The sequence below is a fragment of the Acinetobacter corruptisaponis genome (assembly GCF_030053775.1).
GTDB classification, from domain to species: Bacteria; Pseudomonadota; Gammaproteobacteria; order Pseudomonadales; family Moraxellaceae; genus Acinetobacter; species Acinetobacter corruptisaponis.
This window is the reverse complement of the sequence record NZ_CP125669.1, coordinates 1,440,270-1,670,955: the sequence shown is the minus strand read 5'-3', so window position 1 is coordinate 1,670,955 and position 230,686 is coordinate 1,440,270. Positions and strand designations below refer to the sequence as shown.

198 protein-coding genes, 7 tRNA genes, 4 pseudogenes and 1 riboswitch (2 of these 210 only partly in view) are annotated in these 230,686 nt (G+C 42.7%); of the genes and pseudogenes, 117 read left to right on the top strand and 92 right to left on the bottom strand.

Annotated elements, in window-relative coordinates; all coding sequences use genetic code 11:
• The 11 genes from QLH32_RS07940 to glf all read left to right on the top strand — a co-directional run.
• On the top strand, nucleotides 1-1,220 hold the 3' portion of the coding sequence (locus QLH32_RS07940) for a sensor histidine kinase (protein WP_283269032.1). The gene continues 52 nt to the left of window position 1, outside the view; the window shows 1,220 of its 1,272 coding nt (coding positions 53-1,272); its start codon lies beyond the left edge, outside the window; it ends in the stop codon at nucleotides 1,218-1,220.
• 73 nt (nucleotides 1,221-1,293) lie between these two features.
• Nucleotides 1,294-4,041: a bifunctional [glutamate--ammonia ligase]-adenylyl-L-tyrosine phosphorylase/[glutamate--ammonia-ligase] adenylyltransferase gene (gene glnE / locus QLH32_RS07935; protein WP_283269031.1), complete on the top strand. Its 2,748-nt coding sequence runs from the start codon at nucleotides 1,294-1,296 to the stop codon at nucleotides 4,039-4,041.
• Nucleotides 4,042-4,067: 26 nt separating this feature from the next.
• Nucleotides 4,068-4,994, top strand: a complete 927-nt coding sequence (locus QLH32_RS07930; protein WP_004675528.1) for a branched-chain amino acid transaminase — start codon at nucleotides 4,068-4,070, stop codon at nucleotides 4,992-4,994.
• 140 nt (nucleotides 4,995-5,134) lie between these two features.
• A complete protein-coding gene (locus tag QLH32_RS07925) occupies nucleotides 5,135-6,295 on the top strand; it encodes a nucleotide sugar dehydrogenase (RefSeq protein ID WP_283269028.1) in 1,161 nt (386 codons plus the stop codon).
• Nucleotides 6,296-6,468: 173 nt separating this feature from the next.
• Complete coding sequence (locus tag QLH32_RS07920; RefSeq protein ID WP_283269027.1) at nucleotides 6,469-7,224, top strand: glycosyltransferase; 756 nt, start codon at nucleotides 6,469-6,471, stop codon at nucleotides 7,222-7,224.
• Nucleotides 7,225-7,254: 30 nt separating this feature from the next.
• Nucleotides 7,255-7,998, top strand: a complete 744-nt coding sequence (locus QLH32_RS07915) for a hypothetical protein (protein WP_283269026.1) — start codon at nucleotides 7,255-7,257, stop codon at nucleotides 7,996-7,998.
• A gap of 3 nt (nucleotides 7,999-8,001) precedes the next feature.
• The gene (locus QLH32_RS07910) at nucleotides 8,002-8,817 is read left to right on the top strand and encodes a glycosyltransferase family 25 protein (protein WP_283269024.1); all 816 of its coding nucleotides are present in this window, start codon (nucleotides 8,002-8,004) and stop codon (nucleotides 8,815-8,817) included.
• Nucleotides 8,818-9,873: a glycosyltransferase gene (locus tag QLH32_RS07905; protein WP_283269021.1), complete on the top strand. Its 1,056-nt coding sequence runs from the start codon at nucleotides 8,818-8,820 to the stop codon at nucleotides 9,871-9,873.
• An 11-nt stretch (nucleotides 9,874-9,884) separates the two neighbouring features.
• Nucleotides 9,885-10,730, top strand: coding sequence for a glycosyltransferase family 25 protein (locus QLH32_RS07900; protein WP_283269020.1), 846 nt, complete (start codon nucleotides 9,885-9,887; stop codon nucleotides 10,728-10,730).
• Nucleotides 10,731-10,809: 79 nt separating this feature from the next.
• Nucleotides 10,810-11,664, top strand: coding sequence for a DUF707 domain-containing protein (locus tag QLH32_RS07895; protein ID WP_283269018.1), 855 nt, complete (start codon nucleotides 10,810-10,812; stop codon nucleotides 11,662-11,664).
• A 4-nt stretch (nucleotides 11,665-11,668) separates the two neighbouring features.
• A complete protein-coding gene (glf, locus tag QLH32_RS07890; protein WP_283269017.1) occupies nucleotides 11,669-12,817 on the top strand; it encodes a UDP-galactopyranose mutase in 1,149 nt (382 codons plus the stop codon).
• 225 nt (nucleotides 12,818-13,042) lie between these two features.
• Here the strand turns inward: glf and QLH32_RS07885 are convergent, their stop codons facing one another.
• The gene (locus QLH32_RS07885; protein ID WP_283268303.1) at nucleotides 13,043-13,921 is read right to left on the bottom strand and encodes an IS982 family transposase; all 879 of its coding nucleotides are present in this window, start codon (nucleotides 13,919-13,921) and stop codon (nucleotides 13,043-13,045) included.
• Nucleotides 13,922-14,091: 170 nt separating this feature from the next.
• Between QLH32_RS07885 and QLH32_RS07880 the strand changes: the two are divergent.
• Nucleotides 14,092-14,961, top strand: a pseudogene (locus tag QLH32_RS07880) (VirK/YbjX family protein).
• Here the strand turns inward: QLH32_RS07880 and QLH32_RS07875 are convergent.
• From QLH32_RS07875 to QLH32_RS07860, 4 genes are all read right to left on the bottom strand, one after another.
• Entirely contained in the window at nucleotides 14,958-15,839 is an 882-nt protein-coding gene (locus tag QLH32_RS07875; RefSeq protein WP_283269016.1) for a lysophospholipid acyltransferase family protein, read from the bottom strand. The pseudogene QLH32_RS07880 and the gene QLH32_RS07875 overlap by 4 nt on opposite strands.
• Before the next feature lie 5 nt (nucleotides 15,840-15,844).
• On the bottom strand, nucleotides 15,845-16,066 hold the full coding sequence (locus QLH32_RS07870) for a hypothetical protein (protein ID WP_004675553.1): 222 nt from the start codon (nucleotides 16,064-16,066) through the stop codon (nucleotides 15,845-15,847).
• A gap of 140 nt (nucleotides 16,067-16,206) precedes the next feature.
• Nucleotides 16,207-17,988 carry an aspartate--tRNA ligase gene (gene aspS, locus QLH32_RS07865; protein ID WP_283269015.1) on the bottom strand — a complete coding sequence of 594 codons (1,782 nt, stop codon included), beginning with the start codon at nucleotides 17,986-17,988 and terminating at the stop codon, nucleotides 16,207-16,209.
• Between the two features lie 143 nt (nucleotides 17,989-18,131).
• Nucleotides 18,132-18,902: a DUF4184 family protein gene (locus tag QLH32_RS07860; RefSeq protein ID WP_283269014.1), complete on the bottom strand. Its 771-nt coding sequence runs from the start codon at nucleotides 18,900-18,902 to the stop codon at nucleotides 18,132-18,134.
• A gap of 137 nt (nucleotides 18,903-19,039) precedes the next feature.
• Between QLH32_RS07860 and znuD the strand changes: the two genes are divergently transcribed.
• Nucleotides 19,040-21,100, top strand: a complete 2,061-nt coding sequence (gene znuD / locus QLH32_RS07855) for a zinc piracy TonB-dependent receptor ZnuD (protein WP_283269011.1) — start codon at nucleotides 19,040-19,042, stop codon at nucleotides 21,098-21,100.
• 79 nt (nucleotides 21,101-21,179) lie between these two features.
• Nucleotides 21,180-22,643 (top strand): phospholipase D family protein, encoded by a 1,464-nt coding sequence (locus tag QLH32_RS07850; RefSeq protein ID WP_283269009.1) that lies wholly within the window; start codon nucleotides 21,180-21,182, stop codon nucleotides 22,641-22,643.
• A gap of 96 nt (nucleotides 22,644-22,739) precedes the next feature.
• Here the strand turns inward: QLH32_RS07850 and QLH32_RS07845 are convergent, their stop codons facing one another.
• Both QLH32_RS07845 and QLH32_RS07840 read right to left on the bottom strand, forming a co-directional pair.
• Complete coding sequence (locus QLH32_RS07845) at nucleotides 22,740-23,255, bottom strand: transposase (protein WP_283269008.1); 516 nt, start codon at nucleotides 23,253-23,255, stop codon at nucleotides 22,740-22,742.
• A gap of 98 nt (nucleotides 23,256-23,353) precedes the next feature.
• Complete coding sequence (locus QLH32_RS07840; RefSeq protein ID WP_283269007.1) at nucleotides 23,354-23,800, bottom strand: hypothetical protein; 447 nt, start codon at nucleotides 23,798-23,800, stop codon at nucleotides 23,354-23,356.
• Nucleotides 23,801-23,968: 168 nt separating this feature from the next.
• Here QLH32_RS07840 and QLH32_RS07835 point away from each other — a divergent pair, with 168 nt between their 5' ends.
• Nucleotides 23,969-24,460, top strand: a complete 492-nt coding sequence (locus QLH32_RS07835) for an RcnB family protein (protein WP_267981959.1) — start codon at nucleotides 23,969-23,971, stop codon at nucleotides 24,458-24,460.
• 149 nt (nucleotides 24,461-24,609) lie between these two features.
• On the top strand, nucleotides 24,610-24,969 hold the full coding sequence (locus QLH32_RS07830) for an RcnB family protein (protein ID WP_267981958.1): 360 nt from the start codon (nucleotides 24,610-24,612) through the stop codon (nucleotides 24,967-24,969).
• Between the two features lie 40 nt (nucleotides 24,970-25,009).
• Here QLH32_RS07830 and QLH32_RS07825 read toward each other — a convergent pair whose 3' ends face one another.
• The 4 genes from QLH32_RS07825 to QLH32_RS07810 form a co-directional block, all read right to left on the bottom strand.
• A complete protein-coding gene (locus tag QLH32_RS07825; RefSeq protein ID WP_283269005.1) occupies nucleotides 25,010-25,507 on the bottom strand; it encodes a phosphate-starvation-inducible protein PsiE in 498 nt (165 codons plus the stop codon).
• Between the two features lie 122 nt (nucleotides 25,508-25,629).
• Nucleotides 25,630-27,411, bottom strand: a complete 1,782-nt coding sequence (locus QLH32_RS07820) for an acyl-CoA dehydrogenase C-terminal domain-containing protein (RefSeq protein ID WP_283269004.1) — start codon at nucleotides 27,409-27,411, stop codon at nucleotides 25,630-25,632.
• Nucleotides 27,412-27,571: 160 nt separating this feature from the next.
• The gene (locus QLH32_RS07815) at nucleotides 27,572-29,374 is read right to left on the bottom strand and encodes an acyl-CoA dehydrogenase C-terminal domain-containing protein (RefSeq protein WP_283269003.1); all 1,803 of its coding nucleotides are present in this window, start codon (nucleotides 29,372-29,374) and stop codon (nucleotides 27,572-27,574) included.
• 299 nt (nucleotides 29,375-29,673) lie between these two features.
• Nucleotides 29,674-30,063 carry a heavy-metal resistance gene (locus QLH32_RS07810; RefSeq protein ID WP_283269002.1) on the bottom strand — a complete coding sequence of 130 codons (390 nt, stop codon included), beginning with the start codon at nucleotides 30,061-30,063 and terminating at the stop codon, nucleotides 29,674-29,676.
• A gap of 129 nt (nucleotides 30,064-30,192) precedes the next feature.
• On the opposite strand from QLH32_RS07810, the gene baeS reads away from it, so the two are divergent.
• From baeS to QLH32_RS07790, 4 genes are all read left to right on the top strand, one after another.
• Entirely contained in the window at nucleotides 30,193-31,851 is a 1,659-nt protein-coding gene (gene baeS, locus QLH32_RS07805; protein ID WP_283269001.1) for a sensor histidine kinase efflux regulator BaeS, read from the top strand.
• 46 nt (nucleotides 31,852-31,897) lie between these two features.
• Nucleotides 31,898-32,584, top strand: a complete 687-nt coding sequence (locus tag QLH32_RS07800; RefSeq protein ID WP_283269000.1) for a response regulator — start codon at nucleotides 31,898-31,900, stop codon at nucleotides 32,582-32,584.
• A gap of 153 nt (nucleotides 32,585-32,737) precedes the next feature.
• A complete protein-coding gene (locus QLH32_RS07795) occupies nucleotides 32,738-34,147 on the top strand; it encodes a hypothetical protein (protein WP_283268999.1) in 1,410 nt (469 codons plus the stop codon).
• Between the two features lie 38 nt (nucleotides 34,148-34,185).
• A complete protein-coding gene (locus QLH32_RS07790; protein WP_283268998.1) occupies nucleotides 34,186-35,259 on the top strand; it encodes a hypothetical protein in 1,074 nt (357 codons plus the stop codon).
• Between the two features lie 3 nt (nucleotides 35,260-35,262).
• Here QLH32_RS07790 and QLH32_RS07785 read toward each other — a convergent pair whose 3' ends face one another.
• The 3 genes from QLH32_RS07785 to QLH32_RS07775 all read right to left on the bottom strand — a co-directional run bounded on the left by QLH32_RS07785 (nucleotide 35,263) and on the right by QLH32_RS07775 (nucleotide 38,969).
• The gene (locus QLH32_RS07785) at nucleotides 35,263-36,123 is read right to left on the bottom strand and encodes a DUF4279 domain-containing protein (protein ID WP_283268997.1); all 861 of its coding nucleotides are present in this window, start codon (nucleotides 36,121-36,123) and stop codon (nucleotides 35,263-35,265) included.
• Between the two features lie 73 nt (nucleotides 36,124-36,196).
• Nucleotides 36,197-37,639, bottom strand: coding sequence for a protein adenylyltransferase SelO (locus tag QLH32_RS07780; protein ID WP_283268995.1), 1,443 nt, complete (start codon nucleotides 37,637-37,639; stop codon nucleotides 36,197-36,199).
• 160 nt (nucleotides 37,640-37,799) lie between these two features.
• Nucleotides 37,800-38,969, bottom strand: coding sequence for an acyl-CoA desaturase (locus QLH32_RS07775; protein WP_267981949.1), 1,170 nt, complete (start codon nucleotides 38,967-38,969; stop codon nucleotides 37,800-37,802).
• Nucleotides 38,970-39,181: 212 nt separating this feature from the next.
• Here QLH32_RS07775 and QLH32_RS07770 point away from each other — a divergent pair, with 212 nt between their 5' ends.
• Entirely contained in the window at nucleotides 39,182-39,709 is a 528-nt protein-coding gene (locus tag QLH32_RS07770) for an META domain-containing protein (RefSeq protein ID WP_283268994.1), read from the top strand.
• A 56-nt stretch (nucleotides 39,710-39,765) separates the two neighbouring features.
• Here QLH32_RS07770 and QLH32_RS07765 read toward each other — a convergent pair whose 3' ends face one another.
• The 3 genes from QLH32_RS07765 to QLH32_RS07755 form a co-directional block, all read right to left on the bottom strand.
• Nucleotides 39,766-40,485 (bottom strand): glycerophosphodiester phosphodiesterase, encoded by a 720-nt coding sequence (locus tag QLH32_RS07765; RefSeq protein WP_283268993.1) that lies wholly within the window; start codon nucleotides 40,483-40,485, stop codon nucleotides 39,766-39,768.
• Between the two features lie 22 nt (nucleotides 40,486-40,507).
• Nucleotides 40,508-41,095 carry a cob(I)yrinic acid a,c-diamide adenosyltransferase gene (locus QLH32_RS07760; RefSeq protein ID WP_283268992.1) on the bottom strand — a complete coding sequence of 196 codons (588 nt, stop codon included), beginning with the start codon at nucleotides 41,093-41,095 and terminating at the stop codon, nucleotides 40,508-40,510.
• Between the two features lie 102 nt (nucleotides 41,096-41,197).
• The gene (locus QLH32_RS07755) at nucleotides 41,198-43,054 is read right to left on the bottom strand and encodes a TonB-dependent receptor plug domain-containing protein (RefSeq protein WP_283268990.1); all 1,857 of its coding nucleotides are present in this window, start codon (nucleotides 43,052-43,054) and stop codon (nucleotides 41,198-41,200) included.
• A gap of 36 nt (nucleotides 43,055-43,090) precedes the next feature.
• Nucleotides 43,091-43,304, bottom strand: a riboswitch (cobalamin riboswitch).
• 160 nt (nucleotides 43,305-43,464) lie between these two features.
• Here QLH32_RS07755 and QLH32_RS07750 point away from each other — a divergent pair.
• From QLH32_RS07750 to QLH32_RS07735, 4 genes are all read left to right on the top strand, one after another.
• A complete protein-coding gene (locus tag QLH32_RS07750; RefSeq protein ID WP_283268989.1) occupies nucleotides 43,465-44,124 on the top strand; it encodes a phosphoribosylanthranilate isomerase in 660 nt (219 codons plus the stop codon).
• Nucleotides 44,105-45,349, top strand: coding sequence for a tryptophan synthase subunit beta (trpB, locus tag QLH32_RS07745; protein ID WP_283268988.1), 1,245 nt, complete (start codon nucleotides 44,105-44,107; stop codon nucleotides 45,347-45,349). The genes QLH32_RS07750 and trpB overlap by 20 nt, the downstream gene beginning before the upstream one ends.
• A gap of 101 nt (nucleotides 45,350-45,450) precedes the next feature.
• Complete coding sequence (locus QLH32_RS07740) at nucleotides 45,451-46,599, top strand: GGDEF domain-containing protein (RefSeq protein ID WP_283268987.1); 1,149 nt, start codon at nucleotides 45,451-45,453, stop codon at nucleotides 46,597-46,599.
• An 18-nt stretch (nucleotides 46,600-46,617) separates the two neighbouring features.
• Nucleotides 46,618-47,613, top strand: a complete 996-nt coding sequence (locus QLH32_RS07735; RefSeq protein WP_267981940.1) for a DUF2804 domain-containing protein — start codon at nucleotides 46,618-46,620, stop codon at nucleotides 47,611-47,613.
• Nucleotides 47,614-47,658: 45 nt separating this feature from the next.
• Here QLH32_RS07735 and QLH32_RS07730 read toward each other — a convergent pair whose 3' ends face one another.
• Nucleotides 47,659-48,534 carry a metal-dependent hydrolase gene (locus tag QLH32_RS07730; RefSeq protein WP_283268985.1) on the bottom strand — a complete coding sequence of 292 codons (876 nt, stop codon included), beginning with the start codon at nucleotides 48,532-48,534 and terminating at the stop codon, nucleotides 47,659-47,661.
• A gap of 115 nt (nucleotides 48,535-48,649) precedes the next feature.
• On the opposite strand from QLH32_RS07730, the gene QLH32_RS07725 reads away from it, so the two are divergent.
• From QLH32_RS07725 to QLH32_RS07695, 7 genes are all read left to right on the top strand, one after another.
• Complete coding sequence (locus QLH32_RS07725) at nucleotides 48,650-49,669, top strand: AraC family transcriptional regulator (RefSeq protein WP_283268984.1); 1,020 nt, start codon at nucleotides 48,650-48,652, stop codon at nucleotides 49,667-49,669.
• 202 nt (nucleotides 49,670-49,871) lie between these two features.
• Nucleotides 49,872-50,675, top strand: coding sequence for a tryptophan synthase subunit alpha (gene trpA / locus QLH32_RS07720; RefSeq protein ID WP_283268983.1), 804 nt, complete (start codon nucleotides 49,872-49,874; stop codon nucleotides 50,673-50,675).
• Nucleotides 50,672-51,583 carry an acetyl-CoA carboxylase, carboxyltransferase subunit beta gene (accD, locus tag QLH32_RS07715; RefSeq protein ID WP_267981936.1) on the top strand — a complete coding sequence of 304 codons (912 nt, stop codon included), beginning with the start codon at nucleotides 50,672-50,674 and terminating at the stop codon, nucleotides 51,581-51,583. The genes trpA and accD overlap by 4 nt, the downstream gene beginning before the upstream one ends.
• Nucleotides 51,580-52,866: a bifunctional tetrahydrofolate synthase/dihydrofolate synthase gene (folC, locus tag QLH32_RS07710; protein WP_283268982.1), complete on the top strand. Its 1,287-nt coding sequence runs from the start codon at nucleotides 51,580-51,582 to the stop codon at nucleotides 52,864-52,866. The genes accD and folC overlap by 4 nt, the downstream gene beginning before the upstream one ends.
• A complete protein-coding gene (locus QLH32_RS07705; protein WP_283268980.1) occupies nucleotides 52,857-53,978 on the top strand; it encodes an SPOR domain-containing protein in 1,122 nt (373 codons plus the stop codon). The genes folC and QLH32_RS07705 overlap by 10 nt, the downstream gene beginning before the upstream one ends.
• A 95-nt stretch (nucleotides 53,979-54,073) precedes the next feature.
• Nucleotides 54,074-55,588, top strand: coding sequence for a metallophosphoesterase family protein (locus QLH32_RS07700; RefSeq protein WP_283268979.1), 1,515 nt, complete (start codon nucleotides 54,074-54,076; stop codon nucleotides 55,586-55,588).
• A 43-nt stretch (nucleotides 55,589-55,631) separates the two neighbouring features.
• Nucleotides 55,632-56,273, top strand: coding sequence for an IS1595 family transposase (locus tag QLH32_RS07695; RefSeq protein WP_283268978.1), 642 nt, complete (start codon nucleotides 55,632-55,634; stop codon nucleotides 56,271-56,273).
• Here the strand turns inward: QLH32_RS07695 and QLH32_RS07690 are convergent.
• From QLH32_RS07690 to QLH32_RS07670, 5 genes are all read right to left on the bottom strand, one after another.
• The gene (locus QLH32_RS07690) at nucleotides 56,244-56,780 is read right to left on the bottom strand and encodes an IS630 family transposase (protein ID WP_283269262.1); all 537 of its coding nucleotides are present in this window, start codon (nucleotides 56,778-56,780) and stop codon (nucleotides 56,244-56,246) included. The genes QLH32_RS07695 and QLH32_RS07690 overlap by 30 nt on opposite strands.
• Before the next feature lie 26 nt (nucleotides 56,781-56,806).
• Nucleotides 56,807-57,286, bottom strand: a complete 480-nt coding sequence (locus QLH32_RS07685; protein WP_283266218.1) for a helix-turn-helix domain-containing protein — start codon at nucleotides 57,284-57,286, stop codon at nucleotides 56,807-56,809.
• A gap of 173 nt (nucleotides 57,287-57,459) precedes the next feature.
• Nucleotides 57,460-58,041 (bottom strand): dual specificity protein phosphatase family protein, encoded by a 582-nt coding sequence (locus QLH32_RS07680; protein ID WP_283269305.1) that lies wholly within the window; start codon nucleotides 58,039-58,041, stop codon nucleotides 57,460-57,462.
• A gap of 1 nt (nucleotide 58,042) precedes the next feature.
• Nucleotides 58,043-58,852 (bottom strand): MBL fold metallo-hydrolase, encoded by an 810-nt coding sequence (locus tag QLH32_RS07675; protein ID WP_283268977.1) that lies wholly within the window; start codon nucleotides 58,850-58,852, stop codon nucleotides 58,043-58,045.
• A 293-nt stretch (nucleotides 58,853-59,145) separates the two neighbouring features.
• The gene (locus QLH32_RS07670) at nucleotides 59,146-59,787 is read right to left on the bottom strand and encodes a peroxiredoxin (protein ID WP_279960179.1); all 642 of its coding nucleotides are present in this window, start codon (nucleotides 59,785-59,787) and stop codon (nucleotides 59,146-59,148) included.
• A gap of 367 nt (nucleotides 59,788-60,154) precedes the next feature.
• Here QLH32_RS07670 and secA point away from each other — a divergent pair, with 367 nt between their 5' ends.
• Nucleotides 60,155-62,890: a preprotein translocase subunit SecA gene (secA, locus tag QLH32_RS07665; RefSeq protein WP_283268976.1), complete on the top strand. Its 2,736-nt coding sequence runs from the start codon at nucleotides 60,155-60,157 to the stop codon at nucleotides 62,888-62,890.
• A 145-nt stretch (nucleotides 62,891-63,035) separates the two neighbouring features.
• Entirely contained in the window at nucleotides 63,036-63,431 is a 396-nt protein-coding gene (locus QLH32_RS07660) for a hypothetical protein (RefSeq protein ID WP_279960181.1), read from the top strand.
• A 40-nt stretch (nucleotides 63,432-63,471) separates the two neighbouring features.
• On the opposite strand, the gene QLH32_RS07655 is transcribed toward QLH32_RS07660, so the two are convergent.
• The 6 genes from QLH32_RS07655 to trhA all read right to left on the bottom strand — a co-directional run bounded on the left by QLH32_RS07655 (nucleotide 63,472) and on the right by trhA (nucleotide 71,901).
• Nucleotides 63,472-65,367, bottom strand: a complete 1,896-nt coding sequence (locus QLH32_RS07655; RefSeq protein ID WP_283268975.1) for a sensor histidine kinase — start codon at nucleotides 65,365-65,367, stop codon at nucleotides 63,472-63,474.
• Nucleotides 65,316-65,987, bottom strand: a complete 672-nt coding sequence (locus QLH32_RS07650) for a LuxR C-terminal-related transcriptional regulator (protein WP_283268974.1) — start codon at nucleotides 65,985-65,987, stop codon at nucleotides 65,316-65,318. The genes QLH32_RS07655 and QLH32_RS07650 overlap by 52 nt, the downstream gene beginning before the upstream one ends.
• Before the next feature lie 270 nt (nucleotides 65,988-66,257).
• Nucleotides 66,258-68,225 carry a hypothetical protein gene (locus QLH32_RS07645; RefSeq protein WP_283268972.1) on the bottom strand — a complete coding sequence of 656 codons (1,968 nt, stop codon included), beginning with the start codon at nucleotides 68,223-68,225 and terminating at the stop codon, nucleotides 66,258-66,260.
• Between the two features lie 556 nt (nucleotides 68,226-68,781).
• A complete protein-coding gene (lpxO, locus tag QLH32_RS07640) occupies nucleotides 68,782-69,687 on the bottom strand; it encodes a lipid A hydroxylase LpxO (RefSeq protein WP_267981927.1) in 906 nt (301 codons plus the stop codon).
• A 160-nt stretch (nucleotides 69,688-69,847) separates the two neighbouring features.
• Complete coding sequence (locus QLH32_RS07635; protein ID WP_279960186.1) at nucleotides 69,848-71,158, bottom strand: MFS transporter; 1,311 nt, start codon at nucleotides 71,156-71,158, stop codon at nucleotides 69,848-69,850.
• A gap of 101 nt (nucleotides 71,159-71,259) precedes the next feature.
• Nucleotides 71,260-71,901: a PAQR family membrane homeostasis protein TrhA gene (gene trhA / locus QLH32_RS07630; RefSeq protein ID WP_283268970.1), complete on the bottom strand. Its 642-nt coding sequence runs from the start codon at nucleotides 71,899-71,901 to the stop codon at nucleotides 71,260-71,262.
• Nucleotides 71,902-72,001: 100 nt separating this feature from the next.
• Between trhA and QLH32_RS07625 the strand changes: the two genes are divergently transcribed.
• Both QLH32_RS07625 and QLH32_RS07620 read left to right on the top strand, forming a co-directional pair.
• Nucleotides 72,002-73,279 (top strand): class I SAM-dependent methyltransferase, encoded by a 1,278-nt coding sequence (locus QLH32_RS07625; RefSeq protein WP_283268969.1) that lies wholly within the window; start codon nucleotides 72,002-72,004, stop codon nucleotides 73,277-73,279.
• A 16-nt stretch (nucleotides 73,280-73,295) separates the two neighbouring features.
• On the top strand, nucleotides 73,296-73,718 hold the full coding sequence (locus QLH32_RS07620; RefSeq protein WP_283268968.1) for a GNAT family N-acetyltransferase: 423 nt from the start codon (nucleotides 73,296-73,298) through the stop codon (nucleotides 73,716-73,718).
• 76 nt (nucleotides 73,719-73,794) lie between these two features.
• Here QLH32_RS07620 and QLH32_RS07615 read toward each other — a convergent pair whose 3' ends face one another.
• The 3 genes from QLH32_RS07615 to QLH32_RS07605 form a co-directional block, all read right to left on the bottom strand.
• Entirely contained in the window at nucleotides 73,795-73,986 is a 192-nt protein-coding gene (locus tag QLH32_RS07615; protein ID WP_283268967.1) for a hypothetical protein, read from the bottom strand.
• Between the two features lie 138 nt (nucleotides 73,987-74,124).
• Nucleotides 74,125-74,979 (bottom strand): patatin-like phospholipase family protein, encoded by an 855-nt coding sequence (locus QLH32_RS07610; RefSeq protein ID WP_283268966.1) that lies wholly within the window; start codon nucleotides 74,977-74,979, stop codon nucleotides 74,125-74,127.
• A 66-nt stretch (nucleotides 74,980-75,045) separates the two neighbouring features.
• The gene (locus QLH32_RS07605) at nucleotides 75,046-75,270 is read right to left on the bottom strand and encodes a flagellar basal body-associated FliL family protein (RefSeq protein WP_283268964.1); all 225 of its coding nucleotides are present in this window, start codon (nucleotides 75,268-75,270) and stop codon (nucleotides 75,046-75,048) included.
• A gap of 208 nt (nucleotides 75,271-75,478) precedes the next feature.
• Here QLH32_RS07605 and QLH32_RS07600 point away from each other — a divergent pair, with 208 nt between their 5' ends.
• Nucleotides 75,479-75,826: a hypothetical protein gene (locus QLH32_RS07600; RefSeq protein ID WP_283268962.1), complete on the top strand. Its 348-nt coding sequence runs from the start codon at nucleotides 75,479-75,481 to the stop codon at nucleotides 75,824-75,826.
• Between the two features lie 92 nt (nucleotides 75,827-75,918).
• Here QLH32_RS07600 and QLH32_RS07595 read toward each other — a convergent pair whose 3' ends face one another.
• Both QLH32_RS07595 and QLH32_RS07590 read right to left on the bottom strand, forming a co-directional pair.
• Nucleotides 75,919-78,054 (bottom strand): 3-hydroxyacyl-CoA dehydrogenase NAD-binding domain-containing protein, encoded by a 2,136-nt coding sequence (locus QLH32_RS07595; protein WP_283268961.1) that lies wholly within the window; start codon nucleotides 78,052-78,054, stop codon nucleotides 75,919-75,921.
• Between the two features lie 146 nt (nucleotides 78,055-78,200).
• Entirely contained in the window at nucleotides 78,201-79,406 is a 1,206-nt protein-coding gene (locus tag QLH32_RS07590; protein ID WP_283268960.1) for an acetyl-CoA C-acetyltransferase, read from the bottom strand.
• Between the two features lie 177 nt (nucleotides 79,407-79,583).
• Here QLH32_RS07590 and QLH32_RS07585 point away from each other — a divergent pair, with 177 nt between their 5' ends.
• Together QLH32_RS07585 and QLH32_RS07580 are read left to right on the top strand one after the other, a co-directional pair.
• A complete protein-coding gene (locus QLH32_RS07585) occupies nucleotides 79,584-80,126 on the top strand; it encodes an AAA family ATPase (RefSeq protein WP_283268958.1) in 543 nt (180 codons plus the stop codon).
• Entirely contained in the window at nucleotides 80,123-80,563 is a 441-nt protein-coding gene (locus QLH32_RS07580) for an NUDIX hydrolase (RefSeq protein ID WP_283268956.1), read from the top strand. The genes QLH32_RS07585 and QLH32_RS07580 overlap by 4 nt, the downstream gene beginning before the upstream one ends.
• A gap of 36 nt (nucleotides 80,564-80,599) precedes the next feature.
• On the opposite strand, the gene QLH32_RS07575 is transcribed toward QLH32_RS07580, so the two are convergent.
• Nucleotides 80,600-81,613 (bottom strand): AraC family transcriptional regulator, encoded by a 1,014-nt coding sequence (locus QLH32_RS07575; RefSeq protein WP_267981914.1) that lies wholly within the window; start codon nucleotides 81,611-81,613, stop codon nucleotides 80,600-80,602.
• Between the two features lie 213 nt (nucleotides 81,614-81,826).
• Between QLH32_RS07575 and QLH32_RS07570 the strand changes: the two genes are divergently transcribed.
• The 6 genes from QLH32_RS07570 to QLH32_RS07545 all read left to right on the top strand — a co-directional run bounded on the left by QLH32_RS07570 (nucleotide 81,827) and on the right by QLH32_RS07545 (nucleotide 89,860).
• Nucleotides 81,827-82,945: a CaiB/BaiF CoA transferase family protein gene (locus QLH32_RS07570; RefSeq protein WP_283268955.1), complete on the top strand. Its 1,119-nt coding sequence runs from the start codon at nucleotides 81,827-81,829 to the stop codon at nucleotides 82,943-82,945.
• Nucleotides 82,946-83,350: 405 nt separating this feature from the next.
• Nucleotides 83,351-84,589, top strand: coding sequence for a carbohydrate porin (locus tag QLH32_RS07565; RefSeq protein WP_283268954.1), 1,239 nt, complete (start codon nucleotides 83,351-83,353; stop codon nucleotides 84,587-84,589).
• A gap of 141 nt (nucleotides 84,590-84,730) precedes the next feature.
• Complete coding sequence (locus QLH32_RS07560; protein ID WP_283268953.1) at nucleotides 84,731-87,133, top strand: glucose/quinate/shikimate family membrane-bound PQQ-dependent dehydrogenase; 2,403 nt, start codon at nucleotides 84,731-84,733, stop codon at nucleotides 87,131-87,133.
• Between the two features lie 172 nt (nucleotides 87,134-87,305).
• Nucleotides 87,306-88,949, top strand: a complete 1,644-nt coding sequence (locus tag QLH32_RS07555; protein WP_283268952.1) for a nitrite/sulfite reductase — start codon at nucleotides 87,306-87,308, stop codon at nucleotides 88,947-88,949.
• The gene (locus tag QLH32_RS07550; RefSeq protein WP_283268951.1) at nucleotides 88,942-89,427 is read left to right on the top strand and encodes a DUF934 domain-containing protein; all 486 of its coding nucleotides are present in this window, start codon (nucleotides 88,942-88,944) and stop codon (nucleotides 89,425-89,427) included. Before QLH32_RS07555 ends, QLH32_RS07550 begins: the two co-directional genes overlap by 8 nt.
• A 79-nt stretch (nucleotides 89,428-89,506) precedes the next feature.
• The gene (locus QLH32_RS07545; RefSeq protein ID WP_267981908.1) at nucleotides 89,507-89,860 is read left to right on the top strand and encodes a DMT family transporter; all 354 of its coding nucleotides are present in this window, start codon (nucleotides 89,507-89,509) and stop codon (nucleotides 89,858-89,860) included.
• Between the two features lie 44 nt (nucleotides 89,861-89,904).
• Here the strand turns inward: QLH32_RS07545 and QLH32_RS07540 are convergent, their stop codons facing one another.
• From QLH32_RS07540 to QLH32_RS07530, 3 genes are all read right to left on the bottom strand, one after another.
• Nucleotides 89,905-90,348, bottom strand: coding sequence for a VOC family protein (locus QLH32_RS07540; RefSeq protein ID WP_283268949.1), 444 nt, complete (start codon nucleotides 90,346-90,348; stop codon nucleotides 89,905-89,907).
• A 131-nt stretch (nucleotides 90,349-90,479) separates the two neighbouring features.
• A complete protein-coding gene (locus tag QLH32_RS07535; protein ID WP_283268948.1) occupies nucleotides 90,480-91,655 on the bottom strand; it encodes a thiolase family protein in 1,176 nt (391 codons plus the stop codon).
• A gap of 113 nt (nucleotides 91,656-91,768) precedes the next feature.
• The gene (locus QLH32_RS07530) at nucleotides 91,769-92,284 is read right to left on the bottom strand and encodes a GspH/FimT family pseudopilin (protein ID WP_283268947.1); all 516 of its coding nucleotides are present in this window, start codon (nucleotides 92,282-92,284) and stop codon (nucleotides 91,769-91,771) included.
• A 389-nt stretch (nucleotides 92,285-92,673) separates the two neighbouring features.
• On the opposite strand from QLH32_RS07530, the gene omp38 (QLH32_RS07525) reads away from it, so the two are divergent.
• Both omp38 (QLH32_RS07525) and omp38 (QLH32_RS07520) read left to right on the top strand, forming a co-directional pair.
• Nucleotides 92,674-93,726: an outer membrane protein Omp38 gene (omp38, locus tag QLH32_RS07525; protein WP_283268945.1), complete on the top strand. Its 1,053-nt coding sequence runs from the start codon at nucleotides 92,674-92,676 to the stop codon at nucleotides 93,724-93,726.
• Between the two features lie 460 nt (nucleotides 93,727-94,186).
• Nucleotides 94,187-95,290 carry an outer membrane protein Omp38 gene (gene omp38, locus QLH32_RS07520; RefSeq protein ID WP_283268944.1) on the top strand — a complete coding sequence of 368 codons (1,104 nt, stop codon included), beginning with the start codon at nucleotides 94,187-94,189 and terminating at the stop codon, nucleotides 95,288-95,290.
• Between the two features lie 48 nt (nucleotides 95,291-95,338).
• On the opposite strand, the gene QLH32_RS07515 is transcribed toward omp38 (QLH32_RS07520), so the two are convergent.
• The 5 genes from QLH32_RS07515 to QLH32_RS07495 all read right to left on the bottom strand — a co-directional run bounded on the left by QLH32_RS07515 (nucleotide 95,339) and on the right by QLH32_RS07495 (nucleotide 100,878).
• Complete coding sequence (locus QLH32_RS07515) at nucleotides 95,339-95,500, bottom strand: hypothetical protein (protein WP_283268943.1); 162 nt, start codon at nucleotides 95,498-95,500, stop codon at nucleotides 95,339-95,341.
• A gap of 4 nt (nucleotides 95,501-95,504) precedes the next feature.
• Nucleotides 95,505-96,710 (bottom strand): RtcB family protein, encoded by a 1,206-nt coding sequence (locus QLH32_RS07510; RefSeq protein WP_283268942.1) that lies wholly within the window; start codon nucleotides 96,708-96,710, stop codon nucleotides 95,505-95,507.
• Nucleotides 96,711-96,965: 255 nt separating this feature from the next.
• Nucleotides 96,966-98,423: an amino acid permease gene (locus QLH32_RS07505; protein ID WP_283268941.1), complete on the bottom strand. Its 1,458-nt coding sequence runs from the start codon at nucleotides 98,421-98,423 to the stop codon at nucleotides 96,966-96,968.
• A gap of 18 nt (nucleotides 98,424-98,441) precedes the next feature.
• Nucleotides 98,442-99,458 carry a methyltransferase gene (locus QLH32_RS07500; protein WP_283268940.1) on the bottom strand — a complete coding sequence of 339 codons (1,017 nt, stop codon included), beginning with the start codon at nucleotides 99,456-99,458 and terminating at the stop codon, nucleotides 98,442-98,444.
• A gap of 61 nt (nucleotides 99,459-99,519) precedes the next feature.
• The gene (locus QLH32_RS07495; RefSeq protein ID WP_283268939.1) at nucleotides 99,520-100,878 is read right to left on the bottom strand and encodes a uracil-xanthine permease family protein; all 1,359 of its coding nucleotides are present in this window, start codon (nucleotides 100,876-100,878) and stop codon (nucleotides 99,520-99,522) included.
• A 177-nt stretch (nucleotides 100,879-101,055) separates the two neighbouring features.
• Here QLH32_RS07495 and typA point away from each other — a divergent pair, with 177 nt between their 5' ends.
• The gene (gene typA / locus QLH32_RS07490; RefSeq protein ID WP_267982096.1) at nucleotides 101,056-102,891 is read left to right on the top strand and encodes a translational GTPase TypA; all 1,836 of its coding nucleotides are present in this window, start codon (nucleotides 101,056-101,058) and stop codon (nucleotides 102,889-102,891) included.
• 243 nt (nucleotides 102,892-103,134) lie between these two features.
• On the top strand, nucleotides 103,135-103,566 hold the full coding sequence (gene mscL / locus QLH32_RS07485) for a large conductance mechanosensitive channel protein MscL (protein WP_267982095.1): 432 nt from the start codon (nucleotides 103,135-103,137) through the stop codon (nucleotides 103,564-103,566).
• Between the two features lie 60 nt (nucleotides 103,567-103,626).
• Here the strand turns inward: mscL and QLH32_RS07480 are convergent, their stop codons facing one another.
• Complete coding sequence (locus tag QLH32_RS07480; protein WP_283268938.1) at nucleotides 103,627-104,307, bottom strand: hypothetical protein; 681 nt, start codon at nucleotides 104,305-104,307, stop codon at nucleotides 103,627-103,629.
• A 169-nt stretch (nucleotides 104,308-104,476) separates the two neighbouring features.
• On the opposite strand from QLH32_RS07480, the gene QLH32_RS07475 reads away from it, so the two are divergent.
• Nucleotides 104,477-104,809 (top strand): gamma-glutamylcyclotransferase family protein, encoded by a 333-nt coding sequence (locus QLH32_RS07475; RefSeq protein WP_283268936.1) that lies wholly within the window; start codon nucleotides 104,477-104,479, stop codon nucleotides 104,807-104,809.
• A 28-nt stretch (nucleotides 104,810-104,837) separates the two neighbouring features.
• Here QLH32_RS07475 and QLH32_RS07470 read toward each other — a convergent pair whose 3' ends face one another.
• Together QLH32_RS07470 and mutM are read right to left on the bottom strand one after the other, a co-directional pair.
• Complete coding sequence (locus tag QLH32_RS07470; protein ID WP_279959331.1) at nucleotides 104,838-105,128, bottom strand: peptidylprolyl isomerase; 291 nt, start codon at nucleotides 105,126-105,128, stop codon at nucleotides 104,838-104,840.
• A gap of 32 nt (nucleotides 105,129-105,160) precedes the next feature.
• A complete protein-coding gene (mutM, locus tag QLH32_RS07465; RefSeq protein ID WP_283268933.1) occupies nucleotides 105,161-105,979 on the bottom strand; it encodes a bifunctional DNA-formamidopyrimidine glycosylase/DNA-(apurinic or apyrimidinic site) lyase in 819 nt (272 codons plus the stop codon).
• A 208-nt stretch (nucleotides 105,980-106,187) separates the two neighbouring features.
• Here mutM and QLH32_RS07460 point away from each other — a divergent pair, with 208 nt between their 5' ends.
• A complete protein-coding gene (locus QLH32_RS07460; protein WP_283268932.1) occupies nucleotides 106,188-108,326 on the top strand; it encodes a TonB-dependent receptor family protein in 2,139 nt (712 codons plus the stop codon).
• 52 nt (nucleotides 108,327-108,378) lie between these two features.
• Here QLH32_RS07460 and QLH32_RS07455 read toward each other — a convergent pair whose 3' ends face one another.
• From QLH32_RS07455 to ygfZ, 3 genes are all read right to left on the bottom strand, one after another.
• The gene (locus QLH32_RS07455; protein ID WP_283268930.1) at nucleotides 108,379-109,182 is read right to left on the bottom strand and encodes a tetratricopeptide repeat protein; all 804 of its coding nucleotides are present in this window, start codon (nucleotides 109,180-109,182) and stop codon (nucleotides 108,379-108,381) included.
• Between the two features lie 244 nt (nucleotides 109,183-109,426).
• Complete coding sequence (locus tag QLH32_RS07450) at nucleotides 109,427-110,149, bottom strand: DsbC family protein (RefSeq protein WP_283268928.1); 723 nt, start codon at nucleotides 110,147-110,149, stop codon at nucleotides 109,427-109,429.
• An 83-nt stretch (nucleotides 110,150-110,232) separates the two neighbouring features.
• The gene (gene ygfZ, locus QLH32_RS07445) at nucleotides 110,233-110,955 is read right to left on the bottom strand and encodes a CAF17-like 4Fe-4S cluster assembly/insertion protein YgfZ (RefSeq protein ID WP_283268927.1); all 723 of its coding nucleotides are present in this window, start codon (nucleotides 110,953-110,955) and stop codon (nucleotides 110,233-110,235) included.
• A gap of 179 nt (nucleotides 110,956-111,134) precedes the next feature.
• Between ygfZ and QLH32_RS07440 the strand changes: the two genes are divergently transcribed.
• The 5 genes from QLH32_RS07440 (at nucleotide 111,135) to QLH32_RS07420 (ending at nucleotide 113,270) form a co-directional block, all read left to right on the top strand.
• Complete coding sequence (locus QLH32_RS07440) at nucleotides 111,135-111,587, top strand: SRPBCC family protein (RefSeq protein ID WP_267982106.1); 453 nt, start codon at nucleotides 111,135-111,137, stop codon at nucleotides 111,585-111,587.
• A 57-nt stretch (nucleotides 111,588-111,644) separates the two neighbouring features.
• Nucleotides 111,645-111,968 (top strand): DUF2004 domain-containing protein, encoded by a 324-nt coding sequence (locus QLH32_RS07435; protein ID WP_283268925.1) that lies wholly within the window; start codon nucleotides 111,645-111,647, stop codon nucleotides 111,966-111,968.
• 21 nt (nucleotides 111,969-111,989) lie between these two features.
• Nucleotides 111,990-112,346 (top strand): DUF488 domain-containing protein, encoded by a 357-nt coding sequence (locus QLH32_RS07430; RefSeq protein ID WP_283268924.1) that lies wholly within the window; start codon nucleotides 111,990-111,992, stop codon nucleotides 112,344-112,346.
• Between the two features lie 83 nt (nucleotides 112,347-112,429).
• Complete coding sequence (locus QLH32_RS07425) at nucleotides 112,430-112,774, top strand: zinc ribbon domain-containing protein YjdM (RefSeq protein WP_283268922.1); 345 nt, start codon at nucleotides 112,430-112,432, stop codon at nucleotides 112,772-112,774.
• 160 nt (nucleotides 112,775-112,934) lie between these two features.
• A complete protein-coding gene (locus tag QLH32_RS07420; protein ID WP_267982080.1) occupies nucleotides 112,935-113,270 on the top strand; it encodes a YegP family protein in 336 nt (111 codons plus the stop codon).
• 53 nt (nucleotides 113,271-113,323) lie between these two features.
• Here QLH32_RS07420 and QLH32_RS07415 read toward each other — a convergent pair whose 3' ends face one another.
• Nucleotides 113,324-115,039: a proline--tRNA ligase gene (locus tag QLH32_RS07415; RefSeq protein ID WP_283268921.1), complete on the bottom strand. Its 1,716-nt coding sequence runs from the start codon at nucleotides 115,037-115,039 to the stop codon at nucleotides 113,324-113,326.
• 178 nt (nucleotides 115,040-115,217) lie between these two features.
• A complete protein-coding gene (locus tag QLH32_RS07410; RefSeq protein WP_283268920.1) occupies nucleotides 115,218-115,901 on the bottom strand; it encodes a hypothetical protein in 684 nt (227 codons plus the stop codon).
• A gap of 281 nt (nucleotides 115,902-116,182) precedes the next feature.
• On the opposite strand from QLH32_RS07410, the gene pilG reads away from it, so the two are divergent.
• The 7 genes and pseudogenes from pilG to QLH32_RS07380 all read left to right on the top strand — a co-directional run bounded on the left by pilG (nucleotide 116,183) and on the right by QLH32_RS07380 (nucleotide 125,333).
• Nucleotides 116,183-116,566, top strand: coding sequence for a twitching motility response regulator PilG (gene pilG / locus QLH32_RS07405; RefSeq protein WP_004640629.1), 384 nt, complete (start codon nucleotides 116,183-116,185; stop codon nucleotides 116,564-116,566).
• A gap of 18 nt (nucleotides 116,567-116,584) precedes the next feature.
• Complete coding sequence (locus QLH32_RS07400; RefSeq protein WP_004664659.1) at nucleotides 116,585-116,947, top strand: response regulator; 363 nt, start codon at nucleotides 116,585-116,587, stop codon at nucleotides 116,945-116,947.
• 39 nt (nucleotides 116,948-116,986) lie between these two features.
• Nucleotides 116,987-117,523, top strand: coding sequence for a chemotaxis protein CheW (locus QLH32_RS07395; RefSeq protein WP_004681658.1), 537 nt, complete (start codon nucleotides 116,987-116,989; stop codon nucleotides 117,521-117,523).
• 46 nt (nucleotides 117,524-117,569) lie between these two features.
• On the top strand, nucleotides 117,570-119,651 hold the full coding sequence (locus tag QLH32_RS07390) for a methyl-accepting chemotaxis protein (protein WP_283268915.1): 2,082 nt from the start codon (nucleotides 117,570-117,572) through the stop codon (nucleotides 119,649-119,651).
• A 152-nt stretch (nucleotides 119,652-119,803) separates the two neighbouring features.
• A pseudogene (locus QLH32_RS19860) lies at nucleotides 119,804-120,334 on the top strand (Hpt domain-containing protein); the annotation flags it as partial.
• Between the two features lie 15 nt (nucleotides 120,335-120,349).
• A complete protein-coding gene (locus QLH32_RS07385) occupies nucleotides 120,350-124,864 on the top strand; it encodes a hybrid sensor histidine kinase/response regulator (protein ID WP_432442311.1) in 4,515 nt (1,504 codons plus the stop codon).
• 13 nt (nucleotides 124,865-124,877) lie between these two features.
• Nucleotides 124,878-125,333, top strand: a complete 456-nt coding sequence (locus QLH32_RS07380; RefSeq protein ID WP_267982075.1) for a hypothetical protein — start codon at nucleotides 124,878-124,880, stop codon at nucleotides 125,331-125,333.
• A 48-nt stretch (nucleotides 125,334-125,381) separates the two neighbouring features.
• Here QLH32_RS07380 and dapE read toward each other — a convergent pair whose 3' ends face one another.
• The 3 genes from dapE to QLH32_RS07365 all read right to left on the bottom strand — a co-directional run bounded on the left by dapE (nucleotide 125,382) and on the right by QLH32_RS07365 (nucleotide 127,753).
• Entirely contained in the window at nucleotides 125,382-126,515 is a 1,134-nt protein-coding gene (gene dapE / locus QLH32_RS07375) for a succinyl-diaminopimelate desuccinylase (protein WP_283268913.1), read from the bottom strand.
• Nucleotides 126,516-126,640: 125 nt separating this feature from the next.
• The gene (locus QLH32_RS07370) at nucleotides 126,641-126,784 is read right to left on the bottom strand and encodes an entericidin A/B family lipoprotein (RefSeq protein WP_171194741.1); all 144 of its coding nucleotides are present in this window, start codon (nucleotides 126,782-126,784) and stop codon (nucleotides 126,641-126,643) included.
• A 108-nt stretch (nucleotides 126,785-126,892) separates the two neighbouring features.
• A complete protein-coding gene (locus QLH32_RS07365; protein ID WP_283268912.1) occupies nucleotides 126,893-127,753 on the bottom strand; it encodes a DUF1853 family protein in 861 nt (286 codons plus the stop codon).
• Between the two features lie 99 nt (nucleotides 127,754-127,852).
• On the opposite strand from QLH32_RS07365, the gene QLH32_RS07360 reads away from it, so the two are divergent.
• The 9 genes from QLH32_RS07360 to QLH32_RS07320 all read left to right on the top strand — a co-directional run bounded on the left by QLH32_RS07360 (nucleotide 127,853) and on the right by QLH32_RS07320 (nucleotide 130,558).
• Nucleotides 127,853-128,218 carry a YbaN family protein gene (locus tag QLH32_RS07360; RefSeq protein ID WP_283268911.1) on the top strand — a complete coding sequence of 122 codons (366 nt, stop codon included), beginning with the start codon at nucleotides 127,853-127,855 and terminating at the stop codon, nucleotides 128,216-128,218.
• A 262-nt stretch (nucleotides 128,219-128,480) separates the two neighbouring features.
• On the top strand, nucleotides 128,481-129,002 hold the full coding sequence (gene elsL, locus QLH32_RS07355; RefSeq protein WP_283268910.1) for a cell wall-recycling L,D-carboxypeptidase ElsL: 522 nt from the start codon (nucleotides 128,481-128,483) through the stop codon (nucleotides 129,000-129,002).
• 151 nt (nucleotides 129,003-129,153) lie between these two features.
• Nucleotides 129,154-129,229 (top strand) — tRNA-Val (locus tag QLH32_RS07350).
• A gap of 23 nt (nucleotides 129,230-129,252) precedes the next feature.
• Nucleotides 129,253-129,329, top strand: a tRNA-Asp gene (locus QLH32_RS07345).
• 46 nt (nucleotides 129,330-129,375) lie between these two features.
• Nucleotides 129,376-129,452, top strand: a tRNA-Asp gene (locus tag QLH32_RS07340).
• Between the two features lie 132 nt (nucleotides 129,453-129,584).
• Nucleotides 129,585-129,660: transfer RNA gene (locus QLH32_RS07335), tRNA-Val, on the top strand.
• A gap of 39 nt (nucleotides 129,661-129,699) precedes the next feature.
• A tRNA-Asp gene (locus QLH32_RS07330) sits at nucleotides 129,700-129,776 on the top strand.
• 141 nt (nucleotides 129,777-129,917) lie between these two features.
• Nucleotides 129,918-129,993 (top strand) — tRNA-Val (locus QLH32_RS07325).
• A gap of 94 nt (nucleotides 129,994-130,087) precedes the next feature.
• The gene (locus QLH32_RS07320) at nucleotides 130,088-130,558 is read left to right on the top strand and encodes a DUF2750 domain-containing protein (RefSeq protein ID WP_283268908.1); all 471 of its coding nucleotides are present in this window, start codon (nucleotides 130,088-130,090) and stop codon (nucleotides 130,556-130,558) included.
• A gap of 29 nt (nucleotides 130,559-130,587) precedes the next feature.
• On the opposite strand, the gene QLH32_RS07315 is transcribed toward QLH32_RS07320, so the two are convergent.
• A complete protein-coding gene (locus QLH32_RS07315) occupies nucleotides 130,588-131,373 on the bottom strand; it encodes a YdcF family protein (RefSeq protein WP_283268906.1) in 786 nt (261 codons plus the stop codon).
• A 130-nt stretch (nucleotides 131,374-131,503) separates the two neighbouring features.
• Complete coding sequence (locus QLH32_RS07310; RefSeq protein WP_283268905.1) at nucleotides 131,504-134,041, bottom strand: PepSY domain-containing protein; 2,538 nt, start codon at nucleotides 134,039-134,041, stop codon at nucleotides 131,504-131,506.
• A 250-nt stretch (nucleotides 134,042-134,291) separates the two neighbouring features.
• Between QLH32_RS07310 and QLH32_RS07305 the strand changes: the two genes are divergently transcribed.
• The 3 genes from QLH32_RS07305 (at nucleotide 134,292) to QLH32_RS07295 (ending at nucleotide 138,303) form a co-directional block, all read left to right on the top strand.
• Nucleotides 134,292-134,807 (top strand): sigma-70 family RNA polymerase sigma factor, encoded by a 516-nt coding sequence (locus QLH32_RS07305; protein WP_283268904.1) that lies wholly within the window; start codon nucleotides 134,292-134,294, stop codon nucleotides 134,805-134,807.
• Nucleotides 134,808-134,811: 4 nt separating this feature from the next.
• Nucleotides 134,812-135,762, top strand: coding sequence for a FecR family protein (locus tag QLH32_RS07300; protein WP_283268902.1), 951 nt, complete (start codon nucleotides 134,812-134,814; stop codon nucleotides 135,760-135,762).
• A 90-nt stretch (nucleotides 135,763-135,852) separates the two neighbouring features.
• The gene (locus QLH32_RS07295; protein WP_283268901.1) at nucleotides 135,853-138,303 is read left to right on the top strand and encodes a TonB-dependent siderophore receptor; all 2,451 of its coding nucleotides are present in this window, start codon (nucleotides 135,853-135,855) and stop codon (nucleotides 138,301-138,303) included.
• A gap of 64 nt (nucleotides 138,304-138,367) precedes the next feature.
• Here the strand turns inward: QLH32_RS07295 and QLH32_RS07290 are convergent, their stop codons facing one another.
• Both QLH32_RS07290 and yccS read right to left on the bottom strand, forming a co-directional pair.
• Nucleotides 138,368-138,952, bottom strand: a complete 585-nt coding sequence (locus QLH32_RS07290; protein ID WP_283268900.1) for a YcxB family protein — start codon at nucleotides 138,950-138,952, stop codon at nucleotides 138,368-138,370.
• 113 nt (nucleotides 138,953-139,065) lie between these two features.
• Nucleotides 139,066-141,240 carry a YccS family putative transporter gene (gene yccS, locus QLH32_RS07285; RefSeq protein WP_283268899.1) on the bottom strand — a complete coding sequence of 725 codons (2,175 nt, stop codon included), beginning with the start codon at nucleotides 141,238-141,240 and terminating at the stop codon, nucleotides 139,066-139,068.
• A gap of 107 nt (nucleotides 141,241-141,347) precedes the next feature.
• Here yccS and QLH32_RS07280 point away from each other — a divergent pair, with 107 nt between their 5' ends.
• The gene (locus QLH32_RS07280) at nucleotides 141,348-142,559 is read left to right on the top strand and encodes a multidrug effflux MFS transporter (protein WP_283268898.1); all 1,212 of its coding nucleotides are present in this window, start codon (nucleotides 141,348-141,350) and stop codon (nucleotides 142,557-142,559) included.
• A 3-nt stretch (nucleotides 142,560-142,562) separates the two neighbouring features.
• Here the strand turns inward: QLH32_RS07280 and QLH32_RS07275 are convergent, their stop codons facing one another.
• Nucleotides 142,563-143,411: a hypothetical protein gene (locus tag QLH32_RS07275; RefSeq protein WP_283268897.1), complete on the bottom strand. Its 849-nt coding sequence runs from the start codon at nucleotides 143,409-143,411 to the stop codon at nucleotides 142,563-142,565.
• Nucleotides 143,412-143,504: 93 nt separating this feature from the next.
• Entirely contained in the window at nucleotides 143,505-144,209 is a 705-nt protein-coding gene (locus tag QLH32_RS07270; protein ID WP_283268896.1) for a nitroreductase, read from the bottom strand.
• 420 nt (nucleotides 144,210-144,629) lie between these two features.
• Here QLH32_RS07270 and QLH32_RS07265 point away from each other — a divergent pair, with 420 nt between their 5' ends.
• The 5 genes from QLH32_RS07265 to sbmA all read left to right on the top strand — a co-directional run bounded on the left by QLH32_RS07265 (nucleotide 144,630) and on the right by sbmA (nucleotide 150,409).
• Nucleotides 144,630-144,785, top strand: coding sequence for a hypothetical protein (locus QLH32_RS07265; protein ID WP_267982060.1), 156 nt, complete (start codon nucleotides 144,630-144,632; stop codon nucleotides 144,783-144,785).
• A 17-nt stretch (nucleotides 144,786-144,802) separates the two neighbouring features.
• Complete coding sequence (gltS, locus tag QLH32_RS07260; protein ID WP_283268894.1) at nucleotides 144,803-146,038, top strand: sodium/glutamate symporter; 1,236 nt, start codon at nucleotides 144,803-144,805, stop codon at nucleotides 146,036-146,038.
• 93 nt (nucleotides 146,039-146,131) lie between these two features.
• The gene (locus QLH32_RS07255; protein ID WP_283268892.1) at nucleotides 146,132-147,607 is read left to right on the top strand and encodes an alanine/glycine:cation symporter family protein; all 1,476 of its coding nucleotides are present in this window, start codon (nucleotides 146,132-146,134) and stop codon (nucleotides 147,605-147,607) included.
• Nucleotides 147,608-147,742: 135 nt separating this feature from the next.
• Entirely contained in the window at nucleotides 147,743-148,720 is a 978-nt protein-coding gene (locus tag QLH32_RS07250) for a patatin-like phospholipase family protein (RefSeq protein ID WP_283268890.1), read from the top strand.
• A gap of 489 nt (nucleotides 148,721-149,209) precedes the next feature.
• Nucleotides 149,210-150,409, top strand: coding sequence for a peptide antibiotic transporter SbmA (gene sbmA / locus QLH32_RS07245; protein ID WP_267982056.1), 1,200 nt, complete (start codon nucleotides 149,210-149,212; stop codon nucleotides 150,407-150,409).
• 46 nt (nucleotides 150,410-150,455) lie between these two features.
• Here sbmA and QLH32_RS07240 read toward each other — a convergent pair whose 3' ends face one another.
• Complete coding sequence (locus QLH32_RS07240) at nucleotides 150,456-150,971, bottom strand: chromate transporter (RefSeq protein ID WP_283268889.1); 516 nt, start codon at nucleotides 150,969-150,971, stop codon at nucleotides 150,456-150,458.
• Nucleotides 150,968-151,540, bottom strand: a complete 573-nt coding sequence (locus QLH32_RS07235) for a chromate transporter (protein WP_283269304.1) — start codon at nucleotides 151,538-151,540, stop codon at nucleotides 150,968-150,970. Before QLH32_RS07235 ends, QLH32_RS07240 begins: the two co-directional genes overlap by 4 nt.
• 104 nt (nucleotides 151,541-151,644) lie before the next feature.
• Between QLH32_RS07235 and QLH32_RS07230 the strand changes: the two genes are divergently transcribed.
• Nucleotides 151,645-152,550, top strand: a complete 906-nt coding sequence (locus QLH32_RS07230; protein ID WP_283268888.1) for a LysR family transcriptional regulator — start codon at nucleotides 151,645-151,647, stop codon at nucleotides 152,548-152,550.
• A gap of 1 nt (nucleotide 152,551) precedes the next feature.
• Here the strand turns inward: QLH32_RS07230 and QLH32_RS07225 are convergent.
• Nucleotides 152,552-152,638 (bottom strand): annotated as a pseudogene (locus tag QLH32_RS07225) (DUF4850 domain-containing protein); the annotation flags it as partial.
• Between the two features lie 100 nt (nucleotides 152,639-152,738).
• Between QLH32_RS07225 and QLH32_RS07220 the strand changes: the two are divergent.
• The 6 genes from QLH32_RS07220 (at nucleotide 152,739) to QLH32_RS07195 (ending at nucleotide 156,040) form a co-directional block, all read left to right on the top strand.
• Nucleotides 152,739-153,806, top strand: a complete 1,068-nt coding sequence (locus tag QLH32_RS07220) for a DUF1176 domain-containing protein (protein WP_283268886.1) — start codon at nucleotides 152,739-152,741, stop codon at nucleotides 153,804-153,806.
• A gap of 84 nt (nucleotides 153,807-153,890) precedes the next feature.
• The gene (locus QLH32_RS07215; RefSeq protein WP_283268884.1) at nucleotides 153,891-154,895 is read left to right on the top strand and encodes a phage baseplate protein; all 1,005 of its coding nucleotides are present in this window, start codon (nucleotides 153,891-153,893) and stop codon (nucleotides 154,893-154,895) included.
• A gap of 124 nt (nucleotides 154,896-155,019) precedes the next feature.
• Nucleotides 155,020-155,220: a hypothetical protein gene (locus QLH32_RS07210; RefSeq protein ID WP_279959365.1), complete on the top strand. Its 201-nt coding sequence runs from the start codon at nucleotides 155,020-155,022 to the stop codon at nucleotides 155,218-155,220.
• 183 nt (nucleotides 155,221-155,403) lie between these two features.
• Nucleotides 155,404-155,637 carry a DUF6364 family protein gene (locus QLH32_RS07205; protein WP_279959366.1) on the top strand — a complete coding sequence of 78 codons (234 nt, stop codon included), beginning with the start codon at nucleotides 155,404-155,406 and terminating at the stop codon, nucleotides 155,635-155,637.
• Nucleotides 155,634-155,846 (top strand): PIN domain-containing protein, encoded by a 213-nt coding sequence (locus tag QLH32_RS07200; protein WP_283268882.1) that lies wholly within the window; start codon nucleotides 155,634-155,636, stop codon nucleotides 155,844-155,846. Before QLH32_RS07205 ends, QLH32_RS07200 begins: the two co-directional genes overlap by 4 nt.
• 29 nt (nucleotides 155,847-155,875) lie before the next feature.
• Entirely contained in the window at nucleotides 155,876-156,040 is a 165-nt protein-coding gene (locus QLH32_RS07195; RefSeq protein WP_283268880.1) for a toxin-antitoxin system, toxin component, PIN family protein, read from the top strand.
• 34 nt (nucleotides 156,041-156,074) lie between these two features.
• On the opposite strand, the gene QLH32_RS07190 is transcribed toward QLH32_RS07195, so the two are convergent.
• The 4 genes from QLH32_RS07190 to gatC form a co-directional block, all read right to left on the bottom strand.
• Nucleotides 156,075-156,884 (bottom strand): NYN domain-containing protein, encoded by an 810-nt coding sequence (locus QLH32_RS07190; RefSeq protein WP_283268879.1) that lies wholly within the window; start codon nucleotides 156,882-156,884, stop codon nucleotides 156,075-156,077.
• Nucleotides 156,885-156,955: 71 nt separating this feature from the next.
• Nucleotides 156,956-158,425, bottom strand: coding sequence for an Asp-tRNA(Asn)/Glu-tRNA(Gln) amidotransferase subunit GatB (gene gatB / locus QLH32_RS07185; RefSeq protein ID WP_283268878.1), 1,470 nt, complete (start codon nucleotides 158,423-158,425; stop codon nucleotides 156,956-156,958).
• A complete protein-coding gene (gene gatA / locus QLH32_RS07180; RefSeq protein WP_283268877.1) occupies nucleotides 158,425-159,903 on the bottom strand; it encodes an Asp-tRNA(Asn)/Glu-tRNA(Gln) amidotransferase subunit GatA in 1,479 nt (492 codons plus the stop codon). Before gatA ends, gatB begins: the two co-directional genes overlap by 1 nt.
• Before the next feature lie 53 nt (nucleotides 159,904-159,956).
• Nucleotides 159,957-160,274 (bottom strand): Asp-tRNA(Asn)/Glu-tRNA(Gln) amidotransferase subunit GatC, encoded by a 318-nt coding sequence (gene gatC, locus QLH32_RS07175; RefSeq protein ID WP_283268875.1) that lies wholly within the window; start codon nucleotides 160,272-160,274, stop codon nucleotides 159,957-159,959.
• A gap of 133 nt (nucleotides 160,275-160,407) precedes the next feature.
• Between gatC and QLH32_RS07170 the strand changes: the two genes are divergently transcribed.
• From QLH32_RS07170 to QLH32_RS07145, 6 genes are all read left to right on the top strand, one after another.
• Nucleotides 160,408-161,448, top strand: a complete 1,041-nt coding sequence (locus tag QLH32_RS07170) for a rod shape-determining protein (RefSeq protein ID WP_087546531.1) — start codon at nucleotides 160,408-160,410, stop codon at nucleotides 161,446-161,448.
• A gap of 17 nt (nucleotides 161,449-161,465) precedes the next feature.
• Nucleotides 161,466-162,323: a rod shape-determining protein MreC gene (mreC, locus tag QLH32_RS07165; protein WP_267982045.1), complete on the top strand. Its 858-nt coding sequence runs from the start codon at nucleotides 161,466-161,468 to the stop codon at nucleotides 162,321-162,323.
• Nucleotides 162,310-162,801 (top strand): rod shape-determining protein MreD, encoded by a 492-nt coding sequence (mreD, locus tag QLH32_RS07160; RefSeq protein WP_267982044.1) that lies wholly within the window; start codon nucleotides 162,310-162,312, stop codon nucleotides 162,799-162,801. The genes mreC and mreD overlap by 14 nt, the downstream gene beginning before the upstream one ends.
• Nucleotides 162,789-163,355, top strand: a complete 567-nt coding sequence (locus QLH32_RS07155; RefSeq protein ID WP_283268874.1) for a Maf-like protein — start codon at nucleotides 162,789-162,791, stop codon at nucleotides 163,353-163,355. The genes mreD and QLH32_RS07155 overlap by 13 nt, the downstream gene beginning before the upstream one ends.
• A 56-nt stretch (nucleotides 163,356-163,411) precedes the next feature.
• A complete protein-coding gene (gene rng / locus QLH32_RS07150) occupies nucleotides 163,412-164,866 on the top strand; it encodes a ribonuclease G (RefSeq protein ID WP_267982042.1) in 1,455 nt (484 codons plus the stop codon).
• Between the two features lie 135 nt (nucleotides 164,867-165,001).
• Nucleotides 165,002-165,175, top strand: coding sequence for a PA1571 family protein (locus QLH32_RS07145; protein ID WP_004681609.1), 174 nt, complete (start codon nucleotides 165,002-165,004; stop codon nucleotides 165,173-165,175).
• A gap of 36 nt (nucleotides 165,176-165,211) precedes the next feature.
• Here the strand turns inward: QLH32_RS07145 and QLH32_RS07140 are convergent, their stop codons facing one another.
• Together QLH32_RS07140 and QLH32_RS07135 are read right to left on the bottom strand one after the other, a co-directional pair.
• Nucleotides 165,212-166,597 carry a WS/DGAT/MGAT family O-acyltransferase gene (locus QLH32_RS07140; protein WP_283268872.1) on the bottom strand — a complete coding sequence of 462 codons (1,386 nt, stop codon included), beginning with the start codon at nucleotides 166,595-166,597 and terminating at the stop codon, nucleotides 165,212-165,214.
• A gap of 451 nt (nucleotides 166,598-167,048) precedes the next feature.
• Nucleotides 167,049-167,780, bottom strand: a complete 732-nt coding sequence (locus tag QLH32_RS07135) for a phosphoadenylyl-sulfate reductase (RefSeq protein WP_283268871.1) — start codon at nucleotides 167,778-167,780, stop codon at nucleotides 167,049-167,051.
• 171 nt (nucleotides 167,781-167,951) lie between these two features.
• On the opposite strand from QLH32_RS07135, the gene thrH reads away from it, so the two are divergent.
• Nucleotides 167,952-168,569 carry a bifunctional phosphoserine phosphatase/homoserine phosphotransferase ThrH gene (gene thrH, locus QLH32_RS07130; protein ID WP_004678194.1) on the top strand — a complete coding sequence of 206 codons (618 nt, stop codon included), beginning with the start codon at nucleotides 167,952-167,954 and terminating at the stop codon, nucleotides 168,567-168,569.
• 89 nt (nucleotides 168,570-168,658) lie between these two features.
• Here the strand turns inward: thrH and QLH32_RS07125 are convergent, their stop codons facing one another.
• Both QLH32_RS07125 and QLH32_RS07120 read right to left on the bottom strand, forming a co-directional pair.
• Nucleotides 168,659-169,888, bottom strand: coding sequence for an OmpP1/FadL family transporter (locus tag QLH32_RS07125; RefSeq protein WP_283268869.1), 1,230 nt, complete (start codon nucleotides 169,886-169,888; stop codon nucleotides 168,659-168,661).
• A gap of 282 nt (nucleotides 169,889-170,170) precedes the next feature.
• Complete coding sequence (locus QLH32_RS07120; protein ID WP_283268868.1) at nucleotides 170,171-171,739, bottom strand: outer membrane protein transport protein; 1,569 nt, start codon at nucleotides 171,737-171,739, stop codon at nucleotides 170,171-170,173.
• Between the two features lie 470 nt (nucleotides 171,740-172,209).
• Here QLH32_RS07120 and QLH32_RS07115 point away from each other — a divergent pair, with 470 nt between their 5' ends.
• A complete protein-coding gene (locus QLH32_RS07115; protein WP_283268303.1) occupies nucleotides 172,210-173,088 on the top strand; it encodes an IS982 family transposase in 879 nt (292 codons plus the stop codon).
• 116 nt (nucleotides 173,089-173,204) lie between these two features.
• Here the strand turns inward: QLH32_RS07115 and QLH32_RS07110 are convergent, their stop codons facing one another.
• On the bottom strand, nucleotides 173,205-174,665 hold the full coding sequence (locus QLH32_RS07110; protein WP_283268866.1) for a coniferyl aldehyde dehydrogenase: 1,461 nt from the start codon (nucleotides 174,663-174,665) through the stop codon (nucleotides 173,205-173,207).
• Nucleotides 174,666-175,237: 572 nt separating this feature from the next.
• Here QLH32_RS07110 and QLH32_RS07105 point away from each other — a divergent pair.
• The 5 genes from QLH32_RS07105 (at nucleotide 175,238) to QLH32_RS07085 (ending at nucleotide 180,331) form a co-directional block, all read left to right on the top strand.
• Entirely contained in the window at nucleotides 175,238-176,107 is an 870-nt protein-coding gene (locus tag QLH32_RS07105; RefSeq protein WP_283266581.1) for an IS982 family transposase, read from the top strand.
• Between the two features lie 242 nt (nucleotides 176,108-176,349).
• Complete coding sequence (locus QLH32_RS07100) at nucleotides 176,350-177,687, top strand: CitMHS family transporter (RefSeq protein WP_267982035.1); 1,338 nt, start codon at nucleotides 176,350-176,352, stop codon at nucleotides 177,685-177,687.
• 143 nt (nucleotides 177,688-177,830) lie between these two features.
• Complete coding sequence (locus QLH32_RS07095; protein WP_283268865.1) at nucleotides 177,831-178,940, top strand: porin; 1,110 nt, start codon at nucleotides 177,831-177,833, stop codon at nucleotides 178,938-178,940.
• 208 nt (nucleotides 178,941-179,148) lie between these two features.
• Nucleotides 179,149-179,709, top strand: coding sequence for a phosphatase PAP2 family protein (locus tag QLH32_RS07090; protein ID WP_283268863.1), 561 nt, complete (start codon nucleotides 179,149-179,151; stop codon nucleotides 179,707-179,709).
• Nucleotides 179,710-179,821: 112 nt separating this feature from the next.
• Nucleotides 179,822-180,331, top strand: coding sequence for a DUF1543 domain-containing protein (locus tag QLH32_RS07085; protein ID WP_283268861.1), 510 nt, complete (start codon nucleotides 179,822-179,824; stop codon nucleotides 180,329-180,331).
• Between the two features lie 58 nt (nucleotides 180,332-180,389).
• Here the strand turns inward: QLH32_RS07085 and QLH32_RS07080 are convergent, their stop codons facing one another.
• Both QLH32_RS07080 and QLH32_RS07075 read right to left on the bottom strand, forming a co-directional pair.
• Nucleotides 180,390-184,598 carry a bifunctional nitrate reductase/sulfite reductase flavoprotein subunit alpha gene (locus QLH32_RS07080; RefSeq protein WP_283268859.1) on the bottom strand — a complete coding sequence of 1,403 codons (4,209 nt, stop codon included), beginning with the start codon at nucleotides 184,596-184,598 and terminating at the stop codon, nucleotides 180,390-180,392.
• Nucleotides 184,599-184,815: 217 nt separating this feature from the next.
• A complete protein-coding gene (locus QLH32_RS07075; RefSeq protein WP_283268533.1) occupies nucleotides 184,816-185,748 on the bottom strand; it encodes an IS5 family transposase in 933 nt (310 codons plus the stop codon).
• 56 nt (nucleotides 185,749-185,804) lie between these two features.
• Between QLH32_RS07075 and modA the strand changes: the two are divergent.
• A pseudogene (modA, locus tag QLH32_RS07070) lies at nucleotides 185,805-186,470 on the top strand (molybdate ABC transporter substrate-binding protein); the annotation flags it as partial.
• 36 nt (nucleotides 186,471-186,506) lie between these two features.
• On the opposite strand, the gene QLH32_RS07065 reads toward modA, so the two are convergent.
• Together QLH32_RS07065 and QLH32_RS07060 are read right to left on the bottom strand one after the other, a co-directional pair.
• Nucleotides 186,507-186,582 (bottom strand) — tRNA-Arg (locus tag QLH32_RS07065).
• 82 nt (nucleotides 186,583-186,664) lie between these two features.
• Complete coding sequence (locus QLH32_RS07060; RefSeq protein WP_283268857.1) at nucleotides 186,665-188,023, bottom strand: amino acid permease; 1,359 nt, start codon at nucleotides 188,021-188,023, stop codon at nucleotides 186,665-186,667.
• A gap of 369 nt (nucleotides 188,024-188,392) precedes the next feature.
• On the opposite strand from QLH32_RS07060, the gene prpF reads away from it, so the two are divergent.
• The 3 genes from prpF to QLH32_RS07045 all read left to right on the top strand — a co-directional run bounded on the left by prpF (nucleotide 188,393) and on the right by QLH32_RS07045 (nucleotide 191,095).
• Complete coding sequence (prpF, locus tag QLH32_RS07055) at nucleotides 188,393-189,580, top strand: 2-methylaconitate cis-trans isomerase PrpF (RefSeq protein ID WP_283268855.1); 1,188 nt, start codon at nucleotides 188,393-188,395, stop codon at nucleotides 189,578-189,580.
• A gap of 162 nt (nucleotides 189,581-189,742) precedes the next feature.
• Nucleotides 189,743-190,654 (top strand): polyprenyl synthetase family protein, encoded by a 912-nt coding sequence (locus tag QLH32_RS07050; protein WP_283268854.1) that lies wholly within the window; start codon nucleotides 189,743-189,745, stop codon nucleotides 190,652-190,654.
• A gap of 72 nt (nucleotides 190,655-190,726) precedes the next feature.
• Complete coding sequence (locus tag QLH32_RS07045) at nucleotides 190,727-191,095, top strand: MmcQ/YjbR family DNA-binding protein (RefSeq protein ID WP_283268852.1); 369 nt, start codon at nucleotides 190,727-190,729, stop codon at nucleotides 191,093-191,095.
• A 37-nt stretch (nucleotides 191,096-191,132) separates the two neighbouring features.
• On the opposite strand, the gene QLH32_RS07040 is transcribed toward QLH32_RS07045, so the two are convergent.
• The 4 genes from QLH32_RS07040 to QLH32_RS07025 form a co-directional block, all read right to left on the bottom strand.
• Nucleotides 191,133-191,987 (bottom strand): SPFH domain-containing protein, encoded by an 855-nt coding sequence (locus QLH32_RS07040; protein WP_283268850.1) that lies wholly within the window; start codon nucleotides 191,985-191,987, stop codon nucleotides 191,133-191,135.
• Nucleotides 191,988-192,003: 16 nt separating this feature from the next.
• The gene (locus QLH32_RS07035; RefSeq protein WP_004675003.1) at nucleotides 192,004-192,471 is read right to left on the bottom strand and encodes an NfeD family protein; all 468 of its coding nucleotides are present in this window, start codon (nucleotides 192,469-192,471) and stop codon (nucleotides 192,004-192,006) included.
• A 150-nt stretch (nucleotides 192,472-192,621) separates the two neighbouring features.
• Entirely contained in the window at nucleotides 192,622-193,608 is a 987-nt protein-coding gene (locus tag QLH32_RS07030; protein ID WP_283268848.1) for a helix-turn-helix domain-containing protein, read from the bottom strand.
• 39 nt (nucleotides 193,609-193,647) lie between these two features.
• Nucleotides 193,648-194,631, bottom strand: a complete 984-nt coding sequence (locus QLH32_RS07025; protein ID WP_283268847.1) for a helix-turn-helix domain-containing protein — start codon at nucleotides 194,629-194,631, stop codon at nucleotides 193,648-193,650.
• A gap of 307 nt (nucleotides 194,632-194,938) precedes the next feature.
• Between QLH32_RS07025 and QLH32_RS07020 the strand changes: the two genes are divergently transcribed.
• Nucleotides 194,939-206,980, top strand: a complete 12,042-nt coding sequence (locus tag QLH32_RS07020; protein WP_283268845.1) for an ESPR-type extended signal peptide-containing protein — start codon at nucleotides 194,939-194,941, stop codon at nucleotides 206,978-206,980.
• A gap of 113 nt (nucleotides 206,981-207,093) precedes the next feature.
• Here the strand turns inward: QLH32_RS07020 and QLH32_RS07015 are convergent, their stop codons facing one another.
• Together QLH32_RS07015 and QLH32_RS07010 are read right to left on the bottom strand one after the other, a co-directional pair.
• Nucleotides 207,094-208,011 carry a patatin-like phospholipase family protein gene (locus QLH32_RS07015; protein ID WP_283268844.1) on the bottom strand — a complete coding sequence of 306 codons (918 nt, stop codon included), beginning with the start codon at nucleotides 208,009-208,011 and terminating at the stop codon, nucleotides 207,094-207,096.
• 62 nt (nucleotides 208,012-208,073) lie between these two features.
• The gene (locus QLH32_RS07010; protein ID WP_283269302.1) at nucleotides 208,074-208,700 is read right to left on the bottom strand and encodes a 1-acyl-sn-glycerol-3-phosphate acyltransferase; all 627 of its coding nucleotides are present in this window, start codon (nucleotides 208,698-208,700) and stop codon (nucleotides 208,074-208,076) included.
• Nucleotides 208,701-208,847: 147 nt separating this feature from the next.
• Here QLH32_RS07010 and QLH32_RS07005 point away from each other — a divergent pair, with 147 nt between their 5' ends.
• The 5 genes from QLH32_RS07005 (at nucleotide 208,848) to QLH32_RS06985 (ending at nucleotide 215,390) form a co-directional block, all read left to right on the top strand.
• Nucleotides 208,848-210,095, top strand: a complete 1,248-nt coding sequence (locus tag QLH32_RS07005) for an MFS transporter (protein WP_283268843.1) — start codon at nucleotides 208,848-208,850, stop codon at nucleotides 210,093-210,095.
• 348 nt (nucleotides 210,096-210,443) lie between these two features.
• Nucleotides 210,444-211,583, top strand: coding sequence for a porin (locus QLH32_RS07000; protein WP_283268841.1), 1,140 nt, complete (start codon nucleotides 210,444-210,446; stop codon nucleotides 211,581-211,583).
• Nucleotides 211,584-211,706: 123 nt separating this feature from the next.
• A complete protein-coding gene (locus QLH32_RS06995; RefSeq protein WP_283268840.1) occupies nucleotides 211,707-213,347 on the top strand; it encodes a phosphoethanolamine transferase in 1,641 nt (546 codons plus the stop codon).
• Nucleotides 213,348-213,368: 21 nt separating this feature from the next.
• Complete coding sequence (locus QLH32_RS06990) at nucleotides 213,369-214,046, top strand: response regulator transcription factor (protein ID WP_283268839.1); 678 nt, start codon at nucleotides 213,369-213,371, stop codon at nucleotides 214,044-214,046.
• Between the two features lie 6 nt (nucleotides 214,047-214,052).
• Nucleotides 214,053-215,390 carry an ATP-binding protein gene (locus QLH32_RS06985; protein ID WP_283268838.1) on the top strand — a complete coding sequence of 446 codons (1,338 nt, stop codon included), beginning with the start codon at nucleotides 214,053-214,055 and terminating at the stop codon, nucleotides 215,388-215,390.
• Between the two features lie 6 nt (nucleotides 215,391-215,396).
• On the opposite strand, the gene QLH32_RS06980 is transcribed toward QLH32_RS06985, so the two are convergent.
• The 4 genes from QLH32_RS06980 to QLH32_RS06965 all read right to left on the bottom strand — a co-directional run bounded on the left by QLH32_RS06980 (nucleotide 215,397) and on the right by QLH32_RS06965 (nucleotide 219,947).
• On the bottom strand, nucleotides 215,397-216,206 hold the full coding sequence (locus QLH32_RS06980; RefSeq protein WP_283268836.1) for a lipopolysaccharide kinase InaA family protein: 810 nt from the start codon (nucleotides 216,204-216,206) through the stop codon (nucleotides 215,397-215,399).
• 52 nt (nucleotides 216,207-216,258) lie between these two features.
• Complete coding sequence (locus QLH32_RS06975) at nucleotides 216,259-216,975, bottom strand: phosphatase PAP2 family protein (protein WP_283268835.1); 717 nt, start codon at nucleotides 216,973-216,975, stop codon at nucleotides 216,259-216,261.
• A gap of 521 nt (nucleotides 216,976-217,496) precedes the next feature.
• On the bottom strand, nucleotides 217,497-218,048 hold the full coding sequence (locus tag QLH32_RS06970; RefSeq protein ID WP_267982209.1) for a TetR/AcrR family transcriptional regulator: 552 nt from the start codon (nucleotides 218,046-218,048) through the stop codon (nucleotides 217,497-217,499).
• A 711-nt stretch (nucleotides 218,049-218,759) separates the two neighbouring features.
• The gene (locus QLH32_RS06965) at nucleotides 218,760-219,947 is read right to left on the bottom strand and encodes an ammonium transporter (protein ID WP_279959397.1); all 1,188 of its coding nucleotides are present in this window, start codon (nucleotides 219,945-219,947) and stop codon (nucleotides 218,760-218,762) included.
• A 228-nt stretch (nucleotides 219,948-220,175) separates the two neighbouring features.
• Here QLH32_RS06965 and QLH32_RS06960 point away from each other — a divergent pair, with 228 nt between their 5' ends.
• Entirely contained in the window at nucleotides 220,176-220,535 is a 360-nt protein-coding gene (locus QLH32_RS06960; RefSeq protein WP_279959398.1) for a DUF6176 family protein, read from the top strand.
• On the opposite strand, the gene QLH32_RS06955 is transcribed toward QLH32_RS06960, so the two are convergent.
• Nucleotides 220,509-220,943 (bottom strand): type II toxin-antitoxin system VapC family toxin, encoded by a 435-nt coding sequence (locus QLH32_RS06955; protein WP_283268831.1) that lies wholly within the window; start codon nucleotides 220,941-220,943, stop codon nucleotides 220,509-220,511. The genes QLH32_RS06960 and QLH32_RS06955 overlap by 27 nt on opposite strands.
• Complete coding sequence (locus QLH32_RS06950; RefSeq protein WP_267982190.1) at nucleotides 220,937-221,209, bottom strand: type II toxin-antitoxin system Phd/YefM family antitoxin; 273 nt, start codon at nucleotides 221,207-221,209, stop codon at nucleotides 220,937-220,939. Before QLH32_RS06950 ends, QLH32_RS06955 begins: the two co-directional genes overlap by 7 nt.
• Before the next feature lie 313 nt (nucleotides 221,210-221,522).
• Here QLH32_RS06950 and QLH32_RS06945 point away from each other — a divergent pair, with 313 nt between their 5' ends.
• On the top strand, nucleotides 221,523-221,894 hold the full coding sequence (locus tag QLH32_RS06945) for an endonuclease domain-containing protein (RefSeq protein WP_283268830.1): 372 nt from the start codon (nucleotides 221,523-221,525) through the stop codon (nucleotides 221,892-221,894).
• Between the two features lie 117 nt (nucleotides 221,895-222,011).
• Complete coding sequence (locus tag QLH32_RS06940; protein ID WP_283268828.1) at nucleotides 222,012-222,479, top strand: hypothetical protein; 468 nt, start codon at nucleotides 222,012-222,014, stop codon at nucleotides 222,477-222,479.
• A gap of 62 nt (nucleotides 222,480-222,541) precedes the next feature.
• Here QLH32_RS06940 and QLH32_RS06935 read toward each other — a convergent pair whose 3' ends face one another.
• Entirely contained in the window at nucleotides 222,542-225,439 is a 2,898-nt protein-coding gene (locus QLH32_RS06935; RefSeq protein ID WP_283268826.1) for a valine--tRNA ligase, read from the bottom strand.
• Between the two features lie 201 nt (nucleotides 225,440-225,640).
• Between QLH32_RS06935 and QLH32_RS06930 the strand changes: the two genes are divergently transcribed.
• The 3 genes from QLH32_RS06930 (at nucleotide 225,641) to QLH32_RS06920 (ending at nucleotide 227,920) form a co-directional block, all read left to right on the top strand.
• Nucleotides 225,641-226,321 carry a hypothetical protein gene (locus QLH32_RS06930; RefSeq protein ID WP_283268825.1) on the top strand — a complete coding sequence of 227 codons (681 nt, stop codon included), beginning with the start codon at nucleotides 225,641-225,643 and terminating at the stop codon, nucleotides 226,319-226,321.
• Between the two features lie 117 nt (nucleotides 226,322-226,438).
• Nucleotides 226,439-227,101, top strand: coding sequence for a hypothetical protein (locus QLH32_RS06925; protein WP_279959404.1), 663 nt, complete (start codon nucleotides 226,439-226,441; stop codon nucleotides 227,099-227,101).
• A gap of 12 nt (nucleotides 227,102-227,113) precedes the next feature.
• Complete coding sequence (locus QLH32_RS06920) at nucleotides 227,114-227,920, top strand: SDR family NAD(P)-dependent oxidoreductase (RefSeq protein WP_283268824.1); 807 nt, start codon at nucleotides 227,114-227,116, stop codon at nucleotides 227,918-227,920.
• Nucleotides 227,921-227,939: 19 nt separating this feature from the next.
• On the opposite strand, the gene QLH32_RS06915 is transcribed toward QLH32_RS06920, so the two are convergent.
• The 3 genes from QLH32_RS06915 to QLH32_RS06905 all read right to left on the bottom strand — a co-directional run.
• On the bottom strand, nucleotides 227,940-228,377 hold the full coding sequence (locus QLH32_RS06915) for a YbjQ family protein (RefSeq protein ID WP_283268823.1): 438 nt from the start codon (nucleotides 228,375-228,377) through the stop codon (nucleotides 227,940-227,942).
• Nucleotides 228,378-228,385: 8 nt separating this feature from the next.
• A complete protein-coding gene (locus tag QLH32_RS06910) occupies nucleotides 228,386-228,736 on the bottom strand; it encodes a YbjQ family protein (RefSeq protein WP_283268822.1) in 351 nt (116 codons plus the stop codon).
• Between the two features lie 135 nt (nucleotides 228,737-228,871).
• Nucleotides 228,872-230,686: the 3' portion of a hypothetical protein gene (locus tag QLH32_RS06905; protein WP_283268821.1), read on the bottom strand. It continues 333 nt past the right edge of the window; the window shows 1,815 of its 2,148 coding nt (coding positions 334-2,148); its start codon lies off the right edge, out of view; the stop codon is at nucleotides 228,872-228,874.

Below are 230,686 nucleotides of genomic sequence, written 5' to 3'. Positions count from 1 at the left end.
AAATTTCTCTTTCTTTAGGTGTAACTTCAGAACAAAACTTACTTGAGCAATTTTTGCAGTTTAACCGAAACCTGATGCAGGCCAATACCGCATTGCTTGTTTTCCATCAGGAACCTTATCTTTGGCATCGTTGCCCTGAAAAATTAAAAGTGATTGATTCTTCAAAAATTATCAAGAGCTTAAATACCTTATTTGTGAATGATGACCTGATTGACTGTAAACATCCACAATATTCAACACTGCTGGCTTTTCTCGCTTCACTTAAGCGAAAAGCACAAACTGCAATCGCCCTGCAACTCAGACATCCCAATCAGACTGCCTTGGGCTATGTGATTTTATTCGATGAAGTGGCTCAGGAATTTACTGACTTACAAAAACAATTGTTGCAGGCCCATTGTGTCAATTTCATGCAGCAACTGGAATTGAAGTTTAACCATGACGAATTAAAGGAATTATACCAACAGGAAGCGGCGCTTAATTTTAGTAAAACCAAGTTCTTCTCCATTATTTCCCACGACCTCCGTGCGCCATTTCATGGCTTGCTGGGTTTTTCCGAGATTCTGGCAAAAGAGCGTGACACACTGGATGAGGCAAGTGTCCAGAATATTGCAGACTATCTTTATGATACTGCCCAGTCGACCTATAACCTGCTGGAAAGTCTGTTAAATTGGTCAATGGCCGAGGGTGGACGCTTTAGTGCTTACCCTATTGAATTTAAGTTAAGACAGGTGACCACCATTGTCACGGATATTTTAAGGACACTTGCAGTCAAGAAAAATATAAACCTGATCAATGATGTGCCAGAACATATCAAGGCGTATGCTGATATGAATATGGTTACTTCCCTGATTCAGAATTTGGTGTCCAATGCCTTGAAATTTACCGATATAGATGGTTTAGGCGTGGTGTCGATTCGCGCGGAAGAGCAGGGTCGCCATGTTGCCATTTATATTCAGGATACGGGTTTGGGTATGACAGATGAGCAAATGGCAGAGTTGTTCCATCCTCGCCTAACCGTCAGTTTAAAAGGTACAGCGGGTGAAAAGGGTGCAGGCTTAGGCCTGACCTTGTGCAAGCGTTTTGTCGATTTAAATCATGGCGAAATTAGCGTCAGCTCGAAAGAGGGTGAGGGAACCACTTTTAAGGTGCTGTTGCCAGCCGCAAGTGAGCACATGGATGTATGCGTTGAACAACCTAAAACCAAGGCAAAATTAGCCTAAAGAGATTTTAAAGATAAGCTCGTAACTGATATAAATGATCTGAGATGACATGACATTAGTCGAGCTTTTTTATATGAATGTGGAACAGCGACAAAAAACCTTGGTTGCAAGCCAATATGCTGAGCAAGTTTTAAATTTATACCAGACACAATTAGAACAAGACTACTTGGAAGATCAATTTCTTGATTCGCTTTCAACTGAAAGTATCCACCAGAAAGTCCAGCATGCTGTCATAGATTTAACTGATGAGCAGGCCTGGATGAAAGCCTTGCGTGTTCTACGTGCCAGGCTGATGTTTCGCTGGATTTGGCAGGATGCCAATCAACTCACCAATGTCGTTACCCTGACCCGTGAACTTTCTGATTTTGCCGATGCCTGTATCTGTGCAGCCAAGGCATTTGCACTTGTTCCCCTGATTATTAAACATGGCGAACCGATAGGCTATTCAGGTCAGGTTCAGGACTTGATTGTGATTGGCATGGGTAAATTAGGCGCGCAGGAACTGAATCTTTCCAGTGACATTGACCTGATATTTGCCTTTGATGAACAGGGTGAAACCAATGGGCGTAAATGTATTGATGTGCAGCAGTTCTGCATTCTCTGGGGACAAAAGCTGATTTACCTGCTGGATCATATTAGTGCGGATGGTTTTGTATTCCGTGTTGATATGCGACTGCGTCCCTGGGGTGATGGTTCCGCCTTGGCAATTAGCCATACGGGACTGGAAAAATATTTAAGCCAGCATGGACGTGAATGGGAACGTTATGCCTGGATCAAGGCACGGGTGATTACAGGTGGCAAGGCAGGCGCTGAACTGATGGAAATGGCGCGTCCATTTGTTTTCCGCCGTTATGTGGATTATTCCGCATTTGCTGCGATGCGTGAAATGAAAGCCATGATCGAACGTGAGGTGATGCGCCGTAATATTGAGGATGATATTAAACTCGGTGCTGGCGGCATTCGTGAAATTGAGTTTATCGTCCAAGTATTTCAACTGATTTATGGTGGCTCGAAACGTGAGTTGCAGGACCGTCAATGTCTGGTCAATTTACATCATCTCGGTGAAGCTGAATTATTGGATCAGCAAGCGGTGATTGATCTTGAAGATGCCTACCTGTTTTTAAGAAGGGTTGAGCATGCCATTCAGGCACTCAATGACCAGCAAACCCAGTCTCTGCCAAATGAACCCGAGTTAAGGCAGCGCATGATTGAGACTTTGGGCTTTGCAGATTGGCAAGCCTTTCTTGATGTGCTGAACCAGAAGCGTGACAAGGTGAAGATTCAGTTCAAGAAACTGATTCAGGAACAGGAATTTTCTGCACCGATTGATGATTTTTCACAGTTGGAACAACGCCTCAATACTGTACTGGATAATGATGCCACAAACCTGATTCAGAACTTCTGGCATGGGCAGGCTTTACGCAAAATTCCAGCCAGTGCCCTGGAACGTTTAAAGAAATTCTGGCCGCATTTGATCGAGGCAATCTTACAGTCACCGCAACCACAAGTCGCCTTGTTGCGTTTGATGCCATTGGTGGAGTCAGTGCTGCGCCGTACCGTGTATTTGGTGATGTTGATGGAAAGCCGTGGTGCCTTGCAGCGACTGGTCAAAATGGCAACCGTCAGTCCGTGGATTTGTGAGGAACTGGCGCAATATCCAGTGTTGCTGGATGAGTTTTTGTCGATGGATTTTGGCTTGCCGCAACGCAAGGATTTGGAGGATTCATTGCGTCAGCAATTACTGCGTATTGAGATTGATCAGGTTGAAGACCAGATGCGGGTATTGCGGCTATTCAAAAAGAGCAATGTATTGACTGTCGCTGCCAGTGATGTACTGGCTGAAAGTCCACTCATGAAAGTTTCCGATGCCTTAACTGATATTGCGGAAGTCAGCGTTCAGGCAACTTTAAATTTAGCCTATCAGGCGGTTGTGGAACGGCATGGCTATCCTGTCGGAATCAATGGTCAGCGCTGTCGTCTCGATGCCAAAGGCTTTGCGGTGATTGGTTATGGCAAGCTGGGTGGGATTGAGCTGGGCTATGGTTCTGACCTTGATCTGGTGTTTATCCATGCCCTTGAGGAACAAAGTGAAACTGATGGCAAGAAAAGCATTAGTGGTGCCGAGTTCGCCATTCGGGTGGCACAAAAGTTTATGTCCCTGATGACCACGCAAACGCTGGATGGACGGGTTTATGAAATTGATACACGTCTCAGACCATCGGGTGAGGCAGGGATGCTGGTGACCAGCCTGAAAGCCTATGAACACTATCAGCAAAAAAGCGCATGGTTATGGGAACATCAGGCACTGGTTCGGGCACGTTCAATCGCGGGTGATACCGATTTATGCCAGCAGTTTGAACAGATTCGTTGTCAGATTCTGACCCAAGTCCGTGATGAAGATGAAGTTCGTCAGGAAGTGCTGAAAATGCGTCAAAAAATGAAAGATCACTTGGGTTCATCGACAGAGCAAAAAAAACATGGGATTTTTCATTTAAAACAGGACTCAGGTGGTATCGTTGACATCGAATTTATGGCACAGTATGCAGTGCTTGCATGGAGTGGGACGAATCCAGATCTCGCCCATTTTTCCGACAATGTAAGAATTCTAGAAGATGCTGCTAAAGCAGGCTGCTTATCCAGTGAAGATGCCACAGCACTTATACACGCTTATCTCCGTGAACGAGCTGAGAGCCACCGTCTAGCGCTTGCAAATCAATCTATGCAAGTCAATGCTGCGGATTGGCACGATACCCGAGAGATCGTTTGCAAGTTATGGCAAAGGTTAATTGATCCAACTGCGACAGCATTGGAAAGTGAATGATTGTGTAAAAATTTGGAGTATGTGCCATGAATTTGGCTGATCGTGATGGTTTTATTTGGCAAGATGGAAAATTGGTTGATTGGCGTGATGCGAAAATCCACGTCTTAACCCATACACTGCACTACAGTATGGGTGTTTTTGAAGGTGTCCGTGCTTATGAAACCCCAAATGGTACTGCAATCTTCCGTTTACAAGACCATACCAAGCGCTTGTTAAATTCAGCAAAAATTTATCAAATGAATGTTCCATTTGATCAAGCGACATTGGAACAGGCACAAATTGACGTTGTACGTGAAAATAAATTGGCATCTTGCTACTTGCGTCCATTGATCTGGATTGGTTCTGAGAAGCTGGGAATTGCCGCGACTGACAATACCATCCATGCTGCGGTTGCCGCGTGGGGCTGGGGCGCATACCTTGGTGAAGAGGCAATGGCACGTGGTATTCGTGTTAAAACCTCATCATTTACCCATCACCATCCAAATGTGACCATGTGTAAGGCAAAAGCCTGCGGTAACTATACGGTGTCAATCCTGGCACATCAGGAAGTGGCGCGTTCAGGTTATGACGAAGCCATGTTGCTTGATCCGCAAGGCTTTGTATGTCAGGGTGCAGGTGAGAACGTATTCCTGATCAAGGATGGCGTGTTACATACGCCTGACTTGGCTGGTGGGGCGCTTGAGGGCATTACCCGTCAAACCGTGATTACCATTGCCAAAGACCTTGGCTATGAAGTGATCGAACGCCGCATCACCCGTGATGAGTTCTACATTGCTGATGAAGCATTCTTTACAGGTACAGCAGCGGAAGTGACACCAATTCGTGAATATGATGACCGTGAAATCGGTTGTGGTTCACGTGGTCCGATCACCACTGTGATCCAGAAGACGTTCTTTGATGCGGTTCAAGGCCGTAATGAGAAATATGCAGATTGGCTGACTTATGTGAAGTAAGCTCAAATGCTTGAAAAAGCGAAGCCTAGGCTTCGCTTTTTTTATTGCCGAATTGTCAATAGACTGCAATCAAAGCATCATCAATCTTTCATTTAACTGAACTAAGTTGTCTCTAAACCGAATTAAAAAATAGAGCGACAATGAAAATTACGGTGGTTGGAGCAGGCTATGTGGGCCTATCAAATGCATTATTATTTTCAAGACAACACGATGTCACTGTGCTTGATATTGACCAGGCTAGAGTGAAAAATATTAACCAGCGAATTTCACCGATCAGTGATTCCTGTATTCAAAACTATTTATCTGAATCTAACCTTGATGCGACCTGTGATAAGGCGCTGGCTTATCAACATGCCAAGCTGATCATTATCGCAACGCCAACCAACTATAATCCTGAAACCAATTATTTTGACACCTCAAGCATAGAAAGCGTGCTTGCTGATATTCAGGCAATCAATCCCAAGGCTTTGATCATACTCAAATCTACCATTCCAGTTGGCTATACCGCTGAGTTATGTAAGCGCCTAGGTCTAAAGAACTTGATCTTTTCTCCTGAGTTTCTGAGGGAGGGGCAGGCGCTACAGGATAATTTATATCCATCACGAATCGTTGTAGGGGAAAAGTCAAAGCGGGCTGAAAAAATAGCCAAGCTTTATCTTAAGGCAAGCATTAAAAAAGATGCGGTGATTCTATGTGTGGATTCGACAGAAGCCGAGGCGATTAAACTATTTTCCAATACTTACTTAGCCATGCGTGTTGCTTTCTTTAATGAACTGGATACCTATTGCTTAAAAAACAGGTTAAGTGCTTTGGACATTGTTACGGGTGTGGGTTTGGATCAACGCATTGGTGATCACTATAACAACCCATCTTTCGGTTATGGAGGTTATTGCCTGCCAAAAGATACCAAGCAGTTGCTCGCCAATTATCATGAAACACCACAAGAGTTGATTTCAGCCATTATCCGATCCAACCAAACCCGCAAGCAGGCAATTATTGATGATATTTTAAGTCGAGACGTATCCTGTGTTGGTATCTACAGACTCACCATGAAAGCCGATTCTGATAATTTTAGGGAGTCTGCGATACATGATGTGTTGCAAGGACTGGCTGATCAGGGAGTTAAAATTGTTATTTATGAACCGACTCTGGATGTGAGTAAATATCTAGGTCATCCTGTTGAATTTAGCCTACAAAAGTTTAAATCATTGTCTGATCTCATCATTGTCAATCGGATGGTGCCTATGTTCAGTGATGTGATGGAAAAGATCTATACCAGAGACTTGTTTGGGGTGAATTAGCCTAATTTTGTATAAAGATTAGCTTTGTGATTCTCTTTACTTGACGAATTAATAATAAAAAAGTTGATGAGGTCTATGCTAAGATAACTCAACATTCGGTGTATATGATTGAACACAATTGCATGTTAAAACCGCAAAGTGGCACATCGTATCTCAAGCATTAAGGTTATCAAATGGCAGATATTCAACAAGATTCGGCAACTCATGAAGACAATATTATTTTGTGCATGAAATGGGGAACCAAGTACGGTGCAGAATATGTCAACCGTTTGTATAACATGGTGAAACGCCATCTGACCTTGCCATTTAAAATGGTGTGTTTGACTGATCGTACAGAGGGAATTGACCCCAATGTACAATGCTTCCCAATCCCACCTTTAGATTTGCCAGCAGGTGCACCTGAACGTGGCTGGAACAAGCTTTCAACCTTTGAACCAGATTTATATGGCTTAAAAGGGAATGCGCTGTTTCTCGACCTTGATGTTGTGATTATTGATAATATTGACTGCTTCTTTCAGGAAAAAGGAGAATTCCTGATTATTCATGACTGGAAACGTCCTTGGCGCATCACAGGCAATAGCTCAGTCTACCGTTTTAAATTGGGTGCTTTCCCTGAAATCTTGCCTTATTTCCGTGAGCATTTTGATGAAATCCGTCAGAAATTCCGTAATGAACAGGCATATTTATCCTGGTTTGTTCATAAAGAGGGAAAATTAAGCTATTGGAATGATGCTTGGTGTAAGAGCTATAAATATCATTGCCTGCAAAAAATTCCATTGGCGTATTTTAAGCCACCTGTAAAACCTAAAGATGCCAAAATTATTGTTTTTCATGGCGAAATTAATCCACCTGATGCTGTCAATGGTGGCGGTGGGAAATGGTATCGTTATGTTTTGCCTTCGGATTGGATTAAAGACGCTTGGCAGTAATCCCTAGAATGAGTTAATCAGGTTGTTAAAATGCCACCACGGAAAAAATCCAGATTTGAACAATGGTTTTCTTTTAGTCGTCATCAACGTCGTTTTGGTGCAGACCAGGTCTATGCAGCTTTAGGGAATGTGGATATTCAGCAGCTAAAAACCAATATTATTTCAGGCGATCAAGTTGAATACACCTATGGTTCGGATAAAGATTTAAACATTCATATTCAGAATCTACGTCAGGAGTTTGTGGGACAACCTGAATTAAGCCATTATCATGCAAGTTTAATTGTTTTAATCCGCCGTGATATTGATGCACAACGAAATTTTAATAAATTCAAGGCACTCTGGCTAGCTGAACGTGATTTCTTACTTGAGTATCTCAATATCCGCTGGCTAATTTCTGCGTGTGATACCTTTATTGACTATGATGAAGATATGACATTGCAGGCGATTTTAATGAATGCAATTGTGCTGATGAATACCATAAAGGCACAGGAGACAGAAGCAATCTTATGCGATCTCCAGTATCAGGAAAATGAAAGTATTAAACATACCCTACAAAATGAACGTGTAGCATTGTTTGACGGAACGTCGGCTTTAGCTGTAGGTACAGATGATACTTTCAGGAATATGCGTTGGCGTCTGGACAAGGTGTGTGGTCATCATGAACTTGGTCAAATTGTGATTGAGATTTTTGATCGTGTGCAAAATGAAGAAAATAATAATGTATATTCACGTGCAAGAAAACGTCATACCCGTGAACGTACCAGATGGTGGTAAATTATGAAAATATTGATTATTAATTTACCTGCATCAATAGAGCGTTTACATTTTCAACAGAAACAATTTTCCAAATTGGGACTAGTCTTTGAAATCTTACCTGCGGTTTCGATTATCAATATCTCAGAACAGCAATATCAACAACAGGCTTTTGGTTGGCAACGCCCTTTACGAAAAGTGGAATTGGCTTGTTTTCTAAGCCATAAAACCGCTTGGGAAAAAGTGGTTGAGCTTAATCAACCCTGTCTTATTTTAGAAGATGATGCGGTATTGGCAAAAAATAGCCGTGAGGTATTGGAAAATATTGAACAACAGCAATTGCCTGATGTTGATTTGATTAATCTGGAAGTTCGCAGTCGCAAGAAAATTATTAGCAAACAACCTAAAGTTCGTTTATTAAATGGACAGTTTAAGCTGTTTGAGCTTTATCAGGAACGTACAGGTACGGGAGGATATATGATCTACCCTTCTGGAGCAAAAAAATTATTAACACGTTTACAAAATGTGAGCACTGCACCAGCAGATGCTTTCATTTTTAGTGATTATTCATTAAATAGTTTACAAATTGAACCAGCCCTATTGATTCAGGAAGATCAGATGGTTGCATATGGATTAACAGATCAGTTGCAGCTTGATTCAATTATTGGTCGTTCAGAACATCATAAACCTGTATATCGCAATTTATCTGAGAAAATCTTATTTAAGCAGAGACGTTTAATGGGACAATTGGCAATGGCAATTCGCTATATACAAGTGATGCCAAAAGCGGAAAAACGTTTTATTGCCTTGAATAAGACAGATTTTGACTGGGTCAAATAAATGAAAAAGAAAATCGTATTGGCAATATTTACATTACAGGGAAATGGAGCAGAGCGATTTGCATTAACACTGGCAAAAGGTTTGGTTGATGCTGGACATGAAGCACATATTGTTTATTTTAAAAATATTATAGATTTGCCTATACCTGAAAATATCCAGCTTCATTTTTTTGATTATCAGAAATACCGTGCAATTCCAAAGTTTATGCGGACAGGTTTTGCAGCACGGGCATTTGATAAGTTTGTGCTAAAAAATATTGGGATACCTGATCTAGTACTCTCAAATCTATATCCTGTAGATTTTGTCTTGGCACATAGTCAATTACCAAATGTTCATCTGGTCATTCATAATACCACCAGTCAGGAATATGCAAAGCAACTCACACCCCAATTTATTGAACAGTTAAAAAAGACCTATTTAGCTAAGCCTAGTATAGGTGTAAGTGAGGGGGTTACACGGGATTTTAGGCAGTTATTTGGTGAAAAGAGCCAGATCAAAACCATTTATAATCCAATTGATGTGGATACAATATTACAAACAGCCAATGAATTTATCCCTGAATATCAGGATTATATTGTACATGTTGGAAAGTTTAAGCAGCAAAAACGTCATGATATTCTGATTAAGGCTTATGCCAAAGCAAATGTACTACAGAAACTTGTGCTGGTTGGTACAGGTGAATTGATGGAAACTTCAAAACAATTAGTAAAAGAATTGAATATCGAAGATAAAGTTATTTTTGCTGGGTTTCAAAAGAATCCTTATCCATTTATTAAACATGCAAAATTAATGGTATTGTCTTCTGATTTTGAGGGCTTGGGACTGGTTATTTTGGAAGCTGTGGTTTTGGGAACTCCTGTGATTAGTACAGATTGTCCATCAGGGCCAAGTGAAATTCTTCCCTCAATTAATTTAGTTCAAGTTGGCGATAGTGATCTTTTAGGTAAGAAAATTCAGGATGCTCTTTCACAAAGTGAAAATTTTAAAATAAATTTGCAAAAGCAATTTTTTACTGACGTAGCGGTGAAAAGCTATGTATCTCTCATTACACACTAGGTAAAAATGAAATGATGAAAGTATTCTTGGTCAATTTGGATAAACGACCAGACCGATTAGCGTTTGTCAGTAAACAGTTGGATGAGTTAGGGATTCCATTTGAGCGTTTTGCAGCAATTGATGGCTCAAAACTGACGATGGAGACACAAACATTATTTGATGTTCCTAAATTTATTCTTGAGCAGAAGAAAAAACCATCAGTTGGGGAAGTCGGCTGTGCTATGTCCCATCGGGCAATTTGGCAAAAAATTTTAGACGAACAGCTTGATTATGCATTAATACTTGAAGATGATATCCAAATTGATTTTGCGCTAAAAAAATTATTAAACTCAAAAGATTTTTATACTCATTTTGATTTTTTAAACATATCCTCTAGTGATCCTTATAATATGGATAATGAAATTTTAAACCAATTAATTTCAAAAAATATTTTAGTTAGAGATCAAGCAGTAAATGAAAAGGATCTATGGTCAAGACTGGAAACAATTAAAAACTGGAAGATTTATTGTTTACGAAATTTTTCTTCAGATTTAGGTATTGTTGGTTGTGAATGTGATCCAGCGCCAGCACTAACAAGTGGTTATATTATTTCAAGTAAAGCTGCTGAGCATTTTTTAAAGGCTAGTGAAAAGATGTTTTGCCCTATAGATAAAGTATGGCGTTATGCTTCTGGACAATTAAAGCAGGGTTTTTTAGCATCCCCATTAATTTTACAATCTTTAAATGATTCTAATATTGCTGGAAGAGATAATGTTCTTAATTTGAGTACAATACAGAGGATCCAGCGTTTATTCCTTAAAAATAAGAGATTAAAACGTAAAGCTGATGTCAAAATAATGTATAAAAAATCTTGGTAATGTCACTTAAATTTTGTGAAACATTGATTATGAATAGGGCTTTAGATTAAATATCTATATTTGGGGAATATGCTTGTATATGAAAACATTAGTAGTAGTCCGATGTGGAGACAATTCATTACATCCAGAGTGGGTTAATGAATCATCCAACTTTGATGTAGTATTAAGTTATTTTGGTAATGATATACAATATAATTTAGACCATATCAAATTTGTGCATAATTTTAAAGGATCTAAATGGCAAGGTTTGTATGATTTTTTTCTAAATTATCCTGATCTCTGGCAAGAATATGATTATATATGGCTTCCTGATGATGATTTAAGTACAACTGCTGAGAATTTAAATATTTTCTTTGATTTATGTCATCAATATCAATTTATATTGGCTCAGCCAGCTTTAACAAAAAATAGCTATTTTACTTTTGGCCTATTATTACAAGTAAGTAATTTTATTTATAGGGAAACAAACTTTGTTGAAGTTATGGCGCCTTGCTTTTCTAAGGAAGCTTTCAAAAAAGTTTGGCAAACATTTTCTGAGAATAAATCAGGTTGGGGATTGGATGCATTATGGCCTGTTATGCTAGAGAATAATGGAAAAATTGGTATTATTGATGCAGCACCAGTATTCCATACTCGACCTGTCGGTGTTGCTGGACATGGTTTAGGAAGTAATCAAGAGTCACCTTATTTGGAAAAAAATAATTTATTAAAGAAATATAAAATAGTAATAAAAAATGGTTGTTTCTCTGGATTATTAGAGAATAATCAATATATTCAAAATAAAAAACAATTGTTTGATGAAATTGTGAAAGGGGTTGCCCCTTTACGTTTAAAAGATATAGATTCATTTAACAAGGTTTACAATGAAGTTTTTTATCCAGAAAAATCACCTTATATTAGACCTCGATGGAAAAAAATTTTAGGAGTTAAATAAGGCAATGAAAAAAATATTATGTGTTGGGGCTGGTTTTTCTTGTGCTGTTATTGCCCGTGAGCTTGCAGAAAAGGGCCATGTTATAACAGTAATTGACCAACGTTCGCATGTGGCTGGAAATTGTCATACTCAACGTGATGATGAAACTGGAATTATGTTGCATGTATATGGCCCACATATCTTTCATACCGATAATCAAGAAGTATGGGATTATGTTAACAAATATGGTGAATTCGAACCTTTTGTAAATCGTGTCAAAGCTGTAAGTAAAGGTAGTGTATACAGCCTGCCTATTAATTTACATACAATTAATCAATTTTTTAATAAGCAATTTAATCCAAAACAAGCTCAGGAGTGGATTGAAAAACAGGCTGATTTATCGATAGAGGAGCCTGTAACTTTTGAAGAGCAAGCAATGCGCTTCATTGGTAAGGATTTATATCATGCTTTTTTTTATGGCTATACTAAAAAGCAATGGGGACTTGAACCTAAAGAACTTCCAGCCAGTATTTTAAAAAGATTACCTGTTCGATTTAATTATGATGATAATTATTTTTCTCACCGTTTTCAGGGAATGCCGAGTAAGGGCTATACTAAAATTGTAGAAAATATTCTCAATCATAAAAATATTACAGTTGATTTAAATACCTGTTTTGATAAGTCAATGGTCAGTCAATATGATCATGTAATCTGGTCGGCACCCTTAGATTCATGGTTTGATTATCAATATGGCCGTTTAGGATACCGTACTTTAGATTTTGAGAAAGTAACAGATGAGGGTGATTTTCAAGGGAATGCGGTAATTAATTACTGTGACCAAGAAATTCCATTTACTAGAATTTCTGAGCATAAGCATTTTTCACCTTGGGAACATCATGAGAAAACTGTTTATTATAAAGAATTTAGTCGGTTATGTGCGGAGAATGATATTCCATATTACCCAATTCGTTTAATTAATGATAAGGACTTATTGGTGAAATATGTTGAGTTGGCTCAGCAGGAAAATGATGTAACTTTCGTGGGACGTTTAGGAACTTATCGTTACTTGGATATGGATATTACAATTGCTGAAGCGTTAGTAACTGCTAAAAAATTATCAGAATCTTTTGAATTAAATCAAAAAGTTCAAAGCTTTTATTATGATCCTATTTAATTGTGGAACTACAGTAACTCACTTTAAAATCTACAATTATATTGGTACTTCTTACAAAAATATCATTTAATGATTGTTAAATCTAACAATCTTTAAAAATTTAGATTTTGTAATTGTAAAAAATTTTACTTTTAAATTTTATTATGAAGAATTTATTTAATTTAGATTTAATAGAATGAGATAAATTTTGAATAGTGAAATTTATGAAATTTAATGTAACCCCAGTTACGGATAAGCCAAAGAATTAACCACATGAATTTGAGGCTTATTCTTCTGACAAAGCTGATAAGCACATAAAGAGGAAAATACACCTGATAAGAAACCCGCAATTGAACGATGTTTTCCTGTGACCAAATGGTATTTTTCTTTCAGTAAACCTATTAACGTTTCAATTCTTTTTCGTTGACGTAAGTGAAATTCATCAGAAAATGGTAATAGCATAACTTTCATATTCTTTCTAGGATAGGTAATTAAATCAATGCCTTGCTCTTTAAGAGTTTCTTTTAGTGCTTGGCTGATATATCCCCGATCACCATAGACTCTTGCTGATAATCCATCAACTAGTTTTTCTACCTTTCTAATATCAGCAATATGTCCATTCGAGATATCTGAATTTACAATCTCCCCTTGATGATTCATCAACAGGTGTAATTTACAACCATAAAACCACCCCATAGAACTTTTACCACGAGAAGCAATATCATCTAAAGCATGATGTTCTTTAGGAATTCTTTTATTTTTACATACAGGCAAAGGTGTCGAATCAATCCATAGATATGAATCTTCCTTATGCTGATTTAACGCATAATGCAAAGCATGAATCGCAAGCTGATGTTGATTGATAAGAGTAAGTATATTTTTATAACAAGGTAACTCTTTAAACAACCTGCTTTCATATTGACATAGAAGTTGGAAAAAAGCTTTAAAGTTATGCATTTGAGAAGCTTTATAGCAAATGGAGATCGTCACAATTTCAGACAAGGAGAGTGTGGCTTGTCGGATACGTTGACGTTTCTTCTCCTGTTTGAGGAATTGCCAATAGATAGGTTCAAACTTTTTGAAAAAATCATCAACACTACAAAAAATTTCTGTAAAATCGTACATGGTAGTTAGAGCTTTTAGGTTGTGTCGTAACTTTCTAAATTGTTCTAACTACTTTTTTTTCAAGTCAATTTCTTATCCGTAATTCAGGTTAATGTAATGTCGGGGTGTTTGTGAATAGGTTTCTTTATTGGGGTGTAGTAGACTCTTTTATTATTTCTAAAAGATCTTATATGAAATACTTTAAATATATTTTACGATTCTTTATCAATTGGCGGGAAAGTTATATTTGGGTTGCCTATTTAAACTCAACACCACAATTGATAAAATGGAAAGAAAATTATAAAGAAGATTTATATCTTAAATTACAGAGTGCTTATCTTAGTAATAATTTTGATAATCAGCAAAAGATAAAGAATTTAAAGGCACATTATGATTGGTTTTTTAGTCAGATTGATGAAAGCCATTCTATGCAAACAGAGATTAATTTGTGGAAGTATATCTTGGAGAGTGAGAATAAAGATGAACTTTGTTTATCCCTTTTATTTAAATCATATTTTTGTAAAGAAGGTGAAAGCAGCCTTATTTTAAGATTAAATGATAGCATACAATATATTTTAACTTTTTCTTATATATCCCTAAATGGAAAACCTGCTTTCTTTATTGGTGGATTACAAGGAGGAAGGCAAGAGGACACAAATCCTGAACTGATTAAGCAGTTGACGAAAAATCTTTATGGTTTACGCCCTAAACAACTAATGTTACATGGGTGATCTGTGCTTTGTGATTTTTATAATGTAAAGCAGGTGGTTGGAGTGTCTAATGAAAATCATTTTTTTAAAAGTAGCCGTCGGGCGAAGAACCGTGAACGAGTTAAAACCAACTTAAATGAATTCTGGCTAGAATTCGACGCAGAATTGGATGAATGGAATAATTTTATTTTTAGACCTTTAAGTAATCAAATTAATCTGGAAGAAATACCCTCTAAAAAACGTAGTCAATACCGAAAAAGACAGCTTATTCTTGATCAATTAGTTGAGCAGGGTATTATGCAATTAGAGAATCTGAAATATCCAAAAAATTTAGTTTATAAGAAAATTTAAAAGCTTGTTTTTCGATATAAATCTTCTTTATTAGAGGCCCCCCTAAAACGTTTATATCCCCACATATATTCCGCAGGGAAGCGGTTGATCATCTGTTCAACTGCTTTATTGAGTGCGGTTGTTGCCCTTTCAATATCTCTGTCATAAAGTTCAGGATCATTCAGCTCATCACAGTACACATCAAAACCCTCACCATCTTCACGGCGGAAGCAACTTAAACCCACTAAACGACATTGGGTTTTTTGTGCCATTTTGCTGGCGAGGGTGCTGGTCAGGCAAGGAATGCCAAAAAAAGGAACCACTACACCGCCAGAGGGTTGTGGAACATGATCAGGTAGAATTACGCTGAAGCCCCCTTGTTTCAGGTTTTTAAACAGTGCTTTTACCCCATTGGCATCAGTAGGAACCAGTGTTGCATTGAGCCGTTGACGTGCATGTAAGGCAAAGGCATTAAAACCACTATCTTTCATGGGTTTATACATAATGGTTGGGGTGCCATATTGATGTACCCATGCGTTCATCATTTCCCATGTGCCTAGATGTGGCGTAATAATCAGTGCACCTTTCGGTTCTTTTAGCGCATCCGTAAGGACTTCCAGATGATGCACAGTATGAATTTGCTGGATACTCCATTCAGGTGGCATTGCCCAGCATTTTCCAGACTCAATATAACTTAGGCATTGTTTGGTGACGCTTTCCCGCGCCAATTGTTCTTTTTGTTCTGGGCTAAGTTCTGGATAGGCGAGACCAATATTGACTCGAGTTTTCCATAGCATACTTTTATTAGGATTTTGATTGATAAAGTAGGCTGCCACTTTGGCGATACTACGCAAAAATGCTAAAGGTAAAATACGAAGTAGGGTAATGTAAAACGACATGACGATCAGTCTTGCTTATCGGTATTGCCCTTGAGCACCATATAGATCAGTGCCACAAAAATCAGAAGTGCGCCCGCAAGGCTACTGATACAGAAATATAAAATTCGCTGATTGGTGGTCATATTGAACAGTTCATTGGCGAGGATGTAACGCATAAAGAACCACTGAGCCAGTGAAAACACAATAATTACAATTGTGTGTCGACGTACATCAGGACGCATTGCCATAAGACTGACCTCTCAATAAAAAGCAGCTTATTATGCCACTAGCAGGCATGATCGCAAAGTAAAACCATGTAATATAAGAAACCTATAAAATCAAAAAACCCTGCATCAAGCAGGGTTCCACCGAATCATAAACCTAAAGTTTATTTCTCTTCAGCTTTTGCTTTTTCACGTAAACGGATACCTAAGTCACGCAATTGATTTGCCTCAACTGGCGCTGGCGCTTGAGTTAACGGACATTCAGCAGTCTTGGTTTTCGGGAATGCAATCACATCACGAATCGAAGATGCACCTGTCATCAACATGATCAAACGGTCAAGACCAAATGCCAAACCACCGTGCGGAGGCGCACCGTAACGCAACGCATTCAATAAGAAGCTGAATTTCTCTTCTGCTTCTTCTTCACCAATACCTAACGCTTCAAAAATTGCTTTTTGCATTTCCAGAGTATAGATACGCAGTGAACCGCCACCGATTTCAGTACCGTTGAGGACCATATCGTATGCAACTGAAAGTGCTGCACCTGGATTGCTCTTCACTTCTTCAACACTTGATTTTGGCAGTGTGAATGGGTGATGTACAGAAGTCCATTTGCCATCATCAGTTTCCTCAAACATTGGGAAGTCAACCACCCAAAGTGGAGCCCACTCACAAGTTGCAAGATTCAGGTCATGACCGATTTTGACACGAAGTGCGCCCATTGCATCATTTACAACTTTGGCTTTATCTGCACCAAAGAATACGATGTCGCCATTTTCAGCACCAACACGTTTAAGAAGATCAAGTACGATTGGTTCGATGAATTTAACGATTGGAGACTGTAGACCTTCGATGCCTTTTTCAAGTTCGTTGACCTTAATATAAGCCAAACCTTTTGCACCGTAGATACCTACGAATTTGGTGTATTCATCAATCGCACTACGTGGGAGTGAACCCACGCCTGGTACACGTAAAGCAACGATACGGCCTTTCGGGTCTTTAGCAGGACCAGCGAACACTTTGAACTCAACGTCCTGCATCAAGTCTGCAACGTCAACAAGTTTCAATGGAATACGCATATCTGGCTTGTCAGATGCATAATCACGCATAGCATCGTTATACGTCATACGTTCAAATTTATCGAATTTCACATTCAATAATTCATTGAACATTTTAACCGTTAGGCCTTCCATTAAATCCATGATGTCATCGTCACTCATGAACGATGTTTCAACGTCGATTTGGGTAAATTCAGGCTGACGATCCGCACGTAAATCTTCATCACGGAAACATTTGGCAATTTGGTAATAACGGTCAATACCACCGACCATCAACAACTGTTTAAACAATTGTGGTGATTGTGGAAGTGCGTAGAAGCTACCATTAGACACACGGCTTGGCACTAAATAATCGCGTGCACCTTCAGGTGTGGCACGGGTCAAAATTGGTGTTTCAACGTCAAGGAAACCATGATCTTCAAAATAATTACGGATCAGGTTGGTGACTTTAGAACGGAAACGTAAGCGATCTAACATCTCTGGACGGCGAATGTCCAAGAAACGGTATTTCAAGCGAATTTCTTCTGAAATATTGGTGTTTTCGTCATTTAATGGGAATGGAGGCGTTTCAGAAGCAGCAAGAACTTCAATTTCTTTTGCCAAAACTTCAATCTGGCCACTCACCATATTGGCATTTTCAGTGCCTTCGTAGCGACGGCGAACACGGCCTGTAATTTTTAATACAAATTCAGAACGCGCTTTATCCGCAGTTGCGAATGCTTCTGGGGTATCAGGGTCAATAACGACTTGAACCAGACCATCACGGTCACGCATATCCAGGAAAATCACACCGCCATGATCACGGCGACGGTGAACCCAACCGCATAAAGTCACTGTTTGATCGATTTGGGCTTCAGTTAAAGAGCCACAGTAATGAGTGCGCATCATATTGAATTATTATCCAAACTATATTGGCTGTAGAAGATGCATACGTAAACAGCGCAGCATCAATGGAGCGAAGATTATGCCTTGTTGAACGTCCAGTCTCAAGTCTTAATGCTTTGGGGACAATCCTAATTCAATGCTTTGGGTTAAAATTCTGCCATATAGGCTTTTCGATGCAGCAACAAACTCATTAAACAGCAAATACTAAATAGTATCAGTCCATTTTGGGAGAATTGGTTGATGGCTTTGCCAATAAAGAAATAACGTTCAGTATTCCACAGTTCAGCCGAAATGGTGTGGCTGTATTTCCATACTGCCAACATGCCGCCAGTCACTGAAATGGCCATACTCAGCAGGGCAAACAGCTTTATTTTCCGTGATACAGGCGTGTCCTGTTTGTAGGTTTGGTAATAGTTTAGACACATCCACAATAATAAAGGCAAGCTGAGAATGGATGATGCAATTTGCAGAATAAAATGCAGGGGATAATGAACATTCCATAGGGAAACATTTTGGGCGAGCGTGTCTTGAAAGGCAAAGGTGCGGAAGTCTAAATGAGTCAATCCATCCCAGATGAGATGTGTTGCTGTTCCTAAAATGATGGCTAAACAACACATCAGTATAAAAGCCACCGCCTCATCAAAGGATTTGACCTTTAAAGGGTGCCTGGTCCCTAAAAAACGATAAATCACGGGTCGATACAGTAAATACCACAACAGGCAAAAGCATAAGCCAATCGGAAGATTGGGAAATAAAATCCCTGACCATTGATGGGTTAACACAATGGTTTCTGTTGTAAACAGGCGATACAGGTCTGGTGTCATACAACCGATGGCTAAGGCTGCAATGGGTAAATGACCTCGACTAAGTTTGGATAAGGGTGGGGCAAGTACCGCATGGGAAAGGGTAAAGGGCATAAGCTTGAATCATGAAGAATGCTTAAATCATGGAGTGGCAGTTTAACAAATGAAGTTTGCATGTATGTTTTTTATTGCAAAAATAATGAAATGTTATAATATAACAAAAATAAAGATCGACTGATTTGAGACACGGTATGTCATTTCCGAAAAATATTCTAACCTTATCCATTTTGGCTGTTGCGTCTGTATCTGTATTTGCCGCAGAAAATGAGCAGGCGACCACGCTGGACACCATCCGCATCAAGGCGCATCCACTTGAGCAAACCTCAAAGGACTTTGCAGTTGCAGACACTGTGGTAGACCAAAAACGCTTGGCGCAAGGGGCAGTGACCATTGGCGAGGCATTGAGTGGTGAAACGGGAATTTCCTCCAATCAGTTTGGAGCGGGTTCTAGCCGACCTGTGATTCGTGGGCAAGATGGTCCACGCGTGAAGATTCTACAAAACTCATCTGAAAATATTGATGTATCAACACTTTCCCCAGACCATGCGGTAACGGTTGATCCAGCACTGGCAAAACAGGTTGAAGTAATTCGTGGGCCATCCACCTTGTTGTTTGGTGCTGGAACAGTGGGCGGTCTGGTGAATGTCACCGATAGTAAACTTCCAACAGCAATGCCAGAAAAGGGCTATGAGGGCAATGTTGGCCTGCGTTACAACACGGGCAGTGATGAAAAGCTGGCAAGTGCGGGTGTAACGCTGGGCTTGGGTGATCAGGTTGCCTTGCGTGTTGAGGGCTTAAAGCGTGAAGCCAATGACTATATTGCACCAGATTATGTACATGAGGGCGAAAAGGAACGCCGTGTTGACAACACCTTTGCCAAAGGTCAAACGGTAAATGTCGGTTTGTCATGGATTTATGATCGTGGCTTTACGGGGATTTCCTATAGCAACCGTCAGGATCAATATGGCTTGCCAGGACATAGCCATGAATATGAAAGCTGTCATTTACATGGACTCAGCCTGCACTGTGGTGAACACGACCATGATGAAGAGGAGCATGACCACGAAGATCACGACCATGATCATGCACATGAAGCAGGTCCCTGGATTGACCTGAAATCTGAACGTTATGATGTACGTACAGAACTGGATGATCCGTTTGCAGGCTTTAAAAAGTTGCGTGCACAGGCCAGCTATACCGACTACCAGCATGATGAAATTGAAGAAGACACCATTGCAACCCGTTTTAAAAACAAGGGCTATGATGGACGTTTAGAATTGGTACACAATCCACTGGGTGCATGGGAGGGTGTGATTGGTACACAGTACGGACAACAAAAGCTGGAACTTACGGGTGAAGAAGCCTTTTTGGCACCAAACACCACCAAAAAATGGAGTGTGTTCGCTTTGGAACATGCCCAGTTTGATGATGTGCATGTCGAGCTAGCGGCACGGGCAGACCAGCAAAAAATTGATATTGATGATTCAAGCAAAAAAGATTTCGACGGTTCAGCCTTTTCTGTTTCTGGTGCAGCCAACTGGGAGTTTGCGCCAAACTACAAGCTTTCTTTGGTAACGTCTCATCAGGAGCGTTTGCCTTTGGCGCAGGAGCTTTATGCAGAGGGTGGACATTTTGCCACCAATACCTATGAGCTGGGCAATGACCAACTGGGCAAAGAGAAATCAAATAATGTGGAACTGGGCTTCCATTATGATGATCAGACCTTTGATTATCATGTCCACGTGTATCACAACTGGTTTGATGACTATATCTATGCCCAAACCTTAGACCGTTATAAGGACTTCCGTCTGGTGCAGTATGCACAGGACAAAGCCAAGTTCTATGGTGCGGAAGCGGAAGCAGGCTATCAAATTTCTCCAATTTATAAGCTGGGTGTATTTGGTGACTATGTACGTGGCAAGATCGATAATGACAATGCGCCACGTGTACCCGCAGGTCGTTTAGGAACTAAGGTCAATGCTAATTTTGATGATCACTGGAGTGGTTCGGCTGAGTATTACCATGTGTTCCAGCAGGACAAGATTGCGGCTTATGAAACCGACACCCAAAGCTATAACATGCTTAATCTCGGTGTCGCATACTCAGGCAAGTACAGTAATGTCAGTGATTATCGGGTGTTCCTGAATGCCAACAACCTGCTGGATGATCAGGTCTATCAACATGCCTCATTCCTCTCGACCATTCCACAGGTAGGACGTAACTTTACTGTTGGTGTGAACTTTAGTTTCTAATTTGTCACTTAAATCTTATTGAAAAATCAAAGCATAAGCTCTAGCCTTAACCCATTAGGCTAGGGCTTTTTCTGTTTATATGCGTATCTTCCAACGAATCCATCAAAAATTAAACTGGTCAGGTCGGCGTTACATGGCAGTCATATTGAGTATTGTGGTGATTGGGTACATTGCTTCGGCAATTTACCACACTGTAAAACCGCTCCCACAAGGGCTGGATTTTACGGGACAACTGCGCCATGCCAATGTGAAATTTCTGGCAGATCAAACTTATATGGATGCGCAGGGTCAGCAACAGGTAGACCAATATATTTTCAGGGAAGTCTTTCAACTGATTGATCAGGCACAGAGCACAATTGTGCTGGATATGTTCCTGTTTAATCAGGAAGTTGGAAAATCCAAAGTTAAACAGTTTCCTTTAATGCAGCAACTGACCGATGCATTGATCGCAAAGCGTCATCAAGACCCAAATATTCAGGTGGTTGTCATTACTGATCCAATCAATTCTGTTTATGGTGGGATTGCACCAAAGCATTACCGTCAGCTACGTCAGGCAGGCGTGGATGTGATTGAAACAGATTTAAAACCATTGCGTGCATCGAATCCATTGTGGTCAGGTTTCTGGTATATCTGCTGCCAAAGTCTGGGTAATAACCCAGAAAAAGGCTGGTTAAGTAATCCTTTCGGCGATGAAAAGATTACCCTGCGCAGTTATCTGGAACTATTTAACTTTAAGGCGAATCACCGTAAAACATTGGTGGTGGATACAGAGCAGGGTTGGAAAAGTCTGGTGACTTCCGCCAATCCACACGATGGCAGTTCACATCATAGTAATGTGGCGTTGGTGGTGGATGGACCAACAGCAATTGATGTGCTTAAAACTGAACAGGCGGTTGCGCAAATGTCACAGGGTTCCAGTCCTTTTGTGATTATGGGCGGATTCACTGAAGACAAAAGTTTGCCACAAGTTCAGGTGCTGACTGAAAAAGCCATTTATGATGCCGTACTCAACATGATTCATGAGGCCAAGCCTAAAGAACATCTGGATATGGCCATGTTCTATCTGTCTGAGCGCAATGTTATTGAGGTATTGAAGCAGGCACAGCAACGTGGAGTCAATATTCGTTTAATGATTGACCCAAACAAGGATGCCTTTGGTCGTCAAAAAAATGGTATTCCAAATCGTCAGGTGGCTTCGGAGCTACATGCCGCAGGCATCCCGATCCGTTGGTGTGATACGCATGGCGAACAGTGTCATAGCAAAATGCTGGTCAAATACAATGCCCAGCAAGCTGAGCTAATTTTGGGTTCAGCGAACCTCACTGCACGTAACCTGAAAAACTATAACCTTGAAACTGATATGCGAGTGGTTGGCTCAGCACAGGCGCAGGTGTTTAAAGATGCAGGACAATATTTTGATGCGGCATGGAGCAATGCCAATGCTCGTCAAGTGACAGTTGATTATGCAAAATATGCAGATGAATCGAAAACCAAATACTGGTTATATCGTTTTATGGAATGGTCAGGATTATCGACTTTTTAATTGTAGGATGAAATTGTAGGGGCGAACTGTGTTCGCCTTGTTATAGAAATCATCATATTGATGTTTATTGCTCATTCGGGCGAACACAGTTCGCCCCTACTTTTTGTAGAAACAGTCTAATTCCCATTGAGCGGGATTATTTTCAATATATTCACGAATGTGCATATAATCTCTTGTATTACGGATAATATGATCATGAAAGGATTTCTGCCAAGGTGAAAACCCTGCCTTTTTCGTAATGACACCTTTCCATTGTTTAATAATCCGTGACACTGTAGGGAGCACTAGAGTTTTGTAAGGCATTTGTTCATGGTATGCCACATTATCAATCGCAATGATCATATGTACATGATTTGGCATAATGACATAACAATCTAAAGTTATATGTGAATAAATCGTCATTAATTTTTCTGTTTCTTGGATCACCAATCTACCTAGTTCGGAGGGAATTAAAACAGCAGTATCTTCTGGATGGGTTGGATTTGATTTTACAGAAATTTCCCCCAATAAAGTTTGTCGATCTTGAATACAGACTGTAATAAAATAAGCACCATTTTGACTATAGTCATAGCCCATTAAACGATTAGATTTACGTTGTTTAGCAATATTCATATTATTGGTCTGTAGGGGCGAACTGTGTTCGCCTTATTATAAAAATTATGATATTTCTGTTTATTGCTTATTTAGGCGAACACAGTTCGCTCTTAAATTTACAGATTCGGTGGAATCAACTGATCTAAATCTTTATCTGCCAGCTGATCGAGTTCACTAAGATCCGTTTTGATTTTCCACTGGCTTTCATCTTCCACAGGTGTTGGAAGTCGTACTTCCAGCCAGTCACACACTACATCAGGACTAAACTCAGCATGGTTGCACTGGATCACCCAGGCCAGAAAGTCTTTGGCTTCACCATTCATGTAGGGTGGCGGTGAAACAGGAAAGAACTGGGTTGGCAAGCGTTCATTGGTGGATAAATAATTCAGTACATGCCCAAGTTCCTGAACGGTCTGCCATGCCAAAGGATGTTCAACATCAATATTGAATTTAAACCACCATGCATGTTGACCATCTGTACCATGCGCCACGATTCTGGATTCCTGCACACTTGGAACCTTACAGAAGAATTGATAGAGACGATCAAAATTCATTTCAGACACTGACATTGCCCCAAAACTGAAAAATGGATTTTAGCATATTCTTAATCTGAGCAAGAAAATCCCTCCTTATTTCATCCTTGATTTGCCCTGAATGGTATCGAATGGTAACAGTCATTGCTGGTTTTTTGTTCTAAAATAAAAATTACGATTTGATCATGGGAGAGGGCAATGTTGCGATCTAAATACGATGTTTATGCTTTTATTGGTGTGTTGAGCTGTCTCCCCGCAATGGTCTATGCCGATAATGCCTGGAGTGGCTATAGTGGGGTGGAGCGCCGTTCCTCGCATCAGGCTTCGCCATCTTACCAGCAGCCTGCACAGGACCCATTTGCCTTTTCAAACCAGCGCTATACCCCCACTGCGCCACCAAAAGGCTATTATTATCAGCCCTATCAAAATAATAACCACCCTTACCCCAACCATCGACCAGGTGTTCGGATTGAATATTATCCAGATACCCAATATGAGGGCAGTTATCGCCGTGAGTCTTTCGTGGTGGGGAATGAGCTGCCTGGTGAGTTCCGTAGTGAGCGTTATGTGGTTCGTGACTGGGACTATTATTCCTTACGTGAGCCGCCACGCGGTCGACACTGGGTTATGGTGGATGGACGTTATCTCTTGGTAACTGATGATAATTTCACCATTGAAATTATTCGCTGATTTTCGATGAGTTCTAAATTTTCCTTGCATCATGAATCTCCATAATTTCTTGGAATTCATTACAAAGCTTTGCAATGTCATGGGTTTTATTCATGGTTTCTCCTTGAGTTTCTCTTAATCTGGATACAGGTCAAACAGAGGATCAAACAATGAAAAAGACGGCAATATTACTTGTATCAACCTTAATGCTTGGTGTTTCTGCATCTGCGATGGCAGATTCAAATCGCTGGAACAATCATCACGATTATAAAGATCGTTACGACCATCGTTATGACCGCCATGACCATCGTGAAGCCCGCTGGTCAAATGATAGGGGCAACAAATATGGTCAGCGTGTTGTTTTTAAACGTGGTGACCAGTTGCCATCGGCATTCCGTAGTAACCGCTATGTGGTGTCAAACTACCGCCTACATCGCCTGTATGAACCACCACGTGGTTATAACTGGATGCAGGTACAGGGCAAATATGTACTGGTGGATTCAAAATACCGTGTCTATCGGGTTGCATAACATGATCGATCAAAAGCAGGCATCAAGCCTGCTTTTTTATTTATGCCAGTTCATCATCTTGGGGTTGAGGTATTTTATTGGCAGGAATTTGCTTTTCTTGATCTTTGCTACGAATCACGGATGGGTAGTTCCATGAAGCAAAACGCACCACTAAAATGGCTAGGGCGAGGATTAAAATAGAACCCGTAATAATCACCTGATCCATTGAGGCTTTATGATTGTGCTGAATATCAGCAATCAGTAAACGGGTCAGTGCGGTAATTGCCACGTAAATCAAAAAGCGCACGGGCATATGATTGGTCTTGAAATAAATCCCAACCATCGCCCCCAGTTCAAGATAGATAAATAACAGCAGAATATCGTCAATGCTTGCGTATTGCTTAACGGTCAGGATTTCAATCACTGTATGCACGGCTGACCATGCGATCATACAGCCAATAATAAACAGCGCCAGATAATGAAAGGCTTCAACTGCATAGTGACCTAAACGGTCGAATAGACGTTGTAGGTCTTCAAGTTTCTCTTTTGAACTAGACATGGAAATTTAATGTACTCAACATGATCATGAAAATGGATGCAATTTTTATGCTGATTTTACAACGGTCATAAAAAAACTGCCTAAACCAATTGGTCTAGGCAGTTTGCATAATCAGACTAAAATTAAGCCTGATTAGTGAAGTAATCTTCGCTAAAGTTCATGATCAAGTCAGAACCTGCCTTGATTTTCGCAAGACGAGAATCAAGTTCTGGCAAGATACGCTCAACATAGTACTGCGCCAAAGCCAATTTGTTTTGGTAGAAATCACCAGACTTGTCTTTAGCAGCAGCAGCGATCTTCGCGAACATATAGCTAAAGCTCAGTAGGCCAACTGCATGTAGATAATCCACCGCAGCAGCATTCGGGAAATCTACATTTTCAGCAGCTTGTTCAATCATGAATTGGGTGATGGCTTCAATTTCAGTTGCAGCATCTAAGGTTGCATCTTTAATGAAGTTCAAGTCTGTGTCCAGTGCATTGGCAAAGTCACGGATTTCAGCGATATATTCAGCAATGAACGCACCGCCACACTTAATGGTCTTACGACCAATCAAGTCTTGAGACTGAACGCCGTTGGTACCTTCATAGATTTGAGCAATACGAAGATCACGGATACATTGTTCCATACCCCACTCACGGATATAGCCGTGACCACCGAACACCATTTGCGCATCCAGAGTTGCTTGGAATGCAGTATCTGTGAGGTATGCTTTTGCAATCGGTGTTAATAGCGCAACACGGTCATTGGCTTTTTTCACTGCTTCTGCATCAGTTGAGAACTTGGTGATGTCCAGTTGTTGCCCTACATACACTGCAAAGGCACGAGATGCTTCATTGTTGGCACGTACGTTGAGCAACATACGGCGCACATCACCATGCACTAAAATGCTGTCTGCTGGTTTGTTTGGCGATTGTACACCAGCAGCACTACGACCCTGTAAACGGTCAGTCGCATACTGTGCCGCATTTTGATAGGCAAATTCAGAAGCACCTAGACCTTGAATACCCATAGACAAACGTTCGTAGTTCATCATCACGAACATTGCCGCAAGACCTTCGTTTTCTTTACCAACAAGGTAACCTTTGGCACCGTCAAAGTTCATCACGCAAGTCGCAGATGCCTTGATGCCCATTTTGTGTTCAATTGAACCAGGACCAACAGGGTTACGCTCACCTAAAGAACCATCTTCATTTAACAGGAACTTCGGTACGATGAATAAAGAAATACCACGTGAACCCGCAGGTGCATCAGGTGTTTTTGCAAGAACAAGGTGGATGATGTTTTCAGCGAGATCGTTGTCACCACCTGTGATGAAGATTTTCGTACCTGTAATGTTGTAAGTACCATCTTCGTTACGTTCAGCTTTGGTTTTGATAATCCCTAAATCAGTCCCTGCATGTGGCTCGGTTAAGCACATGGTGCCAGACCATTCACCAGAATAGATTTTAGGCAGGTAAGTTTCTTTCTGCTCTTGAGATGCATAGCTGTTTAAAGCCATACCTGCGCCCACAGAAAGAAGCGGGTAAAGCATGAAAGATGGGTTGGTTGCGAACAGCATTTCATCAGAAAGTACAGTCAGCATTTTTGGCATGCCTTGACCGCCCCATTCCTCATCGGCACCTAGACCGATCCAGCCACCCTCAGCATATTGGCGGAAAGCATCCTTGAAACCTGCTGGTGTAAACACGTCGCCATTTTCCCAACGCGCGCCTTCTTCATCGCCAGTACGGTTCAATGGATGGGTCACGTTTTGGGCAAACTTTGCCATTTCCTCTAAAATCGCTTCAGCAGTTGCGGCATCTACATGAGCAAGCTTCTCATTAGACTGCCAAAATTGTTCTGCTTTAAATACATCATTTAAGATGAATTTCATGTCTGCTAATGGGGCATTATAAATTGGCATAATCGTTCCTTTTTACGCACAGGTCATGTGCAAAGTGATCAAATAAAACGAACAAATAAATGAATGGTGTAAATTTAGCACTGATTAAACAAAAAAAGGACGGTCAAAACTGACCAGTCCTTTTTCTGTGATGAACGTTGCATCTCATTCTAAACTATGTTTAGAAAGCGAAGTGTTCTGCATCAAGTTCAAACAATGGTGCAACACCTGTTGAAAGCACGTCTACGTGAGAGCGAACACGTGGCAGGATCTTCTTGAAGTAGAAGCGGGCAGTGCTGATTTTCGCATTGTAGAAGTCAACGTCAGTTGTGCCTTCAGCCAGTTTCTCTTGTGCAACCAATGCCATACGTGCCCATAGGTAAGCAAGTGTGACATAACCAGAGAAGTATAGGTAGTCAACCGCAGCCGCACCCACTTCATCAGGGTTTTGCATTGCACGCATGCCGATTTGCATGGTGATGTCGCCCCATTCCTTGTTGGCAGCAGCCAATGGCGCAACAAATTCCTGCATTGCAGCATTGTCTTTGTTTGCTTCAACAAATTTATGGATGATCTTGGTGAAGTCTTTCAACATTGCGCCCTGAGTTTGCAATACTTTACGACCTAGCAAGTCAAGTGCCTGAATCTCAGTGGTACCTTCGTACAAGCAGGCAATACGTGTATCACGTACAATTTGCTCCATACCGTGCTCAGAGATGAAGCCGTGACCACCAAATACCTGTACACCGTGCTTCGCAGATTCAGAACCCGTTTCAGTCAGGAATGCTTTAGCAATAGGTGTCAACAAAGACAGGATATTGTCAGCAAACTTACGCTCTTCCTCAGTTTCGCCTTTTTCAACGATGTCTGCATATTGAGCCAATAAGTAAACCAGCGCACGACCACCTTCAGCAAATGACTTTTGTGTTAAAAGCATGTTGCGAACAGCAGGGTGAACGATGATTGGGTCTGCTTCTTTTTCAGGTGCTTTAGGGCCAGAAAGAGAACGCATTGCCAAACGGTCTTTGGCATAGGTTAAAGCGCCCTGGAAAGAAGATTCAGATGCAGACAAACCTTGAACCGCTGTACCAATACGTGCAGTGTTCATGAATGTGAACATGCAGTTTAGACCACGGTTTTCAGGCCCAATCAAGTAACCTTTTGCCTGATCAAAGTTAATGACACAAGTTGCATTACCGTGAATACCCATTTTGTGTTCGATTGAACCACAACGAACCGCATTACGCTCGCCCACAGAACCATCTTCATTAACATGGAACTTAGGAACGATAAAGAGTGAAATACCTTTGGTGCCTTTAGGCGCGCCTGGTAAACGAGCTAAAACGATATGGATGATGTTGTCAGCCATGTCGTGCTCACCAGCAGAGATAAAGATTTTCTCGCCAGAGATTGCATAGCTGCCATCTGCATTTGGCTCTGCTTTAGAACGGATGATGCCCAAGTCTGAACCTGCATGAGATTCAGTTAAGCACATGGTGCCTGTCCAGACACCTGAAACAAGGTTCGGTAGGTAAGTGGCTTTCTGTTCGTCAGAACCCCAGTGCTCAAGGGTACGTACCGCACCATGAGACAAGCCAGGATACATACCCCAAGCCCAGTTTGCTGTACCCACCATTTCAGAGATTGCAATCCCCAAAGAGTTTGGCAATGCCTGACCGCCAAATTCTTCATCAGCAGAAAGCGATGGGAAGCCCAGCTCGATATATTTTTGATACGCTTCCTTGAAACCTGTAGGCGTAGTGACAACACCGTCATTCCAAGTACAACCTTCACGGTCACCGACTTGGTTTAAAGGAGAAAGCTCATTCTCACAGAAGTCAGCCGCTGCTTCTAAATATTGATCAACCAATTCACGGCTTACGTTGCCTTGAAATGCAGGCAGTTTTGCGTAATGTGCTTCAGCATTTAATAATTCGTGCAATACGAACTGCATATCACGTAAGGGTGCTTTGTATTGTGGCATAGCGGGTTCCTCAATACTGGTGAAACCAGAGTTATAATCTTAGTCAATGATAAATGTGCCCAATTGGCTCCATTTTGTAGCGCTAATCGTGCAACAAGTCATCGTTCGGTACAAGCTTTTACAGGTCATTTCTGAGTGACTGCTAAGTCAAAGTTTGTGGTTCAACCTGTTTAAGGGTTTAGATTGTAGGTGTTTTTTATACTTTTGACTTAAACTGCATGTTGAAAATCGTAAGCAGCTGTGTAGATAAAAAAAGGGCGCTTAACGCGCCCGTGAGGAAGAGGAAAGAGGTGGGGTGATTAAGCCTGACGTTTAAAGTTGGCCTGGTCTGGGGTAAAGCGAACTTCGCATGTCCCCTCAATGGTGCGGTTGTTCCATTGAATGTTGACACGCTCACCAATACGTTTGCCCTGACAGGCGGTGACAATTTTTGCCCGTTGCGCTTCATGTTCTTCACGTATTTTTGCGCGTTGATCTAAACGTTGTTCACGTTTTGCCTGCCATTCCGCACGCTGTTCAGGGGTGAGCTGTGGGCGCTGTTTAAAGCCACGGTCGCCATCCCGCTGCATTGGGTATTTGCCGTGACGGTGTCCATCTGCATAGGTATTGGGTGCTGTAGACTGACAGGCTGTTAAACCAAACATGGCTGTCATCAATGTGCCGAGCAATAATGTATTTTTAAGATTCATGGTGGTGTTTCCAATCTGCGTTATTTTTGATAGTTAAAGATTAGATAATAAAGATGAAGAAACAATGGAGAGTTTTTTTCAACCATGTTGGGTACAATCCATAAATAGAACAATATTGAGACTAAGCTTTTGAATGTTCGTCGTGTCCCGATCGCGCTACGCCTGTTTTTGACAGTCCTGCTCACCACCTTGCTGATCGCAACGATTAGTCTGGGGATTTTGCACTGGACCATGCAAAAAAACTTTGCGCGCTATGTCGCCGATGTGGAAATGCAGAAACTGGACCGCCTCATTGCCAATCTGGGCAATGTCTATACGGTTTACCATGACTGGGGCAATGCCATTCAGGCGCAGATTCTTCAAATCGAGGGTACGGCAGCACCTGATGACTATGACCGTTTATCGCAGTGGTGGTTGCGTCGCCAGTATGACATCGCATTGCAGCAACGTTATTTTAATGACCACACCTTACTTAGTCTTTCCCCAACACTGGCACAAAACAATACTGAAATCAAAAGCCGTCAAATTTTTAATGAAGAAGAGTTGAATATTCTAAAAAAGAATTTACCCTCAGAATATCAACCATTTGAGGGCCTAAAATTTCCATTGCGTGCCAGCCAGTTTCGGCTAAAATCCGATGAAAAAGGCAGTAAACAACAAAGCACCGTTGAAAGTGGTAAAAAACGTTTTGTGTCAATTCCTGATCGCTTGGGCTTAAGTTCGCGTCTCTCGCTGTATGATGCCAAACACCAGTTTATTGTAGGCGAGCCTGCGTCAGATCAAATTTCCTACCGCCCGATTATGGTGGGGCAGGATGTGGTGGGCTATCTGGGACTGAAACCTGTACTCGATCAGGATGATGCATCCAGTATCAACTTCTTTAGTAATCAAAAACGATATCTGCTTTTGGTCTATGCGCTTACCGTGCTGTCGAGTCTGGTTGCGGCATTATTGATGGCGACCTACTTTAAGAAACCGATTCAACGTTTGCTCAATGCAACACTGGAAATGACGCGTGGCAACTACCAGCATCAGGTAGTGATTAAACGCAATGATGAGTTGGGGGATTTATCCAATCAACTCAATCATCTGGCTGACATCCTCCATCAACATGAGGAGTCCCGCCGTCAATGGGTGGCGGATACCTCACATGAGTTGAAAACGCCATTGGCGGTATTGCAGGCACAGATTGAGGCGATGCAGGATGGAATCCGTAAAGCTACACCTGAACATCTGGATGCCATGATGCGTCAAGTGACCAGTTTAAAGAAACTGACACAGGACTTGGCAGATTTGGCGCAGGCGGATGCACAGCAACTCAAATGCTATTTTGCTGAGGTCAACCCTTGGGATGTGGTGTTGCAGGAAGTTGAAAACTTTAAATCCACTTTTGAACAGAATCAGTTGGAAGTTTCACTGTCAGGCGAGAGCGTGTTGTTATCTTTAGACCGTGACCGCTTTAAACAGATTATCGTCAATTTGTTAGGGAACTGTGTGCGTTACACGGAACAGGGTGGAAAAATACAGATTCACACTCAACAAAATGAGCAACAATGGATACTGTATGTCGATGACAGTCCATTGGGTGTCAATGATGAGCAACTTGCACGTTTAGGCGAACGTTTCTACCGTGTGGATGACTCCCGTACCCGTAGCACTGGAGGCACAGGTCTGGGCTTGGCATTGTCCTGTAAATTGGCACAGGCATTGGGTGGTTCACTGAGCTTTGATCATTCACCTTTGGGTGGATTACGTTGTGTACTGACTTTCCCAAAACAGATCAAATAACTTTTTAGCTCCTCTTTGCTTGAGGATAATGGATAGGATGAAGACCATGAAACACATTATGTTGGTTGAGGATGAGGTTGAACTGGCAGAGCTGGTTCGGGATTATTTGGAGGCGGCTGGCTTTGAGGTCAGCATGTTTCATGATGGTCAAGATGCCTACACCCAGTTTCAACAACGTAAACCTAGCTTAATGATTCTGGACCTGATGGTGCCACGTATGGATGGCCTAACCATTTGCCGTAAGGTGCGTGAACAGTCAGACTTGCCGATTATCATGGTAACAGCGCGTACTGAAGAAATTGACCGCGTGTTGGGCTTAAATATGGGTGCAGATGACTATATCTGTAAACCCTTTAGTCCGAAAGAACTGGTTGCACGCGTTCAAGCGGTGTTGCGCCGTTTGGAGCGTAAGGCTGAACCTGAACAAGATGATTTATTCCGTATTGATAAGGCGCAGCAACGTATCTGGTATCAGCAAAGGGCACTGACTTTAACGCCAACAGAGTTTCGTTTATTAGAATTGTTTTTAGAACATTTAGGTCAGGTATATTCACGGGCGCAACTACTGGATCATATTAACCCTGACAGTTTTGATGTGGCAGATCGGGTGATTGACAGTCATATTAAAAATCTGCGCCGTAAAATCACCGAAGCTGCTGATACTGGCAATCGTCATGAATGGATTCAGGCAGTGTATGGGGTTGGTTATCGTTTTGAATATCCTGATGAGTAAAAAATATAAGCCCTTTATTAATAAAGGGCTATTAAATAATCAATTGTCATTATAAATATAACTAGATATGATTATAAAAAACCTAAGTATGGTTTTATAAAATCCTAAATTTAAAAATTTAGATAACAATTTTCTATAAAAAGGGGTTATAGAATGTTTAAGAAAACATTGTTGGTTTTAGCTTGTTCAGCCATTTTAACTGCTTGTGGTGGAGGCGGTGATTCATCATCAAATAATGGTGGTAATAATCCTGAAAATCCAGCCATTCCAGCATCAGATCTGGATAAGGCAAAGCAATTGGTAGATACAACAAATACTATTATTAGTTATTTTGATAGTTTTGATGGATTGCAATCACAATACCAGCCAACATTTGATGCAATTAGTGATGCTGGCAGTGATATTGGTAATGCCAGTAGCTTGATTTTGACTTTAGCCTCATTGGCACAGCAAGATGCACAAGGTTCAGAAAAAGAATATAATGCGGCTCAGCTAGAGGCTTTATTAAAAGAAGACTCAACCTATGGCCAGTATTATTATCCTGATTATCAATTGAGCAATAATACGTTAAAAGTGAGTGTAAAGCCTGATTCTGTGACTGTAACAGGCAGCGTTACAGCTAAATATTGGACAGATTATGTCTGGGACTCTAAAACCCAGACAGGTCATGACGTTTTTGGTAATGACGCTACAGTGACCGTAAATAGTCTCCAGCTTAAGGCACCATTCTCGGCATCCCAATCAACTTATGATTTTAAACTGGTTGCTGGTGGGAAAATTGCGACCAAGAATGTTGTGAGCAAGAAAGAAGCGATTTTGGCGGTTAATAGTGATAGTACTGCTCAGGTTGTGTATAACAATGCAAAAAAACTGGATGACCGTTCTAGTGACCAAGCACCTAAGACTGCACAGTTTAAGTTTGCGAATATTGTGTTGACTGATGTTGGTACGGGTGCAGAGTTGAGCTTAACGGAGTTTTCAAGCAAGGCTACACAAGTTCAGTTTAAGGATGGTTCAAGTACATCAACTGAGCTTATCCCAACTGAGCTGAATTTAAAAGGTAAGGCTGTTGCTGGAAATGAGAATCTGAACTTAGAGGCAAGCATTAAATTAAATAATGATTTATCCAAAGTAATTGATATTACAGGTGGTGATGAATCTGCTGCTGCATTTATCAACGCGGACCTTAATGTGAAACTCAGTGGTAATGTCAAGGGTGGTGGTACCAGCATTAAACCATTTAGTATTGATTTAACTGCGAAGCGTAATGAGTATCAGAAAGGTACAGCAACGATTAAGGTTGCTGTAGATAAAGATGCGCTTACGGCTGATTTTAAAACAGATAATTTGATTGGTAATGATCCTAATGCGGCGCATGAGCCAACTGTATGGGCAAAACTGTCTCATGCCAATGGTGCTTATGTTGAAATTGCTGATCTTGACAAGTTTACGTCAGCACAGATTAAAGTGGGTAACACCTCATACGCTACAGTAAGCAAAGTCTCAGATAACGTATATTCTGCAAAATTCACAGATAATACCGTTAAAGCGATTGCACCATAATCATAAAAAGGAGAGGGGGAGTAAATCCCCCTTTTTATATGCTCAAAAAAAGTCTAGCTGTATTGGGAATGCTAATGCCTTTCTATTCCAATGCCCAGGAAAAAATCTATTATCAAGTACAGGCAGATGTATATAGTGAACCTTTGTCGATTCACGCATTTACAGATGATTGGGATGACCCAAACTTTAAATCGGGAAAAAATGCGTTTGCCCATGGTCTAATGCAGTTGGGTATTAAACAGGGTCAATGGGATTTTAGCTGGATTTGGCGTTATGATTATGTACTACGTTTTAGTCCAGACACTGCAAAATTATATTATCAGATCAAAAATGAAAAATTGATTGATGCCAATACTCAATATAATTTGCAACTAGAGGCACAGCATATTGATACGGTTGGGTCACGATTTGCATATACCTGGCAACTTTCACCTAACTGGAATGTAACTACAGGGGCAACAGCATTAATTGGCCGACATTATGCTGATGGTCAGGTGAATGCTTTGGCGAAAACCACAGATCAGGAACAACTTATGGATCGTGTGAAGTGGCTTAATGGTCAAATTGACTATAGTTATGACCAGCCAGCATTAAAAGAAGACAAAATGGGCTGGAATGAGCGAGCGAATCATGGATATGGTTTTGCATTTGATACTTCATTACAAGGGACTATGGCGAATCACTGGAAATTAAATATCAATATTCAGGATGCTTTGGCCTATTTATATTGGCAAGATACACCCTACACCCAATATCAGATTGCTTATGATCAGGATAAGCGTCCCCGATTTGATATTCAGGGACAATTTAATAAGTATCACCAATATACGCAGAAACTGCCTTTTAAAATTTATACTGATTTCAATTATCAGTCGGATCAGGCTTGGCAGTTAGGTATAAGCTCAATCAGCAATCAATATAGTAGTCTTTGGCAATTGAACGCTTATTGGGATAGAGGTGTACAATGGGGAATGCATTTTGAACCCCAGACCCATGCTTTTGGTTTATCCGTACAGCATCAAAATTTTGGCTTGAAATATATTGCGGATGATTTGAATACCAATCAGGCCAAGCGGATGGGAGCACAGTTATTTGCCCAGTATCAATGGTAGGGGCTAGGCAAAATAATAATCCACATCTAGACTTAACTCTAGCGTAAACAATTGTCTAATATTGGCTGCACTGACAAGTCGGTGATGTGGATTTTCAATATGTCCTGTTGCACTGATACTGAGTGAATATTGAGGATTAAAAAAGAGCTGCTGCAATGTGTGGTGATAAGGGAGTAACTGTTCCACTACATCAGTGATATGTTCATCCAGTTTTACTGTTTCTCGATCCAAACGCGAACATAATTTAATCAATGAATTCTGATGTTTTAATTGTCGTTTGGTTACAGGTTTAAATCCTTGATCAAAACACACTTCAAAAGTTAACTCGGGAAATAATTGTTGTAACTGATTTGCTGGTAATTTAGACCAAATACAGAAATAGGCATATTCACTACATGGACTTGGTTCTTCTGTTGTTGCGATTGGTTTTGCATAGGGATAATCATGCCCATCATCCTGATCTAAATAACCATGTAAGTGAAATCCAGCATTTAATTCGCTCAGTTCCCGCAAGAGATCAATATTCAGATGAAACCCTGCATTTTGTGTATTTGCACCATGCGTGACTAAATGCAAAGTTCGATGAAATGATGCAGGAAGCTGTAATATATTGGTTTTATTTTCAAGATAAGTAAACCAATGCTGGATTTGCTCTGCATTATTTAAATTTGGGTCAACATCAAAGCGAATACACATTTGCTGAAATTGATGTGTGCCATCATCACTGATTTGACCTTTATTCCATGCTTCATAGCCCCACATTCGATCAAAATGATATTGTTCAGAAATTTTCTGGACAGATTGTTCGCTGTCTTGAGTAATGGTGAAATAAAAATATTCACTGTAGCTTTGTTGTTGTGACACTATTTTTTGACTCTTAAATGAACAACTCACCTGAACCGCGATAGCGGCGTAAGGGAACTCAAACTGTTTAGAATTAAGATGAACAACTCACCATCACTTCAGGCATATCACTCGGCAAAGGTGCAATATCCTGTTCATTTTCCAAGTCTGGTTGCTTTTGATAAGGTTGATTGAGCAGTTCAAATAGACGGTCAACCTCACTGAAATCACCCCGTTCAGCCTGTTCAATGGCTTTTTGAGCCATATGGTTACGCAAAATATAATGTGGATTAACCTGTTGCATGGCTTGATTCAACTCATCAGTATCCTGATGCTGTCGAATGTTGTGATAACGTGTCAGGAAATCATCAAACTGTTGTACATGGATACAATCATCTCTTAATGCCTTGTAATTCTGTTGCTGTAAGCGAATAAAGCTTTGGGTGTAGTCGAGTTGTTCCACTTGCAAAATACCAAGAAAGGCAAAACCGCAATCCAGACTGTCTTTATGAAAATGGGGAAGTCCCATTTTTTGGCATAAACCCTGACCATAATGCTCTAAAAAGGTAGGTTCAAATTTTTCTAAACAAGTCGCCAAATCCAGTTTGAACTGTTCTTTATTTTCAGGCGTGGCTAGTGGAATAAGAGTATTGAGCCAAGTCCATAGATTCCAGTGTCCAATACTTGGCTGATTCTGGTAGGTATAGCGACCCTGATAGTCAGAGTGGTTGTTAATCCAGTTCGGGCGGAAACGTTCCATAAAGCCATACGGACCAAAATCCAGTGTTGAACCTGTAATATTTAAATTGTCTGTATTCATCACTCCATGCGCGAAACCCACCAATTGCCATTTGGCAATCATGATGGCAGTCCGTTCAACCACTGCCTGAGCGAAAGCAAGTACAGGATTCTCTGCTTCCAAACACTCAGGATAATGCCATTCGATACATCTTTGCGTAAAGTCAGGCAAAAGTTCAGGAGCATATTGATTGATCCACTCAAAATGACCGAAACGGATATGACAGTCTGAGGTGCGTAACAACATGGCACCCAGTTCCAATGTCTCACGCTGTACGCCCTGCGTTGAAGTGGTAAAACCGACTGCATGACTTGAAGCCACGCCAAGCGCATTCAGCGCATGTCCAGCCAGATATTCACGAATCACCGAACGCAGTACAGCACGACCATCACCCATACGAGAGTAGGGTGTGGGACCCGCACCTTTAAGATGGAGATCAATGGTTTGTCCTTGCTGGTTGAGAATTTGCCCAATCAACAAGCCACGACCATCGCCCAACTGTCCAGCCCATTGTCCAAATTGATGTCCTGCATAGACCATTGCTAAAGGTGGAAATTCAGCAAAGGTTTTTTGTCCGCTACAAATCTCAACCCAGTTGACTTTATCCTCTTCACTCCATTGCAATTCATCAGCTAATGCTTCATTAAAGTGACCAGCTTTTGCACCACGTAAAGGACTGGGCTGTTGCTGATGGTAAAGTTTAGGATTGAGGGAAGCATAGCGGGGATTGAATTGCATAAACTGGACATCGTGATCGGGGTTAAAAATGAATATAGCAAATTATGTTGCCACAAGGGCAAGTAAAGGCTAAAGCCATACAAGAACATATAGCAAATACTGTTTAGAAGACATAAAAAAATGGTCTCTTATAAAGAGACCATTTTCAATCATCATGGATTTATTCAGAAACAGGCGCTTTTTTGATGTTACGCATTAAGGTTTCCAAACATTCGCGATGGTGAGCAAGACGATGTTCAAGCAACTGGAAATCAACCTTAAGTTTATGGTCGATCTGATGGATTTTTTCAGCCATCGCTGCCTTTTTCGCGTGCAGTTCCTGCTCTTTCAACTTTGCCCAATCATTCAATGTATGGGTAAAAGCTTCGTATTCCTGCGCAATACGTTGCTTCATTTGCACGATGTCGGTATTGACATCATGACCGTAGATCGCCAAATCCTGCTCAGCATATTTAAATTTCATCGCAAGTTCAGCTTTCTGGATATTAAAGCTTGGAATGCGTCGTAAATTTTTAGCCAAGCCAAGTTTGGAGCTGGTCCAGATTAACCATTTGGTTGGGTCGTATTGCCACCATTTTACCCCATTACGGTAATCGTACTGGAAAATATGGTGGTAGTTATGATAACCCTCACCCCAAGTCAGGATTGCCAATACAAAATTATCACGTGCGGTATTTTCATCGGTATAAGGACGTTTGCCCCACATATGGCACAGTGAGTTGATGAAGAATGTCACATGATGACTAATGATCAGGCGTAGTAAACCACCCAGTAGAACGACACCCCAAACATCGCCGACTGCCCAGCCAACACCACCCAGTAAGCCCACATGAACTGCAATGACCATTGGCACATAGTATTTATGCTGAAACATCACCAGTTTGTCATTGAGCAAGTCAGGTGCGTTTTTGTAATCAGGTTCAGAGGGTGAGTGGTCGCGAATCATCCAGCCCAGATGTGCATACCAGAAACCACGTTTGATTGAATATGGATCCTGATCTACATCATCAACATGACGGTGATGGGTACGGTGGCCTGAAGCCCAAAACAGGATACTGTTCTGAACAGCGAAAGTACCGCCAATCATCAACAGGATTTTAAGCGGTAAAGCGGCCTCATAGGCACGGTGTGCCCAAAGACGGTGATAACCTGCGGTAATTCCCAGGCTGCTTAATGCCAAAAGAAAAAATAAACTGACCCAGGCACTTACACTAAAATCATAATAATAAGCGTATAAAGGGATTAGAATAATCGCAAGAATTGGTGTTCCAATTAAGGTAATGCTAGCAGTCCAGTTAATGGGTGCTTTTTTGAGTGGGGCGGAAGTCATATCCGTCAGCGCTCCTAGTAACCTTGTTTGCACAAGATAATAAAACTAAACGAGATAGCAAAACCAATCATAACGATATATTGCTATTTTACCGTTGATATTAGCACGCTCAGATAAATGAACACTAGCATTATTCTACAGTTGTACTTAAAGAACCGTAACAGAATTCAGCCTGCCTAACTGGTGTATTGATTAAAAGGTGAAAGAAATCAATGTCTGAGCAAATTACCGTGAAAAATCCGATTTTTTCCATGAAATCTTTTTTTCATAAAACTTTCATTTTGTCGGGTGTTTTGATGGTGGCTGCCTGCCAGAGTCAACCCAAAACAGTGCAGAAAACCACCTTGCAACCAAAACGTGTGGTTCAGCCTCCTGCAATGCAGGTTCGTAAAAGTAGCGATGGTGTGCAAGATGTTGAATGGCAAATTATGACCATTCAGAATAGGCGTGCATTGTTTTTTAACCAGTATCCGAGTTTCCTGCTTAACTCGGTGACAAAGACAGTCTCTGGCCATACAGGCTGTAACGCTATTTATGGTCGTTATACATATGACTTTGCTCGGCAGAAACTTGATTTTGATGTTATGGCTGGACATGACAGTTGTCATAAGGCTTTGGCCCAGGAAGCTGATTTGATGGATCTCATTCAACGGGTTGAGCGTTTCCAGTTTGATGGTACAAATTTATATTTGCTTGATGCTAAAGGGCAGCGTCTGATTCAGGCACAGCCTAAAAGATAAAGTAGGGGCGATGTATTCGCCCTAATCCCATATTTTAATTGTTTATACTGCGATTTCTACAAACACAAAGATCTGAGCATGGTGCTTGGTACATCAGTGATTAAGCCCTGAATGCCCAATTGCTGTAAATGCTTCGCCCTTTCCACATCATTGACTGTCCAGACACTGATATCCAGATGGGCCTGTTGCGTCAGGTGAATCATTTCATCAGTTGCCAGTTGGTCTTTCCAGCCAATCTGGCAGCATCCATATTGCTGGGCCAGTTCTATGGCATATTCACCCAGTGGAATTTCAACCAGCAAGCCACGTTTAAAGTGGCTGTGATGTTGCTGTAAGGCGGTTAAAATCTTCACATCAAAGCTGGTAATGGTTGCGGTCTTTTCAAAGCCCTTGAGTTCATTATGCAGACTTAAGATCAGGCGTTCAGCCGCCGCTTCATCTGCAACAGCCTTGATTTCAACTTCAATATGTTCAAACTCGGTCAAACATGCCATCACGTCTGTTAAGTGAGGGGTGTATTCTTCATTTTCCCAAGCCTGCCATTGATGGCGATGGTCAAACTGCTGTGCGGTGGCTAGATCACAACTTTCAACATGTTGTGAACGACCTGTGGTACGCTCAAAATTATCATCGTGGATGACAATCAATTGGTCATCCTGTAGTTGCCGCACATCAAACTCGACGGCACGTACCCCTAGATGATGCAAATAACGAAAACCGCCCAAGGTATTTTCAGGCGCTTCGCCGCGTGCACCACGATGACCAATAATTCGCATTTATTTTCTACCTAAACCATCTTTATGCTGGATCAATACTGTCATTGATATTCTTTTGCCACAGCACTTCGCTACCACCCTCGGCACGCTGTAAACTGCGTGAAGCCACAAACAACCAGTCTGATAAACGATTGAGTAATTGTAAAGCGGTTGCCTGAATATTTTGATCGCGTGTATGCACAGACATCAGGGCACGCTCAGCACGACGGCAGACAGCACGCGCCTGATGGGCATAACTACAGGCCAAAGTGCCTGATGGGAGGATAAAATCTTTCAGCATTGGCAGACTTTCATTCATGCGGTCAATTTCTTTTTCAAGAAACTCAATACAAACGGGTTGGAGTAAATGGTAGTTGGGAATACAGACTTCACCGCCTAAATCGAATAGCCAGTGTTGAATCAGGCTCAGGCTTTTGTCCCAGTGGTCTTGATCTGCAATTTGGCTGGTACTGATTTGCGCGCGGAGTACCCCAATGGTCGCGTTCAGTTCATCCACATCACCCAGTGCAGTGATGCGTAAATCATCCTTGGCAACCCGTGAACCATCTCCTAAACCCGTTGTGCCTGAATCGCCAGTGCGTGTATAAATCTTGCTTAAACGATGTCCCATAGTTCTGTTGCTCTTGTCCTAAAATAAAAAGGGGATAATGTCGGTCAGAACATTACCCCGAAACTGGAGTGAATCAAGTGTTTTTATGATGCGCTTGTCGGCTTAGTAACGGAATGTTATCCCAGCAGAGGCGAGGCGACCACCATTGATATAGTAAACACCATTGCCGTTATAAGCTGTTTTATAATTGACATCACCAATATTTTCAATATTGGTAAACAGCTTGATCATTGGGGTTGCTTGCCAATATGCATTCACATTGGTGCTGACATAACCTGGATTAATTGTTGGCGTGGTGGATGGGTAGTCTGCAATGTCTTTTGAGCTGGATTTTGCAACAACAGATGCAGAAATGCCATAAACACCGTCATCCCAACCTGTGGTTAAAGTCAAGCTTTGTTTAGGACGACGATTCAAGTCTTTCTTGGTTTCATCATTTTTGGCCTGAACATAGGCATAAGTGGTGTTGAGGAACAGAGCATCTTGTTGCCATTGCAGTGATGCTTCACCACCCGTAAAGGTTGCCTTGTTGACATTAATCAATTTACCAGCCTGATAGCTGATCAGGTTGTCGACTTTATTGCGATAAATAGACAAGCCTAACTCAATATTGTCGTTGAGCTTTTGATCTACACCCATTTCATAAGAGAAACTTTCTTCTGGCTTTAGATCAGGGTTTGCACCCCACGAAACGGCATATAAGTCATTGGTTGTTGGGGCACGGAAAGCGGAACCAATATTGGCATAGACACTTGTCAATGGGAGAACCTGATAACGGATAGCACCCTGACCTACAGTGTGGGTACCAAATTTATCGTTGTCTTCAACACGGACACCAACCTGAGTTTCTAGTCCATCCTGCTGGTATTGATGTTGAACAAAATAGCCAATGGTATCGACTGACTCGTTGTATTTAACATCTGCTCCGCCCCAGAGGTTTTTAGAGTAAACATTGCCTTTGATATCTTTAAAGGTTGAACCCAACAAAACATTTTGTGCAGGCGAGAATTGCCATTTTGTATAAAGCTCAGCTTCCTGCGTGGTGCTGTATACATAATCTGGTGAGTCATTTTGATCCAGATTGTCTTTGAATTGAGAAAGGCGTGCATGAATAGCTAAATTATCCAGGACGTTTAGGCGGCCTTTTAAATTGATCACTTCATTTTTAAAGTCTTGTGAAACTAAGTTTCCATAGTTGTCGTAATCGCTATAGCCTTGGTTTTCACTATAATCAACAGAGGCAGCATAGTTTTGCTTGTCTACACCGACTTTTGCACTGTAACCTTTTTGATCAAAACTGGCTTTTTTATTGTCTTTGGCATCAGTAACAGATGTACCATCCGTTTCTAAACGTTGACCACGAATTTGTGCATAAAAACCATTTTCTGCCAAATCGGCACCGATCACTGATTTATAGGTTTTATTCTCACCAATTTCACCTGTTATAAAGGCAGATGTCTTTTCAGGTGTTTTTGAAATGAGCTGGACGACACCACCAATCGCATCTGCGCCATATAACACTGAGGCTGGACCTTTTAATACTTCGATTTGTTTAATATCAGTCGTATCAATAAAGGATAGGGATGCTGCGCCAGAAGTATTTGAATTCAGGCGGACACCATCCCTTAACAATAAGGTGTGGTTGGAGTTGGTGCCACGTAGGAAGATTGCCGCTGTTTGTCCATAACCACCACTTTGCACCATATTGATAGATGCATCAGTTTGTAGTAGTTGAGGTAAGGATGCGATTGGTGATTGTTCAACAATCTGTGGCTCTACAATAGAGATACGTGCAGGCACATCCTTGATTTTTTGTTCAGTACGGGATGCCGTCACCACAATGGTATCAAGTGAAACTGTTTTGTCAGTTGACTGATCCTGAGCAAAGGCGATTGAAGTAAACCCCATCGCAATAGCGATAGCGCCAACTAAGCGTGTTGGCTGGAAAGAAATAGACATGTGCGCTCCAGACATTCATTCCTCGTGAATGTTTAAAGTAGATAAGTACAACAAGCAGGTCTTCGGACTTCACTATAATCATCTTGAAAGATGATAGACTGATCACCTTCCCACATCATCAGATGCAGTGGTTTGGCTGCTAAGCTAAGATCAGCATTTCAGTGTTACCGTTGCGAGGACAGTGTTGGAGTTTCACCAACTTCCCTATAAGCAAAGCAATTTGCTTTAGACTTGTTGCAAGATGGTGCAAAGTATAAAGGGGGCATATACAACTTACAAGATATGAACAAAAAGTAGGTCTTTACATGAGTGGCAGCACATTACATATTATTTTGCATAGTTATCCGATTGATTGAGTTTTGCATTACAATATCAGCATTCTAAAATCTTTATTTAAAGTCGGATTGCCCATGCAGCAGATACAACGGCGGACGCGTGCCAAGATTTGTGGAATTACCCGCGCACAGGATATCCAGTCTGTGGTTGAGGTAGGTGCGGATGCAATCGGTTTTGTATTCTTCCCACCAAGTCCACGCCATGTCAGCATTGAGCAGGCACAGGCTTTGGCTAAGCTGGTTCCGCCTTATGTGCAACTGGTTGGCCTGTTTGTAAATGCGAGTGCAGAAGAAATACAAAGCGTACTTGATTCAGTTCCTTTGGATGTATTACAACTACATGGCGATGAAAGTCCTGAACAATGCCAGCAGATCGCAGCACAATGCAAACGCCGTTGGTATAAGGCCATACAGGTTAAACCAGATCTGGATGTGGTGGCTGAAATCCAGCGTTATCAAGCCGCAGGTGCCAGTGCCATACTATTGGATGCATGGCATCCTGAGCTGAAAGGTGGCACGGGACACAGCTTCGACTGGAACCAGTTTCCCCAACTCGATATTCCACTGATTTTGGCAGGTGGTTTAACCCCTGAGAATGTGAGTGAAGCCATTGATGTCACAGCCGCTTTTGCTGTGGATGTCAGCGGAGGCGTAGAGTCCGCAAAAGGTATAAAAGACCAACAACTCATTGAAAAATTTATGCAAGGAGTCCAATGTGGATCAGCAAAACTCTAGTCAAGAAAATCAGGTGATTGATTACACCCAGTTTCCAGATGCGCAAGGGCATTTCGGGATTCATGGTGGGCGTTTTGTATCAGAAACGCTGATGGCTGCACTTGAGGATCTAGAAAATCTTTATGGTCGTATGAAAAATGATGCACAGTTTCTGGCAGAGTTTGACCGTGATCTTGCGTTCTATGTTGGTCGCCCTAGTCCACTTTATCATGCTGAACGATGGTCACAGCATCTCGGTGGTGCGCAGATTTACCTCAAGCGTGAGGACCTGAACCATACGGGTTCGCACAAGGTCAACAACACCATTGGTCAGGCACTCTTGGCAAAGCTGTCAGGTAAGAAGCGCATCATTGCGGAAACAGGCGCAGGGCAGCATGGCGTTGCGACCGCAACCATTGCAGCACGTTTGGGCATGGAGTGTGTGGTATTCATGGGTGCGGAAGATGTAAAACGCCAAGCCATGAATGTCTACCGTATGCGTTTATTGGGTGCGACGGTTGTTCCTGTACAAAGTGGTTCAAAAACATTGAAAGATGCCATGAACGAAGCGATGCGTGACTGGGTGACCAATGTTGATAGTACTTATTATGTAATTGGTACGGTTGCAGGTCCACACCCATATCCACAGTTGGTTCGTGATTTCCAGTCGATTATTGGTCGTGAAGCGCGCAGCCAGATTCAGGAGCAGGCAGGACGCTTGCCTGATGCCTTGGTGGCTTGTGTTGGCGGTGGCTCAAATGCGATGGGTCTGTTCTATCCATTCCTGAATGATCAGGATGTGAAGATGTACGGTGTTGAAGCCGCAGGCTATGGGATTGAAACAGGCAAGCACTCTGCACCACTCAATGCAGGTCACGTTGGTGTACTGCATGGCAACCGTACCTATCTCATGTCTGATGAACAGGGTCAGATCATTGAAACCCATAGTATTTCGGCAGGTCTGGACTATCCAGGTGTGGGGCCTGAGCATAGCTTCCTGAAAGACATGAATCGTGTGCAGTATGTGCCAATCAATGATGATGAGGCATTACAGGGTTTCCGTGACTTAACCAAGATTGAGGGGATTATTCCTGCACTGGAAAGTTCGCATGCGATGGCCTATGTCAGCAAACTTGCCCCAACCATGTCGAAAGACCAGATCATTATTGCAACAGTTTCAGGTCGTGGTGACAAGGACCTGATGACGGTTGCTAAAATTGATGGCATTCCGATGGTCGACTTATAAAACTAAAAAATTATATGCTAGGATTAAGGTAAATTTATGCCTAATGACATTATATGGTCATTAGGTTTTTACATGGATGTAATCACATAGGATTACGGGGGATGAAATATTCCTTACCTAGATATATTAGCAAAGCTTTTCTAGTTATTCTGGACTGGGATTTAGTCAAAAAATCCCAATCAATACTGTGGTATGCCAGTTTTACCGCAGTCGTGATCTACTTTATCCAAATAAAATACATGTATCATCCATTGGCAAATACTGAATTACTTATTCGGTTTCAATGGTTGTTTCCTGGCATCATTATATTAAATACATTTTTTATTTTATTGGGTTATTTTATTAAAAATAAGCCAGACCTGCACATTTACTATGTGATGTTTTTATCTGTTTATTATCCATTCTCATTGTTGGGACTGCCAATTGGGGTAGGTTTGCTGAACCTCCTGAATGGCATTATCTTTATGGGGATTGCCTTTACCGCATTATTATTATATCCCCGATTTGTGGTGTATTTTGGTCTGGCCTTTTATGTATTTGCATACTATATTTTAGCTGGCCTTACGGTGACTGGGTATCTGGATTATGCGGTTGCCTATAAACCGTATACCTTGCTGCATAAAGATATTCAAAATGCCCAGATTATCTATACCATGTTTTATACCACCTTATATGCGGCATTTACCATCACACTATTTGATATTAGTGTGGAGCGTTGGCGTAGGTATAGTTCAAAAATTGAAAAACTCAGTTGTACCGATGAATTAACGAGCCTGCTTAATCGTCGTGGGGTTAATGAGATTATTGATTTACAGATGCAGCAGGCACAGATTACCCATCGCGAAACCTCACTGATCATGGTGGATATTGATAATTTTAAAACCATTAATGATCAGTATGGGCATCATCAGGGTGATCTGGTATTAAAACACGTTGCGGATATATTGCGGAAAAACCTGCGAGCCAGTGATGTGATTGGGCGTTATGGTGGTGAGGAGTTTGTGATTCTGCTGCCATTTACCTCAATTGAAAATGCAGTATTGGTGGCAGAGGCATGCCGTAAGGCATTGGAGCAAACGACAATTGAAGTTAGGGAAAATGAACCACTCTCTATCAAGGCCTGTTTTGGGGTGAGCAGTACGGCTTTTAGTGGCTTTGATTATAGAGGCTTGTTTGAACAGGCAGATAAGGCGATGTACCAAGCCAAACGGAATGGTAAAAATCAGGTCAGAACCGCTTTAACATTATAATTTATTTGGGGAAGTGTTGTGAAATTAATACAGGAAAATGGTCAGCCTCGTTATGGGCGTTTTGACCAGATACCCTCACGGATCAATCTGGACGATTATATCTATAAAACCCCTTATGGTCAGGTGCTGAAAGGCTGGCGCAAGCAGCTTAAATATAAAAAATTTAGATTTTGTGGTTTGCAGCATGAACACTACAGTATTGGTGTGGCGATTGTCGATTTATCATGGGCGGGGCATGGTTTCTTCTATGTCTATGACCATCTTTCAGGAAAGGTGATTGAATGGAATGCGATCCAGCCACTGGCGTTGAAAACCCATCTGGATGAACAGCCTTTATTTAGCCAAAGTTATTTTAAGAAATCTGCCTATCAATTCGATATGCAGCATGCCAATGGTGTGCGTTACATTCAGGTGACCAAACATGGGGAGGTGCGGCTGAAAGCCCGCATCTTCTGTGCAGGTGTGGATGCACTCAGTCTATGTACGCCAACAGGAATCAATGGCTGGACCTATACCCAGAAACAGACCACTCTGGCTGTCGAGGGTTTCTTTATCAACCCAGAACGGCAGAAAGTTGACTTTAATGCGCAAAGTCTGGCTGCATTGGATGATACCTGTGGCTTTCTACGCCCTGAAACAGCATGGTTCTGGCTCTCATGCCAGTTCCGTGATGAAAATGGCCGACGAATAGGTTTAAACCTTGCATCAGGTGTCAATGAAAGTTTTGGTAATGAAAATGCACTCTGGGTGGATGGGCGTTTATATCCACTCACCGATATTTTATTTGAACAGCAGAATGAAAAACTCTGGTCAATCCGTTCTTTGGATGGACGACTAAAACTGACCATAAAAACAGCATGGTGCCGTTTTGAAAATATTAACCTGCGTTTAATTGGTAGCCAGTTTAATCAGTGGCAGGCCAAAATAAGTGGCACAATTGAGCATGAAGATGTTGAACTGATCATATTGAATCAACAATATGGTCTATTGGAACAGCATTACGCCAAATGGTAATCCTCGTAAAAAAATCCCTCTTTTAAAAGAGGGATGATGGGAGGTTTATAGACCAGCTTGCCAAAAAGCCTCGCCCGCAGCAATAGGGTCATTGGTTTTGGCCAGTGTGTCAATCCAGACATCGTATTGACGAATAATCGGGTGCTGGTTTGGATGAAAATCTTTTTTAAACCAGTCGCTATATTGCTCTCTTTTTGCAGTCAAAATACCTTTGCGTCCAAAGAACCACGGCAAGCCCTTGCGTGCCATATCAAGGCGCTGCCTAAAGCTAAAACCATCACTCTTAAGCATGACATCAGTACGGTAAAGTGTGAAGCCAAACATTAACACGGTCGTAATAACGAGGGCAGAACGACGAGTTAATTCTGGTACTTCACCGACCTGTTGCATGACATCAAAAGCCACATCACGGTGTTCCATTTCCTCAATCGCATGCCATGCAAACAGTGCACGCACAAAAGGATCAGCTTCCGCCAATGTTTCTTTCTTACTGTAGAATGTGTCTGCCATCAGGGCGGTTAAATGTTCAGCCGCCGCCGTCATGGCAATATTGTATTGTGGTGAGCGATTCTTCAATTCAAATCTAAATATTTTCTTTAAACGGTTGGTGAACTGATCCACAGGCATGCCTTGTTCTTTCATGATCTGGTTCATCTTGTCATGGGCAATGCCGTGCTGGGCTTCCTGACGAATAAAGTCTGCCACACGTTCCTGTAACTCAGGATCATTGATCTTGTCACGGAATAAACGCACACATTCAATGAAATAGCGTTCTCCATCAGGGAAAGTCAGGCTTAATGCATCAAACATGCGGGTACGGAATGGATCACCACCAAACCAGAAACGTGGAGCCTCATTGAGGTGAAAGTCTAGTTTTGTTCTTACAATTGGATCAGCCTGATAGGAAACATGTGCGTTCATTTTTGCTATTCCTTGTCTTTTTCATGAACTTAGTATGAAAAAAGTTCAGTAAAATGTTTTGACAGTTACAGCCAAGTTTTATACAAATAACGACAGATCAGGATGAGATTGGCGTATGTCAGTTAAAATTATCATTGGATATCTACGGTTGTTGAATCGTGTCCTACAGCAGGAACACATTGATTTGTCTAAGGCTGTGGCACCTGAGCTGTGGCATGACTTTCGTGCCTGCCTGGAAAATCCAGATGAACAGGAATTTGATGTTGAGCGTTACACATTGCTGTTGCAGGCGGCACAGGCGTATTTCCCTCGTCCGATCACACTGGTTTTGGCTGAACATGCCAACTTGCAGGATTTGGGGCTGATGGGGTATCTGGCATCAACCAGTCTGGATCTGGAGCAGGCTTTACAGCTTTTGCAGCGCTATTATTCTCTGGTGTTTAAGCAAACCAATCTGGAACAGCTCAGCGTACAACAATTTTCACAGTACATTCAAATTGTATGGAGTGCATCCTATTGCGATTATCGGGAAATGTATGAGCTGAATCTGGCACTGATCCTTAAAATTGCACAGTCGATTGTACAGGATGCCCTGGTGCCACCGCAGATGATTCAGTTTGGTTATACACCGCAAATGGCTTTATATCATTTTGAAAAATTTTATGGCTGTCCAATTCAGATTCAGGCTGGGCAATATGCCATTCGTTTTTCCAACCAGATTTTACAGGCCAAAAGCATTGCGGCAGACCAACAGTTGAACCATGTGCTCTCTACTCAGGCACAGCAATCATTAAATAGCATGAGTTCTTTTGAGGCACAGCAACAACAGTTTCGGCAGAAAATCCAGAGCTATATTGAGCAGGGCCTGTTGCAGCAAGAGGAAGTTTTACAGGGTTATGTCGCCAAGCGTTTGCACTGCTCGGAACGTACCTTGCAGCGTCAGCTCAAGAGCTATCAATTGAACTTTCAGGATATTCTGGATCAATACCGTCTGGAGCAAAGTAAGCTTTATCTGCAACAGGGCAAGTCATTTTCCGAAATTGCCGAGCGTTTAAACTATGCCGATCAGAGTGCCTTTGGACGTGCGTTTAAGCGCTGGACAGGTGTCACACCGAAGCAGTTTTTAAAATTGTAATGTACAGAAATTAGGAAGCTTTGATCATTGAGAAAAAAACAAAAATAGAGATAAATGTATGCGGGCTGTTGTAAGTAGCAACATTCGCTGTTGAATCGCGCCAAACCCTGTTCAATGAGCAAAAAATAGCGTTACAATGCAGTGTTTCTGTATGACTACAAACAACTCCTCAATTTATATAAATCAAGGAAAGCATAATCCTATGTCACGTCTTGCCACTCGTTTTGAACAGCTTAAATCTCAGCAACGTAAAGCGCTTGTTTCTTATGTTATGGCAGGTGACCCGCATCCACAGGTAACTGTTCCATTGCTGCATCAGATGGTTGAGGCGGGGGTTGATGTCATTGAGTTGGGACTGCCGTTCTCAGACCCAATGGCGGATGGCCCTGTAATTGCCTTGGCTGCTGAGCGTGCCCTGGCAGGTGGAACCAATACCCTTGACGCACTGGATATGGTCAAGGCCTTTCGTGAGCAGGATCAAACCACGCCAGTGGTGTTGATGGGATATTTAAACCCTGTTGAGGTGATTGGCTATGAAAAGTTCGTTGCCTATGCCAAAGACTGTGGTGTGGATGGCGTACTGCTGGTGGATTTGCCACCAGAGGAATCCAAGCAGTTTGGTGAAGTCTTGAAGCAAAACGAGATGGACCAGATTTTCCTGCTTGCGCCAACCTCAACTGACCAGCGTATTCAGCATGTGGTCAATCAGGCCAGCGGCTTTGTGTACTATGTGTCACTTAAAGGCGTGACAGGTGCGGCAACACTGGACACCTCTGAGGCAGCGGCGCGTATTGCAAAAATCAAGTCCAAGACGACTGTACCTGTTGGTGTGGGTTTTGGAATCAGTGATGCAGCGTCTGCAAAAGCGATGGGACAGGTTGCCGATGCCGTGATTGTGGGAAGTGCTTTCGTTAAATCTTTTGCGACATTGCCAGCGGATGAGGCTGTGCAACAGACGGTGAATAAAGTGAAGGAGCTTCGAGCCGCGCTCGATGAGTTAGTATGAGTCAAGAACGATTGAGTCCAGAATCAGCAACAGGGAAAGTGCTTAGTCCCACAACACCCTGGACGGAACGTCAGGTGCCAGGGATTCAGGTTGCGGATGAACAGCAGACCTTTAAGTCAACTTTTACCGAGCCAACCATTGAATGTCCTGAATGTCATGCCTTGGTGACGCGTACAGCCATGTCATTCAACGCCTATGTGTGTCCGCAATGCGATGAACATTTGCGTATGAAGGCGCGGGACCGCCTGACCTGGTTCTTCGATCAGGTCAACTCAGAGCTTGGTCAGGAATTTAGTGCCAAAGACCCGCTAAAGTTTGTGGATAGCAAGCCCTATCCAGAACGTATGCGTGAGGCGCAGGATAAAACAGGTGAATCAGAAGCACTGGTGGTGATGCAGGGCTCGCTCAAAGGTCTGGATTTGGTGGCATGTGCCTTTGAGTTTGACTTCATGGGCGGTTCAATGGGTACTGTGGTCGGTGACCGCTTTGTACAGGCAGCTGAACGGGCAATCCAGCTACACCAGCCTTTGGTGTGTTTTGCTGCTTCAGGTGGCGCACGTATGCAGGAGGGCATGCTGTCCCTGATGCAAATGGCACGTACCTCTGCGGCAATCCAGAAAATGAAGGAGGCACGCGTGCCTTATCTGGTGGTGTTGACCCATCCAGTTTATGGGGGTGTAACTGCCTCCCTGGCAATGCTGGGGGATGTTCATCTGGCTGAACCGAAAGCCATGATTGGTTTCGCAGGTAAGCGGGTGATTGAGCAAACCGTACGTGAAAAACTGGAGGAGCCATTCCAGCGTGCGGAATATCTGCTTGATCATGGTGTAGTCGATCAGATTGTTCATCGTCATGCGTTACGTGATACTGTATATAGACTAGTGGCTAAACTGATGAACTTACCTTGAAACTAGACGCTCCCCATTCAACAGATACACTCACAACATGGCTCGATTATTGGGGCCATGTTCATGTTACAGGCATTGATTTAGGGCTGGAGCGAGTGATTCCCGTTGCTGAAAGGCTGGGCGTGATGCAGCCAAAAGCCAGGGTGTTTACAGTTGCGGGCACCAATGGTAAAGGCTCAACCACAACCACATTGGCGGCGATTCTAAATGCACAGGGCTACAAGGTTGGGCTATATCAGTCACCCCATATCTATCGCTTTAATGAACGGGTAAAGCTGGCTGGTCATGAGGTGGATGACCAGCGTTTGGTTGATGCCTTTGTGTGTGTTGATCAGGCGCGTCGTGAATGTGGTCTAAGTCTTTCTTTCTTTGAAGCCACCACATTGGCGGCCTTTGTCATTTTTAAGCAGCAGCAATGTGATGTCTGGGTGCTTGAGGTTGGGCTGGGTGGTCGCCTTGATGTGGTCAACGTGATTGACCCTGATATAGCGGTGATTACCAATATTGGCTTGGACCATGTGGACTGGCTGGGTGATACCATTGAAAAAATTGCCTTTGAAAAGGCGGGTATTATCCGTTCAGACATTCCCGTTGTTTTTGCAGGGCAACAGCAACTTCCACAGGCCATTCAGGATAAGGTCACCGAGACAAACGCCAGCCTGTATGCATTGAATCGGGATTATTTCTATCAACTGAATGATGATGGACAGGGCTGGTCATTTGCATCATCTGGCACAACCTTAAAGCTTCCTGTGGGGCAGTTGGCCCTGGACAACATCTCCACTGCCGTGGCCGCGGTACTGGTGAGTGGGATTGAAATTTCACAGCAGGCCATTGCAACAGGTATTCAGCAGGCACGTTTGCAGGGGCGTTTTGAAATTCGCCAGATACAGGATAAAACCGTTATTTTTGATGCGGGACATAACCCGCATGGTGTCGAATTTTTATTGAATCAGTTGCGAAAATTCTTAAAATACAATAAACAGTACACAGAAGTTGTCGCAGTATTTTCGATGCTGGCAGATAAGGACATCGCGTCTGTCACCGATTTACTAAAAACAACAGTAAAAGATTGGTTTATTGCTACTTTAGATGTGCCGAGGGCCGCAGCAATGCCACAATTGCACGAGGCATTGCAGGGCCAGCAGGTACATGAGTTTGGCAGTATCCAGCAAGCGTTTCAATCTGTGCTGAAACAATGTAATAACAATCAGCTGATTTTAGTCTGTGGTTCGTTTCATACCTTGGAAGCGATCTGGGAGTATTTAGAACAATGTCAATGAATAACAAGCAACGCTGGATGGGTGGCGTTGTTCTACTTGGAGGGGGTGTTTTGTTGGCAGCATTACTTCTCAAGGGTAATGAAGAAATAGAGCAGGATAAGACACAGGCTACAGTTACTCACCCTATTCCCAAAACCGAAACTCAGCCTAAAACAGCCCAGCCAGCACAAGAGGGGGAGATGGTCTCCTTGCAGCCTCTGGCTGTGGATGTTGAAACTGAAAAACGTTTGCTGGATGAACAGAAACGTGCGCGTGAAAAGGCAGTTGCTGAACAGGAGGCCCGTGCTGCCGAGTTCCTGAAAATGCAGCAGGAGGCTGAGGCTGCGGCTGCACGTAAAGCCGCTGAAGAGTACGCTGCAATCAATGCCCGTAGAACCGCGGCGCAGGAAAGTTCAGATAATATTCCACCAGAACTGGTTGAGGACGACCAGGCTAAGGCTCAACGACTTGCTGAAGAAAAACGTAAGCTGGAAGAAAAGAAGAAAGCCGAACAGCAAAAGGCAGAGCAGCAGAAAACTGACGCTGAAAAGAAGCTAGCTGAAGACAAGCGTAAAGTGGAAGCGGATAAGAAAGCTGAGGAAGACAAGCGTAAGGCTGAGGCCGACAAGAAAGCAGCCGAAGAAAAGAAACGTAAAGCTGAGGAAGATGCCAAGAAAGTAGCTGAAGATAAGCGTAAAGCTGAAGCAGAGAAGAAAGCGGCTGAAGAAAAACGCAAGGTTGAAGCGGATAAAAAAGCTGAGGAAGACAAGCGTAAGGCTGAGGCTGAAAAGAAAGCAGCGGCTGAAGAAAAGAAACGTAAAACTGAGGAAGATGCCAAGAAAAAGGCTGAGGCTGAAAAAGCCCGTCAGCTTATGGAAAATGGTGACAAAAACTGGATGGTACAGGTGGCGCTGGCGGCAAACCAGGCCAATGCCGATACAGTGGTGTCCAAGTTACGCGCCAAAGGTTATAAAGTCACCACCAGCCCAACCTCCAAGGGAATTCGGATTATGGTGGGGCCATCCAAAGATCGGGACACTGCTGATGCGGCACGTAAGAAAATTACCTCAGATGAGAGTCTGGGCATGAAGTCTGCCTGGGTGATTGACTGGGTTCCACTTGATCAACGTTAATAATATAGTAACCATTTAGTGTAAGAACTGGATGGTTACTATGAAAAAATTATATATCATAAAATAGAATAAAAAGAACCAATTGGAGGAAAGAAATGGAAATTAGTATGTCAAGTATGGTTGCTCCAATTGGTAAAGTTAGAGTTTGGTTGGGTATACGTACGCTAACTAAATTAACAAAAGAACAGTCAATTCAATGGTCTATTGATGGTATGGCTGTAAAACCAAATAACTGGAGTACGCCTCTGACAAATGTCGATTATAAAGACTTATGTGATTCTCCTTTTTATTATACAGGTATATATGAGTTTGATGTTCATCATATATTTTATAAAAATATTATATCTATTACATTGAGAATAGGTGAGAGCGAAAAAAATATAAAAACAAGGCAAATTCCTGATTCAATTGAAAAGTGTGATAACAATAAAATTAGTATATTATTAACATCTTGCTATAGTCGTCTCGATGATAAAGATAATAAGAATATTGAGGAGTTGCTAAAGATATTAAAAAACATAAAAATTGATATGACTATTATGATGGGAGATCAAGTTTATTTAGATGATATTGGATGGATTAGAAAAATTGGAGAGTATTTTCAAAAAAGTAAAGAAAATATCAAAGATAGGGTTTTATTTAGAAAAGTGTTTAGGCCATTAGGTTATTTAGAAGATACCATTAAAAGAAAATATTATAAAAAACTAATGTCTGACTTTTTATTTAATTATTGGGAGAATTGGAAAGATAAATCCAATGGATTTGGAGAAATTCTTCAGTTAGCTCCTTGGGTTAGTATTCCAGATGATCATGAATACTGGAATAATTATCCTATGAGAGCATTTACAAGTGTTGATAGTATATTAAATTTTTCTAAAGAAATTTATCAAGAATGTGCTCAGCAATGTTTTAAAAAATTTCAGACAGCTAATTATGATTTTAATCAAAATTCATTTCAAGTAGGAGATTCTTTTTATTTTAAGATTGACCCTATTTCATTTTTCTTGGCTGATACAAGAAGTTGTAGACAAAATTTTGATAATAGATTTGCTATGAGCAATAGAGCTTGGAATGGTTTTAATAATTGGAAATTATCACTTTCTAAAAATGATTACCCAGTCATTGTTACAGGCCAATCTCTTCTAGAGACTGGCATCTCAATTATAAAGGAACATATATTTGATGCGAATCTTGCAGATTTTAATGATTATATCTTATGGTTAAACGGTATTGCAGAGATAACAAATGATACTAGAGGTATGCTACTTTTAACAGGTGATGTACATTATCCATCTATTAGAAAAGGAATATATAAACAAAAGAAGATATTTGAAATTATTAGCTCTCCATTATGTTTAGTACAACGTTATACTGGACATAGAGAGGCTAGCTATTTACCTAAAACTATAGATCTAAAAGGAGATAAGATCTCTTTTGAATTATTACTTAAAGAAGTAGATGATATTAGAAAAGGTGATCATGTAACGTTATTAGAGATATCTTTAGAAAATAATGATATTTTTTTACAAATTACAAGATTTTTATTGAATGAAAATGGGTATAAAATTGCTTTCCCTAAGAGATTGTTAAAAAAAATAAAACTAACATAACTTTTGGGGCTGTAGTAGATTAGAAGTGTGCTAGTCTACTTTTATGAAGATAACTAGATGTAAATTAAGTAAAAAAACTCAAAGAAAACTACTTGAGTTTTTTATAGCAGAGGTAACCGCTAGAACAGCAGCAGATTTACTTGGTATTCAACCTAATTCTGCTGCTTTGTTTTATAGGAAAATACGCCAAGTCATCATGTACTATCTTGACCAAGATGCCATAGAGGTTTTTGAGGGACAAATTGAGCTAGATGAAAGTTATTTTGGTGGTGTTCGCAAGGGAAAACGTGGGCGTGGAGCTGCGGGAAAAGTAGCTGTATTTGGTATGCTTAAACGTGGTGGCAAAGTTTACGTCAAGATTGTTCCAGATACTAAGACAGCAACCTTAATGCCGATAATTACTAGAAAAATTGCTCCAGATAGCATTGTTTATACAGATAGCTATCGTAGTTATAATGCTCTTGATGTAAGTGATTTTAGCTATCATAGAATCAACCATTCAGAAAAATTTGTTGAGGATAAGAACCATATCAATGGAGTAGAAAATTTCTGGAATCAAGCAAAAAGAGTGCTAAGAAAATATAATGGTATTGACCGAAATGCCTTTATATTGTTTATTAAGGAATGTGAATTTATACCAATTTTCAGAATTAAATTAAATTTTAGCCCACTGCCGTTGGGTTAGGGATTTTATAGTATCGACAGCCTCACAAATGCCTTGCCACGCTTGGCAACACCCATCTAATATTGCTTCGATATTTGAATAGCAGCGATTAGATAAATACCGCTTCTTCATCATCAACCAAACTTGCTCCATAGGGTTAAGCTCAGGTGAATATGGAGGGAGCTTCAATATGCTTACATTTGGTAAATTTAAACTCTCCTGATGCCACAATGCGCCATCCATAACTACAACAGCATGTTTTCCTTGAGAAACATATTTACTTATTTCAGCCATATGTAGTTGCATTGTCACTTTATTTACTTGAGGTAAAATCAGCCCTGCACTTGTACCATGCTCAGGGCAAATTGCTCCAAATATATAACGACACAGAAATTGTTGTTGTCTGATCAACCGTGGGCGTTGCCCACAATAATGCCATATTCGACTTAATGAACCCTGTTGTCCTATACGTGTTTCATCCTGAAACCAAATTTCAACATCTTGAAGTGCAACATGTTCAGGTAATATTGACTCAACTAATGCACTGAAGTTTTTTAAAAATCTTCTTGTTTTGCTATATCTGCTTGTGGGTGTTGGCTGCGTGCAGAAATCCAGCTCATTCCTATACGTTTTAATACATGGTACATACCATTACGACTATAATCTACTTTGAAGTGTTCTTTTGCCAATTCCACAATATCATCACAGACCAAACTTCCTCTTTCTTTGTCTTCCTGTTCTTTTACAATCAATGTTTTAAAGGTATCTATATCTTGCTTGGCTAACTTGGGTTTGCGTCCTGAGCGTGGTTGGTCGTAGATACTGGATAATCCATATTTCCAATATTTTCGCCTTGTTTTCATGACAGTATGTTCTGAAATATACATGGATTCTGATATTTCAGGCGTGCTTTTACCGATTGAATATTGATGTAAAATCAATAGACGTGTTCTTGCCCGAGGGTCTTTTTCTCGTGTGGATAATTCCCCAAAATTGTATGCACTTAGGTCATGCTGAATCTGTTGATTTTTCATCTTATTAGTTTAACTTATTTTTGGGGATTAGTATTAGATTCAATTATGGTAGTCCAAAAGAGCAGTTAAAAACACTACTCATTTGGACAGATATTTAGGCTTATCTACTACAGCCCCTAACTTTTAATAAAGTTCTTTTACGGACTTCTTACTTTTGGATATAGTAGCTTAAGTTAAGATGGATTCAACAACTGCTGTTGAATCCATTTTACATTTTTAGGACTAAAAAGCTGGTCAATGTTTTTCCAGATGATATGGAATCCATATCCGCCTTGTTTCATCTCTTTAACGGCATCCTCAATTGACCAGTTCTCGAAAATAATACGATACATGGCAATGGTCGCACCTGTGCGGTCAGAACCATGATAACAATGTACCAGAACTTTCTGATTGTGTTGCTTCGCCGTTTGAATGGTCTGCATGGCTTCAAGCAAGTCATTCCGATCAATCGACCATGTATTGATGGGAATATGCACCAGATTAAATGGCTGATCCCTTAAAACCTTGGCATCTTCATTTCTTGCGCGCAGGTTGATGACAGTGCCAATTTGATGTTTTTTCAGGAAAGGGATTAACTGGTTGCTGGGTTGTTCACTGCGAAAAACATCAGGACTGATCTGGTAAAAATTATGTGTATCTGAAATCAGTACTCCCCAATGCTGGGGCCTTTGATGCTCCTCCAGACTTGAGTGTTTCATACAACCACCCAAGCTTAGGGATGATATGAAAATAACAGTAATCAGTGTCTTGTGCATATTATTGGTAACGATTGAATTCAACTGGATCATGCGCACAAATTAACTCAATGCTCGGTTCATGTTGAGCCAGATATTGTAATTGCTTCAGGTTGTGTAAACGTTGCTGGTTGTCCTCAGCCAGTAATCGTTCTGTTAAATCTAATGCCTTTAACCTGTTTTTAGGATTGAGTTCGAGATGTGAGAAATAGGCATCTCCACAGAATAAAATCCAGCCATCCTGTTTCTTGACCGCAATCGCACTATGTCCAAGCGTATGACCGATGAGGGGAACCATCAGAATTTCATCCTGAAACAGGGGAAGGCCTTTGACCTTTTGCAGGTTAAACCATGCCTCACCATCAGTCTGTTCTGCAAAGTTCCAGTGTCGGTGCTGTTTAAACTGTTCGGTTTTATAGCGAAGTTTTCCTTTGGCGGAAAGGGATTGGGTGGCATTAAATTCAGAGGCCAATACATGCACAGTGGCATTTGGAAAGTCTGAAATACCGCCAGCATGATCGAAATCAAGATGGGTTACAAAGATGTATTTCACATCGTTGGGGCTAAAGCCAAGTTGCTGGATCTGCTGGATGGCACTGAGTTTCAGGTTGGATTCAAACTGCCCAAATCGGCTGAGCAGCTTGCCCAAACGCTGTTCGGTATGTAGGTAATCCTGCAAGCCCAAACCTGTGTCAATCAGAACCAGACCCCGATCAGTCTCGACCAGTAGACAGTGGCAGACCAAATGGGCTTTCCAGCCTTTTTGTCCAAACAAGGGGGCACAAACGGGGCAGAAGCTGCCGCAATGCAGGTGGTGGATGTTATAGATCATGGTGGTTTTTATTATGTTTCGAATCGAATTATTCTTATAGCGTATTGATTCAAAAATACCAAGATTAAACGTTCCCTAAATTCCATTGAATTTAGGGAAATTTTTTATTGCTACGCACTTTGTTTGTCTTTCGCTTCGATTGAAGCCTTTAATCGGCTTCAATCTCTTAACTCACAGCATAACTGTTCGCTTTCTTGCGAAGCTTTAGTCGCTTCTCAGGAACGAGCGTTGCTCGTTTTTATATACTACGCACTTCGTTTGTCTTGCGCTTCGCTTGAAGCCTTTAATTGGCTTCAATCTTGCTCAGGCTGTGGTGTCAGTCTTAAATAAGGTTTCACTGCCGTATAACCTTTAGGAAAGCGCTGCTTGATTTCCTCTTCATCTTTCAGTGATGGCACAATTACCACATCCTCACCCTGTTGCCAGTTGGCGGGTGTTGCCACTTTATGCTTGTCAGTCAGTTGGAGTGAATCCACCACACGCAACACTTCATTGAAGTTGCGGCCTGTTGAGGCAGGGTAGGTGATGATCAGGCGAACTTTCTTGTTCGGATCAATAATCACCAGTGAACGTACCGTTAAGGTTTCGCTGGCATTTGGGTGGATAAAACCATAAAGCTCAGACACCTTGCGGTCTTTATCCGCAATAATCGGGAAATTCACCGTGGTGTTCTGGGTCTCGTTAATGTCCTGAATCCAGCCCTTATGTGATTCAACATCATCCACAGACAGTGCAATTGCCTTGACGCCACGTTTTGCAAACTCATCTTTTAGCTTGGCGGTATAACCAAGCTCAGTGGTGCAGACAGGCGTATAATCTGCGGGGTGTGAAAACAGGATTCCCCAGCCACCCCCTAGAAACTCATAAAAATCAATAAGGCCCTCGCTTGATTCTTGTTGGAAATTTGGGGCTATATCACCTAAACGTAAGCTCATTCTTGGTCTCCTCATTCTGCTTATCTGATGCTGTGTCTTCTTACTATGCGCCAATTTATATATGAATCAAATCATTGTTTTTTTATTTGATTATAAGTTTTTTATATATAGGTGAGGTGTTGATGATAAAAAAATGATCAGAATTTCACATGCAAATCGATGTAACTTAAATGCAAATTTGCTACATTAACGCTCTTTGGTTATGCATGTCAGAATCGCCTCGCAGATTTTTTTACCTGTTTGGATGCAAAGCACTTGTAGTTCTTATTTCTGACTCCATAATAACAACCAAGAAAAAATTAACCGACCTAGGGTTTGTTGATCTTTGCGACAAACCTTATAACAAACAGGATTAGAGAGTTTATTCATGTTGGCAAGTCTGATCGGAGGTATCTTCGGTACTAAAAATGAGCGTGAACTCAAACGCATGCGCAAAATTGTTGAACAAATCAACGCGCTGGAACCGACGATATCTGCTCTTGGCGATGCAGACCTCTCTGCAAAAACTCCAGAATTCAAACAACGTTTTCAGAACGGTGAAAGTCTAGATAAATTATTGCCTGAAGCCTTTGCGGTGTGCCGTGAGGCGGCAAAGCGTGTCATGGGCATGCGTCATTATGATGTGCAGTTGATTGGTGGTATCACCCTGCACGAAGGTAAGATTGCCGAGATGCGTACGGGTGAGGGTAAAACCCTGATGGGTACACTGGCCTGTTACCTCAATGCCTTGAGTGGTCAGGGTGTTCACGTCATTACCGTAAACGACTATCTGGCACAGCGTGATGCCGAGTTAAACCGTCCTTTATTCGAATTTTTAGGTTTAAGCATTGGGGTGATCTACTCCATGCAAATGCCTGCCGAAAAGGCACAGGCCTATAATTCAGACATTACCTACGGAACCAACAACGAATTTGGTTTCGACTATCTTCGTGACAACATGGTGTTTTCTCTGCAAGAGAAAAAACAACGTGGTCTCAGCTATGCCATCATTGACGAAGTGGATTCAATCCTGATTGATGAGGCGCGTACGCCATTGATCATTTCAGGACAGAGTGAAGATTCTTCCCATCTCTATCAGTTGATCAACAGTATTCCTCCGCAACTACGTCCACAGAAAGAAGAAAAAGTGGCTGATGGCGGACATTTCTGGGTCGATGAAAAACAGCGTTCAGTTGAAATGACTGAAATCGGTTATGAAACCGTTGAACAGGAACTGATTCGCATGGGGCTGCTGGCTGAAGGTGAAAGCCTGTATTCAGCAGCAAACCTGAATCTGGTTCACCATGTGACTGCCGCAATCCGTGCACATTACCTCTATCAAAAGAACGTGCATTACATCATTGGTATTAATCCACAGTCACAAAAAGAAGAAGTCATCATTGTGGATGAGAGCACGGGTCGTACCATGCCTGGCCGTCGTTGGTCGGAAGGTCTGCATCAGGCGGTTGAAGCCAAAGAGAACATGGAAATCCAGCCTGAGAACCAAACGCTTGCAACCACAACTTTCCAGAATTATTTCCGTCTATATAAAAAGCTTTCAGGTATGACAGGTACTGCCGATACTGAAGCTGCGGAAATGAAAGAAATTTATGGCCTAGATGTTGTCATTATTCCAACGCACCGTCCAATGGTTCGTAAGGATCATAACGATTTAATTTATTTAAACCGTAATGGTAAATACACCGCGATTATTGAAGAAATTACCAATATTCGTCAGCAGGGTGTTGCACCGATCTTGATTGGTACTGCAACTATTGAAGCAAGTGAAATCTTGTCTTCTAAGTTGCTACAAGCAGGTATTCATCACGAAGTCTTGAACGCAAAACAGCACGAACGTGAAGCGGATATTATTGCGCAAGCGGGTAGTCCAAATGCGGTGACGATTGCGACCAACATGGCGGGTCGTGGTACAGATATTTTGCTGGGTGGTAACTGGAAAGCCAAGCTTGCCAAAATTGAAAATTCAACGCCTGAAGATGAAGCCCGCTTACAAGCACAATGGGAAAAAGATCACGAGGATGTTTTAAGTTCGGGTGGTTTGCATATCATTGGTTCTGAACGTCACGAATCACGTCGTATTGATAACCAGTTACGTGGCCGTGCAGGTCGTCAAGGTGACCCAGGTGTATCTCGTTTCTATTTATCGCTTGAAGATGACTTGATGCGTATCTTCGCGGGTGATCGTGTGGTTGCCATGATGCGTGCAATGGGCTTGCAGGAAAATGAAGCCATTGAGCACAAGATGGTGAGCCGTTCAATTGAAAATGCACAGCGCAAGGTTGAGGCACGCAACTTCGATATTCGTAAGAACCTGTTGAAGTATGATGATGTCAATAACGAGCAGCGTAAGATTATTTATTCCCAGCGTGATGAGGTTCTGGCGGAAAGCACACTACAGGCCTACATTGAGGAAATGCACCATGAAGTGGTGAAAGGCCTGATTGCGAACTTTATTCCACCAGAGTCGATTCATGACCAGTGGGACATTGCTGGCTTGGAAAATGCCCTGCGTACCGATTTGGGCATTGAGCTTCCTGTACAGCAATGGCTGGATCAAGACCGTCGTCTGGATGAAGAGGGGTTGATTGAGCGTATCTCTGATGAGGTAATTAAGCGTTATCGTCAGCGTCGTGAACAGATGGGTGATGAGTCGGCAGCGATGCTTGAGCGTCACTTTATGTTGAACTCACTGGATCGTCACTGGAAAGACCACTTGGCAGCGATGGACTACTTGCGTCAGGGTATCCATTTACGTGGCTATGCCCAGAAAAATCCTGAGCAGGAATACAAGAAAGAGGCATTTAACCTGTTTGTGAACATGCTGGGTATTATCAAGTCTGACGTGGTGACGGATTTATCCCGTGTCCATGTTCCAACTGCTGAAGAACTGGCTGAGTTAGAGGCTCAACAGCAGCGTCAGGCCGAATCAATGCGTCTTTCTTTTGAACATGATGATGTTGATGGCTTAACAGGTGAAGTGACCATTTCTGAAGAACCAGACCGTTCATTGGCAAATGCCCAGTTCGCAGTTCCAGAAAGCCGTAACGCACCATGTCCATGTGGTTCTGGCTTAAAATATAAGCAATGTCACGGTAAAATCTAGTTTTAGGCTGATTTTCAGCTGTGATGAAAAGCAGGACTTAAGTCCTGCTTTTTTTACGAGAAGTAACTTGAGTCACAGCTGGCTTTATAGTTAGATTATTGGGATTATTATTCTTGATTGAATGTGTATTAAAAGCGGGAAAGCAATGAAAAAAACATTACAACTTTTGATTTTGGCAAGTGCGGCAGTCTCTGGTTTTGCAGTTGCGGAAGACGCACCACAAACAACCACTGTGGACAAGGTACTTGCTGCACAGGGCAACACCACAGCAGAGGCACAGGTAAAGCGTGATGTCACCACCATTATCAGCCCGCGCACAGGAATTCGTTATACCTTGGGTGATACAGGCAATCGTCCAATCGTTTTACAGACTGCGGCGATTGCGCCTGCAAACTCTGCCAATATCAACCGTATCGTGGCATCAAATCCTGCTTTGTCTGCCAAGAGTCAGGAAAAAGCCAAGATTGCCCTGATTGGTGAGGCGGCTGTTCAGGCGGCAGATATGGCAGCGCAAACTGCCAGTGCAACACCTGCACAGTAAGCCTGATTGGGGAAGAAATATAAAGCTATGTTTCTTCTCTTTAAATAATCCTGCTCACACAGGCAGATAAACAGGTGTATCCTGATTGAGAGTGGATACTAAATTGACCATTCAACTGTTCCATTCTCATGTGCATACTCTGCATACCAATACTTATTCCTGACTGTTTAACTGCATCAACATCAAAGCCAATTCCATCATCCTCAATTTTTAGAATCAGTTGCTGTCCCGAAAAGTATAATTTGATGGCTACATTTTTTGCCTGACTATGCTTAATAATATTGGTGAGCGCCTCTTCGGCAATTCTTAAAAGAGTTAAACATTCTAATGGCGTGGGCTGGAATTCCCACTGTTCAGGAAAATACCATTCAGAATGAATGTCTAATTCCTCAAATAACTGATCAAAACGATGGCGTATGGGCGCACCCCATAAAACAGGGGATTCAGGAACCTTAACCCCATTACTTGAACCATGATCAATCACCTGCCTTAAATCATCACGTAATAATTTTAAAATAGATACAAATTGTTGATTGCTGAGGTTGCTGTGGCTTTGATCAATCATTGCGATGGAACGCACCAATGCGCCTCCCAAGCTGTCATGCAGATCATGAGCAAGATTGATTCGTTCCTGTAGTTTGATATTGGTCAATTCAAGCTGATGCTGGGTATTGAGGGAATCATTGAGTTCAGCCTTGACTGTTATGACTTTTTGTTCAAGTGTTTCATTGAATGCTTCAATCAGCTTCATATTGCGCACTAGACGCATGGCCAGTGTAATGGAAATAAAGATGACGGTAACGGGTGTGGTATAAATGATGGTAAAATAATTTATTTCACTGTGTTTTAAGAATAAAATTAGATTATATAACCCAAGTAGTAAATATAGGACCAAGCATAATGCGAGTAAATATTGCTCGATTTGTTTGGAGTGATAAACAATATAAGGATAAATTAGGCAGTTTAGGATAAAACCCAATATGGTGTAGATCAGGACAATTTTTAATATCCAATCCTGTTGCTGGACTGGCAAGGTCAAAACCAACACAGCAAAAATAACCACACTGAGCCAGATAAACTTTTCAAGTTTAGGGTAGGTCTTACCTGAAAAACGCCATGTGTAAATAATAAAGCACACCACATAGCACAGCAAAAATATGATGTTTGCCCGAGCCACATCAAAGGTGTGGATAAAGGGAGCAGGATCAGTACTGAGTAGGTAATAGGTAAAGATTGACCAAAACGCACAGGCAAGGGCAAACCAGCCAAACGCTGTTTCCTGCCGCCGTAATATCCAGATGGAAAAGCATAAAATACCCAGTGTAATCGAGCAAATCAGCCGAACCAAATGAGAAAAGCGTTGATACCACCATTGCTGTTGATAGTGCTGGAAAGCCAAGTCAGGTTGCCCTAGATAAATTTTCCCCAAGCCAGGTGACTGTGCTGCGATACCTGTCACCCGAATTAAAATTGTATTCTGTCCTTGATGTAAAGCGGTGGCAGGAAAGACCCAGTAACGGGGCATATTCCAGCTACGGGACAGGGGTTCTTGCAGGGATTGGTCTTGCCAGATGAGTTGCTGGTTCAGATAAACTTGCCCTGCCATATTGATGGAATGAACAGCTAAGCCAATAGAGCTGCGCTGATGGGTTGGACAAAGATAATCCCAACTGATTCTGTACCAGACATGACCATCATAATTTTTCCAGCGTTTCTGCCAATGGTCAGGTAACTGAACTTTTTGCCAGCCTTTTTGTGGAACTTGCGAGGGTTCACTTGTGGCTTGGACAACCTGAATATGTCGAATTTCGGCAGTACAGTCTGTTGCAGCATAAGAGCTAACAGTTAAACCACTGAACAGGATAATGACAACACAGCAAAACGCTAAAGTAGCCTTAAAGAGCGAGCGGTATCTATTGCCTCGGTTCGGGTACATACGGCAAGTTTCCGATAAATATGTTGAATGTGGGAATTTACGGTATGAGGAGACAAGTTAATCTGCTTGGCAATGGCTTTATTGGTCAGTCCCTTTGCCACCCATTCCAGAATTTCCAGCTCTCGGCTAGAGAGTAACAGTTCCTGTTCTGACAAGGGATCTTGGTCTGATGGTGTCAACTTGATCTGCGATAAAATCTGTTGTGCAACAAACGGGTCAATCGGTGAACCACCCTTGAAGATACTGCGTAATAATAGGGTCAGTTCAAAATCATCACGTTCCTTAAGCAGATAACCTGTTGCACCTGCCTGAATTGCCGACAAAATATCAGATTGCGTATTCCATGCAGAAATGACAAGAATGGGAATCTCAGTATCATGACAACGTACATGTTGAATCAGTTCCCGACCATGTCCATCAGGCAAGCCTAAATCAACAATACAAAAACCAATCTCATGCTGTCCAAACAACACTTTGGCATCTGCAATGGTGGTACTAAAAAAGACGCTATCCAGTGAATAACCAACAGACAATAGCAAGTAGGACAATCTGCGCTGCATAACAGGATCATCTTCAAGCACCAATACAGGTGTTGGTAAAATCAGTTCTAAATGCGACATTGTCTTCTGTTCTATGATTTTCAATCTATGCTGTAGTATAGAGAACAGCCATATAAATTGACCATCACTTAAATAAGTGATTCATATGTTTTATATACGATACTTTTATGATCAGAGGCCTATATTTATAGTTAAAATCACTTATTTGAGTGATAGCGATACACGCCATAAAAGATTCAATAAAAAACCGCAATAAGATTCAATCATCATATTACGGTCATTCTACTGGAGTCTCTAAAACAGTTTATTGTTTTTAAAGGTTGGTTCACATTATTTAAAGCGATTGGCAATCACTTTACCCATGTATTTTTCCACCTCATTGATATTTTTAAGCTGCCCTAAAACCATAAACTTGGCGTTATTAAAGTTATTTTCTACTGCATTGGTCGTGGTTAAACGACGTGACCAGCGAGTTTGACCACTTGGATCATTCACCCAAACCGCATAATCACCCGTCGCTGTGACAAATGCGGATGCAGGTGCACCGTTTGCGACAGCAACATCTTTGAGCATCCCCTTACTATTATAAGCTGGATTACCAAATAACCCAGTCCATATCGAATTTTCCATATACATCCAGTTGGTTAAACCCAATATTTCATTACGAGTTGTGGATGGTATGCTGAGGTTCTCGGTCAATCTGCTGAGTACCGCCTGTGTGGTTCCTGTATTATTATTAAATTGAATGTAGTTAAAGTCACCGACTGGATAGATGACATAAGGCAGAATATCCTTGCGATAGCCTTGATAGACATTGATAAACATACTCGATACTGGCAATTCAGCCTGTGGTGCAAGTGCCAGATAGTTATTACGTGCTGTTTTCAGTTCATGGAATAAAACACACTGACGTTTATAGGTCATGGATGAGGACAGCGTATCTGGACAATCCTGTGCAGGGAGATTATTTTCCTGATCCAGCGCATTGTAATATTCCATAAAGAGATAATATGCCATCGTGTTGATATCATCATAATATTGAACATGATTTTGAATGGCGGTAATCACTTTTGGACCAAAGAACACGGTTTTATTGAGATCTGAACTTTGTGGAAATTGTACATTGATCAGGTTTTCAATCATCGACGCATTACCCACAGTTCCATTCAGGGTGGAAGAGACGAGGGTACGCTTGGTCATCAGGTTTTCAATGGCAGTTTTCAGTCGTTTACGTTCATTAGGTTGTAATGAAGATGGCAATTGATGTGCATTTTGTAAATCAAACAGAATAATTTTAACCTGTTCCACATATTCTGATAATGCAGTGGTTTGGGTCAGTAATTGCTGAATACGTTGCTGTTGGGCGGCACTTTCCAGCTTCACATCAATTTTTTCGATTTGTCGTAAAGTTTCCTGAACGCCACTTTGAATCTGGTTGATCTGGTTACTCATCACATCCAATTTCTGGTTCACCTGACCCAATTGTGCCATGATTTCATTATGGCGTTCCGATGCCTCAAAATCACTTCCCAGTCCCATAAAACTGAGGGCTTTACCCATAAGCTCGCCACCAATCGCACCAACAGCACCTTTTGCCAACTCGATACCAATGCCTTTCACCAAAGGATTCAGCCCAAGTAGCGGTTTATATGGGTGCTGTAAGGTGGCATCAGCCGCGATTTGATCAACCGTTTTATTGATTTGGGCATCAAGGCCAATGCCTGCTTTATTGGCCTCGATGAGATGGTCTGAGACAAAACGGGCTGCATTAAACAGGTTCGGATCAACGCCGTCCTGTGAGGTTAATTCTTCAGGTAGCATTAAATAATACGAAACCCGTTTTTCCGCATCAGCCAAAGACAGGTTTTTTTGCTGGACTAAACGATCTACCAGCGTAGAACGAACATCAACCTGAATGATGCTATTCAATTGCTTAGGTGTAACGGACGTTGATAATATCGCACAACTGAGTTCCACCAATGTGTCAGTACAGGCCTTGCTTTCGATACGCAACTGCTTTAATTGCTGTTCTGTAACAGGCAGGGTCTCGACTAAAAAATTGCCGTTATTAAAGCTTTTACTGTTGGCAACTTCGGTTGTTCCACTGAACACCTTAAACTGGGTATCTGTGGATGGTTTCGCCAGTGTAATTTCACCCCTGAGCGTTTGTACGGTTTTCACTGGTTCTATAACAGTTGGACTATCATCATCGTTATCCTGATGACATGCAGACAGTGAAGTGGCAATCAGTGTTGCCACCACTGTTTTTGAGAAGAAATGGGGGGTAAATCTATTCATGTCATCATCCTTTATGGTAAATAGCACTATAAGGATTTGTAAATTATAGAATTATTATTTTGATGTATATCACTCATACTGAGTATTTTTGAGCCTTGAAACACGGGTTTATATATAGAATTATGCGCTGTTTGTATATCACTTATATTAATTACTTTTACGCTTTCAGATGAAAATCCTAACTTTTTAGATAATGAAAATAGCAAGGACATCACCTCATTTAGCTTGCAACCCAGCAAGAGAATTGAAGTGATGCCCATTTATCAATTTATTAACGTGAGTTTGACGAAAATATGATACTCGGAAACGTCATCCGCAATTGTTCGAGACAGGACTCCGTTAATAAGATGCTGTTTCTGCGATTCATTAAGTTAGCTGATGACAGTCAACGAGTTTTGCGGATGACAATGGTTTTGCCTACTTTTCCCGAAAGAAAAGTAGGGCTAGTCGCAGGCTGATCTAGAAATTGGCTGAGAACTCGGCAAGACTCCGCCAAGATCATTTTTTTCAATAAGTTAGAGAAATCTTTAAGTCAAATTCAGGTTAGGGTTAACTTTTATAAAAAGCTTGGCAGCAAGATGAGCCCGATAATCATGCCAAACAGCAGCCATTTAGATACATAGTATAGACGACGGTTACGTTGCTTTAAGCCACGACCATAATGGTGTACCGCATAGCCGTATTTAAAGATGCGATTGATAAAGCCAGTTTTGTCCTGATCATCATTTGGCGAGCTTGCCGCAGACATGACATTGCGTCCAAACCAGTGGTTGAAACGTTGTGCCCAGCCCCATTTCATCGGACGTTCGATGTCACAGAACAGGATAATACGGGTTTGATCAGTCTGGTTATGCGCCCAATGCACATAGGTTTCATCAAAAACGGTGGCTTCACCATCTCTCCAGCTATAACGTTCCTGATCGACCTCAATGAAGCAGTCATCGCTATTTGGTGTGACTAAACCTAAATGATAACGAACTGAACCTGCATAAGGGTCGCGGTGTTTGCCTAAATAACTTCCTGATGGTAGCTCAGTAAACATGGCAGCTTTGACAGAGGGAATACTTTCCAGTAATGCCACTGTTTTAGGACAAAGTTGCTGCGCCGATGGGTGGCTGTCCTGATACCATTTTAAGTAGAAACGTTTCCAGCCACGTTTAAAGAATGTGTTAAAACCCGCATCATTATTTTTTTCCGCCGCCTTAATCTGGCTTTGGAGTTGAATGGCTTCCTCACGAATCACCTGCCAGTTATCCTGCAATGGCTTGAGCTCTGGGAACTGTGCCACATCAAAGAATGGTTGATTTGGGAGCTTTGAGAAGCCAGTCATAAACATATTGACGGGTGCCAAAAACGTGGAATGATCAAATAATTGTCTAGAGGCTTTTAAGCGTTCTTTACCACGATAATAGGTATATAAGAAGCTGAGCAAAAATACGGCAACGATAATCACTGCGTACATAACACAATCGTCTAAAAAAATGGAAGCGGTAATTTTACCATAAAAAATATTTTGGAAAATGTTGTGATCTATTTAACAGGGTAGGCTTGGGTATTGCCCGATAAATGGTATTCCAGATGATCCAGGTTTTTTTATTTTTGGATCATCTGGAAAATGAGGTTTAAATCTGGTTGTTTACATCATCATGCTTGGTTTCACGAATCAGTAAAAACGCGATTAAAGAGAGAATGGATGCCAAACTGAGATATAAACCAACAGCACCCAGACCATAGTTTTCCGCCAGTTTGGTGGCGATATAAGGGGCAAAGGATGCACCAAAAATACCTGCCAAATTGAATGTCAGGGCTGAACCTGTGTAGCGTACTGAGGTTGGGAAAATCTCAGAAAGTACAGTGCCAATCGGGCCATAAGTCAGTCCCATGATGGAAAGGCCGATACAGAGGAACAGGAACACCAGTATTGGATTACCTGAACCCAGTAGTGGCGCAAAGCATAATCCGAACAGTGCTGAAAGTACGCAGACAGCAATCGAGGTGTTTTTACGGCCAAACTTCTCTGCAAAAATCGCAGACAGCGGAATAAATGCTGCAAAGCATAGCGTGGCAATCAACTGCAAGCCAAGAAAATCACCGCGCGCATAACCGAGCTTGGAGGTTCCCCAATTGAGTGCAAATACTGTGGTCAGATAGAACACCACAAAGGTACAGATTGCGGCAATGGTGCCCAGTACCAACATCGGGAAATGCTTGGTCATAACTTCCTTGAAAGGGACATTGACCTCTTTCTGCTTATTCAACACTTTCTGGAAAGCAGGGGTTTCATGCAGTTTTAAACGGATATACAAACCGACCAACACCAGAATTGCACTGGAGATAAAGGGAATCCGCCAGCCCCATGTCATAAAGGCCTGTTCAGACATAAAGGCATTCAGCAGGAGGAATGAACCTGTTGCCAGAATAAAGCCAATCGGTGCGCCAAGTTGTGGGAACATGCCATACCATGCACGTTTACCCTCTGGAGCATTTTCAGTGGCAAGTAAAACCGCGCCACTCCATTCCCCACCCAAGCCTAAACCTTGTCCTAAACGGCATAAGGCGAGTAGCAATGGGGCAATAATGCCAATCTGGGCATATGTCGGAAGCAGCCCGATACAGACAGTGGAAATCCCCATGGTGAGTAGGGCGGCAACCAATGTGGCTTTACGCCCAATTCGATCACCTAGATGTCCAAAAATCGCCGCACCAATCGGGCGGGCAATAAAGGCGATGGCAAAGGTTGCCAGTGATTTGAGTACCGCAGCACCATCACTGCTTTCTGGAAAAAATAAATGGGGGAAAATCAGGACTGCCGCTGTGGCATAGATATAAAAGTCGAAAAACTCAATCGTAGTACCCACCAGACTGGCAAATAATACCCGTACCTTTGAATTACTGGCCACTTCAGTGGTGACAGTCGTAGCGTTTGACGACATACAAAACCTTAATGTGATTTATTCAGGAAACAGTAAAACCTTTCCTGAAAATTTCTTTTGAATGCGGAATTTACCCAGCAAGCTGCCTGCGATGCATGGATTTATAATACATAGCAATAGATCGCTAAAAAGTGTAAACCTGCCCCTAATAGCACAAAAACATGCCAAATTGCGTGGGTATATCTTACCTTTTTTAAAGCATAAAACAATGTGCCGACCGTATAGGCGAGTCCGCCTGCGACTAACAGCTGTATTGCATCTTGCGCAAGATAACGTTGCATATCGTCCATGACCAAAACAGCCAACCAGCCCATCACCAGATAGGCTGCCAGAGACACTTTCTGGAAACGGTGAATAAACACCAGCTTAAACAGTGTTCCAATCAGCGCAATGACCCAGAGGGCAATCAGTAGGTCGTGTGCCTTTGCCGTTGGAATGGCAATGCTGAGAAAGGGCGTGTAAGTCCCTGCAATTAAATAATAAATGGCAGTATGATCGAGCTTTTTATACCAATAACGTTTACGTTCGTCCTGGGCAAAGTGATACAACATGGAACTGCTGAGCAATAATACCAGACTCAGACCATAGACCCATAAGCTGATCCATTGTCCCAAAGGTAAACCATAGCCTTTCACAATCAGAAAAATGGTAGCAATCAATGCCAGTACGGCACCCAGGCCATGACTATAGGCATTGATCAGTTCTTCTTTGGGATCATAATCGAGTGGGGAGGTTGAAGCCATTCACAGCTCATCTGAATAAAAATACAACTGTATCGTAATGCAATTTCCCTTTTAAAGTAAGACGCTTTAAAATTTAGTTTCCATTTGTCAGGTTTTCACTATGTTTGCGCCGAAATTTTCTTTTGAACAGGAACAGCAGTTTTTCTTGGATATCCAGCAATCTATTGAAAATAAAAGTTTTGAACGGCTGATTCTTAGTCAGTACAAGGGTGATCTGGCAGATCTGGAAAAGATGACTTTTCGCATGATTGAGTTGCAGGGACAGCCAACCTTGACTTGCCTGTATCACCACACCACTCAGGACATCACCAAAAACTATGTAATGGATGAGGGGCTGGAGAAAATAGCAGAATTATTGGCGCAGTCTAAACAGGCAAATTTATTTACACTCAATCAGGATATTCAACTGAAGAAAAATAAAAAGAAAGCCATGCTCAATATCCAGAAAAAACAGGCTTCTGCAACCAAAGTGGAACAGCATCAGCATAATCGGGAAAAACAACGTTATGTGCAACAACACAGCCCATTCCTGAAGCATCTAGGTATTACCGATGAAAAAGGGCAGATCATTCCAAGCATGGCGCGTAAGTGGAAACAGATTAATAAGTTCATTGAAATCTTTTCCAATGCCTATGAACAGATTGATGCCTCACAGCAAGAGTTGAACATTGTCGATTTTGGTTCAGGCAAGGGCTATTTAACCTTTGCCTTGTATGACTATTTGCAGGCACAAGACAAGATACCATTGATTACTGGCGTTGAACTGCGTTCCAATCTGGTGGAGTTCTGCCAAAATGTGGCTGATCAGGTCGGATATCATCATCTCGATTTTTTTGAGGGTGATGTACGCAGTTATCAACCTGATGAGCGAGGATTAAATGAAGCATCGCTTTATCCGAGCGCAAGACGAGAACCTCGTTCGAGTGACTTGGATGTGATGATTGCCCTGCATGCCTGTGACATTGCAACTGACTTTGCCATTCATACTGGGATTCGTCTCAATGCTTCCATGATTATGTGTGCGCCGTGTTGCCATAAGGAATTAAGACCACAACTCAAGAGCCCAGATGTATTGCAACCCATGCTCCAGTTCGGGATTCATGCAGGCCAGCAGGCAGAAATGCTGACCGATACCCTACGAGCCTTATTGCTAAAGGCATACGGTTATGAAACCAAGGTATTTGAATTTGTGGCATTGGAACATACCAGCAAAAACAAGATGATTCTGGCAACCAAGCGCAAGGATATTCAACAGCCTGACCCAAACATCATGCAGCAGATTCAGGCCTTAAAAGCCATGTATGGCATTGAAAAACAAAGTCTGGAATTGTTGTTGCAGGATCAAATGCCAGTCGAAAATCTGGGTTGCAAGTGTTAGGCGTGTTGAGATCGGTATGTTAAGCGTTGAAAATGGCGATTGGGATCAATTGCAGCAAGATGCCAGAATGATTCGGGAACAGGTGTTTATTGTCGAACAAAATATTCCTGAACAGGATGAGTGGGATGATCAGGATGCAATTTCACAGCATTTTGTGGTTTATGATTGTGATCAACCTGTAGCCACAGCGCGTCTATTGCAAAACAACAGTGTTGGGCGTGTGGCAGTTATGCAGGAGTATCGGGGGCAGGGCATTGGAAGAATGATTATGTTGGATATCATTCACTATGCACAACAGCAATATCGTCCATTCCTCAAACTGTCATCACAGGTTCATGCCATTTCATTTTATGAAAAACTTGGTTTTGTCACGCAAGGCGATCCGTATGATGAATGTGGCATTCCGCATATTGAAATGATGATGCCACTTATACAATAAGTGTTATAGATTAATGGATTGAACTTAAACTCTATAATTTCTGGTGTCAAATTTTAGGTATGCTAGCCCAATTCAATCATTCGTGGTGCTGATGGGATTGTTCAACCACTTCTGAAGCGGGGGAAGTGTTTTCAGCCTGTTGTTTTTGTTGCTGTGCCTTACGTTGCGCACCTGGCATATAGTCAGGTTCCTGGCTCATCGCCAAATAAAAAAAAGTGAGGAAAATGGTGCTGAGTACACCCACAATGATGACAAACTTCCATCCCAATACGGTTTCACTTGAATCTTTTTATGGAGATGGTTGATTACTCATAATAAATTCCAAAAATAAACAAAAAGTAAAACCAGATTCTGCGCCTTTTTAGCCTAGGTTGCCAAGTGAAAACGCAGAATTGTTTATGGTGAATTAAAGCTTGTGCCAGTCCTCAATTGCCTTTAATCCAGTTTCCAGACCCACATCATAACTATAACGTATTTTCGCTCTGTTCTTGGAGAGTCGCCCAGCCATGTTCTTTAAATCAGGAGGACACACCTCCAGAATTTTCTGCTCTGCTGGTGAGCGTACAAATTCGACGGAATCGTTATAGCGTTGTGTTCTGGTTAATAAGCTTTGGGCAAAACCACGTTGTTGCTTAAACAGATATTTGGCAAGGAGCTGGTCACCTTTGCTGCTGGTCTTGTGATAATTTTGCGGGCGTGTCCGTAGCACCATCAGTTTGCAAACCTCATGCTGCTGTGCTGCCCAGTGCACGGGCAATGCATCTGCAACACCACCATCAAAGTAGGGTTCACCAAATATGTCAACCGCCTGTCGGGTCAGTACAGGAATGGAGCTGGATGCCTTCAATCCATCGAGGATATTGTCCTTAGAGGCCTTGATATAGGTTGCCTCACCTGAAATGGCATGGGTGAGCACCATATAAAACTCTGGATGATTGGCAAATAAATGTGCCTGATTGAGCGGATGTTCCTGTTCAACCACATCCCACATCCATTTTAAGTCGAGCAGGTCGCCACCTTTAAAAAAGCGGCCATAATGGATGAATTCAGGGCGGAGTGAGTGATCTAGATAGATTTGCAGGGTGCGGCCCTGTTGTGCGGCGAGGTAGTTGGCAACATTGGTAGAACCTGAGGAGACACCGACACAGAGGTCAAAGGGATTAAATTGTTGCTGTAAAAATGCATCCAGAACACCGCTGGTGAATGCGCCACGCATTCCACCACCTTCAACGACCAGTGCCTGACGATTTTGCTGAAGCATTGAACATCTCGAATATCATGATGAATCCCTGTTTAACACGGATTCATCATGAGCAACAATAACACTTTAGTGCTGGTGTTGATGTGTTTCAGTATTGCCTGTTTCGGTGGTCATGGACGACTGTGACATTTCAGCCTGGGTTGCTGCTTTCTTCTGGTTCATTGGCATATAGTCCGCTTCATTATTCATGGCAAGGTAGAAAACCACCATAAAAATAAAACTTAAAATACAGGTGATGATCAGGGCTTTCCAACCCCAGGGAGATGTTTCAGGGCAGAGTTTTTCAGACATAGAATTTTCCTAAGGAGCGCAAATAAATAGCGTTATAGCATAAAAGTATGAGGAACTCATTGTGCAGATGTTAAGAGGCGGGCTAAAAATCGACTTTTGTCCAATATGGATTATGCTGTTGGATCATTAAAATCACCATAGTATTCAATACAATGAAGACAGATTCTTTCAAGGTGGATAATAGGCTGAGCAGGATTAGGGGTAAGGCGTGCACTTTGAAAGTGATAACAAGATTGATGAAAAACAGAATATGATGGAGAAAAAAATGATTTTGGATTCAACTGATACGGATGTTTTTGCAGCTGTTACACAGTTTTATGTGCGTTTAAGACGGGTCACTGGCCGTGTGGTCGATGTTCTTTATATGGTGGAAAATCAGGAATATGCCCAGCATTTGATTGACTACGCTAAAACGATAGACGATACGGAGTTGCAAGGTCATGTAAATCACCTCACCCAGTCTCTCAATATTGTTAAAGCACCTGTTCCCTTGGTCGAACAGCCAGAACCGACGGTGGCAAGACCTGTACCACAAAGAGTCTGGTTTTTAGGTTAATTCACCTGTTTAAAGCAACTCATAAAAATTAATCCTCCTCCCTTTTTGATAAGAGGGAGGAGGATTAATGTGTTTAGTTCGGAACAAGCGTATTATTTAAACACTTCACCTGATGTGGCATGTTTTTTAAGTAATTCAGGTGGGTTGAAACGCTCACCATATTGAGCAGCCAATTGTTCTGAACGCTGGAGAGATTTCTCAATGCCATTCTGGTTCAGGAACTGGATTGCGCCACCTGTCCATGGCGCAAAACCGATTCCAAAAATCGAACCGACATTGGCATCAATCACCGATTCCAGAACATTCTCTTCATAGCAGCGTAAAGTATCCAGTGCCTGAACATAGAGCAAGCGATCAATGATGTCCTGTTCAGAAACATCATGGTCTTTAGTCCAGCGGCTGAGTCCATCCCATAAATGTTTTTTACCATTTTCAGGATATTCATAGAAACCCGCACCCGCAGCCTTACCTTTACGGTTAAGTTCGTGGATCATGGTATGAACCACTTCATCCACAGGGGTTTTTGGTAGGTCTTTGCCCTCAGCCTGTAGGGCTTTACGGGTTTCGCTTGCCACGTGTTCAGTCAAAGTCAAAGAGACTTCATCCTGAATCGCCAATGGGCCGACTGGCATGCCTGCCTTGAGTGCCGCCATTTCAATCTTGGCTGGATGTACGCCTTCAGCAAGTAAACGCATGCCTTCCTGAATGAATGTACCAAACACACGACTGGTAAAGAAGCCGCGGCTGTCATTCACCACGATTGGCGTCTTGGCAATTTGCTGTACAAAGTCATAGGCTTTAGCCAAAGTTTTGGCCGAAGTCTCTTTGCCCTTGATAATTTCAACCAACTGCATTTTATCGACTGGACTAAAGAAGTGTAGGCCAATAAAGTTCTTGGCATCTTTACTTGCCGTCGCTAAACCCGTAATCGGTAAGGTTGAGGTGTTGGATGCAAAAATACCACCATCAGCTAGATACTGTTCAGCTTCCTGAGTCACTTTGGCTTTTAGTTCCTGATTCTCAAAAACAGCCTCAATGATCAGGTCGCAGCCCTGCAAATCTGCCGCATCAGCTGTTGCTGTAATCAGTGACAGCACTTGATCACGTTTTTCAGCGGTCATACGACCCTGAGAAACACGTTTATCCAGCAGCTTTTGCGAATAGGCTTTGCCTTTTTCGGCATTTTCCACTGATACATCTTTCAGTACCACAGCAATGCCCTTGATGGCAGTTGAATAGGCAATACCTGCACCCATCATACCTGCACCTAAAACACCTACTTTTGTAGCTTGCCATTTAGCAACATCAGCAGGGCGGCTCGCACCTGACTTGATCGCATTGAGACCATGCCAGAATGTACCAATCATGTTCTTGGAAATCTGACCCACGGTAAGCTGGGTAAAATAGCGTGATTCGATACGCAAAGCTGTATCAACATCAACCTGCGCACCCTCAACCGCTGCTGCCATGATTGCTTCAGGCGCTGGGTAGCAACCTTTGGTTTTATCACGCAGCATCGCTGGTGCAATCGCCAACACCTGAGCCACAGCAGGCGTTTTTGGATCACCACCTGGAATCTTGTAGCCTTTCACATCAAACGGCTGTTGCGATTTTGGATTGGCTTTTACCCATGCAATCGCTTTATCTAAAAGCTCTTGTTCATTCTCAGCGGTGTCATGTACCAAACCAAGCGATTTTGCCTTATCCACGCCAAACTGCTTGCCTTCCATCAGGAATGGAAACGCATTTTGGAGACCGAGCAGGCGTACCATACGCACGATACCGCCACCACCTGGCAGTAAGCCTAAAGTCACTTCTGGCAGACCAAACTTGGTTTTTGGATCATTAATCGCAATACGGTAATGACAGCCTAGGGCAATTTCCCAACCACCGCCAAGCGCTGTACCATTTAATGCGGCAACCACAGGCACGCCAAGCGTTTCAATGGTGCGCAAGTCACCTTTGAGCTTTTCAATCATCTTGAAAAATTCTGTGGCATGTTCGGGTTTAACCTGAATCAGTTCATCCAGATCGCCGCCTGCAAAGAATGTTTTCTTGGCTGAGCGGAAAATAACGCCTTTGAGATCAGTTTCAGCTTTCAGTTTTTGGCTGACCTCATCCAATGAGTCACGGAACTCCGCATTCATGGTGTTGGCAGACTGACCAGATGAATCAAGGGTAAGAATTACAATATTGTCAGCGTTTTTTTCGTATTTAATAGCGCTCATACATCATCGTCCTAAATTTATTTCTTAAAAACGCTGGCGAAGCAGAGCTTGCGAGGCGGAAATATTTGAAAAAAGCGCAGTTTACGCTGTGTAAATGAGCATTTTTGAAAGTGTTTCCAACGTGGCAAGATCAATGCAGCCAGTTTTTATACCAACTCAATGATGGTGGCAATCCCCATTCCACCGCCGACACACAACGTTGCCAGACCACGTTTCTTGCCCTGACGCTCCAACTCATCCAGCAATGTACCTAAAATCATGGCACCTGTTGCACCCAGTGGATGACCCATTGCAATCGCACCACCGTTGACATTGACTTTTTCGGCAGGAACATTCAGTTCATTGATAAAGCGCATCACCACGGCAGCAAATGCTTCATTCACTTCAAACAGGTCGATGTCATCAATGCTTAAGCCAGCCTTTTGCAGCGCCTTGCGTGCAGCAGGAGCAGGGCCTGTCAGCATGATGGTTGGGTCTGTACCGACCAATGCAGTTGCCAGCACTTTGGCACGTGGTTTCAAGCCTTGTTCCTTAACCGCTTTTTCAGACGCAAGCAGTACCACTGCCGCACCATCGACGATACCTGACGAGTTACCTGCATGATGCACATGGGTGATTTTTTGCGCTTCTGGATACTTCTGTAAGGCAACCGCATCAAAGCCCATTTGACCCATCATTTCAAAGCTGGCATTCAGTTTTGCCAAGCCCTCAACGGTAGTATTGCCCTTAATAAACTCATCTTTTTCTAAAATCATCACGCCTGAATGATCTTTCACAGGCACAACGGATTTATCAAAATGACCATTTGCCTGTGCCGCTGCCGCTTTTTGCTGTGAATTCACTGCAAAGGCATCCACATCAGCACGGCTATAACCATCTAAAGTCGCAATCAGGTCAGCACCAACACCTTGAGGAACAAAGGAAGACTTTAAGTTGGTTTCAGGATCAAGTGCCCACGGACCACCATCTGAACCCATTGGGATACGTGACATGGATTCCACACCACCCGCAACGACCAAATCTTCCCAGCCAGAACGGACTTTTTGTGCTGCCAAATTGACAGCTTCCAAACCAGATGCACAGAAACGGTTGATTTGCACCCCTGCAACATCATCATTCCAGCCAGCGGCAATGGCTGCGGTTTTGGCGATATCGCCGCCCTGATCAGCAATTGGTGTAACGCAACCCAGTACGATGTCATCGACTTTTGAGGTGTCGAGCTGGTGGCGTTGTTGTAATTCATTCAGTAATGTTGTGAGTAAAGTGATCGGTTTTACTTCATGTAATGAGCCGTCTTTTTTTCCTTTTCCGCGTGGTGTGCGAATGGCATCAATAATATAGGCCTCGCTCATAGCTGTTCCTTGTATTGCCTTGAATTAAAATCATTGTGCATCGAGTGTACTCAATTTAAGTGGCAGTGCAATGATGATAAACGTTGGCAAGTTTGATGTTTTTCGCCAATTGATCACTTGCCAAAAAAATGGCTTCATCAGTAAACTGGCCCGCTATAATTGAAGCAAGCATTTCAGATGAAATTCATTAATATTATTGGCACCACGGGCTCTGGTAAGTCTACACTTGCTCGAAAACTGGCACAAAAACGACAATTACACTATATCGAACTGGATGATTTGCTCTGGCTGGATGATTGGCAGGAATCATCAAATGAAGCCTTATTCTCCAAACTAAAAACAGCGATGGAGGATGCCACGTCAGGATGGGTATTGGATGGCCTTTATACCCGTACCGTTCCGATGATTATGCAACAGGTGGATACCGTGATTTGGCTGGATTATCCATTTCACATCAATCTATACCGTCTGACTAAACGCACTTTGGGACGTGTCATCAGCCGAAAAAAGTTGTGGGAAAATTCAAATAATCGGGAAAGTTTAAAATTGATGTTGTCTAAGGAATCAATTTTTGTCTGGTTAATCAAATCTTATCCTAAAAACCGCAACAAATATTTCGACCTCATGCACAATTCCGCTTATCAGCATATCCAATTTATTCGTCTGAATTCACCTAAACAGACTGAATCATTTTTAAAGCACGTTAAGGCAGTACAATGACACATATCAGAACAAAAGCCCTGTGTATTTTTCGACATCAGAATCGGGTTTTACTGGCTTATGGTTATGATCCGAGTAAGAATGAAACTTATTTAAGACCGATTGGCGGCGGAATTGAATTTGGTGAAACTTCTGTACAGGCAGTTGAAAGGGAAGTCTTGGAAGAAATTCATCAACAGATTATTCGCCCAAAACTGTTAGGTGTAGTGGAAAATTTATTTAGCTTTGATGGACAGCAGGGACATGAAATTGTTTTTATGTATGAGGCTGAATTTGCTGATTCGAAATTTTATCGACACGTGGAAATACAAGGCTGTGAAATGGATGGATCTATTTATACTGCCTGCTGGATGAGTCAAGAACAAATCGAAGTCAACCAATATCCTGTTTATCCTAAAGGGATAGAGCAATGGTTATTTACTGAATCGGCAGAATAGATAGCCTGAATTTTCAGACTATCGATATGCAGTGATTTATAAATGCTGTCCATGCAACTGACGATATAAACCAGGTGTAACGCCCGTCCATTTTTTAAAGGCACGGTGAAAGGTACTGGTTTCACTAAAGCCAACTTGTTGGGCGACATCCTCAAGGGTCAGGTTTGGTGTCAACAATAAGTGAATCGCAGCATCACGGCGCAGGGCATCTTTCACGCCTTGATAACTCTTGCCTTCCGCAGCCAAACGACGACGCAAGGTTTGCGGAGAAAGATACAGCATGGAGGCCACATCATTCAGTGTCGGCATTTCCTCACCAATCTGGCTCTTTAACACATCACGAATACGCGATGTGAGCGAGTTGGTGTTCTTGAATTTTACCAACAGTTGCGCTGGCGCAGCTTTTAAAAATTCCTCTAAGGTCTTTTCATCCTGACGGATTGGAAGATCAAGATAATCCGCAGCAAAAGTAATTTCGGTACGTGGTGCATCGAATTGCATGACAGGTGCAAAGAACAGCGCATCGTATTCATCAGCATGGTTGGGACGTGGATAGCCAAAATGGACACGTTCGAGTGGCAGGCGACGTTCAATCAGCCATGAAGCCAAACCATGCCAGATCATCAACATGCTTTCAGTGATGAAATGATCAGGATCAAGGGCTTTGGGAATATGTGGAACCAGACGGGCTTCATGCTTGTCGCGTTCCAGACTCACCGACCATTCATCGCCAAATAGTTTATAGAACTGGGAGGAGAGTTCTAGTGCCTGTCCAAGTGTCTTGGAGTGGATGATCAACTGGCACATGATAGCAAACGTACCGAGACGGCGTGGCTGGACATCAAAGCCCACGTGTTCGTCCTGCGTCACCATCCACAACATTTTAACGAAGCGGGTGTATTGCTCTGGGGAGATTCGGGCCTTGGGCTGGCGCAGCAATTCTGCTTCTATGCCGACATGAGAAAGTAATGTTTCCACGTCCATGCCGAGGCGTTTGACACCTGTTAAAGCCGCATTCACGAAGTGGATGCTGATCGTATCACGGCTCATATTGAATCCTTCAGTTTCTTTACTGTTCACGATAATTGACCTAAATAACCGTCTAAAATATCAAGTTGGGCAATTGACAAGAAAAATAATTGCTCATTCAGTACATGTTAAATTGCCGAAACTATCAAGGTAAATGGCTGAACATGACATTGTTTTTGTGTTTATCCAAACCTAGTATAAAAGAAAATTTAAACAAACTGAGTAAAAATTATTATGCCAACCGCTTTAAAGGGATTGAAAGTTCTGGATTTTTCAACGTTGTTACCTGGACCATTTGCCAGCATGTACCTTGCGGACATGGGTGCAGAAGTGATCCATGTTGAATCACCGACACGTCCAGACCTTGTGAGAATTATGCCACCCTATGCCAATGGACAGGCGACAGCCCATAGTTATTTAAACCGTAACAAGCAGTCGATTGCACTGGACCTGAAAGATGCGGTCAATATTGAAATGATCAGGAACAAGATTTCCGAGTTTGACATCCTGCTTGAACAGTTCCGTCCAGACGTGATGCGCCGTTTGGGTTTGGACTATGACACGCTGGCAGAGATCAATCCACGTTTAATCTACTGTTCAATTACAGGCTATGGTCAAACGGGCAATTATAAAGATCGGGCAGGGCACGACATTAACTATCTGGCACTGGCAGGGATTTCTGGTCATAGTGGCCGTCAGGACAGTGGCCCACCGCCATTGGGCATTCAGATTGCCGATGTTGCGGGTGGTTCGCTACACGCGGTGATTGGTATTCTGGCGGCCGTAGTCGAGCGCCAGCGTAGTGGTATGGGACAATATATTGATATTTCCATGACCGATTGTGTGGCCAGCCTCAACAGTATGGCGGCTTCTGCAAGTCTGGCAGGGCAAACCCCGCAGGGGCCTGAGCAGGGAATGCTGAATGGCGTCAGTTTCTATGATTATTATGAAACCAAAGATGGTCGCCATTTTTCTGTAGGCAGTCTGGAACCCCAGTTTATGGCAGGTTTGGCGACTGCGCTGGATTTACCAATCCTGTTGGCAAAAGGTGCATCTTTTGACCCTGAAGATCGTCAGGCAGTCAAACAGGCATTGCAGGACAAGTTTAAATCACAGGATTTTGCTGAATGGCAGCAGCTATTCCAAAGCCTTGATATTTGTGTCGAGCCTGTCTTAAGTTTGGATGAGGCACTGACCTCACCAATGGCGGAACAGCGTGGCTGGGTGGTTAATGTGCCATTATCTGAAAATTCAGAACAGACCGAGCCGCAGCTTGCTTGCCCAATCAAGTTCTCCCGTTCACAAATGAAATACAACTTTATTGGTCAGGGGCTTGGTGAGGGCAAGTGGTAGAAAATATGTGCATTTAATCATGAGGGTCTGTTGATATTTCAGCCATGCTTGCGTTATAGGCTAAAACAACTCAAACAAGGCATGAAACGCAGGCAATGGCGAGACCATTGTCAAGTTTCATAACGCAGTTTGGGGCAGTTTTAGCCATAACCCTTTGGGACAGGGACATTTTTTGCCGCTACTGCGTTATGCCTTATTCATTTAGAATAGCTAAATTTCATAAGTCATGCCTTGTATCGTCTAAAAAATGTCCTCTGTCGCAATGAGAGCTGAAAGCTCGCAAGGTGAAATGTCAACAGACCCTAACTGTTAAAATACTGTACATATCCTTAACATTTTGAATAAATCAATCCGTTCAAAATCAGCGTAACCTTTTATAACAAAAACATAAAAGGTTACGTAAACATGATAATCTCTCAATCATGGGTTGTTTCTTGTTTATCCGTTCTATCATTGAGTCTTTTTAGCCAATACACTCAGGCAGCCTCAGCATTTGACCCGAATGGTCAATGGCTGTTTGGGGATTGGAACGGTCAACGCACTGCGTTGCAAGAACAGGGTTACAACTTCTCTGCGGATTATACAGGTGAATTTGCAGGGGTTCTGGATTCCAAACAGCATTCCAGCCACGGCAGTGAATATACAGGACAACTGGCTTTAGGCACACACTTCAACCTCAATAAAATTCTGGGTTGGCAAGATACCGAAGCCCAGGTCACCGTGACTTATCGTGATGGACAATCGCTTTCCCAAACCGCAGATGGCCTACAGGGGCATTTAAGTTCTGCTCAGGAAGTCTGGGGGCGTGGTCAAACCTGGCGCTTAACTGATTTATGGATCAAGAAGAAATTTTTAGATCAAGCTTTAGATATTAAAGTCGGGCGTTTTGGTGAGGGTGAGGATTTCAACAGTTTTAACTGTGATTTCCAGAATCTGGCCTTATGTGGTTCACAAGTGGGTAACTGGGTCGGTGACCAATGGTATAACTGGCCTGTCAGCCAGTGGGCATTGCGGGTTAAATACAATCTCCAGCCAGACCTATATACACAAATCGGGGCTTATGAATATAACCCTGACAATTTGCAGCGTGGTAAGGGTTTCTATCTCAGCACTGATGGCTCAAAAGGCGCAATTATCCCCGCAGAGTTGGTATGGACACCTAAATTAGGATCACAGGCCCTTTCAGGTGAATACCGTGTTGGCTATTACTACAGCACGGCTGATGCAGCAGAAATTGCCAATCCTGCCAAGACTGGACACAAACAGGGCGGCTGGTTGACTGCCAAACAACAGCTTACAGGGGATGGTCAGTCAGATCGCGGTTTGACTGGTTTTGTCAATATCACTGTACATGATTCAAAAACTAACTCAGTCAAAGATATGCAAAATATCGGGGTGAGTTATAAGGGCTTGCTCGCCCAGCGTCCACAGGACGAGCTGGCGTTGGGTGTGGCTCGTATTCATGCCAATGACAAGGTCAATCCCTTACTCGATGAAGAATACAATACCGAATTGTACTACGGCATTCATGCGACCAACTGGCTGACAGTTCGACCAAATATTCAATATGTCCATCATGTCGGTGCGCTCAAAGATGGCGACAAGACCTGGGTGGGTGGAATCAAATTCCAGACAATTTTCTAATTCTACACTGGCAATGTTGCAGATGGAGTCAGGTCACTGGACGGCATCTGCAACATTGCCCTTGTAATTTGAACTCGACGATGAAGCGGATTGATCATTCGCCTCATTGATCTCTAAATACAAAAGATGCAAGGTGATCATATGAATCAATCTGCAAAATCTGGGCTTAGAACTTTGACGGTTATTATCCTTACTGTCATTGCACTATTCCTGCTCATTGGCGGTATCTGGCTCGCAGCAATTGGTGGGTCTTTTTATTATGTGATTGCAGGTGTGCTGTTGCTGGTGGTGGCAGTACAACTTTATAAACGTGCCTCAGGCCCATTATGGATATATGCCCTGCTGATGCTGGGCAGCATTATTTGGGGTGTCTGGGAAGTCGGCACCGATTTCTGGGCACTCGCACCACGGCTTGATATTTTAGGGATTCTGGGATTGTGGTTGCTGATTCCTGCGGTCACACGAGGCATTGATAACCTGACCTCAAGCAAGGTGGCACTGTCATCTACGCTGGCGATTGCGATTGTGGTGATGGTGTACTCAATCTTTAATGATCCACAGGAAATCAACGGAGTGATTCAAACCCCACAACCTGCACAGGCAAAAGCGGTGGATGGGGTTGCTCCTGAAGATTGGCCTGCATACGGGCGTAGTCAGGGCGGTGAGCGTTATTCGCCACTGACCCAGATTAATGACAAAAACGTCAAAGACCTGAAAGTGGCGTGGACATTCCGTACAGGTGATTTCAGAACGGATAATGATTCAGGTGAAACCACCAATCAGGTCACCCCCATCAAGATTGGCAACAATATGTTTATGTGTACGCCACACCAACATTTAATTGCCATCGACCCTGCCACAGGCAAGGAAAAATGGCGTTTTGATCCAAAACTCAAAACCGATAAAACGTTCCAGCATTTAACCTGTCGTGGGGTGATGTACTACGATGCGGCCAATACCACTGAGTTTGCCACCAGCTTGCAGACCAAGAAATCGGCCTCTACTGAATGTCCTCGTAAAGTCTTTGTACCTGTTAATGATGGCCGTTTAGTGGCGGTGAATGCAGATACAGGTAAGGCTTGTTCTGATTTCGGCCAGAATGGCGAAGTGAACCTACAGGAATTTATGCCTTACGCCTATCCAGGTGGTTATAACCCGACTTCACCAGGTGTGGTTTCTGGTACAACCGTGGTGATTGCGGGTTCTGTCACCGACAACTATTCTAATAAAGAGCCATCTGGCGTGATTCGTGGCTATGACGTGAACACGGGCAAATTATTGTGGGTGTTTGATACAGGTGCAGCCGATCCCAATGCCATGCCAGGTCAGGATACCACCTTTGTCAATAACTCTCCGAATGCATGGGCACCACTGGCTTATGATCCAAAACTGGACATTGTCTATGTACCAACAGGTGTGGGTACACCTGATATCTGGGGCGGGGACCGTACTGAGTTGAAAGAGCGTTATGCCAACTCGATGCTGGCGATCAATGCCAGCACAGGTAAGCTGGTGTGGCATTTCCAGACCACCCATCATGACTTGTGGGATATGGATGTACCATCCCAGCCATCTTTGGCAGATGTACAGGACAAATCAGGCCAGACCGTTCCAGCGATTTATGTACTGACCAAAACAGGGAATGCCTTTGTGTTGGATCGTCGTACAGGTCAGGCGATTGTGCCGATTAATGAAAGACCAGTGCCTCAAACTGTGAAATGGGGTCCTCAAACCAAGGGTGAACACTACTCAGCAACCCAGCCATTTTCTGACTTGAATCTGGCACCGAAAGACAAATTGACGGACAAGGATATGTGGGGCGCCACCATGTTTGACCAGTTGATGTGTCGTGTGAAATTCAAACGCCTGAACTACGATGGCATTTATACGCCGCCATCTGAAAATGGTACTCTGGTATTCCCTGGTAACCTCGGTGTGTTTGAATGGGGCGGTATGTCGGTGAATGCGGACCGTCAGGTCGCTGTAATGAACCCGATTGGCTTGCCATTTGTCAGCCGTTTAATTCCTGCCGATCCAAACCGTCCACAAACTGCCAAGGGTGCGGGGACGGAGCAAGGTGTACAGCCAATGTATGGCGTACCTTATGGGGTGGAGATCAGTCCATTCCTGTCGCCATTTGGATTGCCATGTAAACAGCCGAGCTGGGGCTTTGTCGCTGGGGTGGATTTAAAAACGCATCAGGTGGTCTGGAAAAAACGGATTGGTACCATCCGTGACAGCTTGCCAAATCTATTCCAATTGCCACCAGTGAAAATTGGTGTACCAGGATTGGGTGGCTCGATCTCAACTGCGGGGAATGTGATGTTTGTGGGAGCAACCCAGGATAACTACATCCGCGCATTTAATGTGACCAATGGTGACAAGTTATGGGAAGCACGTCTACCTGCGGGTGGACAGGCGACTCCAATGACCTATGAAATCAATGGCAAGCAATATGTGGTGATTATGGCGGGTGGACATGGTTCATTCGGCACCAAAATGGGTGATTATGTGGTTGCCTATGCATTGCCAGATAAGAAATAGTTTCATTTAGGCATGATGTTGAAAAGCCCAGATTCGTCTGGGCTTTTTCTTTTTGTGGTTTAAGACAGGCTTATCAATAAAACCGTTATTAAATATGCAAAAAAAGCATTTTGTTGATGAATAAAAGCTCGTTATGCTATCCGCCTTTATAATGAATGACTAGCCATACGCCATGTATTTATATACGGATTTCGATCAACAACTGATCAACCAACGTGTTGCCCAGTTCCGTGATCAAACAGAACGCTATTTAGCAGGAAAACTGACCGAAGACGAATATCGTCCATTACGTTTGCAAAATGGTTTGTACGTGCAACGTTATGCGCCGATGCTCCGTATCGCTGTGCCGTATGGCTTGATGAATACCAAACAACTCAGAAAAATTGCTGAGATTGCCACTGAATATGACCGTGGCTATGCTCATGTATCTACCCGCCAAAACATTCAGTTGAACTGGCCTGCATTGGAAAATGTACCAGATATCCTGGCTGAACTGGCAACTGTGCAAATGCATGCAGTTCAAACCTCTGGTAACTGTATCCGTAATACCACCACTGACCAGTTTGCAGGTGTGGTGGCAGGTGAGGTGGCAGACCCACGTCCAACCTGCGAATTGATTCGTCAGTGGAGTACGTTCCACCCTGAATTTGCATTCCTGCCACGTAAGTTCAAGATCGCCGTGTCTGCTTTGGAAGAAAAAGACCGTGCCGCAACAGCGTTCCATGATATCGGTGTGTATATCGTGCGCAATGAAGCGGGCGAAATGGGCTATAAAATCATGGTTGGTGGTGGCTTGGGCCGTACACCAATCATTGGTAGTGTGATCCGTGAATTTTTACCACGTGAAGATTTAATTGCTTATCTTGAAGCAACTTTACGTGTCTATAACTTGCATGGCCGTCGTGATAATAAATATAAAGCCCGTATCAAAATTTTAGTAAAAGCCTTAACGCCTGCCGTGTTTGCTGAAAAAGTTGAGGCTGAATTTGAATACACACGTGAAGCGTTAAAGATTCAGCCTGAAATCCTGAAAAAGCTGGATGAAGAATTTACACCATTCAACTATCAGGATTTGGAAGATCAGGATTTTTCAGCACTGTTTGCTGAACATCCAAAATTCAAACAATGGTTTAACGTCAACACCAATGCACATAAAGTCAAAGGCTATCGTATCGTCACGATTTCACTAAAACGTGCAGGCGTTGCTCCTGGTGACGTTACTACTGAAGAAATGAATTTGATTGCTGACTTGGCAGATAAATACACCTTTGGTGAGTTCCGTACCACACACGAACAAAACATTTCCTTGGTGGATGTGCCACAAAAAGACTTGTTTGAATTATGGCAAACACTTGAACATTACAACATGGCACGCGCGCATATCGGCTTTATTACCGATATTATTTGCTGCCCAGGCGGTGATTTCTGTTCATTGGCTAATGCGAAATCCATTCCAATTTCAGAAGCGATTAGTCGTCGTTTTGAAGATTTAGATACCATTTATAACTTGGGCGAACTTGACCTGAATATTTCAGGCTGTATGAATGCCTGTGGTCATCACCATGTTGGTAACATCGGTATTTTGGGTGTCGATAAGAAAGGTGCTGAGTTCTACCAGATCACTTTGGGCGGTCATGCTGATCATGATGCCTCTTTAGGTGATATCCTGGGGCCATCGTTTGCTGCGGATGCCGTTCCTGATGTGATTGAAGAAATCCTCAATACCTACCTTGACTTGCGTACTGAGGGTGAGCGTTTCATCGACACTTACCGCCGTGTTGGCATCCAGCCATTTAAGGAGCGTGCTTATGCTTAATACATCGCTACAAGTGCTTTCTAAAGATGGCACAATTGCAGACAATAGCTATCAAGTGATTGCTGAAGATGGTGTGATTCCTCAAGGTGATGTGGTGCTGACTACTGCACAGCTTGATCAGTTGACACTGGTACAAGGTAAAAAGGCTTTATATATCACGGTCAATGATTCACCTGAAACCCATCAATTTCCATTAAATGAACTGGATGCAATCTTCATTGAGTTTGCTGGTTTTGGTGATGGTCGTGGCTATTCTTTTGCTGCGTTATTACGCCGTCAGGGCTATCAGGGTGAATTACGTGCAGTGGGTGATGTGTTTAAGGATGTTTTAAATTATTTGAAACGTTCTGGCTTTGATACCTTTGTTGTCAAAGAGGGCAAGGACATTCACGAAGCGGCTGCTGGACTTAAGGATTTTACCCATCCTTATCAGGCTTCAACCGCAGTGCCACAAGCCAGTTATCAAACAGGTGCGTAAGTATCCTGAAAGCAAAAGCTGAACTACGGTTCAGCTTTTTTATTGATGATGATTGAATCCAATAAATTGAAGAACAACAATGTTGACACTGATTTCAAAAATAAATCCTGGGGTAATTTGGCTGTTATTCGCCATTGCAACTGATGTGCTTTCCACTTTTTATTCAGCCAAAGGCAATGGACTGGTCAATAAGCTTGATCAGGGCATCGCTTTGGTTCTCTATATCGTTTCTTTTACTTGTGCTGCCATCGCCTTGAAATATATGCAGGCGGGTATTCTCTATGTACTCTGGTCGGGAATTGGGGTAATCGCGACAGCCGCGTTGGCAAAGGTATTTCTAGGGCAGCACATTGATTTGGCAGGATGGATTGGAATTGGTTTTATTACCATGGGCTTAATGATTATTGCACAATATTCAAATATTGATGTTTAGAACTTCATCAAAAAATTATTTCGATGAAGTCTTTATTCTGTTATTTATATGCTTTCAAGCTGACAATTGACCATCCATTTTATCCCGAACTGATCGGTAAATGCACCGTAGAGTGCACCCCAGAAAGTTTTTTCCAGTTGCATTTCAATATGGCCATGTACTGAAAGCTGGTTAAATAAACGTCGTGCTTCCATTTCATCATATTCAAGATTAATCGAAATATAATGGTTATTTCCCAGCGTAAACACATTATTTGGTGCACAAAACTGATCGTTGACATCTGATCCCATAAGGACCGTAAATTCATTGATCGGTAAGGAAACGTGCAGGATTAAACTTTTATCCGCTTCAGACAGTATAACTTCCTCAGTTGGTGGCATGTCTCCATAGCGGCTAATCATGGCAAATTCACCGCCAAACACAGACTGGTAAAAAATGAATGCCTGTTCGGCCTGTCCTTTAAAATTTAGATAATGGTTGAGTTGCATTGGTATCTCCTTGTTGTTTTTTTATACACAGCATAACTTATCGGGATTTTTAGATGGGGTGCATTATTTTTTGTAAGTATGAAAATAAAAAATCCTGCATCAAGCAGGATTTTTATAGAAAAGAATGATATTTAGATCAATTCAATCGCAACAGCGGTCGCCTCACCACCGCCAATGCACAGCGCAGCAACGCCTTTCTTGCCACCCGTACGTTTAAGTGCATGAATCAGGGTCAAAATGATACGGGAACCTGTAGAACCAACTGGGTGTCCAAGAGCACAGGCACCACCATTGATATTGACTTTTTCTGCATCTAGTTTGAAATCATCAATTGGGCACATGGTGACCATGGCAAATGCTTCATTGATTTCCCAAAGGTCAACATCTTGCGCATCCCAGCCTGCTTTGTTCAAGACTTTCTGAATCGCACCTACAGGTGCAATGGTAAATTCAGATGGGTGTTGAGAGTTTGATGCTGTTGCAACGATTTTTGCCAAAGGTTGTAAGCCACGTTGAGTAGCCACATCACTGTTGGTAAGTACAAGTGCAGACGCGCCGTCAGAGATCGAACTGGCATTCGCCGCAGTAATGGTGCCATCTTTGGCAAAAGCTGGTTTTAAGCCTGGGATTTTATCCAGCTTGGCATTTAAAGGCTGTTCATCTTGGTCAACAACCACATCACCTTTACGGCTAGAGACGGTTACAGCAACGATTTCATCTTTAAAGTAACCTTCAGTAATGGCCTTTTGCGCACGTTGTAAAGAACGAATGGCAAAATCATCCATTTGCTCACGGGTATAACCACGCGTATTTGCCATATCCTGGGCAAACGAACCCATTAAGCGACCAGTTTCAGCATCTTCAAGTCCATCAAGGAACATATGGTCCTTAATTTCCCCATGACCCATACGGTAACCCGCACGTGCCTTTGGCAACACATAAGGTGCATTGGTCATGGATTCCATACCACCTGCAACCACGATTTCAGCACTGCCTGCCTTGATCATGTCAGCTGCCTGCATAACCGCTTTCATACCAGAGCCACACAGCTTGTTAATCGTCACAGCACCTGTAGAGTCAGGTAAACCTGCCTTACGCATTGCCTGACGGGCAGGGCCCTGCTTTAGGCCTGCTGGTAACACACAACCCATGATGACTTCTTCTACATCAGTTGGCTGTAGACCAGCACGGGCAATTGCTTCTTTAATTGTGATTGCACCCAGTTCTGGTGCAGTTGCAGTTGATAATGCACCTTGGAAGCCGCCCATTGCTGTACGAGCGCCATTGACAATTACGATGTCAGTCATTGTGTGTCTCCAGACTTATAATTTGCAGAGAATGTTCAAAACCTATGCAGTATAGTAAAAAAAAACAGTGAATAAAGTGTTTTATGTCGCCTAGCCTAGACTGAAGAGTTTTTTTAGCAGGTGGGTGTTTTCTCAAATCGAGGATGTCCCATCCGACCAATGACCAGTTTTGAATGATAATCCAGTGAATTGGAACAATAAATAAAGCTACCATTTGAAGCGAAAGGCAAGCCATTTTCCTGCTGAAAGACAATATATCGAGGTGAAGAACCAAAGCCTCTATAGCTGAGTGAACCATATTTATGATTAAGTGTGCTGGCAAATAACAAGGTTTCGCCATTATCACGTTGTCTATTCTTATTGCTATCTATAAAGCTAATAAAACCCTTATTCCAGTCATTATGACAACTCTCTAAATCCTGACTTGGGCAAATGATCACATTTTTATGGTAAATTTGTGCATCAGTCTTTGCCTTTTGTATGTTCATTGTGAGTATTCTAATACTATGACTTGATTCCCAAGAAGCTAGTAAATGGTGAAATGCTGGAATTGCGAAAGCGACTATGATGGATAAAACAGTCGTAGTCACCACTATTTCGGTTAAGGTAAAACCTAATGTTCTTTTCATGTGAAACCCAGTTAGTTTTTGTTTAAATATATAAATAACAAAGTGTTAAATTATGTTTTTTAAATTAAATAATGCACTAATCTATATTGAGGTCATTATCTAAATAGAAATGCTATGTAGCGAATAAATAAAAACTTGCGAACGATAATCGATTTCAACTTTATATGTGAATTGAAAATTTACTGAACTACAACGGAAATTGTAAGAAATTTTGTCAATAATTTACTAGGTTAAAGTTATCAAGCACTTGGAAAATTAATCAAGTGTTTGTATGATTCAAAGTTAAGTGAATAGCTTAAAAATAACACTGTAAGTCTTGGTGCTTATGAGTGGTCAAAAATTATAGGCTAAGCTTAACAACAAACAAATGTTATCTCTGGAGGATATCCATGAAATTGAGTCGTATTGCACTTGCTATGCTTGTTGCTGCCCCTTTAGCTGCTGCTAATGCGGGTGTAACAGTTACTCCATTATTACTCGGTTACACAATGCAAAGCACTGCACATAATAATGGTGGTGATCATCTAACAAACGGTCCTGAGCTTCAGGATGATCTATTTGTTGGTGCTGCGCTTGGTATTGAATTAACGCCTTGGTTAGGTTTTGAGGCTGAATACAACCAGGTTAAAGGTGATGTGGACGGCGCTACTCCTAACGCTGAATACAAACAACAACAAATTAACGGTAACTTCTACGCTACCACAGATTTGTTCACTAAAAACTATGACAGCAAAATCAAGCCATATGTATTATTAGGTGCAGGTCACTATAAATATACATTCGATGATACAGTTGGTCGTGCTGGTCGCGGTTTGAAAGAAGAAGGTACATTGGGTAATGCTGGTTTAGGTGTATTCTGGCGTTTAAATGATGCCTTGTCTCTTCGTACTGAAGCACGTAGTACTTATAATATTGATGAAGACTTCTGGAACTATACAGCACTTGCTGGTTTAAACGTTGTTCTTGGTGGTCACTTGAAACCTGCTGCACCAGTGGTGGAAGTTGCTCCTGTTGAACCAGTACCAGTACCTGTTCAGCCACAGCCACAAGAGTTGACTGAAGACCTTAATATGGAACTTCGTGTATTCTTTGATACCAACAAGTCAGACATCAAGCCTCAGTACAAGTCTGAAATTGCTAAAGTGGCAGAGAAATTGTCTGAATACCCGAATGCGACTGCTCGCATTGAAGGTCACACAGACAACACAGGTCCACGTAAGTTGAACGAACGTTTGTCTCTGGCTCGTGCTAACTCTGTTAAGTCTGCACTTGTTAATGAATACAACGTAAATGCATCTCGCTTGACAACTCAGGGCTTTGCCTGGGATCAACCGATTGCTGACAACAAGACTAAAGAAGGTCGTGCCATGAACCGTCGCGTATTTGCTGCGATTACTGGTAGCCGTACTGTTCTTGTACAACCTGGTCAACAGGCTCAGTAATTGAATCTTGGTGATATGAAAAGGCGGCTCAACTGAGTCGCTTTTTTTATTTCTAAGATTATTTATAATTGTGAGGTTAAATATTTATTGTTTTTAAAATTTACATAATTGACTCATTAACAGAACGAGGTGAAAAAATCTTGTTCTATATTTGAAAGAAATGTTGGAATTGTTTAGTCTTATTGAAAAGTTTTTGATATGTGATTAAAACCTTGATTAAAAAATGATAAACTTCATGCGCTAGAACAACGTTATATGAAAATTTACTTAGCTGCTATCTTAAGTGGGGGATAAGTATTTTTCGATAATCGAGGGCTAAATATTGCTAAATGCTTGGAAAATTGATCAAGTGTTTGTATGATTCAACGTGCAATGAATGGCTGAAAGTAGAACAAGACTTATCAGTGTTCAAAAAATTACTAGAGCAAGCTTAAATATTTTTTATCTTTGGAGGATATCCATGAAAATGAGTCGTATTGTACTTGCTATGCTGGCTGTAGCACCTTTTGTTGCTGCAAATGCAGGTGTCACAATTACCCCTTTAATGCTTGGTTATCACTGGTATCCAGAAGATACCCAAGACAAAATGCGTGATACTTTAACTGATCGTGATCCAAACGGCCTTGGCTGGACTGGTGGGAATGGTTCTGGTATCGCTTTACAAAGTGATTTACTTGTAGGTGCTGCAATTGGTGTTGAATTGACGCCATGGTTGCAGGCTGAGGTTGAGTACCAACAAACCAAAGCTGATGCTGGCCGTAAAGAAAGCGCTACTGAAAATGGTCAGCCATGGGATGCAAAACATCAGACTTTAAGCGGTAATTTAATTGCAACAGCTGATGTATTGACTGGTAACTATAACAGCAAAATCAAGCCATATGTTTTGGCTGGTGCTGGTTATTCAAAAATTACGGTTGATAACCCAGGTTTAGACCGCCGTTCTTACGACACGATTGGTAACCTAGGTGGTGGTGTGTTGTGGGAATTGAACGATGCCTTAACACTTCGTACTGAAGGTCGTGCAACTTATAACTTTGATAACAGTTGGTGGGAAGGCCAGGCTATGGCTGCTCTTCAAGTCGTTGTAGGTGGTCATTTGCGTCCAGCTGCACCAGTGGTAGAGGTTGCTCCAGTTGAACCTACACCAGTACCTGTTCAGCCACAGCCACAAGAGATGACTGAAGACCTTAACATGGAGCTTCGTGTATTCTTTGATACCAACAAGTCAGACATCAAGCCGCAGTACAAGTCTGAAATTGCGAAAGTGGCAGAGAAATTGGGTGAATTCCCGAATGCAACTGCCCGTATTGAAGGTCATACAGACAACACTGGTCCACGTAAGTTGAACGAGCGTTTGTCTCTGGCTCGTGCTAATTCTGTTAAATCTTCACTTGTGAATGAATACAATGTTGATGCATCTCGTTTGTCTACTCAAGGTTTCGCTTGGGATCAACCGATTGCAGACAACAAGACTAAAGAAGGTCGTGCTATGAACCGTCGCGTATTCGCTGCGATCACTGGTAGCCGTACTGTTGTTGTACAACCAGGTCAACAAGCTCAGTAATTGAGTCTTGATGATATGAAAGGGCGGCTCAATTGAGCCGCTTTTTTATTAGAGCCAATCAGTTTTGTTTAAAAACTTTTTGGTGTTTTTACGTTCTTTACGATGTTGAGCTTTCGGTTTTTCGCTTTCATGAATACCTCCCTTGTGAAGTAAGGGAGAGAGTGCAACAGGATTGCGAGCCTTAATTTTTGGCATATCTTTTAGTTTCATCGTGTTAACCTTTAATACATAAAATTTGTTTGAGTGTATGTATAATTTCAATCAGGTCAGACTGGTTTGCCATGACTTGATCAATGTCTTTGTATGCACTCGGAATTTCATCAATCACACCTGCATCTTTACGGCATTCAATGCCTTGGGTTTGCTGAATCAAATCATCCTGACTAAACAAGAGTTTCGCTTTGTTGCGGCTCATTTTTCGTCCTGCACCGTGCGAACAAGAGCAGAATGATTCAGGATTTGCCTTGCCTTTTACAATGTAAGAGCAAGCGCCCATTGAACCTGGGATGATACCGAGTTCATCCTGACCTGCCCGAATAGCGCCTTTACGGGTAATCAGTAGGTCTTCACCAAAGTGATTTTCCCGACTGACATAGTTATGATGGCAATTAATCGCTTCTTTGGTCATTTGAAAGGGCGGTAGAAGCGGGCGAATGGCTTCCAGAATCAGTCGCATCATTTCCCGACGATTCTCAAAAGCATAGTTTTGTGCCCATTCCACTGCTTCAACATAATCATTAAAATTGGCCGACCCCTCGGCAAAGTAGCTTAAATCCTTGTCAGGGACATGCCCAAAACGGTGCTGTGCTTCTTTCTTTGCCAGTTCGATAAAATAGGTGCCAATCACATTACCCAAGCCACGACTACCTGAATGCAGCATGATCCAGACATCCTGATTTTCATCCAGACATAGCTCAATAAAATGGTTGCCACCACCTAAAGTACCGAGTTGTTTTTGCCAGGTTGCATCAAACTTTCGCAGCATCCGAACCAAGCCTGGATGTTTTTGAATGATCGGCTGCAAGCGTTTTTCCAATGGAATAATGCTGGAAGCCTTGGCTTTGATTTGCTTGTGCAATTCAAAGCCGACAGGAACCTTGCGTTCAATTGCATGGCGTAAAGGTGCAAGATTGTCTGGTAATTGGGATGCTTTGAGGTTGAGTCGAACTGCATTCATGCCACAACCAATATCAACACCCACCGCCGCAGGAATAATCGCATGTTGGGTTGGAATCACGCTGCCAACGGTTGCCCCTTTACCCACATGCACGTCTGGCATCACCGCAATATGTGAATAAATAAATTGCAGTTGTGCCATTTTTTTAAGTTGTTCAATGCTGTCGCTATCAATGTCGTTGGTGAATATTTTCACTGGAACGCCATAGTGTGCTTCGGCATTGAGAATTTTTTGTATGCCCATTTTCTTATCTCGGTCATTTTAATTTTTCTGTCCGAATAGGCATAAAAAAACCTAGCGAATGCCAGGTCTAATAAAGCATTCGGACAAGTGATCAGCAGATTTGTCACTTGTCCGTGAGACGACAACGTGCCAAACCTTAGTAAGTTGTTCCTTGTAGTAATGGCATGATGTTGTCCTCCTATAAAATAGTGCCGTTGAAAATATGAGCGTGAATTCTACCCATATTTTCATAATGGTCAAGTAAAAAATGGTTTTTTATTCGCCCTCTTTCACATTCATGTCTTGGTAGGCAATCAGTTTGGTTTTATGTTTCCATTTATAGCCTAACCAAATGATCAGGAATAATGGAATGCTGATATAGGTTGACAGTAAGCCTAACCAGTCAATTTTGCCACCCAGAACGGCCTGATAATTTTGACCTAAGATAATGATTGAACACAGAATAAAAGCAAACCACGGTGCGAATGGGAAAAACTTGGCACGGTAGGCAAGGTCTTCGACTTTATAGCCCTGTGCTGTATAGCCTTTGCGGAAACGGTAATGTGAAATGGCAATGCCGAGCCAGACGATAAATCCGCACATGCCTGACATATTCAGCAACCAGTTAAATACCTGTTGCTCGCCAATAAAAGTGGTCAGGAAACAGAGGGCCGCAACGGCTGTGGTTGCATACAAGGCATTCATGGGAACGCCACGAGTATCCAGTTTGGAGAACCATTTTGGCGCACGCCCCTCTTTTGCCATATCAAACAGCATGCGGGTAGAGGAGTACATCCCAGAGTTACCCGCAGATAAAATCGCACTCAGAATTACTGCATTCATTAAGCCTGCGGCAAAGGCCAAGCCTGCTTTTTCATACAGTAAGGTAAAGGGTGAAAGGGCAATATTTTCACTTTCGGCTGCATGTAGCAACAGTGGATTGTCATAGCTGACCAATGTACCAATGATAAAAATACACAGGATATAGAACAGCAGGATGCGCCAGAAAATCTGTTTGATGGCCAATGGAATGGTTTTCTTTGGATCTTTGGATTCACCTGCGGCAACACCCACCATTTCAGTGCCCTGAAAAGAGAATCCCGCAATCATGGCGACTCCGACCAAAGCTTGTAGGCCACCCACAAAAGGCGCATCCCCCTTGGTCCAGTTGCTCCATACCGATACATCAGGTGTAAGCATGATTTTTACAATCATGGCAATCCCAATGATGATAAAGACGATAATCGCAACCACTTTAATCATGGAAAACCAGAATTCGCTTTCACCAAAGCCTTTGACCGTCATGGCATTAATGCCAAAAATCACGGCAAGGAAAATTGCGCTCCAGTAAAAACCTGCAATCTCAGGAAACCAGAATTTCATAATGAACTGTACTGCAACCAATTCAAAAGCGACAGTAATTGCCCAGTTATACCAGTAGTTCCAGCCCAGTGCGAAGCCAAAACCCTCTTCAACATAGCGGCTGCCATAGGTAAAGAATGCACCAGAGCTTGGGTTATGGGTGGCAAGCTCTCCCAGACTGGTCATCAGGAAATAAATCATGATCCCGATTAGGGCGTATGCCAATAACGCACCACCTGGACCTGCGGTGGCAATGGTAGAACCCGAAGCAAGGAATAAGCCTGTGCCAATTGAACCGCCAATGGCAATCATATTGAGGTGGCGTGCCCCAAGCTTACGCTGGAGATGTTGGGGAGCAGATGTATCGCTCATAAAAATTCCTTAAACTGTTTATTTTGCACAGGCATATAACACTTTGAATCCTTGTTGATCCGCTTTAACTGTACATTGACCAAAGCTTTGCTCAATCAGTGGCGGATAGTTCAGGAATCGATTGGCGACAATCCATAGCTCGCCTGAGCTATTCAGGTGAGATTTGGCAAGCTGGCACAGTGCTTCACTGGCATGGTAATTGGTCTGGATACCCTGATGGAAAGGCGGATTGCTGACAATGGTATCCAGCTCTTTGGGCGCATCGGCAAAACCTGTGACAGGCTGAAGGTGAAGCTGGGTTAAATTTAAACCGTTTTGTTGAAAGGTCAGTTCAGTTGAGCGTAATGCAAATGCATCAACATCCAGTGCAAAAATTTGTTGGTTTGGATTAAGTTTGGATAGATAAGCACTGATCACACCCGCACCGCAACCGAAGTCGGCAATCTTGCCTGATTTTATTTGATTCAGGTAAGGCAATAATACGGCTGTACCGACATCTAAATGGTCCTGGCTAAATACACCAGGTAGGGCAGTGATTTCTAGCTGGTCTTGTCCAACCTGAATGCTATAGCTTTTAATCCAATGTTCAAGTGGCTTTAATTGCCCAGTTTTTTCGATGATCATCTGCCAAAGTTGACAATGACGTGCGCTGTCAAGTTTCAGGGTTTTACCGTATTGCTGCAATTGTTTGGCAGCACGTTCCACACCGCCCTTTTTCTCACCGACAAGGAAAACAGACTGTCCCTGTGTTAAATAGCTGGTCACCACATGCAGAATATAATTCAGCAACTCTTTTGATTTAGGTACAAAAATAATCACCTGATCAAAGCTTGCCTGAGGAAATTCAACTGAAAAATGTGAGTTGATTCCTACATTGAGAAAAGCTTGATGGTCGGCATAATTCCAGGTCCAGACAGAGGCTGGAACTTGGCTAGGTAAATTCTTGGCAAGCTGATCATTTGGGGCATTGATCAATAGCACTTGCCCATTTAAATAATCCTGTTGTCGTAAAACAACTTCACTACGTGGATCCATTTTGATCTCTCATCAAAAACAAAGCCCAGTAGTAAAACTGGGCAGTGCGATTGCCAGATGGTTATTTGTGCGTTTCAGGTAAAACAATATTTAAAATCAAGGCTGCCAGTCCACCTGTTGCCACGCCTGAACTAAAGATGTTTTTAAATAGTTCAGGTAGGTGCTCCAGAATCTGCGGCACTTGTGCCACACCTAAACCCAGTGCAAGGGAAATGGCAATAATCAATAATGCGCGGCGGTCTAGCTGGATGCTGGCAAGGATATTGATTCCAGACGCAGCAACAGCACCGAACATCACCATCACCGCACCACCAAGCACAGCTTGAGGTACAGCTTGAATTACCGCCGCAACAGCAGGGAACAGACCTAAAATAACCAGCAGGATGGCAATCCAGATCCCGACATAACGGCTTGCCACACCTGTCAGTTGAATGACACCGTTGTTTTGAGCAAACACAGAACTTGGGAATGTATTGAAAATACCCGCCAGAAATGAGTTCGCACCATTGACCAATACACCACCCTTAATTCGTTGCATCCAAATTGGACCATCAACAGGCTGATTGGAAATTTTACTGGTGGCGGTGACATCACCAATCGCTTCCAGTGAAGTGACCAAATAGATAAATGCCATTGGAATAAACAGGCTCCATGAAAAGCTTAATCCAAAATGCATTGGGGTTGGAATCTGGATCAGTGGCGCATCCTGTAACACAGAAAAGTTTAAATGTCCCATAAATCCAGCAAGGATATAACCAATGACCAAAGCAATTAAAATTGCTGAACTTTTCACCCAAATTATACGGATACGATTGAGTAGAATAATAATTCCCAGCACGGTACAGGACATGATGAGGTTATCTGCATTGGCAAAGGTATTGTCCTGCATCGCAGTATAACCACCGCCCATGCTGATCAAACCCTCTTTAATCAAGGTTAAGCCAATCAGCAGAACCACAATGCCTGTCACAAGTGGGGTAATCAGCTTTTTAACCCAGGGTAGAATTCTGGAGACACCCATTTCAATGAATGAACCCGCAATCACCACGCCAAAAATGGCTGCCATCACCTGTTCAACTGGTGTGCCTGCTGCAACCATGGCACTGCCAATCCCAATGATGGGGCCAATAAAATTAAAGCTGGTACCTTGGACAATCAGCAATCCTGCACCAAATGGTCCAACTTTTTTGCACTGTAAAAAGGTCGCAATCCCTGAAATAATCAATGACATGGACAGGATCATGTTGGTGTCTTCGCGGGACACGCCAAGTGCCAGACAGATCAATAAACCTGGGGTTACGATAGGCACCAGGATTGCCAAAAGATGCTGTAATGCGGCTAAAAATGCAACAAAAGGTTTCGGTTGATCATTTAGTCCATAGACCAGATCAAGCGGTTGCTGGGGTTGGGAATTCGACATGGGAGTATAAAAAAGCGATAAGCATTAGTGGAATATTCTAATAGAGTTGGCCTACTTTACCAACGATTCTGTAACGTTTCGTCAGAAAAAAAGCACTCTGTCAATAAACTGTCACTACTAAAGTTTAGGATTCTTCTGTATAATTTGCCCTCAAATTTAAAGCGTATCGAATTTTACATGTCAGATATTAAAACTCTCCGTAACATTGCCATTATTGCGCACGTCGATCATGGTAAAACGACTCTTGTAGACAAACTTTTACAACAATCAGGTGCTCTTGGCGATCGCGCAGGCGAGATTGAACGTGTTATGGATTCTAACGCGCTTGAGTCTGAACGTGGTATTACTATTCTTGCAAAAAACACTGCAATCAAATGGTTAGATGCACGTACCAACACCGAATATCGCATCAACATCGTTGACACCCCAGGACACGCCGACTTCGGTGGTGAAGTGGAACGTGTAATGTCGATGGTTGACTGCGTATTGCTTCTTGTTGACTCTCAAGAAGGGCCTATGCCGCAAACTCGTTTCGTAACGCAAAAAGCGTTCGCACGTGGTTTGAAGCCAATCGTGATTATTAACAAAGTTGACAAGCCAAGTGCTCGTTGTGATTGGGTTATTGATCAGGTATTTGATTTGTTTGATAACTTGGGTGCAACTGATGAGCAATTGGATTTCCCAATCGTTTATGCTTCAGGTCTTCGTGGTGTTGCAGGTCCATCACCAGAGGAACTAGCTGATGATATGACACCATTGTTCCAAACCATTGTCGATATCGTTGAACCACCAGCCGTTGATGTTGATGGTCCATTCCAGATGCAGATTTCATCACTTGACTATAACAGCTTCGTTGGTGTTATCGGTGTTGGTCGTATTCAACGTGGTTCAGTGAAATTGAATACGCAAGTCACTGTAATTGATAAAGAAGGTAAGACACGTAATGGTCGTATCCTTAAAATTATGGGTTACCACGGTTTAGAGCGTGTTGATGTTGAATCTGCATCAGCAGGCGATATCATCTGTATTACAGGTATTGATGCACTCAATATTTCTGACACGATTTGTGATCCGAAAAATGTTGAAGCTTTACCACCATTGTCTGTAGATGAACCTACAGTTTCGATGACATTCCAGGTGAACAACTCACCATTTGCGGGTAAAGAAGGTAAGTTCGTGACTTCACGTAATATTCGTGAACGTCTTGACCGTGAATTGATTCACAACGTAGCACTTCGTGTTGAAGATACTGATAGTCCAGACCGTTTCAAGGTTTCTGGTCGTGGTGAACTTCACCTTTCAGTATTGATTGAAAACATGCGTCGTGAAGGCTTCGAGATGGGTGTTTCTCGTCCACAAGTCATCATGAAAGAAATTGATGGCGAAAGACAAGAGCCATTTGAAAATGTAACGTTTGACGTTGAAGAACAACACCAAGGTTCTGTAATGGAACAAATGGGCTTCCGTAAAGGTGAGATGACCAATATGGAAGTTGACGGTAAAGGCCGTATCCGTATTGAAGCTACTGTTCCTTCACGTGGTTTGATTGGTTTCCGTTCTGAATTCTTAACCATGACTTCTGGTACAGGGATTATGACATCAAGCTTCTCACATTACGGTCCAGCAAAAGCAGGTACTGTGGCGAAGCGTCAAAACGGTGTGTTGATCTCTATGGTTCAAGGGACCTGCTTGGGCTATGCATTATTTACACTTCAAGACCGTGGTCGTTTATTTGCTAAACCACAGCTTGAAGTATATGAAGGCATGATCATCGGTATTAACTCCCGTTCAGACGATATGGTTGTTAACCCAACTAAAGCGAAACAGCTCACCAATGTCCGTGCATCTGGTACTGATGAAGCATTGACTTTAACACCTGCAATGGAATATACGCTTGAACAAGCGCTTGAATTCATTGAAGATGATGAGCTAGTTGAAGTAACACCAAAATCAATTCGTATTCGTAAGCGTTACTTGACTGAAAACGAACGTAAGCGTAACCGTGATAAATAATTTTTCTTAACTGAAAAAGAAAAAACCGCTAATTCTGTTTAGCGGTTTTTTATTATATAAAATAAATGAATACCTCATGCTTAAGTTCATATTTTTATTAAAATAAAATATGTTGTTAAAGTGTGAAATAACTTTATTTTTTTCAGAATAATATTAAATTATCAACATTATGATGAATAACTATGCCTATGTAATAAACAATGCAAAAGTAGGTGCGATCATGTCAACTCTGGAGAGTTATAGATGAGTATTATTAAAGAATTTAAAGAGTTTGCCATTAAGGGCAACATGATGGATTTAGCGATAGGTGTCATCATTGGTGGCGCTTTTGGTAAAATCATCGATTCACTGGTCAAGGATATCATCATGCCTGTGATCTCATGGATCCTGGGTGGGGAAGTGGACTATACCAATTGGTTCTTGGTATTGGGAGATAACCCAAATAACATTACCACGCTGAAAGCAGCTCAAGATGCAGGACTTAATGTATTTGCCTATGGTAGCTTCCTGACGATCTTGATTAACTTCTTGCTGTTAGCCTGGGTTGTGTTCTTGTTGGTGAAAGTGATGAACCGTATTCGTAAACAAGAAGAAGTCGCTCCTGAACCAGTAGCAACGCCAGAAGATATTCAATTGTTACGTGAAATCCGTGATGAATTGAAAAAACAGGGTTAAATGGTTTTGAATAAAAAACGGTGCTTGATTGCACCGTTTTTCAATGCTGTAAATATTAAATTACCTCATTTCAAAAATATAACGTTCAGCAGCTTCTAGAAAGAGTGGATACTGCTCAGATGGAAAGTTGACTTTTAATGCTGTACGAATACCTTTTAAGTCAGGAAATAATGTTTCTACCTCTTTAAAAATCGCCTTTGTATCTGAGAAAATCGAATAGTCATTTAAAACTATTTCGATTTCATCCATATCTTCACATTTTTTAAATGGAATAATGATTGTAGTTTGATTATCATGTTGTTGTTGAATGATTTTCTCTAAGAAATCAGTTTGATCTTGAAATAAGATTGCTTCTTGAGAACGGAATACAGACCATTCATTTAGTTCAAGATCGCCAAACGTTAAAGGTTCACCCATAAATCTGCGTTGATCACGTATGGCTTGTCCTTGATGAAAGAGCGTAAAATATTCATCTTGTCCATATTCATCATCCCAATCAGAGATACCTAAAATAAAACGTAGATCAGGATATTTTTGACTAAATGCGATTAAATGTTCATCCGCATTATACCATTTGGCTTCTTGTTCGGTCTGACCGTCTAAACTAATCGCTCTCGCCATTTCTTTGTGTGGATCAATATCACAATCATCAAACAGTTGTTGAATGATCTTTTGTTTTTCTCGAACTGAAAGATACTCATCTCTTACAATGCCTAAACGATAACGGCTATAAGTCCCCATGATATTTTCCCTTAAACTTTAAAATGATGATTATTATAAAAATAGCTTTGATTAAAGTTATTTTGTGCTTTGAATATAGCAAGAATAAAAATTACTGTGTAGTATCCAAAATGACTTTATTTGATTGTAAGCGTCATTTTGTGACGTACTATTTTTGTCGGAATCCTCAATGAATCAGCTCTTTGTTTACGGTACTTTATGCCCAAATCGGGAAAATGCACATATTTTGGGTAGAATCGGTGGAGATTGGCAGAAAGCTTATGTACGTGGAACGGTTCATATTTTAGATTGGGGTCCAGATAAGGGTTTACCCGCAATTATTCTGAGTAATAAAGATCCATTGGTTGAAGGTTATTTGTTTAGCACTGAAAAATTAGAACAAAACTGGCAAATGCTGGATGACTTTGAGGGGGTGCAATATAAAAGAGTACAAGTTAAAACCATTCTGAATTCTGGTGAGATTGTACAAGCATGGACTTATGTCATGAATGAGCAGATATAGAACAATCATTCACGGTAAAAGAAAAGCTTTAGTGAAAACCCTCCATACGGAATTTAATTTCAACCAGATGAAAGCCAAATTGGCTTTTAATTGGACCGTGTAAGACCCTCTCCGCGGCAGTAAAGACCAGTTTGTCGATCACAGGAACAAGCTGCCCTTTTTTCACTTCACCGAGTTCACCACCGCGTTTTGCTGAGTTGCATGTTGAATATTGCTTGGCGATTTTCGCAAAGTCCGCGCCAGAATGAATCCGCTTTTTCAGTTGTTCTGCCAAGTCTTTATCCTTGACCAGAATATGCCGAACAATTGCAGTCTGCATAAATCACTCTCCTTGAGCCAGCATTGAAATATCTAAGCTTTCTTATTTAAGGGTTGGCACTGTGGGCAGAACACACTGGCGCGTTGTCCCAACTTTAAATTCTCCAGCGTGGTTTCGCAGTTGACACACATTTCACCTGCACGACCATAAGCAAGCAGCGTTTGTTGGAAATAACCATTTTCGCCCATCGCATTACTATAGTCACGTAAAGTTGAACCGCCAAGATCAATCGCTTGTTTTAGGATGCGCTTGACCTCAATCACCAACTTTTCAACTTGTGCCTGGGTTAAAGTTGAAGCAGGTTGTGCAGGATGAACTCCAATATTGAATAGACTTTCAGTTGCGTAAATATTACCAACACCTACCACCACATGATTATCCATAAGCGCAATTTTAATACCTACATTCTTCTTATTTAGCTTTTCTAACAAATAAGTCGCATTAAAATCTTCACTTAAAGGTTCTGGACCAAGCGTGTCAATAAGCTTGGACTGTTTGTCCTGATCTAGCCAAAGAATACAACCAAAACGACGTGGATCATGATAGCGCAGTTGAATATCTTCAAAATCAATAATTAAATGATCATGTTTCCGCAATTCGTCACTGGGTTGGCACAAGCGAAAACTACCTGACATGCCTAAATGCCAAAGCATTTGATCCTGTTCAAATTCAGCCAGAATATATTTGGAGCGGCGTGAAAGCATTGTTAAACGCTGCCCAACCAATTTCTGAATATCATCAGGAATTTTCCAGCGTAAGCTTGCATTTAATACTTTAACTGCTAAAACACTTTGGTCGAGTAAAGGCAGTAAACTCGTCTTGGTGGTTTCAACTTCTGGAAGTTCGGGCATGATGTGCTCAAGTTGTTTCAACAACAATACAATGAGGGCAAATGTTTTACTTACAATAATATCGACCTTTAATTTTATTTGCTAAGGTTGATAAATACTAGTTTTTGATCATTTTATTGAATCCCAATGAGATAAGATCAATATTAAAATAATCCATGCTTGTCTTTGAAAATTGCTTTCTTATATTTTAGGTCCATAAGGAATTTCTATGCCTTTAATTAAACTGAATTTTTTATACGGTTGTGTTGCGGTAAGTATGGGGTTGAATAGCTCCTTGGTATGGGCTGCTAAAGTTGATATAGAGACACAGCCAATACAGCAACTTATCCCAATTAAAGTCGAGGCAACCCGTACCAATACCACCTATATGGAAACACCAGCTTCAATTTTCCGTATTGAAAGCCCTAAAGCAGATCAATTTGCCCAAGTCAACTTGACTGAACTGGTCAAAGGGATTCCAAGTGTTCAGTTGCGCAACCGAGAGAACTACGCGCAGGATTTACAACTCTCAATGCGTGGTTTTGGTGCCCGTTCTACTTTTGGGGTGAGGGGAATCCGTTTATATACCGATGGTATTCCTGCAACCATGCCTGATGGGCAGGGGCAGACTTCTAATATTGACCTGAGCAGCCTCGATCATCTTGAAATTTTAACTGGGCCATTTTCTTCCCTGTACGGAAACTCATCGGGTGGCGCAATTCTGGCAACGACCAAAGAAGGGCAAGGTAAAGATTCTATTGAAATGAGTTATGCTGGGGGCAGTCATCATAAAAATCGTGCAGGTTTGATACTACAAGGAGGGACGGACAAGCAAAATGAGCCGAGTTATATCATTAGTTCGTCTTATTTTGATACTGATGGTTTCCGTGACCATAGCGGTGCCAATAAAACCTTAAATAATGCCAAACTGACATGGAATCTGGATGATGGCAGCAAGATTAACTGGGTCACTAATTACGTCAATATTGATGCTGCTGATCCAGGTGGCCTAACTCGAGCAGAGTGGGAGAACAATCCCAAACAAGTTGCAAAAAATGTCATGGATTATAATGCGCGTAAAAAAATTGACCAGACCCAGACTGGTGTGACATGGTCAAAGCCAATCAATGATCAAAATGAACTTTATGCCATGGCTTATGTCGGACAGCGGCAAGTCATTCAATATCAATCTATTCCTGATATGGTTCAAAAAAATCCCAATACACCTTATCAGGCGGGTGGGGTGATTGATTTTAAACGTGACTACTATGGAACTGATTTTCGATGGACGGGTAAGGATTTACTTCCCAAAACCCAATTTACTGCTGGTGTTTCTATAGACGCCATGAATGAAGATCGACAGGGTTTCCAAAATTTTAATGATCAGGGTGATAAAGGGATTGTGGGTGCTTTGCGCCGAGATGAGCGAAATACTTTATGGAATGTTGATCCTTATCTACAAGCATCATGGTCATTCCTACCAAAAATGCGTTTAGATACGGGAGTGCGCTACAGTAACGTACATTACAAATCCAAAGATCGTTATATCGTTGGTCTAAATGGTGATAATAGCGGTAAAACGACCTATGAAGAAATTTTGCCATCTGTCGCTTTAAGTTGGCAGATTGTTCCACTGACTTTGGTCTATGCCAGTTATACCAAAGGTTTTGAAACACCAACGTTCACTGAAATGGCATACCCTGCACAGGGTGGTGGAGCAAGTACTTTAGATTTAAAGCCATCCAAAAGTGATAACTATGAAGTTGGCCTAAAATCTTCAAATAGATGTGGTGATTTTAACCTCGCTACTTTTTATATCGACACTCAAGATGACATTGTTGCAGCAGAAAATATGGGTGGACGTGCAACCTACCGTAATGCTAATAAAACCTTACGCAAAGGTGCAGAGTTAAGCTGGAATAAAAAATTATGGAAAGATTTGAGCATCAATACGAGCTATGCGTATTTAGATGCAAAGTTTGATACGAAAGTTCCGAAATTAGGAAATGTTGCAGAAATTCCAGCAAACAATCTCATTCCAGGAATTGCTAAAAATCAAGCTTTTATTGGAGTTACATGGCAGCCTGAACTGGGTTTTTATGCTGGTGTTGATACCCACTATATGGATAAAGTCTATGTGAATGACATCAATAGTGATTCAGCAGCAAGCTATACCATTGCCTCTGTTTATACGGGTTATGTAAGGAAATATGTCGATTGGAGTGTCAATGGTTTTGTTCGGATAGATAACCTGTTCGATAAAAACTATATTGGTTCAGTCATTGTTAATGAAGGGAACAGTCGATTTTTTGAGCCTGCTGATGGGCGTAACCTAAGTGTGGGAATGAGAGTCAGCAAGCAGTTTTAATTCAAATAGAAATAACCCTCTTATTTTTAATAGAATATAAGAGGGTTTTTCATTATTTTTTAGAGGTTGCTGGAGCAAACTTTTTAGCAGCGATTGCTTTTTCAACTTCGGCTAATGCTTCTTTGGCATTTGGAAAATTTTGTGCTGCCAATGCACTAAATATTTTTTGAGCTTCAGGAAGGTTTTGGTCAATAATTCCACCGTTTGCTAGCATATTACCTAAAACCATAAGTGATGGCGCATAGCCTTTTTTCGCTAAGTCTTTTAAGCTTTCTACAGCTTGTAGTTGCATAATCGGATTTTTATTTTTTACACCAATACCAAGATCATAAATTGCTTTAAGGTTTTTTGCTGGGTAATAATCTTTGCGTAGCAAAGGCAGTAAGCGTTGAATAGCAATTTGATCATATTCGGGTTTGCCCTGTTTAAACAACAAATCTGCAAACTCAACAGTTGCTTCCTCAGAACCCTGAACGGAAGCTTTGTCTAAAAATTCCTTGTATTTTTGAGCATCTTTAGGGAGGCCTAAATTCCCTTTATGATAGGCTTGTGCCAAGATAAAGCTGGCCTTACCAAATCCTTTGTTGGAGGCATCTTGATAATATTGCAAAGCTTTTTTTTCATCTTTAACTGTGCCTTGCCCTATTTGGGTCATGTAGCCCACATTATAAATTGCTTGGGCATTGCCTGTATTTGCTAGGCGCTGCATTTCCTGAAATGCTTCAGGATAATTCTTTGCTTCATAAAGTTGAGTGGCTTTTGCAAAGACATCTGGAGCTGCTGAGGTTTTATTATCGGCTGCAAATACCGAATGGCTTGCAACCATGATTAGACTGGCAATGAGCAACTTTTTCATCTTTATTTTCCTTTCATGTAAATCTGCCGCAATCCTTTGTTGTTGGCAGAAAACAATGTTGTGACCAAAATAAGTGTAAGATTTTCGCATAAAATGTAAATGGAAATTTTGTATTTCAATATTTATGGGTAAATATATCTTGGGTTTGTAGTATTTTGAAATATATAAATTATTTTAAAATACTGATAAAGAAAAATGTGAATACATCATGTGGAAATGGTTAAACTACTGTTAATTTATGCATTTATTTAGATTGCTCAGCTGAGTTTAGTAATTGTTCAATTTGTTCTGCATTTTGTGGCATACCAGCAATCCGAGTACCATTTTTCAAAAATAGGGTAGGTGTTCCATTGATTTGTAGACTTTTTCCCAGAATTAGATTCTTCTGAATTGGGGTAGTGCATTGTCCTGAATTTTTTGGAGCTTTACGATGTAGCATATAATCCTCCCAAGCTTCATATTGGTTTTTAGCACACCAGATTTTGTTGGCAACTTCCTCAGCCTGAGGGTGCAGGGTTTTTAACGGGAACGGAAATAAATAGACAGTCACATTATCAATGGAGGTCATATACTGTTCCAGTTTTTGACAATAAGGGCAGTCGGGGTCTGTAAATATGTAAAGTGTACGTTTACCATCACCCTTAACATATCGAATAGCTTGCTCTAATGGCAATTGTTTAACATCAATTTTATTGAGCTCAATTAAACGCTCTTCGGTTAGATTTTTTTGGTTTTTTGGATCGACCAGTTGACCAATAAACAGGTATTTTGCCTCTTCATTGGTATATATCAAACGTCCACCTGCGTAGACTTCATAAAGTCCTGATATTGGTGAGGGAGTCACTGATCGAATCGAGAGTTCTGGATAGTTGGTCTTGAGGTTTTGTTCAATTGTTTGGATATCAGCATGTGCTGTTGATAAAGTGATGAGGCCAAACGTAATCGCAGATAATAAAGTTTTGATCATTATTTTCATTGCAAATTGAAATTGATAAGTATGACGAAACAATAGCGCCCATTTGAATATTGGGCAATCCTATCGCATAAAAATTATTGAGGTCTCGCCACATCACCATTTAAAGCTTCTGGTAAATCTAAAACGGTTAGATGAAGTTCTTCCAGAGCAGTTGGTTTGGCAATTACCAAAGCCAAATAGCCCTCTTCAAGAGCGATACTATTGACCACCTCCACATCCTTATTCAGTTGGGTTGCAGGAGTGGGTACAGCATCATTGCCTTGAATCAAATGCAACCAGTGTTTAGGTTTTGCCTTAAACCATAGACGCGCCACAATTTCCTGTCCTAGGTAACAACCTTTATCAAAATGCACACCATCTCGTTGATGCAGACGCAGTTCCTGTGGCTGGAACAGATGTTCAGTTGCTTGGGTAATCCATGCTTGTCCAGACTGAATGGCTTGTATTTGCCATGCATTTATATCTGTTTCTGTTGAAGAAAACGCGGTATGGTTGCCTATAACACTTGGAAAAACTTGACCAATTTCTTCTAGCTTCATTTTTGAAAAGGCACCAAACTTTTTAATGTGTTTGGAAAACTCTTCTGCCTGATCCTGAGTTGTCACCAGTTCAAAACTCTCTGGATTTAATCTTTTGATCCATAGGCCAAAATGAATACGCCCTTTCAAATCACAAATAGCGGTGTAGCGACTTTCATTTTCTGGCAGGCGTTCAGCATGAACAGTCACCTGGCCTTGTAGGAATTTTTGTGCATCTACACCATTTAAGCTAAAAGCAGTAAAAGCAAGCTGACTCATTGATTCATCCTAAGGCTGTGTTCTAGTCATTAAAATATAGGGGTTTATTTTGCGCTATTTTTCACAAAAAAACAGCTTTAGATTCTGCTTATTTATGACAGAATGGGCAACCAAAGTCATTGCAACCATTGATTCATGGTGATGACAAATATAACAAGAGTGATAAACAATGATGGAGAATAAAAATGACAGGTACAGTTAAATTACATCGAGTATTCAAGGCCCCACCAGAGCGTGTCTTTAAAGCTTTCCTGGTTCCAGATGCATTGGCGAAATGGATGGCACCTCATGGTTTTACCGCGAAAGTACATCATTTTGATCCTCAGGTTGGTGGGACTTATAAGATGTCATTTACCAATTTTTCTACCAATCGTTCCCATGCATTTAGTGGAACTTATGTAGAAATTATTGAAAATGAGTTGCTACGTTATACTGACCAATTCGAAGATCCCAATTTGCCAGGGCAGATTCAAGTCACCATCCAATTTAAGGCAGTGCTGGTTGGAACTGAGATCAATATTACCCAAGAGGGAATACCTGATGTGATTCCTGTGGAAGCCTGTTATTTGGGATGGCAGGAATCCTTATATTTATTGGGATTATTGGTGGAAGCTGAAATTCCTGATGAATAAAATGAATGATTGATAAAATTTCAGTAATACAGATTTTATGTAGTTGGGGAAAAGAAAATGACAGAAATCAGCCTGCAACAACGTGAACAGCTGGCACGTATTGCCATGTGTACAGAACTGGAAAATCAACAGGCAGGAGAAAGTGTTGAGTTGTTTATTCGACACCATCTGGAAGAAATTGAGCCAGAATACTGGCAAGAACATTTTGCAACAGCTACCCCTACGGTCTTACAGGTTTTGGATGCTTTGATACTGATTTCGCAATGGGGAGATGATAGTGAAAAGCTGGACTTTACCTTGGCTGATGATGTGACAGATTATGTTATTTGTGTCAGTTTCGATTCCAAAGGGCAGGTCATCGATATTTCAATGGAAAGTTAGCCGATTGAAAAAGAGAAGAATATGCCTATACAAATCAAGCGTATTTATGAGGATGTTGCAGAGACTGATGGTAAGCGCATTCTGGTTGATCGTCTATGGCCCAGAGGGGTTTCAAAAGAGCGGGCACATTTAGACCTCTGGTTAAAAGAAATTGCGCCCTCTACAGAATTGAGAAAAGAATTCAATCATCAAGCTGAGCATTGGCTTTCTTTTCAGCAAAAGTATTATCAGGAACTGGACTCTAATCCTCATGTGAACGAATTAAGGGAAATGGAGAGGCATGAAATGCTGACCCTGCTTTATGCGGCAAAAGACCCCAAAATTAACCATGCATTGGTGCTGAAAAACTATGTGTTGAGAAAGAAAATCGAAACATGAAAGACAAGGGTACTTCAAATAATAAAAACTAAAATTTTGCAAAAAGCATTCAATCTCGCATAATAATGCTTTTGAGATTTTTTATGTCTTTTCCAAATTGCCCACAATGCCAATCAGAATATACCTATCAAGATGGCGAATTATTGATCTGCCCTGAATGTTCACATGAGTGGAAGCAGAGTGAGGGACAGGCTTCAGAACAACAGGAAATCATTAAAGATGCCAATGGTAATGTGTTGGCGGATGGTGACAGTGTTACGGTCATTAAAGACCTAAAAATTAAAGGTTCCTCATCAGTGGTGAAAGTTGGTACGAAAGTAAAGACCATCCGTTTAATTGCTGATGCGAGTGATGGTCATAATATTGACTGTAAGATTGATGGGATTGGTGCCATGAAACTAAAATCCGAGTTTGTCAAAAAGGCTTAATGCAATTGGCTTATGGAGGAGCATAAAAATGCTCCTTTTTTATATGTGTAAGTTACCAAAATTGAACAAAAAATAGTCTTTTTAATGCGGGTTGCCTGATCTATATTATTATTGTTGAGATGAGATAAAGAACACAAATAACTCAAAAATAGAGGTTTTTATGGCAGGATGGTTCGAGCTAAGCCAGGCAAGTGATGGTCAATATCGTTTTGTGTTAAAGGCGGGGAATAGTGAACCCATTTTAAACAGTGAACTATATAAAACCAAGGCAGCCGCAATGAATGGAATTGCTTCAGTACAAAAAAATAGCCCAGATGATGCACGTTATGAACGACTGACATCAAAAAATGATAAACCTTACTTTAACTTGAAAGCGGCAAATCATCAGGTTATTGGTAATAGCCAACTTTATGCCAGTGAGCAGTCCCGAGATAAGGGTATTGAATCCGTTAAAAATAATGGTCCATCAGAAACAATCAAGGACTTAACTGTCTAAGTATAAAAAAGCCGTTTAAATCGAAACGGCTTTCTTATTATTGCAGGGTTTTATCAACCTACTAATTTTGCAAGCAACTCATCTTTGCTGAGGTTGCTGGCTTCCGCATCACGGCGACCCTTGTATTCAAAAGTGCCTGCATCCAGACCTTTCTCACCGATAACGATACGGTGAGGAATTCCCATCAGTTCAAGGTCAGAGAATTTCACACCTGGACGTTCATTACGGTCATCTAATAACACATCATAACCCTGTGCTTGCAACTCTGCATAAAGTGCCTCAGCAGCCTCTAAGGTGCGTGGTGATTTATGCGCATTCATTGGCACAATTGCGACTTCGAAAGGTGCAATTGCCTGAGGCCAGATAATACCCTTGTCGTCATAGTTCTGTTCAATGGCAGCGGCAACCACACGGGTCACACCAATACCATAACAACCCATGGTGACTGTAAATGGCTTGCCATCTTCACCCAGAACCTTACAGCCCAGCGCTTCAGAATATTTGGTGCCTAACTGGAAGATATGGCCCACTTCAATACCACGTTTGATGAGTAGTGTACCTTTACCATCTGGGGATGGATCACCTTCAACCACATTACGCAGATCATAGACCTCAGTAAACTGTGCATCGCGTTGCCAGTTGACACCTGTGGCATGTTTGTCAGCTTCATTTGCACCTGCAATAAAGTCAGACAATACCGATGCCGCACGATCCACAATTACGGTTAAACCTTTTTCCAGTAAACCTTGAGGACCAATAAAACCAGTCTTCAATCCCAGTGCACTGATTTGCTCTTCAGTAGCAAAGCTAAGTGGAGCAGCAATTAATGGATGCTTCTCAGCCTTAATTTCATTAAGTTCATGATCGCCTCTCAGGAATAGGGCAATCACAGGAGTGTTGTCATTTTCATCAACCTGACCCTGAACCAGTAAAGCCTTAACCGATTGTTTGGCATCAGCGTTCAGGAACTGGCAAACCTCTGCAATGGTTTTCTGGTTGGGTGTGTCAACAATTGCCAATGCTTGAGCTGGTGCCGCACGTTCGCCGACCAGAATGGCTTCGGCTTTTTCCATGTTGGCTGCATAGTCAGACTCAGTTGAGAAAATCACATCATCTTCACCACTTGAAGCAAGTACATGAAATTCATGCGAGCTTGAACCACCAATTGAGCCAGTATCTGCTTCCACAGGGCGGAAATCCAGACCAAGACGAGTAAAGATACGGCAGTAAGTGTCGTACATCACGTCATAGGTTTCTTGTAATGAGGCCTGATCTGCATGGAATGAATAGGCATCTTTCATGATGAATTCACGGGAACGCATCACACCAAAACGTGGACGAATTTCATCACGGAATTTGGTTTGAATCTGATAAAAATTAACAGGCAACTGCTTATAGCTTTTTAGCTCGTTACGTGCCAAATCGGTAATCACTTCCTCATGCGTTGGACCCAGTACAAAAGGATTGTCATGACGATCCTTAAAGCGTAACAGTTCTGGGCCATACTGCTCAAAACGTCCAGACTCCTCCCACAACGCCGCAGGCTGGGTCACTGGCATAAACACTTCCAGAGCGCCCGAACGATTCATTTCCTCACGGACAATGGCATCCACTTTCTTTAAGACACGCGTTCCCATGGGCAACCAAGAGTATAAGCCAGAAGCGAGTTTACGAATCATCCCCGCACGTAACATGAGCTGGTGTGAAATGACTTCAGCATCATTTGGGGTTTCTCTTAACGTTGCAAATAAAAAGCGGCTTGCGCGCATGGAAACAATCCTAAAGTTAAGTGTGATTGAAAAAAGCTGCAACAGTGGCGGAAAATATCTCTCCACTTGTGAGTTTTGGCATTATGCCATGAATCATGGAATTTCGGGAAAAGTAAAGTGGGGCAATTCAATGCAAATGATCAAAATGAGAATGAAGTGTTTGAAAATAAATATTTAATTAGGGACGGGAAGATGGCGTATGAGGGAGATCATTTTGCTCAAGTCTGCTTAGGCGGTTAATGATATCCGTATAATCGGTTTCTGTTCTGCTATAGGCATTACGCAAACTTTCCACCGTTTTTTTCACGCGCTCAATATTTTTGACGTTATTTTCTAAATTATTTTTGAGCTGGGCGGGGAGAGGCTCACCTTTGCGGTAATATTCCATTTCCTGACGTTTAAAGCCGATCTTGTCCTGTTGCAGCTGTTGCAACTGCTCCTGTTGGTAGTTTAGCTGTTTTTTTAGGTTGGCCAGAATCTGGTCCCTTTTCGCAGCCGCAATCTTACTGTTGCCATAAGCACGTTTGAGTTTCAGATCCTGTTCGCGCTGACGTGCCAATGATTCCCGACGTGTGGACTGCTGAATATCCTGGGTGGCATTATAAGGCTGGTTGCGCTTGATCACCTGCATGTTGCGGTCAAGCGCCTCATAGCCATAACGGATATGTTCTGGAGTGACAGAGGTGCTTACATTGGCAATGCCATTCTTGTCATAGTAGCGATACCAGACTGCTCGGGGTTGCTCCGTGGCCGCAAAACTTGAGCCATAAACAAGGAACATTAAAAGAAATGTACAAATGCAATTACGAGTTATCGTTGTAAAGTGACGAATGCGGAAACCGCACTTTAACGAACCAGTCATTACATTCCCCGTAAAAAAGTTAACTAAATCACTTATTTTTAAATAATAATCACTTGTATATTAGTAGCTATTTGTACAATTAAAAATAGTTAGTATACAAAAAATTTAGGAATTTACTCAAAAGTGTGCGCTACTTGTTATTGTTAAGGAAAACTGATAGGTTGGTTCAAAAAACTTCGTTGATAATGCAAGTAAAGATATGTTAAAAATATCAACTAATCTGTATAAAACAAATTAAACCAAGCATAATTTGTATTGAGTGAATGGGGCAGGACAATTAAATGGAAGATAAATTTCAAAATTTGAAAGTAATGGTGATTGACGATTCAAAAACGATTCGCCGTACAGCCGAGACTTTGTTGCAACGAGAAGGCTGTGAAGTCATTACGGCGGTCGATGGTTTTGAAGCATTATCAAAAATTGCGGAAGCAAATCCAGATATCGTTTTCGTTGATATCATGATGCCACGCCTGGACGGTTATCAGACCTGTGCATTGATTAAGAACTCTTTAAACTACCAAAATATTCCAGTGATTATGTTGTCAAGCAAAGACGGTTTGTTTGATCAGGCTAAAGGGCGTGTTGTGGGGTCGGATGAATATTTAACCAAGCCATTCAGTAAAGATGAGCTGTTAAGTGCGATTCGTAACCACGTTAGCGCATAAAATTAAATTGAGGAAAAAATGGCTCGTATTCTTATAGTAGATGATTCACCTACTGAAACATTTCGTTTTAGAGAAATTTTAACTAAGCACGGTTATGAAGTTTTAGAAGCGACCAATGGGGCTGACGGTGTTACCATGGCGCAGGCAGAATTGCCAGATTTGGTCCTCATGGATGTGGTGATGCCAGGGATGAATGGCTTTCAGGCAACACGCCAGATTAGCAAGGGTAAAGACACACAGCATATCCCTGTTGTGATCGTAAGTACGAAAGACCAGGCGACAGACCGCGTATGGGGTAAACGTCAGGGGGCTTGCGACTATTTGACCAAGCCAATTGATGAACAGCAACTTATCGATGTGATTAAACAACTGTTAAGTTAACCAATACGAGCCTTTTCATTACTCAATACGGGATAGGGTATGGCAGCAAATGGATTTATCGAATTGCTTCGCTTATCCAAGCGGGGCAATAAACAATATGCTTCAACTCAGAATGAAGTCAGCCGATGGTCTGGTATCGCTTTTGAAATGTTGGGGCAATATTTTGTTGCACCATTGGGGGAAATTTCGGAGGTGATCTATCCGCCGAAATATACCCCTGTTCCAAATACTCAGGCATGGGTACGTGGCTTGGCAAATATTCGTGGGCGATTGCTTTCAGTTTCTGATTTAAGTCAGTTTATTTCAGGACAACGGAGTCAGTTTTCACCAACACAAAAAGTGATATGTATTAGCCATCAAGATCATTATGTAGGACTGGTTGTTGACCAGGTTCTGGGGATTCAGCACTTTAACAAGAAAAGTTTCTTTTCTCAAAATGCTGAACTCGACAGTAAGTTAAAAGACTACTGTCAGGGTTACTTTCACCAGCATAATCAGCAATGGCATGTGTTTTTACTGAGTCGGTTGTTGAAAAATCCTCAATACATGAATGCATCAATAAAATTTATAAACTAATTTGTACGCTACGGAAGATAAACGCGTATTCAGGGGAGAAGCTGATATGGGCTTTAAACTCAAAAAGAAAAATGGTGGCGATAGCGCTGGTTTGAAGAAAGGCGGAGCGTTTCTGGAGAATATCCGAACGCAACTGGATCAATTTTCCCGTTTGTTCGGTGAAACAGAAAAATCCAAACCGATTATCTATCGTGCTTTAATTGCTTTGGCCCTTGCAGTCATCCTCTTAATTTACCTATTTGTGAGCGTACCACGTTCCAACCAATTGACCCGTAGTCTGGGTGAATTACGTCTGTTGTCGCAAATGATCTCGCGTCAGGCAACAGAAGCAACCGCATCTGGTACACCAGAAGCGATGAAAAGTCTGGTTGAGTCGGAGAAGCAGTTTGCTGAAAACCTTGACACCGTTGAAAGTGTCTATGGTAAAGGTTCTGATGAGTATAAAAAGGTTAACGAGCTTTGGGGGAATGTCTCCAAGAACATTGAGCTGATCGCATCTCAACAAAAAATCATTAACCAGCTTTATGATACAAACATCTCGATCAGTGAAACGATTCCTGAAATTCAGGCTGAATATAACCTGATGGTTGACCAGATGGTTCGTGAAAACATGCCAAGTAGTCAGGTAATTATCACGAAAAACCAGGTGTTCATCGCAGAGCGTATTTTACGTTCAATCAACTCGGTATTGGTGGGTACAGACAATTCGAGTGTTTCTGCGAATGACTTTGGTGCGGATATTGATACCTTTGGTGTTTACCTCAATGCACAGCTCAATGGTAGCTCTGAACTGGGCGTTGACCGTATCACCTCACCAGATCTACGTGAGTCTGTAGACAGTATTAAGTCTGACTATGACGCTGTCTTGAAATCAGCGGCGGCAACGGTTCTACAAAACGCGAACCAGATTGTTCGTGTACGTCAGGCATCTTCACAAATCTTCTCTCAATCTGATGCCTTATTGACTTCATTGAATGAGTTGTCGAAAAAAGCTGAGGGTGGCTGGGGTAATGTTATTGCAGGTATCGTGTTAATTGCTGCATTGGGCTTATTGGTGTTCTCTGCACTACAATTACTTGCTTTGCGTAGTAATACGGATAAAGAGCGTGTAACACGTCTGCAAGACGAATATGACCGTAACCAAAACGCGATTTTACGTTTACTGGATGAAATCGCCGATTTGGCGGACGGTGACTTGCGTTCTTATGCAACAGTATCGGAAGACTTCACAGGTGCAATTGCGGACTCGATTAACTTCGCGATTGACCAGTTGCGTGACCTTGTATCCCGAATCACGGATACTTCACAGGAAGTTGCACGCTATACCCAGGATACTCAGGATATTACCAACCAGTTGGCAGAGGCATCTGAACACCAGGCACAAGAAATTGCAGGTGCGTCAGCGGCGATGAACGAAATGGCATTGTCAATTGACCAGGTATCTGCAAACGCATCTGAGTCTGCTGAGGTGGCACAGCGTTCTGTGCAAATTGCATCAAATGGTGCGGAAGTTGTAAACCGTTCGATTGAGGGGATGGACCACATTCGTGAGCAGATTCAGGAAACATCAAAACGTATTAAACGTTTGGGTGAGTCTTCTCAGGAAATTGGTAACATCGTTTCCCTGATCAACGATATTGCCGACCAGACGAACATTCTGGCTTTAAACGCTGCAATTCAGGCATCCATGGCTGGTGAAGCGGGCCGTGGTTTCGCGGTTGTAGCCGATGAGGTACAGCGTCTAGCGGAACGTTCAGCATCAGCAACCAAGCAGATTGAAGGACTGGTAAAAACCATTCAAACCGATACCAACGAAGCTGTTATCTCAATGGAACAAACGACTTCCGAGGTTGTGCGTGGTGCCAATCTGGCAAAAGATGCGGGTATTGCACTGGATGAGATTCAAACGGTATCAGGTGACCTGGCAAAACTGATTGCGAGCATTTCTGATGCAGCAAAACTTCAGTCTGCGTCAGCAAGTCATATTGCAACCACCATGAATGTTGTACAGGAAATTACTTCACAGACCACCACAGCAACGTTTGATACAGCACGTTCGGTTTCTGAACTGGCAAACATGGCTGAATCATTACGTGAATCAGTAACTGACTTTAAGTTACCTGAGTAAGCAGCATTGGAAAGACAGAGTGGGGCGCTGTCTTTCCTATTTAGAGATGTAGAATATCTCAACAAGGTGGTGGTGGAATGCAACGACATCTTGTGTGATAGATACACGTAATTTTTACCCACAACTGGTGGATAAAAACGAAAGAAGCAGCTATGAAACAAATATTAAAAACGTTAGTTGAAACGATGACGCTTCCTGAAGATAGCTATCTTGAACAAGATGCCGAGATTCTTGAGATTTTTATTGAAGAATTGGATGAAATCTTTGTTGAATTAGAACCTTTGTTGGTTCAATGGACGGAACAACCTCATCAACAGGATGTGCTTACAGATGTGCGTCGCCATTTCCATACCCTCAAGGGTTCTGGAAGAATGGTAGGTGCGAAATCCTCTGGTGAGTTGGCTTGGACGGTTGAAGACACTTTAAATCGCGTGATTTCGGGAACTGTTTCCCTGAACACGGAAATTCAACGCTATGTTCAGGCGGTTTTCAATATTTACCGTTTTAAGCTTTCACATGATTTTAAAGCGGTTCAAAAACATTTGATTGATTTAAAACCACTGGTTTTATTGGGGCAGCAACTACAACAACAGCAAAGCCCAGAGCCTGCACTTTATGAGCTATTAAACCTTGCAAACACTTTAACACATGATGATGTTCAGACGGGTCTTGAGTTGATTGATGGTGTTGAGGATGCCATTGATGACACAATTGTGGCTGATCAGGTGCAACAGGATATTGAAACTGAGCAGGATGAAGTGCTTGCCAAGGAAACCTTGGCCATCTTCCTGGAAGAGTCAGAAGATCATCTTACGGCTATTGATCAGTTCCTGTTGAACGAGCGTCCAAATAATGACCACTACAATACCTTGATCAGGGCTTTACATACCCTTCGTGGTAGTTCCTCAATGGCGCATGTGGATCAGGTATTTGAAGCAAGTTCTAAAGTTGAAAACCTGTTTAAGACCTTGTTGCAGGATGAACTGGATTCCAGTTCTGATGAAACCGCATTGCTCACCCATTACGCCCAGTTTGTTCGTGATTACCTACATACCTTAAGGCAGCAGGGTGCGAAACAGAAACTGGATGAGATTTATGACACATTCAATGTGGCATGGGATAGCTATGACTTCCAGCTAGAAGAAAAACATGGTGAGGCAATACGACCACAGGGTCTGGTTTCTGAATTACTAGAATTAAATATTAATGATTTACTGGATGTGGAATTTGATTTTGAAAAACGTGCCCGAAATGAATTCCCTCAATATATCCAGCTATTAAGTCATCAGGCGGAAATTCTGTTACAGCATACGCATCATCATGCCACGATTGGGATGTATCAATATACCAGCCTATTGCGTTCAAGCTATCAGGACCTGATTTTTAAACCAAGTCTGTTGAATCTTGATTATGCGTTTGAGTTGTATCATCAGGTGCACCAACAGTTTATTCAGTTGTTTGATACCTTGGCTGCTGGACAGCGTGTCACCTTAACCAAGGCACATGAACGTGTCCTGAATGAATTAAGTTCATTTACCCAGCAGAATATTGAGTTTCTGGAACAGGCTTCCACAGATGTTGTGGATGCTGTGCCTGAAACAGTTGCACCTGAACCAGCCCAGGATTCTGCGTCTGTTCTTGATATTACAGACCTGTCGGCACAGTTTGCGCTGGACAAGCAACAGTTACAATCGGATGAGGCAAACCGCGACTTTGATCCTGACCTGTTGGACATCTTCCTTGAAGAGGCAGATGAATTGCTGGTGGGGATTGATACGGATCTCAATACATGGGCTGCTGACCATAAAAATGTAGCTGCGCTGAAAAACCTGATGCGTTATTTGCACACCCTAAAAGGTGGTTCAAATATGATTCAGGCGCGTCATATCGGTCTGATTGCGCATGAGCTGGAAACAATTTATGAGAAGCTGATTAACCAGCAGATACAGGCAACACCACAACTTATCACCGTGATTCGCTCAGTTCAGGATGATATTGCAGATCGCATTCAAACCATTCGTGACCAGCAGGTTGATTACCCATCTACTTATGTCTTGCAGGTTCTGACAAACCTTGGTCAGATGGCGGGTACATTCGAAGCCAAACCTGTGGCGGTTGAACAACTTGAAGAGACAGATGAAGAGGTTGATTCAGTTGGTGTGGAAGAAGAGACAGCTGTTTCTAAACTCCCTGTTCAGATAGAATCTCCACATACCGCAGTTGATGTTACGGCATTGGCAGCCCAGCTTGGACTGGATAAGCAGCAATTGCAGTCAGCCGAATCAAACAGTGACTTTGATCCTGACCTGTTGGACATCTTCCTGGAAGAGGCGGATGAGTTGCTGGTGGGAATTGATGCTGACCTCAGTACATGGGCAGCAGACCATCAGGATGTGGGGGCGCTGAAAAATCTGATGCGTTATTTGCACACCTTAAAAGGTGGTTCAAATATGATTCAGGCGCGTCATATCGGCCTGATTGCGCATGAGCTGGAAACAATTTACGAGAAGCTGATTAACCAGCAGATTCAGGCAACACCACAGCTGATTGCCTTGATTCGTCTGGTACAGGATGATATTGCGGATCGTATTCAAACCATTCGCGACCAGCAAATTGATTACCCATCAACGCATGTGGTACAGCTACTTCAGCAAGCGGATCACTCGGCTGATCTGGTTGTAAGCGAGCCTGCAACTGAAATCACCGCACTTTCTGAACAGGATGAGAGCAGTGAACTAGAGGTGTTGCAACTTGTTGAAGAAGCAGAAGTTTCTGAGCAACCAAGTCTTGCGGCAGATGAGCTGAGTGGCAATGATATAGAAGAACAGGTTGAAGATACCTCCTCTCTTCAAACTGTGGAAAATGCTGAACATTCTCTTGAAGATGATGTTCGTTCACTGGTGGAACAGACATTCCTTGAGGAAGCTGAAGAGCTGCTTGAACAGGCTCAAGGCTTGTTAAAACAATGGTTTGACCAGCGCGGTAACCGTAGTTTGCTGTTACAGCTCCAGCGTAATGCCCACAGCTTGAAAGGTGGCGCACGCATGGCGGAAATGGATGCGATTGCAATCATTGCCTATCATCTGGAAAACGCCTTTGAACAGTTTGGTGTGCATCATTTCAGCTCAAACGTTTATGACAATCTGCTTAATACTGCGCTGGCATGGCTCAATGATGCGATCTTTAAGCGTCAATATGCCAATTTTGATGGTTTAAAACAAAGTCTGGAGAAGATGGAGTTTGTGGATGTTGCGGCGCAGCTTCCTCAAAAACTCTCTGCAACAGACATCTTCACGCCTGAATATACGATGGAGTTTATTCAGGGTGATGGTACTGAACCACCATCCATGTTGGGTGAGTGGGAAACCACAGAACGTATTGAACAGAACAATGAAATGATTCGTGTTTCTGCTGATGTCATCGAGAAGATGATTGACTTGTCAGGGGAAAATGCGATCAACCGTTCACGTATTGAAATGGACCTGGGCCAGCTGGGTGGTACGTTGACGGAAATGGAACTTGCAATCAAGCGTCTGGCTGATCAGCTACGCCGAATGGAAGGTGAGCTTGAAAGTCAGATCATTGCCCGACATGGTGGAGAAAATTCCCGTTATGCCGATTTTGACCCGTTGGAGATGGACCAGTACTCATCGTTGAACCAGTTGTCAAAATCGCTTGCGGAATCAGCTTCGGACTTAGTTGACTTTAAAACCACACTTTCTGAGAAGATTCGTGATACTGAAGGTCTGCTGTTGCAGCAGTCGCGTATTCAGGCAGAAATTCAGGAAAGCCTGATGCGTACCCGTCTGGTGCCATTCTCACGCTTGCTGCCACGTCTACAACGTATTGTTCGCCAAACGGCTTCCACCCTGAATCGTCCAACTGAACTGGTGGTCAACAATACTGAAGGTGAATTGGACCGTAGTATTCTTGAAAGGCTGGTTGCACCATTTGAACACATGCTGCGTAACGCGATTGACCACGGTATTGAAGACCGTGAGCAGCGTTTACAGGCTAAAAAACCAGAAACAGGGCATATTGTTCTGGACATTGGCCGTCAGGGTACGGATATCGTGGTCACATTCAGTGATGATGGTAAAGGGATTGATGTCAACCGCATCAAGGACAAGGCAATCCAGACAGGCTTGATGACCACGGATCAAAAACTTGATCAGGAAGAAGTTTTACAGTTTATCTTCCATCCAGGTTTCAGTACTGCTGCACAGGTGACCCAGATTTCTGGCCGTGGTGTCGGTCTGGACGTTGTACAGAGCGATATCAAGGCCTTGGGTGGTCACGTGAGTGTCAGCTCTGTTCTGGGCAAGGGAACCACCTTTACCATCCGCGTACCGACAACCGTGGCAGTAAGTGATGCCTTGATGGTAAAAGCGGGCGACCAGCAGTTTGCATTCCCACTTGCGCAGATTGACCGTATTGTGCGTATCTCGCCAATGGCGTTGGAACAATACTTTGATAGCCAGGAAGATTACTTCAAGATTGACCAGGAACGTTATCGCCTGCGCTACCTGTCCGAGTTTGTTGCAGGACAGCCAATCCCGCGTCTGAATGGTGTGGTTCACTCTTTACCTGTGCTCCTGATTAAGGGCGCACAAGGACAGACTACCGCATTACTGGTAGACCAGTTGATTGGTTCTCGTGGCCAGATCGTGGTGAAACCGATTGGTCAGCAATTCTCAAGTATTGGTGTGATCGCGGGTGCCACCATCCTCGGTGATGGTCAGGTCTGCCTGATTCTGGATGGTCAGAATATTGCCCGTCAGGCACAGTCAACAGCGCGTAGCAAGCAGGCGGATGAGACCTATACCAAACAGCGTTATGATGAGCGCCGCCTGATCATGATTGTGGACGACTCGGTCACTGTACGTAAGGTGACGTCACGTCTGTTGGAACGTCAAGGCTATGATGTGGTGACAGCCAAAGATGGTGTCGATGCAATTGAGCAGCTTGAGACAGTCAAGCCAGACTTGATGCTGCTTGATATTGAGATGCCACGAATGGATGGTTTCGAAGTGACCAACCTTGTTCGACACCATGAAATACATCGGGACTTGCCAATCATCATGATTACATCACGTACAGGTGAGAAGCACCGTGAACGTGCATTGTCACTGGGGGTAAATCAATATATGGGTAAACCATTCCAGGAAGAAACGCTTCTGGAAAATATTGAAAGTTTACTTACAGTGCGCTAAGGGGTAATGAATAATGGTTAAAAAAGGCGCAAACTCGGCATTGGGACAAATTGACCAGCAAGAGTTACAACACTTAATTACGGTATCAACAGGGTTTATTGATGCCTATATTATTCAGTGCCATCAAAAGGTTCCCATGCTGTTACCACAAAATATCGTGTTGTCAGCAATGGATACCCAAACCAATGTTGACCACATTGAATGGCATGACCTAAAGCTTCCCGTTTATGCGGTGAATGACCCGAACGAGAAGCAGGGCGTGGCCTTGGTCATTGAGGGCGATGATGTCTCTGAGCGATTTGCCTTGGTCTGTAATGAAATGCCTGAGTCGATCCGTGTGCGTATCTCGGAAATTGTAGATGAAGAGCGGGACGTGGATGACAATAAGGTCTTTAAGTATGTGAAGATGGGCGAAAAGCAATTTTTTGTTCCCCATTTGCAAAATATCCAGACCCACCTCGGTCTCTAATAAAAAAGGAACTCATCAGAGTTCCTTTTTTTATGACCATAAAATCTATTAAGTCAAAAGCTGTTCCAGAATTTGTTCATAAATTTCAGCCAGGGGCTCCAGATCATCAACATTGACATGCTCATTGATTTGGTGAATGGTGGCATTTAATACCCCAAGTTCCAGAACCTGGGCGCCTGTAGGTGCAATGAAGCGTCCATCAGAGGTACCACCACTGGTTGAAAGTTCAGTTTCAACGCCTGTCACGTTTTTAATCGCTGTTCTTGCCGCATTTACCAATTCGCCCACTGGAGTGAGGAATGGCAAACCTGACAATGTCCATTCAATGCTGTAATTCAGTTGATGTTTATCCAGTGTTTCAATGACACGTTGCTTGAGAATTTCGGCTGTTACTTCAGTGGAGTAACGGAAATTAAAGGTCACCTCCAGTGTGCCTGGAATGACATTGGTTGCACCTGTTCCCGCATGGATATTTGAAATCTGGAATGAGGTTGCAGGGAAATATTCGTTACCATTGTCCCATGTAGTTGCACACAGTTCATCCAATGCTTTGGTTGCCAAATGAATTGGATTCTGTGCAAGATGAGGGTAGGCAACATGACCTTGCTTGCCCTGTACTGTTAACACCCCATTAAGTGAACCACGACGGCCATTCTTGACAATATCACCAAGTTGATGGGTACTTGAAGGCTCGCCAACCAGACACCATGTCATTTTCTCATTACGTGCTTCCAGAGTTTCAACAACTTTAACCGTGCCATTGATGGATGGACCTTCCTCATCGGAAGTGATTAAAAAGGCAATCGAACCCTTATGATTAGGATGCTTGGTGACAAAACGCTCCGAAGCGACCACCATTGCGGCCAAGGCTGTCTTCATGTCGGCAGAACCACGGCCATATAATTTACCATCACGGATGCTAGGCAAAAATGGGTCTGAATTCCATGCATCCAATTGTCCAGTCGGAACAACATCAGTATGCCCCGCAAAACAGAACACAGGGCTTTCTGTACCACGACGGGCCCATAAATTATCAACATCTTCAAAACGCATGTTTTCGATATTAAAACCCACCTTGGCCAATCGTTCAGCCATGATGTTCTGGCAGTCATGGTCAACAGGTGTTACTGAGGGTTGGCGTAGAAGTTGTAAACTAAGTTCAAGCGTATCGGAATGGTTCATGCGAGATGGTGCTAAATCTGGTGAAATCTGAACCAATATAATAGGGGAATATTGCTGAGAAAGGTATGTAAAAATAAACCTTATCTAGGTTGTAGATAAGGTTTTGTGAACGTTGTTCTATGGGGCTACATTTTATCCTGTGTTCTTTCAGCAGTTTGAGTTACTTTGTCACCTGCTTTGGAAACATCTTTCCCAAAGCCCTTAAAGGTATTACAACCAGTTAATACAAAAGCGGTCATGATAGAAGCAACTAAAATTTTTTTCATCATCTTCTCCGTCTGAATTTAATTATGATGTCATTAGAGGCTAAAAAAATAACTGGAAAATGAACATGATGGTTTGATTGTAGATGTGTTATAAAATGTTACCTGATCAGGTTAAGCTGGGTTAAACAACAGGACAGGTTGACGGAACATGTAATCCATGGGGTCAGTGTCTGCATTGTGATAAAGTCCATTGGTCCACCATTCGGCAGTTTGTGAAGATGGATGCTGATCAGGGCAAAGCCATTCATGCCGTTGTAGGCGATAGTAGGGCAGTACAGGGATTATGGTTCCCCATTGACCTAAACGTCTGGATGTATTGATCCATGTTGGAATAGGTGATGCGTAATGATGTTCTGGTAAATACAGTTGTCCTTTCATGACTGCAAATTTACGCTGAATCTGGTACTGGTTGGCCTTGGAAAACTGAAACTGGCGTTGGGTAAAGTGCCGTAGTTTTCGCTGTAGTGTGTCTTGCCGATTTAGGCCGAACCATTCAGATAAATTGAGTTCATTCTCTCCCAAATAATATTTCAAGGCGACTTCCCAATGCTCAATTTCCTGGGTCTGTTTGTTGAGTAACAGGAAATCAAGCTCACCCAGAGTGACTGCCCCCACAATTTTCTGGATGCTGTGGCCTAATAACTGGTAGGGGTGATAATCATCATCCTGTAGCCAGAACCAAAGCAGGTGTTCAAAACGCAAACCTAAACGGGTACTTTTCAGGCGTGCCATAAAGTCAATTAAGGGTTGGGGTTGCTGATCCAACTGTTGCAACCGAGCCTCATAAGCTTGATAGTGTTCTTGCCAAACCGTATTGGGATGAAGTTCAAAATAATTTTCAATTTTTAAATCATCGGGTATTTGGGTCAGGATATTGGGACTGGCAATGCAAAAGGCCAACTGCCGAACAATAGGGTGCTTAAACTGTAACCAAGGTTCAAAAAAGCTGGGTGAATCGATCTTCTCAGGCATAGTCACCTATCATCGAGAAATAATAAGCTCAGTTTGATAAACAACAATAAAAACACTTTATACTAGCATGGTTGTATTGACGTGTCGGTTAATTGCTAAATGAAAACATTGTTCTGGCGTAGCTTGGTGGTGATTTTTATCACATTCGGAATTATTGGAGCAATTCTACCGGGTATGCCAACAACAGTTTTCCTGATTCTGGCAGCATGGGCGGCATCAAAAGGCTGGCCGCAAATGGATGCATGGTTACTGAACCATCCCAAATATGGCCCTACACTGCGTAACTGGCGTGAGAATGGAACTGTGCCACGCAAGGCCAAGTGGATTGCCAGTATCATGATGCTGGTTAGTGGGATTTTAATGCTGTTTACCAACGCGCCGTTCTGGGTCAAGGTATTTACTGATGTCACCATGTTGATTGTGGCGATCTGGTTGTGGCTACGCCCTGAGCCTGAGCAGCGTTAAAAAAAGCGAAGCTTTTTAGCTGCGCAAGACGAGAGCTACGCTCAAGTGGCGAGTTAAAAAAAGCGAAGCTCTTGCGGAATATATTCCTCATGTGCAAAACCTTGCAGAGTATATCTTGCATATATAAAGCAAATTCAAAAAAAACACCATTTTCCTAAATCATTTGGTCAACCGCCTATAAATTCTAAAAATCAAAACTACAGAAATCACAGCATTTTTATGCTGAAATAAATCAGTACGATTAAATATCTAGAGATGAAACATGGCCTATACATCGGAACAGGCAGACATACTGATTGACTTGGCACAACAAACTCTACATTTGCCGAAACATAACAAGTTTTATCTGATTTCCTCTGGCAAGAATGGGATTGGTGAACAAGAAAATAGTGGTAAAACCCCACGAGGCTGGCATCGTGTTGCCCAAAAGATCGGTCATGACGCAGCAACACATTCAGTCTTTATTGCACGCCAGCCCACAGGTGAAATTTACAATCAACAGCTTGCACAACAGTTTCCGCAAAGGGACTGGATTTTATCGCGAATTTTATGGCTGGATGGTTTGGAGGCTGGTTTTAACCAGGGGGAGGGCTGTGACACCTTTAAACGATATATTTACATTCATGGAACACCTGATACGGAACCGATGGGCATTCCGATGTCTCATGGCTGTATCCGAATGAAGAATGATGAAATTATCGAGCTTTTCGGGCTTGTTCCTGAACATGCACTGGTTTATATTTCAGAACAGACATTGGAAAATAAGCAGCCAGATTGTAAATAAGTGCCTAAATAAAATACGAAAATCCTGTGTTTTATCAAGAATGACCTATTTTTTAATCATTCACACGGTTTTTTCCGAAAAGAGCATGAAAAGCGTTTGACAGGCTGTGAAGATTCTCTATAATGCACCTCACAAACGATGAAGACGTTAAGGGCGCTTAGCTCAGTTGGTAGAGCGTCTGCCTTACAAGCAGAATGTCGGCGGTTCGATCCCGTCAGCGCCCACCAAGCCTTTACGTTAAAACTCAAGTGCAGCGGTAGTTCAGTTGGTTAGAATATCGGCCTGTCACGCCGAGGGTCGCGGGTTCGAGCCCCGTCCGCTGCGCCACTTAAGTTTTAATATCGTTTAGCTCATAATTGCAAAATTATATAGTGCAGCGGTAGTTCAGTTGGTTAGAATATCGGCCTGTCACGCCGAGGGTCGCGGGTTCGAGCCCCGTCCGCTGCGCCACTTTAAATTTGCAGGATTGAGAATATCCTAGGATACAAGACTAAGTACTTTGTTTGTCTTGCGTCATAAAAATTGATTATCAATCAATTTTTACCTTGCGCTTCGTAAAAAGCGTTGCTTTTTACTCGCTCAGGGCGCTTAGCTCAGTTGGTAGAGCGTCTGCCTTACAAGCAGAATGTCGGCGGTTCGATCCCGTCAGCGCCCACCATAATTTGTGACATTAACTTCTGAAAAGAAGTACAGCAGTGCAGCGGTAGTTCAGTTGGTTAGAATATCGGCCTGTCACGCCGAGGGTCGCGGGTTCGAGCCCCGTCCGCTGCGCCATTTTCTTGATTCCATGTTTAAGAAAATGTTTGTTTTAACAAGTATGTTTATACTTGTTTCTCTGAAACGAGAGTTAATTAGAAAAATCAAAGATTTTTCTCTTGCACTCAGACAAAGCTTTGCTTTGTTTATCCTTGTTCAGGGCGCTTAGCTCAGTTGGTAGAGCGTCTGCCTTACAAGCAGAATGTCGGCGGTTCGATCCCGTCAGCGCCCACCATATCCCATCATCTTAAAAATCAATTCATTGTAATCACTTCAAGCTTGATTTATCATGTGCCACGATAATCATTCTAATATTGAAGTCATTTATTATGAAAAATCCATATCAACGCAAGGCTGCGTCGAAATCTCAAACCACAATATCCAATTCACCGCCTAAACAGCTTTATCGCCAGTTCATTGAGAATATTATTGTCCAGCGTCATGTGGTTGCCCTGTATCATGAGGGCTGGGCACTATGTGCAACACCAACAGGGCAGCATGCGATGTCCATTTGGCAGAACAAGGGAATGGCAAGGTTACTGATCAAGGACAATTGGGCCAATTATGAGGTTCAGGAATTGCCCTTGATGGCATTCATTGAAAAGATGATTCCTTTTTTAAAGGAAAATAACACCATACTTTCTCTAGACCTAACGCCTGAAGGGAATAACCTACTGGTTAACCCTGATTCATTATTATTGGATATTAAGAATTTTCTGTATCAGATCTATTTGCAGCGCCCAGAAGTTTTTGCTGAGTTGAAGTTGCCGTTACCTCGGGACATTCGTCTGCATCAATAAGCATTAAGATACTGATAGGGATAACCCTGTCAATACTCGTCCAGTAACCAGCCACTTGCGTATGCAAAATACTCCCTTAGCCATGCATTATAACGTGTGGCTAAAGGGGTGGTGGCACCCAGCATGCTGATATGGCGATATCCCTGTTTTCGCGCAATTGCGGCCGCCCGCAGTGTATGGAAATCACTGGTCACGATTGCAATTGGCTGTTGGATATTAATGTGTTGTGCCTGCAACAAAGGCTGACTATTTTTAAGATTCAGCTCAGTGCTGGTGCTCTTATCCTCCAAAAGTATTTGCGAAGTGGGAATATGGTGCTTCTGCTGTAGATAGCTGGACATCACCTCAGCCTCACTTTGGATTTCTCCAAAATCAATACCCCCTGTCAAAACCAGTTTGGCATCAGGTTGGGCCAGGGCCACTGGTGCAGCTCGATCAAGTCGCTTGGCAAGGGTGGCGGATGGCTGCCCATTTTCAACACCACTACCCAACACAATAATTGCCCGTACTGGTGGTATGGTCTGGGTTTTTACATTGTTCTCTGCCAGATAATTAAAAAAATAGCCTAAGCTAATCAACCAAATCCAGAAGCATAACCAGCCAAAGCGCCAAATGGAATGTAGGCGGAAATGATAGAAAAAGAAACGTTCAATATGATAATAAAAGAATGCATATAGACAGAAAAAAAGGCCAAGCAGCAGTGGAAGCACTGTCCCAATATGGATTTTTTTAAATGCGATCAGCACCGCACCATCAATGAACAGGACTGAACCGACAAGGGCGAATAAGAGACGAAGCCATGAACTGAGTTGCATAATTTGAATAGTGGTCGATTTGAATCGTGCTAAGTGTATGCAAATTTAGGCGAAAGGCAAATTCTGATGCTGTTGTATAAAAACGGGTGTGAAAACACCCGTTGTTATTGGGGGGAAAGTGAACTACGAGTTAATAGACATCCCGACGATAACGTCCTGCCTGACGAAGTGCATCCATTTTTTCTTCACCTAGGATATCGGTAAGTGCCTGATCCACACCTGAAGCCATGCCATCAATACTGCCACAGACATAAATGACCGCACCTTGGTCTATCCAGCTAATTAACTCACCAGCCTGTTCACGCACGACATCCTGCACATAGATGCGCTGCGCCTGATCTCTGGAAAAAGCCAGATCAAGACGTTTGAGCGTGCCCATATTTTTCCATGCTTCAATCGTTTCCTGATAGAAGAAATCATGTTCACGTTGGCGTTCACCAAAGATCAGCCAGTTGGCGCTGTAATCCTGACGGTTACGCTGCTGTAACAGGCTCATCAACCCTGCAATGCCTGTACCGTTGCCGATACAGATAATAGGGCGGTTGTCATCAATCAAATGGAAAGATTCATTGCTACGAATGCGTAAGGCAATCGTTTGTTTTAAGGATGCAAACTCGGTAAGCCAACCTGAACCCAGCCCCAATTGGCCATTTTCATCACATTGTTGACGCACCACCAGTCGTAGAACTTGCTGTGACGGGATGCTGGCAATCGAGTATTCCCGTGTAGGTAGGATAGGAAGTTGTTGCAACAGTTCCTCGGGATTATTAAATGGCTGAATCTCAGTGCGCAGGTTTTTATCCCACAGCACCTGTTCAATAGGTTGTTTGAGTGAGGCTACCTGACTGTGGGCAGGAATTTGATGCTTGATCAGAAAGGCTTCAATCTCAGCCATACTATTGGCTGGTTGAATCTCGGCAATATCTCCCGCATGCCAGCTAATGTCATAAGGTGCTGTCAGTTCAATATTATAGGCTGCCTGTCCCAAGCTATTTGGATTAAGTACATGGCGTTCACTGAGTGTCCATTGATCGAAGACCTTTTCAATATTCATGGCATGCAGTTCATGTTGAGTTACCACAGACAAGGCCTGATTCCAGCGTTGAATATCATTGGCATTTGCATTGTCCACTTCGATTAACTCGAAAAATGCCTGTGCATTGCATTGTTTTAACCACTTATCAACCGCATAACCAAAACTACAGTAACTGTCTGGATATTCTCTGGAACCGAGCGCCAATACCGCATATTGCATGTGACTGAGGTCAGGCGTCTGTTGCATGAGCTTTTTACAGAATCCTGCTGCCAGGTCGGGCGCTTCACCTGTGCCATAGGTGCTGACCACGAATAGAACCTGCTGTGCCTGCTGTAAATCCTGTTCAGTGAGTTGCTGAATGGGTTTGACCACAGTCGGTTGCTGTGCCTCCTGTAGGCTGGTGGCAGTGCGCCAGGCCAGTTGCTCAGCTACACCTGTTTGAGACGCATAAGTAATCAACCATGGTTTTGCATTTGGATCAATCTGTTGTGAGTTAAGCGATTGGCGTGCTGCCAGCGTCAGTTTCTTCTGTTTACGGCGTTTGAGGTACAGCATCCAGCCTGTCACAAAGAACAGAGGCATTGCTAGTGAGGCAAGCAAGGCAATGAACTGGTAGGTTGAACCAAAGAAACTGCCACGATGCACAGGCAGCATGCTACTCATGATTTTCTCATTGAGCTTTTTATCTTCATATAATTCTAGTTTTTCAATTTTTTGCTGCTGATAGTTATAGACAGCCTGATTACGTGCGCGTTCATGCTGTGGAATATTGTCAACGAATGATAGCTCTAGCTTTGCGTCATCATGCTTGGGAATGTTTAGGGTGAGGGCAGAGTATTTGCCGCCAATCTGTGCATTGACGTTTGTCCATGTCTGGTCAAGAATGCTGCTGACCTGTTGCTGGGATAGTTCAGGCTGTTTGGCCTGACCGCGCTCATTATTGTGCTCATTGCGTTGGGGCTGTTCGACCCCCATGACCTTGAACATACCCGCACGCCACCAGTCATAGGACCAGTATAAACCTGTACATGCAAACAACAGGTAGAATACAACCACCCAGGTTCCAACCACCGCATGTAAATCCCAGATAAAGTTGCGACCTTTTAGCTTGGGTTTGATAAAGAACCATTGTTTAAATGAATGTTTCTTCGGAAAACGCAGATAAAGTCCACTCAATACAAAGAAAATCAGCATCAGCGCAGAAGCACCTGTCAGCTGTTTGCCAAAATCACCCATCGTCAGATAACGGTGCAAACGCTGAATAAACTGAAAAAATTCCCGCCCCTTGATCTCAGGCAGAACCTCGGCAGTATAGGGATTGACCATCATGTTATAGCCACGCCGTTCACTTTCTTTCTTGATATTGACTGTAGAGGAGGCGGTTGGGTCGGAAGAGAGGGTAATGCTGTTGATCTCAATTCCAGGTCGTTGCTGGTTGAAATGCTGATAAAGTTGCGCTGGTGTCAGCTTGGGAGTTGTTGCGGCTTGTACCACATAACTTTGCTGATTGATCATTTTTAAGATTTGTTGATCGTAGGAGTAAATGGCTCCTGTCACTCCCATGATGGAGAGGATCAAGCCAGCGCTGATTCCGAGAAACCAATGAATCTGGAAAAGAGTTTTCTTAAACATGGGTAAAAATGGAAAGATAATGGAATTTCTGTAAATATAACCCAACAATAAGAATAGAATATGGATTTTGTAGATAATATTGATTTTGATTCTTATTTTCAAATATAGGTTAATAAACCTTATATAAAATGAGTAGGAAGATGACTGGTAACATTTGGAAAAGGACTAAAGCTTGGCGATAAACTGCAATTGAATTTATAAGAAAATTAAATGATAATAATTATTATTTGTATAATGGAATGCGTATTCCATGTCATCTTCCTCGCTCAACCAGCAGTTTTCAACACTCTATCAGCAACACCATACCTGGATTTATCACTGGCTCTATAAAAAATTGGGAAGTTCAGCCGATGCTGCCGACCTTGCACAGGATACCTTTGTTCGGATTTTGGCACGACAGCAACAACTGGAACTTCAGCAGCCACGGGCTTATCTGGTCAATGTTGCAAAAGGTCTGATGGTGAACTGGTTGCAGCGCAAGGAGATTGAACGGGCTTATCTGGAGGTGTTGGCACAGCAACCTGAACGGGAGCATCCATCACCAGAGCGCCAAATCCTGATTATTGAAACATTAACTCAAATTGTGGAGTTGTTGGCTGAACTCCCTGATACCGTACGCTTAACATTTCTGTATGCCCAACTGGAGCAACTCAAGTATCAGGACATTGCGGATCGACTGGGAATTTCGGTCAGTACAGTGAAACGTAATATTCAGCGTGCCTATATGCATTGTCTGGACCTTATGCTGGCCGCCGAGGACATTTAAGCTGATGCCAAGTGTGAATAAGCAGCAAGTTCTAGCTGAAGCCAGTACATGGCTCATGCGACTGCAAGAAAGTGAACTTTCTTTAGAGGAACTTGAACAGTTACAGCAATGGCAGCAACAGAGTCCGCTACATCAAAAAATCTGGCAAAAGGCCTTGTTGCTGCAAACAAAATTTTCAGATGTGCCGCTAGACATTACCATTCCTGTGATGCAAAAAGTTCGACATTCCTCCACACAGTCTTATAAAAAATATCTCTGGCTGCTGGCATTTTTGCCGCTCTGTTCAGGTCTGTATCTTGCCAGCGAGCAACAGCAATGGCTGGCTGATTATCGTAGTGGGGTAGGTGAGCGAAAACGTGTTGTGTTGCCTGATGGGGGAATGGTGCTGCTTAATGCATCTTCTGCAATTGATGTGGAGTATACCGATCGGCAACGTACAGTAGTGTTACGCAAGGGTGAAATCTGGATAGAAACCCAGCATGACCCGTTGAAGCGTCCATTTTTTGTCAGTACCCAACAGGGTACGGTGCAGGCCTTGGGGACAAAATATCTGGTGAAAATGATGCCTGAATATTCACAGGTGGCGGTGACACAGGGTCGAGTGCAGGTGTCACCCCATCAATCACAACAGCAGCAAATCATTGAAACCCAGCAACAGCTAAGCTTTGATGCAAGGCATATCAGTAAGGTCAGACCTTTTGAGGAGGGCAATATTGCCTGGACCAAAGGCTTTTTAATGGTCAATGAAATGACATTAAAAGATTTTGCTGAACGTTTGCAAACTTATCAAAAAGGGATGATTCGGGTGGATAGCGAAATTGAAAATATAAAGATATCGGGCAGCTACCCAATTGATGATCTGGAAAAAGTCTATGCGATGCTGGTCCAAACCTATGGTCTGGAGATTGAGCGGTATGCAGGTGGCTATTGGACAGTCGTGCAGCAGGCAAAATAAAAACAAAAAAATCTGTTTTTTCCTGAGCTGATTTTTATTTTCAACTGGCATAGATCAGGAACGTATTATGAATATTGATCAGGGGGGAATATGTACGCTCAACAGGGGAAAAACGCGCTTGCACAGGCAATACGGATTGCTGTGTTCAGTACCGCATTGGGTATTTCAGTCACCGCCTATGCTGCCAATGAGCAAGCACAGCAGCATTATGAGATTAAATCAGGACAACTGGGGCAGGCATTATCCAGTTTTGCCATGCAGTCAGGCGTGGCATTGTCATTTGACCCAGCACTCACCAAGGGGATGAATACACAGGGGCTGAGTGGTTCCTACAGTATTGCCGATGGGTTTGAACAGCTTCTAAAGGGTACTCAACTACAATTGGTACAGCGTGACCACGGTGGCTGGAGCATTGAAAAAATTAAAAGCACACCACAGCGATCAAAACCAGTTCGTGAGGTGGGGCAACTCAACAGCATTGCGGTGAATGGTGTGGCGCAATCGGCGGTTGATGGCAATGCGTCACAGCTTCCCGTGATTAAGGTTGCGGCGGATGATCAGCCTGTCGGATTAAAAAAGCGGACACAGTCAGGCGTTCTTGGCAATAAATCCATTTTAGACACCCCTTTTTCTGTAACGGTGGTTGAAAGTAACGACATTGCAAAACGTGGTGCGAAAACCTTAGGGCAGATTTTTATCAATGACCCTGCTGTTTATAGTCAAAGTGCTGCGATGGCAACGGACTGGTGGGGAACGTCAGTTCGTGGGCTTGGAGTCAGCAATTACTATGTTGATGGTTTTCCAATGGCCTTGAATTGGGGCGGGGATTTTCCATCCGAAGCGGCTGAAAGTGTCACTGTGTTAAAAGGCTTAACAGGCTTTATGTATGGGTTCGGTTCCCCTGGCGGAGCAATTAGTTACCAACTTAAACGACCTAAAGACAGTCCAGAAACCAGTGTTGAAGTCAGTTATCGCAACCCAAGTACATTTTCAGCTTTAATTGATACCAGCAACTATCTTGATGCCGTCGATTTGGGATATCGTTTTGTTGTAGGTGGGGATCAGGGCAAAGCCTATAATGACGCTGAACAGAACCGCTTTGTGACATCTTTGGCGCTGGATAAAAAAATTACGGATCATTTAAAGTGGACCGCCAATTTTACTTATGAAAATAATAAAACCGAGCATGAACCCCCAGTATTTGACTTTTCCGCTATAACCGAAAAATTGCCTAAGGTAACTTATGACTATGATAATTTGACGGTTGATAATTCCTTTTATAAAACCAATACCTTTACTGCTTCTACAGGGTTGGGCTGGGAGATCAATGAGGACTGGAATGTTAAATACCAGTTTGGCTATACCCGAAAACTACATGAATCCAATCTCACCTTTGCCAGTTTATTAAATACTGCTGGGGATTATGACGGAACCATATACCAGTTTGCAGGTGTATCTGAAACGCTAATGAATCAGGCAATGCTGACTGGAAATCTTGCCACGGGCAAGATTCAGCATGAGTTGGTCGCAGGGGGAGGCTATACCAAAAGTACTGACAGATGGTCTAAGCAATCGTATTGGTCTACGGATTATACAGCGAACCTGTATTCGCCAACCTCTTTTAGAATTGCCAATACACCAGATTTTAGTTTGGAACCAGATATAGGTAGTCAGACCGCTCAGAGCTATGCTTTCTTAAGTGATACGATTAAGCTGAATGAACAGTGGCAGGCTATTTTAGGATTACGGCATACCTACTATGACCAGGAGGATGTGGATCACGATCCAACAGTTGATTCGGGATATAACACTAAGGAGACCACACCAACAATTGCCTTACTTTATAAATTTGTACCTGAAGCCACCCTGTATGCGAGTTATGTTGAGAGTTTGGAGGCGGGTTCTAGGGTTGGTGAGAAATATGCCAATGCAGGTGAGGTATTGCCAGCCACAATAAGTAAGCAATATGAACTGGGTGTGAAATATAATGTCAATCCATTTGGTATAACCGCCGCTCTGTTTAAAATGCAAAGAGCTGCAACAATGGACAGCATTCAAGATGGCTTAAAATATTTAACTCAGGATGGTTTAACCAATTATCAGGGCTTGGAGCTGAGTGGGACATATAAGCCAACCAATGCATTAAAACTTGGATTGGGGATGATGTATCTGGATGCCAGTATTGATGAGGTTGCAGAAGCCAATAAGGCGATTGAGGGTAAAGTGCCCGCAGGCCTTGCCAAATGGTCGGGTGTTGCCAATGCTGAATATGCAATTCAGGCAATTGATGGACTAAGCCTGCATGGCAATGTCCGTTATAATGGTTCTTCCTATATTAGTTCAGACAATACCATACAGGTACCTGCCTATACGCTTGTAAATACAGGCCTCTCCTATAAGTTTAAACTGAATGGGCATGATGCGGTGGTGAATGGGAACATTAACAATCTGTTGAATAAAAAATATTGGGCTTCGAGTGGAACCTGGGCAAGCATTGGTGAAGCCATCAATGGTGTTGTGTCTTTAAAGGTAAACTGGTAAATGACAATAAGAAAAAACCCAGCTTAGGCTGGGTTCTTTATATACGGCTTATTGCTGGATCTAACTACAATGGCTTAGCCACACCAACCGTCTCATTCAAGTGCTTGCGTACTGTATTAAATGAGAAATTCTTTGAATCCATGCGTTTTGGCAGGATGTAGGCACCTTGCTGCTCTTCACCTTTTGGTGTTTTTACCTTGAAATTAACTAAAATAAAATCAGGGGTATTATACCATTCGTAAATATCTTTCCAACCGATGGTTGCCGTACCTTCCTGAAGTCCCATTTTCTGACGCATCACAATCCCGTGGGGCTGTACACCTAAACGAATCCCCTTGATTTCCTGCACAGGGAACTCGTTCATTTTACGTTTCACATACCATTCCAGACCAAACTTCTTGATGAGGTAGAACAGTACCACACCAATAATCACCACCCAGCAAATCGCGGTTGAGTAGGTGGAGTAATACTTGATCAGGCCTGCTGCAACCAGTGAAAGCACCACAAGTGCAATCATAATCAGCCAGGCCTTGCGGCTGAATTTATTGGTACCACGCCAAATCATAAGTTGGGCTTGACGTTGTTCTTGTTCAGAAACTTCGTAAGGAACGGGTTGTAGCGTATAAGCGTATAGCGTTTTGGCGGTCATAGTTTAAAAAATGAGTTTAGAACTGGGTTAAGTTTATCATTGATTGGCATGCAAAGATATTAGGCCAATAGCGAATCATAGGGACGATTGAAATACCGAAATACCAATCGTCCCTAAAGTGAGGCAAACTCGGTACCATCTTCACGGGGTTCATGGCTTAAACTCTGTTTCAGCATACTTAAACGGGTCAAAATACTCAGGATCAGGGAGAGCTGCTGCAAAATAATCAGCGACTTCTGGTCGTTTTCATCATTGCGGCTTAGACGTTCGCGTATGCTTTGCAGCATATTTTGTGAAGACAGGTCAGGCACTTCGTCTCTTAAAAGTGCACCCTGAATATCATCCAGTGCCTGATCCAACACGCTTAATATCGCAGGGTCTTCAATGCGTTCACGGTGCGCACCCAAGGCCGCGATATAACTGAGAAAGGTATGGCTTAAACAGAGAAACTCAAACGCCTGTGCTTTCTGGGTGGGATCAATATTGGGTTCGGTTGCAAGGGTGGAAATGAGTGATGCAACTTCCGCATCATTATTATGCGCTGCCCGTCTGACCACGCGGTAGTTCAGGGCATTATTCCGTCCCTGATGATACTGCGTCACCACTTCCGCCAGATATTTACATTGGGCTTGCAGTGAACGTTGAATGGTGCGTGGCAGGCGGCGGAACTTCCAGTCAGGCCAGATAAAGCTGACCCCAAACCATGCCAGTGCACAGCCAATGATGGTGTCGATCAGGCGTGGCAAACCTGCGGCAAAGGCGGAACCATCCAGATTGAAGTTGATCAAGGCCAGAATGGTGATAAAGGCGGTTGCCTGGGCATACTGTTTACTACGCAGCTCGAAAAATAAAACACCACTGAGCACCAACATGACCAATTGTCCCTGAAGTGACGGAATAAAGTAAATAATCGCCAGACCGACAATAATTCCAATCAGGGTGCCGACAATTCGTAAATACAAACGGCGTTTGGTCGCGTTAAAGTTTGGCTGACAGACAAAAAGTGCCGTCAGTAGAATCCAGTAGCCATAGGCAATATGGGTTAACTGAATGAAGATGTAACCGATAAACAGGACAATGGACAGACGCACCGCATGGCGGAACAGCACTGATTCAGGTGTCAGGTGCTGCTTGACCCGTACCATCATGTCATTCCAGCCTTTCAGGTCATCATCCTTGAGCTGATTTTCCACCTGTTGGGCATTGATCAGTTGAATGTTACGTTCAGTCTCCAGATTCTGGAGCTGGGCATCAATCGACTTTAAGTTTTGATAAAGTGCAAACAGGGCATTAATCCGCACCTGATCATAGACTTGGTCTGCATGCAACTTTTCCAGCGACAGCCTTAAGTTTTCAAAGCTGTGCTTAAAGCGTTTGTTATGCACATAGCGGGTACGGGTTAAAATACAGTTCGCCAAATCCTGACAGGCCTTGCCTTGAATGGTCAGGATACGCTGGAATCGAAATAAAATATCACTGTGCTGAAAAATCTTGGCCAGTTTCTGATAGTCGATATGAGCTGAATCCGCCCGCTCATGAATATCCTGTGCAACAAAATAATACTGCAAGCTACGCCGTGTATCTTTCTGGCCCCGATCCCCCTTGAGGCGGGTCAGCAGTGCCATGCGCATGTCATTGAAGATGGAGATCAGCTTGCCATTTTCCAACGCCAGATCAATCATGCTTTGCTGATAGCTTGATGGGGTCATGTCGACATCGAACAGATTGGACTTGGCAAATAAAAAGCTACCTAGCGCATGATATGACGCAGAGAGCTGGTCCTGCAATTTACGAACAGGAAATAACAGGAAGCTAATGGTGGAAAGCAGCCCGTACCAGGCTGCGCCAGCCACCAATAAGGCTGGTTGTAGATACCATTGTTCAAACAGGTGTACACCCAGCATTGAGTAGACTGAAACCACCAGACAGCCATAGGCAATGGTGGCATAACGCCGACCGAGTGAACCCAGTAAAATCCAGCCGATACAGGAAACAATCAACCCGATTGCAAAGGCGGCAGGATAGGGAAATAGTAACTGAACCGATGCCGCAGTGATAAAGAAACCGATATAGGTATAAATCAGGTTCATGATGCGCACGGAAAAACGGTCATCAATGTCACTGATCCCTGCGGCGACTACACCCAGTGTCAGCGGAATGGTGGCAAGTTGGAAATTGAGCAGATAGGGAACAAAAGCCGTGCCTGTAAAGGCAATGAGCATACGCACGTTATACATAAACGTGGTGTTGTAGGTTGCCTGTTTTAAACGTCCGAACCAGGGATTCAAGGTTGATCCTTTTTGTATTCTTCAATCGATTTTATCACTCATATTATGCACAAATACAGTAAGGATGCTAAGCTTGCAAACATGATTAACATGAAAAGTACAGTATTATGCAGGCAGAGCAACCCCGTCAGCGTCAATATTCAACAGCATGGATATTATTGCTGGCTTTATTGACCGCTTTGGGGCCGTTATCCATTGATATGTATTTACCCGCGCTGCCACAAATGGCGGATGAGTTTGGGGTAAGTATGCAGATGATTGCCAATACCTTACCTGCATATTTTCTGGGACTTGCGATTGGACAACTGATTTATGGGCCTGTAAGTGACCGTATTGGGCGCAAAACCCCCTTATATTTTGGCTTGGCCTTGTATGTGGTTGCCAGTTTGGCCTGTGTTTTTGTGAGCAATGAATGGGTTTTAATCGCTGCTCGGATTTTTCAGGCTTTGGGCGGTTGTGTCGGGGTGGTGATTGCCAGAGCCGCCATCCGTGATCGTCTGGATATGCAGGGGTCTGCGCAGGCCTTTTCCAGCATGATGATTGTGATGGGACTGGCACCGATTCTTGCACCTATGTTTGGCGCCTGGATTCTAACATTTTTCCCGTGGCAGGCTATTTTTATCACTTTGGCGGTGATTGGGGTAATCTGCTGGTTGTGTGTACATTTCTTCTTTAAGGAATCCTTGCCTGTAGAACGCCGTTTAAATTTGTCTCTTTATCAGGTGACGACCCTTTACGCCGCAATCTTAAAAGATGAAAGTTTTAGAAAGCCAATGTTTGCAGGCTGTCTGACTGGTGCGGCATTGTTCTGTTACATCAGCTCTGCCTCCGCCGTGTTTATGGGACAGTATGGATTGTCACAGCAGCAATTTTCCTATGCTTTTGCGCTGAATGCTGGTGGAATTATGCTGATGTCCTCACTGAATAAACATCTCAATACCCGCATGGACATTTTTCCGCGCTTGCGCTTAAGTGGGACAATTCAATGTTTTGGCGCAGTGATTGTGGTCAGTGCTGGCTTGATGAACCACGCGCCACTTTGGCTGTTAATGTCAGGTTTATGTCTGGTCGTCTCAGGGATTGGCCTAACTGGGCCTAATGCAATGGCTTTGGCGATGTCGAAACAGGGTGCAAGGGCAGGAACAGCCAGTGCGATCATGGGCAGTATGCAATTCGCCTGCGGTTTGCTGGGTGGGGTAATTTTAAACTTCCTGATTTGGAAAGCATCACTCAATATGGGATTGATGATGTTGATGTTTACCAGTGCGGGACTATTTGCGATCTTTAAAGTGGGTAAGCAGATGAATACTGCTGCTTAAATATTAAAATTGCATATAGAGACCGCAAAAAATCACAAATTGCTGATAAGGCTGTTCCTCACAATATTGTGCATAATCAGGCTTAGTTTGTTTTTTTATTAAGGATAATATCTGATCAAGACGATGTAGGCTTTCGGCAGTAAAATCTAGATGAGTATCATTGAGCTGCTGTCTGTACGCCATTGGAATTTGTGGTTCTGCTGAAAAGAAGTCATCTAGAACAGTTTTGACTCGGTCACTGGTTTGAAGTGGTGCTTGCTGTTGTGTTGAATGAGTATGAGATGAATGTTGTTCATTGTGCTGTTGTGAAGATGAATTCTGGGTTTGTTGCTGATTTTGTTGTGAATGTGTGCTATGCCCTGACCCATTCGGTCTTTGAGGGGTAGGCCGATTACGTTTTCTGGTATGAGATTGATCGCTGTTTTTAAAAAATTTCCATCCAATAAATCCTAAAATCCCAAAGGCAATAATAAAAAAGAATGGGAAACCACCTGAACTCTTTGTTTCAGTCATGTTCGCTGGTTGTACTGGAGCTGCTTCTGCTGGTTGAGTGGATTCGATACGTACATATTCAGTCGTTGTAGTGGTTTTAGGCTGTGTTAATTGCTCAATCCTTTGTTCTTGTATCGCTTGTTGTTCTTGGAGTTGCTGTTCAGTTTGTTGTCGTGCGGCCTCTCTTGCCCGTTTAATCTTTTCATGAAGTTCCTGTTGGTATTGGCTTTGTACTGAAGATTGTTCTATCTCACTTGGTACTGAGGACTCCTGCGTTTCTTCAGCATGAGAGGCTGTGGAGGATAAGAAAAGAAGTAATACAGCTGGGTAGAGCCTAAACAACTCTCTGGAATTTGACATGGAGACCCCTAATATTTTAAATAAATGATTTTTATTGCTTTTATTAAGCTTTCTCCCGATGAATATCAAAGGGAGAAATAAGGTTAAATGATTCTAATCCACAAATACAGTAAAGTTTTCAACAGCTTCGCGTGGTGTAATAAAGGTATTTACAATATGGTCGGGGTCTGCATAGCCCAAGGCAACAGTGCACACCAATTCTTCATCGTCAGGTGCGCCAAGCACATCCAGTACGATTGGATGGAAATGGTTCCATGCGGCTTGTGGACAGGTATCCAAGCCCCGTGCCTTAGCTGCAACCATCACATTCTGGATCATCATGGAAATATCCATTTTTGAACCAATGCCCATTGCCTTGTTCACGGTGAAATATAGGGCAACAGGTGCATCAAACAACTGGTAGTTACGCAGTTGCTGTGCCGCCATTTTTTCCTTTTCCCCTTTTTGAATCCCCAGCAAACCATAGAGTCCCCAGCCATTTTCACGGCGGCGATCAATAAAAGGTGAAATCCAGGTTTCAGGATAATAAGCAAAGGTTTCCTGATACTGCCCAGCGAGTTCTGGCTTTTGAAACATTTCCATTTGTGCCTTACAAACACGGTCAATCATTTCAGCTCGTTTTTTACCTGTCACCACATACACTTTCCACGGCTGTGTATTTGTACCAGACGGTGCTCGACTGGCAACCGCCAAAATATCCTTAATGGTTTGGGTTTCAACAGGGGTATCCAGAAACGCACGTACTGAATGGCGGGATGTAATGGCATCATCGACATAGCGGACTTGTTCCGTGTTCATAAAAATTCCTCATCTTTTATGGTCTTTCTCATGGAATGAGACTATAAAGTAATAAATGAGTTTTGCAGATGACTTTTTAGTCGTAGATTGGATTTTGGCTAAAAAATATCTAAATGAGGTCTGCCTTATAAAAACAGATATATTTTTATTCTTTTGTTTCTTTATGTGAAAATTAAATGTATTTGTAACACAATGAAATAGAAGTAATATTTATTGATATATATTAGGGCTGTGATTGCCCCTAGAATAAAAAAATACACACAATATTCTAAATTTATGCATAATACGCCCTTTTTTAAAATTGATTAGGCTTTCCTTGCTAACACGGTGAGGGGAATTTTCTAGCTCAGGCATATCGAATTTATCCAATTTTATGCCTGTGGAAAATGTTGAAATATACACCAGATACAGGAGCTTCTCATGAGTTTACCTCTCATCCGTAAGCCATTTATTCAGGACTTGGCAATAACCGTTGCAACTTCCATGATGAACAATGCCTATGCTGCCAGTGGGCAAGAACAGATGCAGCACTTTCGCGCCATCGTTACAGCGCTTGTTCATCTACATAACAAATAGAATAAATGGAATAAAATATGGAATTTACTTTTAATGGTTTCTACACACTAATTTCGGCAGTGATCGTTCTGTTATTGGGACGTTTACTGGTCAACAAAATTGATTTCTTAAGACGCTACAATATTCCTGAACCTGTCGCAGGCGGTTTGGTGGCAGCAGTGGTTTCCCTGCTGGTGCATTCACTCTGGGGCTACAGTATTGTATTCAGTACCGAATTACAGACTAGTTTTATGCTGATCTTCTTTGCTTCCATTGGTCTAAGTGCCAACTTTATGAAGCTCAAAGAGGGTGGTATTGGATTAGTCATTTTTCTGGTCTGTGTTGCCTCATTCATTGTGGTGCAGAATGCGGTTGGGATGAGTCTGGCAACCTTGTTGGGTATTGATCCATTGGTTGGCCTGATTGCTGGTTCAATTACCTTGACAGGTGGTCATGGAACCGCAGGTGCATGGGGTGAAATCCTTGAAACCCAGCATGGTATTCAAGGCGCTTTGGCATTGGGTATGGCAAGTGCAACTTTCGGCCTGATTATTGGTGGGATTATCGGCGGTCCATTGGCCAAGCTGCTGATTAACCGTTATAACCTTGCCCATGCAAAAACCTCTTCCGAGATCAAGAATCGTGATACCCATCTCGACCAGCATCCTGATGAACTTGCGCCATTTGAAAATCCACATCAAGTCCGTTTGATTACTGCGGATAATGCCATTACCACACTGGGTCTGTTTGCTGCATGTCTGGCATTTGCCGAGTTTATGACAGGTTATAGCAAAGGCACCTGGTTTGAGCTGCCAACTTTTGTCTGGGCATTGGGCGGTGGTGTTGTTTTGCGCAACATTCTGGAAAGCATATTAAAGGTTGATATTTTTGACCGTGCAATTGATGTTTTTGGGAATGCCTCATTATCCCTTTATTTGGCTATGGCCCTGCTTTCACTCAAATTATGGCAACTGGCAGATTTGGCTGGGCCTTTGGTGGTGATTCTGGGTGCGCAAACCCTCACGATGGCGTTATATGCCGCATTCGTGACGTTCCGTGTTATGGGTAAAAACTATGATGCTGCCGTGTTGGCGGCAGGTCATTGTGGTTTTGGTATGGGAGCAACACCCACTGCGGTTGCAAACATGCAGGCGATTACCAATATGTATGGCCCGTCCCATAAAGCATTCCTGATTGTGCCGCTGTGTGGCGCGTTCTTTGTTGACTTGATCAATGCAACTGTCATTCAACTCATTTTAAAATTCTTTGTCTAATTCGGATCAAAAGCCCCATATGGGGCTTTTTTGATTCATCCATTGTTATCGTATATGTACGGTCGTACATAAAATATCTAAAGCGAATAAGTGATGAATGAAAAATTAAATGACACCCTGATGGCCTGGGTTAGTTTTTTCAATGATCCCCTATGGGATTTCCTGGTTATTTTTCTACTGGCAGTGGGTATCTTTTATACAGTGGCAACCAAAGCCGTACAGATCCGAATGTTCTTTCATAGCATCAAGGTGATGAAGGGAAGCCGTAAGGCGGAAAAGGATATGCATGGCCTGACACCGTTTCAGGCCTTTGTAACGGGCCTGGCAAGTCGTGTTGGTGTGGGAAATATCGCAGGCGTTGCAATTGCAATCGCCGTTGGTGGGCCAGGTGCTGTATTCTGGATGTGGTTTACCGCAGTACTTGGTATGAGTTCCGCTTTTATTGAATCATCACTGGCTCAGCTATTTAAAGTCAGGGACAACAATACCCAGCAGTTTCGGGGAGGGCCAGCCTACTACATTACCAAAGGGTTACGCAGTAAGGCCTTTGGTGTTGTCTTTGCGCTTGCACTGATCTTTACCTACGGTTTTGTATTTAACTCTGTTCAGATCAATGCCATTGCCAATGCTTCTTCCCATGCATGGGGTTGGGACAAGGCCAACCCAATTGTCCATCTAGGTGCTGTTGATCTGGAAATCTCATGGGTGGGGCTGGCGCTGGTGGTGATGGTTGCAATTGCAATCTTTGGGGGAATCAAGCGTATCGCCAAATTTGCGGAAATGTTTGTACCCTTAAAGGCTGGGCTTTATTTAGCGGTTGCCCTGTACATTGCCATAAGCAACTATGAATTGCTGCCAGGTATTTTTAGGCTGATCTTCACTGAAGCATTCCAGTTTAATGCGGCAGCAGGTGGTTTCTTTGGTGCCATGATCTCTATGGCCATGATGCAGGGAATCAAGCGTGGCCTGTTCTCAAACGAAGCGGGTATGGGTTCTGCACCAAATGCGGCAGCGGCATCGGATGTAAAGCATCCTGTGAACCAGGGGCTTGTGCAAATGCTGGGTGTTTTTGTTGATACCTTTATTGTATGTACCAGTACCGCAATTATCATTCTGGTGTCGGGTGTCTACCACGATGCAGGCTTTGTCGGTGTTGAACTGACCCAGCGTGCCTTGGAATCCCAGGTGGGAAGCTGGGGTGGTGACTTCCTTGCGATCCTGTTGTTCCTGTTCTGTTATTCAGCAGTACTGGGTAACTATGCCTATGCGGAAAGCAATGTGCAGTTTATCAATAACAGTCCGAAAGCGATGTTCATCTTCCGCATTTTTGTATTGGTGATGGTGTATTTTGGTGCGATTGGCAGCGTTCCATTGGTTTGGTCGATGGCGGACTTGTTTATGGGTATCATGGCGACCATCAACCTTGTGGCAATCCTGCTGTTAACTCCAATGGCACGCACTTTGCTGAAAGACTATACCTCTCAGCTTAAGAAAGGTATTAAGGAACCAGAGTTCAAGATTGATCAATATCCTGAACTAAAGAAAAAAGTTGGTTCAGATATCTGGTGATTTTGATAGAAGCTCCTTTCGAGGGGCTTTTTTATGAATTGCCAGTCACAGCAGCAAAAAAACTGATACAGCATTTCAGGCTGGGCAGAGCTAAAATTTAAGCTGGAAACACAGTAAATATGGCAACAACTGCATATGAAACGGCTTAAATCATGCATACTTGGGCTTTCAGTAATCATTTTAACAGGTTGTCAAACAACCTCACATTTACGTCCAGCGATTGAAGATGCCCAGGCACAAGTGGTGAGCCAGCCTTATAGCTATATCAAACAACAGCAAAAACGTCCCGTGATCGCTTTGGTTTTGGGGAGTGGTGGTGCACGTGGCTATGCCCATATTGGGGTGATAGAAGTGCTGGAACAACAGGGGATTCGTCCAGACTTTATTGTTGGTACGAGTGCTGGAAGTATCGTTGGTTCAATCTATGCCAGTGGCAAAACCGCCGCCGAGTTGCGTGACATTGCCCTAAAGTTGAAAGCCAATGACGTTCGTGATGTCAATGTCAGCTTAAAAGGGTTTTTTAACGGTAAAAAGGTTGAGGACTATATCAACCAGCAGGTACATAACACGCCCTTGCAGAAGCTCAAGATTCCAATGTATGTGGTGGCAACCGAACTTAAGGATGGCAGCAGAACAGTATTTAACTATGGCAATACTGGACAGGCGGTTCGTGCCTCGGCCTCAATCCCCAGCATGTTTGTACCCACCAAAATTCATGATGTTGAATATGTTGATGGCGGGCTGGTGAGTCCTGTGCCTGTTCAGGTTGCACGTGACCTAGGGGCGGATGTGGTAATTGCGGTGGATATTCTGGCCCAGCCGATCCACACGGAAACCACCAATGTCTGGGGCTTGTTTAACCAGAATATTAATATTATGCAGGGCCGTCTGGCTGAAGAAGAGCTGAAAGATGCGGATGTGGTGATTCAACCTGACTTGCGTGAAAAGGCCCATATTTTTGATATTAAGGGACGTGAAATGACCATGCAGGCAGGGATTGATGCAGCTCAGTCAAAGCTTTCTGAAATTGAGCTCGCCATTCAAAGCAAGAAAAACGCTGCACAATTTGCTCAGCAAGATTTTGCCTTAAAGACCAGTCCATTAAATCCCTAAGGTTTATATGGATACAGAGAGTAACAGGCTCAAAATTGTTTCGTTGACCTAAACAAATTGTAAATACTCGTCAAAAAGCTATGAAAAAATTGAGAAAGAAGGTAAATAAGTAGGGTCTATTGACATCTCATCTTGCGAGCTTTCAGCTCTCATTGCGACAGAGGACATTTTTTAGGCGGTACAAGGCATGTTTTGCGAAACTTAGTGATTCTAAGTGAGCAAGACATAACGCTGTAGCGGCAAAAATATCCCTGTCCCGTAGGGTTATGGCTAAAACTGCCTCAAACTTCGTTATGAAACTTGACAAGGGGGCCGCCATTGCCTACGTTTCATGTCTTGTTTGAGTGATTTTAGCCTATAACGCAAGATATAGATGAAATGTTAATAGACCCTGAAATTCATTAAACTTTCTATCAGACAAAGTTAAGTTTGAGGTTATAGGATGACGTACTTGCGTCAATTGCAACACAACAAGGATTGTTAAGCACGATGTTTAAATCATTTTTTCCTAACCCACGTCCATTTTTTATCTCGGTGGTGGTATGGTTGGCCCTGAACATGCTGCTCTGGTACACAGGTGGTCATGGATGGGGTGAATATCTGGGGTTCCCCAAGGGCTATGCTGAAGCAGAGTTGCCAATTGGGGTGAGCCGTTTCTGGTCACCTGCATTTATTTGGTTCTATCTCTGGTTTCTGCTTTCAACCGCCTTATTTGCAGGGTTCTGGCGATTCCTTTCTGATAACAAATGGCAGAAGTGGTCAATCTGGGGTTCAGCCTTTATCCTGTTTAATATCTGGTTTGGGGTACAGGTCAGCGTTGCGATCAATGCATGGTATGGCCCATTCTGGGACATGATCCAAAAGATGCTGAGTGATGGCGGCGGTGATATCAATGACCTTTATACAGGTACATTGACATTCCTTTATATCGCGATGATTGCTGTCACATTTGCGGTGATCAATGCATTCTTTACCAGCCATTATGTGTTCCGTTGGCGTACCGCCATGAATGAATACTACACTGCAAACTGGGATCAGCTTCGCCATGTCGAGGGGGCTTCGCAACGTATTCAGGAGGATACCATGCGTTTTGCCACCATTATGGAAGATCTGGGGGTTGAACTGATTAAGTCGGTGATGGTGTTGATCGCGTTCCTGCCGTTATTATTTAAAATCTCTGAAAAAGTGCCAGTGCTTCCAATTGTGGGTGAGATTGAACATTCACTGGTATGGGCGGCAATTGTCTGGGCTGTGGTCGGAACTGTAGTGTTAATGATCGTAGGTCAGAAATTACCAGGCCTACAATTTAATAATCAAAAGGTTGAGGCGGCTTACCGTAAAGAGTTGGTCTATGGTGAAGACCATGAAAATCGTGCTGACCCGCTTACCTTGAAAGAATTGTTTAGCCGTGTCCGATATAACTATTTCAAGCTTTATTTCCATTATGCCTATTTTAACTTGGTCGCAATCTGGTATAAGCAACTGGATATTTTATATAGCTTAGTGGTGTTATTTCCTGCGATTGCTGCGGGTAAAATGACACTGGGCTTAATTAACCAAATCAGTAACATTTTTGATAAAGTGCGTGAATCTTTCCAATACTTAATCAGCTCATGGAAAACCATTATTGAATTATTATCCATTCACAAACGTTTAAAAGCATTTGAATCTATTCTTGATAAAGATTAAGTCATTCAATAATAAAAAAACCTGCATCAGCAGGTTTTTTTATCACTTACAGTAAGCACATCCCAAGTCCAGCACCTAATACCATAACCCAGAGCGGATGAACTTTTTTAAACATCCCAAGAATCGCAGTCACAATTACGATCATCACCAGTAGCAGGTTTTGTGCGGAGGCATCTGCAATCAGCCATGCACTGACCAGAACCAAACCGACAGTAATTGGTTTAAGGGCTTTCTCAAAACGTGCCCGTAAAGGATGTGCCTTAAAACGCTGCCAAAATTTGAGTGCATAAATCGTAATGATGGAAGAGGGGCCAAACTTGGCGAGTGAGGTGACCAGCAAACCTGCTGTACCTGCCACATGCCATCCAACCAAAGGCACGATCATCATGTTTGGTCCAGGTGCAGCCTGTGCCATGGCAAACAGTGAGCTAAACTGTTCCGCCGTCATCCAATGGTGAACTGTCACCACTTTATGTTGCATTTCAGGAAGAATGGCATTGCCACCTCCGAAAGCGAGCAATGACAATTGGGTAAATACGATGGCAAGTAACAGCAAAATCATGACTTTTTCACTCCCAATACCAGCATGTTCATTGCAAGCAAAATAAATAAGGTCAGTGCCAGTGGAAGCTTGATCCAGAGCATAAATACAAAGGTCAGTAGAATGGTAAAAAAGGTCAAATAGCTTTTTAAAATTGGCCTGAGCATTTTAAGGCCAGTCGCAAACAACAACCCTGCTGCTGCGGCTGCCAGCCCCTGAATCATATGCTTGACCGCAGGTAAATATTGGAAGTATTCGTACACCTGATAGAGGATCAACACGATTGCAGTGGGTGCCGAGATCAAACCAAGTACCGAGCTGATCGCACCTTTTATGCCTTGAAACTCCATGCCAATCGCAACCGACATATTGATGATGTTACCCCCAGGCAATAACTGACACACGCCCAGCAGGTCGGTAAATTGACTTTCATCCAGCCATTTATGCTCTTCAACAATAATGCGGTGTGCCAATGGTAGAACACCACCAAAACCCATCAAGCCCAACTTCATAAAACCCATAAAAAGTGCCTTGCAATCAGGAGTATTTGCGAATGGTTCACGCTCTATTGATAGGGTTTGGACTTTAATTGGATTTACCTGACTTTTCATCTATTCTGGAAATAGCATGGAAGATTTATGCTATATTCACAAATGCTATTTTCTGCATAAACCATACTTTTTGAGTATATGAAATGGACATCCATAAGCTGAATGCTTTCATTGCAGTGGTTGAGGAAAGTAATATTTCTAGGGCTGCTGTTCGCTTACACATGCAGCAACCGCCACTAACCCGACTGATTAAAAGTCTGGAAGAGGAGCTGGACACCACTTTACTGAAACGCTTGCCACGTGGGGTTGAGGTAACAGAAGCGGGCAAGGTACTATATCAGGAAGCGATCACCATTCTGGCCCATGCCCAGTCAATACCAAAAAGGGTGAAAAATATTGCACAAGGTTTGGAGGGTCAACTCAATATTGGTTTTACCAACTCGGCAGGTCTGCATCCATTTCTACCTGCGGTGTTACGTCAGTTCCGTGAACAATTTCCAGCCGTTGCCATTCATCTGGAAGAGGATAGCAGCAGTGCATTAACCGATGCAGTGATTAATGAAAAACTGGACATTGTGTTTTTACGCAAACCCGCACCCATTCATGCCGAAGTAGAAAGTCTGCATGTGCTGGATGAACCCCTGATTGTAGCCCTGCCCAATAATCATCCATTGGTGAGTCGGGAGGGCGCAATCCGTCTGGTAGATTTGGAACCTTATGAGTTTGTACTCTACCGACGATTAGCAGGACAGGACCTGTTTGATAATATTCTGGCAAATTGCTATCAGGCGGGTTTTAATCCCAACATTGTGCAAGAGGCACCGCGTTTAACCTCAAGTCTCAATCTGATTGCGGCTGGCATTGGGCTTTCAATCGTACCTGACTCTATTCAGGACTTCTGGAATAAGCAGATTGTCTATCGAACACTGGAAGCGAAAAAACCCTGTATTGCCCCGATTTATGCGATTTACCGAACCAAGGAAAACAGTATCCGCATAGAACATTTCCTGAATTTGCTCAAGGAAAGCCAAAAATCTCAAACCGCATGATTTAATGGGTAAAATGATAGAAGTTTAAAATTGTTCCAGCCAGATGCTGCTGAGATTTGTCCAGCGTGACTTTAATTTCCCTAAAATTAACATACGCTCTCATACAAGAACATAAGTAACAAACTGTTTAGAATATTTAAAATTTTGAAGCGGCATTAATAAATAGATTGAATAGGGAAATAAACGCCATGAAAACAATACTGCCAATATGCTATTTACTCGCCATGAGTTCTATGGCTTTTGCCCAGGAAATCAAGGGTATTTCCTTTAGCCATCAGGACTGGGAAATATACTGTAGTAATACGGGAACCTGCCGAGCTGCGGGCTATCACAATGAATCCAGTGATGATTATCCAGCATCAATCTTATTGACACGTCAGGCGGGCAAAGCTCAGCAAGTCACAGGCGAGTTTGCTTTGGGGGATGGATTTACCGAACCATCAATTCCCAAAACTCAGCTTAAAAATATTCATTTTTATGTCAATGGCAAAGATTTAGGGCCTGTCTCGGTCGATGGCACTGAATTTCCACTCATGGGCAAATTAACTACGGCACAGGTCTATGGATTGTTGCAACAGGCCAGAGATAAAGCAGACATCATATTTAAAAACAATCGATTGCAATGGAATATTTCGGATGCAGGTATGACTGCTGCATTATTGAAAATGGATGATTTTCAGAAACGTGTTGGAACCACAGGGGCATTGGTCAAAAAGGGAAAAATGAGCGAAGCTAAAGTGTTGGCGGCCCAACCGAAATTGGTGGTAAAACAGGTTAAAACAGCCAGCAAACCTTATCTAACTTTGCAGCCCAACAGCAAGCAGTATCAGTCCGTGTATAAATCATTGATGGCAGCACAACCTACACCCAAACAAGATGGTTTTTGTGAGGGAGTTTATAGCAGTGATGGCGTAAAACCTCAGTCGATTGAACTCTACAAATTAAGCAATAAAAAAGTATTGGCAACGACTCTGTGCTGGCGAGGAGCATATAACGAGGGATATGGAGCGTGGGTGCTGGATGAGTCTTTAACAGGAAAAGCAATCTTTGTGACTGAACATGCCTCCGATTTTGGGGATGGGATAATCAGTAGCTCACAAAAAGGACGGGGAATTGGAGACTGCTGGTCAAGTGCTGAATGGGTTTGGGATGGGCAGAAATTTGTACATACCAAAGATATGTGGACAGGCATGTGCAAGGGCTTGGCGGCAGGTGGGGTTTGGGAGCTGGATTTGATTGAAAGTGTAGTTAAGTAATTGTATGTGGTGTGTATATTGGTGCATCAAGATATGCCCATATTGATTATGATAAATGAAAGTTAAATTGAACGGGAATTTTTAATGAAATCTAAATTTTATCAAATATTATGGTTAGTGCTTATTCCTTTGAGTATTACACCACTTCAGGCAAAGACCACTCCGTCATTTCCATTGGATGCAGGAGTGTTACAGCAGGATATTGCAGTAAATAATAAGGTCGGCAAGGTTTCAGATATGAATATTGTCACCTTGATTCGCAAGGGAAAAGGTAAGAATAATGTTGTACAAGGGATAGCTGTAGATTCAACTAAAGGATTATTATATTCCTTACATGTTGTTGGTCAGCCTAATCGAGGGGTGGTTAATCGTTTTAATTTTAACTCTTTAAGTCCAGCACAGATCACTGCTCAGGATAATCAATCGCCAACAGATATTATTGGGCATCAGGGAATCACGGTTGACCCTCGAAATGGTTTAATTTGGGCATCAGCAGGAGCAAGTATCACAGATGCAAGCTGGAAAATTATTGGCTTTAATTATTCTCCAAATGGGGAGCCTAAAAATGTAAGAACTGTGCAATTATTTGATAAAAATTATAAAAAAAGTGGCTATACAATGCCTGTGATTACCCCAGATGCTAGATATCTAATTGTACGCTCACGTAAAAATAAACAAGAGGTAATGCGAGTTTTTGATTTAACTAAGGTTAAATTAGAAAATGGTACGGATCTAAGTCAGTCTTATTTATATGAGTGGTCAATTGACTCTGATTTAATCAAAAATAAATATGCATTTCAAGCCATGACTTCGGATGGAAAATATATCTATTTGTTAAGTGGTGGAGTTGGAGATCAGAATTCCGATAATAAGCGTTTATATGTTTATTCTATAGATGGAAAATTAATACAAAAGCTGGATCAGTTGACTTTAGGAAAATATGATCGTTTATCTTATGGGAGAGAGGGGCATTGGGAGCCTGAGGGATTAGCTATTGATATATTGCATAAGCAACTTTTAGTAATGTTTGCTGTTGGTGATAAAACTAAACGACTCGCTATTGTATATAAAGTTCCGATCAACAATTGATGTTATATATGTTTCTAAAAGTTTGATAGTCAAGTGAAATCAGATATTTCAATGGTAACCAGATCAAATTGAAGAAATTATTAAATGATTCCTTGATTATATAGAAATAACCTAAGGAAATCCGATGGTTAAAAATAAAATGATATTTGGCTATGTCATGCTTGCAGGGATTTTGGGCTGTCTGGCGACCTCGGCTTTTGCTGCCCCTTTACAGATTCTGGAATTTAAAAAAGTGCAACTCAGCCAAACTGAGCAAGATCAATTCTGTAAACAGGCCAAAGTTTTAATAGCTGAAACTTACAGAGATGAGCCGGTAATTAGATAGCTGCCGTGGTACAAAAAGAATGCTTATATTTCTGGAATTTTGTTGATGTCTTTTTAACACTTGAGATTTGGAATAAGTTGGGCGTGTCAAGAGGGGAATAATCAATTCACTTTTCTTCATCAATGAAAATGATTTGCTAAAAAATAATACGTATAGGGGTGAGGTTATGCAAGCAAAACTGACTTGTCTATTGATAAAAATGTGATTGAACGAGCAAAGAATTATGCACAGCAACACCAGCAAAGTGCTTCCAGTTTAGTTGAAGCTTATTTGGATCGTATTTCAGCACAATCAAACAGAGTGAATGAGATTCAAGCTCCTATTACTGAGTATTTAACAGGAATGTTTGCAGCACAGGATAATGGGCAGGATTATAAAGAATTACTCGCAGATGCACGTTTGGAAAAGCATCTATGAGTGAGCGTATTTTTATTGATTCTGATGTGATTTTGGATGTTGCTCTAGCCCGTCAGCCTTTTGTTGAAGCAAGTCAACAGGTTTTGGCTTTATGTGAAAGTGGGATTTTTACAGGCTGTATTTCATCGAATAGTGTTGCCAATATTTATTATATTTTGCGTAAATTGGGCGGCGATGAGACAGCTCGTTTTGTATCCGACAACTTTTAAAATTTTTAGTCATTATTCCTGTTGATCATATGGGTATTAGCAAAGCTTTAGATTCTAAATTTACTGATTTTGAAGATATTATCCAATATTTTGCTGCTTTAAGTTTTGGCTGTACGATGATTGTCACTCGAAATATTCAGGATTACAAATTTGCTGAGTTAAAAGTGGTTTTACCAAGTATTTTTATAGATTAAGGGTGTAGATTATAAAGTCTAAACCCTTATAAGTTTAAGATTTTAATTTTATATATAAATGTTTATGCCCATTTTCCAGCATACGCTCATCGTAATCAAATATTTCAGGGAAACCTTTAACTAGATCATTCAGGCGTTTAAATCCGTATGTTCTTGTATCAAAATCATTTTGTAATAATTTCCATTGAGAACCTAAAGAGGCAACAGTAATCCATTCCGTGTCTTGATTATCAAAAATTTGTTTGATTGTGGACAATGGCAATTCAGGATGGGGGCTAGATGCTATGACAGGAGTCTTTTCTAATTTTTCAATTTCTTTGTCTGTGATTTTAATATTTGTTTGTGGTTTATTCTGCTGGGAGATTACTGCAATCTCCTCATCATCTCTTAAATTTTCCACATAAGTGAAATGTGAGCAAGCATTTCTAAAAGCTTCGGGAGTTTGCATTTTTCCAAAACCGTAAACTGTGGCACCTTGCTCTTTAATGCGAATGGCTAAAGCAGTAAAATCGCTATCACTGGAAACGAGTGCAAAGCCATCAAAACGATTGGTATAGAGTAAATCCATTGCATCAATAATCATAAAACCATCAGTGGCATTTTTTCCTGTGGTATAGGCAAATTGTTGCATTGGCTTGATCGCTAAATCATTAATAGCTTGTTTCCAGCTCCCATTTTGATTAACAAAATTTCCATAAATCCTTTTTACAGTGGCTTCACCGTATTTCGTTAACTCATCTAAAATATTTTTAATGTCTTTTGCTGAGGCATTATCTGCATCAATCAATACAGCAAGTTTAGCTGTTTTTTCTTCACTTACATTGAATATTGTTTTTAAAGCCATTATTTTCTCAAAATAAAACCCCGTATTAATACGAGGTTTTATAGCATGAAATCAATAAATTGGCTAATAAGTTAACTAATCAATTTCTTCATCAACTCGTTGACTTGAGCAGGATTGGCTTTACCTTTTGCAGCTTTCATGACTTGACCAACCAGACCATTAAAGGCTTTTTCTTTACCAGACTTGTACTCTTCAACCATTTTTTCATTGGCTGCAAGCACTTCTTTGATAATCGCTTCAATCGCACCTGTATCGGTTTCTTGCTTTAAGCCTTTTTCAGCAATGATGTCATCGGCAGATTTTCCTTCTGCTTCCCACATAAAGCCAAACACTTGCTTAGCAATTTTACCGTTAATGGTGTTATCCACAATACGTGCAATCATGCCGCCCAACTGCTCAGCAGAAACAGGGGAGTCTGCCAATTCCAGACCTGCCTTGTTTAAGGCACCTGAGAATTCACCCATTACCCAGTTTGCAGAGACTTTACCTTGCGCAGCACCGCCAGATGCAGCCACAACTGCTTCATAAAAATCAGCCATTTCACGAGATAGCGTCAATACATGTGCATCGTACTCAGTCACAGCGAAGTCAGCGATGAAACGAGCACGACGAGCCGCAGGCAACTCTGGAAGTGCTGCACAAGCTGCTTTGATTTGTGCCTCGGCAATGATCACAGGCAACAAGTCAGGGTCAGGGAAGTAGCGATAGTCGTTTGCTTCTTCCTTGGAACGCATGGAGCGAGTTTCCATTTTGTTCGGGTCAAATAAACGAGTTTCTTGGTCAATCAAACCGCCACTTTCCAAAATGTCCATTTGGCGTTCAATTTCAACATTGATCGCTTGCTCAATGAAACGGAATGAGTTGAGGTTTTTTAATTCGCAACGAGTACCGAAAGGTTGACCTGGACGACGTAATGACACGTTACAGTCGGCACGGAATGAGCCTTCAGCCATGTTGCCGTCAGAAATACCTAACCAACGCACAAGCGTGTGAATCGCCTTGATATAGGCAACCGCTTCTTCAACCGAGCGCATATCAGGTTCAGACACGATTTCAAGTAAAGGCGTGCCAGCACGGTTCAGGTCGATACCCGACATGCCCTCGAATTGGTCATGGACCGATTTACCTGCATCTTCTTCAAGATGGGCACGGGTCACGCCAATACGTTTGGTTGTGCCATCTTCGAGCTGGATGTCGATATGACCCAAGCCAACAATTGGATTGTCCATCTGGCTGATCTGGTAGCCTTTCGGAGAGTCAGGATAGAAGTAGTTCTTACGTGCAAACACAGACGCTTGGTCGATATAGGCATCAATACCCAAACCAAAACGAATCGCAAGATCAACCACTTCTGCATTTAATACTGGCAAGACACCTGGCATTGCCAAATCAACAAGGCTGGCTTGGGTGTTTGGGTCTTGACCAAATTCAGTCGATGAACCTGAGAAGATTTTTGATTTTGTCGCCAACTGAGTGTGGATTTCAATCCCGATAACGACTTCCCAACCGTCAATTAACTTTAACTTTTGAGCTTCAGCCATTATGCATTCTCCTCAGCAATTGCCGCACGTTTGGTGTGCCAGTCTGTATGTTGTTGATATTGATGCACAATTGAAAGCAATTGTGATTCTGACCAATAGTTACCAATCAACTGTAAGCCCACAGGCAAGCTGTCTTGATCAAAACCAACAGGAGCGTTGATCGCTGGTAGACCTGCCAGGTTCACCGCAAGCGTATAGATATCGCCTAAATACATTTCAGTCGGGCTGAGGTTGGCACCGATTTTGTACGCCGTGGTTGGTGCGGATGGTGCAGCAATCACATCAACATTTTCAAATGCTTTTAGAAAATCCTGCTGGATCAGACGACGTACTTTTTGTGCCTTGACATAATAGGCATCGTAATAACCCGCAGAAAGGGCGTAAGTCCCAATCAGGATACGGCGTTGCACTTCCGCACCAAAACCCTCAGAGCGTGAGCGTTTATAAAGATCTAAAATGTCTTTTGGATTTTCACAGCGATAGCCATAACGAACGCCATCGTAACGAGACAGGTTGGAAGATGCTTCCGCAGGAGCAATGAGGTAATAAGTCGGCACATAGGCTTCAGTCATGTTGAGATCAATCTCAACCAAGGTTGCGCCCATTTCCTCAAGCTTTTTCAATGATTCTTCAACGCGTGCTTTTACATCCGCATCTAAACCAGCAACATTGAAGTATTGCTTTGGAATACCAATGCGTAAGCCTTTGACTGCTGTGCCATTTAAGTTGGCAACATAATCATCAACTTCTTTATTGATCGAAGTAGAGTCTTTGGCATCATGACCCGCAATCACATTCATCAGGTAAGCGCAGTCTTCCGCAGAACGTGCCATTGGACCACCTTGATCGAGAGAGGATGCATAGGCAATCATACCAAAGCGAGACACACGACCATAGGTCGGTTTTAAGCCTGTTAAGCCGCAGAATGAGGCAGGCTGGCGAATAGAGCCGCCTGTATCTGTGCCTGTCGCAATCGGTGCTAAATCCGCAGCCACAGCCGCAGCAGAACCACCAGACGATCCCCCAGGAACACGATCAAGCGCCCAAGGGTTGGAGGTTGCACCGAAGTAAGAGTTTTCAGAGGTTGAACCCATGGCGAATTCGTCCATGTTCACCTTGCCTAAAGTCACAAGACCCGCAGCCTTGGCTTTGGCAACCACAGTTGCATCATAAGGTGAAATGAAGTTATCCAGCATTTTTGAACCCGCAGTGGTTTTAATGCCTTGGGTACAGAAAATGTCTTTATGTGCCAGCGGAATACCCGCTAGTGCATGTGCATTGCCTGACTTTAGCACCGCATCAGCCGCATCAGCTTCAGCAAGTGCCTGTTCTGCGGTGACTGTCACATAACTTTTTACTTTTGGGTCAATATGGGCAATACGTTTTAAATAATGTTCGGCCAATTCACGTGATGAAAACTGGGCCTGTTTTAAGCCCTCGGAAAGTTCACGGATTGATAAGCGATGTAAATCTGTCATATGAAAAATTTCTTTACATTCTAAATATAAAATATTGACTAATCGAATAAATCTTATTCAATTACGCGAGGTACAAGGTACAGACCTGCTTCTGTTGCAGGGGCGACCGCTTGATATTCATCACGGTGATTACTTTCACTCACCACATCGGCGCGTAAAGGCTGTGGATTGTCAAATGGGCTTTTTAAAGGCTCAACATCATCGGTATTAATGTTTTTCAAGCTTTCCATCATGCCAAGAATTTTATTTAAACTTTGAGCATATTCAGCAGATTGCGTTTCATCTAGGGATAAACGGGCAAGATGCGCAATCCCTGAAACGGTTTGTGCATTTAAGTCCGTCGTCTGCTGAGCATCTGATGATGTAGACATAACTTTACCTAATTCAGTATCAAAAAATTGCAAAATATCGTGCGTTATAATAAGCGATTGACTTGTTCAAAGCATCACATTTCGTTAAAGTTGCCACCTTGTATTCACACAAAGTTTAATTGAGAACGCCCCCGTGATTCTAAAACGACTAATTGGCTTGTTTTCGCCGGATTTAGCCATTGATTTAGGTACTGCAAATACCCTTATTTATGCACCAGGCCGTGGCATTATATTAAATGAACCAACAGTTGTGGCCATTCGTCACAGTGGCTCACAAAAAATTGTGGCGGCTGTAGGAATTGATGCTAAACAAATGTTAGGCCGTACACCAGCGAATATTTCAGCGATTCGTCCGATGAAAGACGGTGTGATTGCCGATTTTGAAGTCACTGAGACCATGTTGAACCAGTTTATTGGTAAGGTGCATGAAAAGCGTTTATTTCCACCAGCACCGCGTGTTGTGGTCTGTGTGCCATGTAAATCAACATTGGTTGAGCGTCGTGCAATTCGTGAGGCTGTGTTCAATGCAGGCGCGCGTGATGTGCGTTTGATCGAAGAGCCGATGGCTGCCGCAATTGGTGCGGGTATGCCAGTTGAACAGGCATGTGGTTCGATGGTGGTGGATGTGGGTGGTGGTACGACCGAGATCGCGATCATTTCATTACAGGGTTGTGTCTACGCAGATTCACTCCGTATCGGTGGTGATGTATTTGATGAGCAAATCATCAACTACGTTCGTAAGGCGCACGGTTGTGTGATCGGGGAAACTACAGCCGAAGTGATCAAGAAAGAAGTGGGTATGGCGATTGCTGATGGCAAGACCCTTGAGATTGAAGTGCGTGGTCGTAATCTGGCAGAGGGTGTACCTCGTGCGATTACCGTAACTTCTGATGAAATTACCCAGGCGATTTCTGATCCTTTACAAAGTATTGTGAGTGCAGTGAAATCCGCGCTTGAACAAACCCCGCCTGAACTGTCTTCGGATATTGCAGAGCGTGGTATTGTGTTGACGGGTGGTGGTGCGTTGTTGCGTAACCTCGATAAACTGCTTGCCCAGGAAACGGGTTTGCCTGTGATTGTTGCGGATGATCCTTTAACCTGCGTCACCCGTGGTGGCGGTAAAGTCTTAGAGTTCTTTGACAACCCAAACCATGACATGCTTTTCGTTGGTTAAACCATAAGGACTAGGCGGTGCAACCGAATCTTTTTTCAAGACAACCGCCATCTTTTCGCTCGTTTATCATTGCGGTCATTACATGCCTGGTGGTGCTTTTCTTTGACTGGCGCATGCCTTATGTAATTCAACCTGCAAGGGATGTTTTGTACGCCGCGTATAATCCGATTTATGCGCTGGCGAGCTATCCTGTACTGTCGCGAGAATGGCTGAACCAACAGACCAAATCTGAAACCCAGTTGCGCCGTGAAAACACTGCGATGCAGGCTGAACTCTTACAGGCACAGGTTCGTCTACAAAAACTTTCAGAACTCTCTGCGGAAAATAACCGTTTAAGAGGGCTTTTGGATACGCCATTGATTATTGATGGCCGTATGCAGATTGCGGAAGTGATTGGAACCGATGCTGACCCTTTACGCCATATCATCATTATCAACCGTGGTTCATTGGACCATTTAAAGGTGGGCCAGACTGTTCTGGATGATAAAGGCATTATGGGGCAGTTGATTAGTGTCTATCCGCACAGTTCTCGGGTGATGTTGCTGTCTGATAAGGAACACTCCCTCTCTGTACGTTTGGAGCGTACGGGGATGCGTGCAATCGTCTCGGGTACAGGTGATTTGGGACAGCTCAAAATGGAGTATGTACCCACCAGTGCCAATATTCAGGTGGGGGACAAGGTGTTTAGTTCAGGCTTGGGCGAACATTTTCCAGCGGGTTATTTAGTGGGAACTGTGTCTAAGGTGAGCCGTCATACTTCGGGTGAGTTTGCCGAAATTGATGTGACACCAGCGGCCCAGCTTGCAAGTGGTCATCATGTGGTGGTGCTGTTCTCTGAATCCTTGGCGCAGGAGCAGCCTTATGCCGATCGCTAAGCTGAATTATGAGAAGCGCAAAGACCCGCTTTGGATGATCATCATTTCCATCGTGATCGGATCAATCCTGATGGTCTACCCAATGGCCTATGAAGCTTCAGGCTGGCGCCCATCAGTGATGCTGATGATCATGCTGTTCTGGATTCTTTATCAGCCTGTCTGGTGTGGGGTCTGGTTTGCATTCGGCATGGGACTGTTCGTTGATTTACTGCTGGATGCACCTTTCGGTCTAAATGCACTGAGTTTTGTATTTATTACCTTTGCGACACGTTATTTTATTCGTGAACGCCGTATCCTCACTTTTGGAAATTCATGGGTGATTGCGGTGATTGCGATTGTGACGCATATCATTTTTCTGTGGATTAGCCAGACCATTGCAGGGACACATTTTTCGATTGCACGTCATTGGCAGCCGGTGCTGACCAGTATCGTGACGTGGCCTCTGGTTTATTATTGTTTACATAAATGGCGCATATAATTCTCGCATCAAGCTCACCCCGTCGGCAGGAGCTGTTAAGGCAACTCGGTCTGGACTTTGATATTTATAGTCCAGATGTTGATGAGGCTGTGCAGGACGGTGAAACTGTTGAACAGTATGTTGAACGTTTGGCGAGGGACAAGGCTCAGGTTGTTTTAAACCAATACCCTGAAGCGATTGTGATTGCAGCGGATACCAGTTTAAGTTGTGCTGGAGAAATTATTGGAAAGCCAGAGTCAAAGCAGCATGCCTTTGAAATCTGGTCAGCATTTTCTGGACAATGGCATGATGTCTACTCTGGAATCTGTGTGGCAAGCAGCTCGAAAATCTTGAGCACCGTAGTGCGTACCCAGGTTGAGTTCCAGCGTTTGAGTCATGCAGAAATGGAAAAATACTGGGCTACTGGCGAACCCATTGGCAAGGCAGGTGCCTATGCGATACAGGGAATTGCTGCGCAATATATTCCACAGATTCGGGGAAGTTACAGTAATGTTGTAGGCTTACCCTTATATGAGACAGTACAGTTATTAGAAAGCGTTAAGGCCTCAGTATAAAATTACCAGGCTGACACTTTCGGATATAAGAATTTTTATAAAATTTTGAGTTGGTTATGGCAGAAGAATTGCTGATTAACGTCACACCGATGGAATGTCGCGTGGCCTTGATTGAAAATGGAACGGTTAATGAATTATTCGTTGAGCGTACGGTAAAGCGCGGTTTAGTGGGTAATATTTACAAAGGCAAGGTGGTGCGGGTACTGCCAGGAATGCAGGCTGCCTTTGTTGATATTGGTTTATCCCGTACCGCTTTTCTACATATCAATGATATGGTGTGGCCACGTTCACAGCCAACTCCCAACGTTTTTGAGTTACTACACCCAGGGCAAATCCTGACGGTTCAAGTCATGAAAGACATGCTTGGCACTAAAGGTGCCCGACTCAGTACGGACCTTTCCATCCCATCCCGTTATCTGGTGATGATGCCTTTTGGCAACCACATTGGGGTTTCCCAGCGCATTGAGTCCGAAGAGGAACGTGACCGTTTACGCAGCATGATTGAGCGTATTCAGGCGGAGCACCAGTTACCAGGCAGTGTGATTGTGCGTACCGCCGCAGAGGGCGTGGATGAAGCGGCGATTGTGCAGGATATGTGCTATCTCGCCAAGCTTTGGGAATATATTCAACGTACCCAGCAAAGTACCATTGTCCCATCCCTGATCTTTGAGGAATTACCTTTACCACGTCGAGTGGTTCGTGACCTCGCCAGTGAACAAACTGCCAAAATTTATGTCGATTCACGGGAAATCTACGGCAAGCTACAAGAGTTCATTGATGAATTTATGCCAAGTATGCAGGATAGGTTGATTCATTATCCTGGCGAAAAACCACTGTTTGACTTATACAACGTTGAGGATGATCTACAGAAAGCATTGCAGACTCGGGTGGCACTCAAGTCTGGTGGTTACCTGATGATTGACCAGACCGAAGCCATGACCACGATTGATGTCAATACGGGGTCCTACGTCGGTGGGCGGAGTCTGGAGGACACGGTATTTAAGACCAATATGGAAGCCACACAGGTCATCGCAAGACAATTGCGTTTGCGTAATCTTGGTGGAATTATCATTATTGACTTCATTGACATGCAGGAAGCCGAACACCGTGACGAGGTGATGCGCCAGTTTGAAAAGATGCTGGAACGGGATCATGCCAAGACCAAGATTACTCAGGTTTCGGAACTTGGTCTGGTTGAAATGACCCGCAAACGTACCCGCGAGTCTCTGGAACATTTACTGTGTGAATCATGCCCAACCTGTCAGGGGCGTGGTTATGTGAAGACCGCGGAGACAGTATGTTACGAAATATTTCGAGAAATCCTGCGTTATGCCCGTGCATTTGATTCCAAGGGTGGCTTTACTGTCGTTGCGCATCCAGCAGTCATTGATCGGCTGCTCACAGCAGAAGCCCCAGCCGTGGCGGATCTGGAACATTTCATCAATCGCGTGATTAAATTTCAGGTTGAAAATTTGTATACGCAAGAGCAATACGATATCATTTTAAGCTAAAGTTGTAACAATATTTCGCTTAAGCCTTGTTACAACTGAAATTTTACTTTCGATCACAAATTTTAAATACTAGAACAATAAAATGAGCCATAGGCACTATTTGGTGTCTTAGCAAAATATAAGAGGTATATAACTATGAATGTCAGTGAAAGATTAGTGAATCACGGTTTTAAGCATGTTTTGGACAGTAACCCTGTAAATACGTGCTATATGGTTGATAGCCAAGGTAAAGAGGTCCAGATTACCACGGCCATGATCCGTTCCGCCTGTCATCAGCTTTTACAACGTTGTCGTGCAATTAAAAAATAAGGGGCTATGTAAAGCCCCTTAATTTTTTCTGCGAACTTAATTCGCAACTTTCTGTTCTGGCAAGTCCTGAATCGCCTGTTCAAAACGCTGAATTTCGTCCTCTAAATGGGTTAGAAGATTTTGCATCTTAGGCAATGCATTACGACACGCAAGTAAGCCAACTTCCAGTTTATCCAGATAGCTGGTCATGGTGATATTGAGTGCCTGACCATCCATCACGATGGAAGCAGGGTAAAGTGCATCAAGTTTCGCACCATTCCAGTATAAAGGTTCGCGTGGGCCTGGAACATTCGAAATCACAAGGTTAAATGCCTGACGTTTTGGGAGCATTCCTGACGCGATGTTTAAACCTGCTGGTCCATACACCACCGCACTATAGTTCAGGATTTCATTTGCAGTCATGCGGCTAAAACGCTGTTTTGAGTTCTGCACGCTACGGCGAATAATCTCTAAACGCTCAATCGGGTCTGCAATGTGGGTCGCAAGGTTTGCCAGAATCATGGTGATACGGTTGCTGACATCAGAATCATCAGTACGCAATGAAGCAGGCACCATCGCAATTAACGGTTTTTTTGGCAGACTGTCATGGCTGATCAAATAGTCACGTAATGCACCAGAACATACCGCTAATACCACATCATTAAGAGTGACGCCCAGTGTTTTGGCAATACGACGGAAACGTTCCAGTTCAAAAGACTGTGCAGCAAAACGACGGGAAGAGCTTACACGTTGGTTTAAAATTGACGGTGGGGCCTGAAATGTTGATACATAGTCAGGGTTTTTCCCAATTTCCTTAAACAGCGTTTGTGAAAGTTCCTGCATCACTTTAGGTGCAACTTCACATTGGGATTTAATTGTATCCAGAACTCCCCTGATTTTACTGACAGCAGGGGCTTTAGGTGCTTTCAAGCGTTTAGTACGCTTTCCTTCAACGCACCATAATGGTACGACATGCTTTTCATTTGGATCTTTGGAAAGTGATTTTTCAATCAGGCGCATACCTGCAACACCATCCACCATCGCATGATGGATCTTGAAATACATGGCAAAGCGATTGCCTTCAATTCCCTCAATAATGTCGCAGGTCCATAACGGTTTGGCACGGTCAATCAGTGAGCTATGCTGTTGGGAAATATAAACCAGTAATTCACGGATACGGCCTGGGTTTGGCAAGGCAATATGGCGGAAATGGTGGTCAATATCGAACTCTTCATCCTCTCCCCAAAACAGCCCATTGAGCTGGTTGTTGAATGGTGGAACAGGAATACTTTTTGATTGGCGGATATCTTGAACCAGGTCATGAACGAAAGTAGGCGATGCATTTTCTGGAATCTCAAATAAAAACAAGCCACCTACATGCATAGGTTGTTGTCTTTTCTCTAAGGAAAGAAAAATGAAATCGATTGGGTGTAATGGGCGCATAGCAGATATAGCCTCTCATTGCATTTTTTATAAGATACTTGTAGGGTCTGATGACGTTTCAACCATGCCTTGCGTTATAGGCTAAAACCACACAAACGAGGCATGAAATGCAGGCAATGGCGATACCCTTGTCAAGTTTCATAACGAAGTTTGGGGCAGTTTTAGCCATAACCCTGCGGGACAGGGACATTTTTTGCCGCTACTGCGTTATGCCTTATTTATTTAGAATAGCTAAATCTCATAAGTCATGCCTTGTACCGTCTAAAAAATGTCCTCTGTCGCAAGCATCTGTGAAATGTCAGCAGACCCTATAATTCTTATTAGAATTATTGAACCGTTGTGTGAAGTATATACGGTTTGTTCTGGTTAAAATATGACTTTGTACACAGTAGTCAGAAAAAATAAAACCACTGATGAATCAGTGGCTTTTATATACCAAATCTGTTATAGCTTATTTTTTAAGATTGCCCGCATGCAAGCCACATTCCTTATGGGTTGCCTCTTCCCACCACCAGCGGCCTTCACGCTCATGCTGGTTTGGCAGCACTGGGCGGGTACATGGTTCACAGCCAATTGAAATAAATCCACGCTCATGCAGTGGGTTGTATGGAATCTCCATCATGCGAATGTAACTCCATACATCCGCGCTGCTCCAGTTGGCAAGAGGGTTGTATTTAATCAGTTGTTTGCCCTCGCCAGAGAAACCGACATCGGCTTGAACCACAGGAACATCACTGCGGGTTGGACTCTGGTCCTTACGCTGCCCTGTAATCCAGCCATCTAAAGTGGCAAGTTTCTTACGCAAAGGTTGCACTTTTCGAACACCACAACATTCCTGATGCCCATCTTCAAAAAAGCTAAACAACCCTTTTTCATTAACCAGTTGTTGTACTGCTGCGGATTCAGGGAAGCAGATTTCAATATTGATATTATAATGCTTACGGACCGTTTCAATAAATTGATAGGTTTCCGCATGCAAACGACCTGTATCCAGACTAAATACACGAAAGGGTTTGCCAAGACGTGAGGCAATATCAATCAGCACAACATCTTCCGCACCCGAAAATGAAATTGCAATCTCACCTTGCTGGCTAAGTGCGAGTTCTAAAATTTCTCGTGGCGATTTGTCTGCGTATTCAGCAACGAGCGCATCTACAAGGTCAATAGTAGGAATAACAGTCATGAATGTTCCTGGCGATAGGCTTGGGCACAATTGTAAATCATTATAAGCAAAGCTGTTGGCCTGCTTGTGGTTTTAATCTTGCAGAATAAAACCGTTTTATTCAACAACAGCGCAAAATTGAAAATGTTAATGGTATGATACAGCAATTTTTAACCAACATTGGAAGCATTCATGGAAATCGTCTGCCTAGATCTTGAAGGGGTTTTGGTTCCAGAAATCTGGATTAATTTTGCAAAGAAAACTGGCATTAAAGAACTCGAGGCAACAACTCGTGATATTCCAGATTACGATGTATTAATGACCCAGCGTTTAAACATCCTTAAACAACATGGTTTGGGTTTAAATGATATTCAGGACGTTATTGCAGACATGGGGCCTTTTGAGGGTGCAAGAGAATTTGTGGAATGGGTGCGTACCCATTTTCAACTGATTATCTTATCTGATACATTCTATGAGTTTGCCCATCCATTGATGAAGCAATTAGGCTGGCCAACAATTTTCTGTCATAAGCTTGAGACAGATGAAAATGGCATGATTACTGCCTATAAACTGCGTCAACCAGATCAAAAGCGTCAAGCTGTAAAAGCATTACATGGTTTGAATTTCCGCGTGATTGCTGCTGGTGATTCCTACAACGACACAACCATGCTGGGTGAGGCTGATCACGGTTTCCTGTTTGATGCGCCAGACAATGTAATTGCTGAATTTCCACAGTTTCCACCACTGCATGGTTATGAAGCATTAAAGCAGGCGATTCGTTCAGTATCTCAGCGTAATATTCCAGAATAAACCTGAGATTTTCTGTTTTTAACTATGATAATAGAAAACTGGATAAAACAAAGGGCATATGATGTGCCCTTTGTTTTGATTGATCAAAATTAGAATTTATAACCCATTTTTAAACCGTACGCGATTGCATCATTATTTTTAAAGTCAGCCACATAACCTGCTGTGTTGAACTGAGAGCCTGACTGGGCTTTTGCATCACCTAACCAGAAGTATTTCACTCCACCAGCGATGAAAGTTGCTGGGGTAGGGCTATATTGAACACCCAGGCCAAGGTTCCAGTAACCTTCCGTTGGACCAAGTGTAGTCACAGGATTACCTGCACCAGAGTCCCAGCCCACAGAGACATTGCCCGCCCATTGATCATTCAGTTTACGGCCCACACCCGTGGTAATTGAATATTGATCGTCAGTATAGGCTACAAGGTCAAAACCATCTTTCTTCCCTGTTGAGGCAACGATAGGAGGGAGAATGGAGGCTGCGCCAAACTTATAAGGACGAATAGCGAAGTCTTTCCAGTTCACCCAGCGTAGGTTCGCAAATGCAACCGTGTCTGCCATAATGCCTGTCTGGAAATCGAGGTTGATCGATTGTGGTGTGGTGATTTCTGTTTCACCCTGAGAATTATTAATATTATTTAGGAGTGCATCGAATCCAGCATTACCTGTCAGACCCGCAATAGCATGCTTTTCATAGGCATTCATTTCATGCTTGATTTTTGCACGGTATGTCAGTGAGGTTTTTAAGGCAATTTCAGGAATTTGATAGGCAACACCTGCTAGCCAGCCTACAGCTTCATCTCGGCCTGTCTTGAAGTCATAGCCACTGTAGGCACTGTAGCTTGCACCACGTAGTAATACGTTGGCATCCAGTGTTTGATAAACAGCACCTGCATACAGGTTCCAGTTTTGGGTGGGTTGATAACCGAAAAGTAGGTTTAAATTTTCAGTTTTTACTGTAACTGATGTACCACCTTTAAATGGGACAGGGCGGTTTTCGATAAAGTTACTTTTGCCTGTATATTCAGCGTCAGCACCATAAGGTTGATCATAAATAAGACCAATAGAAAATTTTTCTGTTGCCTGAAGCTTTAATGCGGCGTTTGGTGAATAATAATGTTTTGCCATGTCACCCGTATTATTGTTTGAAATGTCCTGACCAGAAACATTTGGATCAAGAACAGAGATACCCGCTTCAAAATAATTGTTAGGCTGTAAAAAAGGCGCGATTGACTGACCAGAACGATCTAAAGCTGCGGCAAAAGCTGAAGTGGTGGGAACTAAGCTAAGTAAAAGCGCCTTTTGAATAGCATGAAGCTTCATGGATGGTTTCTCTCATATCACTTTGTAACAAGAATGGCGCGAAAAGTAACATAGTTTTTACTGACCAAAATATTTTTACAAATGTCCATAAATGAACTGATAAAGTCATGAAAACTACTTGAGTTATATGTACCTATATTCATTGTTTGGTAAAGCTGTGTGAGATAAAGAGTATTTCCATGAATGGAATTTAAATGCTTAAATGTTATTTTGATCATTAAGTAGAAAAATTTTTGCGAAAAAAAGACCATCATAAGACGGTCTTTTTTTCATAAAAACTGATTAGAAACGGTAACCAATTTTCAAGCCATAAGCGATTGCATTGTTATCTTCAAACGATGCGATATATCGATCTTCACCCGCCTGAGCACCTGTTTGAGCCTTGGCATCACCCAACCAGAAATATTTCACACCACCCGCAATAAAGGTTGCTGGAGTAGGGCTGTATTGAACACCAAGACCAAGGTTCCAGTAACCTTCTGTTGGACCTAAAGTGGTGATCGGGTTGCCCGCACCAGAGTCCCAGCCTACAGAAACGTTACCTGCCCATTGTTCGTTAAGCTTGCGTCCAACACCCGCGTTGACTGACCATTGGTCATCAGAATATTCAACTAGATTGAAGCCATTTGGACGGCTAACCGCAGGACCAACTTCTTTAGAGAATAGACCAAACTGATATGGTTGAATTGCAAAGTCTTTCCAGTTTACCCAGCGTACGTTGGCAAAGGCAACGGTGTTTGCCATGATCCCTGTCTGGAAATCCAGGTTGACTGATTGAGGTGTGGTAATGGTTGTGTCTTTATTGTTGTCATCACGAATTGCTTTGGCACGGGCCAAACCTGCTTCTGGTGTTGGATACAACAAAGAAAGGGCATCTAATGCAGAAATATTTTCCTTAATGTTTACATCATGGTCGATTTCTGAACGGTAGGTGATTGATGCCTTTAATGCAATTTCAGGAATTTGGTAAGCCGCACCAACCAACCAGCCTGCACCGCCAGTTTCCTTGATATGTGCATCATAACCATTAAAAACGCTATAGGCTGTACCGCGTAAGCTAACATCGCCCTTAATTGTTTGATACACACCACCTGCAAACAGATTAATGTTTTTAATTGGCTGGAAACCAAAGACGAAAGCAATGTTCTGGCTGTCAACTTCGACGTTAGTTCCACCTTGACCAGGTAATAATTTATTTACCCCCGTAATACCAGCCTCAACTTTATCTGTTACAGTTTTTGTAACATCTGGCGTAATTTGGGCTTTTACCCCAGCAATCACTGCTGGACGAATCACTGCTTCTGGAGCACCTGGGTTTGCTGCCATTTGTTGTTGTACAAGAGCGTTGATTGTGCCTTGAACTTTTTGCTGTTGTGCATATAAATCATGATTGGTTGGTAGTGTTGCACCAGTAGTCAAAAGGGCAACAGTATCATTTACTGCCCCAGAGATTTTATCTGCCGCCATTGCATCTAAACGTGGTTTTGGTAAAACGGTATCGCTGCTGCTACCTACGAAAACGTTTTGACCTGAGTAAGCAGCTTTTGCACCAAATGGTTGGTCATAAAGCAAGCCAAATGAAAACTGGTCAGTAACCTGTAATTTTAAGGCAGCGCTTGGAAAATAATAGTCATCAGCCATATCACCAATATCACGGTGTGGTTGAAGCGATTCGCCAGCTTCTTTGCCTTTTACTGTTGGATCTAGAACCGAAATACCAGCTTCAAAATAATTTCCTGGTTGGAAAAAAGCAGACATTGACTGACCTGAACGATCCAATGCTGCTGCAAAAGCTCCAGTTGCAGGTAGCGTCGCTAAGATCATGGCAGTGCTAAGATATTTTAATTTCATTTTAAATCTTTCCTTGAACTTCAAGATTCTAAGTATTGACGAAGCTATGATTGGCTATAACTTCATGTAACAAAAATACCATAATTAAAATAAGAGTAAATGTTCTAAATGAACTAGTCAGTACGATTGATTACATGAAATTGAACAAAAAAAATGCTATAAAATTTAATATACACCTGTGTTTTTATTAATAATATGATGAAAAATATAAACTATTACTTTAAGATGGTAAGGCCAATTTTTTGCATTTTTACTAAAAAAAAATTTTGTAAGGTCAAGGATTTTTTGTAAAAACTAGGATTTTTATTGATGTTTCAGCTTTTTAAAAATAGAAATCTGAAGTGATTTTTAAATGAATAGTTAAATTTTAAATACTAAATAACCTGAATTACGGATAAGAAATTGACTTGAAAAAAAAGTAGTTAGAACAATTTAGAAAGTTACGACACAACCTAAAAGCTCTAACTACCATGTACGATTTTACAGAAATTTTTTGTAGTGTTGATGATTTTTTCAAAAAGTTTGAACCTATCTATTGGCAATTCCTCAAACAGGAGAAGAAACGTCAACGTATCCGACAAGCCACACTCTCCTTGTCTGAAATTGTGACGATCTCCATTTGCTATAAAGCTTCTCAAATGCATAACTTTAAAGCTTTTTTCCAACTTCTATGTCAATATGAAAGCAGGTTGTTTAAAGAGTTACCTTGTTATAAAAATATACTTACTCTTATCAATCAACATCAGCTTGCGATTCATGCTTTGCATTATGCGTTAAATCAGCATAAGGAAGATTCATATCTATGGATTGATTCGACACCTTTGCCTGTATGTAAAAATAAAAGAATTCCTAAAGAACATCATGCTTTAGATGATATTGCTTCTCGTGGTAAAAGTTCTATGGGGTGGTTTTATGGTTGTAAATTACACCTGTTGATGAATCATCAAGGGGAGATTGTAAATTCAGATATCTCGAATGGACATATTGCTGATATTAGAAAGGTAGAAAAACTAGTTGATGGATTATCAGCAAGAGTCTATGGTGATCGGGGATATATCAGCCAAGCACTAAAAGAAACTCTTAAAGAGCAAGGCATTGATTTAATTACCTATCCTAGAAAGAATATGAAAGTTATGCTATTACCATTTTCTGATGAATTTCACTTACGTCAACGAAAAAGAATTGAAACGTTAATAGGTTTACTGAAAGAAAAATACCATTTGGTCACAGGAAAACATCGTTCAATTGCGGGTTTCTTATCAGGTGTATTTTCCTCTTTATGTGCTTATCAGCTTTGTCAGAAGAATAAGCCTCAAATTCATGTGGTTAATTCTTTGGCTTATCCGTAACTGGGGTTAAATAAAATCTAGGGACAATTTTTACTTATAAAATTTATCTGGGAGATGGGTAGAAAATACATGGACGGAAAATCCATGTATTTTCGAGTGCGCCTGCAAAATAAGTTTTATTTCAGGTTTGGATCGCCCTGTTTTAGGAAGAAGCGTAAGGCAAGTTTTTGTATCCAGGTGCCATAAGGAGGGTAGAACAATTGGGTCGGGAAGAAGCGGTGGCGAATAAAGACAGTTTTGGCATGTGAAAGTTCACGGAAACCCTCTTCACCATGATAGGTTCCCATTCCTGAATTTCCAATACCACCAAAAGGCGCATCATGGTTTACCACATGCCAGCCCCAGTCATTAATGGTGACACCGCCAGAATGGGTGTTTTTCAGGATATAGTCACGTTCATTGGCATCATGTGTAAAGCAATACAGGGCCAATGGTCGTTCGCCCGCCTTAATAAAATTGATCGCATCGTCCAGTGTGTCATAGGCCACGATCGGTAAGATTGGGCCAAACAGTTCTTCTTTCATAATCCGCATCTGTGGCGTACAGTTCAGCACAATATGCACAGGCATACGGCGGGCATCCTGCTTAGGATTATATTCACCACAGGCAATAATATGAGCGCCGTTTTGTTTTGCATCTTCCAGTATTTCCTGAAGACGTTTCAAATGGCGGTCATTGACGATAGAGGTGTAATTTGTGTTGTTGCTGATATTGTTGCCATACATGGCGGCGAAATTGGATTTGCATTCTTCTACAAATTCATCAATCTTTTCTTTTGGAACCAGTGCGTAGTCTGGCGCAACACAAATCTGCCCACAGTTGGTTGCCTTACCATGCAGAACCCGTTTAGCAGCATCGGCCAAAGGATAATGACGGCTGACCAAGGCAGGGGACTTTCCGCCAAGCTCAAGGGTAACTGGGGTTAGATTTTCTGCCGCTGCACGCATGACCACCCGTCCAATCGCAGGAGAGCCTGTAAAGACAATATGGTTAAACGGTAATGAGGTGAATTGCGCAGGGTCAGTAATTTCCTCGCCAAACACGGCAACTTCATCCTCTTTGAAAATTTCGCCCAGCATGCGCTTTACCACGGCATTGGTGGCAGGAGTCACTTCTGGCAGTTTGATCATCACTCGATTACCTGCGGCAAGCGCTGCAACCAATGGACCTAGTGCCAGATAAACGGGAAAATTCCAGGGTACAACCACACCCACCACACCTTTGGGTTGGTATTGCACACGTAAACGGTTGGATAAAAACAGCAATTCAGTACTGCGCTTGCTTGGACGCATCCAGCGACGTAGGTGGCGGATGGCATGTTCAGCTTCCAGAACCGAACCAAGTAAGTCCAGCAGTTTGGATTCATCTATGGACCGTGAACTAAAGTCCGTGTTGATGGCTGCCGCGATGACATCCTGATAACGGATAATTTGTTTTTTGAGCTTAAATAACTTGGTGCGTCTTGATTCTAGGTCGGGATAAGGCTCAGCGTCGAAATTTGCCCGTTGTTGGCTAAAGATCAGTTGCATCTGTTCAGTGGCAGAACTTTCATCGTTCTGTAGGTTTGAAAATTTCATTGTTGCACTTTCCATATTTTTTTGTTGGGCAAATCTTTTGTTTACGAGTTAATGTTAAAACGAGTCAATAAGCAATGATTGAATGATTATATTTCAGTTGTTCCAAACAGTCTGTAGATAGCGCATTAAAATTACATGGAATTTAAGGCTAGAGATAGGTGAAAAATCCAGAATTCGATCCGTTATAAAAGATGAAATTCTATAATTTGTTAAAAAATAAAAGTTTATAGGATTTAATTAAAATAATATTTCTATTTAAATATCCATAAATATATAGCTAAAAATAATGTCCAGATAATGTGTTTTTATTATAAACAGATATTTAAGTGATATTCCTGGTTTTTAATAAAGTTAAATTTATATGTTCCTTAAAAACTCATATATAAGTTGGTTTTGATGAGTAAATAATCATATTTGTGCTTAATTTATAACCTTGTAGGGGGTGGATATGAAACATTTTTATCTTAAATAGGTATTATTTAACCTGAATCACGGATAAGCCATAGACTTGAAAAAGAGAAGGACTAGAGCCATCAGTTAGTTACCACACAAAACTTACGACTCTAGTCCTTATGTTCGATAGTACCCAATTATTCTGTATAATTGATGATTTCTTTCTAAAATTTGAATCAGTTTACTGGAAATTCTTAAAGCAAAATCTTAAATGCCTAAGAATTCGCCCTGCACAGCTCAGTATTTCTGAAATTGTCTTTATTGCAATTTGGTATAAACATTCACATTTCAATAACTTTAAAGCATTCTTTACGGCACTGAGACATAACTATCTTCATTTATTCAAAAGCCTGCCTTGTTACCAACGTATGATTTACCTGATCAATACTCATCAACTGGCTTTACATGCCTTACATTTCGCCCTGATGAAAGATCAGCAAAGTTCTTATTTATGGATCGATTCAACGACATTGGCTGTCTGTAAAAATCAGCGAATAAAAAGACATAAATCGCTAGCAGCAATTGCAACTCGTGGTAAAAGTTCTATGGGTTGGTTCTTTGGTTGTAAGTTGCATGTACTTATGAATCAGTCAGGTGAAATACTCAGCACAGCTTTATCAAATGGGCATACAGCAGATATAAAAATGGTTGAACAGTTAGTCAAAGGAATGACTGCTAAATTGTATGCTGATCGTGGCTATATTAGTCATGAATTAAAGAGTAAATTAAGAGTACAAGATATTGATTTAATTACCTATCACCGAAAGAACATGAAATCTATACAGTTATCAAAAGCAGATGAATACCATCTGAAACAACGCAATAAAATAGAAACTTTATTCAGTTTGCTGAAGGGGGCGTACAATCTAGTGACGACTAGAGCGAGAAGTGTTGCAGGCTATTTAGCTGGTATTTATGCATCTTTATGTGCTTATCAAATATGTCATCAAAACAAGCCGATGATTCGTATTATGGAAATATCGGCTTAAACAAGATTCGGGTTATTTATATATTTTATTTTGATGCATAGTCATGGTGTCTCATTTGGTATTTTGAAAATTTATTAAAAATCAAATAATTGATAGTATAAATATTTATTTTATTTTTCATGTGAATGATTGTTGTGTCAGTATAATTAAATTAAATGGGGTGTCCAGTCCTACATCGCATAGAATCTGGCGTGGTTTAGGAAATCAACCACAATAATTTATTATGCTAAGGATTGCTTAAAATGCTTACTTTTTTAGGTATAAGCATGATCTTGTGCTTTATGTATTTGATCATGTCAAAACGTCTTAGTGCATTAGTTGCATTAATTTTAATCCCATTCCTGTTTGCGATTATCGCCTGGGGATTAGGTTTTTACTTCGAAAGTTTAAGTCATATTCACTTGGTTGACCTTGGCAATAATATGCTGGAGGGAATCAAGAAGCTTGCTCCAACAGGTGTGATGCTTCTTTTTGCAATCCTGTATTTTGCAATCATGATTGACTCGGGCCTGTTTGACCCATCCGTTCGGTGGATTCTGAAAAAGGTAAAGGGAGATCCATTAAAGATCACCCTGGGAACGGTGTTTTTAACCTTTTTGGTGTCACTGGATGGTGATGGCTCAACCACTTACATGATTTGTGTGGCGGCAATGATGCCGTTGTATAAGCGTGTGGGGATGAATCCGCTGATCATGACCTGCCTGATGCTGTTGTGTAGTGGTGTAATGAACCTCACCCCGTGGGGCGGGCCTACAGCACGTGCAGCCAGCGCACTTCAGGTGGATGCAAGTGAAGTGTTTATTCCCATGATTCCATCCATGATTATTGCTGCGGCATGGTTATTCTTTCTTGCCTATCTTTATGGCATGTATGAACGTAAGCGTCTAGGCATTGTTGAGCTGATCGATATTAGCCATGCTGAAAACATTTCTATTTCAAAGGATGTTGAGGCCCAGCGTCCGCATTTACGCTGGTTTAATGCAATTCTCACTTTAGTCCTGATGGCATGTTTGGTGAAAGGCTTTTTACCCATGTCCATTTTATTTATGCTGGGTTTCTGTATCGCACTGGTCGTGAATTATCCATGTGTCAATATGCAGAAAAAGCGTATCGCTACCCATGCCGACAGCGTGCTGGCAGTGGTTGGAGTTATTTTTGCTGCGGGCGTGTTTACGGGCATCTTGTCTGGAACGGGCATGGTTGAGGCAATGTCCAAGGAGTTTGTGGCCCTGATTCCAACCAGCATGGGACCCTATATGGCACCGATTACAGGGCTATTGAGTATGCCATTGACATTCTTCATGTCGAACGATGCCTTTTATTTTGGTGTTTTACCGATTCTTGCCGAGGCGGCTTCCCATTACGGTATTAGTCCTGTTGAGGTTGCGCGTGCCTCTATCATTGGTCAGCCGATTCACCTGCTGTCGCCATTGGTGCCCTCGACTTACCTGTTATGTGGTTTGGCATCGGTTGAATTGGCAGATCATCAGAAATTTACCTTAAAGTGGGCATTTATTACGTGTTGTGTATTGATGGGAAGTGCCTTGGTGTTTGGTGTATTTCCGTTTTACCACATATAAAACATAGATCCATCATGATGCTTTTATAGGCCTAAGCATATAAAAGCATCTTCTTTTAATTATTTAAGATTGAACTGTTCATTTTCGTTTTTAGCAAACGAAATAGGGATATTTTGACTTTTTTATACGGTTAGGAAAACAAAGTGAAGATAAAAATTGCCTTTGCAACAATGTTGAGTCTTATGGTGAGTTCAACGTTTGCAGCTCCAAGGATTTATGGCGAGATTGATGCAAGTTTAGACTATTTGCCTGAAAACAATGCGCATATGGCGGATCGTGATGTATGGAAAGTGAGTAGCAATAGTTCCTTTCTGGGCATCAAGGGTGAGGAAAGGTTAACTAAAAACCTCAGTGCCATTTATTTGGCAGAATGGGCATTTTATGCAGACGGGGATAAAACGGACTGGTCGCAACGTAATCGTTTTGTAGGACTAAAGGATGAACGTTTTGGGGCCATCAAAATTGGTAAACATAATACGCCATTAAAAGAATTGTCGAGCCCAGTAGACAGCTTCAACAACTATATTGGCAACAAGGCCGATGTAACAGGAATCATGACAGGTGAAAACCGTGTCAACAATGTCGTGGTATATGATTCTCCTGAAATTGAGCTGAAAGGTGGAAGTTTGGAAACCAGGGTCCTGCTTGCAACAGGAGAGGGTGGTCAAATTAAGGATGATGGCCGTGGTGGAGTGAATACCGCTGGTGGAGGTCTGGGCGATGCATGGTCTGCTTCGCTGAGTTATGCCCATCCATTGTTCCTTGTGGGTGTTGGCTATGACAAGGCGATACCCAGTGATTTTTTAGGTCATGGATTACTGAACGCCAAAGATACTGAAACCCAGGTTGATGAGGTTTTTGCAGCAGCCAATACACTACGTTTGATTGGTCGTTTAACCCCAGTAGAGGGCTTGGCCCTAAAAACCTTATACCAAACCTCTAAGGTTGCAGATCAGCAGGGCAATGATGCTGCTGCGGTCAATATTGATGATTCGCAGGGCTGGCTGATTGGGGCTGAATATAAATTCCCTCATCAATCAAAATGGGCTGTGAAAGCGCAATATAGTCAAAACTCTACCAGTTTTAAAAATGGTGAGGCTAACTTTGAGGCCAGACAGTTGCTTATAGGCAGCGATTATTCATTTAGCAAACAGGTGAAAGCCTATGCTTATACAGGCTACTCAACTTTTGAACAGGCAAGTGCCAAAGACAAGCAACCTGTAGTCGGAAGTGGTTTGGAATTTAAATTCTAGAGATCAAGAAAATCTGGGTAAATAGGGTAAATTTACCCTATTTATTTGTAGTTATCAGAACCTAAGCTTAGGAAGATTTTAAAAAGAAACTGGACTGAAACTTTAGGTAAAATAATTAGAAAGTATTATAGAAATTAATAAATTTTTCATCTTTATCCTGTATATTGTGCGCATTCATCTGTTATGGATAATGTGGATAGAAACGGAAATGATTTTTAAAGATTTGAATATTTTTTTATTTCACTGTATTAACTCTTTAGCCAAGGAATATCCATTTTTAGATAAAATAGTCATATTTTTAGCGGATGACCTAAATACAGTTTTTATTAGTTTCCTCCTGTTTTTAGTTGCCATTCAATGGAAAACCTATAGCCTTATATTTGTAAAGACATTGGTTATCGTTTTATTTTCATTAGTTTTAAGTGATGTCGTCGAATTCTTTTATCATCATCCGCGACCGTTTCAAATTGGTTTAGAGGATAAACTGATTGGACATGGAGCAACTTCTTCATTTCCAAGTCAGCATACCTTGACTGTCGTGATCATTGGCTTTGCTTATTGGTTTGCAGGCTTTAAAAAGATTGGAATGGTTGGCCTGGCACTCAGTCTGGTTGTTGGATTATCAAGAGTTTTTGTAGGTGTGCATTTTCCATTTGATGTGGCTGGCTCGTTTATTATTGGTTTTATGCTGGTCATCACAACCAATTATGCCTTAAAAGAGTGGGCCTCAAGAATAAGAAGAATCAATCCAGTTGGGATGATGGATTGATTTTTGTCTTTCCTCTTACTTCGGCATTCCTAAAAAGATTGAGTATTTCAGTTGTTATATCTTATGATTAATTTAACTCATTGAATCATGTTTTCTGTTTTTGGGTATTGAAATGAAGTCATTGTATCTGGTGTTACTGGGCGGCAAGCATGAACAAGCCAATGTTGAGGTACATGATGTCATTCCTGTGATTTGCAGTGATCTAACAGAAGTTTATCCCTATCTAAAGCAACAATGGTTTGGCAAGTCACAAGGACTGCATATTGACGGATGGATGAAAATTCAGGGGACGATCTACCATGATCAATCTTACCAACTTGTCATCAGTCAGGAGGAATCGCCCTCTGAACTCAAACCCTATTTAATTAATCTGGGCGCTTATCTGCCAAATGAGTTTGGCGAAACCCATAAATACTTGGTGGTTGCAGGCAAAGACAAGGCAGATGCCAAGGCACAGGGAAAATTGGCAATCGAAAAGCATTGGTTTAAACCACATACCGACGCTGTCATTGATTTGGATGATTGTCTGGAAATAGCATCTATCGAGCAACATTACTTGTCATTTGTGCAAGGTGAATTTTTAGAAAATTCATTTATGAATGACTACATCATTCTGCCTTAGAATATCAGATCAATATTGTTAAGGGAATCGTGATTCCCCCTTTACAAATGAATGGGGGTTAATAAACATCGCGTAAATAACGTTTATCACGGCTCATACTGGCGACATATTCACTGGCTTGCTCTGCCGACTTATTGCCATGTTGTGCAATGATTTCTTTTAGTGCAGCATCCACATCTTTTGCCATACGGCTGGCATCACCGCAGATGCAGAAGTATGCACCTTGTTCCAGCCATTGCCATAACTCCGCACCATGCTCACGCATGCGATCCTGCACATAGATTTTCTGTTCCTGATCACGCGAAAAGGCAAGGTCTAAACGGGTTAACACGCCATCTTGCTGGAATTTTGTTAGTTCATCCTGATAGTAAAAATCGGTACTGGATTTTTGTTCGCCAAAGAATAACCAGTTTTTACTTGGTTTATCTAAGGCCTGACGTTCCTGTAAAAAGCCACGGAAAGGGGCAATGCCTGTACCTGGCCCAACCATGATCAAGGGAATGTCTGCATCGGCAGGTGGATGGAACGATGCTGATTTTTGTACAAAAATTCCAATATGACCTTGCTCGGCACGATCAGCCAAAAAGGTTGAGGATACTCCTTTTCGCGCATTGCCCTGATAATCATAACGCACTGCGGAAACCGTAAGATGGATTTGGGTAGGGTAGGCTTTCGGGCTTGATGCAATCGAATACAGTCGTGGTTGTAGTTTAGCCAGAATACTGATGAGTTCACTAACCGATAGCTTGACTGGAAATTCATATAAAACGTCAACCAGTTGTTTACCCCACAGCCATTTTTTTAGTTCATTTTTATCTGGGTAGTCCAGCAAGTCCTGTAGTTTTTGATAAGCACCTTTGGTCGCAATCAGTTTTAGCGCGTTGAGTTGTGGTTTGGCAATTTCAAAGCGTTCGGTCAGGGCTTGGCGCAATGTCATACCTTTTAAATCCACCATCGAGACAGGGCTATCCCCATCCAGTTTGGTGATGCTGAGTAGTTCATTGACCAGTTCAGGGCAATTTTTTGCCCAGACTCCGAGTGCATCACCTGCTTCATAACTAATTCCTGAGTCCTCAATATCAAAGGCAAACAGGCGAATATCCTTGTTGGAATGCTCATGATTCAGGCGTACATTTTGCAGTAGACGAGACTGAAACGGACTGGCTTTGCTTGGTGCAGTCAAGTCTGGCTTCTGGGGTTTAAGCGGTGAGGGTTCAGCCTTGATTTTGGCCGATTCTGCCAGTTTAGCCAGCACCGTGCCTAACCATTGTTCCGCTTTTTCCTGAAAATCGGTATCGCAGTCAATACGGTCAAAAATCCGTGATGCACCCAGTTCAGCCAGTTTTTGATCGAGTTTTTTACCATGACCACAGAATTGGTCATAGTTCGGATCACCCAACGCCAGCACACTATAATTCAGGTGATCCAGTTTAATGTCTGCTTTACTGCTTAAGTCATTCCAGAAATTTTGCCCATTATCAGGCGCATCACCATCGCCAAAGGTACTGCTGATACAAAGCAGGTGATCGGTTTTTTCCAGTTGATCGACGCTAAAGTTTGACATCTCCTGAAAATTGACCTCATAACCAGTCTGCTTGATTTTTTGGACGAAATTTTCTGCCAGTGTTTCACTATTGCCTGTTTGAGAAGCCCAGATTAGGGTGACTTTCGGTTTTTCGGGTTCGGTGCTTTGAGACAAGCTGAGTGCGTTTGTCTCTGAACTGATCAATGCTGGGGTTGCATGATTCGATGTAGCGTAGTCCAGTGGTACGCGTGCATATAAGCCTGCCAGCATGCCATTCAACCAAAGTTTGGCTTGTTCTGAAATGGGTGCATTGGGTGGCAAGGTCGGTAGATTGCCTGACTGTACAGGGAGGTTTTGCAACGCTGCCATAAAACCTGCCAGATAAATCTTTTCAGCATCATTGAGCGGGGGTGTGCTGATTGTCTCAATACCCGTCATTTGGGCGAAAATATTGATCTGTGACATCTCTGTACCTTGTGCGATTTCAGGTATTGCAATGGAGTTTGCTGGTGTAGATTGATCTTGCGGAATCGGTTTTTGCTGGTTCAATGCATCTGCAACGAGGAGTGTTTCTGTTGCAGCAACAGGTGCTAACGACACCGCACAGATCTTAAATTCAGGTTGTTGCGAGATTGGGTCGATGGCATCGTTGGTCACGGCATTGATGGCTAAATCTTCACCAAAGAAATCATTCCAGTGAAATGGGGCAAAGCAGTTGCCTGCCAAAACGCGATCAGTGACCACCACAGGTAAAATAGCCTTACCACGGCGTGAACGGATTTCGACAGGTTGTTTATCCTTAATGTTCAGGTTGGCCGCATCTTCAGGATGAATCTCAATAAAAGGTCCTGAATTGAGCTTGTTCAGCATGGCAATCTTGCCTGTTTTGGTCATGGTATGCCATTGATGCTGCAAACGACCTGTATTCAGGACAAAGGGGAAATCAGTGTCGGGCATCTCCGCAGGATCAAGATGCGGACGGGCAAAGAACACGCCTTTGGCTCGTTCAGTGGGGAAAATTAAACGCGGTTTGGGTTTATTGTCCTGTGCTTCAAGCAGGTATTGGCTGATGCCGTCATTTAAATAACGAATTGGATGGCGATCATTGGCTCCCTGTGGGGTATCCAGCGGTGGGCAAGGCCATTGCAGGGGTGTTTCCCTCAGTCGTGCATGGCTGGCACCACGTAAGTCATAACCTGTTTTCGGGTTGGAACAACGACAGATTTCATCAAACACTTCGGATGCTGAGTTGTAACTAAAGGCATGGGCATAGCCCATTTCACAGGCAATACGGCTAATGATCTGCCAGTCGGGCAATGCTTCCCCAGGTGGGGCAATTGCCTTTTGCATCAGGGTCATGTTGCGTTCAGAATTGATCATCACGCCCTCAGCTTCTGCCCAGAGTGCACCTGGTAACATGATGTCGGCATACTTGTTGGTCTCTGTATCCAGAAAAGCATCCTGAGTAATCACCAACTCGGCTTTTTCCAAGCCCTCAATGACAGTTTTACGGTTGGCAACCGTCGCGACAGGATTGGTACAGATAATCCAGCAGGCTTTAATTGCTCCTGCTTTCATCTGCTCAAACATATCAATGGTGCCTTTGCCTAGATGGGTGGTTAGGGTGCCTTTGGGCACTTGCCAGAGTTCTTCAATAAAATCCCGATCTTTTTCAATCAATACAGAACGTTGCCCAGGGAGTCCAGGTCCCATATAACCCATTTCACGCCCACCCATGGCATTCGGTTGACCTGTGAGGGAGAATGGACCACTGCCCAGACGGCAGATTTTTCCTGTTGCCAGATGCAGGTTGCAGATGGCATTGGTATTCCAAGTGCCGTGAGTACTTTGATTGAGACCCATGGTCCAGCAGGTCATAAACTCTTGGGCTTCACCCATCCATTGTGCTGCCTGACGAATCTTGGCCTCATCAATTCCAGTTTTTTCAGCGACATAATCAGGGGGATAATCTTCCAGAAAAGCAGGCATTTGTTCCCAGCCTTCGGTATATTCCTGAATAAATTCATGGTCAAGATGGTTATTCTTCCAGAGTAAATGCAGTAAACCGTTAAGCAGGATTAAATCAGTTCCAGGCCTGATCTGCATAAAAATATGGGCTTTATCGGCGGTGGCATTACGGCGTGGGTCAACCACAATCAGTTTTGCCCCTGCCTTGACCCGATCCATCAGGCGCAGAAACAGAATTGGGTGGCAATCTGCCATATTGGCACCGATGACAAAAAATACATCGGCGTGATCAAAATCCTTGTATGAACCAGGAGGGCCATCAGCACCTAACGACAGTTTATAGCCACTGCCTGCACTTGCCATACATAGGCGTGAGTTGGATTCAATATTGTTGGTACCAACAAAACCCTTGGCCAGTTTATTGATCAGGTATTGAGCTTCAATCGACATTTGCCCAGAAACGTAGAATGACACCGCATTCGGTCCATCACCATCGATAATTTGACGGAAGCGCTTTGCGGTTTCAGTAATGACGCTATCCATCGAGCTTGCAACACGTTCTTCCTGACGTTGCTTGCGGATATAGGCTTTTTCCATGCGCCCAGAATTGCGTAAGGCTTTATCAGCCGACGAGCCTTTGGTACATAAACGTCCAAAGTTGGTCGGATGTTGCTTGTCACCTGCAAGTTTCACCACCTGACCATTTTCAACCTGCAAAATCATGCCGCAGCCTACACCACAGTAGGGACAGACAGTTTTGATTGATTCAGCCATGATCATTACCTTTATTTCAACATTGCGAATGAACATTTGAAATGAGTGTCTTCATTTCACCCATTCAAATAAACGCAAGCAGGCATCGTTGGCTGCATGGAGATGCATATCTTTAATAGCACTATAAAGTCAGCAAAAAATGTGCCATTGAATTTAAGTTGTTGTGGCTTTGTTGCATAAAGGTTTGAAAGGCTGAGTTCCCTTAAGCTACTCAAATTTAAGAGACAACTTGGGTATGAGGGCGACCTAATTCTGTGAATTTATTCAAGACTGCCATGCGTGCATGGATCTCATTCACCTGACTTGGAAAACTCCGCGCTGTTAATTTATCGCCTAATAATTTGATGCAATGCATCTTGGTTTCAACCAAACTTCGACGGTGATAACCAGACCACTTTTTCCAAAGCGATCTGCCTAGCCGTTTGACTGTCTTTAATAATTTGTTCCGCTCTATAGACCTCGCTTGCTGATCCTTCCAAGGCTTTGCATTCTTTCTAGGTGGAATGATCGCATGTGCATCTCGATCTAAAATGACTTGTCGGCAGTGCTTGGTGTCATAAGCACCATCTGTATAAACAGAATCAATTGGTTCATCCAAGGGAATTTTAGCAAGTAAATCTTCGAGTACTTGAGAATCACTGACATTATTTGTGGTGAGTTGTACTGCACGTATTTGCAGGGTTTTAGCATCTATAGCAATGTGAAGCTTACGCCATTGGCGACGATATTCAGCCCCATGTTTCTTGCATTTCCATTCACCTTCACCAATAAACTTCAAGCCAGTAGAATCTACGAGTAGATGTAGCCCATTACTACTTTTTTGATAGCTAATCGCAATATCAATATGCTTTTGTCTACGACAAAGGGTGGAATAATCCGGAGCTGTCCAATCTAATCCAGAGAGTTTAATCAAGCTTTGAACAAAACCTGTGACCATGCGTAAAGAGAGTCGGAATAGCGATTTGATCATTAAGCAGCATTGAATCGCTGTATCAGAGTAGGTTTGATTTCGACCTTGCTTGCCTTGTGATTGTGCATACCACTGAGTCTTTGGATCAAACCAAATGGAAATATTACCTCGGTTAATTAAGGCTCGGTTATAGGATGACCAATTGGTTGTACGGTAGATTTTAGAGGCAGGCTTATTCATTTTGAAATTATATTGCTGAATAAGCTTTTGATGCTAGGTTTGTGCAACAAAGCCGTTTGACCAATGCCATCAATGATCTGGATGCAATTTATGAGCAGAAAAACAAGGTTGAGGTCAAAACCTCTTATGCGGGCTCTTCAACCTTAGCTAAACAGATTGAAGCAGGTTCGCCAGCCGATGTGTTTATTTCTGCCGATGTACAGTGGATGGATTATTTACAGAATAAACAACTGGTTGCAGAGAGTGATCGGATTAACTTGTTGGGCAATCGTCTGGTATTGATTACACCTAAAGATCGCCCGATTAAAATTAAAATGGACCAGAAATTTGACCCAAGCAAAGTGGTACAGGGCAAACTCTGTACAGGGGATACTAAAAGCGTTCCTGTGGGTAAATATGCCAAACAGGCATTGACTTCACTCGGTTGGTGGGAAAAGGTGGAACCGCGTTTGGTTGAAACTGAAGATGTTCGTGCGGCGCTGAACTTTGTGGCACGTGGCGAGTGTCAGGTGGGAATTGTCTATGCAACGGATGCTGCAATTAGCAAGGATGTTGTGGTGGCAGGGGTGTTCCCTGAAAATACCCATCCGCCGATTATTTATCCTGTCGGCTTGACTAAGAAAAATCCGAATGCAGTGAAATTCTATCAATTCCTGCAAAGTGGTCAAGCAAAAACCGTATTTAAAAAATATGGGTTTAGTGTGTTGCCTGTCAATAAATAGGTTGTCTATTCTGAAATTGATTTAGGGTTTTAATAATGGTGCGCTCAGCGGGACTCGAACCCACGTCGGTCGCTTAGGAGGCAACTGCTCTATCCAGTTAAGCTATGAGCGCATAGTGCGGTGATTGTAAATGAAAAAACATAAACAAAAAAGTGATTGCTAGAACAATCACTTTTTCAATACCGATCAACTGTTTAATTCTTGGCTTTTAGATTCAGCACTTTATACAGTGCAAACATGAGCACAATCCAGATTGGAATCATTAACACAGATTCCTTAAAGCCTTGCTGCCACATGATATACAGCACTACAGCAATAAATGCCAAGACCAGATAGTTACTCAATGGCGACCATAATGCAGGAAAGCTGGTTTTCAGGCCTTTTGCCTTGGTCATCGCCTTGAATTTCAAATGTGTCAGGCTGATCATGGCCCAGTTGAGCACAAGAGCACCAACGACCACATACATCAAATGACCCAGCGCATCTTCTGGAACAAAGTAGTTCAACAACACACAGCCAAAGATCAATAAGGCAGACAGTAAAACAGCAGGTACAGGCACGCCCTGTTTATTGGTCTTGGCAAACACTTTAGGGGCATTGCCTTGTTGAGCCAGACCGTACAGCATACGGCTATTGGCATACATACCACTGTTATAGACCGATAAAGCCGCAGTCAGGATAATAAAATTGAGTAAATGCGCAGCCCAGCCAATCCCCATCTGGCTAAAGATCATCACAAATGGACTTTTATCCAGACCACCTAAATCCAACTGGTTCCAAGGCACCAGTGACAACAGGATGGTGAGTGAACCGACATAGAAAATCAGGATACGAATCACCACCTGATTGATCGCTTTAGGAATGGTTTTCTTTGGATCATTGGCTTCGGCTGCCGCCATACCAATCAATTCAATCCCACCAAAAGCAAACATCAGGAACGCCAGCATATAGAACAGGCCATCGAAGCCATTTGGGAAGAACCCGCCATGTGCCCACAGGTTACTGAATGACGCGGTTGAATTGGCATCCGCTGTGAACAGTAGGAATAGGCCAAACAGAATCATCGCAACCACTGCGGTCACCTTGATAATCGCTAACCAGAATTCCGATTCTCCGTAGAATTTCACATTGGTCAGGTTAATGGCGGTAATGATGACAAAGAAAAACAGCACCGACTGCCAAGCGGCAATATGAGGCCACCAGTAATTGATATATTTGGCGACAGCCGTCAGCTCACTCATGGCAACAAGGATATACAATACCCAATAGTTCCAGCCTGAAAGGAAACCTGGAAACTTACCCCAATACTGATAGGCGAAATGGCTAAATGAACCTGCAACAGGTTCTTCAACAATCATTTCACCGAGTTGACGCATGATTAAAAAGGCAATCAAGCCACCAATCGCGTAACCCAAGATAATGGATGGTCCAGCAGACTGGATCACCTGTGCAGAACCTAAAAATAAGCCCGTACCAATTGCTCCACCCATCGCAATGAGCTGGATATGGCGGTTTTTTAGTCCACGCTGAAGTTGAGAAGAATCGTTGTTCAAAGGACTGAGCTCGACGATGAATAAGTGGATTATTCTAATAGATTGCAGGATTTTCGCCTAGTAAAAGTACAGGCAGGCTATGACTGTAAAGTAGTTTTTAAAAGTTATTTAAAATCCTATATTTGAATGAGTGGTAAAATAAATGTTGATTTATATTTGTACGCTTGAAAGGTCACTTTGTTTTTTTAACCATGTTTATTGGCTTTCGTGCCATTGTTAAATCATGCTGATATACCCAATATAAAGGTCATATTTTGCCTAAAATACTTAACCTAAAACCATTGGTCGTATGGCATTTATGACTGCTGTGCAGTAACGTTGAACACAAAACCTAGCTGCACCAAAACATGATAAAAGGATGAAATTGACATGAGCTCAGTACCGCAAATCAAAGTCCCAGCAACCTATATGCGTGGTGGCACAAGTAAGGGGGTGTTTTTCAAGCTGGATGATTTGCCTGAAGCGGCACAGGTGGCAGGAAAGGCACGTGATCAACTTCTTCTTCGTGTGATTGGCAGTCCAGACCCATATGGCAAGCAAATTGATGGCATGGGTGGTGCAACTTCAAGTACCAGCAAAACCGTAATTCTGGCAAAAAGTTCACAACCAAAACATGATGTCGATTATTTATTTGGACAGGTTTCGATTGACCAGCCATTTGTGGACTGGAGTGGTAACTGTGGCAACCTCACCGCAGCAGTGGGTTCATTTGCCATTTCCAATGGTTTGGTTGATGCAGAACGTATTCCTGAAAATGGTATTTGTACGGTACGCATCTGGCAGAAAAATATACAAAAAACCATTATTGCGCATGTGCCAGTGACCAACGGTCAGGTACAGGAAACAGGTGACTTTGAACTGGATGGCGTGACCTTTCCAGCAGCGGAAGTGCAGATTGAATTTTTAGACCCTGCCGATGATGGTGAAGAGGGCGGCGATATGTTCCCTACAGGCAATGTGGTGGATCAGCTTGAAGTACCTGAGATTGGTACATTTCAGGCCACCTTTATCAATGCGGGTATTCCAACTATTTTCCTGAATGCGGAAGATATTGGCTATCAGGGTACAGAATTGCAGGATCATATCAACGGTGATAATGCTGCCTTGGCGCGCTTTGAAAAAATCCGTGCCTATGGTGCGGTGCAGATGGGATTGATCAAGGATATTTCTGAAGCGGCTGCCCGTCAGCATACGCCTAAAATTGCCTTTGTTTCTCAGCCAAAAACCTATACCTCTTCAAGTGGCAAAACCGTTGAAGCGGCTGATGTGGATTTATTGGTTCGTGCCTTGTCGATGGGTAAGCTGCACCACGCCATGATGGGCACAGCCGCAGTTGCGATTGGTACGGCAGCAGCAATTCCAGGCACGTTGGTGAATCTGGCAGCGGGCGGTGGTGAGCGTCAAGCGGTTCGTTTTGGTCATCCATCAGGGACATTGCGTGTTGGTGCTCAAGCTGAGTTGATTGATGGCAAATGGGCTGTGAAAAAAGCCATTATGAGCCGTAGTGCACGTGTACTCATGGAAGGCTGGGTGCGTGTGCCAGGTGATACATTCTAAACTGGCAGACTAATAACTTTGATAAAGCTTCCTTTGGGAGGCTTTATTATTTTGAATCCATTAAAAATACAAACACAATTTCCTGAGATAAATAATGGTATGATGTCGCCATTCTGACAGGTCCTGTCATTTATCCTTTTATTCAAGCTTTCAGGGGCAACTGTGTCATCTATTTCTCAAGTTAATGCGGATGTTTTACAACAGGCTCAACAACGTATTCAACAGGATTTATTGACAGCATTGGCTGCCTTTGCAATTCCAGAACCCTTAAAAGCCGCCGTGCATCATGCCGTGATGCTGGGGGGGAAGCGTGTCCGTCCTGCATTGTGCTATGCGGCCGCCTCACTGCGACCCAACCATCATTTTGCAGCCGCCCGCCGTGCGGCAGTGGCGGTTGAGTTGATTCACTGCTACTCATTGGCGCATGATGATTTACCCTGTATGGATAATGATTTGCTGCGTCGTGGACAACCGACCTGCCATGTGGCGTTTGGTGAGGACACCGCATTGCTGGCGGGTGACATCTTGCAGTCCATGGCATTTGAGATTCTGGGCAGCCGTTTGTTTGATGAACAGGGGCAGGGCACGGAGGCAGCGATTGTACTCAAGCAAATGCAGATTTTAGCGACAGCCAGTTCAAAAATGGTCTGTGGTCAGGTGCTGGACTTGCAGGCTGAAGGCAAACAGGTCGATCAGGCTGAACTGGAAAATATTCACCGTAATAAAACAGGTGCATTGATTCAGGCTGCGATCATGATGGGTGCAGTGACAATCTTTGCTGGTACGGATCAGGCGATTCCAAGGTTGCGTCAGTTTGGGCAGGCCATTGGTTTGGCTTTTCAGGTGCAGGATGACATTCTGGATATTACCGCCAGCACTGAAATATTGGGTAAAACTGCAGGTAAGGATGAGCAGGTACAAAAGTCGACCTATCCAGCCTTGATGGGGTTGGCACAGGCACAGGCATACGCGCAAAACCTGCATGATCAGGCATTTGAGGCATTGGCCTATTTTGGTGAGGACGCCAAAGAACTGGTTGAAATTTCAAGATTTCTATTGGCACGTAAAAGCTGATTGCTGGTTAGGCTGTATTTAAACTTTCATACCTGGCTTGTCCATTTAGGCAAGTCGATGGAGGAAATACGCATGGATGGGGAAAAGCTACATCAATGTGCAATCGAGGTCGCCACGCAACTTCCTTTTAGCCAGCATGTTCAGCCTTTTGGGCCTGATTATGAAGTGTTTAAGATTCTGGGAAAAATCTTTGTGCTGACTGCCGAAGTTGCGAATATCAAAATGGTCAATGTGAAATGTGATCCCTATAAAAGTCAGGAGTATCAGGAGCTATACCCCTTTATTAAACCTGCGTATCACATGAATAAGAAACACTGGATTTCCATTGTTGAACATAAGGCGCTCACAGCGGAATTGCTCTCAGAGCTGATCCATGACTCTTATGATCTGGTGGTAAAAAAGCTTCCAGTCAAAGATCAAAAACGTTTAAAAGTACAATAAAAAAACAGCACGTAGGCTGTTTTTTTACATCAGGAATTTAGTTGTGTTTACCCATAATCCCACGGATGGCATTTAATACATCAGCAGGCAATACCACAGTTTTCGAATTGCTTGATTTAGATAAATCCTGCATGGCTTTCACATATTGTTCACCTAGAAGGTAAGCCACAGGAATTTCTTTATCGCCCACAGCACTGGTGACCATTTCAATGGCACGTTGTGAAGACTCGGCAAGTACAACCTGTGCCTCGGCATCACGGCGGGAAGCTTCCAGACGGCCATCTGCCTCTAAAATAGCGGCCTGTTTTTCACCATCCGCCTTGGTCACAGTCGCACGGCGTTGACGTTCAGCCGCAGCCTGTGCCTCCATCGCGGCCTGCATGGTGTGAGAAGGCTGGATATCCTGAATTTCAACGGTTTTGAGCGTGATTCCCCAATCGGAAATATCATCAGAAATCGCGGCTTTTAATTTGGCCTTGATATGGTCACGGGAAGACAGCGCATCATCCAGGTCCATTTCACCCACGATGGAACGTAGTGAGGTTTGAACAAGGTTTTGAATTGCCCATGTATAGTTTTCAATGCCATACACCGCTTTTTCAGGTGTGGTGAGATTGATATAGGCAACCGCATTCATCACCAGAACCGCATTGTCGCGTGTAATCACTTCCTGTGAAGGAATGTCCAGCACAATATCCTTGGTGGTGATTTTATAAGCCACTTCATCAACATACGGAATGACAAAATTCAGGCCAGGACTCAACGTGGTATGGTATTTACCTAAACGTTGTACAATCCATTTATAACCCTGGGGAACAATACGAACCCCTTTAAAAATAGTTATACCAATAAAAGCCAAAAGAGCTAAAACAATAATCGCTCCAGCAGACATATCAAAACCCTCTTTGTTATGAAATATTACTACTATGTGGTTGGACCACTAGATCATTACCTAGAATATCAACGACCCGAACACGGTCACCGACCTGAACAGCCGTTGTGGTTCGGCAATTCCATTCATCTGACCCTAAAACAGGCATTGGAAAGCGTACAATGATCTGATCATGGTCAAGCCCAGTACGGATGACCATACCCACTTGTCCAATCGTGGCTTCCCGTGGTAATCCTGCCTTGGTTTTATCAGTCGAGAGTGGCTTGATAAACTTGAACCAGAGTATCGTACATAAAATAGATAAAATGCCCCAGGTTACCACTTGGGTAGTAAAGCCCATCATTGGGAAAAGCCACAGTAAAATACACACCATGACTGCTGCTATGCCAAACCATAATGCGGCAAAAGCAGGCAAAATCAACTCTGAAAGAATCAGTAAAATCCCTAATACAAACCAGTGCCAAGGCTCAACTACAAACTCCATAGATTTGCTCGCATCATTAAACTGAGTGGAGGTGAAAAAATATTCACTTTCCCCACTCTAGCAGATGATTATCTTTATGAATATAAAAAGATTGTTTTTTATTTAGATTTATTCTCATTTAGGTTGGTGGATGAATATTCACCCTTAAATTCAGGTTGAATCTGAAAAATTCATAAAATGCTGAGTTAAATCCAGTACACCTGAGTGTTCCCCAACACTCTGATCTTTTGCTTCACTTGGAGACATTCCAAAACGTAAGCGGAATGCACGCAAAAACTGATTGAAATTGCTAAAGCCATATTCCTGAGCAATGTCAGCGATCGTTTTTGAAGATGTTTGTCGGGTGAGTTGATAGTAGGCCAAGTCGAGGCGCTTATCCCGAATGATGGTGGCGATACCACTCTCTGCCTCAAAGGCTCGGTATAAATGTGCACGGGATATATTAAAACGGCACATCAGGCTTTCAATACAAAGCTCGGGATTTTTAATATTAAGATCAATAAACTGTAGAATCCGATGTTTTAATACAGGATTAATTTCCTGCTTGGTTTGTACATTGCCATTTTTTAGCCTGACTGCAAGTAAGGAAAGCAGGGCATCAAATGCGGAATCAACTTCTTCTTCATGTAAATCCACCGAAACATTAAACAAGCTCAATACATAATCTGTGAGTAATTGAGTCATTGGCTGTTTGGCTCTAAAAATGGTTTCATCAGGGAGCCGATAATTGCCCAGCTTTTTTTCTAATAATGCACGAGGAATGTAGATGGCGGTATTTTCACCTGAGCTAATACAACTATCGGCCTGTGCCGTATTAATCAGCAGTAGATCACCTGCTTCAACCCTGACACTGTTTTTTTGTGTGGTACGGTGAAAATGTCCCTTAACAATTAAAATGAGCAGATAGGCTTCAATATCAGATTGTAGAATCAGGTTTTGACGACGGTCACAGCGTTGTATGCCAAATTGCCAATTCGTTAATGTCCAGTCATTGACTGAACGAATACGAATCGAACCATATAATGGATTCTGTTCAACAGGGCTCACATCTAAAAAGGTGGAAAACAGACTACGATAAAAATCATCACGAATATAAGGATCGATGGATGCTGTTGTAATAAAAATTTCTTCACTCATTTTAAATGTATCCAACAGTTGAACATGACTTTTACTCCATCATGGTCTCTGCATAATAAAATAAGGTTTTAAATCAAGTTGATCTGGTTCTTGGTCTAAATAGTGGCCTTGAACTTCCATCGGTGACATCCCAAAACGCAAGCGGAAAGCGCGTAAAAACTGGCTGGAATTGTTAAATCCATAAGCCTGGGAAATTTCAGTTAAGACGGAGGTGGAAAAGTCTTGATCGATGAGTTCACAATAAATTCGGTCTAGCCGTTTGTTGCGGATAAATGTGGCAATACCACCCTCTGCTTCAAATGCCCGATACAGATGTGCCCTTGAAACATTAAAGCGGGACATGAGTTTTTCGATGCCAAGATCAGGACTTTTAATATTTAAATCAATATATTGTTGTATTCTCCATTTTAAAACCGTATTGACTTCCTGATGGATGGGCATCTTTCCATTTCTGAGCCTGACCGCCAGCAATGACAACAAGGCTTCAAAAGCAGGATTACTTTCTCTGGGTTTTAAGTCTAAAGCGACATTAAATAAACTCAACATATAGTCTGTTAAGAGTTGAGTCATGGGTTGCTTGGCTTTCAAAATTACTTCATTTGGAATGCGGTAATGACCCATGTGCTGTTCCAGTTCAGTCCGTGGAATATACAGCGACATACTTTCGCCAGCACTGATGGAACTGTTGACCTGTGAGGTATTGATCAGGATTAAATCGCCAACATTTAACAGGGTACTGGTGTTTTTTGTGGTGGAATTAAAATAGCCTTTGGTGATGAGGATGAGTAAATAGGCATCAATATCAGCTTGTAAAATCAGGTTGGGACGACGGTGGCAGTGTTGTAGGCCAAATTTCCAATGGGTCATGGTCCAGTGATCGACTGAACGGATATGAATGGAACCTGATAAGGGATTTTGATCTACAGGGGTAATATCTAAAAAGGATGAGAACAGGCTGCGATAAAAATCGGTACGGATATCTGCATCAACAGATTCAGTGGAAATAAAGATTTCTTCACTCATTCTTTATGTATTCAATAGGAGTATATGCCTTGGTTAAAATGATATTTTTGGTACATAACGTAACAAAGCCTATTTGGTAATTGTATAGGAAAATCGGCTTTTGCATGTTGTTTGCTATGACAGTATCTGCTCCAAATGAGACAAAATGAAACCTTATTAAAAAATTAAATAATTGATATTTATGTATAAATTTTTGTAAAAATCGTAAAATTACACTAAAAAAATGAGACGTTTTTGAGTTTTTATGAGAAAAAATAGAGCAGAAAATAGTCCCTAAGAAATTTTATATATTTGTTAGGGGAATAACATGAACAGAATTTACCGAGTCATCTGGAGCAAGACACACAATACATGGGTTGCGGTATCGGAACTGGCAAAAAGCAATGCAGGGCATCGCACAACAGTCAAACAAAATAGCCTAAGTGAAACTGGTCACTATAGTGACCTAAGCAAAAACAAGGTTTTTGCTCCAGCAAGCTTTGTATTCAAGAATTTATGTTTAAGTATCGCATTGCTTTCAGGGGCGATGTTCACAGGTACAGCATGGGCAGGCGATGTCTGTGATGGCAGTCAGGCAAATGATGGACAAACTGTAAATAGCACCGCAGCAGGTTTAAATGCTTTTGCCTGTGGTCGCAATAATGAAGCATCAGGTGACGAAAGCAGTGCATTGGGTAATGCTAACATTGCACGGACTGCAAAAAGTAGTGCGATGGGTTATGACAATCAGGCAACAGGTTTGGAAAGTAATGCCTTTGGACGTTCTAACAGAGCTACGGGCAATTTTTCCAATGCTGTCGGTTATAGCAATACTGCATCAGGTGCAGAAAGCAGTGCTTTGGGCTTAACCAATACTGCAAGTGGAACGAATAGTAGTGCGGTGGGTTATCGTAATACTGCAAGTGGAACAAACAGCAATGCGGTGGGCTATCGCAATACCGCAGGCAATTTATTTGCCAATTCAATAGGTTCAGGGGTTGAAAAAAATGCCATCGGTCGTGATGGAATTGGTTTAATTACTTCAATTGATGGCATTGCGGTAACAACAACCGTGTCTAATCTACAAGACCTTACTGCCGATAAAATTACCTCGATTAATGGTAACTCCTTGGTTACACAAAATGAAAAAAATGCGTTTATTCAGGCAGTTTGGGCGGGAAAAAACACAGCGTATGGTATTGCCTCGAATGCCATTGGACAGGGCAATACCGCATCAGGCAATTTAAGTAATGCGATTGGGCAGGGTAATCGGGCATCGGGTGGGATGCGTGCCAATGCTATTGGTCATAATAATGAAGCGACAAATAATGATACCAATGCCATCGGTTCATCCAATACAGCGGCTGCATTTCAAAGTAATGCTATGGGTTCAAGTAATAATGCAGGTGGAATCGGTAACAATGCGATAGGTCATGCCAACAAAACGCTGAGCAGTTATACTACTGCGGTCGGTTATAGCAATGAGGCGACAGCCACTGAAAGTAGTGCCTTTGGTTTGGAAAATGAAGCATCAGGTTTATACAGTAATGTGTTTGGTGCTCGTAGTATTGCATCGGCAGAAAACAGCAGCGTATTTGGACGCAACAGCAAAGCCAGCCATGCAGGTGCAACTGCATTGGGTTATAACTCCGAAACCGACCGAGCCAATAGTATTTCCGTAGGTAAAGCAGGGGCGGAAAAACAGATTACCAACGTCAAAGCAGGTACAGCCGATACCGATGCAGTCAATAAAAAACAACTGGATGACCAGCGTACTGCTTTAACCGCATTGATTAGCAGTTCGGGCGGTGGTGCAAGCAATCCACAAGTCAAATCCAGTGGTACAACCGAAGCGAGTATAGACGCAACAGCAAACAAAGCCGTAGCGATTGGCGATAATGCCAGCGTTGGGGAAAATGCCCACGAATCTATTGCCATTGGTAGTGGTACACAAGCCAACGGTGAAAAATCCATTAGCATTGGAACGGGCAATATTGTCAATGGCAACCGTTCAGGGGCGATTGGCGACCCGAATACGGTCAATGGCAATGATAGCTATGCTTTTGGTAATAACAATACCATTGGTGATGCCCCGACAGGAACAAATGGCAATCAAACTTTTGTTTTGGGCAATAATGTCGCAACGACCGCCAATAATGCGGTGATTCTCGGCAATGATTCCGCATCGACACGAGATAATACCGTTTCAGTCGGTGCAGTAAACAAAGAGCGGCAAATTATCAACGTGGCAGCAGGCACAGCCGACACCGATGCCGTCAATAAAAAACAACTGACCGATGCCATTGCAGCTATTCCAAGCAGTGGCACAACCACAACCGATAACTACGCCCACAGTAATAAAATGACTGCTTTGGGTTCAGGTGGTGGCGGACATAAAATTGACGGTGCAGGCAGTATGGTTGTTGGCGTGGGTGGGATTCAAGTCACATCCAATGCTCCATTGGTCAGTGCAATTACCTCATTTTTTGTCGATGGGGTCGAAATTACCGACCCTGACCAAGTGGCAGCCTTTAAAGCGGCAGCCGCAAAAGGCGGCAACCTTGCAGTAGCGAATCTCAGCAGTGCAATAGGTGTGACCAATGCCGCTTCGGGAACAGAAAGTAGTGCCATAGGCTTTAACAATGTGACCACTGCCAAACAAAGCAATGCGATAGGTTCTAAAAATACTGCATTAGGCGACTCAAGTAGTGCCGTAGGCTATGACAATACCGCTGCAACTGACAGAAGTAGTGCAGTGGGCTATCAAAACCAAGCCATAGGTAATGACAGCAATGCCTTTGGACGTTCTAACCAAGCCACAGGCAATTATTCCAATGCGTTGGGTTATAGCAATGCCGCATCAGGGGCGGAAAGTAGTGCCTTGGGTTTAACCAATCTTGCAAGCGGTGCAAACAGTAGCTCAGTCGGTTATCGCAACCAAGCCACAGGTACAAACAGCAGTGCAGTCGGTCATCAAAACACCGCATCAGGCAAAAACAGCAGCACAGTCGGTTACCGTAACACTGCGACTAAAACGTCCAGCAATGCCATTGGTTCACGCAACCAAGCCACAGGCTTACTCTCCAATGCGATGGGTTCAGGCATAGACAATACCGTTTTAACCACCAATGGCAACGGAGAAATCACCTCGATTGACGGCATTCCGATTGTTACCACAGCGAAAACGATTGCAGAACTGGCGTATAACAACATCCAATCTATTGATGGTGATACCACGCTGACCAACAGCCAAAGAAATAACTTTGTGACGGCGGTAAAACAAGGCTTAAATATCGCATCAGGTACAGGGGCGAATGCCATTGGTTCTGGCAATAAAGCATTAGGGACGTTTAATACTGCCGTGGGTTATGCCAATACCGCACAGGGACAAACCAGCAATGCGGTCGGTTTTAATAACTTTGCAACGGGCAATGAAAGCAACGCCTTTGGACGTACCAACGAAGCATCAGGTAATTTTTCCAATGCAATCGGTTATAGCAACATTGCATCGGGTGCGGAAAGCAGTGCTTTTGGTTTAACCAACATTGCAAGCGGAACAAATAGCGTTGCCTTTGGTTATCGTAATGAAGCATCAGCAAAAAACAGCAGTGTATTTGGTAGCAACAGCAAAGCTACGCATGAGGGTTCAACCGCTATTGGTACGAACTCCGAAACTGACCGAATCAACAGCATTTCAGTCGGTAAAAAAGACGCAGAAAAACAGATTACCAATGTTAAGGCAGGCACAGCCGATACCGATGCCACCAATTTAGGTCAGGTCAAAAGTTTAATTTCCGCCAATAGCAGCAGCACGCCAAACAACAATTACAGCCACAACGCCAACAATACTGTATTAGGTTCGGGTGCAGGTGTGCCGATTTTAACACAGACGATGAAAGACGATGGCACAGTCTTAACCGAAGTTTCAGGCATTCAGCTTACAGCAACAGGCAAAACCATAGATTCGATTACAGGCTTCTTTGTGAATGGTACAGAAATTACCGACCCTGAAAAAGTTGCTGCCTTTAAAAATGCCTTACAACAAGGCGGTAATATTAGTACAGGCGAAATGAGTAACATTTTGGGGCTTGCCAATGTTGCAACAGGGACTCTCAATAATGTGATAGGTATGGGAAATACCACCACAGGACAAAATAGCACTGCGATTGGGATGCAAAATACCGTACTGGATGGCGGAATGGCAATGGGGTCGGTAAATAAAGCATCTGATGGTGGTACAGCGATTGGTTTTGGCAATGAGTCATCAGGCTCAGGCAGTGCTAGCTTTGGTTCAGGGAATAAAGCATCTAGCACTGGTACAGCCGTTGGTGTTGGCAATGAATCATCAGGCTCAGGCAGTGCTAGTTTTGGTATGGGGAATAAAGCATCTAGTGCTGGTACAGCCGTTGGTGTTGGCAATGAATCATCAGGTTCAGGTAGTAGTAGCTTGGGTATGGCGAATAAAGCATCTGATGGTGGTACAGCCGTTGGTGTTGGCAATGAATCATCAGGCTCAGGTAGTAGTAGCTTGGGTATGACGAATAAAGCATCTGATGGTGGTACAGCTATTGGTGTTGGCAATGAATCATCAGGTTTAGGTGGTAGTAGCTTGGGTATGATGAATAAAGCATCCGATGGTGGTACAGCGATTGGTGTTAGCAATGAATCATCAGGCTCAGGTAGTAGTAGCTTGGGTATGGCAAATAAAGTATCTAATGGTGGTACAGCCGTTGGTATGGGGAATGAATCATCAGGCTCAGGTAGTAGCTTTGGTATGGTGAATAAAGCATATGATGGTGGTACAGCCGTAGGTTTTGGCAATACCTCATCAGGACAAGGTAGTAGTAGCTTTGGTATGGCAAATAAAGTATCTAATGGTGGTACAGCTATTGGTGTTAGCAATGAATCATCAGGCTCAGGTAGTAGTAGCTTTGGTATGGCAAATACTGCATCTGATAAAGGTACAGCCATTGGTATGGCAAATGAATCATCAGGGCAAGGTAGTGCTAGCTTTGGTTCAGGGAATAAAGCATATGAGGGTGGTACAGCCGTAGGTTTTGGCAATACCTCATCAGGACAAGGTAGTAGTAGCTTTGGTATGGCAAATACTGTTTCTGGAATGGGAAGTAGTGCAGTTGGGGCAATGAATAGCGTTACTGCTGATTCTAGCAAAGGTGAAATGAGCAGTGCCTTTGGTGTTCATAATACCGTGTCAGGTGGTGCGACAGCCGTGGGAATGAATAATGAAGTTTCAGGTAGTAGCAGTGCAGGCATGACCATTATAGCAAACAATGCCTTTGGTTCATCTAACAAAGTTTCAGGCGATATGAGTAATGCTTTTGGTACGATGAATACAACTTCAGGTGATATGAACAATGCCGTTGGTACAATGAATAAAACTTCAGGCAGTGCAAGTACCGCAGTTGGTTTATACAATACAACCACAGATGCCAGTAGTGCTTTTGGTTTACTCAATACTATTACAGAGGCAACCAGTAACGCAGTCGGGATGAGTAATAATATATCAGGCAGTGGCAGTAACGCTTTTGGTATAGCAAATACTGTGTCAGGTACAGCAAGTAATGCCTTTGGTACAGGAAATGACACCTCTGGTATGGTAAGCAATGCCGTAGGGACAAGCAACCAAGCCAGTAAAACCCGAAGCAATGCGGTCGGAACACGCAACCAAGCCACAGGCACATTGTCCAATGCCATTGGTTCAGGATTGGACAATAGCAATATTGCTCATGACGAAAATACAGGCGTAATTATCGCAATAGATGGTATTGCCGTCACCACCACCGCCACAACCCTTGACCAACTCAACCCAACAAACCTCACAGCGATTGACGGCATCGACAACCCAACGGCTGACCAAAAAACCGCTTTCCTAAATGCGATTAATAATATCCATGCAGGTAACAATACCGCTTCGGGTATCGCAGCAACCGCCGTGGGCTATGCCAATAACGCAGCAGGCAATCTTAGCCTTGCCGTGGGCGTGGACAATACGACAACCAGCAATTTTAGCAGTGCAGTCGGCTATAACAACACCGCATCAGGCAACGAAGCCCAAGCCTTTGGACGCTCCAACACCGCAAAAGGTGACTTTTCTAATGCTGTGGGTTATAGCAACAACGCAGCAGGGGCGGAAAGCAGTGCCTTTGGTCTGACCAATACCGCAAGCGGAACAAACAGCAGTGCCTTTGGTTATCGCAACACCGCATCGGCAAAAAATAGTAGCGTGTTTGGTAGTAACAGCAAAGCCACGTATGAGGGTTCAACCGCAATCGGCAATAACTCTGAAACCGACCGCGCGAACAGTATTTCCGTGGGTAAAGCAGGCGCAGCGAAACAAATTACCAATGTCGCAGATGGCACACAAGCCACCGATGCAGTCAATTACAACCAACTACTCACCGCCATTGCTGGCGTAAGTGGTGGCGGTACAGGCACAAGTAGCCATTATTACAGCGTCAAATCAACCAATACCGATATATACAGTAACTATGTTGGTGACGGTGCATCAGGTAACGATGCAGTGGCAATCGGGGTCAGAACCCGAGCCACAGGCAACAAAAGCACCGCCATTGGCTCAAACAGTAACGCATTAGGACAATCTGCAACGGCAATCGGTAGCGCATCTTCACCCAACGGACGCACCCCAACCCTCACCAAAGGCACAAATGACTGGATTAACAGCATTGATGGCGTGACTGTGGTCAGCAAAGCAGGCGATTGGGAAAGCCTAAAACTCGACCCAACCTTGCTAGAGTCGGTCAATGGCTACGTGTTAAATGCCGAACAAAAACATGCCTATATCAATAGCGTGCAGTATGGCGGAAATGCCGCTTTAGGGCTTTCCAGTAACGCCATGGGTAGCCAAAACACCGCAGCAGGCAACTATGCCAGTGCCATTGGTACATACAACACCGCATCACAAAACTTTGCGACCGCAGTCGGCTATGGCAATACCGCATCAGGCGCAGAAAGCAGTGCATTGGGGCTGACGAATGAGGCTTCGGGCGACTATAGCAATGCAATGGGTTCACGTAACACCGCATCGGGTCAATATGGCAATGCCGTTGGTTATAGCAACCAAGCAACAGGTGCGGAAAGCAGTGCCGTAGGTCTGACCAATACTGCATCGGGTGATTACAGCAGTGCAATGGGACACCGTAACACCGCATCAGGACTACGCAGCAGTGCAGTTGGTTATAGTAACCAAGCCACAGGCAAAGAAAGTAATGCCTTTGGACGTTCTAACCAAGCGACAGGCGATTTTTCCAATGCAATCGGTTATAGCAATACCGCATCGGGTGCGGAAAGCAGCGCATTGGGTCTAACCAATACTGCAAGTGGGGCAAACAGTAGTGCAGTTGGCTATCGTGGTACGGCATCAGGTACAAACAGCACAACCGCAGGCTATCGCAACACCGCAACAAAAGCGTCCAGTAATGCAGTCGGTTCACGCAACCAAGCCACAGGCACACTGTCCAATGCAGTCGGTTCAGGCGTGGATAAAACCGTACTCACCAAAGACCCTGCAACAGGCGTGATTACCGCCATTGATGGCATTGCCATTACCACCACTGCCAAAAGCGTTGCCGAACTTACCATTGGCAATATTACCGCCATTGATGGTAATACCAACCCAACGTTAGCACAAAAGAATGCCTTTATTCTTGCGGCACAAGCAGGGGCAAATGTGGCATCAGGACTCACCGCCAATGCAGTCGGTACAAGCAATAACGCATCAGGTGATATGAGTAGTGCCGTTGGCTTTGGTAATACCGCATCAGGCAGCTCAAGCAGTGCCATTGGTTTTAGAAACCAAGCGACAGGACTGGAAAGCAACGCCGTTGGACGCTCGAATGACGCATCAGGCGACTTCTCCAATGCCGTGGGGTATAGCAATACCGCATCAGGTGCGGAAAGCTCCGCCTTTGGTCTAACCAATACCGCAAGCGGCGATAATAGCAGTGTATTTGGTTATCGCAGTGAAGCATCGGCAACCAACAGTAGCGTCTTTGGTAGCAACAGCACCGCAGCCTTTGCTGGCTCAACCGCCATTGGTCATAATTCCGCAACTGACCGAGAGAACAGCATTTCAGTCGGTAAAGCAGGTGCAGAAAAACAGATTACTTTTGTAGGTGCAGGTACAGCCAACACCGATGCAGTCAATCTCTCCCAGTTACAGGCGGTGGTGAGTGCCTTTGGTGGCGGTGCAAGCTATGCTGGCGGTAGCTGGAAAGCCCCAAGCTATACCATTCAAACCAATATCTACAACAATGTCGGTTCAGCCTTTGAAGCGGTTGATACCAAACTCACCGATCTTGATAACCGTGTGGCAAATATCGAAGCCAATGGAAGTGGTACAGGTGGCGGTACGGGCGTAAAAGGAGATAAAGGCGATAGTGCCTATCAAATTGCCGTCAATAATGGCTTTACAGGCTCAGAAGAAGCTTGGCTGGAGTCGTTAAAAGGAGAAACTGGCACAGCAGGTAAAGACGGCATCAATGGCACAAACGGCATTGATGGTAAAGATGGCAAAGACGGAAAAGATGGCATTAATGGTACAAATGGCATTGATGGTAAGGACGGAAAAGACGGCATCAATGGCAAAGACGGTCTAAATGGAGCTGATGGCAAGGATGGAAAAGATGGCATCAATGGCAAAGACGGTCTAAATGGAGCTGATGGTAAGGACGGCAAAGATGGTATCAACGGCACAAATGGCGTTGATGGCAAGGATGGAAAAGATGGCATCAATGGTACAAACGGTATTGATGGTAAAGATGGCATCAATGGTACAAATGGTATTGATGGCAAAGACGGCATCAATGGTAAGGATGGTCGTGATGGCGTAGATGGTGCTAAAGGCGACAAGGGAGATACTGGTGCAGCAGGCAAAGACGGTAAAGATGGCATCAACGGTACAAATGGTATTGATGGTAAGGATGGTCGTGATGGCGTAGACGGTGCTAAAGGTGACAAGGGAGACACTGGCGCAGCAGGTAAAGACGGAAAAGACGGTATCAATGGTACAAATGGCGTTGATGGTAAGGATGGAAAAGATGGCATCAATGGCACAAACGGCATTGATGGTAAAGACGGTAAAGATGGTGCAAAAGGTGAAACTGGAGCAGCAGGCAAGGATGGTAAAGACGGTCTAAATGGCGTTGATGGTAAGGACGGAAAAGATGGTATTAACGGTACAAATGGCGTAGATGGCAAGGACGGTAAAGATGGCATCAACGGTACAAATGGTAAGGATGGTCGTGATGGCGTAGACGGAGCTAAAGGTGACAAGGGAGACACTGGCGTAGCAGGTAAAGATGGCATTAACGGCAAGGACGGTCGTGATGGCGTAGATGGTGCTAAAGGCGATAAGGGTGAAACTGGAGCAGCAGGCAAGGACGGCAAAGATGGCATCAACGGCAAAGACGGTACAAATGGTATTGATGGTAAGGATGGCAAAGACGGCATCAATGGCAAGGATGGTCGTGATGGTGTAGACGGTGCTAAAGGTGACAAGGGTGACACTGGTGCAGCAGGCAAAGACGGTAAAGATGGCATCAACGGTACAAATGGTATTGATGGTAAGGATGGTCGTGATGGCGTAGACGGTGCTAAAGGTGACAAGGGAGACACTGGCGCAGCAGGTAAAGACGGCATCAACGGTAAAGACGGTCTAAACGGTGCTGATGGTAAGGATGGAAAAGACGGCATCAATGGCAAGGATGGTCGTGATGGCGTAGACGGAGCTAAAGGTGATAAGGGAGATACTGGTGCAGCAGGCAAAGATGGCATTAACGGCAAGGACGGTCGTGATGGCGTAGATGGTGCTAAAGGCGATAAGGGTGAAACTGGAGCAGCAGGCAAGGACGGCAAAGATGGCATCAATGGTACAAACGGTATTGATGGCAAGGACGGAAAAGATGGTATCAACGGCAAGGATGGTCGTGATGGTGTAGACGGTGCTAAAGGTGACAAGGGAGATACTGGTGCAGCAGGCAAGGATGGAAAAGATGGCATCAACGGTAAAGATGGTCTAAATGGTGCTGATGGTAAGGATGGAAAAGATGGTATCAATGGAAAAGACGGTCTAAACGGAGCTGATGGTAAGGATGGAAAAGACGGCATCAATGGCAAAGACGGTATCAACGGTACAAATGGCATTGATGGTAAGGACGGAAAAGATGGCATCAACGGTAAAGATGGTCTAAATGGTACTGACGGAAAAGATGGTGCAAAAGGTGAAACTGGAGCAGCAGGCAAGGATGGTATCAATGGCAAGGATGGTATCAATGGTACAAACGGCATTGATGGCAAGGACGGAAAAGATGGTATCAATGGCAAGGATGGAAAAGACGGCATCAACGGCAAGGATGGTCGTGATGGCGTAGACGGTGCTAAAGGTGACAAGGGAGACACTGGCGCAGCAGGTAAAGACGGCATCAACGGTAAAGACGGTCTAAACGGTGCTGATGGTAAGGATGGAAAAGACGGCATCAATGGCAAGGATGGTCGTGATGGCGTAGACGGAGCTAAAGGTGATAAGGGAGATACTGGTGCAGCAGGCAAAGATGGCATTAACGGCAAGGACGGTCGTGATGGCGTAGATGGTGCTAAAGGCGATAAGGGTGAAACTGGAGCAGCAGGCAAGGACGGCAAAGATGGCATCAATGGTACAAACGGTATTGATGGCAAGGACGGAAAAGATGGTATCAACGGCAAGGATGGTCGTGATGGTGTAGATGGTGCTAAAGGTGACAAGGGAGACACTGGAGCAGCAGGCAAAGACGGTAAAGATGGTATCAACGGAAAAGACGGTCTAAATGGCGTTGATGGAAAAGATGGTGCAAAAGGAGAAACTGGAGCAGCAGGTAAAGATGGCATCAATGGTAAAGATGGAAAAGACGGTATCAACGGTACAAATGGCATTGATGGTAAGGATGGTAAAGATGGTCTAAACGGTGTTGATGGTAAGGATGGTGCTAAAGGCGACAAGGGAGATACTGGTGCAGCAGGTCTGGACGGTACTCAAGGCGAACAAGGACAAAGTGCATTTGATATTGCGGTCAGTAAAGGCTTTAAGGGTACAGAGCTTGAATGGCTACTCAGCTTGAAAGGAAACAAAGGTGATAAGGGCGATACAGGTCGCAGTACCTTTGATATTGCCGTCGAAAATGGTTTTACAGGTACAGAGCAGGACTGGCTCAAAACACAAACCAATCCTTATGTTGATGTAAATACAGATCATATCGATAGCACTGATGCAAAAGCCACAGGAAATGGAGCGATTGCGATAGGCAGTGGAGCAGTTGCCAATGGTCAGCACAATACAGTGATTGGTACGGGGGCATCTGCTCAGGGTGAATCCAACACTGTTGTAGGTAAACAAAATACCGTGGAGGGCAATCGTTCGGGCGCATTTGGTGATCCAAACACCGTAAAAGCCGATGACAGTTATGCGATTGGAAATGACAATACCATCAAAGGTGATGCTACCTTTGTGGTCGGAAACAATGTCGATACTTCGGCTAAAAATGCGGTCATCCTCGGTAATGACTCAGCTTCGAATCGGGATAATACCGTTTCGGTTGGTGCAACCAATAAAGAACGTCAAATCATCCATGTTGCTGCGGGCACTGCGGACACTGATGCAGTGAATGTTAAGCAAATGAAAGATGCTGATAGTAAAGTATTAAGTGATGCCAAAACTTATACCAATGAACGAGAAACTCTGATTCGGGAAGATTTTGCCAAAGCGGATGACAAAGTTTTAGCTAATGCCAAAACTTATACCAATGACCGTGAAACAGTCATTCGTCAGGACTTTGCCAAAGCGGATGAAAAAGTTTTGAGTGATGCAAAAACCTATACCAATGATCGTGAAGTGGTGATACGTGAGGACTTTGCCAAAGCCGATGACAAAGTTTTAGCAGATGCCAAGACCTATACTAATGAGCGGGAAGCGGTCATTCGTCAGGACTATACAACAGCCGATGCCAAGGTATTGAATGATGCTAAAACCTATAGTGATGCTGGAAATAAAGCGACACTGGAAAGTGCAAAACAATATACCGATGCTCGAGTCAATGATTTAGAACGTAGTTTTGCTAAATCAGAACAGTCTATGAATGCGGGTATTGCAAGTGCATTGGCGGTGGGTAATTTACCACAACCAACAGCAGCAGGAAAAAGTATGCTCTCTATCGGCACATCGACCCATAATGGTGAACAGGCGGTTGCAATTGGTATTTCAGGAGTGACACCTGATAACAAATACGTCTTTAAAGGTGGGGTATCAAGCAATACGCAGAATGATGTCAGCGGTACTATAGCTGTAGGGATACAGTGGTAATGGCATCATTCAAAATGGCAAAAACTGTTTAATCAATAAATACCGCAATATGTCCAAATAGACATATTGCGGTATTTTTTTTTAACGGGATGGGTATTGTTGATACGCTACTACTAGAATTTTGCTTTTGGTGCAGGCTGTAATGCAGCAGGGGACTTCTTAAAATCAGTAATGGCTTTTTGAATGGCAACGATTTTACCCTGAGCCGCTCTCTCACCTTCTAAAATCGCTTCATTACTTGACTTCAGGTCAAGCACACCAAGATGACCAACTTTAGGTTGAATCACGACGTTTGCCTGATTCAGTTCCTCATTAATACTTTGCTGTCCCATAATATTAATGGTCTGGTCGAGCAATCCCCACATACTCAATGGTTTGTCACCCGTTGGGCGGGCTGAAATATCCACCGCAATCACAATATCAGCACCCATATCCTTTGCCGTTTTTACTGGAATTGGGCTGACCAGACCGCCATCGACATATTTGGTATTGCCAATCACAGTGGGTACAAAAACGTTCGGAATACTACAGGATGCACGCACTGCCTGACCTGCATTGCCCTTAATAAATTCAGCCTTTTTGCCATTGTCTAAACGGGTTGCAACCGCAGCAAAACGGATTGGGAATTTTTCAATCGGTTTATTGCCCACCTGAGCATTGACATAGTTCTGTAGTTTCTGACCTAAAATAATGCCCTGACTGTTGAGGGTTAAATCACGCAGATCAGACTCTTGCAGCTTTAGGGCAAGGTTTTGCATTTGATAAGGTGTTTGACCACTGGCATAGATACTGCCCACAAAGCTGCCTGCACTGGTGCCTGTGACGATCTTGGCCTTGATCCCATGAGATTCCAGTACCTTGATCACGCCAATATGAGCAAAGCCCTTGGCACCACCACCACCTAAAGCCAGCGCGATCACAGGTTCACGGGCCTTGATTGCTGTTGTGGGAGGTGTTTTTTTTGCAGTCTGATCACAACCAAATAAAGCCAGGCTAACTAATGCCAGGCAAGACAGTCGAGCAATTTTCATATTAAATGCAGATAAAGTGTACAAAAAGATGGGCACATCAGAGCAGATTTGCCCTTAATTTTCTAGTATTTTTTCACAAGTTTTTGTAAGGGTTCAGCCAGCCAGTGTGGATTCTTTGGTGAGAAATGGCCCTCATAGCATTTCATAATTTTTTCAAGGTCTTGCTGGTAGTGTCCTGTCGTGGTGAACGCGCCCAGACTATAAATGGTCTTATGGTCATAATCGAAAGAAAACATCACAATCGGTACGCCAGCGGCATGGGCAATATGATAAAAGCCACTTTTCATTTTCTCGGCTTTTTTACGGGTGCCTTCTGGCGCCATCCCCACCCAGATTTTGTCATATTTCTGGATAGTGGTTACCACCTGTTCGGTCAATCCATGTGCGCTGTCCCGATGCACTGGAATCAGACCAGCCCAGTTTAAAAAAGGCGCGAAAGGCGGTTTAAATAAAGTGTCCTTACCTAGCACCGTCACCTTTAAACCCAGACCCCCAATTGCAAGAAACCCATACCAGCCATCAATATTTGAGGTGTGTGGTGAAATAATTGCCACCGCTTTGGGGAGGTTAGGAATCTCTCCAACCACTTTCCATCCCTGACCAATGAAAAGTTTTCTGCACAATGCACGACTATACGCTGTGCCACGTTGCGGAACTAGCGGCGGTAAATCTGGAAAATCTTGTGGCATAAGCGAAGATAGATCAAGAACAACTCCTATCATCTTAAATCCTCATGACAGTGCCCGCATTGGCAAAAAATAAGATTTTATTGCCATGACACTGAAAGGATTAGATACTCTGGGCTTCGCCATAGCTTGCCAAGGGAAACTGAAAAAGTGCCTAATCTCAGACAGATTTACATTTTATTGTTTTCCCTATATTGGGCACAGGGACTTCCCGTTGGCTTTATGACCCATGCCTTGCCCGTGATTTTAAGGGCGCAGGGGGTATCTCTGGCACATATTGGCGGCTTTGGGTTGTTGATGCTGCCGTGGTCAATCAAGATTTTTTGGGCGGCCTATGTGGATCGTTATGCCTTGTCACGTCTGGGACATTATCGTAGCTGGATTGTCCCCACCCAATTATGTAGCGTGGTCATTCTAGTCATTTTGTCTTTTTTTCCCATTCAGTCTCTGGACCAACCCAGTTATTTGATCATTTTTTTTGTGCTATTGCTGCTGATCAATCTTACTGGAGCAACTCAAGATATTGCCACAGATGGTCTGGCTGTGAACCTGCTTAAAAGTGATCAGCAACATTGGGGCAATACCTTTCAGGTGATCGGTTCCCGTCTGGGTTTCATTGTCGGTGGTGGAGCGGTACTCTGGTGTCTGGACTGGCTACATTGGCAGGCAACATTTCTTGTGTTGGCAGTACTGGTTTTCCTGAACACCTTACCTGTTTTATTTTATAGGGAACCGCTTCATTCAAGGCCAAGCGTTGATGATCCAGAGGTTGCTCCCTCATTCATACAGGCCATCAGGAATTACCTGAATTATTTTAGCTCATCCAAAGTGCTTAAAAGCTGGTTAATGGTCTTGATCAGCTTCAAGGTCGCCGATGGTTTGGCAGGGCCGTTATTAAAGCCGCTTATGGTGGATATGGGATTGAGCTTCACCCAAATTGGCGTGTTTATCACCATGTTTGGTGCCATTGCTGCGCTGATCGGGGCGGCTTGTGCAGGTATGCTGCTGAAATATTTTTCTCGGGTACGCTGCCTGATCATATTTTCCCTGTTGAAAATTCTGAGTCTGGCCGCTTACGCCGTTGTTGCGTATGCATATGACCAGCAGGTTCAGGTTGCGCCGTTATGGCTATATGCCGTGAACGCATTTGAAGACGCCTGTTCCGCGATGCTGTTGGTGGTGATGTTGACCTTGGTTATGCAATATAGCCGTAAGCAATTTGCTGGAACAGACTTTACCTTTCAGGTGTCAGTCATGGCGACAGTGAGTGGTTTGCTGTATCTGATCAGTGGAATCGTAGGGGATGTATTCGGATATTACCGTTATTTGGCCATGATTTGTGGGGTTGCCATTTTGTGTTTATGGCCAATATTCCTTTGGAAAAATAATGCAAGGTGAAAATATATTTTTATTACAATTTTTTTCTAAAATGTCCTATGGTTGAAATAGGTTTTATGTGCTGAAGCCATGTTTTATATGGAAAATTGAAGTGTTTTATAAAAAATAGTTGTTTTATGAATAAAGGTATTTTTGTTGAAATGGAAAATAAATTTATTTTTTTAATTGATTGATAGTTAAAATAATAATCTGGGTGATAGGATAAGAAAAAGTGAGTTAAACGATGCTGGGGAAGTGTCTAAAAATTAAACTTTAGTCGAAAATGGAATAAATTAATAAGATTTTAATCGTTTTGTCATATAAAGTTAATGTGTAGGATTTGTTACAAATTTAGCTAGGACGTACACAATGAAAATCAAAATTGTAACAGCAGCAGTGCTTAGTTTACTTGCAACCACAACCTTTGCAGCACCAACCATTTATGGTGAGATTGATGCCAGTGTTGACTATTTACCAGAAAAAAATGCCAATACAGACAATAGGGATGTATGGGAAGTCAGCTCTAACAGTTCATTTATTGGTGTTAAGGGTGATGAAAAACTTACAGACCGTTTAAGTGCCGTTTATGCCATTGAATGGGGTTTCAGCGCAGATGGTGACAGCACAGACTGGTCACAGCGTAACCGTTTTGTCGGTTTGAAAGATGCCCAGTTGGGTACAGTGAAAATTGGTGTACATGATACGCCATTGAAGCAACTTTCTAGTGTCGTTGATACTTTTAACAACTATGTTGCCAACAAGGCCGACATTGGTGGAATCTTTGGTGGTGAAACACGTGTTAGCAACGTCGTTGTTTATGAATCACCAGCAGTAAAAGTTCCTGTACTGGACGGAGCCATTAAAGTAAGTGGCCTATTGGCAACAGGCGAAGCAACAGGAATTGATACCAGTAAATCAGGTGTTGTTAAAACAGCAGGCCGTGGTTTAGGTGATGCATGGTCAGCGTCAGCAAGCTTTGAAAGTCCGTTATTGGTTGCTGGTGTTGCTTATGATAAAGCCATTCCAAGCCCATTCTTGGGAAGAGGTTTCTTAAATGCCTCTGATAAAGCAATTCCTACTTCTGGTACTACAACGACTGCACCAACTGTAACAGCAGCAGCCAATACTTTACGTGTGATTGGCCGTATCAACCCAGTGAATGGTTTGGCACTTAAAGCGTTGTTCCAGACTTCAGAAGTTGAAAAAGCAACTGGAAACACAGCGGGAGCCGATACAATTGATGATGCAAAAGGTTGGTTGGTGGGGGCAGAATATACCATTCCACAGGCAAAAAACTGGACAGTAAAAGGTCAATATAGCCAGAACACCACCAGCTTTAAACCAGCAGGTGTTGAAGACTTTGAAGCCAGACAGATCATTGGTGGCGTGGACTATGCATTTAACAAGCAGGTGAAAACTTATGGCTATGCAGGTTACCTAACGCTTGAACAGGCCAGTAAAAAGGATAAACAACCTGTTGCTGGTTTAGGTCTGGAATTTAAGTTCTAAGAATTAATATCATTATTATTTTAACAAAAAGACGATCACTTGATCGTCTTTTTCTATTTAAGTCATTTTTAAGTTTGTATTTTTATATTAAAAAGGAAGCAGGATATTTATGTTTAGACTGTAATGATGACATTTTTTCAAAATTTAAAGATAAAACCCATTTCTTTAATTGCATTTAATCTATTGTTGGCAATTTGGTTAGGTGTATTTTTAAATATTGCCTTTTTTGAAAAAATACACACGCTGACACCATATAATGGTGTAAAGGCAGGATTATTTGTTGTCGCTTCAATCATTATTGTGGTTGCCGCCTATAACTTTATTTTCCAGCTTTTTAACTGGAAATGGACAGCAAAACCTCTGGCGATTGCATTGGTATTTATTGGCGGTTTTGCCGCTTATGCAGTGAATACACTAGGCGTACTCATTACATCTGACCAAATCCAGAACTTGATGCAGACTGATATTGCGGAAGCGCGTGATACCTGGTCATGGCATTTGGTGACATGGACTTTGGGAATGACGGTACTGCCGATTATTGTGATTCTCATGATAAAAATCAAACCTGAACCCATCATTCGTCAGCTATTGCATAAGCTAATCGCTTTAGTTGTCTCCTTGGCGATGGTGTTAGGGCTATTATTTGTTTTCTATGTTGATTTTGCTGCAATCTTTCGTGAAAACCGTGACCTGAAAGGCATGATTTCGCCGCAGAACATGATTGCTTCCTTTGCGTCATATTATAAGAAGAAAGCGCCTAAAGAGAATTTACCACTGGTCGTGTATGGTGAAGATGCGGTGATGCAAAAGGCACAGGCTACCTCTTTACCGAAACTGATGGTTCTGGTCGTAGGTGAGACAGCACGTGCTGAAAACTTCTCTTTAAATGGTTATGGTAAAAATACCAACCCAAGACTGGCACAGCAGGATATTTTAAACTTTTCACAGGTTAGTTCATGCGGTACAGCAACTGCGGTTTCGGTTCCGTGTATGTTTTCAGGTATGCCCCGTAAACAATATGAGGAGCGTCTGGCTAGCCATCGTGAGGGATTACTGGATATTGCCCAGCGGGCGGGTTATCAGGTGACGTGGATTGATAATAATTCAGGCTGTAAAGGCACCTGTGACCGTGTCAATCAATTCAAGATTCCTGAACCCATCCAGCAGAAATGGTGCAAGGACAAGGAATGTTTTGACGATATTCTGATTGATAGCTTTAAGGCCTATTTAGCCACAATTCCTCAAGATGACAATCGTCCACGTTTGATTGTGCTGCATCAAATGGGCAGTCACGGGCCAGCCTACTATAAACGTGTTCCTGCACAATTCAAGGTGTTCAAGCCGACCTGTGACACCAACGCCATTCAGGGCTGTAGCAGAGATGCATTGCTGAACAGTTATGACAATACCTTGCTATATACCGATTATGTTTTGGACACCCTGATTGAAACATTAAAAAATACAACGAAATATCAAACCGCTTTGTGGTATTTATCTGATCATGGAGAGTCCACAGGTGAAAGCGGTATGTATTTGCATGGTGCGCCTTATGCGATTGCACCAACGCAACAGACTCATATCCCGATGTTGATGTGGTTCTCCACTGTCTGGCAACATCAGGCAAAACAACAGATCAAATGTTTGGCACAGCAGGGCAGGCAGGAGTTGAGTCAGGATAACCTGTTCCCGACCATGCTGAGCCTGCTTGATGTGAAAAGCAAAGTGATCGACCCGAATAACGATATGCTGGCAGCATGTCCCTAATCCATAAGGTGTGATGAAGTCATGACCAAAATCTTGATGATCGAAGATGATTTTATGATTGCAGAGTCAACAATGACCCTGCTGCGCTATCATCAGTTTGAAGTGGAGGGGGTCAATAATGGGGTCGATGGCTTGGCATTGCTGACCAAACAGCCTTTTGACCTGGTCCTGCTGGATTTGGGCCTGCCGCTGATGGATGGCATGCAGATCCTCAGACAGATTCGCCAGCGTACCGCCATCCCTGTGCTGATTATTTCGGCACGGGACCAGTTGCAGAATCGGGTCGATGGCCTGAATCAGGGTGCGGATGATTATCTGGTCAAGCCTTATGAGTTTGATGAATTGCTGGCCCGTATCAATGCACTATTGCGCCGTGGAAATGCAGAAACTGCCTTATTGAAAAACCAGTCACAGCTACTTAAAAGTGGTGAGTTGACGCTGGATGTGGAACAGCATTTGGCGACTTTTAAAGGGCAGCAAATTGAATTGTCCAACCGTGAATGGGCCATCCTGATTCCAATGGTTACGCATCCCAATAAAATCTTCTCCAAGGCTAATCTTGAAGACAAGCTGTATGACTTTGATAGTGAGGTCACCAGCAATACCATTGAGGTCTATGTGCATCACCTGCGTGCCAAGCTTGGCAAGGACTTTATTCGGACCATTCGTGGGCTAGGCTACAGACTGGGACAACCCTGATTATTTATGAAAAAAATGAAGCAATATTCACTGAAAAAAAGACTGATTTGGGGAACATCTGTCTTTAGTCTTCTGCTTGGATGCTTGCTGATTTTTACCGCCTATAAAATTGCCCTGCATGAGGTCAATGAAATTCTGGATACCCAGATGCAGTATATGGCTGAACGTTCCGCCGTTGAACCGATCATAAAGATTGCCAGCAAAATAGAACTGCACCGAAGTTACCATGAAGAGGATTTACTGGTTGATATTTGGGCATATAAAGATCAAAGCCACCTTTGGCACCAAACCCATTTACTGGTTCCCCCTGTAAAACAGGCGGGTTTTTATACCCAAAATACTGTGCAGGGTACTTGGCGAGTCTATGTGTTTCCCTTAAAGGATTATCAAATTCAGATTAGCCAGCAGGAAAAGGTACGTCAAAGCTTTGCCTGGGAACTGGCGGGAAGCATGTTTATTCCCTATGTGCTGTTGCTGCCGTTCGCGATCATCGTACTGGCCTTTATTATCAGTTTAAGCCTAAAACCGTTGGAAGATTTTAAAGCTGAGCTGACCCAGCGTGGCTCTGAGGGACTGGCACCGATTGATAGTGAGGAATATCCGCAGGAACTGATTCCAACCATTGAGGAAATGAACCGTTTATTTGAACGTATCCAGCACGCACAGACCGAACAGAAACAGTTTATTGCCGATGCGGCACACGAACTCAGAACGCCTGTCACCGCCTTGAACCTGCAAACCAAGATTCTGATTAGCCAGTTTCCTGAACATGAGGCTTTGCAAAACCTCAGCAAGGGACTGGCGCGTATTCAGCACTTGGTAACACAGTTGCTGGCCTTGGCAAAACAGGATGTTGGATTAAGCCTGATTGAACCCAATACCAGATTTTGCCTGAATGATGTGGCACTGAACTGTGTGGAGCAACTGGTTAATCTCGCCATGCAAAAGGAAATTGATCTGGGCTTTGAACGTAATGACCTGATCGAAATGCAAAGCCTAGAGCCAACCGTTCATTCGATTATCTTTAACCTGATTGACAATGCGATCAAGTACACCCCGAATCAGGGCATCATCAATATCTCTGTATATGATGATACCGATGGCTTTGCCTATGTACAGATTGATGACAGTGGGCAGGGCATTGATCCAGACCAATACGACAAGGTGCTAAAACGTTTTTACCGTGTACACCATCATCTGGAAGTGGGCAGTGGCCTTGGACTTTCAATTGTGGATAAGGCCACACAGCGTTTGGGCGGCACACTCACTTTATCAAGAAGTATTGATTTAGGCGGTTTATCCGTGCTGGTAAAACTTCCTAAAAAACTGGAGCATCATGCATAGAGAAAACTATGCTGATGCCTTTTCAGCGTGTTCTTTAAGGTCGCGCAGAAACAACACACATTTCTGAATGCGTTTTCCATCATTACCGACCTTGCTTACATTGAAATTAAGTACCCAGCTCAGGCGTTTTCCAACCTTGGCAATGTCCTTATAGACTTGCGGCTCAGCAAGCAGGGCTTTGTAGAGGATGAGGCTGGCATTGTTTAATTGCTCAAATTCAAAATGATAGGCCGTTGAGAAAATAAACAGCAACCAGTCACGTACAAAACAGTCATGCAGGCTGAGTACATCACGTGGATCAGTTTCAAAGTCAATAAAGCTAAACTGATTCTGCTCATCGACTAGAATATTACGTGCAAAGGCTTCGCTTAAATACCCACCTTTCTGATGTATGCTTTGAATGGACTGAATCGCCTGGGTAAATAGTAGAAATTGTGCATCAGGATTTTCCTTGCGGCGGGCAAGTGCCTGATCCAGTTGCTGAGTCTGGCTTTGATGCTGTATTCCAATGTCCTGTAATAAAATGCCTTTTTCCGAAACTGCCAACACATTTGGCGTGGAAACCCCTAATTCCCTGAGTTGCTGAATCCGCTTGAATTCACACTGAATTGCGATTGATCCCCCTCGGTTGGGAACAGGCATGATTGCACCGAGGTTGAATATTTTTGCCAGCCATTTCAGGGGGGTGTAGAGCCATAAACCATGACGCTCGGAAGCCTTTTTAAGCCAGACCTTGCCGATGTTGAGTTGGTAGGCCTCAATCGAATTCTGTTGTGTGGTTAAAGACGATTCTAAAAAAGTTTGAAAGTCAGACATAGGCCAGCAAAAAACATCCTGATGTTTATAAACACTTACTTGTAGTAGGTGTTCACTTTACCACATCAAGCTGCGCTTGCGGTACGGAATTACGGTCGGGGAGCGATACGTGGTATTTTTCAGTGACCGCATAGAGAACAAAGTTAATGGTTAGGCAAATCCAGCCTGTCCAGAGATTATGGCTGAGAAAGTGTGCACCCCGCATCATCTGTGCCCAACCCATCGCAAAACCCAGTGTTAAACCAGCAAATAAATAAAACCATGCACGGTTTCTTTCACGCAAACGGTAGGTAAAGTAGCCAGTGATCAATGCAAAGCCTGTGCTGGCATGGCCGCCTGGAAAACAATGCCCAGCAGTGGCGGAGAAATTCCAAACAAAGCCCGTTGCGGTTTGTTGTGTCATAGCCCAAGGGCAGGCATGGGCTGAATGGGCTTTTATTAAACCAATCGTACAGGTACACAGCATACTGACCCAGAACATATAGCCATATTGCCAACGGTTGACCTTGAGTTTCTCCACCTTGAATGAGGCACACCAGAGCACAAAAAAGCTGATGTAGACCAATGTGAGGATTTTCTTCACATAGGTATGATTCAGGGTCGCCAAGTACCAGTCGCCCTTTGATGCGAACAGACCTGCACTGTTGACCCATGGTTGAATGAGATATAAATCAATCTGTCCAGCGACTGGAAATACAAAAATCAATACCAACCCGCTGAGAATGAGTAGGCAACTGTTCCATAAGAGAAAAGGGGATTTCATTAACATAATGAATAAATGATACTGGCGCAGATTTGACTGAGATTTAAAATGATGGAACTTAATATGAAATTAACTGAACCTTAAACAGAAATTAAATTTATTTGAATGATAATTTTTATTATTATAATAAAATTGTTGTTTGTATTATAAGGTAATACAAATTTATAAAATAAATGTGGGGCGAGCTAATATATTTAAAATGTATATTTGAAATAAAAATAAATAACCTGAGTTCGATATAAAATCCTTGATGAAATATAATGCCCGAAAAAGTCATCCGCGATAGCTGTGCAAGATGGTTGCCCTTGCAGAGCTTCGCTCCTCATGCCGAATGAGAAACAACGTTTCGCAAAGGGGGCTAGACTGGGCACACCAAAGCGTTTAAAGCTTTGGTGCATTGCAAGAAGTAGTAGCTGATTCTGAAATTGAATGAGAACTTGGCAAGACTCCACCACGATATTTTTTCAGAAAGTTAGACCAATATTTAAGTCAAACTCAGGCTGATTCATTCTTTGTATGCGCCAGAATCAAATCATTCGCAGGAAATAATCCAGCAGGCTATCTTGTCTTTCTGCCCAATTCATTCTTAAAAGCTCAAGAACAGAACCATCAACAATAAATAAAAATATCGTTGCATCCTCAACCGTCACAGTATTTTTCATCTTTAACAGTAAAGACCGAATTTGTCTGATTAACCATTTTCTATATCCGACAGCAATTCGATAGGCCTTGGGATATAACTTTTCAAGCTCAAAAATAGCCTTAAACAACAAATGATACGGGCCATTTAAATCGACATGGAGCAGATAAATTTTCCTCAACTGATCAAGCACATTTGAATGATGGCAACAGGCCCTGATTCTCCTGATTTTTTCTTTTAGCGTATCTTTTTGAAAAATAAGGCACAGCTCTATAAGTTTTTCTTTGGACTGAAAATAACGATAAAATGTTGCCTTCGCTATATTGGTTTCACTAATAATCCGATCCACACCCACCTGCTGAAATCCATACAAGTTAAAAAGATTTCTTGAGTAATCAAGCACTGATAGTGCCCTTGAGGAAATTTCTAAATTTGGCATAAACACACCACTAAACATAAGTTTTTTTGTTGTATATGCATGAGATCAGAATGCCACCGCCTTTTTAGGAACAGCAAAAAATAGGCATGACTCCGCCACACAAGAATGTGCCTTGGCTCATCTCGGATGCTTTATTGTTGATATGATTTTTTAGTCAGTCTGATCTAAAGTTCGCAGAACTTATAGACGATCAAACAGCATTAAAAGTCTGCTGGAATGTATGGGAATAAAGGCTTTGGCAATGATTGCCGATGAAAAAGAAATGGTGCGCATAGTAAACCCCTGTTAAAATAGAAGTTCTACCAAACCATTGTCTGATTATGGTGGCAGAACGAAAGAGGGTTGACAGACTGGTTTAGACTCCAGCACACCCGAAGGTGTCCCTCTCCCGTCCTACCGCTACGGGAGGGAACGAGGAGCTTACACACAAAACTATTCCTCAGAAAGAATAGTTCTGATGTGGTCTAAAAACGGTCTGTCAAAACCGTCTGACCATGAGGGTCAGCACACAAAGCATAGTCCGCAGGGTTTGGCATGTCAATATTCTATAGAGACAGGTGATCAAACAGTGTGAATGAATTGTTGGGAAAGATTTAAAATTAAGTTGAATTCAGGTTTAAATATATTTTTTATAGTTAAAATCATTCCCTTGTAGTGAGGTCTGCACATACAAGGGAAATTTCAGGAATACTCACTAATCATCAAACCACATCAGAACATGGATTCTTCAGAATTTGCCGAAATTTTGTGAATGGAAAGGTCTGCACCGCGATATTCATCTTCCTGAGAAAGACGGATACCCAAAGTCGCCTTTAAGATGCCATACACGACAAAACCACCAATCAGCGCAATGATAATACCTAAGCCTGTACCAATGATTTGGGAAATGATGGACACGCCACCCAAACCGCCTAAAGCCTGCTGACCAAAGATACCCGCAGCGATACCACCAACAGCGCCGCAGACACCGTGTAAAGGCCACACACCCAGTACATCATCCACCTTGAGCTTGTTTTGTGTATAAGTAAACAGGTAAACAAACAGGGCACCCGCAACGCCGCCAATGAATAATGCACCAATAGGATGCACAATATCGGAGCCTGCACAGATTGCGACCAAACCTGCCAATGGACCATTGTGTAGGAAACCAGGGTCATTTTTACCCATAAAGTTTGCAGCCAATGTACCGCCAACCATTGCCATCAGTGAGTTGATTGCCACCAAGCCAGAGATGGCCTCCACACGTTGAGCACTCATCACGTTAAAGCCAAACCAGCCCACAATCAAAATCCATGAGCCTAAGGCAAGGAATGGAATGGATGATGGTGGATGCGCACTGACACGACCATCATTCTTATAGCGACCATTTCGAGCACCCAGCAAGATCACCGCCGCCAATGCAATCCATCCACCCATGGCATGCACAACTACTGAACCTGCAAAGTCATGGAACCCAGCACCAAAGGTTTTTTCCAGCCAACCCTGCAAGCCATAATTGCCATTCCAGATCATACCCTCAAAGAATGGATAGATCAGTGCGACCAGAATCAGCGTGGCAATGGCTTGGGAGCGCATTTTGGCACGCTCAGCAATACCACCAGAGATAATCGCTGGAATGGCGGCGGCGAAGGTGAGCAGGAAGAAACAGCGCATCAGGTTGTAGCCATGATCGGCAGCCAAGGTAGTGCCTGCATGGAAAAAGTTCTGTCCGTATGCAATCCAGTAGCCTACAAAGAAATAGGCAATTGCTGAAATGGCAAAATCAGTTAAGATTTTGCTGAGCGCATTGACCTGGTTTTTATGGCGTACTGTACCCAGTTCCAAAAATGCAAAGCCAGCATGCATTGCCAATACCAGTACTGCACCGAGCAGTAAGAAAAATAGATCTACGTTTTGCATAGTGGTGCTCAAAAAAAGTGCTAAATTTGGTTTTGATGCAAATATTTGATTCGTTTTTTGCACCAAAATAGATTTAGTAAATCTAAAAACTTAAGTTGTAACAGAACAACTTAATTTGATGAAATCTATAATGCAAAAAATGCACCAATTTAGAAATTAAATTGTAATTTTGGTGAAAAGTGGTGCGATTTGCTTAAAAAGAGCACAGTTTTATAGAGGGGAAATAGAATGACTGATGTTGTTGCGCGTTTGATTAAGCTGAAACCTGATGTGATGGAAAATGTTGAGGCTTGGAAAAATGAGCTTTCGGCAAGAAAAGACGAGGCGATTGACACCTTAAAGCATGAGGGAGTCAGCCTTGAATCTTGGTTTCATGTCAATATTGAGGGTGAGGATTTTCTCATGGTGTTTATGCGGGCCGATGATATTGAACATGCCTTTGCGGTGGGGAAGCAAAGTGCGGCTGCAATTGATCAGGTGCATAAAGCGTTTAAGCAAAATTGGGCAAAAGGCTATCATGCAACGTTGTTGCTGGATTTGGAGAATACGGAAAAATGCGGGTTATCTAAACCAATTGACCAACCTTAAACCTGAAATATTTTGAAAGTCTTTGCTATTACGAGTGACTAAAGGTAAGCCTTGAGCCATTGCGATTGCTGCAATCTGTCCATCTGCAAAGGGAAGATTAAGCCCATTTTGTTGTGCTTCTAAGCGAATTTCAGCATGAATTTTGGCAGCAGATTCATGATAAGAAAGAATGGGAATCAGACTGACAATGTCATGTAAAAAAGAACCAATCATTTCTTTACGTTGCCCTTGAGGCATTTTAAGCCAACCAAACCGAAGTTCATGCCAAACTAAGCTCGGAATCGCAATTTCATGTTGATACAGTTGAAATTGCGAAATGATATGCTGATTGGGTTGTGGCTTGATTAATTCAGAAATGATGTTGGTATCTAAAAGGTAGCTAATATGAGAGAGGGTAGGATTTACCATGAAAAATCTCGCCCCTGTTCTTGTGAGCGTTCAGGCTGAAAATCATCAGTCTCATTTTGTAAATCTTGTATATGTTGTTGATGCCATGCTGACCATGCCTGCATAAGAGTTTGTGGTTGATTGCCTAATTTTTGATAGTCATTGAAAGATAATAGCACCGCAGAGGTTTGCCCTCGTTGTGAAATAAAAATCGGTTGACCTTGTTTGCTTTGTTGTATCAGTTGTGCAAGATTGGCTCGGACTTGGCTAAATGGAATGTTGTTCATATTATTTGTCCTATTTAGATGTACATTTTAATTGTACATTTTGTAAGGCGAGTCTAGCAAGCATAAGATGCCGATTGTACTGATTTAAGGCAGCAGTTGAAGTGGGAAAAGGCTTAAAGCATATAAAAAGGTGAGTGGGACAGGTACGCTTTAATCTGCAAAAGCACCTCTCCCTTGCGGAACTACAATCGTTCCTCATCTCCTAAAAGGAGAGGGAACATCAACTTTAATTATTTTTTGCATATAATTAGCTGTTCTCCCTCTCCCTGTGGGAGAGGGCTGGGGTGAGGGTAATTAAAATGGAAAATAAAAAATGAAATTAGACCCACAATTATTAATATTCGCTAAAACCATGAGGACAAATGCTACAGAAGCAGAAAGCCTGATGTGGCAGATACTCCGCGCTAAACGATTTATGAATCTAAAGTTTCGTCGCCAGCATGTGATTGCGCCGTATATTGTGGATTTTTACTGCCATGAACTAGGTTTGGTGATTGAATTGGATGGTGGTCAGCATGCTAAAACTGATGCGATTGAATATGATGCTGAACGAACTAAGTTTTTAGAAGCTTTAGATTTCAAGGTTATTCGATATTGGAATCATGATGTGCTCAGAAATACGGAAGCAGTTTTGGGAGATTTATGGAATATATGTTGCGAGCTTTCCAATCCGACCTCTCCCTGACCCTCTCCTGAGAGGAGAGGGAATATCATATATCGAATTTATGTTAGAAATTTACTCCTTGTGGTATTAATAGAATTCAGCAACATAGGAATATTAAATTTATTCGGATATTAACGAATGGAAAATAACCCAATAATATTTTTAAGCATTGATCATGAAGATAAACTTTACTACTTTAACTTTGTAAGTAAAGAGTTGGAACGATCAAATATATCCCGAAATCAGCGAGCATCAAATGGATGTGGGCTTTATGCTGAAGTCGATAAACAGAGGAAATTAGCGGCAATTCTGGGTTATGGAGAGTTTATATACTTTTTATTTGATAGGGAGTTGTATCGCCTAGATGATGAGAGTTTAACTATAAATCAAAAAGATGGTTTTCTTAAAAATACCTTTCAATTATTTGTTAATGGACAAAAAAAGATTGATATTCGCTATAAGCAAATATGGGATATTGAAAATGATATTTTCTTGGATGTTAGAGATTGGCTACAGATAAAACCTAGAGAAAAGCAACTTTTGAAATTAAGGCAATATGCTGAATTTCTAAAAGAAAGTGATTTTTATAAAAGAGCAAGTTTATAGTTGGAATCAGAAAAATGTTAGTGAATACGTACTTAACATACGTATTCACTACTTTCTATAAATCAAAGCGCAGCAATCTGCTCCATACTTGCTTTAATTTTACTTAACTGATCAGCAAACTCAGCCAATTTGACTTTTTCACCCTCAACAACGGCTGCTGGTGCTTTCGCTACGAAACCTTCATTAGAAAGTTTATTGGCAATTTGATCATGTTGCTTTTGAACTTTATCCAAGTCTTTCTGCAAACGGCCTAACTCAGCTTTCGGATCAATCAATCCTTTCATTGGAACAAATACCGATGCATGACCCACAACACTTGAAGAGGAAAGTGGTGGTTCTTCACCTTGCGCCAGGAAAGTCAGGCTTTCAACTTTCGCCAATGCCTTGAATAACGCTTCAATACGGGTGATTTGCTCACGTTCAGCATCAGAAATATTTTGCAGCAATACAGGCAATAAACGTGCATTACCCAAGCCCATTTCACCACGAATATTACGTACCGCACCAATCAAGCCTTGTAACCACTGCATATCTGCTTCGGCTTGATCATTGATCTTCGCTTGATCAGGCACAGGGTATTGTGCAGTCATGATGGTTGCGCCACCTTTGCCCAACATTGGCGCAAGGGTTTGCCAGATTTCTTCAGTCAAATACGGCATTAAAGGATGTGCCAAACGTAAAGAAGCTTCCATTACTGCAAGCAACACACGGCGAACTTCTGCCTTACGTTCTTCTGACACATTGGCATCATTAAGCACAGGCTTGGTCAGCTCGACATACCAGTCGCAGTATTCATTCCAGATAAAGTCATAGATTGCTTGCGCTGCAAGGTCTAAACGGTAAGTGGCAAAGGCTTGATGCACCGCAGCTTCTGCTTTCTGTAAACGGCTGATGATCCATTGTTCAGGAAGTTCCCAAAGATCAGGGCGTGCTTCCTGCCCAACGGTTTGTCCCTCAACATTCATCAATACAAAACGGGTTGCGTTCCAAATCTTGTTACAGAAATTACGGTAGCCTTCAACACGTTTTAAGTCGAACTTGATGTCACGACCCGTATTGGCAAGCGCACAGAACGTGAAACGAACCGCATCTGTACCATAGGCATTGATGCCGTCTGGAAATTCCTTACGGGTTGATTTCTCAATCTTCGCCGCATCTTTTGGGTTCATTAAACCTGTAGTACGTTTGGCAACCAGACTTTCAAGATCAATACCATCAATCAAGTCTAACGGATCAAGCACATTGCCCTTGGACTTCGACATCTTCTGACCTTCACCATCACGTACCAAGCCATGAACGTAAACCGTCTTGAATGGCACCTGAGATGAACCATCTTCATTTTTCATAAAGTGCATGGTCATCATGATCATACGCGCAACCCAGAAGAAGATGATGTCAAAACCTGTCACCAACACATCAGTCGGGTGGAATGTTTTAAGGAAATCATTGGCTGCATCTTTCTGTGCATCGCCAGTCCAACCTAAAGTTGAGAACGTCCAAAGCGCAGAGGAGAACCATGTATCCAGTACATCTTCATCCTGATTTAATTCGACGTCAGCAGCGATGTTGTTTTTGGCACGAACTTCTTCTTCATTGCGTCCCACATACACATTGCCCTCGGCATCATACCAGGCAGGAATACGGTGACCCCACCACAGTTGACGTGAAATACACCAGTCCTGAATGTCACGCATCCATGACATATACATATTGGTGTATTGCTCTGGAACAAACTTGATTCGACCATCCTGAACCGCTTCAATTGCAGGCTCAGCAAGTGGCGCAATCTTCACATACCATTGATCTGTCAATAGTGGTTCAACGATCACACCTGAACGGTCACCGCGCGGTGCTTTCAGGTCATACGGATCAATCTTGTCCAGCCAGCTTTCAGCTTCCGCCTGTTCAACCAGTTTTTTACGGGCAGCAAAACGCTCCAAGCCGATATAGTCCGCAGGGGCAGGCAGCAATTGAGAAATTTGCTCACCCGCTTTGGCGATATATTCAAACTCAGCCAACACTTCTGCATTTTTATTAAAGATATTAATAATGGCTAAGTTACAGCGTTTACCCACTTCATAGTCATTGAAGTCATGCGCTGGGGTGATTTTCACACAGCCCGTACCGAAATCTTTTTCGACATATTCATCGGCAACAACAGGCACTAAACGACCTGTAATTGGGAGAATGATATTTTTACCAATCAGGTGGGCATAACGTTCATCTTCTGGATGGACTGCAACCGCTGTATCGCCAAGCAAGGTTTCAGGACGTGTGGTTGCCACCACAAGGTAGTCATTGCCATCTTTGGTTTTCAGTGATTTATCTTCAAAGAAATACTTAAAGTGCCACAATGAACCTTTTTCTTCCTTGCTTTCAACTTCAAGGTCAGAAAGAGCAGTTTGCAGTTTTGGATCCCAGTTCACCAAACGCTTGCCACGATAGATCAAGCCATCTTCGTGCAAACGAACAAACACTTCCTTTACCGCATTGGACAAGCCCTCATCCATGGTGAAGCGTTCACGAGACCAGTCCACAGATGAACCTAAACGACGGATTTGCTTGGTAATCGTTCCGCCAGATTGTTCTTTCCATTCCCAAACTTTGTCGATGAACTTGTCACGACCCAAGTCATGACGGGTCACACCTTGCAAACCGAGTTGACGCTCGACCACCATCTGCGTTGCAATCCCCGCATGGTCAGTTCCTGGTTGCCATAAGGTGTTTTTACCCATCATACGATTGTAACGGGTCAGGGCATCCATGATGGCATTGTTAAAACCATGCCCCATGTGCAGGCTACCTGTCACGTTTGGCGGTGGAATCATGATACAGAATGATTCACCTTGACCTGATGGTTTGAAGTAACCCTGTTGTTCCCAGATTTGATACCATTTCTTTTCGATCTCGGTTGGATCGTAAGTGGTTGCAATATTTTGAGCAGATTGAGCGTCAGTCATAGTACAGAAGATTAAAATTGAATAAAAAATTGGATCTATTGTAGCAAAAAAACCGCCAAGATTTTCATCTAAAAAAGCTGACGAAATGCGTTGGTTTTTTAGTGGAAAAAAGTTAGATTTATGTGTATTGGATCACATAATTAAAGATGTAGATGCATAAAATAACAATATAAGAATGCTAAAACTAAAAGGATGGTTCAGATGAGTTATTCAATTTTATTGAAAATTAATGAAGCAACACACGGACAATTTGAAACAATCCGCCAGCAACTGAATGCTGGAACACATGAAAGTCAGTCGCGGGTGTTGGGGGAGGTTCTTTCAGAAATCGCCTGCGACATTGTTGAGCAGGTCTTTTCAGTTTTGCTGATTCAGAATCGCCAGCCCACACAGCTCACGCAAAAATATACGGCAGAATCAGAAAAAGTCATTCAGCAGATTATTGGTGCGGTGCGCAAATACATGCCGTGGTCAATTGCATTGTTTGGCAATGAACGCCTCTGTCCCTTTGCCAACTATTTTTCCAATATGATTAAGTACCATGATGAACAGGTCTATGTGTCTTATCCGATTGATCGACATCTGGTACAGCAGGCCCATGCTTTGGTGACAAAACTGAAAAATAATGAAATCAGTGACATGGTGGATGTATTTCAGACTCTGGTTCAAATTGTGGATTTGGGCGTGACCAACCTGATTCGTGAACCGAAAAAGTGCCTGAATTTTAATACCGTGGTTGATAAAACCCTGAATGGGGTGATCAATATGACGGCACATCTGAGCTATAAACGTTTGGAAAAGATGGGAAATCAGGTGGATACAGACGCTGCGACGGATTGCGTCAACCATTTTTTGGCATTTATGCATGTCGATGCGGAATAGAATATGGTAAATTCGGCGTGTAGAAAGCCAAAAATGATATAAAACAGTTTGATGGAAAAATAAGGGCTTGTTGAACAAGCCCTTATTTTATGCAATCTAAGAATTAGGGTAATTAGAATGAACACCGCCGTTTTTTTAAATATTCATGCGGATACATACGCGAGATTTGCGCATATTCGAGCGCAGTTATTACAGGGCAATAAGGAAAGTCAGGCAAATGCGTTGGGGAATGTCCTTTCAGAAATGGCTTGTGAAGTGATTGAACAGGTTTTTATGGTGCTGTTACAGGAAAACCAGCATTATTCCCAGACGGGTGAATCTGAAAAGGTGATTCAACAAATTCTGGAAGCCATTCGCAAATATATGCCGTGGTCAGTTTCATTCTTTGGCAATGACCGTTTGGTTCCTTTGGTGGAATATCTCTCCAAAACCATCCAGCTTGAAGATGAAAAGGTTTACATGACCTATCCAATTGAACAGCAGCTTGCACAACAGGTGAAAAGCTCCAGCCAGAAGCTTGCTGGTGGAGACCGTCATGAAACGGTGAATGCGTTGAAACTGCTGACCGATGTGATTGATGTTGGCGTGACCCATTTAATTCGTGAACCGAAAAAATGCCTGAAGTTCAATTTTGTGGTGGATAAAACCCTCAATGGCGTGATCAACATGACTACACATCTAGGCTATAAACGTTTGGAAAAACTAGGTACTCAACTGGATGAGCAGGTTGCGGTCATTTATGTGGATTACTTCTTAAAATTTATGCGTCATCAGGCATAGAGGATCGTTGATATGGCAAAGCTAAAAAACCTTGAAAATAAAGTGGTATGGATTACAGGCGCCTCTTCTGGTTTGGGCAAGGCGCTGGCGAGGGAATGTGCCTTGCAGGGTGCGCAGGTGGTGCTGACCTCACGCCGTTATGATGAACTCGAAGCTGTGCGTGTCGGTTTATTCAAGCCAGAACGTCATGTTTCAATTGCCGCAGATATTACTGATGAAGCTCAGGTACGTCATGCGCATGAACAGGTTTTGACATGCAAAGGTCGAATTGACTGGCTCATCAACAATGCAGGTCTGAGTCAGCGTGCCCTGATTCAGGACACCACCATGCAAACTGAACGTGCCATCATGGAAGTGGATTATTTTTCACAGGTGTTCTTTACCAAGACTGTGTTACCAACATTCCTCAAACAAAAGTCTGGTCGGGTGGTGTTTGTCTCCAGTGTGGCGGGCCTATTGGGTACACAATATCGTGCCAGTTATTCAGCTGCCAAAGCGGCGATTCATATGTGGGCGAACAGTCTTCGTGCCGAGGTTTCAAAAGATGGGGTTGCGGTTTCGGTGGTTTTTCCAGGCTTTGTTAAAACCAATGTTTCTTTTAATGCCTTAAATGGTGAGGGTAAGCCACAGGGGCATCAGGACGAAGCCATTGAAAATGGTTTGGATGCCGATGTATTTGCCCAGCGTGTGGTTGAGGCTTTGATGGCAGGCGATGAATATGTGGTTGTCGGCGGGAAGAAAGAACAACTGGGCGTATTGGTGTCCCGTTTGTCACCAAGCCTATTGTATAAAATGATTCGTAAAACCAAAGTGAAGTAAAAGGAGCTTTTGCTCCCTTTTACTCATTTAAAATAGCTGTACCATAAGCAAACACTTCAACCATGCCACCTTGCATGCCCAGTTCAGTGGTACTGAGACGAACCCCCATGATCTGGTTTGCACCCATCCTGTGTGCTTCCTGCTTGAGCCGAACCATTGCTTCACGCCGTGCCCGTTCCACCACACTCTCATAGCTGATGAGACGACCACCAAAGAAGTTTTTAATGGTGGCAAGCACATATTTAAAATAGTCATGTGAGATCACCACATTGCTGCTTACCAATTGACCTTTTGCTGAGGTTTCAACAAAGCGGTTGGTATCAATGCGGATATGGGCAAATTGCCTTTCTTTCTCATCCAGTTCGCGTAAATGTTTTTGTTCGATATGACGACCAAAACCCCAACCGACTGAAAAAAGAATCAGAAAAATAACGATCTGAAAAATTAATCCACTCATAGACATGCCTAAGCGCTAAATGGATCAGGAAGTTTAGGTGCTATAGGCTGAACCACGACAGCCGTACCATATACAAAAAGCTCGGACGCGCCCTGGGCAATATTCGATGTGGAAAAGCGAATCCCCACAATCGCATTGGCATCTAAACCGCGTGCCTTGTCGATCATGCGTTGCGTGGCTTCCTGACGGGATTCCTCAAGAAGTTCGGTATAACCCGTCAGTTCGCCGCCCACGATATTTTTTAAACCCGCCATCAGGTCGCGACCAACGTGCTTACTGCGGACAGTGCTGCCATACACCACATCAAGCTGACGTAAAATTTCATGGCCAGGTACAGATTCCAAGCTGCTGAGTAACATATTGCCTCAAGTAATTTCTATATTGTAAATTCACGATAAATCAAGATGAGCAAGAAAGAAACTTCTATAGATAAAAAAAGACCATCCCAAATGAAAACAATGGGGATGGCCGCTGAAAATTGAATAATTAAAACATTATTGTCTTACGACAGAGAAATAGCCTTGACTCACGGTATATTGTGCACCTAAGACACCGACAAGTTTGCCAGAAAAGCTTCCTTCAATGGTATTGCCAACCGAAAGTACCGTAACTGTGCATGCTCCACCTGTATTACGTTCTGATTTACCACTATGCGCATTTATGCTGTCAGAAGCATATTGGAACGTTATATTGTTTAGGGACAGATAGGCACTATCCCCAGATGATTTTGCGAGCTCTAGGGTAGAGGTACATTCATAAGTGCCTACTTTTGCAGGAAATGCCAAAGTCCAGTTCCCAGCTTCACTACTGGTTAAAAGTGAGTCGGAGTTGAATTGTAGCTTAATTAAATTACCATCTATTGTTATCCCTGTAGTATTTGCAGCCTTGCTATAGGTGTAAGTTTTGGTGGTTACATTACTTGCAGCAATTGCTGTAATACCAGACTTCCCATCCAAACGTGCTTTATCGGCCAGTTCTTCGGTAGTGGGTTCAGTACGTGCCGCGGCATTTGGGTTAAAAGGAATAGCATTCACCGTTTCAATATTACCACTAAAACCAGATAAGGTTGATGCGGCCTGAATGCTTTCAGGTTTTTGGTCTATGCGATCAACTGTTAAACGGATTCCGCCTTGTGCCTGTGAGCCGCCACCTTTGGTTTGGTCTAAATAAATGGTATACACTGTTTTTGATGTAGTGACCCATTTGCCATTCTGCCAACCACCTACATCGACGATAGAGGAGGTAATATAATCATCATTACCATCCCATTTGTTTTCAATAGAAGCATCTGCACAACTCAGATTGCCTTTTCCTGCATTAGTCACTGAACCATCTGCTGTAATCGTGACAGTGATTTTTGGCTTATTGCAAGTATTGGCAAGTGAATCACCTTGCCAAGTCCCAGCAAGATGTTTAAGGACTTCTGGTGCAACTGTACCATACCCTAGAATATTATTACGGAAACCATATTCAGCAAAACCACCTGCCCAACCTGTAATTTGACCGCTATTGGTTACATCTACACTAATATGTTTATCAGGGGTATTTCCATTATTTAAAAACAACTTACCGATAGCAGGAGTCAATGCACCATAGATTACCGATTTATTATTTAAGGCGTTAATCACTGTGCCATCATGCGCTTTAAGTTGTAATGACCAGTTTTCTGCTGTGCCACTGATGGTAAGACTACCCTCGCCAATATGGCTTTCTTTTCCTGCTGGTGCACGGAAAATGGCAACAGGGTAGGTTCCTTTTACGCTGTTAAAGAAAGCTTCATTATCGGCAGTGCTGTAATTATTAAATGTGGCTAATCCAATCGCATTGGTAGGTGTCGTTGTGCCGCCATTATTATTTCCATTGTTGTTATTACCCCCATTATTGTTGTTGCCACCATTGTTGCCTGTACTTGCAGCAGGTAATGCGCCTCCTGTTGCATAGGTTGTGGTCAATGCCGCCAGATTGCTGTTGGCTGCCTGAATTGCGGCCATAACCGCCTCAAGCAGGTCATCGTAACTGTTACCTGCCTGAGGATTAAAAGCGGTAAAAAATGGATTGAAATCCACAATATCTGGATAGTTAAAACCTTGTGCCGTTAAGTCATTTTTGAGCTTGTTGACCGCCGCATCAATTTGGGCAGCAAGCTTGCTGAAATCAATATTTGCCGCCTTGAATAAATCTTCCAGTTTTAAACCCAGTGCATTATTGGAGGCACCTGCCAAAGCCAGTGTGGTAAGTGGTGTGATATTGACATTGGTTTGATTGCCCAGACTTAGACCATATAGGTTTTGTGTATTTGCAATATTATT

What these genes read in the sequence shown, in the direction of transcription:
- glnE (WP_283269031.1), top strand. Translation starts at nt 1,294, where the DNA reads ATGAATGTGGAACAGCGACAAAAAACCTTGGTTGCAAGCCAATATGCT.
- QLH32_RS07930 (WP_004675528.1), top strand. Translation starts at nt 4,068, where the DNA reads ATGAATTTGGCTGATCGTGATGGTTTTATTTGGCAAGATGGAAAATTG.
- QLH32_RS07925 (WP_283269028.1), top strand. Translation starts at nt 5,135, where the DNA reads ATGAAAATTACGGTGGTTGGAGCAGGCTATGTGGGCCTATCAAATGCA.
- QLH32_RS07920 (WP_283269027.1), top strand. Translation starts at nt 6,469, where the DNA reads ATGGCAGATATTCAACAAGATTCGGCAACTCATGAAGACAATATTATT.
- QLH32_RS07915 (WP_283269026.1), top strand. Translation starts at nt 7,255, where the DNA reads ATGCCACCACGGAAAAAATCCAGATTTGAACAATGGTTTTCTTTTAGT.
- QLH32_RS07910 (WP_283269024.1), top strand. Translation starts at nt 8,002, where the DNA reads ATGAAAATATTGATTATTAATTTACCTGCATCAATAGAGCGTTTACAT.
- QLH32_RS07905 (WP_283269021.1), top strand. Translation starts at nt 8,818, where the DNA reads ATGAAAAAGAAAATCGTATTGGCAATATTTACATTACAGGGAAATGGA.
- QLH32_RS07900 (WP_283269020.1), top strand. Translation starts at nt 9,885, where the DNA reads ATGATGAAAGTATTCTTGGTCAATTTGGATAAACGACCAGACCGATTA.
- QLH32_RS07895 (WP_283269018.1), top strand. Translation starts at nt 10,810, where the DNA reads ATGAAAACATTAGTAGTAGTCCGATGTGGAGACAATTCATTACATCCA.
- glf (WP_283269017.1), top strand. Translation starts at nt 11,669, where the DNA reads ATGAAAAAAATATTATGTGTTGGGGCTGGTTTTTCTTGTGCTGTTATT.
- QLH32_RS07885 (WP_283268303.1), bottom strand. Translation starts at nt 13,921, where the DNA reads ATGTACGATTTTACAGAAATTTTTTGTAGTGTTGATGATTTTTTCAAA.
- QLH32_RS07875 (WP_283269016.1), bottom strand. Translation starts at nt 15,839, where the DNA reads ATGTCGTTTTACATTACCCTACTTCGTATTTTACCTTTAGCATTTTTG.
- QLH32_RS07870 (WP_004675553.1), bottom strand. Translation starts at nt 16,066, where the DNA reads ATGGCAATGCGTCCTGATGTACGTCGACACACAATTGTAATTATTGTG.
- aspS (WP_283269015.1), bottom strand. Translation starts at nt 17,988, where the DNA reads ATGATGCGCACTCATTACTGTGGCTCTTTAACTGAAGCCCAAATCGAT.
- QLH32_RS07860 (WP_283269014.1), bottom strand. Translation starts at nt 18,902, where the DNA reads ATGCCCTTTACCCTTTCCCATGCGGTACTTGCCCCACCCTTATCCAAA.
- znuD (WP_283269011.1), top strand. Translation starts at nt 19,040, where the DNA reads ATGTCATTTCCGAAAAATATTCTAACCTTATCCATTTTGGCTGTTGCG.
- QLH32_RS07850 (WP_283269009.1), top strand. Translation starts at nt 21,180, where the DNA reads ATGCGTATCTTCCAACGAATCCATCAAAAATTAAACTGGTCAGGTCGG.
- QLH32_RS07845 (WP_283269008.1), bottom strand. Translation starts at nt 23,255, where the DNA reads ATGAATATTGCTAAACAACGTAAATCTAATCGTTTAATGGGCTATGAC.
- QLH32_RS07835 (WP_267981959.1), top strand. Translation starts at nt 23,969, where the DNA reads ATGTTGCGATCTAAATACGATGTTTATGCTTTTATTGGTGTGTTGAGC.
- QLH32_RS07830 (WP_267981958.1), top strand. Translation starts at nt 24,610, where the DNA reads ATGAAAAAGACGGCAATATTACTTGTATCAACCTTAATGCTTGGTGTT.
- QLH32_RS07825 (WP_283269005.1), bottom strand. Translation starts at nt 25,507, where the DNA reads ATGTCTAGTTCAAAAGAGAAACTTGAAGACCTACAACGTCTATTCGAC.
- QLH32_RS07820 (WP_283269004.1), bottom strand. Translation starts at nt 27,411, where the DNA reads ATGCCAATTTATAATGCCCCATTAGCAGACATGAAATTCATCTTAAAT.
- QLH32_RS07815 (WP_283269003.1), bottom strand. Translation starts at nt 29,374, where the DNA reads ATGCCACAATACAAAGCACCCTTACGTGATATGCAGTTCGTATTGCAC.
- QLH32_RS07810 (WP_283269002.1), bottom strand. Translation starts at nt 30,063, where the DNA reads ATGAATCTTAAAAATACATTATTGCTCGGCACATTGATGACAGCCATG.
- QLH32_RS07800 (WP_283269000.1), top strand. Translation starts at nt 31,898, where the DNA reads ATGAAACACATTATGTTGGTTGAGGATGAGGTTGAACTGGCAGAGCTG.
- QLH32_RS07795 (WP_283268999.1), top strand. Translation starts at nt 32,738, where the DNA reads ATGTTTAAGAAAACATTGTTGGTTTTAGCTTGTTCAGCCATTTTAACT.
- QLH32_RS07790 (WP_283268998.1), top strand. Translation starts at nt 34,186, where the DNA reads ATGCTCAAAAAAAGTCTAGCTGTATTGGGAATGCTAATGCCTTTCTAT.
- QLH32_RS07780 (WP_283268995.1), bottom strand. Translation starts at nt 37,639, where the DNA reads ATGCAATTCAATCCCCGCTATGCTTCCCTCAATCCTAAACTTTACCAT.
- QLH32_RS07775 (WP_267981949.1), bottom strand. Translation starts at nt 38,969, where the DNA reads ATGACTTCCGCCCCACTCAAAAAAGCACCCATTAACTGGACTGCTAGC.
- QLH32_RS07770 (WP_283268994.1), top strand. Translation starts at nt 39,182, where the DNA reads ATGTCTGAGCAAATTACCGTGAAAAATCCGATTTTTTCCATGAAATCT.
- QLH32_RS07765 (WP_283268993.1), bottom strand. Translation starts at nt 40,485, where the DNA reads ATGCGAATTATTGGTCATCGTGGTGCACGCGGCGAAGCGCCTGAAAAT.
- QLH32_RS07760 (WP_283268992.1), bottom strand. Translation starts at nt 41,095, where the DNA reads ATGGGACATCGTTTAAGCAAGATTTATACACGCACTGGCGATTCAGGC.
- QLH32_RS07755 (WP_283268990.1), bottom strand. Translation starts at nt 43,054, where the DNA reads ATGTCTATTTCTTTCCAGCCAACACGCTTAGTTGGCGCTATCGCTATT.
- QLH32_RS07750 (WP_283268989.1), top strand. Translation starts at nt 43,465, where the DNA reads ATGCAGCAGATACAACGGCGGACGCGTGCCAAGATTTGTGGAATTACC.
- QLH32_RS07740 (WP_283268987.1), top strand. Translation starts at nt 45,451, where the DNA reads ATGAAATATTCCTTACCTAGATATATTAGCAAAGCTTTTCTAGTTATT.
- QLH32_RS07730 (WP_283268985.1), bottom strand. Translation starts at nt 48,534, where the DNA reads ATGAACGCACATGTTTCCTATCAGGCTGATCCAATTGTAAGAACAAAA.
- QLH32_RS07725 (WP_283268984.1), top strand. Translation starts at nt 48,650, where the DNA reads ATGTCAGTTAAAATTATCATTGGATATCTACGGTTGTTGAATCGTGTC.
- trpA (WP_283268983.1), top strand. Translation starts at nt 49,872, where the DNA reads ATGTCACGTCTTGCCACTCGTTTTGAACAGCTTAAATCTCAGCAACGT.
- accD (WP_267981936.1), top strand. Translation starts at nt 50,672, where the DNA reads ATGAGTCAAGAACGATTGAGTCCAGAATCAGCAACAGGGAAAGTGCTT.
- QLH32_RS07705 (WP_283268980.1), top strand. Translation starts at nt 52,857, where the DNA reads ATGTCAATGAATAACAAGCAACGCTGGATGGGTGGCGTTGTTCTACTT.
- QLH32_RS07700 (WP_283268979.1), top strand. Translation starts at nt 54,074, where the DNA reads ATGGAAATTAGTATGTCAAGTATGGTTGCTCCAATTGGTAAAGTTAGA.
- QLH32_RS07695 (WP_283268978.1), top strand. Translation starts at nt 55,632, where the DNA reads ATGAAGATAACTAGATGTAAATTAAGTAAAAAAACTCAAAGAAAACTA.
- QLH32_RS07685 (WP_283266218.1), bottom strand. Translation starts at nt 57,286, where the DNA reads ATGAAAAATCAACAGATTCAGCATGACCTAAGTGCATACAATTTTGGG.
- QLH32_RS07680 (WP_283269305.1), bottom strand. Translation starts at nt 58,041, where the DNA reads ATGCACAAGACACTGATTACTGTTATTTTCATATCATCCCTAAGCTTG.
- QLH32_RS07675 (WP_283268977.1), bottom strand. Translation starts at nt 58,852, where the DNA reads ATGATCTATAACATCCACCACCTGCATTGCGGCAGCTTCTGCCCCGTT.
- QLH32_RS07670 (WP_279960179.1), bottom strand. Translation starts at nt 59,787, where the DNA reads ATGAGCTTACGTTTAGGTGATATAGCCCCAAATTTCCAACAAGAATCA.
- secA (WP_283268976.1), top strand. Translation starts at nt 60,155, where the DNA reads ATGTTGGCAAGTCTGATCGGAGGTATCTTCGGTACTAAAAATGAGCGT.
- QLH32_RS07660 (WP_279960181.1), top strand. Translation starts at nt 63,036, where the DNA reads ATGAAAAAAACATTACAACTTTTGATTTTGGCAAGTGCGGCAGTCTCT.
- QLH32_RS07655 (WP_283268975.1), bottom strand. Translation starts at nt 65,367, where the DNA reads ATGTACCCGAACCGAGGCAATAGATACCGCTCGCTCTTTAAGGCTACT.
- QLH32_RS07650 (WP_283268974.1), bottom strand. Translation starts at nt 65,987, where the DNA reads ATGTCGCATTTAGAACTGATTTTACCAACACCTGTATTGGTGCTTGAA.
- QLH32_RS07645 (WP_283268972.1), bottom strand. Translation starts at nt 68,225, where the DNA reads ATGAATAGATTTACCCCCCATTTCTTCTCAAAAACAGTGGTGGCAACA.
- lpxO (WP_267981927.1), bottom strand. Translation starts at nt 69,687, where the DNA reads ATGTACGCAGTGATTATCGTTGCCGTATTTTTGCTCAGCTTCTTATAT.
- QLH32_RS07635 (WP_279960186.1), bottom strand. Translation starts at nt 71,158, where the DNA reads ATGTCGTCAAACGCTACGACTGTCACCACTGAAGTGGCCAGTAATTCA.
- trhA (WP_283268970.1), bottom strand. Translation starts at nt 71,901, where the DNA reads ATGGCTTCAACCTCCCCACTCGATTATGATCCCAAAGAAGAACTGATC.
- QLH32_RS07625 (WP_283268969.1), top strand. Translation starts at nt 72,002, where the DNA reads ATGTTTGCGCCGAAATTTTCTTTTGAACAGGAACAGCAGTTTTTCTTG.
- QLH32_RS07620 (WP_283268968.1), top strand. Translation starts at nt 73,296, where the DNA reads ATGTTAAGCGTTGAAAATGGCGATTGGGATCAATTGCAGCAAGATGCC.
- QLH32_RS07610 (WP_283268966.1), bottom strand. Translation starts at nt 74,979, where the DNA reads ATGCTTCAGCAAAATCGTCAGGCACTGGTCGTTGAAGGTGGTGGAATG.
- QLH32_RS07605 (WP_283268964.1), bottom strand. Translation starts at nt 75,270, where the DNA reads ATGTCTGAAAAACTCTGCCCTGAAACATCTCCCTGGGGTTGGAAAGCC.
- QLH32_RS07595 (WP_283268961.1), bottom strand. Translation starts at nt 78,054, where the DNA reads ATGAGCGCTATTAAATACGAAAAAAACGCTGACAATATTGTAATTCTT.
- QLH32_RS07590 (WP_283268960.1), bottom strand. Translation starts at nt 79,406, where the DNA reads ATGAGCGAGGCCTATATTATTGATGCCATTCGCACACCACGCGGAAAA.
- QLH32_RS07585 (WP_283268958.1), top strand. Translation starts at nt 79,584, where the DNA reads ATGAAATTCATTAATATTATTGGCACCACGGGCTCTGGTAAGTCTACA.
- QLH32_RS07580 (WP_283268956.1), top strand. Translation starts at nt 80,123, where the DNA reads ATGACACATATCAGAACAAAAGCCCTGTGTATTTTTCGACATCAGAAT.
- QLH32_RS07575 (WP_267981914.1), bottom strand. Translation starts at nt 81,613, where the DNA reads ATGAGCCGTGATACGATCAGCATCCACTTCGTGAATGCGGCTTTAACA.
- QLH32_RS07570 (WP_283268955.1), top strand. Translation starts at nt 81,827, where the DNA reads ATGCCAACCGCTTTAAAGGGATTGAAAGTTCTGGATTTTTCAACGTTG.
- QLH32_RS07565 (WP_283268954.1), top strand. Translation starts at nt 83,351, where the DNA reads ATGATAATCTCTCAATCATGGGTTGTTTCTTGTTTATCCGTTCTATCA.
- QLH32_RS07560 (WP_283268953.1), top strand. Translation starts at nt 84,731, where the DNA reads ATGAATCAATCTGCAAAATCTGGGCTTAGAACTTTGACGGTTATTATC.
- QLH32_RS07555 (WP_283268952.1), top strand. Translation starts at nt 87,306, where the DNA reads ATGTATTTATATACGGATTTCGATCAACAACTGATCAACCAACGTGTT.
- QLH32_RS07550 (WP_283268951.1), top strand. Translation starts at nt 88,942, where the DNA reads ATGCTTAATACATCGCTACAAGTGCTTTCTAAAGATGGCACAATTGCA.
- QLH32_RS07545 (WP_267981908.1), top strand. Translation starts at nt 89,507, where the DNA reads ATGTTGACACTGATTTCAAAAATAAATCCTGGGGTAATTTGGCTGTTA.
- QLH32_RS07540 (WP_283268949.1), bottom strand. Translation starts at nt 90,348, where the DNA reads ATGCAACTCAACCATTATCTAAATTTTAAAGGACAGGCCGAACAGGCA.
- QLH32_RS07535 (WP_283268948.1), bottom strand. Translation starts at nt 91,655, where the DNA reads ATGACTGACATCGTAATTGTCAATGGCGCTCGTACAGCAATGGGCGGC.
- QLH32_RS07530 (WP_283268947.1), bottom strand. Translation starts at nt 92,284, where the DNA reads ATGAAAAGAACATTAGGTTTTACCTTAACCGAAATAGTGGTGACTACG.
- omp38 (WP_283268945.1), top strand. Translation starts at nt 92,674, where the DNA reads ATGAAATTGAGTCGTATTGCACTTGCTATGCTTGTTGCTGCCCCTTTA.
- omp38 (WP_283268944.1), top strand. Translation starts at nt 94,187, where the DNA reads ATGAAAATGAGTCGTATTGTACTTGCTATGCTGGCTGTAGCACCTTTT.
- QLH32_RS07515 (WP_283268943.1), bottom strand. Translation starts at nt 95,500, where the DNA reads ATGAAACTAAAAGATATGCCAAAAATTAAGGCTCGCAATCCTGTTGCA.
- QLH32_RS07510 (WP_283268942.1), bottom strand. Translation starts at nt 96,710, where the DNA reads ATGGGCATACAAAAAATTCTCAATGCCGAAGCACACTATGGCGTTCCA.
- QLH32_RS07505 (WP_283268941.1), bottom strand. Translation starts at nt 98,423, where the DNA reads ATGAGCGATACATCTGCTCCCCAACATCTCCAGCGTAAGCTTGGGGCA.
- QLH32_RS07500 (WP_283268940.1), bottom strand. Translation starts at nt 99,458, where the DNA reads ATGGATCCACGTAGTGAAGTTGTTTTACGACAACAGGATTATTTAAAT.
- QLH32_RS07495 (WP_283268939.1), bottom strand. Translation starts at nt 100,878, where the DNA reads ATGTCGAATTCCCAACCCCAGCAACCGCTTGATCTGGTCTATGGACTA.
- typA (WP_267982096.1), top strand. Translation starts at nt 101,056, where the DNA reads ATGTCAGATATTAAAACTCTCCGTAACATTGCCATTATTGCGCACGTC.
- mscL (WP_267982095.1), top strand. Translation starts at nt 103,135, where the DNA reads ATGAGTATTATTAAAGAATTTAAAGAGTTTGCCATTAAGGGCAACATG.
- QLH32_RS07480 (WP_283268938.1), bottom strand. Translation starts at nt 104,307, where the DNA reads ATGGGGACTTATAGCCGTTATCGTTTAGGCATTGTAAGAGATGAGTAT.
- QLH32_RS07475 (WP_283268936.1), top strand. Translation starts at nt 104,477, where the DNA reads ATGAATCAGCTCTTTGTTTACGGTACTTTATGCCCAAATCGGGAAAAT.
- QLH32_RS07470 (WP_279959331.1), bottom strand. Translation starts at nt 105,128, where the DNA reads ATGCAGACTGCAATTGTTCGGCATATTCTGGTCAAGGATAAAGACTTG.
- mutM (WP_283268933.1), bottom strand. Translation starts at nt 105,979, where the DNA reads ATGCCCGAACTTCCAGAAGTTGAAACCACCAAGACGAGTTTACTGCCT.
- QLH32_RS07460 (WP_283268932.1), top strand. Translation starts at nt 106,188, where the DNA reads ATGCCTTTAATTAAACTGAATTTTTTATACGGTTGTGTTGCGGTAAGT.
- QLH32_RS07455 (WP_283268930.1), bottom strand. Translation starts at nt 109,182, where the DNA reads ATGAAAAAGTTGCTCATTGCCAGTCTAATCATGGTTGCAAGCCATTCG.
- QLH32_RS07450 (WP_283268928.1), bottom strand. Translation starts at nt 110,149, where the DNA reads ATGATCAAAACTTTATTATCTGCGATTACGTTTGGCCTCATCACTTTA.
- ygfZ (WP_283268927.1), bottom strand. Translation starts at nt 110,955, where the DNA reads ATGAGTCAGCTTGCTTTTACTGCTTTTAGCTTAAATGGTGTAGATGCA.
- QLH32_RS07435 (WP_283268925.1), top strand. Translation starts at nt 111,645, where the DNA reads ATGACAGAAATCAGCCTGCAACAACGTGAACAGCTGGCACGTATTGCC.
- QLH32_RS07430 (WP_283268924.1), top strand. Translation starts at nt 111,990, where the DNA reads ATGCCTATACAAATCAAGCGTATTTATGAGGATGTTGCAGAGACTGAT.
- QLH32_RS07425 (WP_283268922.1), top strand. Translation starts at nt 112,430, where the DNA reads ATGTCTTTTCCAAATTGCCCACAATGCCAATCAGAATATACCTATCAA.
- QLH32_RS07420 (WP_267982080.1), top strand. Translation starts at nt 112,935, where the DNA reads ATGGCAGGATGGTTCGAGCTAAGCCAGGCAAGTGATGGTCAATATCGT.
- QLH32_RS07415 (WP_283268921.1), bottom strand. Translation starts at nt 115,039, where the DNA reads ATGCGCGCAAGCCGCTTTTTATTTGCAACGTTAAGAGAAACCCCAAAT.
- QLH32_RS07410 (WP_283268920.1), bottom strand. Translation starts at nt 115,901, where the DNA reads ATGACTGGTTCGTTAAAGTGCGGTTTCCGCATTCGTCACTTTACAACG.
- pilG (WP_004640629.1), top strand. Translation starts at nt 116,183, where the DNA reads ATGGAAGATAAATTTCAAAATTTGAAAGTAATGGTGATTGACGATTCA.
- QLH32_RS07400 (WP_004664659.1), top strand. Translation starts at nt 116,585, where the DNA reads ATGGCTCGTATTCTTATAGTAGATGATTCACCTACTGAAACATTTCGT.
- QLH32_RS07395 (WP_004681658.1), top strand. Translation starts at nt 116,987, where the DNA reads ATGGCAGCAAATGGATTTATCGAATTGCTTCGCTTATCCAAGCGGGGC.
- QLH32_RS07390 (WP_283268915.1), top strand. Translation starts at nt 117,570, where the DNA reads ATGGGCTTTAAACTCAAAAAGAAAAATGGTGGCGATAGCGCTGGTTTG.
- QLH32_RS07380 (WP_267982075.1), top strand. Translation starts at nt 124,878, where the DNA reads ATGGTTAAAAAAGGCGCAAACTCGGCATTGGGACAAATTGACCAGCAA.
- dapE (WP_283268913.1), bottom strand. Translation starts at nt 126,515, where the DNA reads ATGAACCATTCCGATACGCTTGAACTTAGTTTACAACTTCTACGCCAA.
- QLH32_RS07370 (WP_171194741.1), bottom strand. Translation starts at nt 126,784, where the DNA reads ATGATGAAAAAAATTTTAGTTGCTTCTATCATGACCGCTTTTGTATTA.
- QLH32_RS07365 (WP_283268912.1), bottom strand. Translation starts at nt 127,753, where the DNA reads ATGCCTGAGAAGATCGATTCACCCAGCTTTTTTGAACCTTGGTTACAG.
- QLH32_RS07360 (WP_283268911.1), top strand. Translation starts at nt 127,853, where the DNA reads ATGAAAACATTGTTCTGGCGTAGCTTGGTGGTGATTTTTATCACATTC.
- elsL (WP_283268910.1), top strand. Translation starts at nt 128,481, where the DNA reads ATGGCCTATACATCGGAACAGGCAGACATACTGATTGACTTGGCACAA.
- QLH32_RS07320 (WP_283268908.1), top strand. Translation starts at nt 130,088, where the DNA reads ATGAAAAATCCATATCAACGCAAGGCTGCGTCGAAATCTCAAACCACA.
- QLH32_RS07315 (WP_283268906.1), bottom strand. Translation starts at nt 131,373, where the DNA reads ATGCAACTCAGTTCATGGCTTCGTCTCTTATTCGCCCTTGTCGGTTCA.
- QLH32_RS07310 (WP_283268905.1), bottom strand. Translation starts at nt 134,041, where the DNA reads ATGTTTAAGAAAACTCTTTTCCAGATTCATTGGTTTCTCGGAATCAGC.
- QLH32_RS07305 (WP_283268904.1), top strand. Translation starts at nt 134,292, where the DNA reads ATGTCATCTTCCTCGCTCAACCAGCAGTTTTCAACACTCTATCAGCAA.
- QLH32_RS07300 (WP_283268902.1), top strand. Translation starts at nt 134,812, where the DNA reads ATGCCAAGTGTGAATAAGCAGCAAGTTCTAGCTGAAGCCAGTACATGG.
- QLH32_RS07295 (WP_283268901.1), top strand. Translation starts at nt 135,853, where the DNA reads ATGTACGCTCAACAGGGGAAAAACGCGCTTGCACAGGCAATACGGATT.
- QLH32_RS07290 (WP_283268900.1), bottom strand. Translation starts at nt 138,952, where the DNA reads ATGACCGCCAAAACGCTATACGCTTATACGCTACAACCCGTTCCTTAC.
- QLH32_RS07280 (WP_283268898.1), top strand. Translation starts at nt 141,348, where the DNA reads ATGCAGGCAGAGCAACCCCGTCAGCGTCAATATTCAACAGCATGGATA.
- QLH32_RS07275 (WP_283268897.1), bottom strand. Translation starts at nt 143,411, where the DNA reads ATGTCAAATTCCAGAGAGTTGTTTAGGCTCTACCCAGCTGTATTACTT.
- QLH32_RS07270 (WP_283268896.1), bottom strand. Translation starts at nt 144,209, where the DNA reads ATGAACACGGAACAAGTCCGCTATGTCGATGATGCCATTACATCCCGC.
- QLH32_RS07265 (WP_267982060.1), top strand. Translation starts at nt 144,630, where the DNA reads ATGAGTTTACCTCTCATCCGTAAGCCATTTATTCAGGACTTGGCAATA.
- gltS (WP_283268894.1), top strand. Translation starts at nt 144,803, where the DNA reads ATGGAATTTACTTTTAATGGTTTCTACACACTAATTTCGGCAGTGATC.
- QLH32_RS07255 (WP_283268892.1), top strand. Translation starts at nt 146,132, where the DNA reads ATGAATGAAAAATTAAATGACACCCTGATGGCCTGGGTTAGTTTTTTC.
- QLH32_RS07250 (WP_283268890.1), top strand. Translation starts at nt 147,743, where the DNA reads ATGAAACGGCTTAAATCATGCATACTTGGGCTTTCAGTAATCATTTTA.
- sbmA (WP_267982056.1), top strand. Translation starts at nt 149,210, where the DNA reads ATGTTTAAATCATTTTTTCCTAACCCACGTCCATTTTTTATCTCGGTG.
- QLH32_RS07240 (WP_283268889.1), bottom strand. Translation starts at nt 150,971, where the DNA reads ATGATTTTGCTGTTACTTGCCATCGTATTTACCCAATTGTCATTGCTC.
- QLH32_RS07230 (WP_283268888.1), top strand. Translation starts at nt 151,645, where the DNA reads ATGGACATCCATAAGCTGAATGCTTTCATTGCAGTGGTTGAGGAAAGT.
- QLH32_RS07220 (WP_283268886.1), top strand. Translation starts at nt 152,739, where the DNA reads ATGAAAACAATACTGCCAATATGCTATTTACTCGCCATGAGTTCTATG.
- QLH32_RS07215 (WP_283268884.1), top strand. Translation starts at nt 153,891, where the DNA reads ATGAAATCTAAATTTTATCAAATATTATGGTTAGTGCTTATTCCTTTG.
- QLH32_RS07210 (WP_279959365.1), top strand. Translation starts at nt 155,020, where the DNA reads ATGGTTAAAAATAAAATGATATTTGGCTATGTCATGCTTGCAGGGATT.
- QLH32_RS07200 (WP_283268882.1), top strand. Translation starts at nt 155,634, where the DNA reads ATGAGTGAGCGTATTTTTATTGATTCTGATGTGATTTTGGATGTTGCT.
- QLH32_RS07195 (WP_283268880.1), top strand. Translation starts at nt 155,876, where the DNA reads ATGGGTATTAGCAAAGCTTTAGATTCTAAATTTACTGATTTTGAAGAT.
- QLH32_RS07190 (WP_283268879.1), bottom strand. Translation starts at nt 156,884, where the DNA reads ATGGCTTTAAAAACAATATTCAATGTAAGTGAAGAAAAAACAGCTAAA.
- gatB (WP_283268878.1), bottom strand. Translation starts at nt 158,425, where the DNA reads ATGGCTGAAGCTCAAAAGTTAAAGTTAATTGACGGTTGGGAAGTCGTT.
- gatA (WP_283268877.1), bottom strand. Translation starts at nt 159,903, where the DNA reads ATGACAGATTTACATCGCTTATCAATCCGTGAACTTTCCGAGGGCTTA.
- gatC (WP_283268875.1), bottom strand. Translation starts at nt 160,274, where the DNA reads ATGTCTACATCATCAGATGCTCAGCAGACGACGGACTTAAATGCACAA.
- mreD (WP_267982044.1), top strand. Translation starts at nt 162,310, where the DNA reads ATGCCGATCGCTAAGCTGAATTATGAGAAGCGCAAAGACCCGCTTTGG.
- QLH32_RS07155 (WP_283268874.1), top strand. Translation starts at nt 162,789, where the DNA reads ATGGCGCATATAATTCTCGCATCAAGCTCACCCCGTCGGCAGGAGCTG.
- rng (WP_267982042.1), top strand. Translation starts at nt 163,412, where the DNA reads ATGGCAGAAGAATTGCTGATTAACGTCACACCGATGGAATGTCGCGTG.
- QLH32_RS07145 (WP_004681609.1), top strand. Translation starts at nt 165,002, where the DNA reads ATGAATGTCAGTGAAAGATTAGTGAATCACGGTTTTAAGCATGTTTTG.
- QLH32_RS07140 (WP_283268872.1), bottom strand. Translation starts at nt 166,597, where the DNA reads ATGCGCCCATTACACCCAATCGATTTCATTTTTCTTTCCTTAGAGAAA.
- QLH32_RS07135 (WP_283268871.1), bottom strand. Translation starts at nt 167,780, where the DNA reads ATGACTGTTATTCCTACTATTGACCTTGTAGATGCGCTCGTTGCTGAA.
- thrH (WP_004678194.1), top strand. Translation starts at nt 167,952, where the DNA reads ATGGAAATCGTCTGCCTAGATCTTGAAGGGGTTTTGGTTCCAGAAATC.
- QLH32_RS07125 (WP_283268869.1), bottom strand. Translation starts at nt 169,888, where the DNA reads ATGAAGCTTCATGCTATTCAAAAGGCGCTTTTACTTAGCTTAGTTCCC.
- QLH32_RS07120 (WP_283268868.1), bottom strand. Translation starts at nt 171,739, where the DNA reads ATGAAATTAAAATATCTTAGCACTGCCATGATCTTAGCGACGCTACCT.
- QLH32_RS07115 (WP_283268303.1), top strand. Translation starts at nt 172,210, where the DNA reads ATGTACGATTTTACAGAAATTTTTTGTAGTGTTGATGATTTTTTCAAA.
- QLH32_RS07110 (WP_283268866.1), bottom strand. Translation starts at nt 174,665, where the DNA reads ATGAAATTTTCAAACCTACAGAACGATGAAAGTTCTGCCACTGAACAG.
- QLH32_RS07105 (WP_283266581.1), top strand. Translation starts at nt 175,238, where the DNA reads ATGTTCGATAGTACCCAATTATTCTGTATAATTGATGATTTCTTTCTA.
- QLH32_RS07100 (WP_267982035.1), top strand. Translation starts at nt 176,350, where the DNA reads ATGCTTACTTTTTTAGGTATAAGCATGATCTTGTGCTTTATGTATTTG.
- QLH32_RS07090 (WP_283268863.1), top strand. Translation starts at nt 179,149, where the DNA reads ATGATTTTTAAAGATTTGAATATTTTTTTATTTCACTGTATTAACTCT.
- QLH32_RS07085 (WP_283268861.1), top strand. Translation starts at nt 179,822, where the DNA reads ATGAAGTCATTGTATCTGGTGTTACTGGGCGGCAAGCATGAACAAGCC.
- QLH32_RS07080 (WP_283268859.1), bottom strand. Translation starts at nt 184,598, where the DNA reads ATGGCTGAATCAATCAAAACTGTCTGTCCCTACTGTGGTGTAGGCTGC.
- QLH32_RS07075 (WP_283268533.1), bottom strand. Translation starts at nt 185,748, where the DNA reads ATGAATAAGCCTGCCTCTAAAATCTACCGTACAACCAATTGGTCATCC.
- prpF (WP_283268855.1), top strand. Translation starts at nt 188,393, where the DNA reads ATGAGCTCAGTACCGCAAATCAAAGTCCCAGCAACCTATATGCGTGGT.
- QLH32_RS07045 (WP_283268852.1), top strand. Translation starts at nt 190,727, where the DNA reads ATGGATGGGGAAAAGCTACATCAATGTGCAATCGAGGTCGCCACGCAA.
- QLH32_RS07040 (WP_283268850.1), bottom strand. Translation starts at nt 191,987, where the DNA reads ATGTCTGCTGGAGCGATTATTGTTTTAGCTCTTTTGGCTTTTATTGGT.
- QLH32_RS07035 (WP_004675003.1), bottom strand. Translation starts at nt 192,471, where the DNA reads ATGGAGTTTGTAGTTGAGCCTTGGCACTGGTTTGTATTAGGGATTTTA.
- QLH32_RS07030 (WP_283268848.1), bottom strand. Translation starts at nt 193,608, where the DNA reads ATGAGTGAAGAAATTTTTATTACAACAGCATCCATCGATCCTTATATT.
- QLH32_RS07025 (WP_283268847.1), bottom strand. Translation starts at nt 194,631, where the DNA reads ATGAGTGAAGAAATCTTTATTTCCACTGAATCTGTTGATGCAGATATC.
- QLH32_RS07020 (WP_283268845.1), top strand. Translation starts at nt 194,939, where the DNA reads ATGAACAGAATTTACCGAGTCATCTGGAGCAAGACACACAATACATGG.
- QLH32_RS07015 (WP_283268844.1), bottom strand. Translation starts at nt 208,011, where the DNA reads ATGAAAATTGCTCGACTGTCTTGCCTGGCATTAGTTAGCCTGGCTTTA.
- QLH32_RS07010 (WP_283269302.1), bottom strand. Translation starts at nt 208,700, where the DNA reads ATGCCACAAGATTTTCCAGATTTACCGCCGCTAGTTCCGCAACGTGGC.
- QLH32_RS07000 (WP_283268841.1), top strand. Translation starts at nt 210,444, where the DNA reads ATGAAAATCAAAATTGTAACAGCAGCAGTGCTTAGTTTACTTGCAACC.
- QLH32_RS06995 (WP_283268840.1), top strand. Translation starts at nt 211,707, where the DNA reads ATGATGACATTTTTTCAAAATTTAAAGATAAAACCCATTTCTTTAATT.
- QLH32_RS06990 (WP_283268839.1), top strand. Translation starts at nt 213,369, where the DNA reads ATGACCAAAATCTTGATGATCGAAGATGATTTTATGATTGCAGAGTCA.
- QLH32_RS06985 (WP_283268838.1), top strand. Translation starts at nt 214,053, where the DNA reads ATGAAAAAAATGAAGCAATATTCACTGAAAAAAAGACTGATTTGGGGA.
- QLH32_RS06980 (WP_283268836.1), bottom strand. Translation starts at nt 216,206, where the DNA reads ATGTCTGACTTTCAAACTTTTTTAGAATCGTCTTTAACCACACAACAG.
- QLH32_RS06975 (WP_283268835.1), bottom strand. Translation starts at nt 216,975, where the DNA reads ATGTTAATGAAATCCCCTTTTCTCTTATGGAACAGTTGCCTACTCATT.
- QLH32_RS06970 (WP_267982209.1), bottom strand. Translation starts at nt 218,048, where the DNA reads ATGCCAAATTTAGAAATTTCCTCAAGGGCACTATCAGTGCTTGATTAC.
- QLH32_RS06965 (WP_279959397.1), bottom strand. Translation starts at nt 219,947, where the DNA reads ATGCAAAACGTAGATCTATTTTTCTTACTGCTCGGTGCAGTACTGGTA.
- QLH32_RS06960 (WP_279959398.1), top strand. Translation starts at nt 220,176, where the DNA reads ATGACTGATGTTGTTGCGCGTTTGATTAAGCTGAAACCTGATGTGATG.
- QLH32_RS06955 (WP_283268831.1), bottom strand. Translation starts at nt 220,943, where the DNA reads ATGGTAAATCCTACCCTCTCTCATATTAGCTACCTTTTAGATACCAAC.
- QLH32_RS06950 (WP_267982190.1), bottom strand. Translation starts at nt 221,209, where the DNA reads ATGAACAACATTCCATTTAGCCAAGTCCGAGCCAATCTTGCACAACTG.
- QLH32_RS06945 (WP_283268830.1), top strand. Translation starts at nt 221,523, where the DNA reads ATGAAATTAGACCCACAATTATTAATATTCGCTAAAACCATGAGGACA.
- QLH32_RS06940 (WP_283268828.1), top strand. Translation starts at nt 222,012, where the DNA reads ATGGAAAATAACCCAATAATATTTTTAAGCATTGATCATGAAGATAAA.
- QLH32_RS06935 (WP_283268826.1), bottom strand. Translation starts at nt 225,439, where the DNA reads ATGACTGACGCTCAATCTGCTCAAAATATTGCAACCACTTACGATCCA.
- QLH32_RS06930 (WP_283268825.1), top strand. Translation starts at nt 225,641, where the DNA reads ATGAGTTATTCAATTTTATTGAAAATTAATGAAGCAACACACGGACAA.
- QLH32_RS06925 (WP_279959404.1), top strand. Translation starts at nt 226,439, where the DNA reads ATGAACACCGCCGTTTTTTTAAATATTCATGCGGATACATACGCGAGA.
- QLH32_RS06920 (WP_283268824.1), top strand. Translation starts at nt 227,114, where the DNA reads ATGGCAAAGCTAAAAAACCTTGAAAATAAAGTGGTATGGATTACAGGC.
- QLH32_RS06915 (WP_283268823.1), bottom strand. Translation starts at nt 228,377, where the DNA reads ATGAGTGGATTAATTTTTCAGATCGTTATTTTTCTGATTCTTTTTTCA.
- QLH32_RS06910 (WP_283268822.1), bottom strand. Translation starts at nt 228,736, where the DNA reads ATGTTACTCAGCAGCTTGGAATCTGTACCTGGCCATGAAATTTTACGT.